195 protein-coding genes and 1 pseudogene (1 of these 196 cut by a window edge) are annotated in these 230,686 nt (G+C 36.6%); 57 read left to right on the forward strand and 139 right to left on the reverse strand.

From position 1 onward, the window contains the following. The 7 genes and pseudogenes from A3EE_RS0101475 to A3EE_RS0101505 all read right to left on the reverse strand — a co-directional run. A pseudogene (locus A3EE_RS0101475) lies at window positions 1–4,460 on the reverse strand (gliding motility-associated C-terminal domain-containing protein); the annotation flags it as partial. A gap of 366 nt (window positions 4,461–4,826) precedes the next feature. After that, entirely contained in the window at window positions 4,827–7,058 is a 2,232-nt protein-coding gene (locus tag A3EE_RS0101480; RefSeq protein WP_018341649.1) for a helix-turn-helix domain-containing protein, read from the reverse strand. Window positions 7,059–7,375: 317 nt separating this feature from the next. Next, window positions 7,376–8,281: an FKBP-type peptidyl-prolyl cis-trans isomerase gene (locus tag A3EE_RS0101485; RefSeq protein ID WP_018341650.1), complete on the reverse strand. Its 906-nt coding sequence runs from the start codon at window positions 8,279–8,281 to the stop codon at window positions 7,376–7,378. Between the two features lie 6 nt (window positions 8,282–8,287). Beyond that, the gene (locus A3EE_RS0101490; protein ID WP_018341651.1) at window positions 8,288–9,211 is read right to left on the reverse strand and encodes an FKBP-type peptidyl-prolyl cis-trans isomerase; all 924 of its coding nucleotides are present in this window, start codon (window positions 9,209–9,211) and stop codon (window positions 8,288–8,290) included. A gap of 7 nt (window positions 9,212–9,218) precedes the next feature. Next, a complete protein-coding gene (locus A3EE_RS0101495) occupies window positions 9,219–10,145 on the reverse strand; it encodes an FKBP-type peptidyl-prolyl cis-trans isomerase (RefSeq protein WP_018341652.1) in 927 nt (308 codons plus the stop codon). Window positions 10,146–10,152: 7 nt separating this feature from the next. Continuing rightward, window positions 10,153–11,040, reverse strand: a complete 888-nt coding sequence (locus A3EE_RS0101500) for an FKBP-type peptidyl-prolyl cis-trans isomerase (protein ID WP_018341653.1) — start codon at window positions 11,038–11,040, stop codon at window positions 10,153–10,155. Continuing rightward, a complete protein-coding gene (locus tag A3EE_RS0101505) occupies window positions 11,034–12,074 on the reverse strand; it encodes a DHH family phosphoesterase (RefSeq protein ID WP_018341654.1) in 1,041 nt (346 codons plus the stop codon). Before A3EE_RS0101505 ends, A3EE_RS0101500 begins: the two co-directional genes overlap by 7 nt. A gap of 149 nt (window positions 12,075–12,223) precedes the next feature. On the opposite strand from A3EE_RS0101505, the gene A3EE_RS0101510 reads away from it, so the two are divergent. Continuing rightward, on the forward strand, window positions 12,224–12,643 hold the full coding sequence (locus tag A3EE_RS0101510; RefSeq protein WP_018341655.1) for a nucleoside-diphosphate kinase: 420 nt from the start codon (window positions 12,224–12,226) through the stop codon (window positions 12,641–12,643). A gap of 68 nt (window positions 12,644–12,711) precedes the next feature. Here the strand turns inward: A3EE_RS0101510 and A3EE_RS0101515 are convergent, their stop codons facing one another. Both A3EE_RS0101515 and A3EE_RS0101520 read right to left on the reverse strand, forming a co-directional pair. Then, window positions 12,712–13,371 carry a YiiX family permuted papain-like enzyme gene (locus A3EE_RS0101515; protein ID WP_033417431.1) on the reverse strand — a complete coding sequence of 220 codons (660 nt, stop codon included), beginning with the start codon at window positions 13,369–13,371 and terminating at the stop codon, window positions 12,712–12,714. A 149-nt stretch (window positions 13,372–13,520) separates the two neighbouring features. Beyond that, window positions 13,521–14,309, reverse strand: coding sequence for a segregation and condensation protein A (locus tag A3EE_RS0101520; protein WP_018341657.1), 789 nt, complete (start codon window positions 14,307–14,309; stop codon window positions 13,521–13,523). A gap of 403 nt (window positions 14,310–14,712) precedes the next feature. Here A3EE_RS0101520 and dxs point away from each other — a divergent pair, with 403 nt between their 5' ends. Further along, on the forward strand, window positions 14,713–16,626 hold the full coding sequence (dxs, locus tag A3EE_RS0101525; RefSeq protein ID WP_026209533.1) for a 1-deoxy-D-xylulose-5-phosphate synthase: 1,914 nt from the start codon (window positions 14,713–14,715) through the stop codon (window positions 16,624–16,626). A gap of 122 nt (window positions 16,627–16,748) precedes the next feature. Next, a complete protein-coding gene (locus A3EE_RS0101530) occupies window positions 16,749–17,525 on the forward strand; it encodes an alpha/beta fold hydrolase (protein WP_018341659.1) in 777 nt (258 codons plus the stop codon). A gap of 142 nt (window positions 17,526–17,667) precedes the next feature. Here A3EE_RS0101530 and A3EE_RS0101535 read toward each other — a convergent pair whose 3' ends face one another. Both A3EE_RS0101535 and A3EE_RS0101540 read right to left on the reverse strand, forming a co-directional pair. Continuing rightward, on the reverse strand, window positions 17,668–18,375 hold the full coding sequence (locus A3EE_RS0101535; RefSeq protein WP_018341660.1) for an SIMPL domain-containing protein: 708 nt from the start codon (window positions 18,373–18,375) through the stop codon (window positions 17,668–17,670). 138 nt (window positions 18,376–18,513) lie between these two features. Then, the gene (locus A3EE_RS0101540) at window positions 18,514–18,867 is read right to left on the reverse strand and encodes a DUF3127 domain-containing protein (RefSeq protein ID WP_018341661.1); all 354 of its coding nucleotides are present in this window, start codon (window positions 18,865–18,867) and stop codon (window positions 18,514–18,516) included. A gap of 59 nt (window positions 18,868–18,926) precedes the next feature. On the opposite strand from A3EE_RS0101540, the gene A3EE_RS0101545 reads away from it, so the two are divergent. Both A3EE_RS0101545 and A3EE_RS0101550 read left to right on the forward strand, forming a co-directional pair. Next, window positions 18,927–19,727, forward strand: a complete 801-nt coding sequence (locus A3EE_RS0101545; protein WP_018341662.1) for a metal-dependent hydrolase — start codon at window positions 18,927–18,929, stop codon at window positions 19,725–19,727. A gap of 44 nt (window positions 19,728–19,771) precedes the next feature. Further along, complete coding sequence (locus A3EE_RS0101550; protein WP_018341663.1) at window positions 19,772–20,431, forward strand: DUF4190 domain-containing protein; 660 nt, start codon at window positions 19,772–19,774, stop codon at window positions 20,429–20,431. A gap of 82 nt (window positions 20,432–20,513) precedes the next feature. On the opposite strand, the gene A3EE_RS0101555 is transcribed toward A3EE_RS0101550, so the two are convergent. Next, window positions 20,514–20,819 carry a hypothetical protein gene (locus A3EE_RS0101555; protein WP_018341664.1) on the reverse strand — a complete coding sequence of 102 codons (306 nt, stop codon included), beginning with the start codon at window positions 20,817–20,819 and terminating at the stop codon, window positions 20,514–20,516. Between the two features lie 143 nt (window positions 20,820–20,962). Here A3EE_RS0101555 and A3EE_RS0101560 point away from each other — a divergent pair, with 143 nt between their 5' ends. The 7 genes from A3EE_RS0101560 to A3EE_RS21130 all read left to right on the forward strand — a co-directional run bounded on the left by A3EE_RS0101560 (window position 20,963) and on the right by A3EE_RS21130 (window position 41,562). Then, on the forward strand, window positions 20,963–21,724 hold the full coding sequence (locus A3EE_RS0101560) for a tetratricopeptide repeat protein (RefSeq protein WP_018341665.1): 762 nt from the start codon (window positions 20,963–20,965) through the stop codon (window positions 21,722–21,724). A gap of 12 nt (window positions 21,725–21,736) precedes the next feature. After that, window positions 21,737–22,270: a hypothetical protein gene (locus A3EE_RS0101565; RefSeq protein ID WP_018341666.1), complete on the forward strand. Its 534-nt coding sequence runs from the start codon at window positions 21,737–21,739 to the stop codon at window positions 22,268–22,270. A gap of 106 nt (window positions 22,271–22,376) precedes the next feature. After that, the gene (locus A3EE_RS0101570) at window positions 22,377–26,375 is read left to right on the forward strand and encodes a two-component regulator propeller domain-containing protein (protein WP_026209534.1); all 3,999 of its coding nucleotides are present in this window, start codon (window positions 22,377–22,379) and stop codon (window positions 26,373–26,375) included. 240 nt (window positions 26,376–26,615) lie between these two features. Next, entirely contained in the window at window positions 26,616–29,846 is a 3,231-nt protein-coding gene (locus A3EE_RS21115) for a discoidin domain-containing protein (protein ID WP_018341668.1), read from the forward strand. A gap of 422 nt (window positions 29,847–30,268) precedes the next feature. Beyond that, window positions 30,269–34,570 carry a polysaccharide lyase family 8 super-sandwich domain-containing protein gene (locus tag A3EE_RS21120; RefSeq protein WP_018341669.1) on the forward strand — a complete coding sequence of 1,434 codons (4,302 nt, stop codon included), beginning with the start codon at window positions 30,269–30,271 and terminating at the stop codon, window positions 34,568–34,570. Window positions 34,571–34,707: 137 nt separating this feature from the next. Continuing rightward, window positions 34,708–38,778 (forward strand): polysaccharide lyase family 8 super-sandwich domain-containing protein, encoded by a 4,071-nt coding sequence (locus A3EE_RS21125; RefSeq protein ID WP_083921232.1) that lies wholly within the window; start codon window positions 34,708–34,710, stop codon window positions 38,776–38,778. Window positions 38,779–39,141: 363 nt separating this feature from the next. Continuing rightward, a complete protein-coding gene (locus tag A3EE_RS21130) occupies window positions 39,142–41,562 on the forward strand; it encodes a glycosyl hydrolase (protein ID WP_018341671.1) in 2,421 nt (806 codons plus the stop codon). Window positions 41,563–41,651: 89 nt separating this feature from the next. Here the strand turns inward: A3EE_RS21130 and A3EE_RS0101595 are convergent, their stop codons facing one another. The 13 genes from A3EE_RS0101595 to A3EE_RS0101655 form a co-directional block, all read right to left on the reverse strand. Beyond that, window positions 41,652–43,298 carry a type I restriction-modification system subunit M gene (locus A3EE_RS0101595; protein WP_018341672.1) on the reverse strand — a complete coding sequence of 549 codons (1,647 nt, stop codon included), beginning with the start codon at window positions 43,296–43,298 and terminating at the stop codon, window positions 41,652–41,654. A gap of 12 nt (window positions 43,299–43,310) precedes the next feature. Continuing rightward, a complete protein-coding gene (locus tag A3EE_RS0101600) occupies window positions 43,311–44,432 on the reverse strand; it encodes an AAA family ATPase (protein ID WP_018341673.1) in 1,122 nt (373 codons plus the stop codon). A 3-nt stretch (window positions 44,433–44,435) separates the two neighbouring features. After that, window positions 44,436–45,644 (reverse strand): restriction endonuclease subunit S, encoded by a 1,209-nt coding sequence (locus A3EE_RS22040; RefSeq protein ID WP_018341674.1) that lies wholly within the window; start codon window positions 45,642–45,644, stop codon window positions 44,436–44,438. Continuing rightward, window positions 45,634–46,704 carry a PDDEXK nuclease domain-containing protein gene (locus A3EE_RS0101610; RefSeq protein ID WP_018341675.1) on the reverse strand — a complete coding sequence of 357 codons (1,071 nt, stop codon included), beginning with the start codon at window positions 46,702–46,704 and terminating at the stop codon, window positions 45,634–45,636. Before A3EE_RS0101610 ends, A3EE_RS22040 begins: the two co-directional genes overlap by 11 nt. 53 nt (window positions 46,705–46,757) lie before the next feature. Then, the gene (locus A3EE_RS0101615; RefSeq protein WP_018341676.1) at window positions 46,758–49,760 is read right to left on the reverse strand and encodes a type I restriction endonuclease subunit R; all 3,003 of its coding nucleotides are present in this window, start codon (window positions 49,758–49,760) and stop codon (window positions 46,758–46,760) included. A gap of 54 nt (window positions 49,761–49,814) precedes the next feature. Beyond that, window positions 49,815–50,768: a putative phage abortive infection protein gene (locus A3EE_RS0101620; protein WP_018341677.1), complete on the reverse strand. Its 954-nt coding sequence runs from the start codon at window positions 50,766–50,768 to the stop codon at window positions 49,815–49,817. A 258-nt stretch (window positions 50,769–51,026) separates the two neighbouring features. Beyond that, window positions 51,027–52,820, reverse strand: a complete 1,794-nt coding sequence (locus A3EE_RS0101625) for an acyl-CoA dehydrogenase family protein (protein WP_018341678.1) — start codon at window positions 52,818–52,820, stop codon at window positions 51,027–51,029. 225 nt (window positions 52,821–53,045) lie between these two features. Beyond that, window positions 53,046–54,230: an acetyl-CoA C-acyltransferase gene (locus A3EE_RS0101630; RefSeq protein ID WP_018341679.1), complete on the reverse strand. Its 1,185-nt coding sequence runs from the start codon at window positions 54,228–54,230 to the stop codon at window positions 53,046–53,048. 48 nt (window positions 54,231–54,278) lie between these two features. Then, window positions 54,279–54,644, reverse strand: coding sequence for a four helix bundle protein (locus A3EE_RS0101635; RefSeq protein WP_026209536.1), 366 nt, complete (start codon window positions 54,642–54,644; stop codon window positions 54,279–54,281). Between the two features lie 262 nt (window positions 54,645–54,906). Next, window positions 54,907–57,312: a 3-hydroxyacyl-CoA dehydrogenase/enoyl-CoA hydratase family protein gene (locus tag A3EE_RS0101640; RefSeq protein WP_018341681.1), complete on the reverse strand. Its 2,406-nt coding sequence runs from the start codon at window positions 57,310–57,312 to the stop codon at window positions 54,907–54,909. 16 nt (window positions 57,313–57,328) lie between these two features. Then, entirely contained in the window at window positions 57,329–57,769 is a 441-nt protein-coding gene (locus A3EE_RS0101645; RefSeq protein ID WP_018341682.1) for a MarR family winged helix-turn-helix transcriptional regulator, read from the reverse strand. Window positions 57,770–57,862: 93 nt separating this feature from the next. Beyond that, window positions 57,863–58,201: a hypothetical protein gene (locus tag A3EE_RS0101650; protein WP_018341683.1), complete on the reverse strand. Its 339-nt coding sequence runs from the start codon at window positions 58,199–58,201 to the stop codon at window positions 57,863–57,865. 98 nt (window positions 58,202–58,299) lie between these two features. Beyond that, complete coding sequence (locus tag A3EE_RS0101655; protein WP_018341684.1) at window positions 58,300–58,653, reverse strand: ArsC family reductase; 354 nt, start codon at window positions 58,651–58,653, stop codon at window positions 58,300–58,302. 129 nt (window positions 58,654–58,782) lie between these two features. Between A3EE_RS0101655 and A3EE_RS0101660 the strand changes: the two genes are divergently transcribed. From A3EE_RS0101660 to A3EE_RS19870, 6 genes are all read left to right on the forward strand, one after another. Continuing rightward, complete coding sequence (locus A3EE_RS0101660) at window positions 58,783–60,546, forward strand: AMP-dependent synthetase/ligase (RefSeq protein ID WP_018341685.1); 1,764 nt, start codon at window positions 58,783–58,785, stop codon at window positions 60,544–60,546. A gap of 327 nt (window positions 60,547–60,873) precedes the next feature. Beyond that, entirely contained in the window at window positions 60,874–61,863 is a 990-nt protein-coding gene (locus A3EE_RS0101665; RefSeq protein ID WP_018341686.1) for a hypothetical protein, read from the forward strand. Between the two features lie 108 nt (window positions 61,864–61,971). Next, the gene (locus tag A3EE_RS0101670) at window positions 61,972–62,943 is read left to right on the forward strand and encodes a hypothetical protein (RefSeq protein WP_157446834.1); all 972 of its coding nucleotides are present in this window, start codon (window positions 61,972–61,974) and stop codon (window positions 62,941–62,943) included. A 36-nt stretch (window positions 62,944–62,979) separates the two neighbouring features. Further along, window positions 62,980–63,702, forward strand: coding sequence for a hypothetical protein (locus A3EE_RS0101675; RefSeq protein ID WP_018341688.1), 723 nt, complete (start codon window positions 62,980–62,982; stop codon window positions 63,700–63,702). Window positions 63,703–63,709: 7 nt separating this feature from the next. Further along, entirely contained in the window at window positions 63,710–64,066 is a 357-nt protein-coding gene (locus tag A3EE_RS0101680) for a DUF4180 domain-containing protein (protein ID WP_018341689.1), read from the forward strand. A 142-nt stretch (window positions 64,067–64,208) separates the two neighbouring features. Continuing rightward, window positions 64,209–64,556, forward strand: a complete 348-nt coding sequence (locus tag A3EE_RS19870) for a hypothetical protein (protein ID WP_026209537.1) — start codon at window positions 64,209–64,211, stop codon at window positions 64,554–64,556. A 57-nt stretch (window positions 64,557–64,613) separates the two neighbouring features. On the opposite strand, the gene A3EE_RS0101690 is transcribed toward A3EE_RS19870, so the two are convergent. Both A3EE_RS0101690 and A3EE_RS0101695 read right to left on the reverse strand, forming a co-directional pair. After that, window positions 64,614–64,955: a P-II family nitrogen regulator gene (locus A3EE_RS0101690; RefSeq protein ID WP_018341691.1), complete on the reverse strand. Its 342-nt coding sequence runs from the start codon at window positions 64,953–64,955 to the stop codon at window positions 64,614–64,616. Between the two features lie 11 nt (window positions 64,956–64,966). Further along, window positions 64,967–66,220 carry an ammonium transporter gene (locus A3EE_RS0101695; protein ID WP_083921233.1) on the reverse strand — a complete coding sequence of 418 codons (1,254 nt, stop codon included), beginning with the start codon at window positions 66,218–66,220 and terminating at the stop codon, window positions 64,967–64,969. Between the two features lie 292 nt (window positions 66,221–66,512). On the opposite strand from A3EE_RS0101695, the gene A3EE_RS0101700 reads away from it, so the two are divergent. Next, window positions 66,513–67,103, forward strand: coding sequence for a murein L,D-transpeptidase catalytic domain-containing protein (locus A3EE_RS0101700; RefSeq protein ID WP_018341693.1), 591 nt, complete (start codon window positions 66,513–66,515; stop codon window positions 67,101–67,103). A 44-nt stretch (window positions 67,104–67,147) separates the two neighbouring features. Beyond that, a complete protein-coding gene (locus A3EE_RS0101705; protein ID WP_245553792.1) occupies window positions 67,148–67,789 on the forward strand; it encodes a murein L,D-transpeptidase catalytic domain-containing protein in 642 nt (213 codons plus the stop codon). Window positions 67,790–67,845: 56 nt separating this feature from the next. Here the strand turns inward: A3EE_RS0101705 and A3EE_RS0101710 are convergent, their stop codons facing one another. The 3 genes from A3EE_RS0101710 to rho form a co-directional block, all read right to left on the reverse strand. Next, entirely contained in the window at window positions 67,846–68,538 is a 693-nt protein-coding gene (locus tag A3EE_RS0101710) for a hypothetical protein (protein ID WP_018341695.1), read from the reverse strand. Window positions 68,539–68,674: 136 nt separating this feature from the next. Further along, window positions 68,675–70,828, reverse strand: coding sequence for a DNA topoisomerase 3 (locus A3EE_RS0101715; protein ID WP_018341696.1), 2,154 nt, complete (start codon window positions 70,826–70,828; stop codon window positions 68,675–68,677). 246 nt (window positions 70,829–71,074) lie between these two features. Then, entirely contained in the window at window positions 71,075–72,811 is a 1,737-nt protein-coding gene (rho, locus tag A3EE_RS0101720) for a transcription termination factor Rho (protein WP_018341697.1), read from the reverse strand. 310 nt (window positions 72,812–73,121) lie between these two features. On the opposite strand from rho, the gene serS reads away from it, so the two are divergent. Next, window positions 73,122–74,393 carry a serine--tRNA ligase gene (gene serS / locus A3EE_RS0101725; protein ID WP_018341698.1) on the forward strand — a complete coding sequence of 424 codons (1,272 nt, stop codon included), beginning with the start codon at window positions 73,122–73,124 and terminating at the stop codon, window positions 74,391–74,393. 102 nt (window positions 74,394–74,495) lie between these two features. On the opposite strand, the gene A3EE_RS0101730 is transcribed toward serS, so the two are convergent. Continuing rightward, window positions 74,496–74,801 carry a DUF4286 family protein gene (locus A3EE_RS0101730; RefSeq protein WP_018341699.1) on the reverse strand — a complete coding sequence of 102 codons (306 nt, stop codon included), beginning with the start codon at window positions 74,799–74,801 and terminating at the stop codon, window positions 74,496–74,498. A 155-nt stretch (window positions 74,802–74,956) separates the two neighbouring features. Here A3EE_RS0101730 and A3EE_RS0101735 point away from each other — a divergent pair, with 155 nt between their 5' ends. After that, a complete protein-coding gene (locus A3EE_RS0101735; protein ID WP_018341700.1) occupies window positions 74,957–76,228 on the forward strand; it encodes an MFS transporter in 1,272 nt (423 codons plus the stop codon). Window positions 76,229–76,353: 125 nt separating this feature from the next. Here the strand turns inward: A3EE_RS0101735 and asnB are convergent, their stop codons facing one another. After that, entirely contained in the window at window positions 76,354–78,210 is a 1,857-nt protein-coding gene (asnB, locus tag A3EE_RS0101740) for an asparagine synthase (glutamine-hydrolyzing) (protein WP_018341701.1), read from the reverse strand. Between the two features lie 333 nt (window positions 78,211–78,543). On the opposite strand from asnB, the gene A3EE_RS0101745 reads away from it, so the two are divergent. Further along, window positions 78,544–79,056 (forward strand): hypothetical protein, encoded by a 513-nt coding sequence (locus A3EE_RS0101745; RefSeq protein ID WP_018341702.1) that lies wholly within the window; start codon window positions 78,544–78,546, stop codon window positions 79,054–79,056. Between the two features lie 8 nt (window positions 79,057–79,064). Here A3EE_RS0101745 and A3EE_RS0101750 read toward each other — a convergent pair whose 3' ends face one another. Further along, entirely contained in the window at window positions 79,065–79,850 is a 786-nt protein-coding gene (locus A3EE_RS0101750; RefSeq protein ID WP_018341703.1) for a hypothetical protein, read from the reverse strand. Window positions 79,851–80,052: 202 nt separating this feature from the next. Between A3EE_RS0101750 and A3EE_RS0101755 the strand changes: the two genes are divergently transcribed. Together A3EE_RS0101755 and A3EE_RS0101760 are read left to right on the forward strand one after the other, a co-directional pair. Then, window positions 80,053–80,451, forward strand: coding sequence for a hypothetical protein (locus tag A3EE_RS0101755; protein ID WP_157446835.1), 399 nt, complete (start codon window positions 80,053–80,055; stop codon window positions 80,449–80,451). A gap of 25 nt (window positions 80,452–80,476) precedes the next feature. Beyond that, a complete protein-coding gene (locus A3EE_RS0101760) occupies window positions 80,477–82,105 on the forward strand; it encodes a hypothetical protein (protein ID WP_018341705.1) in 1,629 nt (542 codons plus the stop codon). Between the two features lie 109 nt (window positions 82,106–82,214). Here A3EE_RS0101760 and A3EE_RS0101765 read toward each other — a convergent pair whose 3' ends face one another. Then, window positions 82,215–82,910, reverse strand: a complete 696-nt coding sequence (locus A3EE_RS0101765; protein WP_018341706.1) for a hypothetical protein — start codon at window positions 82,908–82,910, stop codon at window positions 82,215–82,217. Between the two features lie 57 nt (window positions 82,911–82,967). Here A3EE_RS0101765 and A3EE_RS0101770 point away from each other — a divergent pair, with 57 nt between their 5' ends. Further along, window positions 82,968–84,593: a hypothetical protein gene (locus tag A3EE_RS0101770; RefSeq protein WP_018341707.1), complete on the forward strand. Its 1,626-nt coding sequence runs from the start codon at window positions 82,968–82,970 to the stop codon at window positions 84,591–84,593. A gap of 106 nt (window positions 84,594–84,699) precedes the next feature. Here A3EE_RS0101770 and A3EE_RS0101775 read toward each other — a convergent pair whose 3' ends face one another. The 10 genes from A3EE_RS0101775 to A3EE_RS0101825 form a co-directional block, all read right to left on the reverse strand. Further along, window positions 84,700–85,365, reverse strand: coding sequence for an MgtC/SapB family protein (locus A3EE_RS0101775; RefSeq protein WP_018341708.1), 666 nt, complete (start codon window positions 85,363–85,365; stop codon window positions 84,700–84,702). A gap of 4 nt (window positions 85,366–85,369) precedes the next feature. Further along, window positions 85,370–85,876 carry a hypothetical protein gene (locus A3EE_RS0101780; protein ID WP_018341709.1) on the reverse strand — a complete coding sequence of 169 codons (507 nt, stop codon included), beginning with the start codon at window positions 85,874–85,876 and terminating at the stop codon, window positions 85,370–85,372. Window positions 85,877–85,890: 14 nt separating this feature from the next. Then, window positions 85,891–87,258 carry a DNA repair protein RadA gene (radA, locus tag A3EE_RS0101785; RefSeq protein ID WP_018341710.1) on the reverse strand — a complete coding sequence of 456 codons (1,368 nt, stop codon included), beginning with the start codon at window positions 87,256–87,258 and terminating at the stop codon, window positions 85,891–85,893. Window positions 87,259–87,344: 86 nt separating this feature from the next. Further along, complete coding sequence (locus A3EE_RS0101790) at window positions 87,345–88,157, reverse strand: DUF2490 domain-containing protein (protein ID WP_018341711.1); 813 nt, start codon at window positions 88,155–88,157, stop codon at window positions 87,345–87,347. Between the two features lie 137 nt (window positions 88,158–88,294). Further along, on the reverse strand, window positions 88,295–89,401 hold the full coding sequence (locus A3EE_RS0101800; protein ID WP_018341713.1) for a T9SS type A sorting domain-containing protein: 1,107 nt from the start codon (window positions 89,399–89,401) through the stop codon (window positions 88,295–88,297). A 9-nt stretch (window positions 89,402–89,410) separates the two neighbouring features. After that, entirely contained in the window at window positions 89,411–90,100 is a 690-nt protein-coding gene (locus tag A3EE_RS0101805; protein ID WP_026209540.1) for a type 1 glutamine amidotransferase, read from the reverse strand. A gap of 199 nt (window positions 90,101–90,299) precedes the next feature. Then, a complete protein-coding gene (locus tag A3EE_RS0101810) occupies window positions 90,300–91,055 on the reverse strand; it encodes a tetratricopeptide repeat protein (protein WP_018341715.1) in 756 nt (251 codons plus the stop codon). Further along, the gene (locus A3EE_RS0101815) at window positions 91,052–91,828 is read right to left on the reverse strand and encodes an SDR family NAD(P)-dependent oxidoreductase (RefSeq protein WP_018341716.1); all 777 of its coding nucleotides are present in this window, start codon (window positions 91,826–91,828) and stop codon (window positions 91,052–91,054) included. The genes A3EE_RS0101810 and A3EE_RS0101815 overlap by 4 nt, the downstream gene beginning before the upstream one ends. 9 nt (window positions 91,829–91,837) lie before the next feature. Next, window positions 91,838–92,671, reverse strand: coding sequence for a phytanoyl-CoA dioxygenase family protein (locus tag A3EE_RS0101820; RefSeq protein ID WP_018341717.1), 834 nt, complete (start codon window positions 92,669–92,671; stop codon window positions 91,838–91,840). Between the two features lie 573 nt (window positions 92,672–93,244). Continuing rightward, window positions 93,245–93,592 carry a winged helix-turn-helix transcriptional regulator gene (locus tag A3EE_RS0101825; RefSeq protein WP_018341718.1) on the reverse strand — a complete coding sequence of 116 codons (348 nt, stop codon included), beginning with the start codon at window positions 93,590–93,592 and terminating at the stop codon, window positions 93,245–93,247. Between the two features lie 102 nt (window positions 93,593–93,694). On the opposite strand from A3EE_RS0101825, the gene A3EE_RS0101830 reads away from it, so the two are divergent. From A3EE_RS0101830 to A3EE_RS21580, 4 genes are all read left to right on the forward strand, one after another. Then, window positions 93,695–94,063, forward strand: coding sequence for a DoxX family protein (locus A3EE_RS0101830; protein WP_018341719.1), 369 nt, complete (start codon window positions 93,695–93,697; stop codon window positions 94,061–94,063). 317 nt (window positions 94,064–94,380) lie between these two features. Further along, window positions 94,381–94,839: a nucleotidyl transferase AbiEii/AbiGii toxin family protein gene (locus tag A3EE_RS0101840; protein WP_018341721.1), complete on the forward strand. Its 459-nt coding sequence runs from the start codon at window positions 94,381–94,383 to the stop codon at window positions 94,837–94,839. A gap of 465 nt (window positions 94,840–95,304) precedes the next feature. Next, the gene (locus A3EE_RS21925) at window positions 95,305–95,544 is read left to right on the forward strand and encodes a GreA/GreB family elongation factor (protein ID WP_018341723.1); all 240 of its coding nucleotides are present in this window, start codon (window positions 95,305–95,307) and stop codon (window positions 95,542–95,544) included. 13 nt (window positions 95,545–95,557) lie between these two features. Next, window positions 95,558–95,713, forward strand: coding sequence for a GreA/GreB family elongation factor (locus tag A3EE_RS21580; protein ID WP_018341724.1), 156 nt, complete (start codon window positions 95,558–95,560; stop codon window positions 95,711–95,713). A gap of 105 nt (window positions 95,714–95,818) precedes the next feature. Here A3EE_RS21580 and A3EE_RS0101855 read toward each other — a convergent pair whose 3' ends face one another. The 3 genes from A3EE_RS0101855 to A3EE_RS0101865 all read right to left on the reverse strand — a co-directional run bounded on the left by A3EE_RS0101855 (window position 95,819) and on the right by A3EE_RS0101865 (window position 100,541). Then, window positions 95,819–98,746, reverse strand: coding sequence for a DEAD/DEAH box helicase (locus tag A3EE_RS0101855; RefSeq protein WP_018341725.1), 2,928 nt, complete (start codon window positions 98,744–98,746; stop codon window positions 95,819–95,821). Between the two features lie 154 nt (window positions 98,747–98,900). Continuing rightward, window positions 98,901–100,124 (reverse strand): ABC transporter permease, encoded by a 1,224-nt coding sequence (locus A3EE_RS0101860; protein WP_026209542.1) that lies wholly within the window; start codon window positions 100,122–100,124, stop codon window positions 98,901–98,903. Between the two features lie 15 nt (window positions 100,125–100,139). After that, complete coding sequence (locus A3EE_RS0101865; RefSeq protein WP_018341728.1) at window positions 100,140–100,541, reverse strand: ribosome-binding factor A; 402 nt, start codon at window positions 100,539–100,541, stop codon at window positions 100,140–100,142. A 255-nt stretch (window positions 100,542–100,796) separates the two neighbouring features. Between A3EE_RS0101865 and A3EE_RS0101870 the strand changes: the two genes are divergently transcribed. Further along, window positions 100,797–102,212, forward strand: a complete 1,416-nt coding sequence (locus A3EE_RS0101870) for a DUF6427 family protein (RefSeq protein WP_018341729.1) — start codon at window positions 100,797–100,799, stop codon at window positions 102,210–102,212. Window positions 102,213–102,271: 59 nt separating this feature from the next. Here A3EE_RS0101870 and rpiB read toward each other — a convergent pair whose 3' ends face one another. From rpiB to glyA, 3 genes are read right to left on the reverse strand one after another with little or no spacing between them, the layout of a single operon-like run. After that, window positions 102,272–102,709: a ribose 5-phosphate isomerase B gene (gene rpiB, locus A3EE_RS0101875; RefSeq protein ID WP_018341730.1), complete on the reverse strand. Its 438-nt coding sequence runs from the start codon at window positions 102,707–102,709 to the stop codon at window positions 102,272–102,274. 3 nt (window positions 102,710–102,712) lie between these two features. Beyond that, complete coding sequence (gene tatC, locus A3EE_RS0101880) at window positions 102,713–103,492, reverse strand: twin-arginine translocase subunit TatC (RefSeq protein WP_033417437.1); 780 nt, start codon at window positions 103,490–103,492, stop codon at window positions 102,713–102,715. A gap of 54 nt (window positions 103,493–103,546) precedes the next feature. Further along, entirely contained in the window at window positions 103,547–104,842 is a 1,296-nt protein-coding gene (gene glyA / locus A3EE_RS0101885) for a serine hydroxymethyltransferase (RefSeq protein ID WP_018341732.1), read from the reverse strand. A 242-nt stretch (window positions 104,843–105,084) separates the two neighbouring features. On the opposite strand from glyA, the gene A3EE_RS21140 reads away from it, so the two are divergent. Further along, a complete protein-coding gene (locus A3EE_RS21140; RefSeq protein WP_018341733.1) occupies window positions 105,085–105,765 on the forward strand; it encodes a hypothetical protein in 681 nt (226 codons plus the stop codon). A gap of 63 nt (window positions 105,766–105,828) precedes the next feature. Here A3EE_RS21140 and A3EE_RS0101895 read toward each other — a convergent pair whose 3' ends face one another. The 3 genes from A3EE_RS0101895 to A3EE_RS0101905 form a co-directional block, all read right to left on the reverse strand. Continuing rightward, window positions 105,829–107,343 (reverse strand): ATP-binding cassette domain-containing protein, encoded by a 1,515-nt coding sequence (locus tag A3EE_RS0101895; protein WP_018341734.1) that lies wholly within the window; start codon window positions 107,341–107,343, stop codon window positions 105,829–105,831. A 97-nt stretch (window positions 107,344–107,440) separates the two neighbouring features. Continuing rightward, window positions 107,441–108,112 (reverse strand): transposase, encoded by a 672-nt coding sequence (locus A3EE_RS0101900; RefSeq protein WP_018341735.1) that lies wholly within the window; start codon window positions 108,110–108,112, stop codon window positions 107,441–107,443. A gap of 129 nt (window positions 108,113–108,241) precedes the next feature. Beyond that, window positions 108,242–109,186 carry an arginase gene (locus A3EE_RS0101905; protein WP_018341736.1) on the reverse strand — a complete coding sequence of 315 codons (945 nt, stop codon included), beginning with the start codon at window positions 109,184–109,186 and terminating at the stop codon, window positions 108,242–108,244. Window positions 109,187–109,262: 76 nt separating this feature from the next. Here A3EE_RS0101905 and A3EE_RS0101910 point away from each other — a divergent pair, with 76 nt between their 5' ends. After that, window positions 109,263–110,129, forward strand: a complete 867-nt coding sequence (locus A3EE_RS0101910; RefSeq protein ID WP_018341737.1) for an META domain-containing protein — start codon at window positions 109,263–109,265, stop codon at window positions 110,127–110,129. Between the two features lie 42 nt (window positions 110,130–110,171). Here A3EE_RS0101910 and A3EE_RS0101915 read toward each other — a convergent pair whose 3' ends face one another. The 7 genes from A3EE_RS0101915 to A3EE_RS0101945 form a co-directional block, all read right to left on the reverse strand. After that, window positions 110,172–110,972: a sulfotransferase domain-containing protein gene (locus A3EE_RS0101915; protein WP_018341738.1), complete on the reverse strand. Its 801-nt coding sequence runs from the start codon at window positions 110,970–110,972 to the stop codon at window positions 110,172–110,174. 27 nt (window positions 110,973–110,999) lie between these two features. Further along, complete coding sequence (locus A3EE_RS0101920) at window positions 111,000–111,839, reverse strand: sulfotransferase domain-containing protein (RefSeq protein WP_018341739.1); 840 nt, start codon at window positions 111,837–111,839, stop codon at window positions 111,000–111,002. Further along, window positions 111,836–112,549: a sulfotransferase family 2 domain-containing protein gene (locus tag A3EE_RS0101925; RefSeq protein ID WP_157446837.1), complete on the reverse strand. Its 714-nt coding sequence runs from the start codon at window positions 112,547–112,549 to the stop codon at window positions 111,836–111,838. The genes A3EE_RS0101920 and A3EE_RS0101925 overlap by 4 nt, the downstream gene beginning before the upstream one ends. 1 nt (window position 112,550) lies before the next feature. Next, entirely contained in the window at window positions 112,551–113,282 is a 732-nt protein-coding gene (locus A3EE_RS0101930) for an ABC transporter ATP-binding protein (protein WP_018341741.1), read from the reverse strand. Further along, window positions 113,282–114,058: an ABC transporter permease gene (locus A3EE_RS0101935; protein ID WP_018341742.1), complete on the reverse strand. Its 777-nt coding sequence runs from the start codon at window positions 114,056–114,058 to the stop codon at window positions 113,282–113,284. The genes A3EE_RS0101930 and A3EE_RS0101935 overlap by 1 nt, the downstream gene beginning before the upstream one ends. Before the next feature lie 7 nt (window positions 114,059–114,065). Beyond that, on the reverse strand, window positions 114,066–116,111 hold the full coding sequence (locus A3EE_RS0101940; protein WP_018341743.1) for a glycosyltransferase: 2,046 nt from the start codon (window positions 116,109–116,111) through the stop codon (window positions 114,066–114,068). Between the two features lie 134 nt (window positions 116,112–116,245). Beyond that, complete coding sequence (locus A3EE_RS0101945; RefSeq protein ID WP_018341744.1) at window positions 116,246–117,322, reverse strand: hypothetical protein; 1,077 nt, start codon at window positions 117,320–117,322, stop codon at window positions 116,246–116,248. A 362-nt stretch (window positions 117,323–117,684) separates the two neighbouring features. Between A3EE_RS0101945 and A3EE_RS0101950 the strand changes: the two genes are divergently transcribed. Together A3EE_RS0101950 and ygiD are read left to right on the forward strand one after the other, a co-directional pair. Further along, window positions 117,685–118,320, forward strand: a complete 636-nt coding sequence (locus A3EE_RS0101950; RefSeq protein ID WP_245553794.1) for a DsbA family protein — start codon at window positions 117,685–117,687, stop codon at window positions 118,318–118,320. A gap of 107 nt (window positions 118,321–118,427) precedes the next feature. After that, window positions 118,428–119,300, forward strand: a complete 873-nt coding sequence (gene ygiD / locus A3EE_RS0101955) for a 4,5-DOPA-extradiol-dioxygenase (RefSeq protein ID WP_018341746.1) — start codon at window positions 118,428–118,430, stop codon at window positions 119,298–119,300. A gap of 107 nt (window positions 119,301–119,407) precedes the next feature. Here ygiD and A3EE_RS0101960 read toward each other — a convergent pair whose 3' ends face one another. The 9 genes from A3EE_RS0101960 to A3EE_RS19885 all read right to left on the reverse strand — a co-directional run bounded on the left by A3EE_RS0101960 (window position 119,408) and on the right by A3EE_RS19885 (window position 128,196). Further along, window positions 119,408–120,856, reverse strand: a complete 1,449-nt coding sequence (locus A3EE_RS0101960; protein WP_018341747.1) for an amino acid permease — start codon at window positions 120,854–120,856, stop codon at window positions 119,408–119,410. A 112-nt stretch (window positions 120,857–120,968) separates the two neighbouring features. Beyond that, window positions 120,969–121,367 carry an ExbD/TolR family protein gene (locus A3EE_RS0101965; RefSeq protein ID WP_018341748.1) on the reverse strand — a complete coding sequence of 133 codons (399 nt, stop codon included), beginning with the start codon at window positions 121,365–121,367 and terminating at the stop codon, window positions 120,969–120,971. Then, complete coding sequence (locus tag A3EE_RS0101970; protein WP_033417440.1) at window positions 121,364–122,056, reverse strand: MotA/TolQ/ExbB proton channel family protein; 693 nt, start codon at window positions 122,054–122,056, stop codon at window positions 121,364–121,366. The genes A3EE_RS0101965 and A3EE_RS0101970 overlap by 4 nt, the downstream gene beginning before the upstream one ends. A 181-nt stretch (window positions 122,057–122,237) precedes the next feature. Next, entirely contained in the window at window positions 122,238–123,101 is an 864-nt protein-coding gene (locus tag A3EE_RS0101975) for an SMP-30/gluconolactonase/LRE family protein (protein ID WP_018341750.1), read from the reverse strand. 28 nt (window positions 123,102–123,129) lie between these two features. Next, the gene (locus A3EE_RS0101980) at window positions 123,130–125,385 is read right to left on the reverse strand and encodes a glycoside hydrolase family 3 N-terminal domain-containing protein (RefSeq protein WP_018341751.1); all 2,256 of its coding nucleotides are present in this window, start codon (window positions 125,383–125,385) and stop codon (window positions 123,130–123,132) included. A gap of 206 nt (window positions 125,386–125,591) precedes the next feature. Then, window positions 125,592–126,563, reverse strand: coding sequence for an aldo/keto reductase (locus tag A3EE_RS0101985; protein ID WP_018341752.1), 972 nt, complete (start codon window positions 126,561–126,563; stop codon window positions 125,592–125,594). Window positions 126,564–126,750: 187 nt separating this feature from the next. Further along, entirely contained in the window at window positions 126,751–127,125 is a 375-nt protein-coding gene (locus tag A3EE_RS0101990) for a globin domain-containing protein (RefSeq protein WP_018341753.1), read from the reverse strand. Window positions 127,126–127,238: 113 nt separating this feature from the next. Next, window positions 127,239–127,754 carry a TlpA family protein disulfide reductase gene (locus tag A3EE_RS0101995; protein ID WP_018341754.1) on the reverse strand — a complete coding sequence of 172 codons (516 nt, stop codon included), beginning with the start codon at window positions 127,752–127,754 and terminating at the stop codon, window positions 127,239–127,241. Window positions 127,755–127,848: 94 nt separating this feature from the next. Next, a complete protein-coding gene (locus tag A3EE_RS19885) occupies window positions 127,849–128,196 on the reverse strand; it encodes a hypothetical protein (RefSeq protein WP_033417420.1) in 348 nt (115 codons plus the stop codon). A 236-nt stretch (window positions 128,197–128,432) separates the two neighbouring features. On the opposite strand from A3EE_RS19885, the gene A3EE_RS0102005 reads away from it, so the two are divergent. The 3 genes from A3EE_RS0102005 (at window position 128,433) to A3EE_RS0102015 (ending at window position 132,643) form a co-directional block, all read left to right on the forward strand. Next, on the forward strand, window positions 128,433–128,753 hold the full coding sequence (locus A3EE_RS0102005; RefSeq protein WP_018341756.1) for a P-II family nitrogen regulator: 321 nt from the start codon (window positions 128,433–128,435) through the stop codon (window positions 128,751–128,753). A gap of 176 nt (window positions 128,754–128,929) precedes the next feature. Beyond that, the gene (locus tag A3EE_RS0102010) at window positions 128,930–130,324 is read left to right on the forward strand and encodes an ammonium transporter (RefSeq protein ID WP_018341757.1); all 1,395 of its coding nucleotides are present in this window, start codon (window positions 128,930–128,932) and stop codon (window positions 130,322–130,324) included. A gap of 72 nt (window positions 130,325–130,396) precedes the next feature. Further along, on the forward strand, window positions 130,397–132,643 hold the full coding sequence (locus A3EE_RS0102015; RefSeq protein WP_018341758.1) for a SulP family inorganic anion transporter: 2,247 nt from the start codon (window positions 130,397–130,399) through the stop codon (window positions 132,641–132,643). Between the two features lie 35 nt (window positions 132,644–132,678). On the opposite strand, the gene A3EE_RS0102020 is transcribed toward A3EE_RS0102015, so the two are convergent. From A3EE_RS0102020 to A3EE_RS0102160, 29 genes are all read right to left on the reverse strand, one after another. Then, a complete protein-coding gene (locus tag A3EE_RS0102020) occupies window positions 132,679–133,464 on the reverse strand; it encodes a prohibitin family protein (protein ID WP_018341759.1) in 786 nt (261 codons plus the stop codon). A 430-nt stretch (window positions 133,465–133,894) separates the two neighbouring features. Beyond that, entirely contained in the window at window positions 133,895–135,631 is a 1,737-nt protein-coding gene (locus tag A3EE_RS0102025) for an STN domain-containing protein (RefSeq protein ID WP_026209546.1), read from the reverse strand. Window positions 135,632–135,659: 28 nt separating this feature from the next. After that, window positions 135,660–136,685 (reverse strand): FecR family protein, encoded by a 1,026-nt coding sequence (locus A3EE_RS0102030; protein WP_157446839.1) that lies wholly within the window; start codon window positions 136,683–136,685, stop codon window positions 135,660–135,662. A gap of 43 nt (window positions 136,686–136,728) precedes the next feature. After that, window positions 136,729–137,328: an RNA polymerase sigma-70 factor gene (locus A3EE_RS0102035; protein ID WP_018341762.1), complete on the reverse strand. Its 600-nt coding sequence runs from the start codon at window positions 137,326–137,328 to the stop codon at window positions 136,729–136,731. Next, entirely contained in the window at window positions 137,325–138,347 is a 1,023-nt protein-coding gene (locus A3EE_RS0102040) for an SMP-30/gluconolactonase/LRE family protein (protein ID WP_018341763.1), read from the reverse strand. The genes A3EE_RS0102035 and A3EE_RS0102040 overlap by 4 nt, the downstream gene beginning before the upstream one ends. Window positions 138,348–138,430: 83 nt before the next feature. Beyond that, on the reverse strand, window positions 138,431–139,384 hold the full coding sequence (locus A3EE_RS0102045; RefSeq protein WP_018341764.1) for a nucleoside recognition domain-containing protein: 954 nt from the start codon (window positions 139,382–139,384) through the stop codon (window positions 138,431–138,433). Window positions 139,385–139,828: 444 nt separating this feature from the next. Further along, window positions 139,829–140,572, reverse strand: a complete 744-nt coding sequence (locus A3EE_RS0102050; protein WP_018341765.1) for a thioredoxin domain-containing protein — start codon at window positions 140,570–140,572, stop codon at window positions 139,829–139,831. Between the two features lie 35 nt (window positions 140,573–140,607). After that, on the reverse strand, window positions 140,608–141,285 hold the full coding sequence (locus A3EE_RS0102055; RefSeq protein WP_018341766.1) for a pepsin/retropepsin-like aspartic protease family protein: 678 nt from the start codon (window positions 141,283–141,285) through the stop codon (window positions 140,608–140,610). A gap of 195 nt (window positions 141,286–141,480) precedes the next feature. Continuing rightward, window positions 141,481–141,624, reverse strand: a complete 144-nt coding sequence (locus A3EE_RS21735; RefSeq protein ID WP_018341767.1) for a lmo0937 family membrane protein — start codon at window positions 141,622–141,624, stop codon at window positions 141,481–141,483. A gap of 85 nt (window positions 141,625–141,709) precedes the next feature. Continuing rightward, window positions 141,710–142,006 (reverse strand): hypothetical protein, encoded by a 297-nt coding sequence (locus A3EE_RS0102065; protein WP_018341768.1) that lies wholly within the window; start codon window positions 142,004–142,006, stop codon window positions 141,710–141,712. 218 nt (window positions 142,007–142,224) lie between these two features. Next, on the reverse strand, window positions 142,225–142,794 hold the full coding sequence (locus tag A3EE_RS0102070; protein ID WP_018341769.1) for a hypothetical protein: 570 nt from the start codon (window positions 142,792–142,794) through the stop codon (window positions 142,225–142,227). A 45-nt stretch (window positions 142,795–142,839) separates the two neighbouring features. After that, complete coding sequence (locus A3EE_RS0102075) at window positions 142,840–143,223, reverse strand: protein kinase family protein (RefSeq protein ID WP_018341770.1); 384 nt, start codon at window positions 143,221–143,223, stop codon at window positions 142,840–142,842. Further along, entirely contained in the window at window positions 143,204–143,572 is a 369-nt protein-coding gene (locus A3EE_RS0102080) for a hypothetical protein (RefSeq protein ID WP_018341771.1), read from the reverse strand. Before A3EE_RS0102080 ends, A3EE_RS0102075 begins: the two co-directional genes overlap by 20 nt. Window positions 143,573–143,602: 30 nt before the next feature. Beyond that, a complete protein-coding gene (locus A3EE_RS0102085) occupies window positions 143,603–143,878 on the reverse strand; it encodes a YtxH domain-containing protein (protein ID WP_018341772.1) in 276 nt (91 codons plus the stop codon). A 51-nt stretch (window positions 143,879–143,929) separates the two neighbouring features. Continuing rightward, entirely contained in the window at window positions 143,930–144,085 is a 156-nt protein-coding gene (locus A3EE_RS21740) for a lmo0937 family membrane protein (protein WP_018341773.1), read from the reverse strand. 60 nt (window positions 144,086–144,145) lie between these two features. Beyond that, window positions 144,146–144,760, reverse strand: coding sequence for a DUF4142 domain-containing protein (locus A3EE_RS0102095; RefSeq protein WP_026209547.1), 615 nt, complete (start codon window positions 144,758–144,760; stop codon window positions 144,146–144,148). 257 nt (window positions 144,761–145,017) lie between these two features. Further along, window positions 145,018–145,902 carry a YihY/virulence factor BrkB family protein gene (locus A3EE_RS0102100; RefSeq protein ID WP_018341775.1) on the reverse strand — a complete coding sequence of 295 codons (885 nt, stop codon included), beginning with the start codon at window positions 145,900–145,902 and terminating at the stop codon, window positions 145,018–145,020. Between the two features lie 25 nt (window positions 145,903–145,927). Next, the gene (locus A3EE_RS0102105) at window positions 145,928–146,419 is read right to left on the reverse strand and encodes a TspO/MBR family protein (RefSeq protein WP_018341776.1); all 492 of its coding nucleotides are present in this window, start codon (window positions 146,417–146,419) and stop codon (window positions 145,928–145,930) included. A 34-nt stretch (window positions 146,420–146,453) separates the two neighbouring features. Further along, a complete protein-coding gene (locus A3EE_RS0102110; protein WP_033417441.1) occupies window positions 146,454–147,062 on the reverse strand; it encodes a DUF4142 domain-containing protein in 609 nt (202 codons plus the stop codon). 125 nt (window positions 147,063–147,187) lie between these two features. Beyond that, the gene (locus A3EE_RS0102115) at window positions 147,188–148,978 is read right to left on the reverse strand and encodes a CHASE3 domain-containing protein (protein ID WP_018341778.1); all 1,791 of its coding nucleotides are present in this window, start codon (window positions 148,976–148,978) and stop codon (window positions 147,188–147,190) included. 11 nt (window positions 148,979–148,989) lie between these two features. Continuing rightward, window positions 148,990–149,436: a response regulator gene (locus A3EE_RS0102120; RefSeq protein ID WP_018341779.1), complete on the reverse strand. Its 447-nt coding sequence runs from the start codon at window positions 149,434–149,436 to the stop codon at window positions 148,990–148,992. 41 nt (window positions 149,437–149,477) lie between these two features. Further along, entirely contained in the window at window positions 149,478–150,041 is a 564-nt protein-coding gene (locus A3EE_RS0102125) for an AraC family transcriptional regulator (protein WP_018341780.1), read from the reverse strand. A gap of 101 nt (window positions 150,042–150,142) precedes the next feature. Further along, the gene (locus A3EE_RS0102130; protein WP_018341781.1) at window positions 150,143–150,352 is read right to left on the reverse strand and encodes a hypothetical protein; all 210 of its coding nucleotides are present in this window, start codon (window positions 150,350–150,352) and stop codon (window positions 150,143–150,145) included. A 26-nt stretch (window positions 150,353–150,378) separates the two neighbouring features. Continuing rightward, a complete protein-coding gene (locus A3EE_RS0102135; RefSeq protein ID WP_018341782.1) occupies window positions 150,379–151,458 on the reverse strand; it encodes a hypothetical protein in 1,080 nt (359 codons plus the stop codon). 362 nt (window positions 151,459–151,820) lie between these two features. Continuing rightward, complete coding sequence (locus A3EE_RS21025; protein ID WP_018341783.1) at window positions 151,821–152,126, reverse strand: GNAT family N-acetyltransferase; 306 nt, start codon at window positions 152,124–152,126, stop codon at window positions 151,821–151,823. Window positions 152,127–152,171: 45 nt separating this feature from the next. After that, window positions 152,172–153,014: a sensor histidine kinase gene (locus A3EE_RS0102145; RefSeq protein WP_018341784.1), complete on the reverse strand. Its 843-nt coding sequence runs from the start codon at window positions 153,012–153,014 to the stop codon at window positions 152,172–152,174. A gap of 38 nt (window positions 153,015–153,052) precedes the next feature. Next, complete coding sequence (locus A3EE_RS0102150; RefSeq protein WP_157446840.1) at window positions 153,053–153,508, reverse strand: hypothetical protein; 456 nt, start codon at window positions 153,506–153,508, stop codon at window positions 153,053–153,055. Window position 153,509: 1 nt separating this feature from the next. Continuing rightward, window positions 153,510–154,877: a sensor histidine kinase gene (locus A3EE_RS0102155; RefSeq protein WP_018341786.1), complete on the reverse strand. Its 1,368-nt coding sequence runs from the start codon at window positions 154,875–154,877 to the stop codon at window positions 153,510–153,512. Between the two features lie 26 nt (window positions 154,878–154,903). Then, window positions 154,904–155,854, reverse strand: a complete 951-nt coding sequence (locus A3EE_RS0102160) for a DUF4380 domain-containing protein (protein ID WP_018341787.1) — start codon at window positions 155,852–155,854, stop codon at window positions 154,904–154,906. A gap of 336 nt (window positions 155,855–156,190) precedes the next feature. Here A3EE_RS0102160 and tpx point away from each other — a divergent pair, with 336 nt between their 5' ends. Both tpx and A3EE_RS0102170 read left to right on the forward strand, forming a co-directional pair. Then, a complete protein-coding gene (tpx, locus tag A3EE_RS0102165) occupies window positions 156,191–156,700 on the forward strand; it encodes a thiol peroxidase (RefSeq protein WP_018341788.1) in 510 nt (169 codons plus the stop codon). Between the two features lie 77 nt (window positions 156,701–156,777). Continuing rightward, a complete protein-coding gene (locus A3EE_RS0102170; protein WP_018341789.1) occupies window positions 156,778–158,280 on the forward strand; it encodes an OmpA family protein in 1,503 nt (500 codons plus the stop codon). A 197-nt stretch (window positions 158,281–158,477) separates the two neighbouring features. Here A3EE_RS0102170 and A3EE_RS0102175 read toward each other — a convergent pair whose 3' ends face one another. From A3EE_RS0102175 to A3EE_RS0102190, 4 genes are all read right to left on the reverse strand, one after another. After that, window positions 158,478–159,188, reverse strand: coding sequence for a hypothetical protein (locus A3EE_RS0102175; protein ID WP_018341790.1), 711 nt, complete (start codon window positions 159,186–159,188; stop codon window positions 158,478–158,480). A gap of 48 nt (window positions 159,189–159,236) precedes the next feature. After that, window positions 159,237–160,022: a hypothetical protein gene (locus tag A3EE_RS0102180; protein ID WP_018341791.1), complete on the reverse strand. Its 786-nt coding sequence runs from the start codon at window positions 160,020–160,022 to the stop codon at window positions 159,237–159,239. 24 nt (window positions 160,023–160,046) lie between these two features. Then, window positions 160,047–161,738: a toxin-antitoxin system YwqK family antitoxin gene (locus tag A3EE_RS0102185; RefSeq protein WP_026209549.1), complete on the reverse strand. Its 1,692-nt coding sequence runs from the start codon at window positions 161,736–161,738 to the stop codon at window positions 160,047–160,049. A gap of 86 nt (window positions 161,739–161,824) precedes the next feature. Then, window positions 161,825–162,445: a PAS domain-containing protein gene (locus tag A3EE_RS0102190; protein WP_018341793.1), complete on the reverse strand. Its 621-nt coding sequence runs from the start codon at window positions 162,443–162,445 to the stop codon at window positions 161,825–161,827. A 322-nt stretch (window positions 162,446–162,767) separates the two neighbouring features. Between A3EE_RS0102190 and A3EE_RS0102195 the strand changes: the two genes are divergently transcribed. Next, window positions 162,768–163,445: a response regulator transcription factor gene (locus tag A3EE_RS0102195; protein ID WP_018341794.1), complete on the forward strand. Its 678-nt coding sequence runs from the start codon at window positions 162,768–162,770 to the stop codon at window positions 163,443–163,445. After that, window positions 163,442–164,701 carry a sensor histidine kinase gene (locus tag A3EE_RS0102200; protein ID WP_018341795.1) on the forward strand — a complete coding sequence of 420 codons (1,260 nt, stop codon included), beginning with the start codon at window positions 163,442–163,444 and terminating at the stop codon, window positions 164,699–164,701. The genes A3EE_RS0102195 and A3EE_RS0102200 overlap by 4 nt, the downstream gene beginning before the upstream one ends. A gap of 52 nt (window positions 164,702–164,753) precedes the next feature. Here A3EE_RS0102200 and A3EE_RS0102205 read toward each other — a convergent pair whose 3' ends face one another. Next, window positions 164,754–165,473 (reverse strand): outer membrane beta-barrel protein, encoded by a 720-nt coding sequence (locus A3EE_RS0102205; RefSeq protein ID WP_018341796.1) that lies wholly within the window; start codon window positions 165,471–165,473, stop codon window positions 164,754–164,756. A 174-nt stretch (window positions 165,474–165,647) separates the two neighbouring features. Here A3EE_RS0102205 and A3EE_RS0102210 point away from each other — a divergent pair, with 174 nt between their 5' ends. Continuing rightward, window positions 165,648–166,082, forward strand: a complete 435-nt coding sequence (locus A3EE_RS0102210) for a PepSY-like domain-containing protein (RefSeq protein WP_026209550.1) — start codon at window positions 165,648–165,650, stop codon at window positions 166,080–166,082. Between the two features lie 79 nt (window positions 166,083–166,161). On the opposite strand, the gene A3EE_RS0102215 is transcribed toward A3EE_RS0102210, so the two are convergent. After that, complete coding sequence (locus A3EE_RS0102215) at window positions 166,162–167,904, reverse strand: ABC transporter ATP-binding protein (RefSeq protein ID WP_018341798.1); 1,743 nt, start codon at window positions 167,902–167,904, stop codon at window positions 166,162–166,164. A 359-nt stretch (window positions 167,905–168,263) separates the two neighbouring features. Between A3EE_RS0102215 and A3EE_RS0102220 the strand changes: the two genes are divergently transcribed. From A3EE_RS0102220 to A3EE_RS0102250, 7 genes are all read left to right on the forward strand, one after another. Next, complete coding sequence (locus A3EE_RS0102220; RefSeq protein ID WP_157446841.1) at window positions 168,264–169,523, forward strand: TolC family protein; 1,260 nt, start codon at window positions 168,264–168,266, stop codon at window positions 169,521–169,523. A gap of 4 nt (window positions 169,524–169,527) precedes the next feature. Further along, window positions 169,528–170,541: an efflux RND transporter periplasmic adaptor subunit gene (locus tag A3EE_RS0102225; RefSeq protein ID WP_018341800.1), complete on the forward strand. Its 1,014-nt coding sequence runs from the start codon at window positions 169,528–169,530 to the stop codon at window positions 170,539–170,541. A gap of 77 nt (window positions 170,542–170,618) precedes the next feature. Beyond that, on the forward strand, window positions 170,619–173,774 hold the full coding sequence (locus tag A3EE_RS0102230; RefSeq protein WP_018341801.1) for an efflux RND transporter permease subunit: 3,156 nt from the start codon (window positions 170,619–170,621) through the stop codon (window positions 173,772–173,774). A 156-nt stretch (window positions 173,775–173,930) separates the two neighbouring features. Next, complete coding sequence (locus tag A3EE_RS0102235) at window positions 173,931–174,725, forward strand: hypothetical protein (RefSeq protein ID WP_018341802.1); 795 nt, start codon at window positions 173,931–173,933, stop codon at window positions 174,723–174,725. Between the two features lie 215 nt (window positions 174,726–174,940). Continuing rightward, window positions 174,941–175,759, forward strand: a complete 819-nt coding sequence (locus A3EE_RS0102240; protein WP_018341803.1) for an SDR family NAD(P)-dependent oxidoreductase — start codon at window positions 174,941–174,943, stop codon at window positions 175,757–175,759. A 113-nt stretch (window positions 175,760–175,872) separates the two neighbouring features. Continuing rightward, entirely contained in the window at window positions 175,873–176,772 is a 900-nt protein-coding gene (locus A3EE_RS0102245) for a helix-turn-helix domain-containing protein (protein ID WP_018341804.1), read from the forward strand. A gap of 103 nt (window positions 176,773–176,875) precedes the next feature. Then, window positions 176,876–177,544, forward strand: coding sequence for a GIN domain-containing protein (locus A3EE_RS0102250; RefSeq protein ID WP_018341805.1), 669 nt, complete (start codon window positions 176,876–176,878; stop codon window positions 177,542–177,544). Between the two features lie 85 nt (window positions 177,545–177,629). On the opposite strand, the gene pdeM is transcribed toward A3EE_RS0102250, so the two are convergent. The 14 genes from pdeM to A3EE_RS0102325 form a co-directional block, all read right to left on the reverse strand. Beyond that, entirely contained in the window at window positions 177,630–178,274 is a 645-nt protein-coding gene (pdeM, locus tag A3EE_RS0102255; RefSeq protein ID WP_018341806.1) for a ligase-associated DNA damage response endonuclease PdeM, read from the reverse strand. Continuing rightward, a complete protein-coding gene (locus A3EE_RS0102260) occupies window positions 178,274–180,715 on the reverse strand; it encodes a ligase-associated DNA damage response DEXH box helicase (RefSeq protein WP_018341807.1) in 2,442 nt (813 codons plus the stop codon). Before A3EE_RS0102260 ends, pdeM begins: the two co-directional genes overlap by 1 nt. Beyond that, the gene (locus A3EE_RS0102265) at window positions 180,712–182,328 is read right to left on the reverse strand and encodes an ATP-dependent DNA ligase (protein WP_018341808.1); all 1,617 of its coding nucleotides are present in this window, start codon (window positions 182,326–182,328) and stop codon (window positions 180,712–180,714) included. Before A3EE_RS0102265 ends, A3EE_RS0102260 begins: the two co-directional genes overlap by 4 nt. After that, window positions 182,312–183,361 carry a ligase-associated DNA damage response exonuclease gene (locus tag A3EE_RS0102270; RefSeq protein ID WP_018341809.1) on the reverse strand — a complete coding sequence of 350 codons (1,050 nt, stop codon included), beginning with the start codon at window positions 183,359–183,361 and terminating at the stop codon, window positions 182,312–182,314. Before A3EE_RS0102270 ends, A3EE_RS0102265 begins: the two co-directional genes overlap by 17 nt. A gap of 631 nt (window positions 183,362–183,992) precedes the next feature. Then, on the reverse strand, window positions 183,993–185,342 hold the full coding sequence (locus tag A3EE_RS0102280) for an SGNH/GDSL hydrolase family protein (protein ID WP_018341811.1): 1,350 nt from the start codon (window positions 185,340–185,342) through the stop codon (window positions 183,993–183,995). A 6-nt stretch (window positions 185,343–185,348) separates the two neighbouring features. Further along, entirely contained in the window at window positions 185,349–186,569 is a 1,221-nt protein-coding gene (locus A3EE_RS0102285) for an OmpP1/FadL family transporter (RefSeq protein ID WP_018341812.1), read from the reverse strand. A gap of 182 nt (window positions 186,570–186,751) precedes the next feature. Next, on the reverse strand, window positions 186,752–187,327 hold the full coding sequence (locus tag A3EE_RS0102290; protein ID WP_018341813.1) for a DUF1572 domain-containing protein: 576 nt from the start codon (window positions 187,325–187,327) through the stop codon (window positions 186,752–186,754). Between the two features lie 66 nt (window positions 187,328–187,393). Continuing rightward, a complete protein-coding gene (locus A3EE_RS0102295; RefSeq protein ID WP_018341814.1) occupies window positions 187,394–188,065 on the reverse strand; it encodes a hypothetical protein in 672 nt (223 codons plus the stop codon). A 4-nt stretch (window positions 188,066–188,069) separates the two neighbouring features. Continuing rightward, window positions 188,070–190,352: a cation:proton antiporter gene (locus tag A3EE_RS0102300; protein WP_018341815.1), complete on the reverse strand. Its 2,283-nt coding sequence runs from the start codon at window positions 190,350–190,352 to the stop codon at window positions 188,070–188,072. A gap of 228 nt (window positions 190,353–190,580) precedes the next feature. Continuing rightward, window positions 190,581–191,819 (reverse strand): RNA polymerase sigma factor, encoded by a 1,239-nt coding sequence (locus tag A3EE_RS0102305; protein ID WP_018341816.1) that lies wholly within the window; start codon window positions 191,817–191,819, stop codon window positions 190,581–190,583. A 56-nt stretch (window positions 191,820–191,875) separates the two neighbouring features. After that, window positions 191,876–192,217: a YciI family protein gene (locus A3EE_RS0102310; RefSeq protein WP_018341817.1), complete on the reverse strand. Its 342-nt coding sequence runs from the start codon at window positions 192,215–192,217 to the stop codon at window positions 191,876–191,878. 111 nt (window positions 192,218–192,328) lie between these two features. Further along, the gene (locus A3EE_RS0102315; protein ID WP_018341818.1) at window positions 192,329–192,733 is read right to left on the reverse strand and encodes a hypothetical protein; all 405 of its coding nucleotides are present in this window, start codon (window positions 192,731–192,733) and stop codon (window positions 192,329–192,331) included. A 79-nt stretch (window positions 192,734–192,812) separates the two neighbouring features. Beyond that, entirely contained in the window at window positions 192,813–194,138 is a 1,326-nt protein-coding gene (locus A3EE_RS0102320; protein WP_018341819.1) for a Fic family protein, read from the reverse strand. Between the two features lie 200 nt (window positions 194,139–194,338). Then, window positions 194,339–195,055 carry a YebC/PmpR family DNA-binding transcriptional regulator gene (locus tag A3EE_RS0102325; RefSeq protein ID WP_018341820.1) on the reverse strand — a complete coding sequence of 239 codons (717 nt, stop codon included), beginning with the start codon at window positions 195,053–195,055 and terminating at the stop codon, window positions 194,339–194,341. A gap of 145 nt (window positions 195,056–195,200) precedes the next feature. On the opposite strand from A3EE_RS0102325, the gene A3EE_RS21145 reads away from it, so the two are divergent. The 3 genes from A3EE_RS21145 to A3EE_RS0102345 all read left to right on the forward strand — a co-directional run bounded on the left by A3EE_RS21145 (window position 195,201) and on the right by A3EE_RS0102345 (window position 197,337). Beyond that, window positions 195,201–195,677, forward strand: a complete 477-nt coding sequence (locus A3EE_RS21145) for a CPCC family cysteine-rich protein (RefSeq protein WP_018341821.1) — start codon at window positions 195,201–195,203, stop codon at window positions 195,675–195,677. A gap of 16 nt (window positions 195,678–195,693) precedes the next feature. Next, window positions 195,694–196,032 carry a hypothetical protein gene (locus A3EE_RS0102335; protein WP_018341822.1) on the forward strand — a complete coding sequence of 113 codons (339 nt, stop codon included), beginning with the start codon at window positions 195,694–195,696 and terminating at the stop codon, window positions 196,030–196,032. 312 nt (window positions 196,033–196,344) lie between these two features. Next, window positions 196,345–197,337 carry a hypothetical protein gene (locus A3EE_RS0102345; RefSeq protein WP_018341824.1) on the forward strand — a complete coding sequence of 331 codons (993 nt, stop codon included), beginning with the start codon at window positions 196,345–196,347 and terminating at the stop codon, window positions 197,335–197,337. Window positions 197,338–197,603: 266 nt separating this feature from the next. On the opposite strand, the gene A3EE_RS0102350 is transcribed toward A3EE_RS0102345, so the two are convergent. The 16 genes from A3EE_RS0102350 to A3EE_RS19910 form a co-directional block, all read right to left on the reverse strand. Then, on the reverse strand, window positions 197,604–198,197 hold the full coding sequence (locus A3EE_RS0102350; RefSeq protein ID WP_157446842.1) for a hypothetical protein: 594 nt from the start codon (window positions 198,195–198,197) through the stop codon (window positions 197,604–197,606). 36 nt (window positions 198,198–198,233) lie between these two features. Further along, on the reverse strand, window positions 198,234–199,973 hold the full coding sequence (locus A3EE_RS0102355) for a hypothetical protein (protein ID WP_018341826.1): 1,740 nt from the start codon (window positions 199,971–199,973) through the stop codon (window positions 198,234–198,236). Window positions 199,974–200,016: 43 nt separating this feature from the next. Then, a complete protein-coding gene (locus A3EE_RS0102360) occupies window positions 200,017–201,819 on the reverse strand; it encodes a UvrD-helicase domain-containing protein (protein WP_018341827.1) in 1,803 nt (600 codons plus the stop codon). 10 nt (window positions 201,820–201,829) lie between these two features. Beyond that, window positions 201,830–202,288 carry a hypothetical protein gene (locus A3EE_RS0102365; RefSeq protein WP_018341828.1) on the reverse strand — a complete coding sequence of 153 codons (459 nt, stop codon included), beginning with the start codon at window positions 202,286–202,288 and terminating at the stop codon, window positions 201,830–201,832. A 175-nt stretch (window positions 202,289–202,463) separates the two neighbouring features. Next, entirely contained in the window at window positions 202,464–204,398 is a 1,935-nt protein-coding gene (locus tag A3EE_RS0102375) for a choice-of-anchor tandem repeat GloVer-containing protein (protein ID WP_083921236.1), read from the reverse strand. Between the two features lie 55 nt (window positions 204,399–204,453). Next, the gene (locus tag A3EE_RS0102380; protein ID WP_018341830.1) at window positions 204,454–205,101 is read right to left on the reverse strand and encodes a DUF6498-containing protein; all 648 of its coding nucleotides are present in this window, start codon (window positions 205,099–205,101) and stop codon (window positions 204,454–204,456) included. A 175-nt stretch (window positions 205,102–205,276) separates the two neighbouring features. Next, window positions 205,277–207,085, reverse strand: coding sequence for a tetratricopeptide repeat protein (locus A3EE_RS0102385; RefSeq protein ID WP_018341831.1), 1,809 nt, complete (start codon window positions 207,083–207,085; stop codon window positions 205,277–205,279). 452 nt (window positions 207,086–207,537) lie between these two features. Continuing rightward, window positions 207,538–209,094 carry an Ig-like domain-containing domain gene (locus A3EE_RS0102390; protein WP_018341832.1) on the reverse strand — a complete coding sequence of 519 codons (1,557 nt, stop codon included), beginning with the start codon at window positions 209,092–209,094 and terminating at the stop codon, window positions 207,538–207,540. Continuing rightward, on the reverse strand, window positions 209,094–209,957 hold the full coding sequence (locus A3EE_RS0102395) for a class I SAM-dependent methyltransferase (RefSeq protein ID WP_018341833.1): 864 nt from the start codon (window positions 209,955–209,957) through the stop codon (window positions 209,094–209,096). The genes A3EE_RS0102390 and A3EE_RS0102395 overlap by 1 nt, the downstream gene beginning before the upstream one ends. Before the next feature lies 1 nt (window position 209,958). Then, on the reverse strand, window positions 209,959–211,824 hold the full coding sequence (gene mnmG, locus A3EE_RS0102400) for a tRNA uridine-5-carboxymethylaminomethyl(34) synthesis enzyme MnmG (RefSeq protein ID WP_018341834.1): 1,866 nt from the start codon (window positions 211,822–211,824) through the stop codon (window positions 209,959–209,961). 336 nt (window positions 211,825–212,160) lie between these two features. Further along, window positions 212,161–212,592 carry an rRNA maturation RNase YbeY gene (ybeY, locus tag A3EE_RS0102405; RefSeq protein WP_018341835.1) on the reverse strand — a complete coding sequence of 144 codons (432 nt, stop codon included), beginning with the start codon at window positions 212,590–212,592 and terminating at the stop codon, window positions 212,161–212,163. Window positions 212,593–212,594: 2 nt separating this feature from the next. Next, window positions 212,595–212,996, reverse strand: coding sequence for an ATP-binding protein (locus A3EE_RS0102410; protein ID WP_018341836.1), 402 nt, complete (start codon window positions 212,994–212,996; stop codon window positions 212,595–212,597). 109 nt (window positions 212,997–213,105) lie between these two features. Next, window positions 213,106–216,432, reverse strand: a complete 3,327-nt coding sequence (locus tag A3EE_RS0102415) for a DUF4175 family protein (protein ID WP_018341837.1) — start codon at window positions 216,430–216,432, stop codon at window positions 213,106–213,108. A gap of 134 nt (window positions 216,433–216,566) precedes the next feature. Then, on the reverse strand, window positions 216,567–218,327 hold the full coding sequence (locus A3EE_RS0102420; protein WP_018341838.1) for an ABC transporter substrate-binding protein: 1,761 nt from the start codon (window positions 218,325–218,327) through the stop codon (window positions 216,567–216,569). 119 nt (window positions 218,328–218,446) lie between these two features. Continuing rightward, complete coding sequence (locus A3EE_RS0102425) at window positions 218,447–219,211, reverse strand: exodeoxyribonuclease III (protein ID WP_018341839.1); 765 nt, start codon at window positions 219,209–219,211, stop codon at window positions 218,447–218,449. 8 nt (window positions 219,212–219,219) lie between these two features. Continuing rightward, complete coding sequence (locus A3EE_RS19910; protein WP_018341840.1) at window positions 219,220–219,672, reverse strand: hypothetical protein; 453 nt, start codon at window positions 219,670–219,672, stop codon at window positions 219,220–219,222. A 60-nt stretch (window positions 219,673–219,732) separates the two neighbouring features. Here A3EE_RS19910 and A3EE_RS0102435 point away from each other — a divergent pair, with 60 nt between their 5' ends. Continuing rightward, complete coding sequence (locus A3EE_RS0102435) at window positions 219,733–220,443, forward strand: ComF family protein (RefSeq protein ID WP_018341841.1); 711 nt, start codon at window positions 219,733–219,735, stop codon at window positions 220,441–220,443. A gap of 76 nt (window positions 220,444–220,519) precedes the next feature. On the opposite strand, the gene gldJ is transcribed toward A3EE_RS0102435, so the two are convergent. Continuing rightward, on the reverse strand, window positions 220,520–221,710 hold the full coding sequence (gene gldJ, locus A3EE_RS0102440; protein WP_018341842.1) for a gliding motility lipoprotein GldJ: 1,191 nt from the start codon (window positions 221,708–221,710) through the stop codon (window positions 220,520–220,522). A gap of 217 nt (window positions 221,711–221,927) precedes the next feature. Next, window positions 221,928–222,914: a hypothetical protein gene (locus tag A3EE_RS0102445; RefSeq protein WP_157446843.1), complete on the reverse strand. Its 987-nt coding sequence runs from the start codon at window positions 222,912–222,914 to the stop codon at window positions 221,928–221,930. A 177-nt stretch (window positions 222,915–223,091) separates the two neighbouring features. Between A3EE_RS0102445 and porM the strand changes: the two genes are divergently transcribed. Beyond that, entirely contained in the window at window positions 223,092–224,702 is a 1,611-nt protein-coding gene (gene porM, locus A3EE_RS0102450; RefSeq protein ID WP_018341844.1) for a type IX secretion system motor protein PorM/GldM, read from the forward strand. A gap of 116 nt (window positions 224,703–224,818) precedes the next feature. Beyond that, on the forward strand, window positions 224,819–225,925 hold the full coding sequence (locus tag A3EE_RS0102455) for a DegT/DnrJ/EryC1/StrS family aminotransferase (RefSeq protein WP_018341845.1): 1,107 nt from the start codon (window positions 224,819–224,821) through the stop codon (window positions 225,923–225,925). Between the two features lie 3 nt (window positions 225,926–225,928). Here A3EE_RS0102455 and A3EE_RS0102460 read toward each other — a convergent pair whose 3' ends face one another. Further along, window positions 225,929–227,068 (reverse strand): glycosyltransferase family 4 protein, encoded by a 1,140-nt coding sequence (locus A3EE_RS0102460; protein WP_018341846.1) that lies wholly within the window; start codon window positions 227,066–227,068, stop codon window positions 225,929–225,931. 25 nt (window positions 227,069–227,093) lie between these two features. Further along, window positions 227,094–228,128 (reverse strand): ferrochelatase, encoded by a 1,035-nt coding sequence (hemH, locus tag A3EE_RS0102465; protein ID WP_018341847.1) that lies wholly within the window; start codon window positions 228,126–228,128, stop codon window positions 227,094–227,096. A 140-nt stretch (window positions 228,129–228,268) separates the two neighbouring features. Between hemH and A3EE_RS0102470 the strand changes: the two genes are divergently transcribed. Further along, complete coding sequence (locus tag A3EE_RS0102470) at window positions 228,269–229,783, forward strand: glycine--tRNA ligase (RefSeq protein ID WP_018341848.1); 1,515 nt, start codon at window positions 228,269–228,271, stop codon at window positions 229,781–229,783. 76 nt (window positions 229,784–229,859) lie between these two features. Here the strand turns inward: A3EE_RS0102470 and A3EE_RS0102475 are convergent, their stop codons facing one another. Next, window positions 229,860–230,686: the 3' portion of an alkene reductase gene (locus A3EE_RS0102475; RefSeq protein WP_018341849.1), read on the reverse strand. The gene runs 262 nt beyond the window's last position; only the last 827 of its 1,089 coding nucleotides appear in the window; the start codon falls outside the window, past its right edge; the stop codon is at window positions 229,860–229,862.

Below are 230,686 nucleotides of genomic sequence, written 5' to 3' on the forward strand. Positions count from 1 at the left end.
TTTTTCCATTGATACGTCGGTGCTGTTCCTCCGTTACCACCAACTGCTGTAAACGTTACACTTGCTCCTGCACAGATCGCTCCTGCCGGGGCTGCTGTGATCGTTACGGCCGGTGTTACAACTGTTGTTACTGTGATAACTACTGCATTTGAAGTTGCAGGGTTACCACTTGGACACGTTGCATTGCTTGTCAGAACTACTGTGTAGCTGTCGTTGTTTAATGCCGTTGTTGTTGTATACGTAGCATTTGTTGCTGACGCTATATTTGTACCGTTCTTTTTCCACTGATACGTTGGTGTTGTTCCTCCGTTCGTAGGTGTTGCTGTAAACGTTACACTTGTTCCTGCACAGATCGTTGTACTTGGTGTTGCTATTGTTACACTAACAGGTAAGATCGGGTTAACTGTCATCGTAATGCCTGTGCTTGTTGCTGTCAGTGGACTTGCACACAAGGCATTGCTCGTAAGTGTTACGGTATAAACATCAGCGTTTGCTGCTGTCGTTGTTGTATATGTTGCATTTGTTGCTGACGCTATATTTGTACCATTCTTTTTCCATTGGTATGTTGGTGTTGTTCCTCCGTTTGTTGGCGTTGCAGTAAACGTTACACTTGCTCCCGCACAGATTGCTCCGGTTGGGGATACTGCGATTGATACTGCAGGTACCAATACCGGATTAACTGTTGTTACGATTGCTGTGCTTGTTGCTGTCAGTGGACTTGCACACAAGGCATTGCTTGTTAATGTTACTGTATAGCTATCGCCATTTGCAGCAGTTGTTGTTGTATATGTTGTGTTTGTTTCTCCCGCTATTGCTACACCACCTTTTTTCCATTGGTATGTAGGTGTTGTTCCTCCATTCGTTGGCGTTGCCGTAAACGTAAGGCTTGCTCCTGCACAGATTGCTCCGGTTGGTGCTACTGCGATTGATACTGCAGGAACCAACACCGGGTTAACCGTCATCGTTATGCCTGTGCTTGTTGCCGTTGTTGGGCTTGCACACAATGCATTACTTGTTAGTACTACGGTATATACATCACCATTTGCTGCTGTTGTTGTTGTAAACGTTGCATTGGTTGCTGCTGCTATATTTGTACCGTTCTTTTTCCATTGGTATCCAGGTGTTGTTCCTCCGTTTGTTGGCGTTGCTGTAAATGTTACGCTTGTTCCTGCACAAATTGCTCCGGTTGGTGCTACTGCGATTGATACTGCTGGAATCAACACCGGGTTAACCGTCATTACAATGGCTGAACTTGTTGCTGTTGTTGGACTTGCACACAATGCATTGCTCGTAAGTGTTACTGTATAGCTATCGCTGTTCGCTGCAGTCGTTGTTGTATATGTTGCGTTTGTTGCGCCTGCTATTGCTACAGTATTCTTTTTCCATTGATACGTAGGTGTTGTTCCTCCGTTTGTTGGCGTTGCGGTAAACGTTACGCTTGCTCCTGCACAGATTGCTCCGGTTGGTGCTACTGCAATCGCTACACTTGGAACCAACGTTGGATTTACAACTACAACAACACTTGCCTCTGTATAACAGGATGCGTTTCCTGTATTACCATCTTCAACACGTAATACATAGGTACCCGCCCCAGTGGTTGGTCCGGTAATAGCTGTTGTGTTGCTCGGTACTGCTGTTGCTGTACCAACTGTAGGATTAGGCGATAAAGCACCGGTTGTTAACGGAACTGTTGTGCTTGCACCGCTACCTGCTGTCTTGAACCAGGAATACGTAAACGCAGTGTTCAAAGGAGCCGCAGCAACCGTTACCGTACCGGATAAGGTCTGAGCTGTTCCCTGACACAAACTTATTGGTGTACTCGCCGGTGCTGTAATAGCTACTGTAGTAGGTTTTGAACACGGACAGTTTGGTACTAATACAACTGCGACACGTGCGCATGGTGTAGTATTCGTAACATCAAATGTTACATTATATGGTATACCACCTTTTTTTCCGCCGCCGTTTGCTCCATTATTATTTGAAGAAGAAGTTCTTGATGTGGTAACACCATCAAATGTATCAACCATCGGGAATGTTAAATCATTTTCACATTGTCCCAAACTTATTCTTGCAAAATTACAACTTGTACCCGTAACAGTACCCGTAACAGTTTTAAGAATTATAAAATAATTCGTATTTGCCGGAACAGGTGCGCTACCTGTTAAGGTTACTTGCTGATCTAATTTTTGAGGATCAGCTGCTGTTCTGGTTCTGGTAAAATTAACTGACAAAGATCCGTACACAACCGTTGGGTCTTCTACTAAACCTCCGGATCCGGCTTTTGCTCCAACTACCTGGAAAACGGTATTTCCGTTCATGGTACATCCCACATCCTGTAATTCCATTTCAACCATCATTTGCATTGACGTAATGGTAATTGCTTTGTCTGCATGATACCCTTGGTTATACACATTGCTTAATTGTGTAGTTAAAGAACCAGAACTATAATTCGTTTGTCCCTGGTAATTTGGAGAACATGTTTGAGTTTGTTTGAAAACCAATCCAGAACCAACAGATGCTTTGCTGTAATAAACTGTTTTATTGCCTGAACCATCTGCTGTGATACTCGAAACATCTAGTGTTGTTAAGGCCGAACCAACAGACGTACCTATATTTGTTCCTCCACTTGATCCTCCAGCATTCCACCAATTGTATTTTACAGTTGCAGGATCTGACGGGTCAGGTGTAAGTTGAACTTTTCCAACGTTTCCACAATATTCTTTCTTTATAATAGTTGGTTCAGGAATAATTGAAATTACAACATCCTCCGTTGCATCAGGATATACGTTACAACCTGCTTTTGTACCTATGTATTTTATTACTACCGTATATGTATCGGCTGCCGTAGCTGTATAGCTTAGATTAGCCGCCACAGAAGTTAATCCTGTTTTAACTATGTTAGCTGCAGTAACGGCACCTTTGTACCAAGTAATTTGATAACTAGCCCCAAGGCCTGTATTAGGTACAAAACCAGAATTTAATACCAAAGAAAATGTTGGACAAACTTTAGTGTCACCCGGGGTTAAATTAACGGTTGGTGCAGGGTCCCTAACACTACATCCACTAGGAGGATTGATCAATGTTGCATATGCCTGGCTGGTTGTGTTACCAATTCCCAGCTGGCCTAACGTATTACAACCCCAAGCATATAAATCATTGCTTGCAGTACCATAAAAACCCCATGTATCCCCTCTATTTATTAACGTAACATTATTATGAACAAGTCCAGGAGCATATTGAATATAACTAGGCTTAATACCAGCTGTACCATTCGTAGCACCAGTACCTGTCATACCACCATTTGCACAATTCGATCCGTTACCTCCCCATGAAACTGGCTTTCCATCTATTGATACAGCCATTCCATAACCCTGGCCACCACCGATTGCTTTTGCTAACAAATAAGTACCATCATTACTTGCACCTGTTGTATTACCTGCTATTACTCTTGCAGGAATAGAGCTTGTTGTATTTATTGTTGTATTACCTGTTGCATTATTCCATCCACCGTTACCCCACGTCCAAACATAGCCATTAACATCTAATGCAATACCAAATACGTCACCCGCCTGAAGCTGAGAGATATTATTCATCTGTGTTCCATCTCCATAAATAACCGGTTTTGCATAGCTACTTTGAACGAAGCCGCCTGCACCAGTATTTGGATTCGAAGTACCATTAGCATCTCTTCCCAAAGTTCCGTTTAATCCAAATCCCCATGAATACACTGTACCAACACCATCGCCATCCGGATCTACCAATGCATATGCAACGTTATCACCGGCAAAAATTTGAGTTACACCCGTTAAAGGTGTACCTGCAGCAGTAAGAACATAATTAGCTGTATACTGATCTGTTGTTACACCAGGACCCTGACCTAACTGACCAGATTGGGCAGGTGTACCATCAGAAGCTGTAGAAGTACCTGTATTTCCACCCCAAGAAACCAATCTTCCATCCTGCAAAATTGCAAATGAATTTACTGTTCCTGAATATACTACAGCAGCATTAATCAAATAGTTTGTTCCGGCTTGTCTGTTTGTTGTTGAAACTGCAGCATTTGCTATAACTCGTGTAGGTATAGTAACTATCCCACCTGCAGTACCTATACCAATCTGACCTTGACCATTAACACCCCATGCCCAAACATCACCTGCACAAGCCAATGCAACAAAGTGTGATCCGGAACCAGAGTTTATTTGCTTGATATCTGGTGCAGAAGCAACACCATTAAATACTGTAATTGCGGTTGGTGTTGTGACAGTACCTCCTGGGTTAGGACTTAATCCTAATTGATTCCCGGTATTATCTCCCCAAACAAATGCTGTTTTGTTTTCACAAACGAAACTTGATACGGTATTTCCTCCGGAAATAACCAAATCTTTTTGTGCATTAGCAAAAAATGAACTAATGGTACACAAAACAAGTAGCAACCAATTACGGCCTTTTGATTTTAACATAAGATAAATCAATTTTAATTTTTACTAAATACCAAATTCTCTCACGCAATAAAGAACTATGGTATTTAACCACGAATTTACACTAATTTTTGCGGATTTTAATATGTGCATAAAAAAAGTTGCAATTTTATTTTGCTTATTTTATGAACGAATTGTACTTCCGCAAGAATATAACACTCGTATATACTACTTGTTATACAAAAGGTAACACCGGAAAAACAAAATAATTACAATTAATCCACCTTTAAATACTATTTATTGCTATATGAAAAAATAAAATTCTAAAAATCAAATACTTGCAAAATTTGTATTCTCAAAAATAAAGTTAACGTTTTAATTAATAGAATATTGTACTTAGCAACGAATTCATTGATTTGAATTATTCGATAGTTTATAAAATTCTAACGCTGCTTTTATTTGCCCATAAGAAATTGTGTCTTCCAGACGCTCTTTAATTGTTTTTGAAGACAAAGGGCCAATCTCATCAATTACTGCTGTAATCTTCTTCTGTGTTTCAGGATCAAGCAATTGTTCAATATGTACTTCTCCGGTTACAAGAAAAGAACATAAATGACCTTCAATTGTACTCAGTGAGAAATTTCGTTCCTGAGCAATTTCCTGCAAGGATTTACCCTTTTGAAACATCTCTAAACTGATCCGGTGACTTTCGCCCTTTTTAGGTTTTTCAGTTTTAGTTTCCTCACTATGTATCTCTTCCTGTATTTTAGGTTTCTCTTGCTTCAGCAATATAGAAACATCTGTGCCGGCCAATAAACCTTCGGCATATAGTTTTGCCTGCTCAATGTTTGCATGGTGCCGTTTTATAACGCGCAAAATTAACTGCACATCCTTTACATATTTTTTTGTTTTCTTTTTCGGGATCATCACTTTAATGTGCTCATCCAACGGATCAATACATTCTGTTTGCAATCGATTCCCAAAATAGTTTGCTGCATTCGTTACGCGCTGATGCAAATGCGTATATCCTTCTTTTTCTACAGTAGGAAGAATACGGTCTAATTCTCCGATAAATTTCAGTCCGACTTTATGCAGGTCTGAAAGACAAGTGTGTACCGCTTTCAAACAATCAACGGCTAATTGCTGATCGGAAATTTGTCGCTCGCCTGCATACATGTATTGTTCATAGCTTTCGTGCACTAAGTCGTCAAACTGAAATGCCTTTTTCAAAGACAAGGCTAAAAATTTTTGCTGCTGAACTTTAAGATAGCTTCCTAATTCATTAACCGGATGTGAAGCTTGTAGGTATTTTAAAATACGTTCGTCAACACGAATGCTGTGTGGCGAGATCTTAGAATATAACACCAACTCCTTTGTTGATGTTAACCTACTCAAGGCAACATATACTTGTCCGGCTGCAAAGGAATCACCTGCATCTACAATAGCCCGATCAAATGTTAAACCCTGACTCTTATGGATCGTAATTGCCCAGGCCAGTCGAAGAGGAAATTGAACAAACGAACCAAGTTCTTCTTCTTCAATTTTGTCTTGTTCTTTATTTGCCTGATACCGGATATTTTTCCATGTTTCACGCTCAACCTTCATTTCATCTGCACCTGAAACAGGTTTCACCATAATGTATTCGTCTGCCAGTTCTGTTACAACAGCAAGCATGCCATTATAAAATTTACGGTTATCTCCTTTGTCATTTTTAATGAACATCACTTGTGCATCCACTTTCAAATGCAATTGCAATTCAACCGGATAGCTCCGTTCGTTGAAGTCGCCTGTTACGAACGCTTTATATTTTTTCTCTTCTGTTTTTAACTGATTCAATTGGAAACGATTAATCGTTTCAGCTTTATCGTTGTGCGTAGTTAACGTGATGTATGCCTCGCCTGGTGCCGGACGGAACGTAGGCTTAAAGTATGTATTTAAATGTTCTAAGTCTGAAGGATGTACTGCATTGGTACGGATACGGTTTAGTATATCCAAAAATATTCCATCCTTTTGTCTGTATGTTTTTTGCAATTCAATCACTAACGGGTTGAGTGCACGTAATGCCTGCGCTTCGAAAAAGAACGGGCTATCGTAATACAATTGCATCACATTCCACTCTTCGTTTCTAACTACCGGCGGCAATTGATATAAGTCGCCAATGAATACCATCTGCAATCCGCCAAATGGATTTTCATTGCCTCTGTAATGTCTTAAAATTGTATCGATTGCATCCAGCAAATCAGCCCGCACCATAGACACTTCATCAATGATCAACACTTCCAGTTCTTTAATCACATCAATCTTAGCTGCGCTCAAATGCGTTGTTGTAAATAAAGATTTCTGATCACAAAAGTTTTGCTCTTGCTGAAAAGATTGACTTGAAGTTGTTGGTAAAAACGGTTTGAAGGGTAATTGAAAAAGTGAATGCAGGGTCACACCACCCGCATGAATTGCTGCTACACCTGTAGGTGCAGCTACAGCAAGTTTCTTAGGTGTGTGTTCACGTAATTGTTTTAAAAAAGTAGTCTTACCTGTACCTGCTTTTCCTGTTACAAAAACAGATTTGGCAGTATGTGCCACAAATTGACAGGCCATATCAAATGGCAGATTGATGTCCGAATGTTCGATGGCAGAACTCATGAAATAGTTTCGAATGAAAAGTAAAGGTAATGAAATTAGTTTCCAGGTGCTAGGTACTAGTTGCCAGATGTTAGTTATCAGCCACCAGTTTTCAGGTACTAGACAAATTATTTAACAAATGATAAACTAGTTCCGAATTGTTCGGCACTACTGCGAGTTGCAAGTTTATTCGTTGCAGAGGTAAAGATTTAATAAGCTTTTAAACAAACAAGTCCTGTGATCTCTCACAGGACTTGTTTGTTTAACCATCTAGTTACTAGTTCCTAGTAACTATAAACTTTTTCTTAGTCTGGCAACTAGTGCCTAGTAACTAAAAACTACTTAATGTCTAACAACTCAACTTCAAAAATTAAAATTGAATTGGGAGGAATTGTGCCTGCGCGCTGCGAACCATATCCGCGATATGATGGAATATATAAAATTCCCTTTTCGCCTTTATGCATCAATGGAATGCCTTCGTCCCAGCCTTCGATCACATAACCTTTGCCAAGAATAAAATCAAATGGTGTTCCGCTATCTCTTGAACTGTCGAAGATTTCTCCATTCAAGAGATATCCTGTGTAATGCACGATAACTTTGTTGCCCTTTTTAGGATAAGCACCAGGACCTTCCTGTACAACCTGATAGTAAACGCCTGTTGCTGTATCAAGCTTTGCAGGAATGTTGTTGTTCTTAATATATGCAGCCAATACCGCATCTTCATCTTCTTTTGCTTTCTTTGCCATAATTACCTGTTCTTGATTATACTCTTGCATTGTCATCACGTCGTGCATTTTTACTTCGAAACGAAGAAAGCTTCCTTTCGCAATGTATGCGGGCATTTCAGCACCTATACCATATTTAAATAATGTATCGGCAGAAAGCCAGAATGCGCAGCTGTCTCCTTTAGAAAGCATGGCAAGACACTCTTCAAAAGCACCAGGATATTTAGGCTTTTGAATCGTAGTGATTACCATGGTTTTTTCCGCTATGGTATTGCGTAAAATTGAATCTTTGCTGTTAAACAATTTAAAGTCCAGTTTTACTACCTCTCCCACACTTCCGGTTTTTCCGGGAATATCTTGTCTGAATTTATACGCCAAACCTGAAGGCGCATAAGCAACATCTTTTTCTCCAAACAACGCATACTTGCTTTTGCTCTTTTCCTTTTTTCCTTTTTGAGCTACGGCATGCTGGATACTGCCTATGCAGATCAATACAATTAATAAGAATATTCTATTCATATACTATTATTCTTTTTTTATATCTACTTCAAATAATAAAGGTGCATTTGGAGGAATTACATTGGCGGCTCCTCGATTTCCATATGCTGAACCGGACGGTATAAGTATTAACGCCTTTTCGCCTAATCTTAGTCTTTGAAAAGCATAATCCCAACCTTTAATAACTTCACCAATACCTACTGTGAATTCAAAATAATCATGGGTTGACTGATCGAAAACTACTCCTTCAATCAGAAGTTTTCCAATATACTTTGTCTCAACAATTTCTCCTTTAACAATATACGGTAATTTTTTGGAGCTTTTTTTAAGTTTTACAATATACACGCCACCTTCTATTGCTTCGCCTTTTAATTTATGATCGGTCAGATATTTTTGTATCTGGATACTATCTTTCTGATATGCCTCTTCTTCGGCAATCCTTTCCGCCCTTTGCTCTGCCTTTTGTATCGCCATTACTGAATCAACAAAATGTTTTGAATAGACTTTACTCATTCTTACGACCATGTAAATCATGCTGCCCGTTGGAACGTATGAAGGAGTTTCTCTCTGAAATGTATTGGTATATAATGAATCTGCATTCAGCACAAATATTGCACTGTCGCCTTCGGTAAGTAACCACAGTCCTTCTTCGATACCTGGCTTGTGCACGACTTCAGGTGTCGGTATTCCAACCGGATTTCCATCCGAAAATTGATTATCAAAAATAGAATCTTTGATGGATCGTATATCAAACCAAAATGTAATGTATCCTCCTTTTTCCGGATAGATTCCACCAACAGAATCTTTTATGATTTTATATTGTAATCCGGAAGAAGTGATTAAAAATCCGGACGCTCCAAAATCCTTTGTTGCCGGTATAGTTTTATTCTGCGCATTCAAAACAAAATTGCAAGTGCAGAATAAAAGACCAAAAATGAATAGTTGTTTCATTCAAATTTTATTTTTTCACTTCTACTTCAAATACTAAAGGAGCATTCGGAGGGATATTACTTCCTGCACCTCTGGCTCCATAGGCCATACGCGATGGTATTAAAAGTATAGCCTTATCTCCCGGCTTCAATTTTTGCAAGCCTTCGTCCCATCCCTTAATTACTTCGCCTGCACCAAGTGTAAATTTGAAATAATCACCGTCCTTGGAACTATCAAACAGCGTGCCTTCAATCAATAACGTGCCGATATAAGCAACTTCAACATTGTCTCCAACCTTAAGTTTCTTTTTGATTTGTGGATCTGTACTCAAAATGACTACGTATGCGCCGCCTTGAGTTCGCTCTCCTTTCAGATTTTTCCTTGCCAAATATTTTTGAATCGCAATACTGTCTTTGGTATCGATATCTGTTGCTGCCGCTCTTTGTTTGGCTGCCAGCGTTTGCTCCTCAAACCGAACCGAATCAACAAAGCGCTTGGAATATACGTTGCCCATTTTAACAATCATTTTGATTGTGCTTTGCGGCTTAAGAAATGCCGGTCTTTCCTGACGAAACGTATTTAGAAAAAGTGAATCTGCATTCAACAAAAAGATTGCACTATCTCCTTCAGTCAGCAATAATAAACCTTCTTCAATGCTTGGTTTGTGAAATAGAATGGGTGTTTCAATAGAAACAGCAGGGGTTGTATTGTCGAATTGATTTTCAATGATTGAATCTTTGTCTGTGCGGATCTGAAACCAAAAAGTAATGTAACCGCCTGGACTGGGTAACTCTTTACCAATTCCTTCTTTTAAAATTTTGTATGATAGGCCGGATGAAGTAGTCGAAAAAGTAGGTATTGATTGTCCCTCTGTTGAAGAGGTTTTTTTATTCTGTGCATGCAGAACAAAACTACATGCACAGAATAAAAGACCAAAAATAAATAATTGCTTCATTCAAATTTTATTTCTTCACTTCCACTTCAAATACTAAAGGGGAATTTGGAGGAATCGCTCCACCTGCACCTCTAGATCCGTATCCCAAGCGAGAAGGGATGATGATTAATGCTTTTTCGCCACGCTTTAATTTTTGAAATCCTTGATCCCAGCCTCTGATCACCTGACCCATACCAACTACAAACGTAAAGAATTCACCATCCGGAGAATGATCGAATTCTGTTCCTTCGATCAATAATTTACCTGAGTATGTTGTTTGAATTGTATCAAGAGGAGCAATGAATATGTCCGTTGATTTATTTTCTTTCAATTTAACAACGTATGCACCACCAATTGTAGCCTGACCTTTTAAGTTATTTTTTTTCAAATAATTTTGAATTGCGATACTGTCTTTTTGGTATGTAACAGATTCTTCAAGCATTTGGTTTTGTTGTTGCTGTTCCTGAAGTACCATTACTGAGTCTATAAACTTTTTTGTATAAACTTTGCTCATACGGATAACCATTTTAACTGTGCTTCCTGCTGCAATACCTGCCGGCAATGGTCTGTGGAACGTCTTGCCATAAAGTGAGTCTGCATTTAATAAGAATTCAGCACTATCACCTTCTGTAAGCAACCAGAAACCTTCTTCGATACTTGGCTTATACGCTGCATCCGGTGTAGGTATTCCAACCGGATTCGGATCACTGAATTGAGTATCTATGATAGAATCTTTGTCGTTTTTAATTGCAAACCAAAACGTAATATAACCACCTTTTTCAGGAGACGGTCCACCTACTGAGTCTTTTACAATTTGATATTCTAAACCACTATCAGTCTTTTTAAATTTATTACATGAAGTGATGCTCGCGATTAAGAATGCGCCAGCTAACAGGGATAAACTTTTCTTTAACATAGAAATTTTTCTTTACGTAGGTTTTCGAGTAATTCTTCTTTATAAGTAGATACTATTTCGCGGAAGTGGCGAACGGTTTCTGATAAAGATTTTAATGATCTTCCACCAGAAGCGTTTTTATGACCGCCGCCTTCAAAATGAGTACGAGCAAATACATTAACATTAAAATCGCCCTTTGAGCGAAATGAAATTTTTACACCATCTTCGCGCTCAATGATCATGGCAGCAAATACTACCTTGTCGATTGAGAGTGCATAATTTACAAGGCCTTCTGTATCTCCCGTCTGCGCATCAAACCGTTGAAGCTCTTCGGCAGACAGATACATAAAAGCCGTATACAATTCAGACAAGACAACCAATTTTTCAGACAAACAAAAACCCAGCAAACGTAAACGCTCTTCGGAGTTTGTATCAAAAATTAATCTATGTACGCGTGATGAATCTAAATTCCATGAATATAAATCTGCAATAATCTGATGAACCTTTTGATCGGTATTTGAATGGCGGAACGAACCTGTATCCGTCATAATGCCGGCGTAGATGCATTCTGCAATGTAGGTATCCATTAAATGACGACCATCTAAACCGATGATCAGTTCATATATTAAAATTCCCGTTGCAGCAGCCTTTGTATCTGAAATGGATATATCAGCAAAGTCCTGCGGTTCCAGGTGATGATCTATTAAAACCTTTATCGCCTTAGATTTTCCAACCAGTTCACCCAGTTCATTGATACGGCCCAATGCATTAAAGTCCAGACAAAAAATTAAATCCGCAGCTTCAATGTATAATGCGGAACGCTCTTCTTTACCATCGTTGTAAACCCAAACACCATCGTTACCTGACATCCAATCTAAAAAAGATGGATAGTCTGAAGGTACAATAACCTGCACATCGTGATTTAATTTTTTAAGAAACCGAGCTAATGCCAACGAAGAGCCAAGCGCGTCTGCGTCAGGCTTATGGTGAGTTGTAATAACAATTTTCTTAGGTGATTCTAAGAGCGGTTTTAATTCAATCAGCTGTTGCTGCATCTGGTATTTGTCTCAACTTAATGATGAGGCCAACAAAGGTCAAAAGAAATAGTAGAAAAAACAACCCGCATGCACTTCATTTTCACAAATTAGTTTATGGAATGTCAAGTATTTATCTATTTTTGTTGAATAAATAATGAAGTACGACTATGGTAGGAAACAGAACATTTTCAATGATTAAACCCGATGCCGTGAGAGACGGTCAGAGTGGTAGCATTTTAAAAATGATAGAGGCGGCAGGTTTTAGAATCGTGGCTATTAAATTAACGTACTTAAGTTCTGAGCGGGCAGGAGAATTTTATGGTGTGCATGCAGACAAACCATTTTATCCAAGTTTGAAAGCGATCATGTCTGAAAGCCCGATCATGGCACTCATTTTAGAAAAAGAAAATGCAGTTGAAGATTTCAGAAAATTAATCGGCTCTACAAATCCGGCTAATGCAGCAGAAGGAACAATACGTAAACAGTTTGCTAAATCGCTTGAACGAAATGCTGTGCATGGTTCTGATTCAGATGAAAATGCGGCAATTGAAGGAAGCTTTTTCTTCAGCAACCTTGAAAAATATTAAAGTTGACAATTCGTCGGACCACAAAAAGTGGTCTGACGAATGCTCTTAATAAATTAACTTTTTACTTTTTATTTTTTCTCGACTTCATACAGAAGTGCAGAGTTTGACAAATCTGAGGGTGCCACAACGTCTTCTTCCAATGGTGGATTGTTTCCATAACGCTGTTTCATTATTGCTTTAACTTCCGGTGAAGTCAAATCGAAGTCTTTCATTTTTCTTAAGGGACACAACTCGACTCCATAACTTCTTTTATATATTTTCCATACCAGTTCCGAACAATACAATTGCTCGTCGCTCCAATTAAAATATAGATCGTAATGTGTACCCAGCATTTTTTTAGCCTGAGCCTGGGCTACAGGAATTTCAGCATTTTCTATTTCAGCAGTTCTGTTTTTAAGACGCATTACCGTATAGTGGCCGCCCGTTCCGTGGGAAATCCACGTGGCAAGTTCGGTGATACGCACAGGTTCAACAGCTTCTAATACATAAGCTTTTTCGCCTTTAAATGTGATCATACCTACATGACTATACTCGGAATGAGTTGCAAGTTTTACGGCTTTGCATTGATTCGATTGTGAGGATTGAAAAATAATGTCTCCTTCCATATATGTTGTTGTTACAACTTTAGACTTAACAGCATTGTCAATTTTATCTTTTATAGTATAAAATGAAAAAAGCGTGAAGCTTCCTGCTAAAAATAAAATGGAGATAAAAACATTTTTTTTCATAATGAAGAATTTTTTAGAACTAAACGCAACATTCTGTTTTTTAGGTATAAAAAAAGGGTAAAATATTTCTACTTTACCCTTAACATTCATTTTTAAAAAAACAATTCGTCTGACCACAAAAAAGTAGTCTGACGAATGTTAAAAGTTATTTACTCAACGTCGTTTGCGTATTCGTTTACTGCAGCGTGCTCGCCATCGTATTGAGCAATCCAGAAATTATTAAAGCCTTCGCCCAAGTGCAATTGGATTTTCTGTAAAGCCAGTAATTCAAGTATCGATAAGAAATTATATATCACAGCCATTTTGATCGGAACATCCTTAATGATGTCAGCGAATGAAATACGCTGACCTCTGCTCACCTTGCTAATGATGTACTCTTTTTGAATTTCAATGGAATATGGATATTGCACCACATGGTGTATAGGTTTTGTCTTTTCTTCCTTCCAACGCTCTACTACTTTCTCAAATACTTTCAGGAGTTTATATAAATCAATATCCTGCAACTCTGTTTCAACATTGCTGACTTCAGAAAGTAATTTCAATTCTTTTGCAATGTTACCGCGTTTCTCACGCTTCAAAGAAGTCTCTTCTAACTCTGAAAATTCACCAATAACAGATTTGTATTTTTTGTATTCCAATAAATGCGAAACCAATTCTTCTCGCGGATCTATTTCATTGCCTTGCGGATCAATGTCTGGTCTTGGTAAAAGTGTCTTGGCTTTAATACGCATCAACGTTGCTGCAACAAGAATAAATTCGCTTGCAATATCTACATTCATCTTTTCAAGACGGTGAATGTACTCTAAAAAGTCGTTGGTGATTTTTGAGATCGGAATATCATATATGTCAAGTTCATCTCGTTCGATAAAGAACAAAAGCAAATCGAACGGGCCGGCAAACAGCGGCAACTGAATTTCAAAATTTTCTTCTTTTGTCATAGTCATTCTTAACCGTATTAGGTATTCTTTAGATATCAAAGATACCGATTTGAGCATCCAGGAACCACCCCATCTTCGCTATCTTTTACACCTTACTGGTTGATAATCTAGTGGATTAACGTGGATATCCTGTTTATAAATAGGTTGATTGTTGTAATCGCAAGATCTCTTATTCCTCAGAGAACTCTTACTTTCCTGGATATTTCAATAACTATTTAGGATGTGGTGTAGTTTCGGATAGAGTTATTTTTAAGGAATATACAATACGGACCAAATGCAGCGTTCTTATAAAATCTTATGATCTGCAATATTTATATCCTTCGGGCATATATCTTCGTATTTTGTTTGATAGTCGTTAAACAAATATTGTTTATCTTTGTTTTCATATAAAGAACCGCATTTTATAGTGATTCAGCCCGGAGAATTATTACGTACGATACATGCACCAGAAGATCTTAGAAAACTGGATGCTGCTCAACTCATTCAATTGACTGATGAATTGAGACAGTTTATCGTGGATAACGTTTCTGTTTACGGAGGGCACTTTGCTGCGAGCCTTGGCGTGGTTGAATTGACGGTTGCCTTACATTATGCTTTTAACACCCCTACTGATCAATTGGTTTGGGATGTGGGCCATCAGGCATACGGACATAAAATATTGACCGGACGTATGGGAAATTTCCATACAAACCGCACATATAAAGGTTTATCCGGTTTTCCAAAAAGATCTGAAAGCGAATACGATACGTTTGGTGTAGGGCACTCTTCTACATCGATATCTGCAGCCTTGGGTATGGCTGTAGCAAATCAGTATAAAAAAGACGACAGGCAACATATAGCCGTTATCGGCGACGGAGCATTAACGGGTGGTATGGCCTTTGAGGCAATGAACCATGCAGGGGTGAGCAATTCAAATGTATTGATCGTACTCAACGATAATTGCATGGCCATTGATCCGAATGTTGGTGCATTAAAAGATTATCTAGTAGATATTACTACCTCACGTACATACAATCGTGTACGCGATGAACTTTGGAACATGCTTGGCAAGATCAGCAAGTTCGGTCCGAATGCGCAGGCGATCGCATCTAAAGTTGAAAGCGGTTTAAAAGCTTCATTGCTGAAACAAAGTAATTTATTTGAATCGCTGCATATTCGTTATTTCGGACCGGTTGATGGCCACGACTTGAATCATCTGGTTCAGGTAATGAATGACTTAAAAGATATTCCCGGACCAAAAATTTTACATGTTCTTACTACAAAAGGCAAAGGATATTCATTAGCTGAAAAAGATCAGGTTAAATGGCATGCGCCAGGCAAGTTCGATAAAGTAACCGGAAAAATCCACGTTAAAACATACGACACTCCTCAAGCACCTAAATATCAAGATGTATTTGGGCATACCATTATTGAACTTGCTGAGAAGAATGAAAAAATCATGGGTATTACACCTGCGATGCCATCAGGATGCTCATTGAATCTAATGATGGAGAAGATGCCCGATCGTGCATTTGATGTGGGTATTGCTGAACAGCATGCCGTAACGTTCTCTGCTGGTTTAGCAACACAAGGACTTGTTCCTTTCTGTAACATCTATTCAACCTTCATGCAGCGCGCATACGATCAGGTAATTCATGATGTATGTCTGCAAAATCTGCATGTGGTATTTTGTCTGGACCGCGCCGGTTTTGCAGGTGTAGACGGACCAACGCACCATGGTGCATATGATTTAGCTTTCTTCCGCTGCATACCAAATCTGGTTGTATCTGCTCCTATGAATGAACAGGAATTGCGCAACCTGATGTATACTGCCCAATTAGAAAAGAACCATGGTCCTTTCTCTATCCGTTACCCGCGTGGTCAGGGTATGATGCCCAACTGGAAAACACCTTTTGAAGAAATCGCAATCGGTAAAGGCAGAAAAGTAAGCGACGGTGAAGAAGTTGCGATCCTTACGATCGGTCACATAGGTAATTATGTTACTGAAGCAAAAGCTTTATTACGTGAAGAAGAATTAGTGCCTGCACATTACGACATGCGTTTCGTTAAACCAATTGATGAAGTAATGCTGCATGAGGTATTTAAAAAATATAAAAAGATCATTACCGTTGAAGATGGTTGCTTAATGGGTGGCTTCGGATCAGCGGTATTAGAATTTATGGCAGACAATAACTATGCTGCACAAGTTGTACGTTTAGGTATTCCGGATAGAATTGTTGAACATGGCGAACAGCTTGAGTTGCAGAAAGAATGTGGTTTTGATCCTCAAGGTATTGCCAGTGCTGTTCGTAATTTGTCCGGTGTGGTATTGCATTAAAATCATTTTCTAGTAAGAAAACCTATGAGGTTTTATAACCATTACCTCTGTATACCCGAATCTTCATTACTTTATTTAGAAAAACCTCATAGGTTTGTGATAGAGCTTTTTCTTTTCATCTTATGAGTAAACCCATCATCTATACAGATAAAGGTAGTGGACCGGTAGTTGTTTTTGTACATGGTTTCTGTGAAAGCAAAGATATCTGGAAGGTATTTGCAGAAAAATTATCTACACATTATCGCGTTGTATGCCTTGATCTGCCGGGCTTTGGTGAATCACTTCTGGATAGAGATGAAGTGAGTATGGAATGGTTTGCAGATGAGGTACATCAGTTTATCAAACTTTTAGGAATTGCTCAATTCACTTTCATCGGTCATTCTTTAGGTGGTTATGTTGGACTTGCTTATGCTGAAAAATATGCGCAACACTTAAACGGACTTTGCCTGTTTCATTCGACAGCTTACGCAGATTCGGAGGAGCGAAAGATCAATCGCGACAAAACCATTGCATTCATTTATAAATATGGTGCTGATTTGTTTACGCAATCATTCATTGAGCCCTTGTTTTTATTAAAGAACAGGCCGATCTTGAAAAATGAAATAACGGTGTTGAAAGCAATAGCAAAACAATCGTCGGAAAAAGGAATTATTGCAACAACAGCAGCTATGCGCGACAGAGCAGACCGCACAGATGTTTTAGCAACATTGAAAAAACCTGTTTTGATTATCGGAGGAAAAAATGACGCAACTATACCGATTGCAAAACTCGAAGAGTTGTCACAACTTTCACCTATGATTCAATTGGCAGAAATTGAAGACTGCGGACATATGGGAATGTATGAGCAGAAAGAAAAAACATTTGAAGTCTTATCTGAATTTTTATATCAGAACAAATAAAAATTAAGTAACTCCCTTAAATCCCCTAAAGGGGACTTAAGGGAGTTACTTAATTTATTTCTTAAAGAAGTTCGTACCACAAATCACTTCAATGTAACCTGTTAGACAAGATCCCCTTTATGGGATTTAGGGGTATAAATTTTTACTGAATCGCAAATGTAGCATTAACCTGAAACTGCAATTTTATTTTTTGGAAGCCGGTTGAGTTGTCTTCATAACTACTGCCGGTAGAACCATACTGACGATATTCATTATTAGATACCTGAGTATTAAACATTTCGAATCCTCCTATGTATTCTGCATTGCGATCATTCACTTCAAGTGCAGGCCCAATCTTTTCATTAATGGCTTCTAACAAATATGTTGCTTTGGCTTTCGCTGCTTTGATAGCTTCAATTTTTAATTGCTTCTTATATTCTTCAATTTTTGAATGCGAATAATTTCTGATCTCAACTGAATAAATAGATTCCGCGTTTACTTTATTTAATATTTCATCGATCTTTCCGGGTGTAGAAACTTTTATGATAAAGCTTTTAGAATTATATAATTCTGCATCGTCTTTTTTCTTTCTGCTCCAGCTATATCCTGAAATCTGTTCAACCGTAAAGTCTTCTTTAGCTATACCTGAGGCTACAACTGCCTGAGTCAATTCTTTTTCCAGTTTTTCCAACAGTACTTTATTTTTATCTTTTTGATATTCTTTTAACACAACTCTGAAATAAATTTCATCCGGCACAACTTCCATTTCAGCTGTTCCTGTAACAGCAATTGTTTTTTGATAAACAGATGTTTGAGCAAACACAGATGTTAGTGCACAAATAAAGATGATTGACGTGATCAGTTTTTTCATATGTATAATTGGGAATAAAAATTAAATGGATAATGTAACAGGCGTTTCTATAATAATGTCGAATCGAAAAATTAACGAATAAAAAAGGTTCAGCAATATACTGCTGAACCTTTTTTTAATAATCTATTTTGTGAATGCTTAGAATGGCAGATCGCCGTCGTCTGCTTTCTCCATAAAATCATCTGCAGGAGGTGGAAAGTTTGGCGGGCCATCATTGCCTGTACTACCACCTTGTTTAGTCACTCTAAATGCACGCAATTCCGTATACCAACGTTGGTTGTATTCTCTGCTTTCCACATCGAATGAAATCTCAACCGTCTCGCCTTGTTTAACTGCAAATTGGTCTATTTTATCACCCCAAATTGAGAAGCATACTTTTTTAGGATATTGTCCAGTTGTTTCAAGTATGTATTCCTGTTTTTTCCAGGTTCCGTTTTTACCTTGTCCACTTTGTCCCGGAAGCAAGGCTACTATTTTTCCGCTAATTTCCATTATATTCAATTTTAATATTTAAATATACGCAAATTACTGTTTTCATTCAGGCATACCAGATGGATATTCTTATACACACTCTTTCAGGAACCACTACAGCAGCATTTCTAGCTACTTTAAGCAATTCAGATACAAAGGGTAAGTTCTTGATGGTATTGTTGGGTGGACTAGCAGGAGCATTTCCGGATATAGATGCAATCAGTCTGTGGTCAAAATTTGATACAACTATTGGAACTTGGCTGCATCTGTCTCATTCAGGAAAAGAAATTTATTTTGGAAAATTCTGGTATTCACATCATGGATTTTTTCATTCTATTTTTGCTGCTGCATTATTGTCTCTGCTTTTTATTTCAATCCGAAATGTTTTGTATTCAAAACAAAAATGGCCGCTCTATTTTAAGCAACAACAAACTGTATTGTTGTTAGCTGTCTTTTTCTTTTCATACATCTCTCATTTGATAGGAGATTTGCCAACACCAGGAGCTGTATGGGGTGGTGTTCGTTTATTTTTCCCATTTGAAATTTACATTGGCGGTTACGGTACAACCTGGTGGTGGAACAATTACGATGTTTTTATAACCTTATGCATTTCAACTGCGTTATTGGTTTCATGCTTATATGCAGAAGATAGACTTTCAAAAAAGAATTTGATAAAGCTGACTGCGGGTATTTACATCTGCAGCTTTGCAACGTGTTTTTATTTTGTTACACACCATTCAATTAGTTATGCATATAAAGGAAATACATCCAGATACGAGTACTACGAACGTACATCCAAAATTGATCAATGGAATAGATTAGGAAAAACGATCTATTCTTATTTAAACAAACTGGATAAAAAATTGCCTGTTTATTTTTAATATATTTATACTGCGAATAATCGTCTTTCAAATAACATAAATACATGCTTTCGTTTAAAAATTACTTAACCCTTTGCTTTGTTTTTCTACTAACATTTTCTTTGCAAGCCGAAGATCCTGAATTAACAACAAGTCAAGCCCCGCCATATACTATTGATGTAGGTGATACAAGTTCATATGTATTCCCTCAATTAAAGAGTCGTATCGTACCACCTGTTCAAAAACCAGAGTCGATCCAGGGGGATACATCCTTTACCAATTGCGATATCATTTTTTATCAAAACGGAAGAATGGAGTATTGTAAGATTATTTCAACGACTCCAACAACTGTTACCTATAAAATGTGTGACCGTCAGGATGGACTTACACTCGTTAAAAATAAATCTACTATTCACAAAATAAAATATGCGAATGGTAAAGAAGAGATCATAAATGAAAAAATGAAAGGTAAGCCCTATAAACCCATCTATGGTTGGGCTATAGTATCATTAGTTTTGGGTGTTATCGGTATTGCAACAGTTCTTCTATTCGGCTTCGTTTTTGTAGGTATAGCACTAACAGGATTTATTCTTGGGATAGTAAGTTTCTTTCACATTAAAAAAAGCAGAAAAACCGATGATGAAGTAAGCGGTTCAGGTTCTGCACTTCTAGGGATATTATTAAATGCGCTTGTCTTTGTTTTAGTATTATTGGCGTTTCTATAAATAAGAAAGAATCCCGAGCCCGACTCCGATAGTTATCGGGTTCGGGCTCGGGCTCCTTTCTTATTTATATTTCTTGTGAAAATTATTGGATTTTTGCCATCTTATAAATTTCTATTATTTCGCCTTTTTTAGTAAAGTATGCGTCGTACACATATCCATCACTAACAAAGTTCACAAAATATTTTGACTCACGCACATCGCTTTTAGTAACACTGAATTGTGATATGTCTGTGTAACCTTTTTCTTCTAATGCCTTATGAAATTCTTCCGTGTAATTTTTTGAGTGCTTGTGAGATAAACTATTTGCTCTTGATGCAAAAGCAAAGAACAGCATACTTACTACTATTATAGCAATAGCTGATTTTTTAATGAATCGGTTCGTTCTCATATATTTTTGCGTTTTATTTATATGAATTAACAAAATAATACTGTAGTAAATTGGAAGTAAAACTGAAGAAAATCTGAGTAAAACAACTATCTTTGAGATAGTTAACTTATTTTCTTAAAACACCCTTTTAAACCGTTTTTTCAATGAAATATTTCTTTGCATTATTATTCATTTGTGCGTCATTTTTTCAGACTCAGGCGGAAGAAAATCCAAAATTAACAGAGGCCGAAGCCGCTTTTGAATCAAAGAACTTTCAGAATGCAATTGTTCTTTATACTGAATTGATAGAATCAAAAGAAATTTCCGATTGCAGTTATGTCTTTTTTAAAAGAGGGTTCAGTTATTATTATCTCGCAAATTACAAAGCTGCAAAGGCAGACTTTAAAACTGCGTTAAAAGTTTCGCCTGAAAATAAAAACTACAATTACATACGAGGTGCTAGCTACTGGACGTATGGACGGATCTATTCGAAATTAAATAAACCTTCGAAAGCAGTAAAACTGTTGCTTAAATCGAAAGAGTATCTTCAATCAAGCGACTTGTATTCTACACTCGGCTATAACGAAATCAAACTGAAAAAATATAAAGATGCGCTGGCACATCTGGATATTGCAATTTCCGGGGATAATAAGAATGCATACGCGTACAACAACCGTGCGCTTGTGTATATAAAATTAAACCAACTTGATAAGGCGCGGGAAGATGTGGAACAATCGAAACTGCTTAACAATAGAAATCCATATGTGTTTAAACACAGTGCGCTTATATACATTCAACTTAAAAAATATGACATGGCTTGTATGGAACTTCAAAAAGCAAAAGATCTGGGCTATGCCGACTTTCTGGGTGGTCATGAAGCAGATCGGAATGAAGTAGATCATCTTATGAATACGTATTGCCGATAAAAATAATTACGCATGAATAAGTTTTATTCTTTGATCGCATCGTTATTTTCTGCCATCGTGATTGCAAGTATCTACGGCATTGTTCACGATCAATTCACATTCACAATCTCTCCGGAATATTATACTAAATTTAAGTTCTATCAATTCGGAATAGCAACACCAGGAGATGAAGCCATTTTCCCCAATGCACGTCTGTATGTGGCATTGGTAGGAGTTATGGCAACCTGGTGGATGGGTTTGCTCATCGGTATGATCTTAGGATGTGTGGGTCTTATACATAACAACGGCCTTGTTATGTACCGCATAACACTCAAAGCAATGCTTTTGGTTGTACTCATTGCATTTGTTACAGGCTTAATAGGTTTGGCCTATGGAAAATTTTATTTAGCAGAGGCAGGTGTAAACTGGTGGTTGCCCTCGAATTTAATTGACACCAAAAATTTTATTGCTGTAGGCTCTATGCACAACTTCAGCTATCTTGGTGGTTTATTAGGTTTGATTGTCGCAATTGTATACAGTATTAAACAAAAAAAGAGTGGCGTTTAACATTTTGTTTAATTATAATCATACCTCCAGATAAATATAAAATCATATGATTATTTGTGAAGCGTTAAAATATCCGGCGAAATCTATTATTATATTATTTTTTATTATGGCTTCATTTTTTGTCCATGCGCAATCCGGAAAAATGAATTTCCGTTTTTTATCCGCAAAAGATGGTTTCTACCCCGATAAGGTAAGACAGATTGCACAGGATACAGAAGGTGTTTTGTGGCTGGCAACAAATGAAGGATTAATAACATACGATGGAATCCGATTCAGAGCTATTCAGGAACAACAGAAAAAGAATGCGCCCAAGGGAGCCGATATAATTTGTTTATTCGCAGATATCAACGGTGATGTATGGATCGGAACAAATAAAGGTCTGGCATTGTATACCAAACGCAGCGATTCATTTACTCAGATTGCATTTCCTGGTACAACAGATGTGTATGTTGTTTCTGTCTGCAAAGACAGCAAAGGAACTCTTTGGGTCGGAACAGATGCAGGCGTCTTTAAAATCAGTTCCAATACACAAGCCGTTCCGTTTTTAAAAGTGAACCCTTTTAACGGCACCTTGCCTTTTGTTCGTATCGATAGTACAGGAAACGTTGTTGTTGTCACACACAACAGTATTTACCGCTATAATTCGAACACGGCTATTTCTGTTGACTCTGTAACCTATATTCAACAGAAATTTTTATCCGATAACTATCATACCGCTGTTGAACTGGATGCAGCAAATACTATATGGATCGGTAAGTACAACGGAGAGGTATATAAATATTCACTGGGTTCTAAAAATGTCATTCGTTTTGACATGAAAGGAATTACCAAAAATACTTCTGCGATCATTAATTATTTTGATGTGCGCGATCCGGCAAAGGTGTGGCTTGCTGTTGATGAATCCGGTTTGTATTATTATGACCTGCAGAATCAAAAATTTGTTGCTGCTATAACCCCTCAAAATGCAGAGCTGCCTACTTATAAAATCAATACCGTTTTTATAGATCGTGAAGGCAGCACCTGGCTGGCAATGAGCAAAAATGGTTTGGCGCTGACCAATGGATATCTAAACACCTTTGGAAAAATTATTCCACCGGCTGATAAAAGTCAGATCGTATCTGCTGTATTAAAAGACCTGCGGGGGAACATCTGGGTAGGTACTGACGGTGCAGGTATTTATGTATACAATTCTTCAGGTGATTTGCAAAAACATTTTTATTATAATCCCACACAACCTTCCAGTTTGTCGAACGATGCCATACTCTGTATGTATCTCGATTCTCAAAACAGAATCTGGATCGGTTCTTTCAGAGGTGGCTTAAGTTTGTATCAGCCATCAACACAAACGTTCAAACATTATCAATACCACGAAGGCGATTCTACAGGACTTCTCCGCAACGATATCCGCTCCATTGCTGAAGATGCAGCCGGCAATTTGTGGTTAGCGGTTCATGGCAAGGGCGTTTCTAAGTTTGATCCACAAACGGGGAAAATAATCAATTACCCGTATCTCTCGAGTAGCTGGACAACCAAAGTTCTTGTAGATCATCAAGGAACTGTCTGGGCAAGTTCAAACAATGGCTTAAGCCGTTTGCGTAAAGATGATGTAACCTTTGTTGACATCAATACAGAAAAGCAATTAACGGAATTGCAGGATCACGACATCAATTGTATGTTCGAAGACCACCAAAAACGCTTATGGGTAGGAACGGTAAACGGATTGTATCTGATCAATACCAAAACAGACCAACTCATAGAAGCTCCGCGTGTAAAGCAATTGGGGATTGCCTCGATCAAATCCATACAACAGGATAGCAGAGGTGTTTTGTATGTCAGCACCAACAGAGGTTTATACAAATACATCCCAGCCATTGGCGAGTGCGGCAGATACGGTATTGAAGATGGTTTGCCCGGCGAAGACTTTGTGATCAATGCAAGTCTTAAAACTGATTCCGTATTGTACTTCGGCACCAGCAAAGGACTGTGTTGGTTCAATCCGAAAGGAATTGACATTGAATCAATTCTGGTAAAGCCAATCATTACTGAACTTGTCGTAAATGATGTTCCCTACGATGCTGCCATTCCGCTTTCAAATGGAAATATAGAATTGGATTACCAGCAAAACCACGTGCTGTTCCAGATCGCCAGCCCAACCTATAAATGGGGTGACGAAAAATTTGATGTCGAGTTTATGCTGGAAGGGCTCGACAAGACCTGGCAGAAATTAGGTAAAAACAAAAGCGTGAATTATCCTGCTATACCTCCGGGCAACTACACATTCAAATCCCGCTTACGCATCAGTGGTACAGAGATTGTTGGTCCGGAATACAGCTTTCAGGTATTCATTCATCCTCCTTTCTGGGAAACCTGGTGGTTCAGAATCCTGTTACTGCTGATCGGAATCACTGCAGTATATGCATACAACAAAATCAAGACACTACGTATTGAGAAACAAAATGTGTTTCTGGAAGAAAAAATAACCGAGCGTACGCACGAACTTACAGTACAAAAAGAACTACTTGAAAAACAACACCAGCAACTGGAACTTGCAAATGCTACTAAAGATAAATTGTTTTCTGTAATTGCGCACGACCTGAGAAGCCCATTTACCAGTATCTCCAGCTTAGCGCAGCTTTTATACCATTCAGAATCTGATCAAACAGAAGCGGATAAAAAAACAATGACCGGTTACATTCTAAAAGCTTCAAAAAATGCATTGAATGTAGTAGAGAATCTTCTGGATTGGTCTCGCACACAGCGCGGCAGAATTCAATTCAATCCGCTTGAGGTAAATTTAAATCAAAGCATCGTTCACGTTATTCAGGGATTTGAGTTTCAATTGATCGATAAAAATATACAGCTGAGGTTTCATGCACCTACTGTCGTTATTGGAGTTGTTGATAAGGATATGTTTGAAACTATCCTTCGTAACCTGATCGCCAATGCCATTAAATTTACACCCAGCGAAGGAAACATAACGATAACATTACAACCAACAGAGAAAAGTTTTAATATCATCATACAGGATTCCGGTGTTGGAATGAACACAGAGACGTTAAAGAAAATTTCTGCTGCTACATTCCATAATTCTCAATCCGGAACTTCAGGTGAAAGAGGCACCGGACTGGGTTTAGAACTGGTGCAGGAGTTTTTAGCATATCACGAAGCAACCTGGGAATTCGTTTCAGAAAAAAATAACGGAACTGAAGTTCAATTGCATTTTAATTCTCCTTACAGCATACAAAATGAATCAGCAGCGGACAAGTTCTTTGGAATAGCTGCACTAGATGTATTACACAATACAGCTGCTCCGGAACCGGTCTTTGAAAACAGAATGGATGCAATAAAAGGCAAAACCATTTTAGTCGTTGATGATCAGGAAGACATACGCAAATCGATCGTGTACACCTTACGCGATTATTTTGTGATACTGGAAGCTGAAAACGGACAACAGGCGCTTGAAATAGCGCGCGCAGAAATGCCTGACCTGATCCTTTCGGATGTGGTCATGCCTGATATGGATGGCTTGGAATTAAGCGCACAATTAAAATCATCTGTGCAGACAAGTCATATTCCAATTATACTATTGACTTCTCAAAAAGAAGAAGCCAGCATCATCAGCGGTCTGAATACCGGTGTGGAAGATTATCTGTTAAAACCTTTTCATCCACAGATTCTTCTTTTAAAAATTGGCAACCTACTTCAAAACAGAGAATCGCTTAAAATGAAATTGAGTCTGGATGAAGCGTACCTGCTGAAACCAATCTCTGAAAACTCCTTAGATAAAATCTGGCTCACTAAAATTCATGATCTGATCGAAGAACAATTATCCAATGAAGATTTTAACGTAGAGCTGCTAAGTAAAGAAATGAATATGCACCGCAGTAACTTTTCAAAAAAACTTACGGCATTAACCGGTTATACACCAACCGATCTGATCCGCATGCAGCGGATGAAACGAGCAGCGAAACTGATTTTAGCAAGCGGCAAAAACATTTCCGAAATTGCTTTTGAAGTTGGCTTCTCAGACCCGAAATATTTTAGCAAATCTTTTAAAGCACACTTTGGAGTTTCTCCAAGTGATTACGGAAAAACACCCGATTGATGGTGGTATTGATTTAATACGTTCTCCTACTATCCAAAATTTTATATTTTTTATTTTCTGATTTAAATGCCGTTCATACCCTTCGTTTATCCTTAAGCATCTATTTTTCAATCTATTCACAAGAACACATCCAATCAACCACCATTTAATGCCTTTGTCAGAAATTCATAATGGTACTTTTATAACATAAAATTGATTTATTCTACGAGTGTCCTTCATCCAATTAAAACACATACGAATATGAAACATCCATTCAATAGGTTCTATAAAAACGCATTCTCAACTGCGCTTATCCGGACCAAATACCTGAAAACATCTCTTCTTGGCTTCATACTGCTTCTTCTGGCAAGTATTCCAATGTCCGAAGCTCAGGCACAATCCAGATTACGGATGCCAGACGGGCAAGAGGTTTTTTTAAGCGGAATGAATGTTGCCTGGCAGGATTTTGCAAATGATGTAGGCGACGCACCTATTAATGAAGCAAACTGGGCAAAAATATTAGATGATGTGAAAGCAGCAGGCGGAAATACCATTCGCTGGTGGCTCTATACAAATGCATCACGTGCACCGAAATTTAATAACGGCTATGTTTCCGGTCTTGGAACACAATCGGTGAACAACATTAAAAAAGTATTGGACCTTGCGCAGCAACGCGATATGCTGGTGGTGCTTTGTCTCTTCTCTTTTGACCTGCTGCAAACCAGTCAATATATGGTAAACGGCGACAACAACGTACGTATGCTAACTACAGATGCAGGTATTAAAGCTTGTATCGACAATTGCATTGTACCAACTGTAACGCAGATCGGTCAGCACCCTTCCATTGCTTGCTGGGAAATCTTTAACGAACCGGAAGGTATGTTAACCAATGGCGGATGGACGGACAGAAGAATTGGCTGGTATGACATCCAGCGTTTTGTGAACAGAGCTGCAGGTGCCATTCACCGCGCTGTTCCGAATGTATATGTATCGAATGGTGCTAAACATATGCATTCTCTAACCAACAAACTAGGACAGAAAAATTACTATTCCGATACAGAATTAAAGAATGCCGGAGGTGATGCAGATGGATATCTGGATTTCTATATGGTGCATTATTACGACAATGAAGGAGCGCCCGGTACGCAGCACTCCCCTTTCCATAACAACTACAGCTATTGGGGTTCCGATAAACCCATGATCGTAGCAGAGTTTGGAGCGAAAGGATACAGCAACAATTTTACCATGTCTTCACAGGAATGTTACAAGCAGGTATATACACGTGGATATGCGGGTGCATTAAGCTGGACCTATACCAACCACGATGGCTTTGGCGGTTTGCCTGATGCAACTGCGGGGTTGAATTATTTAAAAACGAATTATCCTGCTAGCCTGGCCTACTCAGCACAACCTACACCAAACTTCGGAACCAACATTGCTTTAAATAAAAAAGTTGCTGTGTCAACCGTTGAAGCCGGATCAGGCAATGTAGCATCCAACATTACGGATGCAAGCAATACAACCCGCTGGTCCAGTGAATACACCAACAACCAGTATGTGGTGATCGATCTGGGTGCGGTGTATGCTGTAAAAAATATCGTGTTGAATTGGGAAGCTGCCTATGGTAAATCTTATCAGATCCAGGTGTCAACTGACAGTACTAACTGGACAACCGTATATCAAACAACAACGGGAAATGGGGCAAAAGATATTTTAACAAACCTTACTGGAACAGGTCGGTATGTACGCATGCTTCTTACGGAACGTGGTACGCAATGGGGCTATTCCTTATATGCCTTTGAAGTGTATGGCGATCCAAGCTGCGGTGCAACCATCACAGGTAACGGTCCAACAACATTCTGCAACGGCGGATCAGTAACATTAACAGCCAGCACTGGTTCAAGTTATATCTGGAAGAACGGAACAACAACCGTTGGAACTTCTGCAACATTCAATGCAACAGCAGCAGGTTCGTACACGGTTGAAGTAACAAATGCAGCGGGTTGTAAAGCAACATCAAGCGCGACAACAGTAACAGTGAATGCAGCACCAACTGCAAACATTACTGCAAACGGTACGACAACATTCTGCAACGGCGGATCGGTAACACTTACCGCAAGTACAGGTGCAAGTTATATCTGGAAGAACGGAACAACAACCGTTGGAACTTCTGCAACATTCAATGCAACAGCAGCAGGTTCGTACACGGTTGAAGTAACAAATGCAGCGGGTTGTAAAGCAACATCAAGCGCGACAACAGTAACAGTGAATGCAGCACCAACAGCAAACATTACTGCAAACGGTGCTACAACATTCTGCAACGGCGGATCAGTTACATTAACGGCAAACACTGGTGCAAGCTATATCTGGAAGAATGGAACAACAACCGTTGGAACTGCTGCAACTTTCAATGCAACAGCAGCAGGTTCATACACTGTAGAAGTAACGAATGCTGCAGGCTGTAAAGCAACATCAAGCGCGACAACCGTTACCGTAAATACTGCACCAACAGCAAACATTACTGCAAACGGTGCTACAACATTCTGCAACGGTGGATCGGTAACATTAACAGCAAGTACAGGTGCAAGTTATATCTGGAAGAATGGAACGACGACTGTTGGAACAGCGTCAACATATAGCGCAACAACAGCAGGTTCTTATACAGTAGAAGTAACCAATGCGGCAGGATGCAAAGCAACGTCAACAGCAACTAATGTTACAGTGAATGCAGCACCAACTGCAAACATCACGGCAAACGGTCCAACAACATTTTGTCAGGGCGGATCAGTTACATTAACTGCAAACACTGGTGCAAGTTATATCTGGAAGAATGGAACGACGACTGTAGGAACTTCTTCAACATTCAATGTAGCAGCAGCCGGTTCATACACTGTCGAAGTAACCAATGCAGCAGGTTGCAAAGCAACATCAAGCGCGACAACAGTTACACTAGAATCAGCTTCTACCTGGTATCAGGATCTGGATAACGACGGCACAGGTGATGCATCTTCAACCATACAAGCATGTACAAAACCCGCAGGATATGTTGCAGCAAATGGTGATACCTGTCCGCTTGATGCATTGAAAACAGAACCGGGAAACTGTGGTTGCGGAGTAACAGAAAGCAGCTGTATAGATTGTGCAGGTGTTGCAAATGGAACAGCAGCGTTGGATGTATGTAATATTTGTTCCGGCGGAACAACAGGTATTATACCTAAAACGGATATGAGCGAATGTACAACAACCGCAGTAAGTAACCCATCCGCACTGAAATATGTGTCGGTTTATCCCAATCCGTTTGCGCATACAACAACGGTTGATACAAAAGGAGCATCGATCCGTTTCTATTTATACAATGCATCGGGCGCATTGCTAGAAACGGTTATGTCAGATGGGGAAACACAGATTGGCGAACAGTTAAAAAGTGGTATTTATCTGGTTCGGTACTCAATAGATTCTGATTGGTATCAGTTTAAACTCATCAAAGAATAATTTTATAGAATTGGAAGCGCAGCTGAATCAATTGTTTCAACTGCGCTTCTTTTAACCGGACTGATATTTAATAATCCAGACTGCCGGATTTTGAACCTCTTATTCAAAAGCTAGGAATTCACATTTTTATGATGCCTTGGAAGCCAGCATCGAAAATCGAGGCAATTCCATTTTTTGAATTTTTGTGTTCCTTTCTTTAAGGTCTTTTATTATTTTTTTTATTTCATCCACAAAATTCTCTTGTGTCTCTTTTAAAAACCAAGAGAATACATTGAAAAACTACCAAAGCACACCTTTTGACAACAATAGTCGACCCTTTCCTCTATTTGAAATTGTACTTTTAATATATAATAATTTACTATTTCAAGTTTTTGTATTGGATACATTCCCTTGAATACCGTTCAATCTAGCTGAAAAAACATATGACCAAATTAACCTGTCTTCTTATTTTTTTTGTTTACTGCATTGTATTCAATCTGCAGGCACAGACTCCAACTGCTGCTGATTATGAAATTACGGCGCAGCGGGTACAAGCTGATATTCTGACAGAAAACCCAGTCCTTGCCGATACTGAAATCAGTAAAATTTTAGGCTGGGTCCGTACTCAGAATACATCTTTAGGCGACTTAACAAAACCTTATTTCAGTGATATTGATTATACTTCTGATTACAATCAAAAGCTGAATACCATCCCCTATCGGGTTCAATTCCATTTTTATAGAATTCTCCAGCTTGCCGTTGCGTATACAAATGGAAGTTCAACCTATAAAAATAATCCCGCAGTACTTAATGCAATTATTGGTGCGCTTGAATATTATTATGTCAATAAGGCAACGCTGGATAATTACAATACCCATACAAATTATACATACCCATTTTTAGATTTTCCTGGATATTATACACAAGCACTTATTCTTCTTAGAAATAATGCAACAATGAAACCGTTGCTAGCAAAATATGCCGGGATGACTCCAAACAGGACGCACGACAGTGATTATGCAATGAGCCATTATGTAGGACAAAATTTACCTCTTACCGGAGCAAATTTATCCTATAATGGAACAAATGTATTTCGTGCTGGCATAGTTTTAAAGAATCAAATCTGGGTTACGGACGGCTTGAATGCAATTGCATCCTTTGTAAATAAAAACGCCTATGATGATGGTGTATTGGTTGATCAATCATTTTATGCGCATCATCAGGTATATAATTCCGGTTATGGTTGGGGTGGCGAAGAAACCGTAATCCAATATTGTGATAAGTATATCAAAGGAACAGACTTCGTTTGTAATTTTTCTATTCAACAAATCGGAGATTATTTATTGAATGGTCAATACTGGTTTCAATATAGAAAAGCATATGATTTTCAAACAAAAGGGCGAAACTTTCTTCGAATAGGTGACGAACACATTCAATTAATTGGTAATTCAACTATAGATTATATGGTAACTGCAGACGCTGGTAGGGCATCTGAATATCTTGCATATAAAAATCATACCTTGAATGGTGCCGCTTCAACACGAACAGGACATAAGCAATTTTTTAAAGCGAATATTGATGTACAGCGCACTGCCAATTCATACATGTCTGTTAAGTTTCCCTCAAACAGATGTTTTAGTATCGAACGTGGCAATATGCAGGGCATTAAATTGTATAACCTATCTCTGGGCGGAACAATTATAATGGCAGATGGGAGTGAATTTATGCGCCCCGATCGTGTGATCCCATCAAGTAATTCTCAATACCTGAAAGGTGAAATGATTTCAATTATGAATTATTCTCTTTTCCCTGGAACCACAACAAAATATTCTTCTACAGGAGTTGTTCCATCTATTGGTCCGGAAGTGAACAATTCAAATTTCTATCACATGAAAGGAGAAAATACTTTTGGAGGTGGATTGAATAATGGAAATTCTACAACGTTTGTAGGCACTGGCGGCATTTCCGCATTTATACAAGACAAAGCCGGCATCTATGATAATGGTGGCGGAAATAATCCTCCTCAAAAACTATATGTAGATCAATTGGTAAAAGCTCAAAAGGCTTATTTCTTTATTGGCGATGCGATGTTTTGCATGGGTAACAGCATCAGCTCTACTGATAACAATATTGTTACTACTGTAAACCAGCATTTGACTGCAGGTGCGGTAACCATCAATACTGGAAGTACATCCACATTTTCTTCAACGCAACAAACCTTCGCCGGTAATTTAAAATGGGCACATCACGATCAGATCGGTTACCTGTTCCCGCAAAATAAAAACATTGTAATTAAAAATGATTTGCAGACTGGCTTCTATACATGGAATGCAAAATTCGGCAATCAGGTTCCTACATCTTCTGATCAACTTGCCGGTGACAATGTTTTCAGTGTATGGATAGAACATGGAAATGCTCCGACAAATGAAACGTATCAATATGTAGTTATACCCAATATCAGTGCAGTGGACTTGGCTGCGAGATCCGCGAACTTCAGCAACGAATTTTCGGATATAACAAACACATCAAATATTCAAGCTGTAAGAAGTATAAAAAATAATGTATATGCCTGTGTATTTTATGTAGCTGGTTCATTTGTGTTTGGAGATGGTTTATCTGTAACAGTAGATAAGCCAGCATTGGTATATGTTGAAAAAAATAATAACGGCTATGCTGTATCTGTTTCTGATCCGCTATATATAGATAATAATACAATTAAAGTTCAATTGAATAAATTATTGAGTGGTCCAGATGCAATTGCGTATACCTATTCTACAATTATTACAGCTGCTATGCCGACCGGGGATTATGTTGGATCTAGCATCACAAATCAATACAATTATAAACAAGCAACCATTACGCCAAGTGGCGTAACTACCTTCTGTGCAGGAAACAATGTTGTATTAACTGCAAATACAGGGAAGTCATATATTTGGAAAAATGGAACAACTCAAGTTGGTATGGGATCAAGTTATACAGCAGCAACATCGGGCTCATATACGGTTCAGGTTACGTTTGCTGATAATTCTGTTTCGACATCTTCAGCAACTGTCATTACTGTAAACGCCTTACCAACAGCAACCATCACAGCCAACGGCGCTACAACATTCTGTAAGGGAGGATCCGTAACACTAACAGCAAGCACAGGTTCAAGTTATATCTGGAAGAATGGAACAACAACTGTGGGAACTGCTGCAACTTTCAATGCTACAACAGCAGGTTCATACACAGTAGAAGTAACAAATGCAGCAGGCTGCAAAGCGACATCAAACACGACAACAGTAACAGTGAATGCAGCACCAACAGCAAACATTACTGCAAATGGTACGACAACATTCTGTAACGGCGGATCTGTAACATTAACAGCAAGTACAGCTGCAAATTATATCTGGAAGAACGGAACAACAACCGTTGGAACTGCTGCAACATTCAATGCAACAGCAGCAGGTTCGTACACGGTTGAAGTAACAAATGCAGCGGGTTGTAAAGCAACATCAAGCGCGACAACAGTAACAGTGAATGCAGCACCAACAGCAAACATTACTGCAAACGGTGCTACAACATTTTGTAACGGCGGATCGGTAACATTAACAGCAAGCACTGGTGCAAGTTATATCTGGAAGAACGGAACAACGACTGTAGGAACTTCTTCAACTTTCAATGCAACAGCAGCTGGTTCGTATACAGTAGAAGTAACGAATGCAGCAGGCTGTAAAGCAACATCAAGCGCGACAACCGTTACCGTAAATACTGCACCAACAGCAAACATTACTGCAAAGGGTGCTACAACATTCTGCAACGGTGGATCGGTAACCCTTACTGCAAGCTCAGGTGCAAGTTATATCTGGAAGAATGGAACAACGACTGTAGGAACTTCTTCAACTTTCAATGCAACAGCAGCTGGTTCGTATACAGTAGAAGTAACGAATGCAGCAGGCTGTAAAGCAACATCAAGCGCAACAACAGTTACAGTGAATGCAGCACCAACTGCAAACATCACTGCAAACGGTGCTACGACTTTTTGTCAAGGGGGATCGGTAACGCTAACTGCAAGTACTGGTTCAAGTTATATCTGGAAGAATGGAATGACTACTGTTGGAACTGCTGCAACTTTCAATGCCACAACAGCAGGTTCATACACTGTCGAAGTAACCAATGCCGCAGGCTGCAAAGCAACAGCAGCAGCAGCAATAATTATAACAGTAACCTCATCTGTAATCTGGTATGCAGATGGTGATGGTGATGGTAAAGGAGATCCGAATGTTATAGAGTCTTCCTGTACACAGCCAACCGGATATATTTCAATCGCAGGTGATGCTTGTCCGATGGATGCGAATAAAATACAACCTGGCAACTGTGGTTGTGGAAACACAGAACAGAGCTGTCTGGATTGTGCAGGTGTTGCACATGGTACAGCCGCATTAGATGTATGCAACATCTGTTCAGGCGGAACAACTGGCAGAACGCCAGTACTTGATGTGAATCAATGCAACGTGACTACAGGAATAGATGATGCTTCAAGTCTGAATAAAATTATTGTCGTACCGAATCCATTCAGAGATGAGTTATTATTAACAATCCCTGCAGGATCAAAAGTAGAGATCATTGATCTGAATGGTCGATTGGTATATGAAGGAGCGGATATTTCAACGATTGAAACAAGCGATTTCAGTACTGGCTTATATATCGTCCGGATTTTGAATGAATCAGGTGTAAAAGTTATTAAAGTAGAAAAGGTTAATTGATAATCGCTATCAGTTAAAATACCAAAGGCTTTTAGTATTTAACAGCTTTACATAAATAAATATGGCGAATAAAATATAACAGTAAAAGTCGATTTAAAGTTATTGTCAACATGTATCACAACTAATTAAGAAGAACTATGATATCACATCGGATTATCTATATAATTGTTGTTGCTTTTTTTAGCATCACATCCGTCTCCGCTCAAACAAGTGACTTGGATTTATTATATAGCCGTTTATACCAAAATAATTATTCAGCGAATATCAATACATCTGTAGGGACATGGATAAATACCTTAGGTACAAACGGTCGCTGGCCAGATATCGATTATACGAAATCAAAAGCATATTCACCTACTCCACATAACGACCGTATAAAAGCAATTGCTTTGGCATACGTAAAAAATATTTCCGGAAACAGTTTTTATAATGATGCTTCAGTCAGAGCAAAACTTATTCTGGCATTAAATGACAACATTCCAAGAACCCACTTCACCATTTTTCAATGGTCTGATTACAGTACCTATAACTGGTATGATGATTATATAGCGAGTCCAAGTAATTACGCGAATGCGCTTGTATTGCTTCGAGATAAGTTAACGTCTCAGGAACAAACAAAATATAATTCTCATCTGAATGATTATTTATCCATAAAAAACACTTCCGGTAAAGAGCAGTTTGCAAACGGTGGTCAGAATCTTGTATGGGTTGCAGAGATTACAATGCGAAAAGGAGCTATTGAAAAAAATACTGTACTCACATTGAAAGCATTCGAAGCGATTGCTTCTACCATGTCTATTATGTCTGTTCAAGGAGGTGAAGGTATAAAACTCGACAATGCTTTTCATCAGCATGGAGCTCAGGTATATTCGGGTGGCTATGGATTATGGTGGGTAAGTTCTATCGTTGGTAATATGGAGCTGGGATTAAATACTTCTTTCATGAGTGTATTTACAATTGCACGACGTACTATTTTTTCAAATTTAATATTGAATGGGCATCAATGGCTGGGATATAAAACAAATATGGATTTTGGGTCCGTCGGAAGAAATATTGCTCGCTATGGAGGTACCAATGCAATTCCAACTGGAATATTGGATCGTTTGAAAATCATTGATCCAATAAATGCACCAGCCTATCAATCCTGGATCAATCACCGGAACGGAGCGGCATTTGCATATTCCGGCAACAAACATTTTTGGCAAAGTGATTTAATGGTGCATCGCGCTGCAAATTATTATATATCTGTAAAAGTTCCTTCTGTCCGTACCGTAGGTACAGAATTTATGAATGATGAGAATAAAAAAGGATACAATCTTGCATTGGGATCAATGAATATTAATACACGTGGGCCTGAATATACCAGTATTTATCCATTGTGGAATTGGAGTCGCATACCTGGAACAACAGCAGAATTAAATGTTACCTATCCCAGCGAACATACGTTTATAGCAAATAATGATTTTGGTGGGGGTGTAAGTAATAAGAAAAATGGTGTGATGGCTTTTAAGTCTACATACCATGGCATTACTGCTAATAAAGCATATTTTCATATTGGAGATGCAGTATTATGTTTAGGCTCTGGTATTTCAGCCACTAAATCCAATGCTGTTGTCACATCTTTAAATCAAACGTTTACAAATGGAACCATTACAACCAGTGCTGGGGCAATGGGTACTCGTAATGATTATACATGGGCTCACCACGACAATGTCGGGTATATATTTCCGGTTGCACAAAATGTAACCATTCAAAATATTTCTCAAAGTGGGTCGTGGCAGGATATTGGCACATACACTAATCCTACAACTCCTCAAAATATATTCAGTCTTTGGATTGATCACAGTAAAAATCCAACAAATGCTACCTATCAATACATTATCGCTCCGGATAAAAATATTACTGTTTTTCAAAGCTTTGTTTCTAATCATGGATTTATTGTAGATCGAAACGATAATGCTATTCAAGCGGTTCGCAATACGTTATTGAAGATTTATGCTGTTGTATTTTATTCTGCCGGTACAATCACTTTCCCGGATGGTTTTAGTATTCAATCTGATAAACCTGCTTTGGTATTGATTGATTACAGTAGCGGAAAATATATCGTATCAGTGTCTGATCCTTTATATTTAAAAGGGAATCAAATTAAAATCACATTCAATAAGGAATTTGAAGGAATAACAACTTCTGCTAACACAAGTGTTTTACAAGTAACAACTCCCGATCCAAATATTGCCGATATCACATTGACAGGTACGTATACATTAAAGCAAGCTTCTATTTCAACATCTGGGCCTACTACATTTTGTTCAGGCAAAAATGTAGTATTAACTGCGAACGCTGGAAAAACATATATCTGGAAAAACGGAACAACCCAGGTTGGCACAGGACAAAGCTATACTGCAATAACATCGGGCTCATATACCGTTCAGGTTACGTTTGCTGATAATTCTTTTTCAACTTCCGCTCCAACAGTTGTTACAGTAAATCCATTGCCTGTTATCGATTCTTATATATTAGCAAACGGACAACCTTGGGCGCAAGGAACAACAGCATCCGTATGTGCCGGAGGTTCATTGAATATTGGTCCGCACCCCATTGTTGCAAGTGGATGGAGCTGGACAGGACCAAATAACTTTACAGCTAGCGTAAGAGAAATTGATTTTACGAATCTACAAAGCACCCAGGGTGGAGCGTATACCGCAAAGTATATAGATGGCAATGGTTGTACATCCACTTCGAATGTAGTTGTCACAGTCAATGCATTACCAACGGCAACAATTACATCTCCGGCAACTTCATTCTGTCAGGGCGGATTGGTAACACTTACTGCAAGCACAGGTTCATCATACAAATGGAAGAACGGAACAACAACCGTTGGAACTTCTTCAACTTTAAATGCAACTACAGCAGGCTCATTTACCGTGGAAGTAACAAATGCGAACGGATGCAAAAAAACATCAAACACGACAACAGTAACAGTGAATGCAGCACCAACTGCAGTAATCACGGCAAACGGTGCAACAACATTCTGCAACGGTGGATCGGTAACATTCACAGCAAGTACTGGTGCAAGTTATATCTGGAAGAACGGAACAACAACCGTTGGAACTTCAGCAACATTCAATGCAACAGCAGCCGGTTCTTATACAGTTGAAGTAACAAATACAGCGGGTTGCAAAGCAACATCAAGCACAACAACTGTTACAGTGAATGCAGCACCAACTGCAAACATCACAGCAAACGGCGCTACAACATTCTGCAACGGTGGATCGGTAACATTCACAGCAAGCACAGGTGCAAGTTATATCTGGAAGAATGGTACGACGACTGTAGGAACTTCTACAACTTTCAATGCAACAGCAGCTGGTTCGTATACCGTCGAAGTAACGAATGCAACAGGATGCAAAACAACATCAAGCGCAACAACTGTTACAGTGAATGCAGCACCAACTGCAAACATCACGGCAAACGGTCCAACAACATTTTGTCAGGGCGGATCAGTTACATTAACTGCAAACACTGGTGCAAGCTATATCTGGAAGAACGGAACAACAACCGTTGGAACAGCAGCAACATTCAATGTAACAGCGGCTGGTTCGTATACCGTTGAAGTAACGAATACAGCAGGTTGCAAAGCAACATCAAGCGCGACAACAGTTACACTAGAATCAGCTTCTACCTGGTATCAGGATCTGGATAACGATGGAATCGGTGACGCTTCTGCTATCCTGCAAGCATGTTCAAAACCCACAGGCTATGTTGCTTCCAGTGGCGATAGCTGTCCGCTTGATGCATTGAAAACGGAACCGGGTAACTGTGGTTGCGGAGTAACAGAAGGCAGCTGTCTGGATTGTGCAGGTGTTGCAAATGGAACAGCAACTCTGGATGTATGTAATATTTGTTCCGGCGGAACAACAGGCAGAACTCCGGTAACGGATGTAAATCTGTGCAACGTAACTACAGGAATAGATGATGCTTCAAGTCTGAATAAAATTATTGTCGCACCAAATCCATTCAGAGATGAGTTATTATTAACAATACCTGCAGGATCAAAAGTAGAGATCATTGATCTGAATGGAAGATTGATCTACGAAGGTCTTTCTATTGAACATATTCAGACAGGAGGCTTCAGCACAGGTTTTTATATTGTACGAGTTATTACTGAAAAAGGCGTACAGATCTTCAAGCTAGAGAAGGTTAATTAGAAACCATTTATACTTTAGCCGTTTCCCAAAGATAGTTTAGTTCAGTAAAATTGATTAACGGTTTAAAAGCAGAGCTATAATAGCTCTGCTTTTTTATTTTCATTCATGTCATATAGATGATTGCGCAGTATAGCAGGAGATCCGGATGTAGTGGATCTATTCTAATTTATTCAAAGTTGATATTCATATTCTCACAATAAGTAAAATCTGATTTCAGCAACTAGGAATCAGGGTATCGAAGCAGGATAATTCTATTGCCACAATTTTCATTTTTCAATCCTCCTTTTAACCACAAAATTCACCCCTTCATAGAATCTAAATATGGTATTATTGAAATAATAAATTAAACAAAAACAATATATCATGACAGCTACACATTTTATCCGGATGTTGGTATTCGTTATAGTTTTACTATCAACAAGTACCATCCATGCTCAGCGCCTGGTGAATTCAAGCGCTACGCAAGAGACTAAAAATTTAAAGGCCTATATGGATGATATCTATGGTCAAAAGATCATCTCGGGCCAGTACTGGGATACATATGCTACCTGGATCAAGAATCTTACAGGCAAAACTCCGGCAATTCTGGGTCTGGATTTTATGGATTATATGCCCAGAAGGAAACAGGAAGGTGCCAAACCAACCGATACACAGAAGGCCATTGACTGGGTGAATAACAAAAAAGGTATTGTTACCTTCAGCTGGCACTGGGATGCGCCTGCAGATATCTATGATGTGAATTATCGCCAGGAATGTGCAGGAACAACCGGCGGAGATGCACGTTGGTATAAGGCTTTTTATAGTTGTGCCGTTTGGTTTGATCTTCAGAATGCACTTGCTAATCCAGGCAGTACAAATTACAATCTTCTGATCCGTGATATCGATCTGGTTGCAGCAGAACTAAAAATATTGCAGGATAACAACGTGCCGGTATTATGGCGCCCGTTGCATGAGTCATCCGGACAATGGTTCTGGTGGGGAGCGAAAGGTGCAGGACCGTGCAAGGAACTTTGGAAACTGATGTATGACCGTTTGGTGAATCATCATAAACTTAATAATCTGATCTGGGTATGGAATTGTTATGGCTACGAACATGGAAATCCGACAGACTGGTTTCCAGGATATGACTACGTTGATATCATTGCGTATGATTATCCAAGATCGACGAGTTGGAACGAGTACAATACGATCCACGGAAATAAAGGAAAAGAATTTGCTTTGGCTGAAGTAGGTGGTCTGCCTAATCCGAATGATTTAGCAGCACAAGGATGGTCGTATTTTGTTACCTGGGGAGATTTTATTCAGAATAATAATTCCGAAGCCTATGTGAAGCAGGTTTACACGGACCCGAGAGTAATAACATTGGAATCGTTGCCCGATCTGAAAAATTATTTGCCCGTGGGTGTAAACATTGCGCTCCATAAACCTGTAAGCGTATCTTCGACAGAAGCAGGTTTAGGTAATGTAGCAGGGAATGCCGTTGATGGCAATGCAGCTACCCGATGGTCAAGTGTGTATGCAGATCCGCAATGGATACAAGTTGATTTGCAGGGTACATACCAACTCAGTGAAATTCGCTTAAAGTGGGAAAATGCATTTGCTTCTGCATATACCATTGAAACTTCAGCTGACGGAGTAACGTGGAATACTGTTAAGCAAATAACCAATGGGGACGGAGGATTAGATATCATTGGCGGTTTAACCACGACTGGCAGATATATCAGGGTGACCGGAACCACAAGGGCTACACAATATGGTTATTCGTTATACGAAATTGAAGTGTATGGAAATGAATCATGCAGTGCAACAATCACTGCTCAATCCACTTCCTTTTGCCAGGGTGGTTCTGTAACATTAACAGCAAACACAGGTTCAAGTTATATCTGGAAGAACGGTATAACAACTGTCGGCACTTCAGCAACATTCAATGCAACAGCAGCAGGTTCATACACGGTTGAAGTAACAAATGCAGCAGGCTGCAAAGCAACGTCAAGCACGACAACGGTTACCGTAAATGCAGCTCAAACAGCGAACATTACAGCTAACGGTGCTACAACATTCTGTCAAGGCGGATCGGTAACTCTAGCTGCAACTACTGGTTCAAGTTATATCTGGAAGAACGGAACAACAACCGTTGGAACTTCTGCAACATACAATGCAACAACAGCAGGTTCATACACAGTGGAAGTAACCAATGCGAACGGCTGCAAGGCAACATCAGCTGCGACAACGGTAAATGTTGAGTCGGCTTCTGTCTGGTATCAGGATCTTGATAACGATGGAATCGGTGATGCAGTTGCAAGTGTGCAAGCATGTACAAAACCTACAGGCTATGTGGCGACAAGTGGCGATACCTGTCCGCTTGATGCATTGAAACGAGAACCGGGCAACTGCGGCTGCGGCAATACAGAACAAAGCTGTGTGGACTGTGCAGGAATTGCTAACGGAACGGCAGCACTCGATGTGTGTGACATCTGTTCCGGTGGAACAACAGGCAGAACTCCGGTAACAGATGTGAATCTATGCAACGTGTCCACAGGAATTAATCAGCTGCAGACGATGGAAAAAATCCGTGTAGCTCCTAACCCATTTTCGGATCGTCTGTCTGTATCAATCGAAAACATCCTGAGCTACCAGCTGATGGACATGAACGGACGAATTGTACTGGAAGAACAAACATCTGCTTCCAGCATCAACACGAGTGGCTTAGCAAACGGTCTCTACATTCTACGCATTGTAACAACTACAGGAATTGAGTTTGTAAAAGTGGAAAAACAAGACTGAGTTTTGTTTTTTTGGTAAATAAAAAAGGGGAGCAATGCTCCCCTTTTTATTTATGTAAAGACATTTTATGAGGCGAATAAAGTAATCCACTAAATCGGAGGCAAACCCAATTCTTTTAGAAATTCATTGTGTTTGTCTGTATTCGTTTTAATTGCCTTATTAATTTCGACCAGCTTTTTATTTACTTCTTTCAGATCAATTTTAACTTCATCCAACGACGTACTAACATATCTTGAAATATTTAAGTTGTAGCCATTCTTTTCAATTTCTTCTATTGAAACTCTGCGTGAGTAGCGCTCTTGTTCTGTGCGGTACTGATATGTTTCAATGATTTTTTGAATGTCGTTGGGTGCGCCATTTTCCCCTTCTCTTAATGTATTTTGTCTTCCGGTTTTTTGATAATGCTCGCTGGCGTTGATGAACAAGACATCATCTTCTTTTTTACATTTTTTCAATACAAGGATGCTAACAGGTATACCTGTAGAATAAAATAAATTGGAAGGTAAGCCAATAACGGTATCAATGTGATTGTCTTTTAGCAATTTGGTACGTATGCGTTCTTCGGCACCGCCGCGGAATAATACACCGTGTGGCAGTATAATTGCCATGGTGCCTTCTTTACCTAAGAAGTGAAAACCGTGCAATAAGAATGCAAAGTCTGCTGCAGACTTTGGCGCTAAGCCATAACTTTTAAAACGAAAATCATCTGCTAAAACATCATTAGGTTCCCAGCGTAAACTAAACGGTGGATTGGCTACAATAGCATCAAATTCGATTTTCTTAGAAGGATTCATTTCATTCATCAGAGGCCATTGATTCTCTAAGGTATCTCCGTGAAAGATTTCAAACTCTGTATCCTTCATGCCATGCAACAGCATGTTCATACGGGCAAGGTTATAGGTAGTAATGTTTTTTTCCTGACCGAATATTTTGCCCACACTACCGCCATTATCCTTAATTCGTTTCCGCACATTCAGCAACAATGAGCCTGAACCACAAGCAAAGTCAAGCACCTTTGCCAGCTTCTTTCTTTTGCCAGCTGTAGGGTCCTGACTGTCTAATGTAACAATCTCCGAAAGAATGGTAGAAATTTGCTGTGGTGTATAAAACTCTCCGGCTTTCTTGCCAGAACCTGCAGCAAACTGGCCTATTAAATATTCGTACGCATCTCCTAGTGTATCTGAGCCGGATGAAAAATCCGCAATACCTTCAGCAATTTTTTGAATAATGATGCAGAGCTTTTTATTGCGTTCTGTTGACGTTTTACCAAGCTTTTCTGAATTCAAATTTATTTCTGAAAACAAACCTTGAAAGGAATTATCAAACGATTCGTTTTCAATATATCGAAATCCTTTTTCCAGCGTTTGTAACAATTCATCCTTTTGCGTACGCGCCAATTCTGTAATGTTGCTCCATAAGTGTTTGGGCTTTATTACATAATGCACTTTTTTACGCATTTGAGCTTCAAAGTCATCAATCTCTTTGGGATTCTCTGTATACCAAATCTCTAAAGGAGTATTCACTTTCAGTTTGGACATAACATCCTGCGGGGTATTGTCAGGATAATCTTTGCCCAACTCTTTTTTGGCTGCTTCTTCGTAATTGTACGACAAGTAACGCAAGAAGAGAAACGATAGCATATAATCCCTGAAGTCATCTGCATTCATCGCGCCGCGCAAATTATCAGCAATCCTCCAAAGTGTATTACCTAACTGTTGTTGTTCTTTTTGTGTCATTTCTTATTATTTTTAAGCAAATATTTCAGGTAATTGAAACTCATGTTTACCTAAAAATGCATTCAATATCCTTTTAAATAATTCTTTATTATCCTCATTCATTTCAACAGGTTCATATACCGAATATTTTCCGTGGCTAAGCAAATTTAAAGCACGTGAAAAAAGGATTTCATCTTCTACATCGTAAATGCATTTAGAAAATTCATCATGACCAAAGAAGGTTGAAGTTTTTTCCAAGACACTACGTAGCATATTGAAATGATATGTGTTTATCTTTTCTGAATCTGCTACTCTTTTTAATTCAGTCAATAAAGCAACATGATGAAAAAATGGGGTGTCATTTGTAGCTTGTAGCAAGTAACCTTCTGCACCATTTTTATGCAGAAAGTGACTTTTATGTTTAAGATTTCTTAATTCATTATACATCACATTAAAGAATAAGGCATGATGTGAAGAAATAACAACCTTTAATTTTTCTTTTCCTCTTTTAAGTAATTGAGCTAAATCACTAGCAACTGCAATTGCATTATTGTCGTCCAAAGAAGAAATTGGATCATCTATGTAAATATAATTTATGCGCTCATAAGATTTATCGCCATCAATAACTAACTCAATAAGAGCAAGAAAAACACACCAAATAAAAATATTTTCTTCTCCTCTTGAAACCTTGATATTGGATTGAATAATATATTCAGGTTCTTCTGATTCAGGTCTAAATTTGGGGTTCTTTACTTGTTTCTTAAAAGCGATTGTTCCTTTTATAAAATCAAGGTCAAAATTAAAATCGGTATATCGTTCTAAATAGCTGAAAATCTTTTCATCTAAAGCCAGTTCCTTAAAACCATCAAAAAAGGTAGAATCTTTATTAATGATTAAATACCTATCAATATCATTTACAAGGTCGTTGTTCCAGTGGAAGAGGTCTTCTGTATATGCATTATAATAGAGTGTATCGGACTTAGGGTCTTTTTTTTGTTTTTTGCTTACATCTTTAAATTCCATGGAAAGGCGTGTTTTCCCCGTTCCATTATAAGCATAAAGTAGTACAAAATTATGGTCGTTTAAATCATCCCTCAATCTAACAGCAACATTTTTTAATGTTTTATACTTATATAATTTTGTTTTGCCGCTCATATTCTAATCGATTACTTTTGGAAATAAAGCCTGCATCAGACCTTTTTTGTGTAACTTTAAAGCTTCGAGTTTGTCTGTTTGTTCAATAATTAATTCATCTAATGATGAAAGGCATTCGGCTATTTTTACTTGTTCATTTTTTTTTGGTAAAATTATTGGCATATCTGAAATCATTGACATCCTAACCGAATCGACTGAATTCTTAGCACTCATTCGCATAACTCTTTCATTGAAATATTGAGAGAAATACATATAGACAAATTTACCATATGTTTTTTCTGAAAAATTATAAATACTATATACTCTCTGATGAAAGTCAAACTTCCCAACTATATAATGAAAGTTTTTACCTACACCTACACCATCACCAGAAGTCAATATCGCCTCACCATCGTATGAATAAGAATTAATTCGTTCAACAGTTTGCGATCTTACAAAAAATGGATAGAGACCATTATCTACTTTGTTCTGAGTATCCTTATTACCTGTAGTTACTTTAGCAATTTCTCCTATTGTCTTCGTTTCCCACTCCCTATCCTTCGCAAACTCTTTAAACCGCCACTTAGGAACTGTTTCACCTTCTTGCGGAAAGAGATTTTGCATCAACCCTTTTTTATGGTCTTTTAAGCTTTCTAATTTTTGACTGTGTACTGAGATGACTTCGTCTAACCATGAAAGACAGGAAGCGATTTTTTGCTGTTCTTTTTTGTTTTTAGGTAAGTAAACTGGCAATAGTTTTATGATCTCAGCATTTAAATTTTTTACTGCTGCGCCAGCTGCATTGGTTTGAAAATAAGATTGGCTTGATTCTGAAGAAATGAAGTAGTACAAATAATCTTCAAAAGTTTTTTTTGAAATTTTTCTTATTGCAATCCAGCCATCATGAATACATGTTTTGATTTTTAGAATATAAGGTCTGCCAAAACTCATAGAGTTTGAAAGAATTAAATCTCCTGGATTGACTTCCCTTGTACTACTTAAGGCTTCAACAATAACTTTTTCTTTGGTGCTTATAATGTATTTTGATTCAGAAGACACATCAGCAATTTTCAACCAATTCAAGCCATCAATATCTGTTGTTTGATAATCCTGAATCGGTCGTGGAGATCCCCCTCGAACGATTTCTGAAATATCTCCAAGCACCTCTTTCTCCCATTCCCCATCCTTCTTAAATTCTGGAAAACGCAATTCAGGAATATGTTTATTCTTCATCGTTGCCCAGTGTTTGATTCCCTAAACTGTTTTCATTTTCCGAAGCCTGTATCTCTGTCAAAAGCAAGGTTTGTAATTCGTCTTTTGGCAGCAACAATTGATATTCGGCAACTCCTATGGGTTTATTTATATCCTGCAGAGCAATTTCGACATCCAAATGATCCTTGTCCGCACAGAGAATAATGCCAATGGAGGGGTTTTCATTCTCACCTTTTTCCAAGCGGTCTAACAGCGAAAGATAGAGATTCATTTTACCAACGTATTCGGCTTTAAAGCTACCTATTTTCAACTCAATAGCTACCAACGATTGTAATCCGCGGTGGAAAAAAAGCATATCCACGAAGTATTCTTTTTGATTGTACTCCAAGCGATGTTGATTGCCTATAAATGTAAAGCCTTTGCCTAATTCCAGTATAAACGCTTTAATTTTTGTAATCAATCTATTTTCCAACTCCAGTTCCCTGAGAGGTTCCGTAATGCCCAGAAACCCCAGGTTGTAGCTGCTTTTAAACACTTCATTGGCATAATCGGCATGCGCCTCAGGCAGTAAAGCATCAAAGTTGTGTGATTTAATACTCTTTTGTGCTTGTTGGTAGCTATCCAACTTAATAGCATTCAGTAACAAATCTCTGGACCAGCCTTTGCTCAGTGTTTCGTTGGCGTAAAATTCTACTTCCTTATCTTCTTTTATTTTATTTATCAGCAATACATTATGTCCCCAAGGCAAAACTGCGACAGCCTGTCGCAGTTTTGCCTCTGCTTGAAAATAGCGTTCATAAAAGCGTTTCATATCCCACAAATTACGTGGAGATAGTCCCATATCCGGAAACTCTTTTTTTAAGTCTATAGACAATTCTTTTACAACCCCACTGCCGTACCCTTCTACCAATTGTTTTTCAAAAAGTAGTTTACCCAGATTCCAATAGATAGAATTGGCAGTACTGTTTACTTGTTTGGCAATAGCAAGACGTGCCGAACGAATTTCAACAAGGGCTTGCTGCAACATTTCAGCATATTCCTGCTTATTTATAGCATTCAATTTATTTATCTCTTTAGGCATTTAGTTGTGGAGTTATATGATTTTAGAGGCCAAAGTGGTCAAATCTGACCACCTTACTCATAAGCTGCCAAGCCACTAATCTCGCGTCCTTCGGCTATTTTTTTCAATTGAGGTACTAAGTCCTCCATCAATGCCAGTTCTTTTAACCTGCGTTCTTTCCAGCTCAGGCCCAGTGGTTCCAACAAGTCGGTCAATTTTTCTCCGTCAAAAATCATGCGACTCATGATGTTGTTTACAAAAGTTTTTAAATCTGCCGTTTGCAAGCCATGTTTGTGCGCAATGTCACTCAGTTCTTTTTCGTTCTTTTCAACTTTGAACTTTTCAAATAGAGATTTGAGCTCCTCTGCACTGTAACTTCTGTTCCAATCCAAACCATTGATAAAGTCTGTTAAATCATCCTGATCGTCCATCAGATTCGCATTGGAACGCAGCAAGCTGATCACCTGTTCCTTGGTCATTTTTTGCTTCGCAGGTTTCTTCTGCGTACTGTCAGCAATCAAGGCCATGATGTAATCGTAATCAATCACAGCAGAAGCAAAAAGCACAAATTCAAAATCCAGTTGCTGAATTTCCGGTGGCGCATCGTCTCCTTCTTTTTGCTGAATCTCTTTTAATTGTTTGGCCGTTTCAAGGTACGAACTTCTGAACGACTGCAAGGTTTCTTTCGGCAATATGGCTTCAATACTTGCTTGCTGAACTTCATCCAAATCCGTGTATTGATCCAACTGTGTTTTTAAACGCTGTACTTCTTTAAAGTTCTTTACAAATGCAATGCGCGCTGCATCGCCTTTTAAGTTATAGACTTCCTGTGGTTCGCTTGTGAGATTATGCTCCTGCATAAAATTCCCTAGCGCTTCCACCGCTTTTTTGTACTGATCAATCACTACAGGTGCAGGATCAATCAACCAGATTTCTTTTGCACTTCCATTGTATTCGCCAGAGAAGAGCGCAATGGCTTGGTTTACGGCCTCCTGCTGCGAACGAAAATCCAATATGTTTCCATAAGGTTTTGTATCATTCAGCACACGATTGGTACGCGAAAATGCCTGTATCAATCCGTGGTACTTCAGATTCTTGTCAACGTATAAGGTGTTGAGGTATTTCGAATCAAAACCTGTAAGCAACATATCCACAACAATGGTAATATCAATTTTATTTTTGTGCGAATAATCTTTATTAGAATACTTCTGATCTTTGATGCGCTTCTGCACATCCTGATAATACAAATCAAATTCATTAATGCTGTGATTGCTGCCATACTGTGTATTGTAATCGGCAATAATTTCCATCAAGGCTTTTTTCTTTTCTTCCGGATTTGTCTGGTTGTCTAATTTTTCCTGCTGCAAATCTTCCTGTACCTGACGGATATCTGCTGCATTTTTTTGACTTTGCTGATCACCTTCTTTTGCTATTAACTGTGCGGGTGGAGAGAACACACAAGCAATATTAAGCGGAATATAGGTAACGTCTTCTGCCTGCTTTTTCTTTTGAAGTGTTTTAAAAAGCTGATAAAATTCAATGGCATTGTTAATCGAAGCAGTTGCCATAACTGCATTGAAACGCATAGAACTCGTAGCAGCTTGATGCTTATCAAGTATAGCTTCTACAACAGCCTTTTGTGCAATGGCTTCGCCCGGCTTGGGATTTTGATTGCCTTTACCTTTGAAGTAATCGACATGAAAACGCAATACATTTCTATCGTCTATGGCATGCGTAATGGTATACGCGTGTAATTGCTTTTCAAAGATTGATTCTGTGGTTTTATAAGAACCATGTTCCCCTTCTCGAATATTATAGGTTGCATTATCATCAAAAATAGGTGTTCCTGTAAATCCAAACAATTGTGCGTTCGGGAAAAACTCTTTAATGGCTTTGTGATTATCACCAAACTGCGAACGGTGACATTCGTCAAATATGAAAACAATACGCTTTTTACTCAAAGATTCTAAGCGCTCTTTATAGTTTTTCTTATTTGTTCCATCCAATGCCAAACCTAATTTTTGAATGGTGGTTACAATAACCTTGTCGGCATAATCGGTAGATAATAAACGACGTACCAATGTTTCGGTATTTGTATTTTCTTCTACACTGCCTTCCTGAAATTTATTAAACTCCTCGCGCGTTTGCCTGTCCAGATCTTTTCGATCTACAACAAAAAGACATTTTTCTATATCCGGATTATCTTTTAAAAGCGTAGAAGCTTTAAACGAAGTCAATGTTTTACCGCTCCCTGTTGTGTGCCAGATATACCCATTGCCTCTGTTTTGATGAATGCAATCGACAATAGCCTTTACAGCATATATCTGATATGGACGCATCACCAACAGCTTTTGTTCGCTTTCTACCAACACCATGTATTTACTGATCATTTCGCCTAGTGTACACTTAGTTAGAAACTTTTCAGTAAATGGTTCTATGTGTGTTATTTTTTTATTACTCTCATCTGCCAATTGATAAACAGGCAAAAACTGTTCGTCTGCATTAAAAGCAAAATGCTGATTTTTATTATTAGCAAAATAGTATGTGTTTGTTTTGTTGCTGACAATAAACAACTGCATAAAACACATCAACGAATTGTTGTACCCATTACCTGGTTCGTTTTTATATTCCACAATTTGCTGCATAGCTTTGCGTGGAGATATGTCGAGTTTTTTCAATTCAATCTGAACAACAGGTAAGCCATTAATTAGTATAATAATATCGTAACGGTGATTGCTGTTTTCAGTATTGATGCGTAGTTGGCTAATAACTTCAAAATCATTTTTGCACCAGTCTTTGATATTTACCAGCGTATAATGTAAAGGTGTACCATCTTCCCGTTGAAAGTAGTTTCGTTCGCGCAAAAGTTTGGAAGCAGCAAAAACATCGGGTTTGATAATCTCTTCCCGCAAACGTAAAAATTCGCTGTCCGTTAGGCGAACACGATTCAATGCTTCAAATTTGGTTTTAAAATTCTGTTCAAGCGCTTTTCTATCGGTAATATCAGATCGATAAATATATTTCAGCTCCGTTAGTTGCCTGATAAGACTTTCTTCTATTTGATTTTCTTTACTCATTCAAAATTTTATTCAAATTTACTTTTAAGAATTGAGGATCTAAGTATTTGTATGTTAATGTCCATAAGCACCCATTGCATATTCCTCCAAATGTTTTTGATTTACTATTAATGCATTGTCAATATTTTTGAATAGTGCATATTTTTCAATTAACGGCTTGAACTTCTCATTTCCGTTTGCATGAAGACAATTGTAAAAAATTATTATTTGTTCAAAGCTAGAAAGTTGTGCTCTTGCAATTGAAATATATTGCTTCTTATTTTGAATTTCTGAACTATCAATAAATTTAATAATATGATAGATTGTTCTAAAATAATGACTCATATCCGTTTGACTCTCTGTATAAAATTTCTCATAAGCTTCAACTATTTGACTAACTGATGCAATACTTAAATCTTTCATCATAGATTCTTCACCGTATATTATTGAATTCAGATGCATAGCAAGTCGCTTGTAAAAAACAACAAAACAATCCCGTCCAGATGCTGTTACAACTAATGTCTTTCTATTTCTTATATCAATAGAATTAACAATAGAATTAAAAAGGCTCAATAGCTGAAAAAAAGTATTTTCAAATTTCTGTTGTCTCAAAGTTTCATTTTGCTCCATCATTTCCTTTTTCTGCCCATATAATTCAAGTCGAGTATATTTAACTTCGAGTTGACTATACATAATCTCCAGTTGTTGGTTTAGTAGTTGTTGCTTTTGACCAAGGAATGCTACATAAATAAAAAAAAGTCCTGCCAACGACCAAATTGAGGCTACAGTTCCAGCCATAAAATCACCTAATAAATTAAGGCCAAATCCAGACTCAGTATTCTTACATAAATAAAAAATTGTCGATGCAAAAGCAACAACTGCTCCAGACCAAACAAATCTCCAAGCCCAAGTTGTGTAATTGTTGATTTGATCAACAAGTTGATCCAACTCCAAGTTAATTTCTGCCTGTCGAATCTCAATACGATTCGATGTATTTTCTATTTCTATTTCTAAATTTTGGTCAGCCATTTTTCATTTTATAAAATTATAGCAACTTTTTCATTATAGAACCATTCTGTTTAAATACATCATATTTGAGTCTGTTTTTGAAAAAAAATTATTTGTAAAGACATATTTTGTCAAATACAAAATTTTTAATAATAGTACACTTTATTTTTTGGTTTTCAAACTTTCCATAGTTCTTATGCCTTAAGAATATAAATTCGCTGGAAACAAAAAAGGCCGCACTCTATAGCGCGGCCTTTCCTATATCATAAGTAAGAAGAGTTAGAAACAATATTGATTTGCTTCGATCAATTGTGCTGCAATTCTTCTTCTTGCGTCTTTTGTATTTAACGGTGCTACTTTTGTAAAACGTTTCAAGCCCATCAACATCATTCGTTGCATGTCGCCATCAGACATAGAGTTGATCGCGTTTTTACCGGCAACATTGATGCGGTCTGCAGCGTCAAAGATATTTACCTTCGTCATATCGATCTGACCTTTTACTGCATCTTCGCCTTTAATAGAAATTAATTTCTCAGTACGCATCAATGTAGATTCAGCTACATAAATATCGATTGCAATATCTGCCAGGTTCATTAAGATCTCCTGCTCAGTAGCAAGCTTATCCATGTATTTCTGCGCAGCTGCACCAGCAAGCATCAACAAGGCTTTCTTCATGTTTTTGATCGCTTTCTTTTCATCTGCAAACAGACCTTCGTCTTCTGCACCGAAATCAGGGATCGCCATCAACTCTTTCTGAACAGCCATTGCAGGGCCCATCAGATCAAGTTCACCTTTCATTGCTTTCTTCAGGAACATATCCATCGTAAGCATACGGTTGATCTCGTTTGTACCTTCGAAAATACGGTTGATACGTGAATCTCTGTATGAACGATCCATCGGATAATCCGCAGAGAAACCATAACCGCCTAAGATCTGCACACCTTCATCACTCACGTAATCGAGTGTTTCAGAACCTGCAACTTTTAACATCGCACATTCGATGGCATACTCCTGCGCCGCAGCTAACAATGCTTCTTCGTATGTTTTGCCTTGTTTTACCAATTCTTCCTCTGCATCCTGAATACCTTGTCCGGCACGGTACATCGCAGATTGAACGGTATATATCCGGATTGCCTGTTCTGCTAATTTATATTGAATCGCACCAAAGTTTGCGATTGGTTGTTTGAATTGAATACGTTCTTTTGCGTATTGAATGGAAAGCGTGCTTACACGAGTTGAGCCACCCAATGCAGCTGCAGCCAATTTAATACGACCAATATTTAAAATGTTAAATGCGATCAAGTGGCCTTTGCCAATTTCACCCAACACATTTTCTTTCGGCACTTTGCAGTCGTTAAAGAAAACCTGACGGGTAGAAGAACCTTTGATACCCATTTTGTGCTCTTCGTTTCCTAACGAAACTCCTTCACCTTTTTCAACAATAAAACCTGTGAACTTGTCGCCATCTATCTGAGCAAAGACAATAAACGTATCTGCAAAACCAGCGTTTGTGATCCACATTTTTTGTCCGTTCAGAATATAGTGACTGCCATCCGCAGAAAGTACTGCTTTTGTTTTAGCAGCCAAGGCATCCGAACCGGAGCCTGGTTCTGTTAAGCAATAACTTGCTTTCCATTGGCCGCTGGCAAGCTTCGGTAAATATTTTTTCTTTTGTTCGTCTGTACCAAAATATAAGATCGGTAAGGTACCAATACCTGTGTGGGCAGCAAGTGCAACTGCAAACGAGTGACCTGCACCAACGATCTCCGTCATTAAAAGCGATGTATTAAAATCTTTTCCGAAGCCTTCGTATTGCTCGGGAATGGATGTTGCAAGCAAACCAAGTTCACCTGCTTTTTCAAGAAGCTTTTCCATCAAGCCCGGCTCCTGTGCATCAATACGATCCAGGATCGGATGTACTTCTGTAGCTAAAAAATCTCTGGCCATATCAGCCATCATTCGTTGCTCTTCATCAAATTGTTCCGGGATGAAAATGCTGGATGCTTCCTGTTCGCGAATGATGTACTCGCCTCCTTTAAAGCGCTTGTCGGTGTTGGTGGTTGATGCTGACATAATAGTTGCTATGGTTTGTTAGTAATGATTTGTTCTCTATTTAACTTGGTTACTAGTTTCTAGGTACTAGTTGCTAGACTAGATACAAGATTGTAGTATGAATGTGAGAAATCAGTAATTAAGATAATTTTAAACTATATACTTTATTTTCTTTTTGTCTAGTAACTAGAAACTGGCAACTAGTAGCTATCTTTTGTCTAGTAACTGGAAACTAGTACCTAGCAACTAAAGAAGCTCAAAGATCCCTGCTGCACCTTGACCCGAACCTACGCACATGGTAACCATGCCGTATTTCTGATTGGTACGTTTCAGTTCGTTGAAGATCTGTACAGACAATTTGGCGCCGGTACAACCAAGCGGATGGCCCAATGCAATGGCACCACCGTTTACGTTGATCTTAGATTCATCTAAACCCAGTGTACGAATGACAGCCAATGACTGTGCAGCAAACGCTTCGTTCAATTCTATTAAGTTGACATCGTCCTGCTTCATATCCGCCAACTTTAATGCTTTCGGAATTGCTTCAACCGGACCAATGCCCATGATGCGTGGCTCAACACCAGCAACTGCATAGGATACCAAACGTGCGATCGGTTTCAGATTTAATTCTTTAACCATCTTTTCAGACATCAACAATACAAACGCAGCACCATCGGATGTTTGCGAAGAGTTGCCTGCTGTTACGGAACCGCCGTTTGCAAATACCGGACGAAGTTTTGCTAAGGCAGCAATACTTGTATCTGCACGCGGACCTTCATCTACCGTTACCTGATATTCTTTTATTTTCTTTTTCTCTTTTTCATCCAAGTATGTTTCTTTGATTGTGATCGGAACAATACCATCCTGCAAATGGCCGTTCTTAATAGCGACTACAGCTTTCTGATGAGAGTTATATGAAAATAAGTCCTGGTCTTCTCTTGAAATATTGTATTGAGCAGCTACAGCCTCTGCTGTTAGTCCCATACCCCAATAGTAATCTGCATGTGATTTTGTTAGCTCATAATTCGGAACGGTTTTCCAGCCACCGAATGGGATCGGACTCATTGTTTCCACGCCGCCAGCTATAATACAATCGGCGTAGCCCGCACGAATTTTTGCATCTGCAATAGCGATCGTTTCCAAGCCGGAAGAACAATAACGGTTCACCGTCATGCCCGGAACTTTCACCGTATCCAAGCCCATCAAGGAGATCATTCTACCGATGTTCAAACCTTGTTCTGCTTCAGGTGTAGCATTTCCAACGATTACATCATCAATACGGTCTTTATCCAATGCCGGAACAGAAGCTACCAAATGTTTTACAACATCCGCACCCAGATCATCTGCACGATAAAAACGAAAGAGTCCGCGAGGAGCTTTACCTACGGCACTTCTATAAGCTGCTACTATATATACTTCTTGTGATTTCATGTTGTTTATAGTTACTAGGTTCTAGTTGCTAGGTACTAGACGCTACGGTTAAACGTTTGTTTTAGCTTTTATAGTTCTTTTAAAAGAGAATAGCATTTTTTGAACTTCTTGAATTTGATTATTTATAGTTTCAAACGATGCATTTGGCATATAGTTTAAATCTGCTGCAAGAATCAATTGTGTTTCTAATTCATAACTTGAACCCTGCGCAATTGACAAGAATTGAAATAATTCTTTGCTTGAATTTCTTCCACATCCTTCAGCTATATTTGAAGGTATAGAAACAGCTGCTCGTTGTATTTGACTTGTAATACCAAAGCGTTCTTCTTTAGGAAAATCTTTAGTCGCACAATATATTTCTTTAACAAGCACCATACTTTTTTGCCAAACTTTTAACTCTTTAAAATTATTCATAGCTTTTTTAGTTGCGAGTTACTAGGTTCCAGTTGCTAGACGCTGGAAACTTGTTTAGTTACGAGTTTCTAGGTACTAGTTTTCAGACGCTCAAAACTCTTTACATAGTTGAATTAATTAATTTTTTGTTTTTTATTTTAAAAGCTATTTAGAATCACCCCCGATCATCTATATAACTGAATTTGTATTTTTTCTAGTAACTAGCAACTAGTACCTGGAAACTATTTCCCTCGTCTAGTAACTAGTACCTAGCAACTGGAAACTAATTTCTTAATGGTCTTCCAGATGTCAAAATACTCTGGATACGTTCAAGCGTTTTCTTCTCGCCTGTTAATGATAAGAATGCTTCGCGTTCAAGATCCAATAAGTATTGCTCGGATACCAATGTTGGTGCTGAAAGATCACCACCACACATGATGTACGCTAGCTTCTCAGAAATTTTACGATCGTGCTCTGACATATATTTTCCTGAAACCATTGAGTTCGCTCCGGCATAGAACATACCTAAGGCAGATTGCCCAAGTACTTTAATGTCTTTGCGTTGCTTTGGTTGTGTGTAACCTGCTTCTGCCAAGCTGATGGCTGCTGCTTTTGCATCTGCGATCAAGCGGCTTCTGTTTAATGTAATACCATCGCTCTTACGAAGGATGCCCATGCTTCTTGCTTCTTCAGCAGAGGTTGCAACTTTTGCAGTTGCAATGTGCATGTACATATTTTTAAGATTGTTTACCTGAATATCACCGTCTTCGAATGAATCACTTACACGAAGCGTAAATTCTTTTGTACCGCCACCGGCAGGAATTAAACCTACACCAAATTCTACCAAACCAATATAGGTTTCGGCAAAGGCCTGTACGTGATCGGCATGTAACGTCATTTCGCAACCGCCGCCAAGTGTTAAATTGTGTGGTGCTACAACAACCGGTATGGATGAGTAACGTGCACGCATCATGGTGTTCTGGAATGCACGGATCATGAAATCAATTTCATCGTATTCCTGTTCGATCGCATACATCAATACCAAGGCAAGGTTTGCACCGGCAGAGAAGTTTGCACCATCGTTACCAATTACAATTCCCTGGAAATCTTTTTCAGCAATACCGATCGAACGATTAATTGCATCAACAACTTCGCCACCAAGCGTATTCATTTTTGTATGGAACTCAAGATTTACAATTCCATCGCCAATGTCGTGTAAAGTTGCACCTGCATTTTTAAACACCGGTTTGTTTGCACGAAGTGTATCAAGAATAATAAATGATTCTGTTCCCGGAATTACTTTGTATGACTTGCTTGGAATATCATAGTACAAACGTTTCCCGTTTTCTGATTTGTAGAAACTTGTGTTGCCTGCTTCAAGCATTTCGTAAACCCATTGTGCAGGCTTACGACCATCTTCTTCCATCAACTTCACTGCCTTTGCTACACCAACGGCATCCCATGTTTCAAACGGACCAAGTTCCCAGCCGAAACCGGTGCGCATGGCATCATCAATGCGATACAATTCATCGGAAATTTCAGGAATACGATTTGACACATATTTGAAAAGACCTAAGAATGTTCTTCTATAAAACTGACCTGCTTTGTCTCCTGATTTTATTAAAACAGAAAAGCGCGGCTTCAGATCTTCAATTGTTTTTGTTTGCTCAAGTGCTGCAAACTTTACTTTTTGCTGCGTACCGTATTCCAATGAATTTAAATTCAATGAAAGGATCTCTGTTTGTCCGGCAGCATTTTTAGTTTTCTTATAAAAACCTTGTTGTGATTTATCGCCGTACCATTTATTCTCATCAATTTTTTTCAAAATTTCCGGAAGAACAAACATGTCTTTTGCTTCATCGTTCGGTGCGCCTGCACCTAACCCATTCGCAACTTTAATTACCGTGTCAATCCCTACTACATCAAGGGTACGGAAGGTTGCTGATTTCGGACGACCGATAACCGGACCGGTTAATTTATCTACTTCTTCAACTGTTAAACCAAGATCAATAATGGTATGCAGCGCTTCCATGATTCCATAAATACCAATACGATTGGCAATGAAACCGGGAGTATCTTTACATAATACGGTAGTTTTTCCTAAATACAGATCGCCATAGAGCATCAAGAAATCAATAATCTCCGGACTCGTTTTCGGTCCGGGAATGATCTCTAATAGGCGCATGTAGCGCGGTGGATTGAAAAAGTGTACGCCGCAGAAATGTTTCTGAAAATCTTCACTCCTGCCGTCAGACATCAGGTGCATCGGGATACCTGAAGTATTTGATGTAACCAATGTGCCTGGTTTACGGAAGGATTCAACTTGTTCGTAAACCTTTTTCTTAATATCTAAATTTTCTACAACCGCTTCAACGATCCAATCGAAGGACGCAATGTCTTTCATGTTGTCATCAAAATTCCCTGTCGTGATGCGGGATGCAAACGCAGCATCGTATAACGGTGCCGGATTTGATTTTAATGAAGCAAGCAAGGCATCGTTCACAATACGGTTACGAACGGCTTTGCTTTCAAGAGTCAGACCTTTTGCTTTTTCAGCATCATTCGGCTCTTTCGGTAAAATGTCCAGAAGCAATACTTCCAAACCAATGTTTGCAAAATGACATGCAATGCGAGACCCCATTACGCCGGAACCCAATACTGCAACTTTGCGAATTTTTCGATGGCTCATTTTAAAATGAAGGTTATTAGGTTAGCGATGTATTTTTATTTTCGATGATGGTTTGAATTTCATGCAGCACTTCAAAGAAGGTATTCAGTTTGCTTTCAGGAATCTGCTCGCGAACTTTGCTATTAAAATCCAACACAAAATCTTTTGCTATTTGTCTTTTCTCCTTACCAAGTTTAGTAAGAAAAATAGTTACTTTTCTTTTGTCGATATTATCATTTCTGCGCTCGATCAACCCATCCTGTTCCATAGTATTGAATACGCGTGAAAGACTTGTTGCTTCCATGCCCAGGGCTGGACCGATTTGCGTAGCTGCAGTACCTTTTTCGGGGTCAATATTTAGTAAAATGAAGCCAACCGCAGCTGTAGTGCCATATTTTGAGGCACGCTCATTATACATTCTGGAAATGGCATGCCAGGAATATTTAATGTTGAAGCAAACGGTTTCTTTGGGTTTCATACAATTATTTAACGAAAAAATTCAATAAAATGTTATGCACTCATAATAAAAATATGTGTTTATTTCAAAAATAATTATAGAATCTGAGTTTATTTAGTAGAATATCTTGCGAAGCTTCACAACCAAAAAAGTGGACACGCAAAGTGCCAAAATCAAAAAAGTAAAATGAGCCGCCTTTTCAGTTAAAAAAGGCAGCAATATAAGATAAACAGCAGATGCTCCCAAAACGCAGTATGCAACTGATCTCTTTTTAAAACGACTTTGATGCTTTTTATTTAAAAAAATTGCTTCCTTATTTATGGATTGAAGCAGATTATGTTCTCCCATAACACCATTAACCAGTGCCTTTTTTATTTCAGCATCGTTTAACCCATCTCCTTTTAATTTCAGGAAAAGGCTGTAAATAACGTCTGCTGTAATATTGGGTTCCATAGGTTTTTATGCAATTTCTTACATAAACGCAGAACTTTGAAGAAGGTTATTCTATTTCAATAAAAAATATAATTATTTCAAGCGATCTGGAAATCGGCTTAGGAAAAGAAGATATCCCATTGTTCGGGAGTAAAGCCAACAAGGTGTTTTTTACCCATTTGTACCAACGGTCGTTTTACGACAGACGGATTTTTTAAAATTAACTCAATTGCTTTATCCGTGTCAGAAATGGAGTTTTTCTCTGGCTCCGTAAGCTTTTTCCAGGTGGTACCCTTTTTATTTATGATCTCTTCCATGCTCAGATCTTTCAACCACAACTGAATATACTCTGCCGTTAGATTTCCTTTTTTATAATCGTGAAAGGTATACGAAACCTTTTTGGAGTCGAGCCAGCGAAATGCTTTTTGCATGGTGTCACAATTTTTAATCCCGAAAATAGTTATGATTGGCATGAGTAAATAATTAATTTAAGCCCTAAAATACAACATAGATACAGTTTTGTTTCATACCTTGAACTATATCTTTTCAATTCAGATTGTCGTATATAGATTAACCGTTCAACATTCTAACCAAAAACTTACATGACTGTCACACGTCTTTTCGATTTAATTCCGCAGCAAATTGCTAAGTATCCAAAATCGGATGCGCTGGCAACAAAAGAGAATGGCGCATGGATTACCTATTCTTCTACGCGTGTTCAGGAAATCATAGATAAAGTAAGTATTGGCTTTATAAAACTGGGTCTGAAAAAGGACGATAAAGTTGCGATCATTTCCCCGAACAGACCGGAGTGGAATTTCATAGACCTGGGTCTGCAACAGATCGGTGCGGTTAGCGTGCCTATTTATCCAACCATAACCGTTGAAGACTATCGATATATTTTTGACGATGCAGAAGTTAAAATGGTTTTTGTTTACGACGAATCTTTATTTGCAAAAGCAACGGAAGCAGTTGTTGGATCAAAAACTAATCCTGTTATCTATACCTTGCAGGAAGTTAAAGATGCAAAGAACTGGAAAGAAATTACGGTGTTGGCAGATGGTGAATCTTCTTCTATACTTGATGCACACAAAGCAAATGTATTGAACAGCGATCTGCTGACATTGATCTATACTTCCGGAACCACAGGAAAGCCAAAAGGTGTTATGCTTACGCATAATAACATATTAAGCAATGTGCTTGCAGCCATTCCATTGATGCCTGTTAATCACAACCACAGAGCACTTAGCTTTTTGCCTTTGTGCCACGTGTACGAACGTATGTTGTGTTACTTGTATCTATCTCAAGGTGTTTCTATTTATTATGCTACAAGTACTGATACGGTTGGAGATGATTTGAAAGAAGTACAGCCGCACATGTTTGTTACGGTGCCGCGGTTGCTTGAAAAAGTTTATGACAAAATTGTAGCGAAAGGCGCCGAACTTGCCGGTATCAAAAAATTTCTTTTCTATTGGGCACTTGATCTGGGTTTGAAATACGACATGCAAAAAAATCAAGGCTTTTTTTATAACATACAGTTAAAGCTTGCCAACAAAATAATTTTCAGTAAGTGGCGTGAAGCGCTTGGCGGAAATGTGATCACAATTGTTTCAGGCGGTGCAGCATTGCAGCCTCGCTTAGCTCGTGTGTTCTGGGCTGCACAGATTCCGGTTATGGAAGGTTATGGATTAACAGAAACTTCTCCGGTGATTGCAGTGAACCGTTTTAATCCGGATGAAACGAGAATCAGTACGGTTGGACCTCTATTACCTGGTGTGGAAGTAAAGTTTGCGGAAGACGGAGAGATCTTAACCCGCGGACCACACATCATGAAAGGATATTATAAGCGTCCGGACTTAACAGCCGAAGCGATCGACAGTGAAGGTTGGTTCCACACGGGAGATATCGGTCAGTTTATAGAGAATAAATATTTGAAAATTACCGATCGCAAAAAAGAAATGTTTAAAACCTCCGGAGGTAAATACATTGCGCCGCAGTTGGTTGAAAATAAATTTAAAGAGTCGCGCTACATTGAGCAAATCATGGTAATCGGTGAAGGTGAGAAATTCCCTTCTGCGATTGTTGTTCCTTCGTTTGCTGATGTGAAAAGCTGGTGTGAAATCAAAGGCATTCCATATACAACAAATGAAGAAATGGTTTGCAATAAACAGGTGATCGAAAAATTCCAAAAAGAGTTTGATGAGATGAATGAAAACTTTGCACAGTACGAACGTGTAAAGAAATTTATTTTGATGCCAAGACCATTTACGATAGAGAGCGGAGAAATGACACCAACGTTGAAATTGAAACGTAAAATTATCATGCAGAATTGTCAGGGGCAGATCGAGAAGTTGTATGAGAGGTAGTTGCTAGGTGCTAGTTACGAGTTACTAGACGAGAGAAGTATAGAGTACAGAGTACTAAGACTATAGAAAGAGCGGTTTTGATTGAAGTCAGGGTCGTTCTTTTTTTGAGTATATTAACATACATTTTAGATTCTATTGTAAAGTCTCCGGAAGGTGCCAGATTAAAACAATTTGCACTCAAAATCCAGCCTCATGAATCCCGATAGAAAACTAAATTTCCACAGAATTAAAATTGATATTTATAATAATCAAATTGTAAAGCATTATCTAAAAACCCTATTCTTGTTGAATATTATTTATTTGCATTTTTTAATTGACCGATAAACTATGAAACACATTCAGTTTTTAACGCTCAGTCTTCTATTGTTTATTGCATCAATCAACACGCATGCGGATGAGTCTGTTATTTTTAATTTTGAGGATGTATATGGTCATGCAGATTTTTGTGACCGTATAAAAATCATTCACTACGATCCTATCTTTGATTTACTTAGTGTTCAGTCCTATTCAGATTCATTGGTCTATACCTTTTGTATACCTGATTTAATTGTACAGAATTTTGCAAATAGTCAAAATGAATATCTTTTAATACGGGGAAATTGGGCGACTACGGATTACAACAGGCAGGTTTTTATATTCGGTATTTTGGAGGGAGAAAAATGGATCTTTAATAAACGTCAATACTGGAATGGTGGGTGTTGTCTTATTGAAACTTCCAATTCTGTTGCTGATCTTGAACATAAAAGAACGATGCGTGGGGAATTTTTATACCCTAAAGATTATTTTTTATATAAAACACTTTCATCCACTTGGGCAAGTTATGGAAGTGGAGACCGACGGTCATTATTTGATGAAGAAGCATTTAAACCAATTGCCTTGCGTTCTTCAGGAAATCGCTATTATAACGATTCACTGCAAGTAGAAAAATTAACATTCGATCCGGAGCATATGCTATTGATGATCGTAGTTTCCAATTCAAGCTCAGACAAAGATTGTGCACCTTATATGAATTCATTGTTGGATGCAGTAGGTTTGCCCTGTAAAAAAATATTAGAAAATTCTGAAAATTATACCTCTCGGTCTGCTGAAGATGAATACATGATCTCTTATTCCAATTCAACATACAAACTTATTATCTATAGATATGCTACAAACAGAGCAGGTGAAAAATATTGTCTGTTAGAATTATATCCAAAAACACCTACAGTAGAATCATCGTACAAAACAAAGAAATATACCTTCGGAGAGACTCTTCTTTTTGGTCTTGTTGATGGTATATTTGATAGTATATTTGACGCATTGGTTTATCCGCATTAAAATTAATTTTACACTGATCCTTTACCATTTTATTTTATGATCATTTACGGATGGAACACCATTAAGCTTGCAAGCCTTAAACCTTCGACTATTGGCTTCGATGTTGAGATGGATGCCGATACAATTATTGAAAGAAGACAAAAATATTTTCATCTTTTTTGGATTCCATTTTTTCCAATTGGTCAAGTATGGGTTATAAAGAAAAATGGCAGCTCCGATTTTTATGAGCCTTCGTCTAAAATGAATAAGCATTTGAACGCCTTAGATTTAAAATATAACACCCCTTGGTACACGTTTACACTTTTACTAGCAGCGATTGTCACAATAGCTACCTATTTTTCTTTTGTTGGAATTAATTCATATTACAACAATAAATTTCGCGAACTAGAGCTGGCAGAAAAAGAAAATAAACGAGTAGAAAAAGAAATCGAGCTTCTTTCTGCCGTGTCAAATGGTAAGCCTGATACGTACTTTATTCTTAATGATAGCAACTCTGCTACTACAAGCTGTTTAAAAGTCATTTCTTCAGACGCAACTACGCTTACCTGTCTTATAAGCCAAATTGATAGATGTACTGATTATAACTATTGTGCATTAGAAGCTTTTGCAACCAATGAGAATTTCTATAATGAGCCGTTTGATTCCGTTGTTGTTACAAAAGCAGATTTAATACATTCCTATAAGAATGGAGATGAGAAAATTCTGATGCATTACTTACCCATGAGACTTACAGGCTTTCTTAGAATAGATCATCCTGTTTTTATTTTTAATGGTGTGAACTATAAAAACGGAAAATATAAAGGAACGTTTAAAAATATTGGTGCTGCCATCACACAAATTAAATTTAAACAAGATAATAAATCTGAAAATAATCTTTTGTTAGACACTGCTTCAATTAAGAAAAATTTAAAAACCGGAGAGAAGTTTGTACTTATCGGAACATATACTGGGTCTAAGCCAATATTGTCAGGGAATCTGTTTTTTTTAAATCAGAATAATGAAGCAGATACGTGTATTTTATTTGTAGATGGATTAAACGAAAATTTGACTCGTAAATCAAATTCTCCTGATTCATTTTAAATCTGAATTGTGGCTGAGAGATTAAAATAAATTGCCATGAAAAGAATTCGATTATTGTTTCTTAGTCTTGCTCTGATTGCATCATTCACTGTATATGCAAGACCTCATGTATGCCCTAAAGACTCTATTGGCATTGTAAAAAAGAAAGAGGTTTACCCATTGATGGATAATTGCAAAGATTCCATTCAATGGGAAGAAGTCCGTATGAAAAATACAACCATTCAAAACAAAATCAATTCCGATATATATGCTCTTATTCAACGTTTAAAAATAGATTCAGCAAATTTTGAAGCAGTATGCATAAAAGAAATTTCCTATGAAGCAAATTCAACAATTACCTATTCTCAAAATAACATCGTAAGTATATTTTTTAAGAGTCTCTTGATTTATCCAAATTTTAATAGTTCAACATCCCTTAAGACATTGAACTATTCGGTTAAAACAGGAGAGGCAATATCTTTTCAGGAATTATTCAAACCTGAAAAACGATCTGCAATTGATTCCATTATTATAGCTGAAATGAAAATATGGTATAAAGAGATGGATCAAATAGATTTTGATGAAGAAGATATTTCCTGGTGGAAAGAACAAATTAAAAATGCACAGTTTAGTATCGAAGACACCCGCATCATATTATATCTTAGAGGCAATCATTGTGCATATTGTTCAGATGAAGATCCTTCAGTTGCTTTCGATTATACGGAATATAAAAATTATTTTAATAAGAAAGGTGTATTTAAAGCTTTGTTGAAAAAATAAGAGGTCAATGAAAATCCAATCTCACCAATCTTCCAACACAAAAATTGCAGAAGTACTTTCTGAAAGCATTATTATTGATACAATTGAAGATGGATCAAACTTAATGGCCGACATTTATTATCAAGGCTTTGATGCACTTATCCTTCATGAAAAAAATATTACTCCAACTTTCTTTGATCTGAAAACAGGAATTGCCGGCGAGATCCTGCAGAAATTTTCGAACTATCGGATGCGTCTCGCTATTGTTGGTGATTTTTCAAGCTATAACAGTAAAAGCCTGAACGATTTTATCTTTGAAAGCAATAAAAATAAGCAGATCAATTTTGTTGATTCGGTAGGAGAAGCAATTGAACGACTGAGGTGAGTTGACAAGTTGTTGGCGACTCTGCGTTGTCTTCTGTTCTCTATTGCCGATTCGTTTTGGCAGAAACAACAACGGCAAGAACACAACCACAGTTTTTCAACAGAAACATTTATCAGATTGGCAAGGTCTAATATTAAGAATCATGGCCGCCACTAAAAAAATTACCAAACAGTTAATTCTTTCAAAAATATCTGATCTCTACCGCATTGGATTATCCTGTTCTATAATTCCATCTTTATGCGCTGCGTTGCTTGTACTTGATGCGTATACCATACACGTAATGGAATTGATGCCTTTTGTAATGCTGTTGTGCATCGTATTTCCTCTAGCATTGATTGGCTTATTTTCTATAGTGACCGGCTTGAAGCTTGCTTCCAGAATTGAAAATGAACCGAAGATAACTGCGGGGACTTATAGTTTAATCGTTGGCATTGCTCTTTTTATAGGCCAACTCTGCAGCTTTGTATTTGTGTTTTTAAAAATTATGTAAACAAAAAGCCTCCAAAGAATAATCTCCGGAGGCTTCCTCTTAACTGACTACTGACCACTATCGTATCGCATCATCGCCGCGCGTTTTTGTACGCATACGAATTGCATCGAGTACATCATACACGAAAATCTTTCCGTCGCCTACTTTACCTTCGGAGCCCGTTTCGATAATTACATCTATACACTTCTCCAGATTCTCATCGCTTACTACGCAGATGATCATTACTTTAGATAAGAGTACAATTGATTTTTCTGCACCTCTGTAAATTTCAGGAAATCCCTGCTGTAAACCAACGCCCTTCACAGGTACAACGGTCATACATGGAATGCCTACTTTTATTAAACCTGCCTGTATTGCCTTCAACTTTGATGGCTTTACAATTGCTTCAATTTTTTTCATCTATATAAAATTTATTCGATGGTCGTATATGCTTCAATACCAAATTCTACTGCATCGGTTCCTGCAAGCTCTTCGCGCTCGCCCAAACGGATGCCTGTCGTTTTCTTCAGTATAGTAAATACTATGTATGTTACTACAAATGAACATACAGCGATTACGGTTACACCCAATGCCTGCACGCCTAATAAATGCGCATCGCCTGTAGTGAATAAGCCGCCGTTTGTTGCAAACAAACCTACCGCTAACGTTCCGAACAAACCGTTCACGCCGTGTACTGCAACAGCACCCACCGGATCATCTACTTTCATTTTATCGATTGCAACAACCGCTACATCAATTAAGATACCTGCACATAAACCAATGATGATTGCAGAGTTTGCGCTCACTACATTACAACCTGCTGTGATCGCTACCAAACCTGCCAACACACCGTTGATCACCATGGTAATATCAATGCGTTTGTAACGAAGGAACGTATACACCATGGTAGAGATACCACCCATCGCTGAAGAAAGAAACGTGTTTGTTGCTACGGTACCGATCAATTCCCACTTACCTACTGCTCCTAATGTTGATCCCGGATTAAATCCGAACCAACCGAACCAAAGTATAAATGCACCTACTGCAGACAGCGTTAAGTTGTGACCCGGAATCGGGTTGATGGAACCATCTGCATTGTATTTACCAATACGCGGACCAAGAACGATTGCTGCTGCCAATCCGGCAAAGCCGCCCATGGCGTGTACTGCAGCAGAGCCTGCAAAATCATTAAAGCCTAATTTGAATAACCAGCCATTTGGATTCCACACCCAGTTTGCTGCCAAGGGATACATACATGCACAAAAGAACAATACAAAGAATGCGTATGCCCAGATCTTCATACGTTCTGCAACTGCGCCCGATACAATGGAGATTGCTGCAATCGCAAAGCCCATTTGTATAAACCAGAATAATTTGTTTGACACAGTGAGGCCTAATCCCATGTCGCCTTCAGGAATTCCAAAGTCAAAAGCCCACCAGCCATTTGATTTTCCGTAAGCTATACCAAAGCCAACAGCATAAAATGCAATGCCGCCGAACATAATGTCGATCATTACTTTGGCAATAATACTAACGGCGTTTTTAGATCGCACAAATCCAGATTCCAGTAAGGCGAAGCCGCCTTCCATCTGAAAGATCAGTGCAGCACAAATTGCTACCCAGACTGTATCAATAGCATGGGTGAGCTCTACTTGCTGTGCAGCAAGCTCAGTCATTTCGTTCATTTTAGATTAAAGAATAAAGGGTTATTGAATATACCGGTTAAATATATTCGCGGGCAAAGCTGTTAAAATATTCATGGATAAAAAAGGAAATGTATGTAAAAAGTTAAAATTGTGGGTTATTTTTTACCTCACTTTGATAAAATAAGATACTTTTTTGTCAATTCAGCATTATGAATAAGGCTGTGTGATATTTTTGTTATCATTTTCCCTTAAACTGTATCTTTTTTATTGTTTCGCATTATGAATAAGGTTCCCAATCCTATTTCGTTTAAGAGACATAACTGATCCATTCATGCTGCGACTTTTGATCCCCTTTTGCATTTTATTACTTGCAACCTGTTCAAGTGAAAAGAAAAATAGTGTTCATGAAAAAATTGATAGTGTTAAAATTGCCGAAGCATTTAAATTCTGTAAGAAAAATGGCTACGATACTTCAGCGGCTTTCTTTGTAGACATGAGCATTCATTCAGGTAAGAATCGTTTTTTTGTTTGGAACTTCGCAACTAAAAAGATCGTCTACGAAGGACTCTGCTGTCACGGCATGGGCAAAGGCAGTACAGGCGCAACTCCGGTGTTCAGCAATGAAAACGGAAGTTACTGCACCTCTTTGGGAAAATATAAAATCGGCATTCGTTCCTACAGTCAGTGGGGCATTCATGTACATTACAAGCTGCACGGACTGGAATCGACAAACTCCAATGCATACAACAGGGTTGTGGTGTTACATTCGTATTATGCAGTCTCCGAAACAGAAATCTATCCCTCACATTTGTCGATGGGCTGGAGTCTTGGATGCCCTGTGGTCTCCGATGGCATGATGACAAACCTCGATGCGTTGCTGAAAAAGAAAACAAAGCCAACGTTGTTGTGGATTTATAAGTGATCACTAAATTTTTTGAAGTCTGTATTTTTATCTTACTTCGTACTATGAACAGGTACAGAATAGATTTTCGTTTGTCACATATACATCATTCATTCACGATGCTGTTTATTATTTTTTTCTGCTTCGTATTGCTTTCAGCTTGCTCGGATGAAAAGAAAAACACGGTCTATGAAAAAGTCGACAGCAGTAAAGTTGCACAAGCTTTTAAATTCTGTAAGAAGAATGGTTATGATACTTCTACCTGCTTTTTTATAGATATGAGTATTCATTCAGGTAAGAATCGATTTTTTGTATGGAATTTTAAAACTAAAAAAATTGCGTATGAAGGGCTTTGTTGTCATGGTGTGGGTAAAGGCAGTACAACTTCAACGCCTGTGTTCAGCAATGAGAACGGCAGCAATTGCACGTCTTTAGGAAAATATAAAGTGGGTATCCGTTCGTATAGCAATTGGGGCATCCATGCGCATTACAAGCTACACGGATTGGAATCTTCAAACTCAAATGCATATAGCAGAATTGTCGTATTGCATTCACATGATCCGGTTTCAGAAACCGAGATCTATCCTTTCCATTTATCGATGGGCTGGAGCCTGGGTTGTCCGGTTGTTTCAAACAAATTTATGAGAAGATTGGATGGCTTATTAAAAAATAAAAAGAAACCAACGTTGCTGTGGATTTATAAATAAAAAAGCAATGCCCTGGTCCAGACATTGCTTTTTTACTATCGGAAAATTGTGTGTAATTAATAATTTACAAAATATTCTGAGAATAACTGATTGAAAGAACCTTGTAATACTTTTACGTTTCCGCTACCGTCGTATAATTTACAAGACATCGATCCTTTTGCAGAAAGAAGTTTGGTTCCGTTAATGATAACTTCCTTTTGAGAATCAATTTTAATATAGCTTCCTGTCTGGCTCGCAGTACCTTTGTATGAAGCCCATTCTGTTCCATTATTATCTGTCAATTCTACATCCCAACCTTGAGTAGTCGGATAGTCTGAATTTGTCGATAGTGTAGAGAAGTTTGTGTAGTTGCCAGCTGCATATATATTTTTAATATCCTGCTCAGAAGGAGCATCTCTATCTGTATAGCTTATTGATTTATGAACACGCATAACAAGTGCGTCTAGATCATTCCACTGACCTCCTTGATAAACAATTTTTGTCCAATATGAACCTTCCCAAAATTCATACACATAATCGTTGCTATTTGCATAATCAACATAGTTGCCCGCAGAACTTGAGCCTACCCCATTATTGACGCCGGTTGTGTTGCCAATACCTGCCTGACTGTATGCTGCATTGTCAAACGTTCCTTGAAAATAATATTCACTGCTATTTGATGGTGTAGGATCATCTTTCTTTTTTGAACACGAAGTGATCGCAACAAGCATAACAATTGCGCATACTAATACGCTAAAAGATTTTTTCATGAGGTTGAGTAGTTTATTATTTATTAAAGCTACAAAATATTTTGTTTGTTAAATATGATGCGTGTACCTATTAATGGTGATTTTTATTATATGCTGATGAAAAAAATATAAACCTTCCTATCCGTAGAGTTAGCCCTTATTCCAGCTCTACATTAAAACTTCCATTCATCACCAGCTTGCCTTCTACTTCTTTTTCTGTGCCCGGCATAACGAAACCTTTTAGCTTTGCTGTTTTGCCTTTGCTCAAAAGATCAAAAATATTTTTGTCGCTGAGTTTTTTACTCAATATTGTAAACGGAATTTTAAATCCGCATTGATTAAAATTAGAGCAGCCGTAAGCAGTATTACCTTTCTTTAATAAATGCTCTTTGCACTTCGGACATTTCAATGTATCTATTGCAACGTCTTCCTTTGGCTTCTTTTCCTTTGCTTCTTTCGGTTTGCTTTCTTTTGGTGCAGCAGATTTTTCTGTCTTCGCCGGAGCCTTAGATTTCTCAGGTGCAATGTAGATTGCTTTGTAGAAATTATTTTTAACTTCTTTGGTAATATCGGTTACCATATCAATCAATTCCTGCTTGAACGTTTCAAGTTGATATTCGCCTTTCTCTATCAAACGTAATTTACGCTCCCAGTTGCCGGTCAACTCCGCACTCTTCAGTAACTCATTGTGAATGCAGTCGATCAGATCCATGCCTGTTTGCGTAGCAAAAATATTTTTCTTCTTACGCTCAATGTATTTACGTCTGAAAAGTGTTTCAATAATATTTGCGCGAGTAGATGGCCGCCCGATGCCATTGTCTTTCAACAACTCGCGCATTTCCTCGTCTTCTACCTGCTTGCCTGCTGTTTCCATGGCTCGCAAAAGTGTTGCTTCGGTATATGCTTTTGGTGGAGAAGTTTTGCCTTGGTGTATCTTTGGTTCATGCGGACCGGTTTCCCCAACAGTAAAGTTTGGCATTACTTTTTCTTCGTCACCTTCTTTTTCTTTCTCTTCGGGTTTGTCATTTGCATAGACTTCCTTCCAGCCAGCTTCAATGATCTGCTTTCCGGTTGCTTTAAATTCTACTTGTCCGACTGTACCCAATACAGTTGTATTTGATACTTTACATTCCGGATAAAATACGGAAATGAATCTGCGCGCAATTAAATCGTAAATGCGTTTTTCTTCAATATGCAAATTGGAAGAAGGTGCAACACCTGTAGGAATGATCGCGTGGTGATCCGTAACTTTTTTGTCATCAAATACTGCTTTTGATTTCGGAATCGGTTTTGCTAAAACCGGAGCAGTTAAATTTTTATAAATGGTCAGGTCTTCTAAAATTCCTTTAACTTTCGGATACAGATCTTCTGAAAGATAGGTGGTATCTACCCTTGGATAGGTAACAAATTTTTTCTCGTACAAACTCTGTACGTGCTTCAAGGTATCTTCGGCAGAGTAACCGAATCGTTTATTAGCTTCTACCTGAATCGATGTCAAATCATACAATTTCGGATTCCCCTCTTTTCCTTCTTTGATTTCAAATGCAGTAACAACAAAGGGGTGTTGTTTTAAATAATCCAATCCTTTGTTTGCTTTCTCTAAGGACTTGAGTCGTTCGATGGTCGCTGTAAATTCGGTTTCTCTGTAAATGGTTTTTAATTCCCAATACTCTTCTGAAACGAATGCGTCTATTTCTTTCTGCCGAGCTACGATCATTGCCAGCGTTGGTGTCTGCACACGACCAATCGACAATACAATTTTTCCCTGGCCGAATTTTTTGGTAAACAAACGCGTAGCATTCATGCCCAATAACCAATCACCGATGGCACGGGCGCTGCCGGCTGCATAGAGATTGTTATATTGATCCGCTTCTTTTAACCGTGTAAAGCCTTCTTTGATCGCTTCGGTTGTTAAAGAAGAAATCCACAGACGTTTTACAGGTACAGCGCATTTTGCTTTTAACAATACCCAACGCTGTATCAATTCTCCCTCCTGGCCTGCATCACCACAGTTTATAACTTCGTCGCAAGCATTTACCAGTTTCTGAATGACGTTAAATTGTTTTTTAACACCTGAATTGTCGATTAGTTTAATTCCAAAACTTGGTGGAATCATTGGCAGATCTTCTAAGCGCCACATCTTCCAGCGATCTAAATAATCATGCGGTTCCTTCAGCGTACAAAAATGTCCGAACGTCCAGGTGACCTGATAACCATTGCCTTCCCAATAGCCATCGTTGCGCTTCTTAGCGCCAAGTACTTCGGCGATATCTTTGGCAACACTTGGTTTTTCGGCAATGCAAAGTTTCATAGTATAACAAAAATAAAAAGTTTGAGCAGAGTCTAATCTATATGTGAATAAGTATACTACACTTTGTTTTAACCGCAAAGGGCGCGAAGATAAAAACGCAAGGAACGCAAAATTGAACCCTACAAATTACACCCAAGCAAATGCCAGCGCATTGCCTTGCGTCCTTTGCGGTTAAAGGACTTATAAAACAAAAATGCCTCACTAAATAAATCAGCGAGGCATTTTAATTATTGAATTGAGACTTGATTAACCATTCATGGAGATCAAGAACTCATCGTTGTTTTTCGTTTTAGCCATTCTGTCGATCAGGAAGTCCATTGCTTCGATCGAGTTCATATCAGACATGTATTTACGTAAGATCCAGATACGAGAAAGAGCATCTTTATCGATCAAGAGATCTTCGCGACGTGTACCCGATGCAGGTACATCGATTGCAGGGTAAATACGTTTGTTCGCCAATTTACGATCCAATTGAAGTTCCATGTTACCTGTACCTTTGAATTCTTCAAAGATTACTTCGTCCATTTTAGAACCTGTTTCGATCAATGCTGTAGCAATGATGGTTAGAGAACCGCCGTTCTCAACGTTACGCGCAGCACCGAAGAATTTTTTGGGCTTATGCAATGCATTTGCATCCACACCACCTGAAAGTATTTTACCTGAAGATGGAACAACTGTGTTGTATGCTCTTGCCAAACGCGTAATTGAATCTAATAACACAACTACATCGTGTCCGCATTCAACCATACGTTTTGCTTTTTCAAGCACCATACTTGCAACTTTCACGTGACGATCTGCCTGCTCATCAAACGTAGATGAGATAACTTCTGCTTTCACGCTGCGTGCAATGTCTGTAACCTCTTCCGGACGTTCATCAATCAATAAAATAATTAAATGAACTTCAGGATGATTTGCAGCAATTGCATTTGCAATTTCTTTTAATAAAACAGTTTTACCTGTTTTAGGCTGTGCCACGATCATACCACGTTGACCTTTACCAATTGGTGCAAACATATCCAGGATACGTGTAGACAATTGGTTGTGCGTAGTAGAAAGGTTTAAACGTTCCTGAGGGAAGATGGGGGTCAAGTATTCAAACGGTATACGGTCACGAATTTGTTCCGTTGTTTTTCCGTTTACTGTATCTACTTTTAATAAAGCGAAATATTTTTCTCCTTCTTTCGGAGGACGAATTTGTCCAACAATTGTATCGCCTGTTTTCAAACCAAATAATTTGATCTGAGACGGTGAAACGTAGATATCATCGGGGCTAGCCATGAAATTGTAATCCGGTGAACGTAAGAAACCATATCCTTCAGAAATGATTTCCAATACACCTGAATTAACAATTACGCCATCAAATTCTTTTACTGAATATTGTTGTGAAGTTGTTTGTCTTGCAGGACGTTCAGATCTTTCTTCCAATCTGTCTTCGGTGATGCGGGGTGCACGTTCTTCATTGTATGAACGTGGCTGACGTTCTTCGTAGCTATTGCTGCGTGGAACTCGCTCTTCGAAATTATTTCTTGCAGGACGTTCTTCATTGTAAGAAACACGTGCAGGACGTTCTCTTTCCAACGGAACTTCTTCTGTTGGTACAATAGATTGACGCTCTCTGCGTCCCGGCGTTGCTGCTGCTCTAACAACATGTTCCGCAGGTGCAGATGCAACAGGTGCGCTTATATAATTATCATCTTCAGCCGTTTCAGCTGCTTTCACATTCGAACGTTTAGCACGTGGACTGCGGTTGTGATTATCTTCTGTATCTGAGATTGTTGTTTCTGCTTCTTCTGAAAAAGTTGAAGTGCTGGCTACTTCTTTGCGCACAGAGGCTGCAACGGTTGGGTTTAATGCTTGTTGATCTAAAATTTTGTAGACCAATTCTTTCTTTTGTAATTTTTTAAAATTGGGAACATTCATCTTTTCAGCTATAACTCTTAATTCAGATAATAGCTTTAGATCTAACTCTTCAATGTTGTACATAAATGTGTTCTAATGTAATTGAAATCTTAAGGAAGGTGGGTTTTTAATTCGCAGTCTACACAGTTTGCGTGCGCAACCTCTGGTTCAAACAATAAAATCTAATAACGTATTTTGATTATTGAAATCTGGTGAGCAGCAGAAAATTGTGGCTGATTACGATTTGATGTTACAAGTATAAAGGAACTTATACTCATTGTCAAGGGTACGTAAGGAAAACCATGAAACTTTATTAAAATAAATTGATTTTCAATAAGCGGTATTTCTTGTAACTTGCGTTTCTCTAATCTAATACCATTAATTTAGAATAAACATGTTGCAAATCAATTATATCCGTGAAAACAAGGCTGCCGTTATAGAAGGTCTTACAAAAAAGTATTTTGCCGATGCGGAACAAATAGTAAATGAAATCATTGAAACAGACCAAATTAGACGAGATACGCAGCATAACTTAGATTTGATGCTTGCTGACGCGAATTCCAAGGCTAAAGCAATCGGTGATCTGATGAAGGCAGGTAAAAAAGAAGAGGCTGAAAAAGAAAAAGCTGCTGCAACAGAACTTCGATCTAAAACAAAAGAATTGCAGGATCTGCATACAATAAAGGAAGAAGAGTTGAATGCCCTTCTTGTAAAACTTCCAAACCTGCCGCATCATAGCGTTCCTGCAGGTCGCACAGCCGAAGAGAACATTAACATTTATTCTCATGGTGAAGTACCAACGCTGCATGCAGATGCACAGCCGCATTGGGAGCTTATTAAGAAATACGATATTATCGATTTTGAATTAGGAAATAAAATTACAGGTGCGGGTTTTCCTGTATATAAAGGTAAAGGCGCACGATTACAGCGTGCCTTGATCAACTTTTTCTTAGACGAAGCAGGCAAAAGCGGATACACAGAAGTTCAGCCGCCCATCATGGTTAACGAAGCTTCAGCCTATGCAACAGGCCAGTTACCCGATAAGGACGGACAGATGTATTATGCAAACGAAGATAAATTTTATCTGATCCCGACTGCCGAAGTACCTATTACCAATATATACCGGGATATGATCATCAGAGAAGAAGATCTACCGATAAAAAATACAGGTTATACACCATGCTTCAGAAGAGAAGCAGGATCCTGGGGCGCAGATGTGCGTGGCTTAAACCGCTTACATCAATTTGATAAAGTTGAGCTTGTACAAATTGCTACGCCGGAAACATCGTATGCAATTTTAGAAGAAATGAAAAAACATGTACAAGGCTTGCTGGAAAAATTAGAGCTGCCTTATCGTATTTTGCATTTATGTGCAGGTGACATGAGCTTTACTTCTGCTCTTACATTCGATTTTGAAGTGTATTCAGCAGCACAAAAGCGTTGGTTAGAAGTTAGTTCCGTAAGTAATTTTGAAGCATATCAGGCAAATCGTTTGAAGCTTCGTTATAAAGTAGATGGCAAAACACAATTGCTTCATACGCTGAATGGCAGTGCGTTGGCTTTGCCGCGTATTGTAGCTTCAATCTTAGAGAATAACCAAACACCGGAAGGTATTCGCATTCCAAAAGCATTACAGGCTTATACAGGTTTCGATCTTATAAAATAATCAGGCTGCGCTTATAAAAAATGGTCAAGCTATTTCAAATAGCCTGACCATTTTTTATTATACATCTACTAAATTTATAGAGATTTAAGATACTGCAAGAGATTATATTACTACATCCAGCATTGTTTGAAAATACACTGCATCGGTGCCAAAACGTTTCGCCAGTTTGTCCATTGCTTTTTGTTCCCAATTTTCCAGGAATTTTTCAAGGTGCGCTTCTTTCTCAAAAAACAATTGTAAGCTGTATGTACTGCCGTTGCCTTCTTCTTCATAACGCAACCGCATAAGATGGTGTCTCACTACAAAGCCTGAGTCCAAGGCGTTTGTGAAATAAACATCTTTTGCCCAATTAACCCATTCTGTTTCAACAGATGAGTCTAAATTAAAAGTTGTATTAAATAAAATCATACGTGCGAATTAATACTTTCAATCCAAAATAAAAAATAATTACGGATACATTTTATTCAAGATATTAAAATTGTAAATTAAACAGCGAACATAAAGTTCAATTATTCGTACAATACCCATAACTTTTTAAGAATTAACAAAACTCCTGTTACTGCATGTATTCAAATAATAATAGTTCAACCGATTATACGAAAGTTTTCTTAGTATTATCAACCCTTTTTCTAATGTGGGGTTTGATTACTGTACTGAATTTTTCTCTGATTGAAGAATTACGTGATGTATTCAAATTGAGCTTCTACGAATCGTTAAGTATTAATCTGGCGCTTTATGCTACTTATTTTGTGGTTGCGATACCTGCAGGAATTATAATTAATAAGGTGGGTTTTAGAAAAGGTATTATTATTGGAGCAGGTCTTTCAAGTTTTGGTTGTTTTTTATTTTATCCGGCAGCAGAATCAAATTCCTTTATAAAATTATTGATGGCTCTGTTTGCATTGGGCGGAGGTTTTACATTTCTTCAGGTTTCTGCTAACCCATATGTAGCATTGCTGGGTATGCGTGGCAAAGGAGCTGCTAAACTTTCTTTCATTCAGGCATTTAATTCATTCGGAACCTTTCTGGCACCCTTACTTGCCGGCGGACTTTTCTTATCGATGTCGGGATTGAATCCTGAAAGCATCGTAACCATGTCTCCGGAAGAGATTATGGAACATAAGATCTTATTGGTTCAAGTACCTTATTTGGTATTCGGTTCAATCTGGTTTTTACTAATGCTGATTGTAGTTTTGTCTGAATTGCCTAAAGTAAACGTTCAGGATCAAGCACCGCTTATTCGTTCAAATGAAACAGAACCCCGTAAACACATCTTCCAATATCCTCAGGTGATTAACGGTGCAATTACATTATTTTTATATGTAGGCGCAGAAGTTTCGCTGGCATATTATATTTCAGAAAAGAGTGAAGGTCTTATGCCTTATTACTGGGGGCTGGCATTATTAGGAAGATTTATAGGCGCAGGGCTGCTATTTGTAGCAACTAGTCCGCGTAAGCTTATGAAACTTTCGGGAAGTGTGGCGATCTTCTTATTATTGGTTTACCTGATTGTCAATACTGATGAAAAGCGCATTCTTACTCAAACCACAGATCCAGCTTTATACCTTCTTGTGCTAATCGGTTTATGCAACTCTATTATCTGGCCAACAGTATTTACAATGGGAATAGATGGCATGGGTAAATACTCTATCAACGCAAGCTCTATTTTGGTTATGTCTGTATTTGGCGGAGCAATCATTCCGTTGCTATTCGTTTATCTGCTTTCAGATTATTCCATCATTTCAGCCTTCCCTTTGCTGTTGCTTGCCTATGGCGCAGTAATATGGTTTGGCACCAAAGGTTCGATCTATGAAAAGAAAAGTAACTTTTATTGATCTGGGTTTAATATAATAGCACATAAAAAAAAGTGGTCCCACTAAAAGCGGGACCACTTTTTTTATGTATTGCATTTAAAAAGAAACCTTCCTTCTCCTGAAGGAGAAGGAAGGTTTCTTTTTAATTATTTTTTGGCAGGCATAAACTGTTCAAACCAAAGCTGAAAAATAACAAGTGACCAGATACGCTTACTATGATAATATTCGCCTGAACGGAATTTTTTTACGAGCTTGTCAATTTCTGTCGAGTTAAAAATTCCCTGACTATCGATAAACTTTTTGTCTAAATAATAATCAATTAAATATTTATGCGATTCTTTAAGCCATTCTTCTGAAGGTGCTGCAAAGCCCCATTTAGTGCGGTATATAAGCTCTTTGGGTAAATATTTTTCAAGAGATTTTTTCAGAATATATTTTTGTGTGCCGTTTTTGATCTTTAATCCAACCGGCAAATTAATAGCAAATTCCGCTAAATGATAATCCAAAAAGGGGCATCGCACTTCTAAGCTATGGCGCATGGAGGCAATGTCCATCTTGTACATTAGATCATCTGCCAGATAGTGGTTAATATCAAAGAATGAAACTGCTTGTTCGTTTGATAATGAAATTTTTTCAACGGATTCCCAATAAGGTATTGTTGTTGCGTGTTTGTATTTGTAGTTCAGTAAATTTCCGATCTCATGTTGAGTGAACATTTGCTGTTCTTGCGACCACATGTTTATATATGGATTTACATCGTTCCAGCCATCAAATAATCTGGATTTTATAGCAGGCTTCCCTCCTAACATTTTTAATATACTTTCAGCTAATCTCAAGGAAGCCTTCCCGCCTATTTTTTTCAAGGTAGCAACCCGGTTGTACCAATAGTAGGTGTTATAGCCCATAAACAATTCATCCCCTCCGTCGCCTGTTAAAGCTACAGTGGTGCGTTCACGTGTTACTTTAGAGATCAGTAGACTTGGTAAAACCGAAGATACCGCAAACGGTTCGTCATAAAATTCTACAGCATCTTTTAATACACCAAAAATGTCATCTGTGGGTAAGCGGTATTCATGATGATTGGTTTGCAATATGTCGGCAACTTTTTTTGCATAACCGCTTTCATCAAACTTTTTTTCGTCAAATCCAATCGTAAATGTTTCAACCGCGCGCGAACTATTTTCCTGAAATTTTGCGGCTATCAAAGAAGAATCTACCCCACCGCTGAGAAATGCGCCAATGGGCACATCGCTAAGCATTCTTGATCTTACAGCATTGGAAAGAAGCTCGTGAAACTGCTCTATTGCATCTGTTTCATTTATTTCAACAGGACTATATTTTTCTCTGATATCATAATAGCTTTTTATCGTTACTTCAATCTTATTTTTGATTTCTATGTAACAGCCATTCGTCAGTTTTTTAATATTTTGAAAAATGGTATTTGGTTTGGGTATGTACTCCAGAAATAAATAATCTGACAACGCTTCGGTATTTATCAACCTAGGTATTGGCAATTCTAATAATCCTTTGATCTCCGATGCAAAAGCAAAGCCATCCGGACCATCATAATAGCATAGCGGTTTTATTCCGAATCTGTCTCTTACGATCGTCAGACTTTCATCTAGCGTATCCCATATAGCTATAACAAACATTCCATTAAATTCCTGAAAGGCTTTTACTCCGATCATAGCATAGAGTTCTATAGCTACTTCGGTATCACTTGTTGTTTGTGTGCTGATGTTGTATTTGGTAGCTATCTCTTTATAATTAAAGATCTCACCATTAAAGACCATTACATACCGTTTGTCTTTAGAAAAAAAAGGCTGATTGGCAGCATCTGATAAATCCAGAATACTCAATCTGCGGTGACCTAAATATATTTCCTGTTGTGTGTTCGAATAAAAACCTTCCGCATCAGGGCCCCGGTGTTTAAGCCTGTGCGTCATGTTGCGAAGATCTTCGATCGTCCATTTAGAAGAAATAAAGCCGGTAATTCCACACATAGTCTACAAGTTAGAACTACGTTAAACAAAAAGCAAACCTTCGGAACGTGTAATTATGTAAAAGAACTAAAACAAGCGATCCTCTAAATCAAAAGGTAATACTTAGTTCATACGTTCCAGACCAATGCTGAAGGGAATTACCGTATACTCACCATTTATATACCAGTATATTTGTCTTGAAATACGATTATGAATTATGATAAGTATCATCTGTAAAGTGCACCAAAAATTGCATGCCTACTTCTAATGAAATATTGTCTTCAATTGCAAGCTTATGATTAATCCATTTCTTTTATGTCTCAAAAGTGATATATTAAAAAAATTAAACGATACATGTCAGGAATTAGAAAAATCTTAGGGGTAATATGGGGAGTATTAATTGTGACGTTTGTCTCATTTCTAACTATGCGGAACGAATTCGGCATGTTTAGACCAACAAAATTAAATGATATTGAATTTATTAATAAAAATTTAAACTATAAAAATATTGACGCTATAAAAATAAGTACAGATATATACCTGGGATATTTTAGCCGAACAATAATTAATAAAGACACAATTAACTATTTAATAAGAGGAATTAAAAATGCGAAGTGGTCTTACGTATCACATCCATCAGCAACTGATTGCATAGATATAGAAATACATTTCAAAAATGATACAAGTGCTACTTTTTCAGTGTTTAATTCCAAAAAATCAGGAACAAACTTTAACTTTTGGGGTCTCTCTGGACATTACAGAAACGATACGTTGCAGCCCATTATTAAAGCTTTATCTGATGAGTTGTATAAAGACACTGCGATATATTCCAAGCGCCATCATATTAAAAAGTATTTAAATTATTAGTTCATTCATTAAAACAGCCGATCTTCTAAGTCAAAAGGCAGTACATAATTCATCCGCTCTAGCCCAATACTGTAGGGTATTACAGTAAACTCGCCATTTATATACCAGTATATTTGTCTTGAAATACGGGATTCGGAGTTGTGATATGTTTCGTCTGTAAAATGCACCAAAAATTGCATGCCTACTTCAAGCGAAATATCGTCTTCGATGATCTTACAAATAAATGTGTCTTTATCAGGTAAGGCAACCAGCGCACCGTGTGTTCCTTGCAGGGCCGGATATTCTTCCAGATACAAAACAGCAGAAGTTTTAAACGCATCGTCTCCTGTTAACGTCCACATGCCTGCCTGCGGATGTCCTTCATAAGGCACAACTACACGGTGATATGTTTCCTGAATATTCTTTAATGCTCTTTCAAATAATTCATCTTCTGTTTTATCCCAGGCTGCAGCATTCGCTTTAAGAACATGTTCAATAGAAGACGGATAGTCCAGTACTAAAATCGTTTTTGTATCCTCTAAGGTTTCACGCACATAAAATGCTTCTTCGGGAAACGATTCCAGATCTGCTTTGCTGATTATTCGAAGTGATAGATAACGTGCAAAAGCTTCGTACCCTTCTTCTTCCTGAACTGCAGACTGAAATACAAATGCCTTTTGAGTTTCTTCGGGCACATTGTTATGATCTTCTGTCTGATCTTTTGATCCGGAAGAAGAAGTTGACGAATCGGTTTTTTGTGCCGAGTCGTTATTCGAATAAATAAAATTTAAATATTTTTTAAGGAAGCTTTTCATTACAGCTCATCAATTATTCTGCAAGATACGACAGTATGAATAAAAAGGAGAAAAATTAAATCAAGAGTTCATCCACGTATTTCCAACAGCCCTTTTTCCAAATATTACAAGTTGTTTTTTAGATACTTATGATTTTAAAAAGAATTTCAAGTTGTTGGAAAACTATCTGACAAAAAACATACCTTTGTCGAAATACCGAAAAATGAAAGATAAAATTTTAGAACATTGGGATATTAGCTATTTGGTTTCATTTCTGTATATCTTTTTAGCAGAATCTGATTTTGTTATTAATAAAGAAGAAGCTGCTACGCTCAACACCAGCTTAGATGATACACTTGTCCGTTTATTCTTTCACACGGAAGAGCAAAAAGACGCTATCATTAAGGAAGTAAATACTTATACGCATACATTAGATGAAGCTGAAAAAATGGATCTGATCGAAGAGCTTGCGAAAAAAATCGATATCCCTTTTGATGTGTATGAATTTATTGTTCAGGAATTAAATAAGATAGCGAAAAGTGATAAATACGTTTCCGTCGAAGAGCACTCACTCTTATATTATATCCGATTGAAATTGAATAAAGATTACGACGATAATTAATGCCTCTTCAATTTTAATTGAGATCATGAAAAAGCTATTTTTTACGGCAGCAGTATTTTTATTGGTGAGTTTGTTTTCTGCAGCGCAAAAAATAGTGTTAAACTCTATTCAGGTAAAAGAGGTTCGTGCCTTCAATGGAGACAGAGATACAACTCGTTCGATCTATACTATCGACCACCAAGGATACAAACAAGGGCCGTTTCAATATTTTTATAAAAATCAAATCCTGGTTAAAGGAAACTACAAAAACGATATACTTGTAGATTCCTGCTTTTTCTACAATAGAGAAGGCGCGTTGTTTGCAAAAGGGAATTTCACTTATAAAAATGATTACAACAGAACGATTGGTTTTAGTATGACCAGTTACTCTAAAAATTATTTTGCTTATCTAAACGATACTCTTATTGTATACAATCATCCAAGTGATCGATCAAAGCCAAGTGTTTTGGTATATAAAAATAATCTTAAAGAAGGCGTTTTTAAAATCAATTCAAAATATGGTTTTGAGAATTTGTTTACATACAAACATGACACATTACACGGTCCCTTTAGGAACGTTTTTATTTTAAATTTCAATAAATACCACGAAGAGATTTTTTTCGAAGAAGGGTCCTATTGGAATGGAGCAAATAGCTACGATGACTGGTATTATAAATATTTAATTAAGGAAAATCAAAGCCCTGTATTAATTCAAAAAACACTGTATAATAAAAACATCAAACTCGAGAGTGCTACCTATTACAAAACTTCCGGAAAAAACGAATGTTTATATTACTACTCTACAACCGGCACTATTGATAGTATTCGATGCCTGCATGAAGAAGGAAATTTAAAATCCTTTATTCATTACGGCTCTAATGGAGAGGGTGTGCAATATACCTATAATAAAGAAGGGCAATTAATTAAAAAGGCTTCGTATGAAAGAGGACTGCTTAATGGATATATGTATGAATATACCGACAACGTTGTTGATCAAAAAACACTTTATAAAAATGATACCATCATACTAAAAGAACAGATTCAAAATAATATTGTTTCTGAGCGGGCTTTTTATAAAAATAATGAAGTTGACAAAATAGATTGGTTCAACGATAAAGGAAAATACATGCATTCAATTTCGGGTGGAGCTAATGGTACTATTTCTACTGTCGGTTCAGATGAAACTACCCCTATATTCATTTATCAGAAAGGAGATAAATCTGTATCTGAAGAAAATTATGCTGAAATGCGGGCTGATATTGTTCTGTATAAAGCATTTCCCTTCGGACATGAATTTTACTCGAAAAATAATTCTAATTATTACAACGCATTCGTTATTTCTAAAAGAGAAAATAATGTTTTCAGGCCAAATGAATATTATAATTATACCCTTAAACCGATAGAGGATTCGTTGATTGCTTATTCAAAAACTGTAGAAGGCAAAACCTTGTCCAAATTAAAGGCTCCTGTAACCATAATCATTTCTTTGTCTTTATTGAAATCTAATAAGGTGAGTAAAGCATCTTCTCCCGTTCAATTAAATAAAATTGTTGGCGGGAATAAAAAAATAAATAAAGTAATTGAAAAATTTTTCGTTGAGCGGACAATCCAATATTCTACTTCTCTTTTTGAAAATCAATATATAGAATGTAGCTATACAATATACCCGAACTAATATCACTACTTCTAGGTATTAAACAGGACTACTCCTACTTGTAGTTATATAAAACAGAAAGAGTCACGCGAACAACGTGACTCTTTCTGTTTTAGGATAGATTTTAATGCTAGAATGAATAGGCGATTTTAATTCCCCACATCCCACTTGGTAATGTTTTTTTCGTTTTTTCAGTTGTAAATACATACGATGAAGTATATGGATAAACATTTGAAGGTTCAGCATGAGCCTGTGATACCGTTTGTGTTCTAACCCCAATTCCTAAATAATAGTCTAATAAAAAACCTTTACCTAAATCATATACGTAACCATAATTAAAGGTAAAGCTGTTTAATTTATTGTATTCTTTTACTCCCGATATATCCTGGCCTTGGTATTGAATCGCTTCAGAATTGTACATTCTGTGTCTGTATACCACACATAAATAAGAGCCTTCAAAATTGTCGTCGTTCAAATAGACTTTTGGCGAGATGCTATACGTGCTTCCCACTTTGAAATTTCTCTTGAATTCACTATCAACATCAAAAAAGCCAAAGGTGGTTAAATTACCTACGTAGTTTTCATAGGTAAGCCCTGCGGCAAGTTCAACGCTGAATGTATTTCCAAACATACGTTCATAATAAATAGGATAATCACCGATCAAAATTCCCAATGGATTGATGGAGAATTTATTTTTTAGCCCAGTTGATGAACCTTTAGCCGGCTGGTAAGAATCATATACTTTTATTTGTCCTTCCGGTACCGTTTGAGAATACGATTGATAACTAAATAAAACAACCAATAATACAATGTTTAAATGCTTCATTCGGGGAAAAATTTTAGATATTTGACCTAAGTTACTCATTTTAATTATATACTCCTTATGAAGCTAATTGCCTTTTTATTTTCACTCCCCCTAATTCTTTTTACCCATTCGATCCAGGCGCAGGATATTGAATTGAAATGGGGCGCACCTGTTAAAAATGTTAGAGGTGAATACCCTTCAGATGTTTTAGGTAAAGACGAAACCGGTTTTTATATTTTCAAAAGCGGTAGTCATGTTACGTTAGAAAAATTCGACAACAATATGAATTTTGTATGGCGTAGAGAGTTGGAGATTTTTTTAACAAAAAGAATCGAAGTTGTTTTTGAGGACATCATTCTTACAAAAAACAAAATCATTGTTTTCACAAGTCATTACGATAGTAAAACAGATACTAAAAAATTATTTGCTTCCTATATTTCTAAGGACGGTGTTATTGAACCTAAACTATACGAAGTAAATTCCTTTGATAATCTATCATCCAAAAAATCGGTAGTATATGATGTTACACATTCCGAAAATTCAAACTCCATTCTTATTTTTTCAAATTTCAGAGAGAAAAATACTGAAAAAGAAAAATTTCATTATAAAGTAATTGATGAGAATCTTCTTCAAAAAAATCAGTCGTTTATAGAACTTCCGTATAGCGGACTAAACACATCCATTCTTGATTATTTAATTGATAATGCCGGTAACATCCACCTTGTATACCGTGTCAACTTAAAGAAAGAGGAGGAAAATAACAGATCAAATGATGATAAAATTGATTTCAATTACTACATCATGTCCTTTTATCCTGCAACAAAAGAATATAAAGAATACGATTTAAGAGTTGGCGATCATCTTATATCAGGTATATCTCTGGTCATTGATAAAGATTCAAGGTACATGTACATTCCTGGTTTTTATTCAGAAAAAAGACTAAATGCATTAAAGGGTACTTTTATTTCTAAAATTGATCTTATTAATAAAAAAGTAATATATGCGAAACAAAAAGATTTCGATCCTGTTTTCTTAGCTGCTGTATATGCAAAAGCATCTGATGATGATGATGAAAAAAAGAAAGATATTGAGCAGGCTAAAAAAGATGCAGCTGATAAAAAGAAAACAAAGCCGAAAGAGCAACTTTATAATTACGATATCCTTGATCTATTTGTAAATGAAAATGAAGAAGTCGTTGTTGTGAGTGAGCAATACTATGTGCATGTAGTAACTACAAGTACTACAAGCTCAACCGGCGTTACCACATACCATACAACGTATTACTACTATTACAACAACGTTATGGTTACTAAATTCGGTGCTGATGGCGAAAGAGTCTGGTCTTCAAATATTCCTAAATATCAGGTAACAACAAACGATGGTGGCTTCTATTCTTCTGTCGGGATATTCTTCCACAATGACGTAGTTTATATTTTCTATAATGATAACCCTGCCAACGGCACAGTAATGTCTCAAAAACAATTGCGCACAAAAAATCCACAAAGATCTCAGTTGGCTCTGATCTCTGTTGATGGTTCAGGAAATTTAAAGAAGCGTGTATTAATGCCTGCTCCTGCTAAAGGTAAAGGAATTGCAACACGACCAAAATTCACGGTGCAAGTAAACGATAGTCAGGTATTGCTGCTCGGATATTTATCCGGTCAATATAAAATTGGAAAATTAGAACTGTCAACTCAAAAATAAATTCCAATCAACTATTAATGAAAAAGTCCCTTCCAGGTCCCGATCCCGATAGCTATCGGGATCGGGATCTGGAAGGGACTTTTTCATTAATATACATTCACAGTTTTTATACTTCGAACGAATCAACCAATTCCGATTCGTACAAAGCCTTCATTAAGCTGTTGTGTAGTTTCACCGGTCCGTCAACTTCAATGACCAAATAGATCTGACCTGCACGCTTGCCCTGATTAATAATTTTCGGACTTAATTTAAATGATTTGATCAATTGTTTTATTTGCTGAATGACATCAACATTATTATGCAAGTGAATTCGGTATATTTTTTCTCTGTTTGTACGGTCAATATATCGTTGTAACCAGGAAAAGGATAAAAGAATAATTAATACTATAACAACGGATATAATTGAAATGGCATACATGTTAAAACCCACCATCATACCAATAGCCGCAGCGGCCCATATAACTGCAGCTGTTGTGATTCCTTTGATTGTATTGCCTTCCTTATAAATAACACCTGCACCCAAAAAACCTATGCCCGTAATGATTGTTGATGCAATCCGGGTAGGATCGCTTTTGCCCATAAGTGTAACTGCAACAAGTGTAAACAAGGTTGATCCCACAGTAATTAATATAATTGTTCTGAAACCGGCCACTTTACTTTTATACTCACGTTCTGCACCGATTAAAGCTCCCAAACAAAGTGATATACAAAGCTTAATTACTGGCTCTTCAATTGTTTCTAACTCTTTTACTATTTCTGTTACTAAATTCATTGGCTTATAATTTCTTAATTATTTTATTTGCTCGGCTTTTAAAGCTTGGCGTTGCATAAGGCAATTGGTCTTCAATAATTATTTTTAATTCATTCCCAAGTTCGGGATATCGTTTTATTACATTGTATGCAACGGTCATTCCAAATGCTTTTACAGCAGATTCTTCTTTGGGGTCGCTCAACAATATAAATAACCGATCGATCAGTGAACTTTGGTACTCGTCCGGAATCTGCATGGTTTGCATGATCCTTAAACTATTTCTACGCACACTTCCATGTATAGGTTTCTCCAAACACGCTATAAGCTGCGGTATATATACGTCAAACCATTCCGGCTTTAGCTCATATACTTTACTGGCCGCCCAGGATGCGCGCTGAACGAGTATTTTATCTTTACCAATAAAATACTGCATCAGCTGCTTCAGATTTGTTTTTGATTCTGCCGCCCAGTAACTTATTTTCTTTGTCTGAACAAGGCTATGTTCTTTTAACAACTCTTCTTTCAGATTCATTGTCAGATCAGTTTTTAATTGCTTAAAATTGAATCAAACACTTCACCCAAACGGGCTACATCATGTAAGCGAATGCCGAAACGCTTTGGATCTAAACTTTTCATATTGTATTTAGAAATAAAAATATGTTTAAAGCCTAATTTTTCTGCTTCTGAAATACGCTGTTCAATTCTGTTTACCGCACGGATCTCACCACCCAAGCCTACTTCGCCTGCAAAGCAAATATCTCCCGGAATAATGGCATCATGAAAAGAAGAAACAAGGCTCACACACACTGCCATATCAAGCGCAGGATCTTCAACCTTTAATCCACCGGCAATATTTAAGAACACATCTTGTGCACCAAAGCGCATACCTCCACGTTTCTCTAACACAGCAAGTAACATATTCAATCGCTTTGAATCAAAACCTGTACTACTTCTTTGCGGCGTGCCGTATGTTGCAGCACTCACAAGAGATTGAATTTCTATCAACAACGGTCTGTTGCCTTCCAGCGTTGCGCCTATTGCAATGCCACTGATGGCTTCGTCGCGCTGTGATAATAATATTTCGGATGGATTGGTTACTTCACGTAAACCTTCGCCTGACATTTGATAAATCCCCAATTCGGAAGTTGAGCCAAAACGGTTTTTTGTTGTTCGCAAAATTCGATACGACAAATGCTGATCGCCTTCAAACTGCAAAACCGTATCAACCATGTGCTCCAATACTTTCGGTCCTGCCAGCGTTCCTTCTTTGGTAATGTGTCCGATTAAAAAAACCGGTGTGCCACTTTCTTTCGCATACTTCAATAGTTCTGCTGTACACTCACGCACCTGAGAAATACTTCCGGCTGCAGATTCGATAAAAGACGAATGCAATGTTTGAATCGAATCAATAACCAGAATTTCCGGCTGCAGAATTTCTATCTGTTTAAAAATATTCTGCGTAGACGTTTCGGTTAATATGTAACATGCATCTGAAGGAACTTCAATACGTTCCGCACGCATTTTAATCTGCTGCTCGCTTTCTTCTCCGGATACATACAATACTTTAACTGCAGAAAGTTTTAATGCAACCTGAAGCATTAACGTCGACTTACCAATACCCGGCTCGCCGCCGATCAATACAATAGAGCCCGGTACAATGCCACCTCCCAACACGCGATTCAGTTCACCATCCGGTGTTACGATGCGTTGTTCCTGACTGTATGTGATTTCTTTAAGATGACGTGGTCTCTGCGCTACCTTCGTAGAGCTGCTGTTCCAGGATGTTTTATCTTCTTTTTGTATGATTTCTTCTACATAGGTATTCCACTCTCCACAAGATGCACAACGACCAACCCATTTAGGCGATTGCGCACCGCAGCTTTGACAGAAATAAGATGATTTTACTTTGGCCATAAATTCGTATTAAGTAACATACAAAGTACAAAGAGAATAAGAGAAATAAAAAAATGATTATCTGGCTAGTAGATTATTTTAACATATTATTCAATCGGCTTCAGCACCTCGCGTTTAAATGCTTTAAAAGGATTCTCCCAAATCACATCTAAGGCTATATAACTTACATCTTTAATATCTTCCCGACCGATTAAATTATTCATATATCCTATGCTGTATATAAATGAAGAATTTTTCGGATCAATGGAATAATAAAAACAAAAACGTGCTTCTTTATAAGCAAAGGTCGACCAATCGGTTGAAGGTGTTGTAGATTGTGTTGAAGAGAATAAAGCTTCTGCACTTGCCGTAAAGCGATGTACTTTATTTTTGTCGAGGGTTATTGCTGCCTGCAATCGAAAGCGCGAACGCAATTGATATCTATTATCTTCCGGTTGAAAATCCGGATTGAAAAAAGATCTGAATTCCTGCCGGTAGGTAGCAACTAACTTCACATTCCGCACTTTTAATTCATACATAAAGCGCCCATACGCACGGATTTCCTGTTTGTGCATTGGTGAAATTGTATTGAATGATTTTTCGTCTCCGTATTCATCCTGATTCCGATAACTCAATGCAAGTGAATAATGCCAATGCTTATGAAATCTGTGATAAAATTCCTGATTCAAAACAAAGATTTCTTGATACTTCAGCGGATTATTTGATTGAGGGCCGCTTATCCTTCCCAGACCCACATAGCTGAATGATTGTATCTTGTTTGCTGAATCCAACGATTGTCGTACACCAAATGCAAGCCACGATGCTGTATTTGTCTCGCCCAAGCCGGGAGGACTGATCTGAGCATGTGCGGCGCATACCGTCAACAAAAAAACAAACGCATAAATAATATAGGATCTCATACAATGTATGTCCGATGATTTATATAAAGCTCTATATCAATTTGGGGAAAAAGTGGGAATGATTGATGTTTTTATAAAAAAAGCGTCTCTTGTAATTACAAAAGACGCTTTTTTTAAAATCAATGAGAGAAAGAATATTATTTAACAAACTTCCCTGTCCATGTTTGTTCATTATTGCTAAGTGTTAACACGTATACACCGGCTTGCAGATCAGCAACAGATATTTTATTCAGGTCTGTATTTGTTCCGCTCTTAATATGTAAGCCAGTTACAGAAGTGATGGACCAGGTTTGGAATATACAATCTGAAGGGATATAAACCAGGTCCTGAACGGGATTCGGATACAGTGAAACAGTTGATACATTCGATTGTGAAAGAATTCCTAAGCTTGCGTCCTGACCAAAATCAAAATAAAATGTGTTTTCATATTTATGACTTGATGAAGAATACGTATAGGCTTTTGCCCGCGTTATTTCATTGTTTGTATTTAATGTGTAAGTAAGTTTTGTGTTCAGTAAAGGTGTAGAACCAATCTGATTGGCAAAAGTAGAATCGATTTTGAGAGGACTTGCACTTTTATATGAATGATCCTGATACCCTGAAACATTCACTCTTGTATCTGTACCATTATAACCAAATTCATAAAGAGTATCTGTTTTTACTGTATTGTTCGCATTAAAAACTACAGATATGCCGGCAAAAGATAAACGATAGAATGGATCGCTGGAAGGGTTTTTTAATTCAATACGATTGATTTTACCGTTTGAATGATAAAATACATCGTACTGTGCGTAAGTCTCCACCGTATTGTCTTCCGTATCATAAAGCGTTTCGCTGATAGAAGTAATGGTTGTTCCTGAAAGAAAGAAGGTGTCTTTTGCATACGTCGCAAATGTACCTGAAGAGCTTGATCTTGCTTCCAATAGATATGCAACATAAGCGGCAGTTCTTGTAACCGTTGTTTTACTTTCAACATAACTGATAAAGTCAGACAATTCGCTGAAAGAACTATAAATAGGCAGATCCGAATATTTTTGCTGAAGAATCAATCCGATTTGAACACTTGCACTTGGTGTGCCAAAATATTGTGTACGTTTTGTATAGCCCGCTTTTAATGTGGGACTCGTAAGTTCATCGCCAAGATAAGATAGCGGGGTTTCAGGAAGCTGCGTTAGTGTAATATTCTGTGCGAAAACTGATACATAAAAACAAAAGATTGATATGCCGAGTAAAAATTTTTTCATACTAGAAAATTAAGACTGAATAAATTTATTTAATAGTTGATACATCCATTGATTGGCTTTAACAATATTGTCATCGTTGTAGAATGTTTCTTCTTTATGAATATATGGGCCTTCAACTAATTCGTCCTGACAAAATTCGCTGATCGTTTTTATGCTATCGTTTGTCATTTCCATATGAAACTGCAACGCCAATACATTGTCTCCATAAGCAAAGGCTTGATTTGCGCATGCTTCAGAGCTTAACAGTTGTACGGCACCCTTAGGCAGGTCAAACGTTTCTCCATGCCAATGAAATACATTCATAGTATCGGGAAGATCCGAGAACAAATGATTATTTTTTGCCGCAGTTGTTTTGGTAACAGGCAACCAACCAATTTCTCTGTAGGTATTTTTATAAACTTTTGCACCCAACACCTCAGCAATCAATTGCGCACCCAAACAAATACCAATTACTTTTTTGCCGCGTTCAATCGCTTTTTTTATTAATGCTTTTTCCTGTGCAAGCCATGGATACTTGTTTTCATCGAGTACGCTCATAGGGCCGCCCATAACAATCAATACATCAAAAAGTTCTACAAAAGGCATACGCCCATCTTCATAAAACCGTGTTGCCGTAACTTTATTGCTGGGGCGTCTAACCCAATCTTCCATGCAAGCCAGTCCCTCAAAAGGAACATGTTGAAAATAATGAATATTCATTCGAAACGAATTGTAAAAGGTGCTAATTTCAAAAATACACTTTAATGCTTCATTTTTCAAATTTTGCACTAAAGTAAGCGTCATTCAATCTATTCAAGCATTCTGAAGCAATCCTGAAATATTCAATTAAAAAAATAATAACGCATTTGAATGTACCCCTCGTTCCATTGTTATGGATTCTATGTATCTGCTAAAATATTTATTCTAAATTTTTTAAATGAACGGCTATGGCTGCAATCCTTTTATTGTCGCTGGATACAAGCACAGGACATGTTTTTGCTCTGTTGAATGCTACAACCGCTTGAGGTTTTTTACCCCAGTAGGTATACAGTAAGCCCAGCTCATACCAATGTCTCATAATGTTGGGCGTTAAAACAATTGCCTTCCCAAGCGCTTTTTCAGAATCTGCATACGTTCCTTCTGGAATTTTTCCGATAAAAGCCATTGCCAATTGTTTTTCAATCCAGCTGATATGGCCAATCTCACGATAGAATGAGCCCAGAATAGAATAAGCGATATCGTCTTTTGGATTTAAAGTAATCGCACGATTAAGTTCTACCTTAATTTGATTACATAATTTCACTTTGGTTTTACTCCCTTCAAACATTGCTGTATTGCCTAAAGCTGCAGCCAGCCATGTGTGGCCGTTTGAATTTGTTTCTTCTAATTGAATGCAGCGCTTGGAAGCTTTAACGGCATTTCTAAAATTAACTTCCTTTTCTGTAGCAGGAGCATTATCTCCATAACAAACATATGCACGTGCTATTTTCCACGGCGCTTCAGCCTTGCTTGAATTCAGATTGTACCACGCTATAGCATCTTTATACCGCATCAAATTAAAATATGTATCTCCTTTTAAAATATTCTGACTTGTGGAGTTTAATACGTAAGAGCTTAGTAAATTAATTGTAAGCAGTCCAGCAACCAGTCCTATTATTAGATTACGTATTTTCATTTTTTATAAAGATCGTTTGCAATTTTTTCTGTCACAAATTTTGGAAGCCATGCTGTCAAAACAACAATGATCTTGTTTAATAAACCAGGGATAATTTCTGCTTTACCTTTATACAATCCATTTACACCAATCTTCGCTACTTCGTCTGCAGTCATGCTGAACGTATCGGATTTTTTCTTTATATCAGCACTCATGCCTGCGCGTTCTACAAAATCCGTTGCTGTTGGGCCCGGACACAAGCAACTTACCGATACGCCTGTGCTTTGTAACTCCAATCTGATACCCCGTGTGAAAAGCAATACAAAGGATTTGCTGGCAGCATATAAACTCAATGTTGGTACAGCCTGATATGCAGCGGTACTTGCAACATTTAATATATACGATTTTGGATGTTTCTTTAATTGCGGAATCAATGCATACGTTAATTGAACAAGCGTTAACATATTCAGTTGCAGCATTTCATTGTGGCTTTCAATTGAGCGATCAGAAAATTTTCCCCAAATTCCGTAACCTGCATTGTTTACCAATGTATCAACTGAATAATTTTTTTCCGTCAGCCATTTTAAAATAACCTCTGTAGAGCCTGCGTGTGAAAGATCTGCTGCCAGATAATCAACACGTACCTTGTAACGTTGACCAATAGATAAACTTAATTCTTTCAGGGTTTCTTCTGAACGGGAAATCAATAACAGATTATTGCCCTTTGCTGCAAGTGCCTCTGCTATTGATTTCCCTATTCCTTTACTTGCTCCTGTTATAAGTGCGTAATTCATGTATAACCCTTAGCGAACAAATTTTGAAAGTCTTTGATAAAATTGAGTTGAGCTGTTTTCATTTTTTGGTTGATACTCACCTCCAATAAAAGGAATATACATAACTCTTCTTCTGCTCTCTTCACCTAAGATCTTAGATTTTTCTACACGATGCCATGATCTTCCATCGTGTACAGTTAAATCTCCTGCTGTAATATTAAATCCAATCTCATCCGGATCAGGCTTATGACTTACATAATATTTTTTCTTAAATAATAGATCGAAGATATCCTGCTTATGTGTGCCCGGAATAATTCTTAATCCACCATTTTTAGGATCATAATCATCCAGGTGAATTCCAACATTCAACATGGGTGCTATTTTTTTTCCGTAAAAAACATCGCGAAGACAATCGGTATGCCAGCCCATTTGAGTAAACTTACTTGTTTCGCTGTTGATGTAGTGATTCACTACTAAACCATCCTTTTCAAATTCACCAATACGCTCGTCTTTAGCCTGCAGCAATGGATACAACGCTTTTAATCTTGGATCTTTCAACAGTTCGTTTAAAACTTTACTGAATAAAGATGCGAAGGCAAAACGCTGAACAATTTTTTTACCATCCAGATCAACGCCATACTTAATCGGTACACCGTTTATTTTTTCTCTATTGCTTTCGATCCACTGATCCTGAACATCTTCTAATGCTTTTATAACTGTGGATACTACTTCCGGTTTAAGGAAATTTTTAAAATGAATATAACCGTGTGTTTCAAAAAAATTTAACTGCTCGACAGTAAGTGTTTCGCCTAATGTAAACACCGGTTCTTTTATTAGTGTAGTGAAATTTTTTGTAGCTACCATACTTTTAAACAAAGATTAAATTTAAAAACATTGAAGAGCTTAGAATCTGCTCGGTACTTGTAACACATCTTTATTACTCTTAAATATCGATGTACTTCCTATAGTAATTTTGTGCTTAATGTTTTTTGATCTTGCATTTTTAAATGAAACATCTTTTTTATTATATAATCTATATAGATTTAGTATAGATTAAGGCAAATGTAAAGGCTCAAATTTAAATTACCAAAATTATGTACTGAAATTTTATTTTGAATATGGCAACAATTAAAGTATTTTAAAGAATAAAAAATCATTAAAATACATTATTATAAAATATAATTCTGTCAAATTAGGCTTTACATCTTTGTTAAAAAGCCTGTTTGGACATTTTTCGAATTAAAATTTATTTTAAAAATGCTAAAATTTTGCTAAAAACAAGCTAAAATCTATTTTGTGATATTTCAATATGCTTTTTTGAAAGAATAATCTATTAAAAATTGAAGAGCATATATGGAAATATATAAGATGCTAAGCCAACTGATTTTCGTCAGTTTCAAAATAGAATACTCAGCAGTTGTAAAGTCCTTTATGAATTTATTTCTTCAGAATTTTCTTTCTGTGTTGTATTCCCCAATCGTAAAGTGCTTTAATTACATCATCCAAGGTATCGGCATAGGGCAAAATGGTGTATTCTACCAATACAGGCGAATCGTCGTAAACGGTGCGTTTGATCAATTCATGTTCTTCCAGATCTTTTAATTCCTTCGCCAATACCTTAGAGGAAATGTTCGGAATGCTTCGTTGAATTTCTCTAAAACGATGATTTCCGGTTGTAATTGAAATAATGATCTGCAGCTTCCACTTTCCGCTTACTACGTCCAGTGCATCGCGAACAGCTTGCAATGACGACGTACATTCTTTGTGACTGTGTTTGACAACCATATTGGTAACTTTAAGGTAACTGATTACTTTTGGGTAACTGGTAACTTTTGGTAATCAAATCTATCTAAATTGCATCATCAATCAAAAGGAAAATTAAAGATTATGAAAAAGGATAAAATTATTTACTGGGTAGCTACAGGTATTGTTACTGCCATGATGTTGATGAGTGGGGTAATGTACTTTGCAAATCCTGAAATAGCAGCAGGATTTGTTAAATTGGGCTTTCCGGATTACTTCCGCGTAGAACTAGGAGCAGCTAAGCTTATCGGTGCAGTTGCACTTATTGTTCCGCAAATTCCAATACGAGTAAAAGAATGGGCGTATGCAGGTTTTGGTATCAACTTCATCTCTGCTATTATAACACACTTTGCTATTGGCGATGCAAAAGGCACTCCGATGATTTTCTTTTTGCTGATCGCTTTAGTTGTGTCAAATATTTATCTGCACAAAACGAAGACTGCGGTTGCGTAATTATTGAAATACTAATCTATACCATTTTAAACCGATGCCTCAGCTTGAAGCGAAGGCATCGGTAATTAGTAAATCTTTCTCTTATCCTCTTATCAATATATCACAATTAATTTTTTATATTGGTTACATATAACACATGAAACCAAAGCCAGTCATACTTTCGTTTGAAAAAGCTCAAGAAGAGTTGATCGATAATTTTTTGAAATTATCGATGGAAGAACGATTTTATGCATTTTTTAAACTAAGGGCGAAATATATACCAAATGAGGCAACAGACTCTTCACAAAAAAGAATTGTCAGAATAAGATAATAGCCCTATGGATCTTTTTTCAGATGAATTTTTAAAATTAATAAGCGTTTTTCAAAAAAATAATGTTGAGATAGTTCTCGTTGGCGGCATGGCTGTTACTCTACATGGCTACCATCGTTTTACTGAAGATATTGATTTATTTTTTTATCCTTCGAATGAAAACGGCACAAAGCTAATTGCTGCCTTAGAAGAATTTGGTTATGATACTGCTGATTTTAACGAAACAGATTTTTCAAAAGCAATGCATTTCAGGCTCTATGAAAAAGACAGCTACATTGATTTGCTAAATGCAACTGTTGGTGTAACCCCAGATGAAATTTTTAAATCTGCAACTTCTTTTTCAATTAATGACATTGAAATAAAGGTTATTCATATAAACCAGCTCATCCAAAATAAAATCGCATTAAATACATCTAAAGATACTGCTGATGCGGAAGCTTTAATAAAAATCAGAGATAAGCAATAATTTAGCTATGCGATTCATCGATCGAAAAAGGACATTTTATATTCTTATAGCAGCAAATATTATTTTATTGAACTTGCTTTACTTTGCATTTACTAATCAAACAAGTTCACACCCATCAACATATACAATACCAGCAATGCTATTAATACTGTTGTATATCACTGATACATTTTTTGTTTGGTTTGCATTTATTAAAGACAGCAAAATAAAAACATACTATCTGGTATTCCCAATCGCGCAATTTATAATGATCGCATTCTTTTGGATTTAATACAAAAAATACAACAATTGTCTATTACAGACATCAGAAATAATGATTATGAATTTCAGCAATAGAATAGTGTATTCATGATTATTTTCTAATTCTTATAGGTATTTACTCAGTTCGAACTACCAATTTACCTTTATATAACAGATACTGGCATGCTATTTTCTGCATGATTTGTATAAACATAAAACCAACCAATGGGGACGATTATTAACAAACTTGATTATTCAAGAATTCAGCAATGCATTAGAAATGCTAAACAATTTAATTCAATTACTATTGTTGAAGCTGCGGCTTTAATGCACGAACTTAAATTAGGTGAACTTTTAGAGCCTGAAGAAATTCCTAATAATGTGGTTACAATGAATTCAATTGTCAAAATTTCTTTTGTTGATTCAAATAAAAGAGTTTCGTTTCAACTTGTATACCCCCGATAAAGCAGATTTAAAAATGAATAAAATTTCTATCTTTTCGGCTATAGCTACGGCATTGATAGGCTATAAGATCGGTGATGAAATTGAGTGGTGCGCACCTGCAGGTATGACAAAAATCAAAATTGAAGAAATTCTTTACCAACCAGAAGCAGCCGGAGATTATAATTTATAATACATGTTACTTTTAAAATTTCGTCGGACCACAAAAAAGTGGTCTGACGAATGCTGTTTACTGAACAACTCTTTAGGCTTTAAGCATTATGCCTTCCCTCTATGTCTAATCAAAAATCGACTGAATATCTTCTTTGCTTAAGGCCTTAAAGAATGTTTCTTCTGAACTGATCAGATCGTTTGCCAGCTTCAATTTATTTTTCTGAAGATTTAAAATTTTCTCTTCAACGGTGTTCTTGGTAATAAACTTATACGTGAACACCGTATTCTTTTGTCCGATACGGTACGCTCTATCCACCGCCTGTGCTTCAACCGCAGGATTCCACCATGGATCAAGCAGGAACACATAATCAGCTGCTGTTAAATTCAACCCTAAGCCACCTGCTTTTAACGAAATTAAAAATACACGTATACCTTCTTCATTTTGAAAACGTTCTACCTCTGCTTGTCTGTCGCGTGTTTGTCCATCGAGGTATGCATATCGGATGCCCGCCTTATCCAATAACTTTGCATACAGCTGCAAATGTTTTACAAATTGAGAGAATACAAGAATCTTGTGACCCAGATCCAGTGCGTTATCCAGCATGTGATTCACATCTTCCATTTTGCCCGACGTACCTTCAAACGATTCTTCTACCAAACCCGGATGGTTAGCGATCTGGCGCAGTTTCGTTAAGCCCTGTAATAACAAGATCTGACTGCCGGCCAATCCTTTTTCATCAATCGATTCAAGAATTAAGTTTCTGTAATTCGATTTTGTTTTTTCATACTCCTCTTCCTGTTCCGGAGTCATGATGCAGTAATGTACGTTTTCAATTTTCTCCGGAAGATCTTTTACTACCTGAGATTTTTGTCTGCGTAATATGAATGGTTTGATGATGCTGTATAAACGTTTTGTTTTTACTTCATCGTTTTTCTTTTCAATCGGATTCAGAAATTCATTTCTGAAAAATTGTTGTGTACCCAGTAAACCCGGATTCACAAAAGTCATCTGCGACCACAGATCCATCGTGCTGTTCTCAACCGGTGTACCTGTTAAGATCAATCTGTGTTTGCTGTTCAGTTCTTTAACCGCTTTCGCAATAATAGACTCCGGATTTTTTATTACCTGAGATTCGTCCAGAATGGTATAATAGAATTGATACTGTTTGAACAATTCTATATCAACACGTATCGTACCGTATGAAGTAATGATGAGGTCGTAATTTTTAAACTGCTCTGCATTCTTATCACGACCAATACCTGTAAAATTTAATATTTTTAATTCAGGTGTAAATTTACGCGCTTCCATCTCCCAGTTGTATACCAGAGAGGTAGGCATGATCAGCAAACTCGCTTTGCCTTCTGCTTTTTCTTTTAAGGATTGCAAAAGCGCAAGGGTCTGTACCGTCTTACCCAAACCCATGTCGTCTGCTAAACAACCGCCAAAATTGTATTGGTTCAGAAAGCGCATCCAGTTATATCCTGCTTTTTGATACGCTCTCAATTCTCCTTTAAATCCAGCCGGAATTTCGTAATCTTCAATTTCCTGAAAATCGCGTAGACGTTCCAACTTTCTATCCATCGAAACTTCTGCCAAGCGGTCATTTTGCAACTCTTTAACAAGCGCCATGTGGTGCTTGCGCAGTTTCAGTTCATCTGAATCCTGTTCAATAAATGCAAAGAGATCTGAATATTGACTGAACCATGATTCCGGTATTACAGCAATCTCGCCATTAGGCAACACAAATTCTTTTTTCTTTTTAAGAATGTATTGTTTCAATTTTAAAAATGGAATTTCAAATTCTCCGAAACGAACTACTGCATAGATATCGAACCAGTCGTTGTTTTCTTTTACTTCTAAACTGATTGAAGAAGCGCCGACAAAATATCGTTTCCCGTCTTTCAGATTCTGACGGATAATTAAGCCCTGTGCTTCTAAGACATCTCTATTGGCAGCAAGCCAAGAAAATATTTTTGATTTTTCCAGTGTGATCTTACCGCTCTTAAACTCTAATTCTGAACTTCGTAAAATATCAAGAAAATCTCTTTCCTTATCGGTATCACGCTTTACTTTATGGAAAATATATGAATCGTCTGTCTTCTCCATTTTTACAAACGAAGGAGATAATTTGTCTGAAGAAAAAATAAAATTTCCGTATTGAAAATCCAGACTCAATAAGATCTTACTTTCTTCTTCTACAGCTACTGCTGTTTCATCGTTACCGAAAAGCGATGTAGGTGCTTTCGCAACTGCCAGCTCGGTAAGTGTCAATACCGGTTTCGGAAGATATTCTTCTGCATGTATCGTAAAACCTTTGGCATGCACATCAAATGTTGAAATGATTTGCGTAACAAATTTTTCGTAATACATTTCCTCCATCTTGCGAGGAACCAGAATAAATTTTTTATTTAAAAACGGTTTTAATTTATTTCCATCAACTTCTTTATTAAAATGAAATACCGTATTGTCCACTAATAGCCATGCCGGCATGCTGCATACGATGATTGCATTTTTATATTGGAAATCGACTTTTTGGCCGTCGTATTTTATGGTCGGAAAATAATGTGTGTTGTCTTCATTGCGCATGAAGTGAAAAAGTACATTTGCTTTCTTTGGAGCAATTGCCAGGCGCTTCCAGGTAGGTTCGCCGTCGTGCCCCATTTCAAACAGCATTTTATGTTCTAACAGACACAGAATTTCGTTTTTCTTTAACTCGATGTACGAACGGATCGCATCCTGAATTAACTCATCCCCTTTTTCTTTATTGAATATTTTAAGAAAGAATTCGGGTGGTGTAATTTTTTTGTTGTAGAATTTTTTAACAATGGCTTCCTGCTGAATCGAGTCGATTAATTTTATCAATTTATAATCGGTCTCATCCAACTCGCGTGCAAACTCATCTGCATTTTTCGCAGAGATATTCTGATGCTTAAGCGTAAGTCTTCTTTGATGATCTAATTGAATCACAAACGACTCAAATAAATATCCTAAGTACTCATGCTCAAACAGTGAGTATATGATCTGAAAAGGTTCTGTAGTTGATACTTTCACACCGTAGCTTGTTTAATTCCCGCACTGGAAATAGTAAAGCAGCAATCCTGTTTTTACTTATTTTCCATAGAAAAGGAATATACAATATACTAAACAAGCAATTTGTTTTGGTCTAAATAGAGGATATTTTATTCACAAAAAAAGCGGCAAGTTGCTAAATATATTTTTTCAAATTTAGCTTAGATGCTATAATAGAAGGTCTTATAGATGCGGCAAAAGAAATACAAATTACGGTACAGCCAATCCAGATCAAATCAGCCGTTCTCAACTCAACCGGATATTCTTCAATAACCGATGTTTCCGTACCGATTGTAACAAATCCGTAGTGCTGCTGCATAAAACAAATTCCTATTCCTAGCGACACACCCATGATTGCTCCAGTCAGCGCGATCAACATTCCTTCGGCCATAAATAAATTGCGGATAAATGTTTTGGTAGCCCCAATGGATTTTAATACTGCGATGTCTTTCCGTTTATTTAATGTAAGCATGGTTAAACAAAAGAATATACCGACAGATGAAATTGCCAGAATAAAACTAAGCATTACGTTTACCACAAATTTTTCAACTTTAATTGCTTTCAATAATCCTTTGTGCTGTTCATCGCTATTAAGAACAGAAAACTTCTCACCTAAGCGTTCTTTAAGTTGATCTCTGACATCATTGATGTTGTGGCCTTCGGAGATTTTTATTTCTAAGGACGTACGTTCTTTGTCGTAATTCATTAACTCCTGTGTGAACGAAAGCGGTACGAATATGTAATTGTCGTCGTATTGTTTTTCGATCGCAAAAACCCCTCCAACCTGAATGTTCTTAATTCTGAATGCATCAAATGCATCGGGCTTTTTAATCTTATCTTTATCCGGATAAAAAATCTGGACAGGAGCGAATTGATTATTCACCGGTACGGATAATTTATATTGAACCCCTCTCCCAATGATCGCAAAGTCATGGCCCGCTTTGTTCATCTTCATGTTGCCCGCTACCAGAAAGGAATCCATGCGGTGTTGCAATTCGAAATTCTCTGAAAGGCCTTTTATTTTTATTACGTCTGTTTCGTTTTTATAACTCAGCACGGCATTGTCTTCTATTACTTCTGTAATAATAAAAACGCCATCTGTTTGTTGGATCAATCTGTGCAGGCTATCCGTCATTAAAAATGTTTTTCCGGTTTTAGGGGTGATCTTAATTTCCGGATCAAATGAATTGTATAACGAACGGATCAGATTTTCCATGCCATTAAATACAGACATGCCGATTACCAATGACATGGTAATCACTGCAACAACAAGAATGGAAAGAATAGAGATTACGTTGATAAGAAGTAAATTCTTACCAGAAAAATAATAACGCCGCGCAATGAATAAAATAGACTTCAACTGATTTCCGGAGGATTACTCTTTTAAGCCAGGATATTGGTTTGAATCAAAATTGTCATCATCTTTTTTAGGGATCACAATTTTAGACATTACATCATCCATGTGGTTTGCATAATCCACGTTATCATCCAGATAGAAAATTATTTCAGGAACAATACGTACCTGTTTGCCAATCCGTTCGCCAAGCAGTTTACGCAATGGCTTACTTTGTGCCTGAATTTCTTTTAAAAATCTCTTTTTGTCTTCGACTAACATGATGCTCAAATAAAATTTGGCAACACTTAAGTCGGGGCTCATGCGTACAACTGTTATGGAAATAAATACGTTTCCAAAAAGTGCGCGACTTTCTTTCAGAAAAATATCTGCCATTTCTTTCTGAATCAATCTTGCTACCTTTTGTTGTCTTACACTTTCCATACGTATTCGTTGTTTAAATCCCTTTGACTGATCTATGGTTCAGTTTTTAGTTAAACCTCCAAGGATTTATATAATTAGAGTTATTATAAATATTAATTGTATTTAAATCCTTGGAGGTTTCGAAACCAAATCCGGGACTACAGTTAAACCCCCTTTTCAAAGGAAACGTAAAAATACAAAAAAGAGTCGGCTTATGTTTGTTCTGCTGACATTGAAAACAAAAAAATGCTTAATTTGCTGTAAAAATAAGAGCCTGTGCTACAATTCTTAAAGAATTTTGATCCGTTCCGTTTACTAGCTGTAGCCTTGATTGCGTTACTGGCTCGTTTTTATTGGTTTTCAGAAGATGTACTATTAATCCCTTCTTTGCAATGGTTGAGTATCGGAGAAATGATGACCGATCAGAAAGTTCTTTATAAAGACATCTGGACTTCTTTAGAACCTTTCAGTGCTGGGACGTATTATTTTATAGATCTGCTATTCGGGAAGTCTGTTGCAGCACTTCGCATTTTATCTCTTCTTTTATGCATCACTCAGGCATTCTTATTCAATTATTACGTTTCACAGACAAATATTTACGACCAAAAAACTGCTTATCCGGCATTCTTTTATGTATTGTTCAGTTCCATAAATTATGATTTCCTTTCTCTATCGCCGGTTCAGTTAGGCCTTACCTTTATGCTGCCTGTAATGTATTTCCTGTTTAAGGATGTGCGTATGGGTGAAAAGTCAAGAAATCACTTTTTCGCAGGAGCTAGTTTAGGTGTTGCATCCCTGTTTTATTTGCCCTTCGCCTGCTTTATTGTTTTTGTCATTTATTCATTTGCTGTTTTCAGTTCGTTCGATTTTAAACGATTCTTTCAATTGATCTCGGCCTTTGCATTTCCGTGGTTAATGGTATTCTCTTATTATTATCTGAATGGCTCATTAAATGAAGTAATGAGTAATTTAATACAGAGTACATTCTTCTCACGACCTCAATACTATGTGGACTTCTATTCGATCGTGAAAGTAGGCTTGCCTTCTGCAGCATTGAGCATTATTGCATTCTTCTTCACTATTTCTAAAAGTAAGTTTCTAAACTTTCAATATTCTTCCATGAAAATCATGGTGATGTGGTTTGTGAATGGATTAGCTGCATTTCTACTCATGAATGAATGGGGCTATTTCAACCTGTATATCATGGTGCCTGTATTTTCATTCTTTACAGTTTTTTTATTTTTGGAAATAGATCGTTGGTGGATCAAAGAAAGTTTGTTGTGGACACTCATAATAACTTTTGTTGTCCTTCACATTTATTATAAGTCAGTAGATACTGAAAAAATGAAAGCCGGCAAATCATCTATTTTAATCAGCGGAGATTCTGAAGCGCGATTTGATGGAAATGTTGTTGCGGGAAAAACTATTTTAATATTGGGGCAAGATCCTGAAGCCTTGATCCATAACAAACAGGCTACATTGTATGCCTCATGGAATCTGGCTTTGAGGCATTTTGGTGACTTAACAAATTATGCGAACATTTCATTTATTTATACAAACATACTGGATCCAAAACCTGAATATATATTTGATGAAGTTGGAATTATGCCAGCTTTAATAGAACGTATACCCGAGCTTGCAACGTATTATGAACCTTCATTCGATAAAAAGATATATCGGTTGAAAAAATAAAAAAGGTGATCCCGTAGCTATCGGGATCACCTTTTTTATTTAATGTATATTTTGTTGTATTACACGCAAGCAATTTTATTCACTCTTCCTTCGTGTCTTCCGCCTTCAAATGGTGTTTCAATAAACATTTTTACACACGAAATAGCTTCTTCGATCGGAATGAAACGTGCTGGCAAACACAATACGTTGGCATTGTTGTGCTGACGTGTAAGCATTGCTATTTCAGGTGTCCAGCAAAGACCTGCACGAATGTCCTGATGTTTATTCGCTGTCATACACACACCGTTGCCACTGCCGCAAATTAAAATGCCAAATGTTGCTTTACCCGTTTCAACTGCTGTAGCAACCGGATGAGAAAAATCAGGATAATCTACCGATGCATCTGAGAACGGACCGCAATCAATCGTTGTGTGACCTTGTGATTCCAGGTAAGCGATAACTTCTTTTTTGTAGGTATAACCAGCGTGGTCGCCACCTAATGCAATTGTATATGCCATAATTTAAATTTGTTCAGCTTCTTTTACTTTTCTTTTATAAACCACAGCACTTACAAATATACTTCCTTCGTATAATAAGAGCATAGGTATAAGCATCAACATCATACTCAACATATCCGGAGAAGGTGTTACAATTGCAGCAATAACCGCCATTACAAGTATGGCATGTCTTCTGTAGTTTCTCATAAACATCGGAGTCATCAGACCCATCAACGATAAGAAATAAACAACTACCGGTAATTGAAATATAATTCCTCCGCCTAAAGCCATCATGCATAATGTTGAAATGTATGAGGTAACATCAAAATTATTTTGAATAGATGGGTCCAGTTGATAATTGGCCAAGAAATTAATGGCCAATGGTGCTATGATATAGTATCCAAAAAGAATCCCTATGAAAAACAAAACCGATACGCCCAATACCACACCCCGAACATTTTTGCGTTCGTTCGGATGCAGCGCAGGTGCTACAAAAGACCAGATTTGGTAGACGATAAATGGAAATGCTACAATTGCTCCGGTGATCAATGCAGTCATGATATGCATGGAGAACTGACCTGTCATAGTTCGACTCATCAACGTGAAATTCATGTTGCCCACGCAAAAATCAAAATACTTACACAATATTCTGAACGTGAAAAAGTCTGGCCTTGATGGCGCCATTAAGATTTCATGAAAGATAAAATCCATATAAATAAAAGCGATGATAGAAAAAGCTATCACCGCTATTATTGATTTCATTAAATGTTTCCTTAATTCATCGATGTGATCGAAAAAGGACATTTCTTTTTTAACTGTAGTATCGCTCACCGAGTGTTATCCTATCTCTTAATTAAATTAGATATACAATGGATATTCAGCCATCCAGTTGTTTACATCTTTACGCACAGCTTCAATTACTGAATCTTTTGTTTGATTCATCAATACGCTATCGATCATTTCAACGATACGGATCATGTCATCGTCTTTCATGCCGCGGCTAGTAATAGCAGCCGTTCCAACACGCATACCTGAAGTAACAAATGGAGATTTGTCGTCGAATGGTACCATGTTTTTGTTAATCGTAATGTCTGCACGGATCAAAGCATTCTCAGCTTCTTTACCAGTCAATCCTTTGCTTCTTAAATCAATTAACATTAAGTGATTGTCTGTACCACCTGAAATGATATCGTATCCTTTTTTCAAAAATGCTGCGGCCATTACCTGAGCATTTTTTTGAATCTGTTTTGCATACTGTAAGTAATCCGTAGACAATGCTTCCTGAAAAGCAACTGCCTTCGCAGCAATTACGTGCTCTAACGGACCACCTTGCGTACCCGGGAAAACGCCCATGTCCAATACATTAGACATCATGCGCACTTCACCTTTTGGTGTTTTCAAACCAAATGGGTTTTCAAAATCTTTACCCATCATAATCACACCACCACGCGGACCTCTTAAGGTCTTATGTGTTGTTGTAGAAACAATATGACAATGCGGAACCGGATCGTTCAATAAACCTTTTGCGATCAAACCAGCAGGGTGAGAAATATCTGCTAATAAAATAGCACCTACGCTGTCTGCAATCTTACGGAAACGTACGTAATCCCAATCACGAGAATATGCAGAAGCTCCGCAGATAATCATTTTAGGTTTTACTTTTAATGCCGTTGCTTCAACAATATCCATGTTGATCAAACCTGACTCTTTTTCAACACCATAAAAATGTGCCTGGAAATATTTACCAGACATGTTTACCGGTGAACCATGCGAAAGGTGACCACCGTGTGAAAGGTCGAAACCTAAAATAGCATCACCCGGATTCAAACATGCGATCATGATCGCTGCATTTGCCTGTGCGCCTGAGTGCGGCTGTACGTTTGCCCATTCAGCACCAAACAATTTTTTCAAACGATCAATTGCAATCTGTTCTACCTGATCTACAACCTGGCAGCCGCCATAATAACGCTTGCCCGGAAGGCCTTCAGCATATTTGTTTGTTAGTACGCTTCCCATTGCTTCCATCACTTGTTTAGAAGTGAAATTTTCTGAAGCAATTAACTCGATACCTTCTTCCTGACGGTGAGCTTCTTTAGAGATCAAATCAAATATTTGAGTATCTCTAACAGTTGTGCGAATAGGTGCAGTAAACATATGTTTGGATGGTGATTTTAGGCCTCAAAATTACGGCTTTTCAAGGAGCTTAAAAAGGAAAGGAGTCAATAAATCGATTTTAGTTTGGGTAGATATCTTCTCGCTAAAATCATTGGGCTTGCAATAGCCTGAATTTTAGTGGGTTTTAAACCTGACTGAAAATATAATAAACTATTAATCAAAGATATACGCAATATTTAATACATTTGAATGTTTTACATTTACAAGGCTTTACTACTTTTATGATCAAAAAAATTCTTTCAATTACTAGTTTCGTTTTAGGAATGGCAATTGCCGGCCAGGGGCAAACTGTTCAGGATATTTTTGGAAAGACAAACTACACGATTACCTGGTATGGCATTGATTATTCCCATTCTAAGATTGTCGGCTCGGTTGCTACCTTCGGCGGCAGTACTCCCATTTCTGCTGCAGATCTGCGTGACAATTATTATGCTGCCTGGAATTATTTGATCTTAGACGAGCCTGATAAATTTGATATCGCAAAAATGATCCATCACAAAACGGTTGAAAAAGATATAAGCATCACAAAAAAATTAAACGCAGCTGCTCACATGGATTCCATTGAAGTTGCTGCAACGCCTTATTATTCCCCTCAGGAAATTCAGAGCTTTGTTTCTGCTTACCCTATTGAAAACAAAACCGGCATTGGTTTGGTATTTATTACGGAAAGCATGAATAAACTGAAGTCCGAAGCCTACTATCATGTAGTGTTCTTCAATGCAACAACCAAAGAGGTATTGTTACAGGAACGCTTTCGAGGTGGAGCTGCAGGAATGCGCATCCGAAATTATTGGGCAGGGTCTTATTTTAGTGTAATGGAATATGTTAAAGATTCGAGCTACTCAAAATGGAGAAAAAAATATGCTCCCAACACACCAGATCCAACTACACCAACATGGTAATCGATTAAGAAAAAGGCTCCCGAAAATTTAATTTTCCGAGAGCCTTTTTCTTGGACTGCATCATTACAGACACTGCTTTTTTACTTTTCCTTTTTCTAACAACAATGTTTGTTCAATGCATTTCGGCATATCGCTTTCATAATGCGAAACATAGATCAGCGTTTTTTCAATATGCTTACATACATCATCTACCAAAGATGTGAAACGCTGCAGCTGCTTTTTATCCAGGCCCTGACAAGGTTCATCTAAAATCAACAGCGGCGGATTTTTAACCAACGCTCTTGCAAGTAGCAACAGCCGCTGTTGCCCCAACGATGTTTTATAAAATGATTTTTGTTTCAGATGAATCACATCAAGTGCTTCCATCCAATGGATAACTGTTTTTTGCTGCAGGCTTGTTAATTTTGTTGAAGAACCGACCTGATCATTCAAACCTGAACTTACAATTTCAAAGCAGCTTGTTTTATCCTGAGAAAATCCACCCAGTGAATAATCATTTTTAGACAGCGATTGCGACTGCACATAACTGGTACCGCGAAGAAATTGATTGTGCATTTCAGGAGATACATATCCGATCTTCTTTTTAATCTCCCAGATACTTTCTCCACTGCCGCGCTTCTGATCAAACAGATGTACATCGTTTAAATATACCTGTGGATTGTCTGCCGTGATCAAACTCAATAAGGTTGATTTTCCTGAGCCGTTGTGCCCGACAAGTGCCCAATGTTCACCACGTTTTACCGTCCAGGATATATCATCCAGAATTTTTTTATCGCCAAATGATACGTTAATGTGATTCATCTGAACAGCAACTTCAAAAGCTGGATATGTTGAAGCCGATATTTCTTTTAGATTTTCCCAATCAAAAAATTCATCGGAAGTATTTTCTGTTGCTTCATCCACAGGAATGTTTTCACCTTTGCCGATCGCTTTTAATTTTCCTTTATCTAAAAGAAAAATCTGATCGGCTGCTGTTGGTATTTCATCTGAAGTAGTGATCAATACGATCGTGATGCCTTGTGCTTTGATCTTGTCAATCAAGCCGTGAAGTTCATTACGTGTAGCGGTATCCAAACCAATAAAAGGCTGGTCGAGAATCAGAATGTCGGGCTTGGTTAATAAGGCCAATGCCAACTGAACACGCTTACCTTCGCCATTTGAAAGTTCAATAATAGGCTGAAGAAGTTTTTCTTTCAGATTTAATTGTGAAACAATTTTTTCTAATGCATCTGCATCGGAATTTTCTTTTGAAAGAATTTTATGGACCGTTGGAAAATTATCTCCATAATTCCGATCGTAGCGCTGACCAAAATACGAACGGGTTTCAAATGCAAAAGAAAAATTATGTTGCTGCTGTACAATTATTTTTTTCAGATCAGCAGAAGAAAATGTAATTGTACCTGCTGTTGCAGGAATATGTTCTGCAATGATTTTTGCCAATATTGTTTTGCCGCTTCCTGAAGCACCTGTCAATACAATACATTCGCCTTGTTGGATAGAGAACGAAATGTTATTCAATACCTGTTCTGTATCTATGGAAAGAGAAACGTTTTGGGCAAGGATGATGGAGAGAGGCATGAGGTAAATCTTACGTTGTCAAGTAAACTCTCCAAGGGTTTAAAACCCTTGGAGAGTTTGTTTCTTGTAGACTGATAACTACTTTCTATAAGGAGTATTATTCTTCAAACATTAATTTATACGGCAACTTACTATTTTTATGAAATTTAATGAACTGCTCTTCCTTTCCAAACCAATCACGCATATACTTTTTGTTTAAATTCGTTTGCTTATCGGATAGATAAGTATGAAAAGATGAGAAAGTCCAATCGTTAAGATTTTTTACAAAACCATGATGAATAGGATTATTGTGTATATAACAAATCAAATGTGTCATATAATTTTCATTATTAGCTTTTTTGCGTTTAAAATTTGGAATAAATAAGCTGCCCTTTCTGCTATACATTTTATTAAATGCTTGTGTATAGCCATTAAATAAATGACTGAACTGGCTACTTATTATGTTCGAAAACTCTCCAAGGGTTTGAAACCCTTGGAGAGTTTCTTCATCGTTGTGAGATTCATTTACCAAACCCGACTCTTTTAGTTTCTCTGTCTTCTTTAATCGCATATATTGCGATACCTCTTTTTCACTTCTAATCCTTATCATCAAATGTAAATGATTCGGCATTAAACAATATGCATAAGTTTCAGCAATCGGATAAATATAATGTGTGTATTTTTTTAAAAAGAACCGATAATTTTCTTCGCTATTAAAAAGATTTTCAAATCCATTGGCATGTGTATATACATGATATACTGTTTCTGGTAATAGAGGTTTTTGTAACATAAAAGTTGCTTGTCGAAAAATGCCACTTAATAAAAATCGATTGTTGCTTATAATATCATATGTTAACAAAACTCTCCAAGGGTTTGAAACCCTTGGAGAGTTAGTTGCTTGTCGAAATGTAAATCCAAATCAATCCTCCATCAGCACATCAATCAATTCAATAACCGCCTTACTCATACTGTTGTTGTTATCAAGTAGCGGATTGATTTCTGTGAATTCCCACAAGCGAATATTTTTCAATCGCTTTAATGTATCTACTACCTGCTTTGCTTCTGCTAACAATAATCCGTTGTAAACAGGCGTACCTGTACCGGTTGAAACGCTTGTATCCAATACATCTACATCAAAGGAAACATATACAGCATCATAGTCTTTAAAATACGATACTGCCTGGTCTAAAATATAGGTTAAGCCTTTTGCTTTTACATCATACGGACTGTAATGATTCAGTTTATAATCACGGATCAGGTGATATTCCTGAATTTCAAAATCGCGTAAGCCAATGAAGAATATATCTTCCGGACCAATCTTCGGAGTTAAACGACTTGCGCCGCAATGTTTCAATTCTTCCCAAAAAGGTTTTAAGCCTGCATCAATGGTGCTTCTTGAAAGTTCAATGTTATCATAACCCATTGAAGCAGACAAAGACATCCCATGAAGATTGCCCGATGGAGTCGTATAAGGCGTATGTAGATCTGCATGCGCATCTACCCAAATTACGCCCAGTTTTTTATTTGCACCAATCGCTTCACGTACACCTGCCATAATGCCAATTGCATTGCTGTGATCTCCGCTAATGATCAATGGATATTGATTTTTTACGATTGCACTGATCTCTTTTGCCGTATTATTGTTCAATTCGGATAACAGCTTAGCATATTTCCCTTGTGCATACGGACCAACTTCTCCTCTTTTATTCGGATAGCTGGCAATTACTTTTACAGGAAATTTTTTTAGTACAGGATTACTGCGCTCTGCATCTGCAACAAACAAAGCATCCAACGCAAGGGAAGTCCCCAATCGTTGCGCGCCGATATCTGAAGGAACAGAAACAAGGATCTCAGGCTTTTTCATAAAAGTATTTACGGTTATTCTACTTGTAATGATACGAAAACCTTTCTAAATTGATTATATATTTAATCAGCATACCATGATAAAATTTTATATTTCGTTGACCGTATTCACCTTTTTGGGTTTAGCCAGTTGTTCTAGTCACAAAAAAGCATTAGCCGATCGTACACCTACAGATACACTTTCTGTTGTGCAAGCAGGCGTGCAAACTTCCGACATCAGAAATCCATATTATAATGTCAATCCACAACTTGATCTATTTCAAAAAAAGATTTCTTTTTATGCAGAAAATTCTACCGAGCATTGGGAATTATTCATTAAAAACGACAGCAGCTTTACATTTGTATTGAATGATAAAAAAACCGTGTTTGAATTTTCAAAAGTCGTGCAGGATGCTGCTGGCATTCATTATCATTCTAAAAAAATAATTGAAACGACGGACACGACTCAACAGAAAAAAATTACTATAGCAATTTCTAAAACGGTAACTCCCGAATCATCCAGCATGAGTCATTTGCCATTTTTTGTTTCTGTGATTATCGAAGATGGAAGTATATCCACCACATATGAAGGTGAAGGATTTTATATAAGCAATCCCGGATTACATGACATCTGGGTACTGGATAGTATTAACGGTCAAAAAGTTGATGCTGCTAAATTTTCTGAAGGCTTACCCCGACTGGAGTTTCATTTAGATGGAGGAAAAATATATGGATTTGGTGGCTGCAATGAACTCAAAGGGAATTACTTTATAAGCCGTAATAATAAACTGAATATTGAGTTGGATCAAATACAGACAATGAAGTTCTGTATAGATGCATCTGCCAGTGAAAGTGAGTTCTTAGCTGTATTAAATAAAAAACGCTTTACCTACAGCATTAATAATTTGCGATTGACATTGGTGCAGAAAGATCAATCAACATTGATATTTAAAAAAGTAGATTGAAAAATATTTATTCTTAATAAAATAAGTCAGCACACCAAATATCTAGTGTGTTGACTTAAATAATTTTTTTAGTAATGATTTTGTATGGATATAACGCAGTTTTATTTTTTCCTTCAAAAGAGATTTTACCTTTAAACGATTAATTTTCTCCGCATCAATTGTATGAACTGATCCATCGTTTGTATAACCCAATGCCTCCATTGTCTCTTGAGATTTAGTCCAAAATATTTTTTGCAAATCAACCGACAATTCTTCTTTCCATCCTCCAACAGCTCCTTTTCTGAAAAATTTCTGACTGCTTGATTTGGTTGGGTCTTCTTCTAAAAAATTGCCAAATCGTGCTTCAGCATTTTTTTGTTTTTCAAATGTTGGCAGATTTTCCCAATTGGCTTTAGGTAAATCAATCACATGTTCAATTTTAGCAAATTCTTTTTTCGGATCCGTGATCAGATCTTCAAACCGGATAAGTATAGGATTTTCCTGCAACCAAAATTTACAATTCAAATCCCATCCCCCAAAAAAAGAGCCGTGTTCGGCTTTGGTTGCTTCTTCATAATTCTTAGCCAGATCGGAGTTTACATCTATTAAGTTTTTTCTGTGATTGGCAAGCGAGCATATCGAATCACGGCCATCTCTTACAAGATAAATCACCTGATCCGTTTTAGAATACGTTTTTAATAAAAAGGGTAAGTCATGTGTTTTTACAAATATGGTTGCAGCAGCAGATGTATTCGGACGATTTTCATTTTCTATGGATTCAATACCATAAACATGAAAAAGAATATTTCTAAAAAACGTATTGCCGGATCTAGGAAAAGAAGCTAACCAAACTTTTTTGCTCATAAAGTATGCTCGTGTGTATTCTTAACTTTATTTATTTGCCCTCGATAGTTTGCGTATCATATAATCTCTAAACTCAATGCATTTGATTTGTAGTGCTCCATACTTAAGCAAAAGTTTCAGTTTGAAGTTTTCTGCTTTTTGCGATTTGATTTCATTTACTCGGGGGAAATCAATTTCATTTATGCTGCCGTCTTCTGTGTATCCTAAAAGTGCCATGATATCAGCAGATTTTTCTAAAAAACTATTCTGACATTCAACCGGCATTTCTACTTTCCAATTTCCTATTTCACCTTTTCTAAAAAATTTCTGACTAAAGTCTCCTCCTGCGTAATTGTAATCCGGTTCTATTCCATGCTTTGCGATGCCTTGTTTTTGTTTTTCAAACGTTGGCAATTCATCCCAATTCGCTTTTGGAAAAGAGATTTTTTTTTCTAATTCAGCAAAGGTTGCCTGTGGGTTTTTAACCAAATCTTCAAACCGTACAAGTATACAATCTTCTGCAAGCCACAATCTGCAATTGTTTGCCCAGCCTCCAAAAAAGGATCCTCTATGAGCATTTGTAGCTTCAATAAAATTTTGACGCATATCTGAATCCGGTGCTATTAAATTTTTTCTTTTAAATGCCAGCGAACAAATAGAGTCTCTGCCGTCGCGAACCAGATATATGACTGTATCTTTTTTAGGGTTATATGTTTTTAATTGATAAGGTAACAGATGGGCTTTAATAAACACCAATGATTCCTTTTTATAATTTTCATTAAGAAGTGATTCATCTTCCAAAGAATCTAAGCCATATACATGAAATAATACATTTCTAAAAAACGTGTTCCCCGACCTTGGGAAAGATGCAATCCAAATCTTCTTCATTTCACAAGTTGAGTAATGTCTTTGTATAATTGAACATCAAGTTCATTATAACCTTCAATTATTTTTATAATCGAATCTTCAATTGAAGTTTTTTTATTTGAAGTTTGGTTGACCGCTTCCTGATGCTGATGTTTCCAGTTTAACATCTTACTCAATTTAAGTACATCTTCAGAGTAGTTTTCAATAATGCCGATAAAATATGCAGAATGAATATCTAGCCCTTTTAAATACCGTGTCATTTTATTTCGTGCATGCGGTCTAGCCGAAAATTCCTCCAGTGTGCACGCCAAACGATTTATAAGAGACAATGCAAGTGGTTTGTTTTTATTTTCCTGAGTTAAAATTTCCAATAAATAATAATAGTTGGAAACTACCCGTTTAACCGGATCTCTTACCCAGGTTACGATAGGTACATTCTTTAAATTCGGATACAATTCAATAAGATTCAAGTATTCAAAATGCCCATGCAAAACCTTTGTATCTTTTGGAAATAATGGTTCTGCAACTTCTTTCCCATTTATCTTAAATTTGTATTTATTTTCTTTATAATTGATATCAAATTGAGCTACATTTTCGATACCATAATTATTGTTCAGCAAAGATCTAAATGAGGTCCCGCCTGTTTTAGGTATATGTAATGAAATTAGTTCTATGTTCAGTTCAGATACAGGAACTAATTTTTTTGAACTAAATAATTTCCAGCTTTTCATTTTATAAATTTTGATACAGTTCAATACCTGCTTCAACATCCTTTGCATCGTATTGTATCGATCCTTTGTCAATAACAATAATCCGATTGCAATTTTTTCTTATTAAAGATAAATCGTGAGAAATAAATACCACTGCTTTTGAGCTCGAAAATTCTTTCAGATACTCAAAACATTTTTTTTGAAATTGTTCATCACTTACAGACAATGCTTCGTCAATAATAATCAAGCCCGGATCAATTGCTTTAACCGCTCCAAACCTTAACTTAATTCGCATGCCTGAACTATAGGTGCCCATTGGAGAGTATACATCTTCTCCTAAGCCGGAAAATTCTTTTAATACCGGAATTCGTTTTTGTAATTCTTTTCTACCAATACCAATAATTGCACCGGTGAAAAAATAATTGTCAATGCCTGAATAAAATCTATTCAATGCCTGTGTTCCTACAAATAAAGGAATAATGGTAACGGCTGAAATTATCCGTCCGACAGTTGCATGATATGTGCCGATGATTATGCGAACCAATGTGGTTTTCCCTGAACCATTCTTTCCTAAAATGCCTATGAAATCTCCTTGATGAATTGCAAAATTAATATCTGTTAACGCCCATTTTTCGTGCTTGCGAAGTTTTTTTGTAGGTCGAAACGCAAAGAGGTCTACAAAGCCATACCACAAGCTCCAATGGAATTTTTTACAGAATTTTTTATTTACATCTTCAATACGTACCAGCTCCATTACTCAATCAGTTTTTCTATTAAAATCCGAACGCGTTTATTGTAGACAAATAAATTTATAACAAACAGAATAATCACTATTCCCGTTATGCTGCTGAATGTTGATAGTGAAACGCTGCTGGTTCCAGTCAATAATAGATCTCTGGGTACTCCGATCAAATAGGTTAGCGGATTGAATTTGATAATTGTGTGTACAATTGCTGAATCAAATTTAGGAGAATAGATAATGGGAGTTAAAAACAATAAGACTTTATTAAATTCTTTTCCCAGAATATATACGTCTTCACTTACTACTTCAATCATGGATATAAATATTCCGATTGAAAAACATAACATCGCAAGTGGTATCGTTGAGATCAGAAATGTGCCGATGTTCAATGATACATCCAGAAAAATAGCAATGATCATCATGTTAATGAACCCTGAAATAAAAAAGCGTACCAATATTAAAACAAACTTAGCTGTTATCACCGTAAGCACCGGTAAAAAGCCTTGTGTGTGTAATCTTATGGAAGAAGAAATAGAGTTTCCCAATAAATCATATGATTGTGCGTACAATTGCCAAAGTAACGTTCCGATTAAAATATATGCTGTATAATTAATATCTAATTGTCCGGGATTAAGTAAGCCGCTTTTCTGTAAAAATATCCAGATGATGGATTGAATTAACGGGAGAAATAAAATCCATGCAACTCCAATAAAAGACCTTTTATAAATCTGAGTGAACTCTATTTTTATTAATTCGAAAAACAAATATTTGTTTTTTATAAACTTCATTTTTAATCTAGAGTTTACTTAACGTTTCAATCCGGTTCTTATACAGCTCTAATGTTTGTATTGCTGTCTTTTGCCAATGAAAATTATTTGACTGTATTAATGCTTGTAGTGATTTTTTCCTGCGTTCATCTTTATTACTGGAAACGCCAATAATTGCAATACAAATTTCATCGATATCTTCACTATCAACCGGATAACCTGAGTCTCCTACGACTTCTATCATAGAACTGTTATTGCCAAATATAACAGGGGTTTTACAAGACATTGCTTCCAGAATCGGTAAGCCAAAGCCTTCGTAATGGGAAATATAGATCAGTGCCAATGCTTCTCTATATAGCCAAGGTAAAGAATCTTCTGGCATAAATCCAGTAAAAATAATTCTGCTTGAAATATTTTTTATCTCCGGTAATACCTCTTTTAATTTCCAGCCTTGTTTTCCAACAATTACAAAATATACGTTATTTGGCAAAAATGGAATTGCTTTTTGAAATCCAAGGATCGCATTTTTTAAATTCTTTCGTGGCTCCAGTGTAGAGACAGAAAGAAAAAATTCATCCGTCTTTTTTAATCCAACTTCGGCACGTATGGTGTCTTTCCAGTACGTACTTTCCAGCGGACAAAATACGGTATGGTCTGCCGCTTCGGGGATCATGTCCAAATGCTGGTCTGATGAAAAACGATTTGTGAAATCATTTTTTGTACTTTGTGAAATAGAAAAAAATGCAGCATTCTGTTTCATGCTCAACTCCAGGCCATAGTTGGCTAATGCGATGTTATCAATCTGATGATATTGGGGATGCGATAAATGTGTCAGATCATGAATCGTTATCAGTGCCTTCTCTTTTGCCTGCAATATAAATTCTGCATGTTGCAGTAAGGGTATATGAACAAGGTCATATTCTTTGGATGAAAAAACTGCATGCTTATCAAACAAATTCCCAGAGGTATTCATTTTTTGAGAAAGAAATGTATACGCTTTATCTTTAAAAACTTTTGAGTTATTGATGCACTTCGCTTTAAAACGTTTGTATTGCAAACCAACCAATAAATAATTTTCGGCCGACAACGCAAAGCCCAATACAGATTTCATTTGGGATGCAACAGCTGTCTTTAATTTAGAGAATTTGTTTTTTTCACCTGCAACCAAATTTAAATAAGGGCTTATCTCAAATTCATTGATGGATACATATCTGTTCGAATCAAAAATCTGTATATCCCAGACCGGGTTATTTCGTGTGATTTCTTTTATCGCTTTTATCAACTCAACTACATATCTTTTTGTGCCATCGTTATAAGGCATACATAGTTTAGATGATTCGATTAATATCTTGTATTTTTTTGTGTTGGAATGATTGAATCCAAGTTTTTGATGTATAGCAGGATAATATTCAGCCATTGAAAGTTGTTTCAGCTCTTCGTAGTTGTAATACGATAGCTTAACCAATGCGCGGGCATGATATTTAATGAATAAGGCTTGCTGATATGCATTTAAAGATTCCTGCCATATTGCCGGAATAAGAATGCCTTCTGCTGTTCTGCTTTTTTCAGTTGATCGTATATGATCTCCATGTAAAACCGGATCGTATATATAATCCTCTAAAGAAACCGTATCTGTGTATGGAACATTTATAAAATCAGAGAGCCGTTTCATTTCTCTGGGCAAATTCTCAATCAGATCTTCAAACCGAATGATGATATCTGCTTTATCGCTCCATGCTTCTACATGTTTGGACCAGCCTCTGAAATGACTTCCTTTATCAGCAACAATCGCTTCTTCTATATTACTTGCAAGAGATGTGCTTTGTGTAATTGTATTGTATCTGAAATATGCATTATTTGCTACGCAATCGCGTCCATCGCGAACAAGCAAAATGACTTTTCTATTTTGTAGTACAGTTTCAGGAAGATCTTTGGGGTGTTGTTGCGTTTTAACTAATAATGCCTGGGCTATATTTTCATCTTTAAATAGAACCGGTTCTATTTTAAATAATTGCTTTAGCAAATTACTTACATACGTATCTCCTGAGCCAGGATATAAAGCTAAAAGAAACATATTGGCCTATTAAAACATCCGTTTAAAGTTACTACAAATAATTTCTGTACAAAATCTGTATTGTCCATTAGTGGATAAATTAATAAAAAAACCTCTCCGTAAACGAAGAGGTTTTTTTATTAAGATAGAATTGTTTAATAAGGTTGGAAAGCAGTCACAGAGTATATACTCGTTCCGCTATCATTCATTAATGCAAAATTCAATTTGTAACCATCTGAATCACACGTGCCATCAAATATAGAGCTTCCTATTGCATCTGTTTTATAGCCCGCTTCAGCAGTCCAATAATATTTTGTATATCCCAACAACACATATGCAGGTTTAGCTGTATATGAAACATATTCAACCTTGCCTTGTTTTAACACATACGGACCAGCATAAGAAGAACCACAATTAGACCAGATGAATGGAGTGCTGATGTTACAAACAAATTTTTCATTGTCTATATTTAATCCCAACTCACCTACATAATCGAATGTTGCCGTTGATGTTGTTGTCAAATAGGTTGAAGCTGCAAAGCTTGTATCTCCTTCAAGTTTGAATGTTATACCTGTAGAAGTTCCTGGTGTATTCTGGAATGTTCTTTTGCGGAAAATTTTCCATGAACGTATAACCGGTGATGCACCAAGTGTATCGTAGCTTAACGTAAGATCACCACGCACTTTATGTATGATCTCTGCATTCGGCGTACTTGTAAATAAACCGATGATAGAACCACCGCTGGTATTGGTTATATATGTAGTACCTTCATATGTTACGGATTGATTTGAATTTGTATATAGAACTTTATACTTATTGAATACTACCTGTAACTTAGAACCTTGATCTGAAAAATAGGTTCCGTTAACAAGAGTTACATCAATACTGCCGCTTAATACTCGATATGGCGTGCAGTTGGAGCCACTTTGAGAATAGTCAATAGAGAAATTTTTAGAATTGCTATTCAAATTGAATGTTACTTTACCGCAAGGAAGTATTGCAGTTGAAGTAGTACGTAAATTTGAACTTGTTCGCATGCCTGAAGCATCTGCATATTCCTGAGAGTTATAAACTTTTTCTATATCACTGCTTACTCTATCCAATTCACTTCTTCCACTTGCATCATCGGCTTTGGTTCGGCCTTCATATGTTGGCGGCACTTCATCTGCCTTTTTACATCCTATCAACGAAAAAGTCATACCGATTAAGAACGTATAAATAATTCTTTTCATTTACATCAATGGTTTAGTTTGTAATAAATTCTTTTCAATTAATATGCCAATTAAAATATAGTTAGTCTCTAAAGAATATTGGCACATCCTTTCATTTAACGCAGAATGAATACTTTCGTTTAAAAATTCAATTTGTTGATTTCGCAGCTTTTTGTTCAATTTGAATTATTTCAAGTCCTTCCTCTAAAATCAATGCCTGGAGCTAAAGGAATTATTTATAATAAATAGGTGTTATAACATCAAATATGATTGTATATTCTATTCAACTTATGAAAAAATCAATACTATATATTTCATTTTTAGTGATAATTGTTTTCGGTACAAGTTCTGGATTCAATCATTCCTTGATAAAAAAAGAAAAAATGAAATTGATTTATATATACGATCCGCTTTGTGGATGGTGTTATGGCTTTGGACCTGTAGCTGAAAAAATTGAGCAGAATTATAGTGAAACAGTAGACCTGGAAATTATCAGCGGCGGCATGATTATGGGCGACCGGATTGCTCCTGTAGGCAATATGGCTGAGTATATTTTAAGTGCCATTCCTCGTCTTCAAAAAACTACAGGTGTAACATTTGGTGCGCCTTATATTGAACTGTTAAAAGAAGGCACGTATGTAACTTCTTCTGAAAAACCCTCTGTTGCACTTTGTGTATACAAATCTTTTAAAGCTGATCGAAGAGTAGAGTTTGCTCACAGCATACAAAAATCCTTCTTTGTTGAAGCAAAAGATCTGAATCAGGATTCTGTGTATGCAAACATTGCTGCGAAATTTGGAATTGACCGCGAACAATTTCTGACCCGCATGCAGGAGCCGGAGTATCTGAAACAAGCACATGCAGAATTTAAAAGAGCTGCAGACCTTGGAGTAACGGGCTTTCCGACTTTGCTGCAAAAACAGCAAACCGGATATGTGAAACTTTCTGAAGGATATACAAGTTATGAATCCATTGAAAAGCATTTACAGAAACAGCTGAAGTCAGAAGGTGCTCAATAAGAATATTAAAATTGCTTGACTAAATAGATTGTGGTTAGAATTCGTCAGGCCCCAAGACAGTGGTCTGACGAATGGATCATTATCTTATAGTACAAAGATATTGTAATATGCATCGTAGAAAATTTATTAAAAACGCCGCGCTTGTCGGAACTGCAATGATTGGTTTACATCAATTTGCACGTGCCTGGGATAATGAACCCAAGCTCGATGCTGTTATGCCTGTATTGTTTGTTGGTCATGGAAGTCCCATGAATGCCATTGAACAGAATAAATTCAGTGACACCTGGAAAGAGCTTGCCAAAAAACTGCCTGCACCGAAAGCCATTATGGTTGTATCTGCGCACTGGGAAACAGTAGGTACAAAAGTTACTGCTATGCCCCACCCGACTACCATACACGATTTCGGAGGTTTTCCGCAAGCGCTGCATGACGCGGAATACCCAGCACCAGGCTCGCCTGAAATGGCAAAAGAGACTGCAACACTCTTGTCTAAATGGGAAGTACACGAAGATCATTCCTGGGGCCTGGACCATGGCACCTGGTCAATCTTACTGCCGATGTATCCGGAAGCAAAAATTCCGGTCTATCAGATGAGTCTGGATGTGCGCAAAAAACCGGAAGAACAATTTGCCTTAGCACAAGATCTATATGAATTGCGTAAACGTGGTGTGTTGATTATCGGAAGCGGCAACATCGTTCACAATCTGCGCATGATCCAATGGAACGATACAGCCTATGATTGGGCGGATGCATTTAATACTACTGTAAAAAAAATTATAACCTCGGGTGATGATTATTCAAAACTGATTGATTACCGCAATCTGGAGAACAATAAATATGCAATACCAACACCCGAGCACTATTTGCCGTTGCTTTATACCTTGGGTTTAAAAACAAATAAAGACACCGTTTCCTTCTTTAATGATGTTACTACGAATGGCTCTCTTGCTATGACCAGCCTACTCATTCAGTCTGTTTAATTAATGTTGTTTGTTTAAGTTTAGTGTTTAGTTTAGTTTCTAATGAAAGAAGTCACGCCGTTAAGCGTGACTTCTTGTTTTTATATTGACAGATACCTATAGCTGAACTATAGTTGTTGTTCTTTATTGATCTTACTGTGATGTCTGCTGTATAAAAAATAAATTGCGATGCCAATTGCCATCCATACGATTAAACGTACCCATGTATCAAATGGCAGCGCATACATCAGGTAGAAACAAATGATGATGCCCATGATGGGTACAAACGGAACCCACGGTGTGCGGAATGCACGGGGCGCATCCGGTTGCTTTTTACGTAATACCAACACACCTACGCAAACAAGAACAAATGCAAACAGCGTTCCGATGCTGGTCATCTCTCCTACTACAGAAACAGGTACCAAGCCTGCAAACAAACTAACTAATACAGCAAATAAAATATTCGACTTCCAAGGGGTTTGATATTTGGGATGTACTTCAGAAAATATTGCAGGAACCAACCCATCTTTCGACATACTGAAGAATACACGGGATTGGCCCATTAACAATACCATAATCACAGATGTGTAACCTGCAAGAATAGCAATGATGATCAACTCCTGAAAGAATGCATAAGGTGTAGCTGCGATAGCCAGGGCAACAGGTGCTGCTTCACCTTTGAAAAGCTGATAGTTTTCAAGCCCTGTCATTACATAAGAAAACAATACATATAGGATTGTACATATTATTAATGAACCTAATATACCAATCGGCATATCGCGCTGTGGATTTTTAGCTTCCTGTGCAGCTGTAGATACGGCATCAAAACCAATGAACGAAAAGAATACTACGGCAGCACCAGTCATTACACCTGTCCAGCCGAAATGCTCAAATGCTCCTGTATTCGCAGGTATGTAATCTGCATGGTTTGCAGGATCCATATAACTCCAGCCTAAAACGATGAATGCAATTACTACGGTAATTTTAAGCGCTACGATAACACTGTTTAATTTTGCAGATCCACTCATGCCTCGAATAAGTACCAATGACATCAGACAGGTAATAAAAATTGCAGGGATATTTACAATGCCATGTACTTCTGCTCCATTAATTTTTATCGTTTCAAACGGCGACATCATCCATTGATAGGGAATATTCTCTACCCCCAGTTTCTCTAACAATTTACTCAGGTAACGCGACCAGCTGATAGCAACTGTTGCAGCGCCTACCGCATATTCCAGAATAAGATCCCAGCCGATGATCCAGGCAATGAATTCGCCAAGGGTTGCATACGAATAGGTATATGCACTGCCGGCAATCGGCAGCATAGAAGCAAATTCAGCATAACACAAACCTGCAAACGCGCAACCCAAACCTGCAATCATGAAAGAGATGGTTACGGCAGGACCAGCATTCTCCGCTGCAGCAATACCTGTAAGAGAAAATATTCCGGCACCGATGATTGCACCGATACCAAGTAAAATAAGGCTGGTTGCTCCAAGGCTTTTTTTAAGTTCTCCGTTTTCTTCTTTGAGAATGGACGCAATACTTTTCGTTTTAAAAAGGGGTGAGGGCATATTTAATTGTTCGTTTAAAAGCTAAAGTACAAGATTTTGGGAAACTAAAAAAGCCCACAACCTAAGCGGACTTAAGTTGTGGGCTTTTCATCAAGCGATGTAGTGAATGCACCTATTTTTTTTCAGCAGTAGAAATTACTGAATGCAGTTTGTATACATTGATAACATCTACAGCTTTAATCAATTCGGATACCGGAACAGTTTCGTCTATACGTAGTGCGATGGTAATGTTTGGAGAGGTAATGCTTTTCTCTTTCAATGCAGCTTCGTAATCTGCATACGTTGCCTCTTTGCCATTAATAAAGTATTGTCTTTGTGCATTGATCGAAACACTCAATAATTCCTGGTGCATACTTTTTCCTGTTCTTGATTCAGGAAGTTTAATACCCAGTGCATTCTGACTTGCCAATGTTGAAACCATTAAGAAGAACAACATCAGGAAGAACAATATATCGGCCAGAGATGAGGCTTCCATCGCCCCATGACCTCTTTTTCTTCTTTTTATTTTCATGAATTTGCCGGCTTATAAAGTGTATCTAAAAAGTCAACACTATTATCTTCAATTGTAGCAATTACGCTATCTATTCTATGGTTCAGATAGGTATACATCATATAAGCAATTACACCAACTACCAAACCTGATGCTGAAGTAATCATTTTTTCATAAATACCGCCAGCAATGATACCGATGCTGATATTAGATGCAATAGAAATGGCATAAAAGGACTTGATCATACCCGCAACCGTTCCAAGGAAACCAAACATGGGCGCTATAGCTGCAATAGCAGCAAGCAAGGGAAGATTTTTTTCCATACGGTTCACTTCAATGTTAGACATGCTTTCCATGATGCTTTCGATATCGCGTACCGGCGAACCTAAACGATTCAATGCTTTTTCAAATACACGTGCTGTAACACCTGAAGAACGCGCGCAGATGGCTTTTGCATCTTCAAGCTTACCTTCCTTGATCTTGTCTTTTATAGACTCCAACATGCGATCATCTATCTTAGCGGCATTTTTAATGTATAAAAAGCGTTCAATAAAAATCGCAAGTGCTGCAATTGACAAAAGCAAGATCGGAATCATGATAGGTCCACCCATCATTAAGATGTGTAACAATGAAAAATCCTCTTGCGCTACTGCAGTTGCGGGTTCAGATACTTCAGCGGTTTGAAGTTGTAAAAGAATAGCTTGTAACATAATATCTTTTGTTTTATTATAACATATAAATATAACAGGTATAACCATAAAACCGTAATTTAAACGGTTTTAAATCCCAACAGGTAAATCTTTGGTCAATAAAAAAGAAACGTTCTTTCATATAATCCGTTGATTTATATGAAAGAACGTTCCTTTTAAGCGGTTAGTATGAAGAACGAAATTAGTGTTTGGTAATTGTATATGCCATTACTGAATTGCCAAAAAATGTTGGTACAACCAATAAGTTTTCTCCTTCAATGTACCAGGAATCTGCTGCGTTTAGTTTCGCTTCCTTCGTATCCAATATTTTTTGTACAATAGAATCGTTTACATAATACACTTCTCCCGGCCAGCAAGAAATGATGTATTCCTCTTTGGAAATTTGCATTACACCATCTCCACCCGGAATATCTTTTGCAACGCCTGTCAATTTTTTTGTTGAATAATCTGCATCGTAAAACAAACCGCTTTCCATATCAATGATGCGAAGTGAATTTTCCAATGCATATAAACCATTTGGTTTAAGCAATAATGGATCGCTTGACCATAAACTCACTACACCATCTTTATACAAATGGATTTTTTTAGCTCCGGAATCTGTAAAATAAACATCTCCTTTTGCATCTATGGTTACATCGTTCAAAAATTCTGAACTGTCTACAACAATTGCCTTTTCAATTTTTGCAGTAGCCATATCAATGATTACCAGTTTGTGAATATCTGTTACATACATTTTGCCTTGATATACACCCATTCCTTTTGGAGCATCCAATCCTTTTACCCATTCCAACTGATCGATCTTGCCATCCAATGTCAACCGTGTGATGAAGCCATTCCCATCAGAGCTATCCGGCTTGCCATTGATGTTGCTTACATAAATAAATTTATCGGCAGCATTGTATAAAACAGATTCAGGTACTTTTAAAATTGTATCTGTTTTCCATTTTAAGGTTGCTGTAACCTCCATCGGTTTTTTTTCTTCCGGCTTTGTTTCTCTACAGCTGAACAGCAACAGCAATGAGGCGACGTAGATGATCTTATTCATGATTGAATTTTTTATTTTGTGATGTGTTTTATTTATAATAAAGAGTGACTTTCTGATCTGAGATCATAATTTCGAAAGAACCCGGCTCGGTAACCGTTTCCAATTTCTCATTTACAAATGCAAGATCCGCTTTCGAAAGTATAAAGTCAATGGTTTTGGATTCGCCGGGCATTAAATTTACTTTATCAAAACGGCGAAGACGTTTTACACAAGGCGTAATAGATGCTACGACATCCCGTGTATACAATTCTACCACTTCTTGCCCTTCACGCACACCCGTATTTATTATTGTAACCGAAACCTTTAAGGAATCTGTACCGGACAACGTATCTTCACTTATTTTGATTGGACTATATGCAAAGGTTGTATAAGATAAGCCATGACCAAACGGATATTGCGGATCGAATTCGTAAGAGTATTTATAAGGCTCAGCAATTTCAACCGCTTCGTCTAACAACTTATGATCGTAGGTAATCAATGTTCCACTGTAACGCGGATAGGTATAAGGTAATTTTCCGCTTGGATTGTATTTCCCATAGATCACATCGTAGATCGCCTGTGCACCCTGAGATCCAGGCCAGTAAGCCAGTACAATAGCACTGCAATAGGGTTCTATTTCACGAATAATTCTTGGACGGCCTTCTAATAATATCAATACAATTGGCTTTCCTGTTTTTGCTAATTCTTTTATAATATAAGTCTGTGTTGAATCAAAAGCAAGATCCGGAATGTTACCGGGTGTTTCAGCATAGGCTGCTTCACCTGCGCAGATCACAATTACATCTGCGGATTTTGCTGATTTAAAAAGTACATTTTTATTCCATTCATTTGCTTTACTCCATGCAGACAGGTCAAACAAACAGGTTGCAGGCGAATCTTTTTTAAATATTTCTGCAAGTGTATTTAAGCTATCCGGATACAGTTCTTCTTTGTTTCCCTGCCATGAATACGACCACGCTCCATGCAACTCAGATAAAGCATCTGCATACGGACCAGTAAGCAATACTTTTTTATCTTCGGACAAAGGCAGCAATCCATTTGAATTTTTCAATAAGGTAATGGATTCGCGCGCTGCCTGTAAAGCTGTTTCTGTGTAGGATGGTTTTGAGAATGCATCTACCGCTTCCTGCTCCAGATATGGATGTTCAAACAGGCCCAGATCTTTTTTCAATTGTAAAATTCTTCTTACAGATTCGTCGATGCGCTTTTCTGAAATTTTTCCTTCTTTAACCAATGCAATCAGGTCTTCTGTGAATTTAAAATCAAAGGGAACGATACACATATCAATACCGGCGTTTACTGCCAGCAACACCGCGTCTTTATGGGTTTCTGCTACTTGATGACGCTCCTGAAGTTTTACAATATCCAGCCAGTCTGTAATTACTACGCCTTTAAAACCAAGTTCGGTTCTTAAAACATCAGTCAATAAATATTTACTTGCATGTACAGGTGTGCCATTTATTTCAGCAGAGTTTACCATCAAGGTATGTGTACCTTCATTAACAGCCGCTCTGAACGATGGTAAATAATGTTCTCTTAAAACAATCTCCGGAATGTTTGCCGATGCTCTGTCTTTACCGTTTAACGCGGCCGAATATCCGACAAAGTGTTTCATACAAGCCGCTACATGCAAGGGATTTGAAACATCACCCCCTTCAAAACCACGAATAGCAGAAACTCCCATTTCTGTAACCAGATAGGTGTCTTCTCCAAACGTTTCTCCAAGTCGCGACCATTGCTGATTACGGCCTACGTCCAACACGGGTGCAAAATTATACCGTATTCCCGCTGCTCTGGTTTGTACAGCTGTTATTGCGCCGCATTCTTTTACTAATGAACGGTTTCTTGTTGCAGCCATACCAATGTTGTGAGGGAACTGTATGCCTTCATACACATAGTTTGCGCCATGTACCGCATCGATGCAATATAAAAACGGAATTTTGTGACGAGTTTTTTCAAGTGTTAATTTTTGAATGGGCTCAATGATTGAATGCCATTCATTTAATGTGTATGCATGTGTCAATACATTCTGAATCGAACCGACATGATGTTTTATAATTACATCATTCAGTTTTGCTGTATCCAGAACTACTACGCTGTCTGTTTCATTCGCAATGGTCGCCAGTGTAAGATTGGTCATCTGTCCGACTTTTTCTTCCAGCGTCATTTCAGAAATAATTTTTTCGATTGGATCGATCGGTTTTTTTTCTACTTTTTTAGTGCATGCACTCATGCAGATCAAAGCAACTAAAGAAATTATTCCTGAGAAATGTTTTTTGTTCATGTGATTTAAAAATAAATGAATGAGGATATATGATTATATCGAATCTATCCGTAGAGTTGGTGAAGCGCTCTACGATCTTATTATGAATAGAGTCTTTGACTCGTTTTTAATATTTTACCTAAGTTTACAAAGAGTCTAAAGAGTCTCAATTATTAATCATCCATAGAGCGCTTCGCTAACTCTACGGATAGGATTGTTTAAAGTAACTATTGAGACCAGGAAGTTGGCTCTCTATCCCAACGGTGTTTTTTTAATTCGTTGTACAGATCAAGGTTTAATTTTTTTCCGTCGCTTACACCAGTGTTTGCCAATACATTGCGTTCCTTTCTCATGCCGGGGATCGTAGTAGATACATCGTCGTTCATTAAAATAAAGCGCAATGCCATTTCTGCCATCGTCATACCCTGCGGTACAACAGGTCTCAACAGGTCAGCATGTTCAGAACTTGAGATCAGATTTTCGGGTACAAAATAACTTGCTCTCCAATCGCCTTCATCAAACGTTGTATCCTTTGTGATCGCGCCGGTTAATGTTCCTTCATCAAAGGGCACTCGTGCAATTACGGCGATATCTAATTTTTTACACAAAGGGAACAATACATCTTCGGGTGCCTGATCAAAAATATTATAAATCACCTGTACCGAATCGATCAAACCTGTCTTTAAGGTATTAAGACAATTTTCAGGTTCCCATCTGTTTACACTTACGCCCCAGGCATCTACCTTGCCTTCCTTTTGCAAATCTTCAACAGCACGCTGCCAACGTTCATCAGTTGCCCAGGCATCTTCCCAAACGTGAAACTGCATGAGGTCGATTTTTTCAACACCTAAATTTTTTAAACTTATTTCAGTATATTTTTTTATGTGCGAAGGCGGGAAGCATTCGTCCAGCGTATAAGATTTTTTTGAAGGCCATTTGAAATTCATCGGTGGAATTTTAGTGGCTACATAAATTTTTTGGTTTGGATGTCTTTTAACCAATTTGCCCAGTAATTGTTCGCTATGACCTTCGCCATATCCCCAAGCGGTATCAAAAAAATTAACGCCTTTAGAAACAGCCAGATCCAGGGATTGTTCAGATTGAGAATCATCCGACCCTTTCCAGCCGCTTGCGCCCCACATTCCGTATCCGATTTCACTTACTTTCCAATTGCTTTTTCCAAACTTTCTTAACTGCATACCTTTATAAGTTATATTAATATAACAAGGTAAGCTATTTTATTGAAATAGGAAAAAGGGGGTATTGAAGAATGATAAATTCACGGCATAAAAATATACAGAATGCTAATCTATTGTATTACAAAGTTATATCAAACACGAACCAAGGCTTAATGTTAGTTCTTCTTTCTTTCAAGATGAACTGGGTTTACTCCTCTTTATTCACCATAAACATGGCTGTGGAAGGAAAACGGGCAAACAATTCGTCTTTTAATGCTTCAGAAATAGGAAGGGAACCGATTGCCTGAGACATACAATGCAGCCAGGCAATGGCGTCAGTTTCGGTAATGGGGTGCGGCATATGACGTGCACGCATCTGCGGATGACCAAACTTTTCAGAATAAGCTTGCGGACCACCTAAAAACTGAGACAAAAACAAACGCTGTTTGAATTTGATCTCTTCTTTGTCATTTTTAAATAAATGTGCTATCTGATCATTTACAAAAACCAAATCGTAAAAACGTTCTACCAATAGATCAAGATTTTCTTTTCCCAGTCGATAATAAAGCGCTTCGTTTTCCATAATTCAGATATCTTTTATGAAAACAAAAGTGCAAAAAAGCTATTTAAGAAGCGAACCGGATTGGATAATGATTGTCATTGAAAGCTATGATCTATATAAGCATCCAAAACTGGCTAAGCCGTAAAATGCTTTTTCAAAAACTTTTTTAGTTGTACATACGTGATGTTTACCGCTAACAGGTTTCCTTTCTCATCTACAACATTAATACATGGTGTACCCGGTGCTTCATAATCCATCATTATTTTTGATGAACCGTCAAAAGGATCGTAGCCATGAATTGCAAAGTTTAATTTATCTTCTTCAATTACAGGTCGTAATGTAGTAGTATCCATATCAATTGAAATCATGATGTACGCAAGGTTTGCTTTTTTATAAGGAGCCATAATATCCGGCAGATATTTATTGGCTTCTCTGCAATGCGGACAGGTAGGGCTCCACAAATGAACGATCACAATTTTTCCTCTGTAATCACGCAGTGAAATACTGTCTACACCATTCAGAGCCGCCACTTTAAAATCAGGAGCTTTTGCGCCCACAACAAGATGCTCAGAATTTCTGGCAGCAATAAAGGCCAGACTCAAAATCGCTATGATGATAAAACAATTTGAGATTCGTGTCAGCTGTAACATAAGGTTAGTATAATTTTGAGTCATTAATTTCAAAACAAAGTTATCTAACTATATATTCGTAGTATTACATAAAAATGGATTTCAATTGTAAAAATTAGCTGTGTTTGAACGTAGTTGTTCCATCGTCCGAACCAAAAGAAATTTCTCCAAAACTCAAATGATATTCATCTGATTTACAAAGAGGCTTTAAATGATCGATCAGTTTTTCACGAATGATATCTCCATCGTCTGAAGCATCATATCCTTCTTTACTTCCATCCGGAATGATAAAAAATGAGCAGTAATTATTTACAATACTGTCTTTGATTTCAGAAACCAAATTGGACCCATTAGATGCTTCCATATGCAATTTATAAAGTTCAATCGCTTTGTTACGGATAGAGTCCAGGATCTTTCTATCGTTACAAGTTATTATAAGTGCATGGTGGCGGATATTTCTCATTCAGGGACTAACATAATAAAGGCTGGGTTTGTAAATATCGTTTTCTCTTGCCGAAATACAAAATAATGCTCTTAATCTAATAGTTGAAAATAAATTTTAAATTGAATTTTTTTAATATAAAATATTCTAAAATGCATAAAAACCGCAATTAAGTTAAATTTTTTTGTTTTCACGAAATAGATTTTCTATTATTAAAATATCGATATAGTTATATCGATAGAAAGGAGCATAACTATATGATGGTAGAAATAAGTGCTATTATCCGTGCAGGAAAATTTGATGATGTCCGGGATGCATTACATGCCATTGGAGTAGAGTTCTTCATTTTTTTTGACGTTAAAGGAGTAACCTTTACGAAAGAGCACAAAGGTTCCTACAGAGGAACAACCATATTTGATGCAAGCTCAATTTCGAGAAGAAAAATTGAAATAGTAGTGCCTGAAGTCGACGCAGCAGAAGTAGTCGACTGTATTAAAAAAGCCGCTACCACAGGTGTAGCCGGCGACGGGAAGATCTTTGTAAAAGACATTAAAACTTCCGTTAGAATCAGTATCTGATTCTTCACTCAAATAAGTAGAAGTAGTAGTAGCGGAATTTCCACAATTTCGCACGAATAAGCATATAGTATGAATACGTTGGAATCTGCTTAAGCAGATGTCCGAATCATACAGCTGTCTTTTCAAGGCAGTGAAAGGTACCCTTTTGTTCTTTTCTTTAATCAACTTAAATAAGTATGCCAAACGTAACACCTGAAATGTATGACTCTGTTATGCTTATCAAGCAACAGATGTTGGTTGATAGTTTAAATCTTGCACAAACTGCTTTAAACGATTCATTACATGCTACAAATGAATTGATGTTCAAAACCCGAACCGAACTTGCTATCACAAAAGATACCATCGCAAATTCTTCTTTCAAATCGAACAATGTGTGGATGATGGTAGCAACAGCTCTTGTATTTATTATGCACCTTGGATTTGCGACACTTGAATCGGGACTTACTCAAGCAAAAAATACGACAAACGTTTTATTTAAAAACTCCATAGTTCCTGCAATCGGAATTCTAACACACGCTATTTGTGGTTTTAATTTTATGTATCCGGGATTTATAGAAAATGTTTCCATGGATTTCATTGGCTTTACGGGTTGGGGCATTGCACTACCTGAAGGAGGAGAAACCGCTGCTTATAATGCAGGCATGACCTACTGGACAGATTTTTTATTTCAGGCAATGTTTGCCGCTACTGCTGCAACAATTGTTTCAGGTGCAGTAGCAGAACGGATCAAGCTTATGAGTTTCATGGTTTTCACAACTATTTTCACAGCTTTTATATATCCAATCATTGGTAGCTGGAAATGGGGATACGGCTGGTTAAACACGATCGGTTTTCAGGATTTCGCAGGATCTACATTGGTACATTCTGTTGGTGGCTGGGCTGCACTTGCAGGTGTTATACTGCTTGGTGCACGGCACGGCAAATTCGAAAAAGGAATGATCAAGCCTATCCCGGGTCATAATATGACGTCGGCTGTTATCGGAACATTTCTGCTTTGGCTCGGTTGGTTTGGTTTCAACGGAGGTTCCGTATTGTCTGCCGAACCCGGCGTTGTTTCAAGGGTTTTGGTTATGACATGTCTTTCAGGTTCTGCCGGGGCAATTGCTGCTTCGTTTACAATATTTGCTGTTAATAAAAACTTTGACCTCTCAATGGTTTTGAATGGCATTCTTGCTGGCCTTGTAGGAATTACTGCCGGGGCCAATAACATGGGTATACTTGATTCAGTGATTATCGGTCTTGTAAGCGGATCTTTGGTTGTTGGGTCAGTAATTATGTTTGAAAAATTAAAACTGGATGATCCTGTCGGCGCATTGTCTGTTCATCTGGTATGTGGTATCTGGGGTACAGCAGCTGTAGGTCTTTTCGGAACAAAAGCTGGTGGTGAACAATTCATTACACAATTGATTGGTATTGGTGCCGTAGGTATTACAGCGTTTGCCAGTTCATTCATTATATTCCTCATTATTAAATATACTATTGGACTACGTGTTGACAAAGAAGAAGAAATTTTCGGACTGGATGAATCCGAACATTATATGGAAGCATATCCAAATTTTATGACAAAATGATTCTTACTCCGTTATTACAAACAAAAGCATTGCTCTTAAAACAGCAATGCTTTTATACTTTATTCAATAGTTATGGTTGTTCAAGAAGAATTAATCTTCGAGGTAGAAGAACTTGAATCCGAATCTAAAAGTCGCTGGAAACTTTCAAGAGTACTCAATCCGGCGGCCGACAGTTCTGCATTTAAAAAATATTTACAAAAAGATCTGCTGGCTGCATTCGTCGTATCGCTTATTGCGTTGCCTCTTTGCATGGGAATTGCTCTTGCGAGTGGTTTCCCTGCTGTATCCGGCATTTATACTGCTCTCGTTGGAGGGTTAATTATAACATTTATATCGGGAACACATGTAGATATAAAAGGGCCGGCGAGTGGATTGTGTGTTATTATTTTAGCAGCTGTTCATTCGTTTGGAGAAAATCCATTTCCTTATGTCCTGGCCTGTTTATTTGTTGCAGGTATTGTGCAAATGTTTTTTGCTGTTCTTCGCTTTGGAGCTTTGGGTGACTCGTTCCCGGCTTCAGCAGTATTAGGTATGATGGCAAGTTTTGGCATTATGATCGCCATCAAACAATTTCCTGTTCTCATTGGCGCCCATGTGCATGGAAAGACTCCTATAGATCTATTAATGGAAATTCCTGAATGCGTTGCACACCTGAATATTAACATTGCTATTATTGGCTTCACAAGTTTAGGTATTATGATTGGCATGAGCTTTTTGAAAGGTTCCTGGACTGCTTATGTACCCGCTCCTCTAGTAGTTATTGTTGTTGCTATTCCCTTAAGCATTTTCTTTAATATTCAAGGCATGCCTGATGGTAGTGAATATTTAGTTTCGTTGCCGGGTAATTTATTTGAAGGCATTATGTTTCCGGATTTTTCGCAATTGATTTCTTTAAATTCATTACAATATATTTTAATGATTGCATTAGCTGGCAGTTTAGAATCGTTGCTAAGTTCCAAAGCAATCGAAATGGTGGATTCCAAAGGCCGTAAGTCGCGATTGAATAAAGATCTGTTTGCAATAGGCATAGGTAATTCTCTTCTGGCATTAATTGGAGGTTTGCCGATGATTTCGGATGCTAAAAGAAGTTTACTCAATGTTAATTATGGCGCACAATCAGCTTGGTCTAATTTTTTTCACGCAGGCTTTTTATTGTTAATTGTTGTTATTGGAGAGCCCTTGATCCGAATTGTCCCGCAAGCTGCGCTATCCGGTATCTTAATATATATTGCTTATAAATTGGCATCACCCAAGCAAATGGCAGCAGCTTATAAAATCGGAGCCGAACAACTCGTTGTATTTATTGCCACTTTAATTATCTGCTTGTTTACCAATGTGCTTTGGGGCATACTTGCTGGCATCATTTTAGAACTTATTATCCATGCATACTTTGGTGTGAAAATAAATAGCTTATTTAAAACCAGTGCAGAATTAAAACAGGAAGGCGCTCATAATTATACACTTCATATTTATGATGCCGCAGTATTTTCAAATTATATGGGTGTCAAAAAATATTTACAGACATTACCTGAATATTCAAACGTCACTTTCGATTTTTCAAAAGCAAAAGTTGTTGATCATACCTTTTTAGAACATTTGTATTACCACGAAGAAAAAATTCAAAAGAAGGGTGGACAGATCGTGTTGGCTGGACTGGACCATCATAAACATTTAAGCGATCATCCCCTGGCCTCCAGAAGGATTGTCGATACAGATATACTTACACAGCGTCAGTTAGAATTGCAGGACTTTGCAAACAAAAACGGTTTTACTTTCGACCATCGGATTGTTTCTAACCTGTCAAAGCTGGAAGATTTTTTGGCAACGAAACATATTCAAATAAAACTTCAACGAAATGTACTTGTAGGATCTCATTATAATATGAATTTTGAATTGTCAGATTTAATGTTGATTCACACAACAGGAAACAGATCACATAACATCAATATGACAAATGCATTATTCTCTATACCCGGAATGAATATACCGGAGTTTATTTTAGAGCCGGATGGATTTACAGATGATTACAAAGATGATTCATCTTTTAAAGATATTGACTTTAGTCAGCATTCTGTATTTTCATATTACTATATATTAAAAGGTCCGGATGAAAAAGCAATTTCAGATTTTTTTACAAATTCATTAATCCGGTTTTTTGAAAAACACAAAGGTTTCCGTCTGGAGTCTAAGCACAACATGATCTTCGTATATAAAAAAGCCCGGCGTATTAAGCCGGAAAATTTAAATATGCTAATTGATTTTACAAAGATGCTTATGTATGAACTCTATGTTCAGAGAAATTTAAGTATAAAAGCATAAAAGGAATGGCGCTTGTAGGCGCCATTCCTTTTATATTATTCTCCGCCAACCATAATTGGCACATCACCATTACCTCCGGTAATAATGACCTTTGCATTGGGTGAAGTTGAAAGATTTTTCATCATTTCAATATATTTATATTTAAGAGCAGCCGGTGTCATGGCAGAGTTAATAATGTCCTGTGCCTTTTTTATACCTTCTGCTTCAACAACCAATCTTTCAGCTTCTTTCTGTTGCTTTAGAATAACGTATTCCATCTGCAAAGCTTCCTGCTGCGCCTGCACTTTATTCTGAATTGCTTTTGTTATCTGATCGGGAAGTACAATGTCTTTTAATAATACAGCATCGATCACAAAACCGTATTTGTGAACAGCAGCTATCATCTGTTCTTTAATCGCAGATTCAATTTTTTCTCTTTCTGTTGAATATAGTTCTGTAGCAAAATATTTTGCTGTGATCTCTCTTGTCGTAGCTCTGAAGTTTGTCATGATTGCAACCTCTTCAAAATTTTGTCCGAAGCGAACATACACTGCTTTTGCGCTATCCGGGTTGATATGATACAGCAAGCTGATTTCAGCATCAATACTCAATCCTTCTTTTGTTGGCACAATTAGTTTACTGTATACTTCCCTAACACGAACATTGACTTTTATAATTTTTGTGGTAAAGGGATTATATCCTCTTGCACCTGCATGTATAGGCTGAGGTTTGATCACTCCTACTTTCTGGATCATGCCTACTTCGCCCGGACGAACGATGGTACAAGCAGCAAATACTGCAGTTGCAGCAGTTATTGCTAAAACGGTTTTTAGTTTTCTCATACAATTAAAAGTTGAAGGTTTAATTAATGTGAGAAAGCTATTCAGAAATTATGTTGAGATTCTGTAGTCTTGATTAAATATTTTTCATGCCGCTAAGTATACTTATCCCTTCACTTTATGCGAAGGAACCAATTAGAAGTCCATAAACTCTTTGTTATCTAGATTCAATCGTTCATGAGTAGCTTTGATACAATTATTAAACGAAGCAATCATGGTTATTAAAAATATGCCGAATAAAATATATTTTATTTTCATAATACATTTTTAACGCTTGAACAATATTTTATCTCTCAGCAATTTTTGCTGTTACTAAATTTCAAGAATGTTTTTAAATTGTACTGGTTGATTTGTCGGACCATAAAAAAGTGGTGCGACGAATAATGTTCACTAACACATCATGCAAATCACTTTCTTCCGGTTACATCCGTGGTTAAAAACGAATACCGGCATTGATACCAACCCAATACGGATTGTAAAATATTCTGCCATTACTTCCGTTGATGTTCTGTTCATACAAGATGCTTCCCTTAGGAATCATTTTAGATCCTGTTGAACCGTCTGCATTTGTAAATTCTGAAAACGACGTGTTTAATGTCGGACCGGCAAAAAGCGAAACGCGTTTTGATAAATTCACGCCAAGCATAATACGCAGCTGTCCTTGTTCATTTACTTTATTTGTAAAAAATTCGTTTTCATTAATGTGCATTGCAAGTAAATCAAATGAGAGTGTTGAACGCTTCGTCATCTGTATCGTAGATCCAAAGCCATATCCAAAGGTCCATCGATAATAATTATCCGGATTATAGTTGGCGCCAAACTGGAAGATGTTATAAAAACTTTTTACACCTGTTTTGATCAATATATTGCCTTGTGTTGTTTCTGAGTAATATCCTTCTACTCTGCCATATCCATTTTTTGAAATAGATAACAAACCTACAGGTACACCTTTTATTGTATCGCTGATATTGATAAAGCCCAATTGAAATCCGGATACTTTACGTGCGTGGTTTATCAGACCAATTTGTCCGCCATTGATTGTACCATTGTGCTGATTAACTACTCCGGAAATCTGTACACCATCTAATTGTTCTGTTCCAACATTCACCACACCTGCGATCTGCGAACCGGAAATGGCACCTCCTGCAACATTCACAATACCTGCAACCTGTCCGCCGATAACTTCCTGACTGCTTACATTTGCAATGCCTGCAATCTGTCCGCCGCGCACATATTCTCCTGCAGCGTTAAATACACCAGCAAGCTGGGCTCCTTGAACTTCTTTACGTACAACATTTCCCAGGAAACCGAATTCAAAACCTGAAACCGCACCATTGTAACCTACCAATGCATTCAGAGACCAATCGTTTCGATACAAGCCACTGGTTTGCATGTGTGTTCCGAAAGGATATACACCTGTGAATTGAAAATCATCGTGTATCAACAGATCTTCGTCATAAGAAACTTCAGAAGTATCTGAGATGTTATCTTTGTTCTTTTTAGAAAAAAGAATACTGTCTTTAATTTGTTTATACTCGTTTGCAAGTGCAATCTTTGCTGCCTTCCAGCTTTGTTTCAATTTTGTTTTATTAGCAAATGATGCTGTAGCAACACTGTCTTTCTTTTGTGTATAGCTGGAATTTAAATCGGTAAGTCCTTTTGTGTACTGACTATCCAATTCTTTTATTGCTTGTGAAGTATCTTTTGAAGATACAACTAAGGGTTTTGCTTCCAATACTAATTTTGGATTTTGCGTGGTGTCTTTTAGAGCAATCTTCTTTGATAGCGTATCGCTGCCTGCAGGCTTTGGTGCGGCATAGACCGATTTTGTTCCCGATGCGGAATTTGTAACTGCAACTTTTCCTTTTTTCAAAACAATCTGATTTCCCACCGCTTTGAACGTGATTGGCGTAGGTTCAAACAATTGCTTCAATGCTTCATTCAGCGTGGTGTTTGTGACATTTAATGAGACCTTCTGACTTAAATTTATTTGATCCGGCGAAAAAGAAAAGTTTACTCCATACGTAGCTTTTATTTTTTTTAGTGCTTGATCTAAGGTTATATTCTGGAAGTTTATGGTTACTTTTTTTTCTAATACCTGTGCAGAAGTAAACTGTACAGAAAATATCAGACATACCAATACCATATGAAGTTTAACTATTGTCTTCATCGTTGAAAGTTAATACGTTAATTGAATGTTATTTGCAGCCGTTTCCTCTAAGGATGAAGGTGTCTCCTTCTTTTTCGACTTTCATGTTCATTGAAAGGGCGATGATCTCTACAATTTCAGCAGGGTTGGCATTGTCAAACTCTCCTGTAAATCTGCAAGTGCCCGCTTCACTTTTTTCTAAAATTACCCGAGCCCCTGTTATGCTTTTCAAATCAGCCAACACTTGATTTAAAGGTGTTCCAACGAAAATCATTAATTCAGAATTCCTCCAGGCTGCTGTTTTGGTAATCGTTTCTGTGCTTTTATGTAGGCCTCCATAAATATCTACAGAACATGCCATTCCTTTTGTAAGCATAATCTCTTTTCCTGAGCGACTGTATTTTTCAAGTACTGCTACTTTACCTTCTTCTACTTCAACTACATCAACCGAATCTGTAGCTCTGCTGCGTACCAGGAACGACGTACCCTTCACAATCACACGCGAACGATAGGAAAGAACGGTAAATGGTTTTGATGCGTCTTTACGAACTTCGAAGAAAGCTTCTCCATCCAGGAAAACCATACGGTCGTCTTCTCCATAAGTAGAAGAGTAGCGCACTGTTGTAGTGTCGTGCAAGTAAACTTTACTGCTGTCGGGCAGGTAAAATTCTTTCATCCCATTCAAAGCTCTTAAATCTGTGAACGTTGGTTTTGTAAACAACACATTGCTCATCGCCCATGTAATCAAAGCGAGTACCAATACTGCAGCTGCAGCCCGCGTAATTGGTGCTTGAAGCAATTGACTCCAGATAGAAATCACTTTGGCTTGCTTTTCATCGATTGTCTGTGCTTTAACTTTATTCCAGGCGCTTGATATATCAAATTCCGGGAATGCCATTTTTTCACGGGATGCAATCCATGATTGTTCAACTTCCTCGAAGAATACAGCATGCTCCGGCTTTTCTGTTTTCCAACGGAAAAGTTCCTGCTCCTGCTGATCCGAAAGTTCACCGTGCTTATAAGCAGTAATGATCTCGTACCAGTATTCGCTATTCGGTATGCTTGTGTTCTTCATGGCCATTTCAATAATAAGACAATAGATTAGTGGTTCACCCCTACTATGAGTTAAAAAAATGTGTAATATCTTCCGACAGACAGATAATCAGTAGAATAAAAAGGTGTTCTCTCATAATTCTGAGGGCTTTACCCATCTGATTTTCAACCGTTTTAATCGAAATATGAAGCATTTCGGCAATTTCTTTATATGATAATTGATCTTCTCTGCTCAGCATAAACACCGTTCTACAACCATCGGGCATTGCTGCAATTGCCTGATCAATTTTTTTCTGTACATCCTGAGCCTGTAACAACAATTCCGGATCATCCGACGCAGAACTGCTTGTCTCATTTAAAACAGAAATTTCTTCGTTGATTATTTTTTTAGAACGGGTGTATTCATTGATGCTGCGGTTGTATACCGAGCGAAATAAATAGGCTTTAAAAGATGTTTGAATCGAAGTAGATTCTCTTTTATTCCAAAAATTTATAAAGCAGGTCTGCACCACATCTTCAGCCTTGTCCCGATCGTGTACAATGCGAAAAGAGAAGCGGCAAAGCTGCTTGTAATACGTATGAAACAATGCTTCAAAATATGCCTCCCGATTTTCGGAAGGCCATTCTTTTTCATCGTCTTTTATTGATTTGTGCAAGGTGCTCATTTGCTCAATTTCACACGTAATAAATACATGTTTGCAGTAATGTATAAATAAGATTCCGAATCGTCCAATGCAACATTGGATGCATGTTCTTTAATTTTTATGGTAGCTATATGTTTGCCTGCAGGATTAAATACCCAGATGCCTGTTGGGCCCGATGCATAGATATACCCTTTGCTGTCCATTTTTAAACCATCCGGTAAGCCTTTGCCTTTATTCACAAAGGATGTAGCATCCATAAATACTTTTCCATTGGATAATTTTCCTCCTTCATCTATGTCATATACTGCCCAGATTGCACGAGCCGGATCGGAATTCGCAACGTATAATTTCTTGCCATCATTTGAAACGATGATGCCATTCGGACGGGTCAATGAATCAATCAACTGTTCAACAGAACCATCAATGTTGATTCTGTAAACACCTTCTTTTGTCTGTTCTTTCGATGAATCGTTTTCCTGTTTTACCAAACCGTACGGAGGATCCGTAAAGTAGTAGTTTCCCTTTTTATCCGCACATACATCATTTGGACTACTAAAACGTTTTCCGTCGAATTTATTTGCAAGTGTTTTAAATTCCGGTTTTGGCGCACTTAATGAAGCCTGCATTTCTGCAATGCGTCGATCGCCGTGCTGTGCCAGTACCAACTTGCCGTTGTTGTTCAAACACAAACCATTTGAACCTGTTTCGCCACCTCGGGCGATTGTATCTGTATAACCGGATGGAGTTAAATATACTTTTAAGCCTTCTTTTTCAGACCAACTGTTAATGGTATTTCTTGGCACATCTGAAAAAATGATTTTTTGCTGATCTTTCAACCACAACGGACCTTCAGACCAAAGAAAACCTTGTGCTAAAATTTCTGCCTTCGCATCTTTAGAAAAAAGTTTCTCTGCTTCAGGATCTAATATTTCAATTTCGCTTAATGTATCCGCTGCTGTTTTTTGTGCGAGTGGTTTTTCATTCGTGCAGCTTGCCAAAACAACTGCTAAAAAGGAAATCAGTAAAAGGCTCTTTTTCATGTGGCTAAAGTACGTATTTTATTTCGATGTATAAAAGATTCAAGTGTTCTTATGTAAATGATTATTCAACGTTTAGGCTGATATTAAGCCTTTCTGGTAACGATTTTTTCGATCCATTTTTCGGGAATCCGTTTGGCAATCTTCACAAGTATAAACGTAACCAATAATGCAAATAGCATTCGAAAAATAAAGATCATGGACCAATCCGCACCCATAGAAATCATCAGCAAGGAATCTTCAATTAAACTATGGCAAAGTCCCATCAATACGAACGCATAAAATACATCCATCTTCGGAATATTTTTTTCTTCCGTTTCTTTAATGATCAAGGCGCCGCCGTATAAAATACCTAAGCTAAGCCCGATAACCGTCATCGGGATCACATCTTTATTGATGCCCATAATTCCCAATACGGGTTTTAACGCTGCGCTGAATTTATCTAAAGCTCCCGACTTCTTTAATACACGCATTACAAAAAGCAGTGCCATCACAACAAAAAACACAATGATGTATTTTTTAATTTCTCCAAGAAACCAATCCAACAAGGTCGGGTCGGCAAGCACTTCCGGTTTCCATTGTATGATATTTGGTTCCTGTAAAAAATGTGTTGCAAGCAGTAGTTGATTCATCACAAAAGCTGCGACGATACCAAAACCGAAACGGATCAAAAACATGACCCACAATCTGCAGCCCGCTTTTCGTGCGATCTGTAATTCAATGGGAAGTGCGTGTGCCATCAACATCATGCTGCACAATATAGAAACCTGCGCGGTTGTTAGGGAATCTGAAATGGCCAGCGAATAAAATGCCATCATACCACCGTAAATATTGGTAACCATGGTTGTTGCCCAAATGATTCCGCAGGCACCGGGTAAACCAATTAACTTCATAATGGGTGCCAATGCATCGCCTAGCATATTGATCCAGCCCAGATACTGTAACAATTTAACAGCAATTGAAATAGGAATCATGATTTTATACAGACCAACCGCAGATTTGGTTGTGTCTTTGAGTAGGCTTTTAAATTCGTTGAGCATGTATATAATGAGCGAACGACAAAAATAGAGAGATAAGTATACAAAGCAAAAAAGGGGGTGCGAATTGGATACGATGTTATTATTTAATGAAAAATACTGCACTGGGCTGTTGGCCGAAAAGGCGCAACAGCGAGTTGAGTTGTGGTGAAAAGGGGATGAATATAGAATTCAACATGTCCGTCAGATAAGTGAAGGATGGTAAAGCACAAGTTCTCTCATTACAATAATAAAGAATAATTTTCGCATAATCCCGTTAGGGATATAATATCTGTAGTAAACCAAGCATAATCAAAACATGCACAAGTCCCATCGGGACGGTATATATAGTGATTAGCCGTCGCTCCTAAACGGAGCTCCGTGCATAAGGATTTTTAGAGGTATCTTTTCTACAGATATATTACTCCTCTGGAGTAATTACTAAGATCGATAAAGTTGGTGTTCAGTTTATTTCAATTCTTTCAACAACTGCTTCTTAGTCTTATAACCAATGTCTTCCCAAACAAGTTTTTGGCCTTTATAAATTTGAAGCGTTGGCAGCGATTCAATTTCAAAATGTTTAGAGATCGTTGGATTTTTATCTACATCAATCCGGATCACAACAACTTTGTCTTTCATTGTTTCAGCAATGTCTTCAAGATCGGGTTCCATTTGTTTACACGGACCGCACCACGTTGCATAAAAATCGACCAATACATATTTGTCTGTCAGTAACAATTTTTGAAATTCTACCAAGGTCATATCTTCCGTTGCGTCCGTTTCTGTTGGCGCTGCAGCTGATACCAGCGGTAAGTTTGCATCCTTCCATTTTAGAATACCACCTTCTAATTCATATACCTGCTGAAAGCCGTTAGCTTGTAAAAATTCTATGGAAGAAGAACTGCGTCCCCCTCTTAAGCAGTAGACAAATACAGGCTTTGATTTATCTAATTGTGCCACCTTTGTTTTAAAATCAGCATTGTTCCAATCTACATTTGTAGCGTTTTGAATATGCGCCTCCGAGAATTCATCCGGTGTACGTACATCAAGCAGAATTGCATCTTTTGTGTTCTTCAGTTTTTCATCAAATGCAACAGCACTTAATTTAACCGAATCGGCAGTTTCCGTAAGCGCTTGTGCCTGCTGCTGATTCGAACAGGCACTCAAGGCAACAACAAATACGACAACGATTCTAAGGAAATACTTTTTCATTTTATTTTAAATTTAATCTTGTGATTTATTTTTAATTATTGACCCATCTCTGTATCCTCAGGCGCCAATATCATAATGTAAATTTTATTGCGCGCATTGTATTGTGAAATGAACGGATATGAATTTTTATGATGGGAGTCTCCTTTTATTTTTCTGAAACTTTCATACAATGTCGGATCTCTTCTTATGATCGGGTCAAGATTATCTTTATCTACTTTTGCAATTAAACCTGTCTGAAAATCTAAAAAATAAATATTTGTCTCAACACTCGTTGTTGTATAGGGCATGGATGTCATGGGAAGCCCATTCTGTCCAAGTCCATTATTATATGTGGGGTAATGTGTTGTTGTTACTAATTCCTTTAAAATGAATGTTGATATTGCTCCTTTTAAAAAAACAGAGCTTAATTCGTTTTTATAAAAAATAGATAAATGTCCATCAACAACTGTGGCATATAAGAAGGATTCATATTTTAATCGTGTGCCTCGGCTATTAACATAATAGAGGCGATCAAGATTTATGGATTGCTGGTTTTTATCAAGCTCCAATTCGGAATCCGGATAGCTTGGAGAATTATAAATTAATTCCTGAAGAGACGTATAGATACCGTTCTTAAATGCAAACGAATTGTCAAACACGGCACTGTCAAAAGAATTTTGAGCATGTACTCCTTTGCAAAAAATCAGTGTTACAATAAGAATTAAAAATCTCATAACTATAGTTTATATTGATTATGTATTTTTTGCTTTTATATCTTACAATCATCAAGCCAAAGATTTATTATAAAAATACACTATTCAAGGTATAAAACCCAAGTTCAAAATATCTAATTTATGATTTTCATCTAAAAATAAAAAACAGATGCCTGCCTTAAGCAAACATCTGTTTTATGTATCGAATTTTAAAAATCAGCCTCGGATTATACGAAGCAACACAGCTACAACTGCTATGACAAGTAATATGTGAATAATGCCACCTGTATGAAAGCCTAATACACCGATTGCCCAAGCAATAACTAAGATAACAGCGATAACATAAAGTAAATTTCCCATGATTTATATATTTTAAATTTGTATTGTTTGCTTTGATATTTTTATGTTTGTAGACATTATAATTTTAGTCAACAGATGTTCTGTTCTAACCTCTTTTGCCTGGAAAGTATTTAGTTGATTTTGCTGTATGACTTTGATTCAACGATTCCAGTTTTATTTTATACAACGTTTTTGCCTGATTTATATCAGATTCCTTTGATGTTTTTTGTATCTGTTTTTCAGCGTGATCCACTTGCATTTTCTCCACATATTTCTGCTTTGCTTGTACTACATTAGTATACACATTATCTGTTGTGGCTTTTAAATCCATAGCAACAGTTAACATCGAGCCTGTTATAAAAACAAGGGATGTTAAAACGATAAATGAGTGCGTAATTTTCATATGCGTACTTGTTTAAAATAATAGATTTCGATTACTATTCTAGACACTGATATTACTTCAAAGATGCTGGTTTCAGGAATGTAAAGTTTTACACGGAAATGTCAATTTGTTATAGATATTCCATCTAATTCAATAAAATGAAAATAAAATACGCCAGAAGAAATCGAATGATTCCTCCTGACGTACATTTTAACCCCTGAAAATAAACACTGTTTTAACTATCCAACCTGGGAAGCATTTTCTCTGAAAATCACTTCAATTTCTTTTGCATCATTTTGAGACACAGGTTTCAGAACAACTACATACGAGCCTTCTTTATTTATATGACTATATGTTGCTGCTGAAACAATTTTATATGTCGAATATTTTTCTTTAATGACATTATAAATATTTTGCGGCAACTGATCTATTTCAATTTCTTTTCTTTCTTCTATTATATCTCCTGTTGAAGAATAGATAATCCAATGTGTTTTTCCACTTTCAACGAACACAACACTGTAATTTGTTTTTTCAGTGTTAGCCAGATCTGAATATGTTTCCCAACTCACATCTTTTGCCAAAGGAAATCTGTTCCCAAAATTATCCTTCACTTCAGCAGGAAGCGTTGTTGCTGATTTGGTTTTTGGAACAACCGTTTCGGTTTTTTTAGCACTTGCTACTTCCTTTTCCTTTTGAACCTTTGTTTCAGGTGTCGAAGCAGTTTGCATCTTTTTACCTGAACTACATGATGACAATACTATTAAACCAAATACTATGGTCACCGTAAAAGGCATAAATACTGTTTTCATAACTAATCTCCTTTTAATTAACATCTATTAATGAAGTGCTTTAAACTACGTAGTCTTTACTCGCTTTTTTAAAACAAACTGCATTACCTTTTCACTAATGGATCGGATGGTGTCGGAATTTTTTGCTGTAACATTCGTCACACCCATTTGCAATAGGTTACCTACAATGTGCGTAAGAGGATTGTGCGATCCGCCTACAAATATTTTTTTTGAAATATAACCCGAAGCCATCCCAATGATATTATCAATAAGGTTGTTTTTAATATCGGGTGTATTTACTGCTTGATGATAAGCATTTTTTATAATATTGATTGGTTTAATGCTTTCATGAACCACATGGACCTGCTCTTTTAAAAGTCGCAGTTCAATAGATTGTTTCTTTTTAAGCAAGTTAATTGCTTCAGTTAAATTATCTTGTTGCTCTTTCATGATCTTCTTTTTTTAATAGTTCAGCAATCACTGCGGTTCTAACCGGAGTGCCGATCCAGTTCGATCCAAAAATATAAACAAGCAACCCACCTAAACTATATAAAGCTGCGACAACAAAAAACCCATAGTACGATTTCCCTAATAATTCACCAATCCATAAAGAAAGGCCAATACTAAATGTTAATAAAAACAATGTAAACACTAATAGAAGCGTCAACTTTATCATTAAGTATGAAAACATATTCGCTGACTTATCAACCGCATTAAGTTTTAATAAGGTGAATGTTGTTTTGCTATAATCTTCTGCTCGTTGAAAAAGCAGCTCTATTGGTGTTACATTGTTTTCCATGGCTGTATGTTTTTATTCAAGAAATTCTGACTATACTTCTGCAACTGAACTTTTAAATTCATTTTTTGCTTCGTTGTATTTAGACTTTCCTTTTGCAAGAAGATCTTCTGCTTTATCTGCATACTTATCTTTAAGTGCAGCAAGAAGTTCATCGAATTGATCTTTTAAATCATCCACATAACCTTCTCCTTTGTCAAGGATTTTTTTTCTTGTTTCTGAACCTTTGTCTGGTGCTAACAATGTACCAACCAATGCACCTACGGCAACTCCTGCCAATACGCCTAATAATACTTTACCTGAACTCATAGTTGTATTTGTTTAAATTGTTTAAGAATAATTGTTTGTCGTTTATAAAATTTAGACAACTTTGTTGCCTTGAATAACTCGTAATAAAATAGCAATAACTGCTATAACAAGTAATACATGAATAATTCCTCCGGCTGCATAAGCAAAGAAGCCAACTGCCCAAAAAAGAATTAATACTACTGCGATGATATAAAGTAAATTTCCCATGATTGTATGTGTTTAGAGTTTATGATATTTTTTTTGTTTTATTCTTTCGGCAATAAAGAATTACTTCTTTTCCAATTTGTTTTGAACAGCAACCGCATGATCCAAATGTGTTCTTAATTCCGGCAACATAGAAGCAGCCCATGCTCTAATATCTCCATCGCTTGATTCTGTAGATTGTTTTTCAAATAATTCGATTGCCTTCTTATGGCCATCAACCATTTGATCTGCATAATCTTTGTTAAATTCTTTTTGATCCTTTTTCTCAGAGAATTTAGTGTAAGCATTTTTAACATCTTCGGTGTCTTCCGTTGGAACAGAAATGCCTTTTTTAGCAGCTAAGCCTTTTACATCTGCCAATGCTTTGGTATGTGCTTTTTCCATCATTTTAGCCAATTCTTTTACATCCGCATTTGTAGTTCTTTGTTGAGCTAATTTCCCAAGAGAAATTTCTTCTAAATTTATTTCAGTAGCCTTCACCAAAAACTTCGCGTTTTTCTCGTCGTCGCTTTCTGTAAATTTTTTGTCATTCTGTTCCTTTGCTACCTCTTCTGTTTTTGGCTCTGAATGCTTGTCGTCAATATCTGAATGTTCTGTTTTATTTTCGCAAGATGTCAATCCAAAAAGTAGAGACGAGAAGAAAATAACTGATGATGCTTTAATGATTGTCGTTTTCATATTGTTAAAAGTTTTAATGTTTTGTTGTTTTAGTTTTTTATAGCTGTTGTTAATTAACATTACAAATGTGCATACGTTCTCTTCCGATAGCATTACAAAAAAATATTAATCTTTTATATCATTCCCATTACATTGTAATTATCTGTTTAAAGGGTTATAACTCTTATATGATCATTAGAAGTTGGTTTAAATAACAACGGGGTGCCCTTTAAATAAGGCCACCCCGTTGTTATAAGAAATTTATTTTATGAATCTTTTTATGTTTTACGTTCTGCAATTTCGGTTGGCTTCGGTTTTGAAAAATATTTCTTTGTATACGTATTTGTAAACTCTGCACCAAAAAATAAAATCATTGAAGAATACGAAACCCACAGCAATAATAAAACAATGGAACCGCCAGCTCCATAAGCTGACTCGGGTGTTGTTTTCCCAAAATAAAAGCCCAATGCTGTTTTTCCAATGGTAAATAAAATACCGGTCACAAGTCCTCCCAGCCAAACCTGATTCCACTTTATTTTAGCGTCAGGTAATATTTTAAACATCAGCACAAACAAAAAAGAAATGATGATTAAAGATATAATAAAATTGAACACATTAAATACAACAATAAATACTTCGGAAGAATCTGAGTGAATCCATTCACCCAGTGCAGACAATGCTGTGGATACAACAAGCGATATCAAGAGTAAAAATGCTATTGCCAAAATTAAACCAAAGGAAAACATTCTACTTTTTAATACGATCAGTATTCCTTTTTTTGTCGAAGTCTCAACCTCCCATATCTCATTCAAGGTTTTTTGAAGCGCAACAAAAACGCCTGTTGCGCCAAGTAACAATGTTCCAACGCCAATGATTGTTCCTAAAATAGTTGCTTTCGTTTTCCCGGCATTGTGCAAGATAAGCTCTACCTGATCCCCAATGTCTGATCCCAGTGTATGTGTTACCTGATCGATCAAATTTTTATTTACAATATCTTTATTAAAAAAGTATCCGGTTATCGTAACGATCAAGACTAATAAACCCGGCATGCTGAAAATAGCATAATATGCAATAACAGCACTTTGTTTAAACGGATCTCTTTTGTTCCACTCCTGAAAAGTGGTCTTGAATAAAGCCGACAGTTCTTTTAAGTAAGCTAGCATAGAGTATAATTTAGAAATTGAATAACTATGAATTTAAAATCAAAATGCTAGCATTTAAAATTGTTGCAAAAGCAACCCACAATAAATAAGGAATTAAAATGTATGCTGCAGTTTTAGAAATAGGAAAAAATTGAATGATTGTAACCAATATCAATATTAATAATAACGTTATATCCACCAATGCCAATTCAGGCGAATGAAATTTGAAAAATAATAAAGACCACCAAAAATTTAGAAAGAGTTGTATGATAAAAAATGTTACTGCAATCTCTTTTTCGTTTGTTGGTTTCTCTGATTTCCATACCAGCCACAAACTAATTCCCATTAAAAGATATAATATAGACCAAACCGGACCAAATACGGCAGACGGTGGATTCCATGAAGGTTTATTCAGATTATCAAACCATGGATTCATAGCTGCATTAGAAAGTATGCTGCTTAAAACACCTGTAAGTTCACAACCTATTATTGAAATAATTAATTTCCATATGCTTAATTTTTGAATTGAAGTATCCATAATATTATTTTATGCTTTAGTTATTTTAATCGACTTATATTGCGGCATATTTTTTCTGACATATAAGAGCATAGTCTAAATGTTTTCGTAAAGCAGGTAAAGCACAAAAAGCCCAGATCTTAATTTCTGCATCCTCAGATTCGTCTACGATGTCTTCAAATATATCAATGATACGTTTTTGACTTACAACCATCATATCACAATATTCTTTGTCGAAAGAAATGCCTGATTTTTTATTTAAAAAATCAGCCGCCTCCAAGCCCTGTATTGTAGTAGAACCTGGAATGGAAATAGATTTTTTATTTGCTAGAATTGATAAAGCATTTAACGTATTGGCATTCATCTTTTCAATCATTTTGCCCAATTCTTTTACATCAATATGTTTTGCCTTTTGTTGTGCAACCCGGGCCAGATGAATTTCTTTTAAATGTATTTCAGCCACATTAACTAAATACCCTGCATTTTTTATATCTTCTGAATTATCAAATCTTGCTTCATTCAATTCGCATGCAACGGCTTTTGAATCTCTTCCTTTGATTGAATTGCAAGAAGAGCCACTAAACAGAAATGCTGCACCCAATACCACAGCTGCCAAGAAGAGGATTTGGAAAAATAGAGTTGAAAGATTTAAATAATTTTTCATAGATGTGGTCATTTTAATTATCTCCTTTTAGATAATGCAAATAACCACATGAATCACATTAGAATGATTACATGAAATTTTCTAATTTTTATAGGTTTACCATTAAGCCAAGCGCTTGGCTTGCTTTATTTTATAGGTAAAAAAATGTCGAAGCTTGCTCCTACTCCAAGAATGCCGTTAGCAAAAATTTTTCCTTTGTGGTTTTCAACAATTTTTTTACAGATCGCTAATCCAATACCTGTTCCTGGATAGTCAGAATTATTATGCAAGCGATAGAATAAAGTAAAAATAGCTTCCGCATATTCTGCTTCAAAACCTAATCCATTATCTGATATGGTTATTTTGTAATATTCTGTATTTGTATTTTGATTTAAGAACGTAAACTCTTTTGCTTTAACAATTTTACATCCAATAGTAATAATCGGGTCAACATCCGGTTTGCAATATTTTAAAGAATTTGCAATCAGGTTTATAAATAATTGTTGAATCTGAAATGGAATAACACTCAGCGTTGGAAGTGATGTGGAATTGATTTTAGCATTTTTTTCTTCAATCGTCTGAACTAGCTCCAGTTCAGCGGACGTGAGCAATTCATTCAAATCGGCCTCTTCAAATACTTTTTCGATTTTATTTGTTCTTGAAAAAAGCAACAGATCATCTATCAATATCCGCATGCGATTTGCCGCCGCTTGAATACGCTGAAAATACTCTCTTCCGGTTTCGGATAAATTATAGGATTCTTTTTCATAGATGCGGGATATGAACGTTTGTATCTTTCGAAGCGGCTCCTGCAAATCATGGCTGGCAACGTGGTTAAAAGATGCAAGTTCCTTGTTACTTTTTTCCAATTCCTGATTTCGATCTTCCAGCGATTTACTTATTAAATATTGATCTGTAATATCATTGTTGATTCCAATAAGAATTTTATTTCCTTTATTATTTGTTAAAAATCTTCCTATGGATCTGAAATACCGAATGCTTCCATCCTTACGAATGATCCTGTAAAACGCTACACTGGATTCTTTATCGTTTACGGCTTTGTTTTCACCATTCGCAATAATGTGCTTGTCCTCCGGATGAACAAACTCCAAGAAGGCTTCATTGCTTGGTACAAACGAGTTAGGTTCTGCTCCTAATAAACGGTATTGATTGTCTGAATAAATAAATGTATTTGATTGCACATTCCATTGCCAGCTACTGAAGCCACCAATTTCTTCCGCATGTTTCATACTCTCTGTTGCAATAATCAATTCATCATTTGCTTTCTTAAACGATTCAAGATCCTTGTTGATCTTAAAGTATGAAAAAACAAATACGATTAATGAAAACAATAAGAGCAGCATGGAATAGAAAGGTGTAAAAAAGCTTTCATTCTTATAACGTTCTTCACGCTCTACCATATACAACTGTTCTAAATCAGCCATTTTATTGATGTGCGTACGTATCGAAATCATCAACTTTTTACCTTCAACTAAGCTTTTATTAAACCGTTTTGCATTGAGTGGTATTGAATCTGTTAAGTTTATAGAATTTTCAAAAAGAATATTATACCTCTGTGTAATTAGTTGCTGCAGTATATCAAGATTATTTCTCTGCGTAAGATTATCCTCAACCAAATAATTTAAGGTCTTTAGAGATTTTGCCACCTTATCACGGGAATCATTGAATGCTTTTATAAAAATAGTATCTCTTGAAATAAAATAACCTGTCTGGTTAATTTCAACATCTTTCAGTGTGGAGTTAAGCTGTTCTAATTCAAGATGCACTTTATGTGAGTGAACAAGCAGCTTAGAGGATTCATTTAAACCGACCGAGTGCTTATATAAAAATGTAGAAATAAATATTAAAATAAATAATGAAGCAGCAAAAATGCTTTTTAAAAACAAAGAAGAATTAAAAACACTTTTTAAATTCATGTGTAATCAGTCTAAAGACTAAGTAAAAAATTATCTCTATTTAATCCAGAGGTATGGTACTGCCAGTTTATTGTTATTACATCTTCAAGAATTTTTTTTAATGCAGAAAACTCATGTGGTTTCTTTATGTATACATTCGCACCCTGCACAAACGTTTCTTCAATATCTTCTTCGGATGCAGATGTTGAATAAATAGCTATTGCTATGTCTTTTAACCGGTCTATTGATTTTATTTCTCGCAAGCAGTCCATACCTGTTTTGCCCGGCATATTTAAATCAAGAAAAAGTATATGCGGCAAAATAACTTTAGGTTGATTGAGAAAATTCATCAATTCGATGCCGTTTTTTAACGTACTGACTTCAGTTTTAATTTTTATTTCTTCAAATGCGTCCTTAAAAAAGAGTCTATCATCTTCATCATCATCTGCAAGCATCACTCTGATTATCTCGTTTTGCATTTCTGTATTGTTTATTGATTAATATAATTTAAATGTATTTTTTAATTTTTCTTTTGTAATGCACTCTTTCTTTTATCAATAATCCTTAAAAATGCACTTGGGGTAAGGCCTGTTGCATTCTTAAATTGATTACTAAAGTGTGCAACACTGCTATAATTCAACTTCCATGCTATTTCAGTAATTGTTAACTCATTGGTAAGAATCAACTGCTTAGCACGTTCAACTTTCTGTAAAATTATAAAATTGGCTATGGATGTGTAGGTAACATCAGAAAACAGGTTTGAAATGTATCCATAGCTTTGTCCGATCTTGTCGGCCAGATAAACGGATGTTTTTTCATTCGATATTTTCTCATCGCTATAAATCATTTCTATGATAGCATCTTTTATCTTTTGAACAAGAATGCTCTTATGGCTTTCAACAACCGAAATTCCATATTCACCTAAATTATCCTGCAATTTTTTAACTGTTTCGTTCGAAGCGGAATTTTGAATTTCTACTTCCCCAAAACCTAATATTGAATAATCTATATTCAATGCATCCAGTTGCTCTTGCAGCACCTTCTTACAAATTGCATTTATGTCAAATTTCAAATATAGTTTCATTATCCTTTTTTACTAAATGTAATCCTTTTAAAGACAAAATAAAATATACCTTGCTCTTTATATCAGAGCAAGGTATCTCAAGATTGCATATTTTATTACTTTTAATTCTTTTTATTAATCACCAGCATTGCTACACCACCTATTACCAGAATTACTCCAACAATCGGCGACCATTGTACCGGATGGTTTTTTTCTTTGTTTATTTCTATCGGACCAACATCTACTACTTTTTCTTTTGTAATAATATTAAATCCTGTATACGCGATCATAAGTGCCCCAATTATGATAACTAAAATACCTGCATTCTTCATAAGTTATACGTGTAAAAGTGTGATAATTAAAATTGCATGAATCTATTCCATTGAAGCCATTCGGAAGAGCGTTTTATTTTTATTAAATAATCCTCTTCTTTGAAGACTTTGTGAAAGGTATTCAAAGCAAAAATCAATGTATTTATTTGGATAGATTTTTTCCCTTCAAACATTTTTTCTTCTTCTGAAAATGTTTTTTGATCATCGTTTTTAAAGATGTTCGATAATAGAAAATCAAAGGATGTTTTAGAAATTTGTCTGTAAGACGGCTCACCAGTTGCTAACCATGCACATAACAACGCTTCTGATATCAGACTACTTTCAACTGTAATGTTACTTTGAAACCATTTCCAGTTGTTGTTCTCAACATCTTTATATAGATCAACTAAAATATTTGCACATTGTTTTATCAGCCACACACCTTCTATTGTTTCATTCTGTGTATGATTATAATACAAGCCTTTAATAATATAGGAGATGGCATTCACAGAATGAATTTTTTTAATTCCTGCAAGTGCTTCCTGAAACATTGCTTCAGCCTTTGTAACAATTGCTTCCGGCAACATTTTCTTTTTGGATATTAAATACCCTAATGCCCAAATGGCACAGCCTGTAGTATCAGCAAGATTTACATCGTTGTTATCGTCTGTGAATTTTTTTTCTACATTTACATATTTGAAAAAATAACCTGTAGGTTGAAGACAATATTGAATAAAATTCAAATAAATATCTATCAGTTCAAGATCTGTTTTGTCTCTTGTTAATGCATAATGTTCGCACATAATAACAAGAGCTGTTGCATTGTCATCTAAGGCATAAATACTCAGATCTTGTTTGTCACCAACGGTTTGCTTGATTCCAAAATCGGTTGTCAGGTTTTTTATTCTATTTAATGTATAATCAGCAAATGAATCTGAATTATGAGAAATTGCTGAGTAGTTAACAGAATTCTTATTATCCGGTTGAATATCTGTTAAAATTGCATTGTTGGATGTTGACGTAACAGCATTAGATCGTGTAGATTTTATAGAACTTTTCTTTTTGAAAAGTGTCTTTACAACTGCTTGTCCTTCGTTAATGCTTTCCTTGTTTGTTGACTTTCTCATAACTCAAAGCTTTTAGTACTAATTATCTTTATCGAAACAGGTTCTGTAAAAGAGTACTGTAAAAGTGCGGAGTTTGAGAATTTAATACATTACAAGATTTTATTCTATTGTTACATAAATTACATGTGTAACCAATAAACTGGATTGAATGAAGCTATAATAATCTAAAAATCTATATGTTATGGCTTCACCCGTTTACTGTTTTGTCAGTATCAAAATGATCAGCAATCCCATGAATAATAATTATGATCGTTATCAAATTGAAAGCCCACAGATGGATATAATTGATTTCCAATAACATTTGATTTAGCAGTTTCCAGCATCATGCCACAACTGCCCGACTCAATACATAATTGTTTTGCCTATTCAATTAACATTTTTGAAATTCCTTTGCCTCTTTCAGATGGTTTAACAAACAGGTCATTCAACAACCACAAACGCAGCATACGTGTGGATGAAAAAATTGGATACAATTGTATAAAACCTGTCAAATCTCCTACTTCATTTTCGGCAACATAAATCACTGAATCTTGATTTTTAATTCGGCCTGCTAAAAATTTTTCGGCTGAAACCTTGTCTGTAGTCATTTTATAAAAAACACGATATGCATCAAATAAATCTATAAGTGGACGAATATCTTCGATCACACATTTTCTAATTTGAATCATTTTGGATGTACAATAAATAAGTGTTCCTATAAAAATATAGATATATTAATTCTGAAAGGTCAGCACAAATGTCGTTCCTATTTCCTGTTTATTCTGAACGTCAACCTGTGCGTTGTTCGCATCTATCAATTCTTTACAAAGTAATAAACCAATACCTGCTCCTTTTTCATTGGATGTTCCATATCGGCTTTTTGAAAGGTCATTTAAAAACAATTTTTTCTTCAGCTCGTCTGAAATGCCAATACCCTCATCACAAATAAAAAGTTTTGTTTTCTTATCTTCTTTTATGCTATATATTTTTATTTTACTTCCTATGGGAGAAAATTTAATTGCATTATTAAAGATATTTCTGAACACAATTTCAAACATAACTCTATCAAATAATATCACATGTTCTTCTTGAATATCTAAATCTAATGTGAGTTTTTTATTTTCAATGCAATGATAAATTTTACTTATTTCTGAATCTACAGTCTTCTTTAATTTAATGCTCACCGGAACCGGATGTAAACCATTCATCTGTGAATACGACCATGTCAATAAATTATCAAGCATCTGGTATACATGCACCGATGAATCTTTAAGTTTTAATCCCAGATCATGCATTTCAGCATCTGTCAATTGCGATTGGATCATTACTTCTGCAACACTGATTACATTGTTTATCGGCTGACGTACATCATGAGAAATTATGGAGATCAATTTTGTTTTTAATTGATTCAAATCCAGCTGCTCTTTTGTTGTTTTATTTAACTGAACAGTAGATTCATATAATTCATCACGTTCTATAAGTAAATTTTTATTTGTCAGAGATAGTTTTTTTAAAGCTACATCCGAAGAAATAACAAACACATACGTTAAAAAAACAGTACCAAAAAGCGAAATCACGTTGAATGCAGTATTAACAAAAACCAGGCCTTCAGGTTTTAAATGATAACCGAATCCAGATTATAACTGTTGGTAATAAACCCCGCAATGCTACAGATGGCAACTAAAATAATAGAAGTGAGTAAAGCGTTTTTTTGATCTTTATCGAACAATAAAAAAAGTATTACAACCAATGGCAAGTAAAATGTAGCCATGTTTACTTTATTACCTAATACAATAGATAAACAGAATATGTTGATTGCAATGGTAGCAAAAATAAACATTTTTGCTTGATTGATTTTTCTTTTCGAATTGAAATGGAAACATAGCAAATATGCCGGTGAAAATACAATACAGATCAATGCCAACAAATGCAGGTCAAAAATGATGTATGGAACGATCATAAAAATGGATGTGCAAAAACACAATAGAGACAATACATTCACAAAGTAAATGCGTTTGGCTTCGATTGCCTTTAAGTTGTCCGATATTCCAATTTTTAACAGGTTGACCAAATTAGCTGTGGGTTAAATTTGTATCATTGATTTTTAAAGGTATTTGAACAATAAATATCGTTTGATATTTAGGTACACTTTCTACCTTAATTGTACCTCCTAAACTTTCAACTAAATTTTTACATAGAAGAAGTCCAATACCCGTTCCTTTTTCTTCATGAGTACCTTCCCTGCAAACGGATTTGTCATTTGTAAAAAGCTTGTCAAGGATTTCTTGCGAAATACCCATTCCGGAATCTTTAACCTGTATACTTAAATGTGTTTCGTTTTTTTCTGCAAGAATAAGTATAGCCTGACCAACGTAGCTAAATTTAATTGAATTCGAAATTAAATTTCGAAGTACAATTTCAAGCATATTAGCATCTGCATCAATTAACAAATTATTCGGGATTTTATCAATTAAAAGAATGCTCTTTTGATTTGCCTTTACTTCCAATTGATTAAATATGTCGTTTATTAATTCCTTCAGGTTCACCTTGTCGATAATAGGTTTGCTGGAATTGTTGATTTGGAAAACGGACCATTTAAGTAAATTATCTAATAAATGTGTTGTACTTTCTGCAGATCTCTTTAGCGTTTCTGAAATAAGTCTTTCTTCCTCTTTAGTTAAATTTCCTGAAACAAGCAGTTCCGTTAAGCCATGTATCGTATTAACAGGGCTTCTCAAGTCATGGGATATGATGCGGAATAAATAATCCTTCATCAGATTTAATCGCTCCTGATCTTCCTTCGCGCGTTTTAAAATAAAATTTGTTTTCTGTTCGCGTTCTTTTTGAGTTGAAAGTTCTGTGTTCGCTTTTAGCAATTCGATTTCGCCAGCTTCGGTTAACTGTAAAAAAAGAAAGGCCAGAATTACCATACATAACATAGAGGTAATATCGAATGCATTATTAATAATGCGATACGTTTCTAAACTATATGTTTGTGGTATTTCAAATAAATGTATTGTGGTATTGATCAATACAATATTGAACGCAGTCAATACCAACATCGCATACATTGCATTTTTTTCTTCCTTTGAAAAAATCAATAAGGGTACTATAGAGATCGGAATGTAAAACAATTTTATTTGTACATACTGACCCAAACTATACGACAGAAAAAATGTATGCACCAGCATGGCCACATACAAAAGTATTTTACCTAAAAGAATATTTTTATTGCTGAAAACAAAATAGGCAATTGCATAAATAACTGTAAAGCTTATGAATACAGCGTTTAGTGGATAGATGCTTTGATAAAGGAATGCAATAGAAAAGCCAACACTAATAAAGAAGCAAAGCGCAATAGTCACCTTACCGATGCTATTGCGTTTTGTCTGAACATTATTACTGTTATCTGAAATTTTTGATGAAAAGAATCTATTCATATCCCCAAGCTGGCTGCACACATTTCTTACCTCTTCATTGAGCGAGCTATTTTAAGCAAGTCAACATCTCCAATAGTTACGTGAACGGATGAAGGAAGTTTCGCTAATTTGTATCGAACTACATAAACAATCTGTCCGCCAGGTTGCAATTCAACATAGGTTCCTTGTTGTTCAATTTCAATATAACTCTTATCAGGGTTCGTATAGAATTCAATTTCACCTTCCTTCGGTGCATATTTTCCCGTTACTACATCTTCAAAAGATTTCACTAACAATAAACCGTTATTAACCTGTGCCAACCATCCTTCTTTACCATCTGCCAATAACTTTGGTACTCCGTTTTTAGGAACCGTTGTTGAATCGTATTGAAACCACGTTACACCACTGCTGTCTTTTGTTAATGATACCAAATCTCCTCGTTTCACTTCATCTCCTGATGGATAGAATGTTAAACCGTTTGGTGCAACTCTTGAAATTTCCCAGGCTGCTACTTTTTGAGCTACCGTTGTATCATTCAAAATTGTATAGGTAACTACAAGCGAAGTATCCTTGGTATCTATCTTATATGATTTTGTAAATACGAATGCCTGCTTGATATCTTTCTGACTTTTTAAAACAACTTCTGAAGAATCTGATAAAACGGAATAAGCAAGATTATCCAACTGTTGCGAAGGCGGCCATCCCCATGCTTCCTGCGGACTAGGCCACAACGATGTTCCCCAGTTTCCGGCATTTACTTTTTTACCTGACAAACAATTTTCTCCATTTAAAGCAAGTGCTTCTAATCTACCACCATTTTTAACATCTACTATCGCCTGCAAACCTGCGAAGCTTAAGGTATAAGCGCTGTCGCCGATTGCTTCAATTTTAGCAGTCTGTTCAACATGTTCTGCGGTCTCTGTCTTTTTTGAATCTGCACATGAATACAACGCATTCACAGCAATAAGCAACGATGGCAAAAGATAATTCATTTTCATAAGCACTCGACTTAATTTATTGATTAATAAGTATTTTAGGTCGAAATTACAGGATTTTTCAGAAACCCAAAACCTTACGCAAGACTATTTGCTGTAATCAAGAAAGTTGATTCAGAAATTTAAGTAGGCGTATACTTTTGAGCGTATAAAGATATTTTATAAGTAAAGGGCTATGCTTTCAGTATTTTAAAAAAAATTAGAATATCTTAGAGATAAATTACAGCAATCAGCCAGCTACCAAGACTTCTTTATTAAACATTCTCAAGTCAATATTCATAGGGTTTACGCTGTATTAAAATAATTTTTAACGAGCAACATTCATTAAAACAACATATCATGACTAAAGTAACTTTAAAAGGAAACGCTGTTTCAATAAAAGGTGATTTGCCGGGCCTAGGCACAACTGCTTCTGACTTCACATTCGTAAAATCAGATTTATCTGAAGGTACGTTGTACGGACAAGGCGATGCAATAAAAGTGATCATTGCTGTTCCCAGCTTAGATACAAGCACCTGTGCATTAGAGACCAGACAATTCAATCAAAAATTAGCAAACGAAACGGGTGTTAAAGCACTTGTTATTTCTAAAGATTTGCCTTTCGCTATGAAACGTTTCTGTGAAACAGAAGGTATTAAAAATGTAACAAGCGGTTCAGATTTCAGATCTTCTGAGTTCATTCAAAAATATAATACTGAAATTTTAGACGGACCATTAAAAGGACTTTCAGCGCGTGCAATCATTGTAGTTGATAAAAATAATGTTGTACGTTATACCGAACTTGTTCCGGAAATCTCTGCAGAACCTAATTATGATAACGTTTTGAAAGCGATTGCGGGTTTAAAATAATATTTTGCTCACTGAAAATATAGAAGAGTCGCAAATGCGACTCTTTTTTTTTATTTTACATCAACCAAACTCCACACATGGTGCAAAAATTTATACTTTTAATCGCATTCCTTTGTTGCTCAATCATACATTCTCTGGCTGGTTCCGTTAATGCAACAGCATTAAAAAACGGATGCATCATTGTTCAAAAACCTTCTACATTTTTTACTGCTACAGCATACAGTGCAAAAGTGAATGCGTGGTCGGTATATGGTTTACAGGATCAGAATCCGGCCACAGGCTGGTGTTCGGGCGCAGCTTCTAAAGCACCTTATGTTTTTGTATTTGAACTCTCAGAAGATTTTCTCATCAATAAACTTGTGTTCAATACCTTTTGTCAAAAAGAATATACCGGCATAAGCGCAAAAGACATCAAGGTTGAATTTTCTACCACATCTGCAAAAACTGGTTATGTATCTGCCTCACCCTTTTTACTGGAAGAAAATAAAATCAATGCATTTGAAATTACTGGTGTTAAAGCACGCTGGATAAAACTGACCATTACATCAAACCATGGCAATCCGCAATGGACGGAATTAATGGAGTTTGAAGCCTGGGGCGATTATGTAACAAAAACACCTAAGTCCGTTTCCACAAACGGTGTGTGGAACAGCAATTTTGATTGGGTGAGTTTGAATACCAACAGCAGTGGTATTATATATGGTTGTTACAAATGGTCGAGAGGCGAACTATATCTTAAACATGTGGATCGTACATCGTATACATTTACCTGGAAACAAGTTGACGATGGACAGCAAGGCTGGTGTGTACTTGTGATGAACAAAGAAGGAACAAAATTAAACGGTATCTGGGGAGTTAATTCGGATACAACAAAATTTGGGTGCTGGGAATTAACAAAAACACAAAACACTGCTTATGCCTGTCCGAATGATCTTACTGTTGTAGCAAAAAAAGAAGAACCAAAAATACCGCCGATCAACGTAATGATTGAAGTAGTAGATGTTGCAACTAAGAAAGTAGTTACAGGGACAATTGATATCTATACAAGAAAAAATTATTATTCCGTTGTTTCTGCAGACGGCATGTATACGGCAGATATCAAGCCGGATTCGTTCATTGTTGTTAAAACAGCATTGCCAAATTATTATCCAACCGTTGACACATTTTTATTAAACGACAAAGAACGTAAAAGTCTTTATACCACGCATACCATTGAAGTTTCAAAACTGGCAGCGGGTAACAGTATTCTGCTGAACAATATTTTATTCAGCAGAACAAGTTCTGTTTTGCTTCCTTCTTCTCTTCCTCCGTTAAATCAATTGATAGCGGTATTAAATCAATATCCCAATATGATCATTGAACTCTCCGGACATACAGATAATGTAGGCGATACAAAACAAAATGTATTGCTTTCGCAACAACGTGTAGCAACTGTTAAAAACTATCTGGTTGAAAACGGAATTTCTGCAGACCGTATCAAAACCGTTGGTTACGGAGAAAAATATCCGATAGCAAGTAACGATGGCGAACAAACACGCAAGTTCAACAGAAGGGTGGAGATGCGGATTATAAAAATGTAATATGAAGATGAAGGCTTAGGGCAGAAGCTATCCGTAGAGTTAGCGCAGCGCTCTACGGATGTTTTGATAAAGGAGAGTCTCTGACTCGATTTATTTAAATACTTTTTAAAAACGAGTCGAAGACTCTGTTTCATTTACTGATCCGTATAGCGCTGCGCTAACTCTAGGGATAGGAACATTCTTTTTAGAATTTCAAATTATTCATATCGTTTCCTATACAACGCATCAATCTTACGATCAAGTGCATCGATCTTCTTCTGGATCTTTATTTGTTTTTTTGCTGATAGCCCATAATCATTCTCATTATACACTGCTACTGTATCAGTAGCATAATCAGCATACTCTCCATAACTACTGCTTTCAAGCAAATTAAAAGACTTATCAACCGGATAAATGGTTTCTATTTCTCCTCCTGCCCATTTATTTTGTAGAAAAACAAAACCATCACACTTAACAGCATAGTTTGTTGTGTCAGCTTTGAAATAAATTTTTACTATATCTGTTCTATAAAATGGAATCTCCCGCTCTTTTTTTAATTCGAAATCACAAGAATGATAGACTATTTTTGATGAATCGATCTGATTCTCCTGTTGCCATTGTTTAAATTCCCTATACGATTGAACAACATGTTCCTGTACTGCATTTTTTAGTTCGATCGAATCAGACATTTTCCCAATTTGCGTTTTATTCATTCTCTTATAGGAAGCAAGCATTTCATTAATAAAATCCTCTGCATCATGTTGCGTCAACATATACTTGTGCGTAAAATCCTGTTCATTCAACGTACACAGATCTTTTATGTATTGCTTGGCAAGTGCTTCCGGGTCGGGCAGATCTGATGCAGAAGCGGTGCTGGTAATAAACACCATCATCATTATTTTGATAATGTATTGTTTGAATCTTTTCATAAAATTGTTATTGATCTCTATATCAAAATAAATGTGGCTGAATTTATTTTAATACTCCGATTTGTCATACTCCTCAATCAGTACTTCAATTTTACGATTATAACCCTCAATCTTTTTTTGAATTTTTAACTGTTTTTTTGTTGGCGGTGTCTCGCCTGTATATTCATTTTTTTCTCCAACCGTTTCATAGTCGTAATCAACTGCTGCTACTGTATCGACAGCATAGTCCGTTTCTACATAATCATATGCTACTGCTACCGTATCAGTAGCGTAATCATCATAAATTTTATTAAGGTATTTATCAACTGCATCAATTCCATCAAAATCTCCTCCTACCCATTTTGTCTTTAAAAACAAGAAATCATCACAGCCCATTGCATACTTTAATGTATCATATGAAAAATATATACTCATTCCATCTATTCCATAATACGGTACTTTACGTTTTTTCTCCAATTCAAATTCACATGAATGGTATTTTATTTTTGAAGAATCGATCTTATTTTCATGCTGCCATTCTTTAAATTGTCTGTAGGATTTTACAACCAAAGAATGTACTTCGCTTCTGATTTTAAGTGAGTCTGAAAACTTTTCACTGGGCTTGTTATTTGACTCCAGATACGACTTAGTCATTTCATTTATAAAAGTTTCTGCATCCGCTTGCGTCAACATATACTTGCGTGTAAAATCCTGTTCATTCAACGTACACAAGTCCTTTAAATATTGTTTGGCTAGTACTTCCGGATCGGGCAGATCTGAAGCAAAGGTTGAAAAAGAAAATGCGAAAAGTATGGTTGAGAGTATACTCTTAAAAATTGTTCGTATTGGTTTCATGGATTTTCTATTTAATTAATTTTATTATAATGATAATGCTTTCGGAATAATTGAAAGTTCGTAATTTAATTTATAAACGCTATTATTAAACCTTGAATCGTCATATACAAGTTTTTCATTTATTAGAAATTGTAAGAACGCTTTTTGCTGCTTTTTATTTAATATCGTATGATATGTCACGTTGCTAATTGTTCTAAAATACTTTTGTCGTGCCGAAACAAGCTTGTTTGGGGTTGTTGTAATATAAAAATCTATTGACGTTGAAATGTTCTTTAGACATTTTCCTTCAGGACTTGTTAAATAATTTCTGAAGTGTGTTAAAAACGTATCTCTATTAAAGACCGGTTTCAAATCAGGAAAGTCAACACAATCCCTACCTATGGATTCATCAATAATAATCCTATGGTGAGGTTCATCAAACCATACTTTTCTATTTCCACCTTCCATATCTTGAGATTTAGTAGTAATATGATTTGTATTAGCCGGAGCTTTAATGGGAAATATTTCTTTCCCATTCTCATAAAAACTTTCTGAAATAAGGGACCCATTTTCATACAAACTGTTTCGTGTTAATTGCCCCTTTTCATTATATTCTTTTTTTGTTCCGTTTAATAAACCATTGCTGTAATAGGAGCTTGAAGCAAGTTTTCCATTTTTATAATATTCTTTTTGGAGGCCATTTCGTGTGTATTTCAAATACATTGCTTCTCTTTCCACGATACCCGTTTCATAGTATTCGATATATTTTCCATTCATTGATCCTGCTACATAATTTTTTTCTTCCTTTTTATTTCCATTTTCATAATACCTTAAAACTGTTCCTTCATCTTTGTAATTTTTATAAGGCGTATAGTCTTCAATATTTCCATTTTCATAATATGATTTAGAATATCCATCACCTTTATCGTCATGGATGGTTTCATACTTTAGTTGACCTCCATAATAATATACAAAGGAACTATCACCCTTGTCTCCATAATAGTACCGATACTTTACTGTGCCATTTTCAAACAAACAACTATCATAAATAAGTGTGTTGTCATTTGTTTTGAAAATCCGGGTTTTAATCTGCCCATTGTTTGAATAATATTCTTCATACTTGTCATTTGTTTTAGCAGTGTAATATCCTTTTTTCTGAAGAAACCCCTTATCATCGTACTCTATAAAAGGACCACTTCCAAAACCATTACTGTATTCATACTTTTTAGCTAATTGTCCATTTAGGTAGTACGTCTCATAAGAGCCATTCAATTTGTTATCCATATAGATACTTCTTTCTTTTAATTGGGTTGTGTCCGGATAATACAATTCAAATAACCCTTCTCTATCTCCCCTTTCACATAAGGCGATACCGGAATAATAAACAGTAAATAAGCGTTTACAATACATTCGGTCTTCTTTGAAAAAAGCGTTCGCATAAAGTGTTTTTTTATCTATTGAAAACCACTTGCAGGTATCATATAAACTATTATTCTTATATTTTCCTTTTGCAATTAATATTGTATCATTTGTTTCAGACAAAAAATAGTTGGCAAAGTCTCCCTGTTTCACACAGAGTCCATCCATTTCATAATTGAATAAATATGGATAAAGCATAAAATGCAATATATGCCGCTCGCCAACAATTATTTTCTTTATTGTAAAGACTTCCTGAAGTTGCGCTTGAGATACTAGAGATGTTATTAAAAAAAATAGAACGCCGATCAATCGTTTCATGCTCTGAAGAATATTTTAAAATTAATGTATTCAAATGTATACATTAATTTTAAAATTTTATCCATCTAAAAATTACATGATTCTCTTTACTTGTTCATTTTTGGATCATTGTTAAACCGGTCATGCAGACTATTCATATACAAGGTAAGTTCCTGAGTAAATGAATCCAGAGAATTTATGGATTGTTTCATATAATCTGTTATCTGCAAAAGATCTTCCCGCGAACTTTTAGTTGCATTCAGCAATTCGGACATACCCATTATTTGCGTAACGGGTTGTCGGACTTTGTGCGAAGTTATAAAAAGCATTTGTTCCAAACCATGTATATATTCAATTCTTTCTTCTTCCACTTTTTTGCGTTCTGTAATATCAATGGATAAGATAAAAAGCCCTTCTGAAACCGGTTGAATTCGTAATTCAAACCAGCCTTTTGAATTGTCCGGATACGTAAATTCATTTTCAAAGCAATCCGATTTCCGTTCTTTCATACACTGTTTCAACAGATCAAACATAGGTGTCTTTTCAATGCCCGGATATTTTTCCATCATGGTATAACCAAGCAGTTCCTCGCGTGTATATTTACTATGCTTCACAACTGCATCGTTTACATACAAATACCGCCAGTCAAAACTGATCAATTGAAAGCCCTCGATCAATGTATCAAGAGTGGTTTCGTCGTTTTTCTTTTCGTGTAATTCCCCCGTCATAATTCAAATTGGTTAATGTGTACATCTATACCAGTTGTTGCCTCTATTATTCGTTTGTGTATGTATTAAACTTTCCAAACTTGTTTTGCAACAATATGTATTGACCTGAAAAAGCAGATCAAAAAATAGCTGGTTTATTATTCTTAAATTAAAACTAATTTATTATTAATTATAATATAGAAACGGATTTCTATGTTAAATGTTATGAATATTTGGCGGGGATATTTAAGTCAAATACACTATTTTGAGTGAAATAAGGCTGTTATTGAAAAAGTAAATACCCTTTCCCAATTCTTTACAGATTTATAACGTTAATTGAATCATGAAAATACTGGTTATAGAAGACGAAGCTTCCATGCAGGAGATCATTAAGGAGACGCTTGAAAAAGAAAAGTATCTTGTTGAATCTGCAACTACGTATGATAGCGCGCTGGACAAGATCATTTCATTTGATTACGATTGTATTCTGCTTGATATAACCTTGCCTGATGGCAGCGGTCTGGATATTTTGTTTGAATTAAAAAAGCTTGACAAAACCAGTAACGTTATTATCATTTCCGCAAAAAATTCCATTGATGATAAAGTTGCCGGATTAAATCTGGGAGCAGACGATTATCTGATCAAGCCCTTTCACATTGCAGAATTAACAGCACGTGTGAAATCCATTCTGAGAAGAAAAACGTTAGGCGGAAAAAATGAACTTGTAATCAATAATGTGAAAGTACTGTTTGACGACCGCATTGCATTTGTCAACAAGGAAGCTTTAGCATTAAATCGAAAAGAGTTTGATGTGCTTGCCTATTTCATGGTCAATAAAAACAGGCTTGTGAATAAAACTTCTTTGGCAGAACATGTATGGGGAGATTTCACGGATGAATCGGATGATTTTGAATTTATCTATTCTCAAATTAAAAACCTGCGCAAGAAATTGAAAGATCATCACGCTGAAATTGAAATTCAGGCAGTATATGGTATCGGCTATAAGCTTATTGCATTATGAGGCTACATAACTACACATTACTTTATTTGTCTGTTGCGCTGTTTTTTATCATAGGTGTTTGGGCAAGTATTTTTTATTTTCAAATGCTGGATGAAGTATATGACAGTATTGACGATAACCTGCAGAATTATAAAATTCTAATTATTAAAAAAGCAAAAACCGATTCTACCATTCTACAAAAAGTAACTTTTGACGAATCAAATTATTCGATCAAAAAACTTCCTTCAATTGCTGCTTCCAAAACAAAAGACATCTACAAAGACACCCTTATGTATATGGAAAATGAAGACGATCTGGAAGCGGTGCGTTTATTGAAAACCGTTTTCACGATCAATCATACAGACTATTATGAATTGAACATTCTGTCTTCTATGGTTGAAGAAGACGACCTTATAGAAGATTTGTTTTATTCTCTAATCTGGCTTTATGCTATTTTGTTAGTCAGTATTTTTCTGGTGAATACCTTTCTATTAAGAAAAATATGGAAACCTTTTTACGACTTACTGAATCAGCTTGAAAATTTTAATTTGAGCTCAAGTAATTTTCAGCCTTTAAAAACAAACGTTCATGAGTTTAAATTGCTGAACAATTCTGTTTCTGATCTTTTAAAAAAGAACATTGAATTGTATACCAGCCAGAAACAGTTTATAGAAAATGCATCACATGAATTGCAAACACCTTTGGCAATAAGCATTAACAAATTGGAATTGCTGGCAGAGAAAAATGAGCTGACCGAAACTGATCTGTATATGGTTGCTTCTGTAATAGAAAATCTGCAGCGCCTTACGCGTTTAAATAAATCGTTGCTGCTTTTGTCAAAAATTGAGAATAAACAATTCTCAGATGAAGAAACAGTTTCTGTTAATGAAATCGTGAATCGTTTAGCAGAAGATTTTTCGGACCTGGCATCTTTTAAAAACATTTCTATTGAAGTTGTGCAACATGCCGAATTATCTGTTAAGATGAACAAGGATCTGGCTGATGTATTATTAGGCAATCTGATCAAAAATGCTGTCGTTCATAATTCTTCTAATGGCTATGTAAAAATAATTCTTGAACAGGATTCTGTACTTATTGAAAACTCCGGGGATCAAACATTGGATGCTCAGCATATTTTCAAACGATTTTATAAAAATGCTGCAGAAAAAAACACAACCGGACTTGGTTTAGCAATTGTAAAAACTGTTGCAGATAAATACGGTTTTGAAATTACATATTCATACAACGATAAGCATTGCTTTCGGATTGGGTTTTAAATATTGTTGACTGGTAATAAGAAAGGCTGAATTTATTCAGCCTTTCTTATTATTATTTTTCGAAATGATACTCCAGTCCTATTGACAATCCCAGTGTGATATTTCTGGATGAGCTTCGATCTGATTTCCAATGAGAGCCCGTACTGCCATGAGCGTTGTAGATATAATCTTTGTTTATCGGATCTGCTAAACTATAATCGGCTCTAAATTTTGTATTCATAAATACCTTGTCTGCAAGCCTAAAATTGAAGCCTACTCCTGCAACAACATCAAACAAAGACTTATTAAACCATTGCATATCACTTCCAGGTAAATAATATCCCGAAGGCATATCAATTATTGCTTTTTTCAAATTTGAATATTGAAACCCAGCTGTAAATTCGATTGGTACCTTATGTTTTATAAAGGGTCTGTAGTTTAATGTTATTGGAATTTTAAGGTATGAAAGCGTTATTGGAGCATAAAATGGAGAGTTAGAACCATAATCAACTCCCTGTTTTGAATATAAAACTCCAAAATCAAGACTAATTTTTTCATTGAAAACATTGCCGCCTGTTAATCCAGTCATAAAGCCCTTCTTCCACATCGGGTTTGCATCTGGATCATTTTTTTCACCTGAATTACTAATGAATGTTGTTTGAGGCATATAACAAAAACCTATTTTAAATACAGAAAATTCTTTTGGTTTTGGCGTTGGTTTTTGCTGTGCATGAATGCTTATCGAAAACAATAAAAATACGCTAGATAAAAAAAGGTGTAGTTTGTAATTCATATTAAAGTAAACATGGTGTTGAATATTGCAAAGATATTTAGTTTTGATCTATAATAAAAGACTCAAATGCTTAAATGCACTATGGTCTTTTACCTTTAGCACTTTGCATTAAGATTTTCCCGATTCTTTCCTGTTTTGATGTATTTATTTGTACAAACCAAATCAATTATCATTATGAGAAAGTTATCTGTATTCTTTTTATTGCTGAGCGCGGGTTGCGCTTCAGCGCAAGAAATCCCTCAAGCAAACGTTCCAGCCGTTGTTGTTAATGCATTTCAGCAAAAATTTCCGCAGCAAGTAGCAGTTGAGTGGGAATTAAAAAAAGGCTTGTACGAAGCAGAATTTGAAATCGAAAATCTGGACCACAACGTTTACATTGACAGCACAGGAAAAATTGTGCGTTACAAAAAAGAAATAACAACAAATGAATTACCCGCTGCTGTGAATACATCTATCCAGAAAAATTTTAAAGGATATAAAATTGAAGATATTAAACGGATAGAAGAAGCAACGGGAATTACCTACAAAGTAGAGTTAGAGAAAGGTGAAGTCGAACGCAACGTAACGTTTGCAGTTGATGGAAAAATTGTAGAAAATATTGTTGACTAGTAATAAAAAGAGAGGGCATAAGAAAAATCTTGCCCCCTCTTTTGGAATTTGTTTTTTGAAATTTGGAATTTTCGGAACGTCAGATTCTCGCCTGATACGTATGCAATTCGTAATACCTTCCTTCTTTCGCTATCAACTCTGCATGGTTTCCTTGCTCTGCAATTTTTCCGTTTTCAATTACCAGAATTTGATTGGCTTGTCTGATCGTGCTCAATCTATGCGCTATTACAAACGTTGTTCTACCTTTCATTAATTCTGCAAGTGATTGCTGGATCAATGATTCACTTTGCGTATCCAGATTCGACGTTGCTTCATCTAAAATAATAATTTTAGGATCGGCCAGTATTGCACGTGCGATTGCAATACGTTGTCTTTGTCCACCCGATAATTTTACACCACGCTCTCCTATCAATGTATCCAGGCCTTGTTCAAAGCGGTCGGTGAATTCATTTACGTATCCGGCTTTCACCGCATTCAGCAATTGTGCTTCTGTTGCATTTGGTCTTGGGAATAAAATATTTTCACGGATTGTTCCTTCAAATAAGAAATCATCCTGCAATACAACACCCAGATTTTTACGATAGCTGCTTAAGGTTATTTCTGATAGATCTTCACCATCAATCGTAATTTTACCGGATTCCGGATTTAAGAAGGTCGCTACCAAGCCCGCTATTGTTGACTTGCCAGATCCCGATGTCCCAACAAGTGCTGTTACTGTTCCGGCTGGTGCGTCAAAACTTACGTTGTTCAACACTTCTTTTCCTTCCTGATAGGCAAATGAAACCTGATCGAATTTGATATTTCCTTTGATGTCTTTCAATACAACCGTTCTCTTTTCAGCATTCTCTTCCGGATCCATGTTCATGATTTCTTCCGTACGATCAAGTCCTGCAAAGGCCTCTGTAAGCTGACTGCCAATGTTACTCATCTGTACAATCGGCGCGATCATAAAACCAAGATATAACGTAAAGGAAAGGAAATCTCCGTTTGTCATTTCACCTTTGATCATAAAATAACCGCCAATGCCCATAATGCCTAAGGTAGCCATACCAAGCAAAAACAACGAAGCACTAGTTATCAAAGATGTGGAGGTTAAACTCTTCTTTACATTATCAAACAAGCGATCAACACCTGCCTGAAATGTTTTGTTTTCCTGCTCTTCGGCATTAAACCCTTTGATAATACGCACACCGTTTAATGTTTCCGTTAATCTTCCGGTTACATCTGCATTTATAATTCCTCTTTCTTTAAAGATCGGACGTATATAACCGAATGCTTTCATCGCAATGAAGGCGAAAATTGCAACGGGCAATAATACGTACAACGTCATAATCGGACTGATCTTAATCAGCAGCACCAAAGCAATCACCGAAGTAATGGTACCACCAATCAATTGCACCAGGCCGGTACCAATTAAATTCCGCACACCTTCAACATCCGTCATAATGCGGGATACCAATGCACCTGATTTATTGTTGTCAAAATAACTGATCGGCAAACTTAAAATTTTTCGTTGTACCTGAACGCGAAGTTTTGAAATTAATAACTGTGCTTCAACACTCAGCAGTTTTGTAAGCATAAAAGACATGGCTGCATTTACGGCAATCGATAAACCAACAACCCAAAGTAAGGTATACAGCATGTCAATATTTTTGTTCGCCACAACATCATCCAACAGATATTTACTTGCACCTGGCAAAACCAAACTAGCTAAGCGACTGATGATGATCATAATTAAACCGATGAAAACGATTTTTCTTCTTGGCCAAATGATGGTTTTAAAAACCTGACCAAGGGTAACTTTGCTTTTCTTTTTTTCCATTATTTAAAATAGGTGAATACAAATTCAGACATTAAAGATACAACACAAAAAGTGCCTGTAAAGTTGTAGTCGGATAAAGGGCAATTATATTGTAGAAGCACCATAGTTTAAAAAAATAGATTTTGACAGACATTTCAATTGCTTACAAACGTTTTCATTCCTTGTCGTCCATGAAAAAATTCTATTTTTAATTTTTCTTGTCACTTGTTCTATATACAGCTCAATTCTGTTTATATTCTGTTGATTTACAATTCAAAACGCACAATAAATTTGCTTATTACACCCTTAATCGGCCTACATTCTTATTTAGTTTTTCTACCTTTGCCTCAATTTTAAAAGAACTTTTAATAACCGATAAAATGATCCATATCCGGAGCGTATGTGCTGCAATACTATGTCTCTTAAGTTTCTTACCGGACTCTTCGGCGCAGACAACGTATTCACTGCAAAAGGCACTACAAGTAGCTAAAGCAAACAATGTCCTTTTACAGGCACAGCAATTATCGTTAAACATTGCAGAGGCAGATGTTATTTCAGCCAAGCTTAGGCCCAACATGCATTTGAATAACCAGACGCTTTTTTTAATGAACCCCAGCTATTATCCTGCAAATACAGATTGGACCAACGGTCACAATCAACAGGTATGGTGGCAATTAACAAAAACGTTTCAGGCTCCGGGACAACGTTATAATAAAATCGATTTCGCTCAGCAAAATGTACTGCTTACTCAAAAAGCATATGCAGCAACCGAACGTGAAGTATTTTTTGATGTAGCAAACAAATGGCTGCAGGTATGGATTGACAGCAAACAGATGACGCTCATCACTGAAGTGAAAGAGAATATTGATTCGTTGGTTGAGATCAATGAAATACGTTACCGCAATCAGGTAATCAGTGAAACGGATCTGATGCGTACTCAATTGCTTTCTGATCAATACGATTTGCAATTGATTGCACTACAACAGACCTACAAAAGTGATCTGATCATTCTTAAAGCTGCAATTGGTATCAACGACAGTATTGACGTTGATCTGAACGACCCTTTGTTGATTTCCTATACTACCCAATACGACAGTCTGCTTGAACAGGCACTTACAAACAGAGCAGATATACAAGTTCACCGCGCAACATTGCTTGCCGCAGAATCAAATATTAAACTTCAGAAATCACTGGCATGGCCTCAGACAGAACTCGGTGCTATTTATAACCCACAAAACAGCATTCCCTATTTTGGCTTTTATGGTACAATTGAAATTCCTGTTTTTTCCCGCAATCAGGGTGAGATAAAAAAATCCTATGTACTCAAACAACAGGCCGAACGCAACATCAACGCTGTTCAGTTTTTGATTCGGGCCGAATTACTTTCAGCCTATCAGACATTTAATATGTATCAGATGAATCTGGATAAATACAATAAGATGATGATTACTTCCGAAAAAGTATTGGGCAATGTACGCTACAATTATTTAAGAGGCGGTACCAATATTATCGATCTGCTCGAAGCGCAGCGTAGCTGGCTTGATTCGCAGCAGCAATACAACAATATGATGAGTGAATACCGAAAAAGCTATGTGCAATTATTATATTCCTTAGGCTTGATCAATCAAATAGCACAATAAAAACATGATGAAATACTTTATAGTAATAGCACTTGTGGCTTCAACGGGATTTTTTTCCTGTTCAAATAAACACGACTCAGAAAAGAAACCTGAAAACAAATTTTCTACTGTCCTTGACGGTGGGAAAAAAATACAATTTACCACTGAAAAAAGTTCTGATGCTTTTTTGACTGAAGAAGTGAAACGTTCGAATATAATTGCAGCACTTACGTTCCCGGCTAAAGTTGCAGCCACTGTTATTCCTTCTGATCAGGATGGTTCAAGTAACATTATTCTGTTTGAAGATCCGGATCTTGCGGGCAATTACACAGCGCTTATTCAGCACATCATCAACATCAATCAGATTAAAAATGTAAACATTGTTCAAAAGAAAATTGAACTGGAACGTGTAAAAGATTTAAAAGCACATGGTGTTTCTACAGGTAAAGATTTGTTGGAAGCAGAAACCAATCTAAGTATGGAGCAAACAAATCTTGCTAACGAACGCGCTGCCTTATTAGAGTCTGAATCGAATCTGAATGGCGGAGGCTTCCAGCCCGACGTACTTAGAAAATCAAGAGCAGGCACAGCATACATTATTTGCGAGGTCCCCGAAAGTCAGATGAGCAAAATCAAAAAAGGCGATTATTGTTTTGTTGAATTTACCTCGATGCCGGGTACAAAATTTAAAGCAAAAGTTGATGGCATCGCCGACATCATTGATAACGTAACCCGTATGATCAAAGTGCGGATCAATATCGACAACAGTCAGTCAACACTTAAGCTCGGTATGTATGGCATGGTTTCGTTTGAAGTGAATGAAGGCGACAACATCAGTGTAAGCAACAGCGCATTAATTACCGTTCAAGGAAAAAATTATGTCTTCTTAAAAAGATCTTCTGTGTTGTATGAACGCAAGGAAGTTTTTATAGGACCACAAATCAATGACCGTGTAATTATTTACGACGGGTTGAAAGTTGGTGAGCAGGTTGTTATAAAAGGCATCATTCAACTGAAAGGGTTGAGTTTCGGTTATTAAAACCAGCGTTTCAAATTTCATTTATATAGTATATACCATTCGTTTCTTCTTTTAAACAAGAAGAATATTTAACAGAAATGATTAAAAACATTATTACTTTTTCTATTAACAATCGCTGGATTGTAATAGCTGCAAGCATTGTAATGATGGCCGTAGGTTATTGGTGTTTGGTGAACATCAAGATTGAAGCCTATCCCGACATCGCAGATACCAATGTGATTGTTGTAACGCAATATCCGGGCCGTGCTGCTGAAGAGGTTGAGCAACAGGTAACCATTCCCATTGAACGTGCTTTACAGAATACACCCAATGTATTGGACCGCAGAAGCAGAACCATCTTTGGTTTAAGTGTTGTACAACTCACGTTTAAAGACGGCACAGACGATTACTTCGCACGCCAGCAGGTAATGGAACGTATGGCAAGTGTTGATCTTCCTCCGGATGTGCTTACACCCGAACTGGCACCTCTTACCACAGCTGTTGGAGAAATCATGCGTTATGTTGTTGAAGCTCCTTCCTATTACACACCTACACAATTAAGAGATTTACAGGACTGGGTAATCAAACCCTATCTCTTACAGGTACGGGGCATTGCGGATATCAGTACTTTTGGCGGACCATTAAAACAATTCCACGTAATTGCTTCAGCAGATAAACTGCGCAAATACAATCTTACGATGCAGAATGTGATTGATGCCATCCATCAAAACAATCAAAATGCCGGCGGAAATAACGTGGTGCGCGGCGAACAAGCCTTTGCAATCCGTGGCTTGGGTGTTGTAAAAACAGAAAGCGATATCGGTAACATCATCTTAATATCTTCCAACGGAGTTTCGGTCTTTATTAAAGATGTTGCATCGGTAGAAATTACACCGCCCCCGCCAAGCGGAATTTTGGGATACACAGTTAATGAAGATGGAGAAAATGTTAACAGCGGTGTAGAAGGAATTGTTTTATTAAGAAGAAAGGAAAATCCAAGTGAGGTCCTTGCTCTAATGAAACAAAAAATTGAAGACCTTGAAGCAAATGAATTACCGGAAGATGTTAAAATACGAATCTTATACGATCGCAGTTTCTTAATCGATCATTCGCTGGAAACTGTTGGACACACCTTATTCATGGGCGTATCCATTGTTGTTATTCTACTTGTCTTTTTCCTGGGAAATATCCGCAGCGCATTGGTGGTTGCATTAACCATTCCCTTTGCCTTACTCTTTGCATTTATACTGATGAAGATAACAGGCATTCCGGCAAACCTGTTATCGTTAGGTGCAATCGACTTTGGTATCATTGTAGATGGAGCCTGTGTGATGGCCGAACACCTGCTGCGTAAATACCGGTCAGCAAGTCCAGAAGAGAAAAAACAGGGAATCATTATGCTCTCCATTAATTCAGCGAATGAAGTGGGCCGCGAAATATTTTTCTCTGTAACCATTATCATTTTAGCCTACTTACCGATTTTATTAATGACACGGGTGGAAGGTAAGCTCTTCTCACCAATGGCATTGACACTTGCGTTTGCAGTAATCGGTTCTATGCTGGCAGCATTAACAATCATACCTGTTCTGTTGTCTTTTTCTTTCGCTAAAGTAATTTCCAATCCGGATGTTCCGTTGAAAGAACATAAAAATTTCGTGCTGGAGTTTTTACAAAAAGGATACCGCAAGATTCTCGATATTGCCTTAACGCATTACAAACGAACCGTTATCATCGGCTTTACGATTGTAGCGCTTATGATTGGTTGTATAATAAAATTAGGAACAGAATTTCTACCGACGCTGGATGAAGGTTCAATCTTCTTCCGTGCGAATTTTCCTTCCGGTATTACCATTCAGGAAAATGCAACCTATGCTCCGAAGATCCGGAAAATTATTGCAAGCTACGCACCTGTTGCTTTTGTAATTACCCAAACTGGTCGCAACGACGATGGTACGGATCCTTTCCCAGCTAATAGAAATGAAATTCTTGTTGGTCTGAAAGAATATTCGTTGTGGACAGATACCATTACAAAAGCAGAACTTTTACAACGTATAAAACATGATCTGGAAGAAGAATTACCTGCAGTCCGTTTCTCTTCCGGGCAGCCCATCATTGATCAGGTAATGGAAATTGTAAACGGAAGTGCTGCCGACCTTGCTATTTCTATTGTTGGTGAAGACCTAGAATTGATGCGTTCCAAAGGCGATAGTATATTAAGTCTGGTTAAACAGACCGCCGGTTCAGACAATGTGAACATAGAACAGGAAGGTCCGCAGGAACAGCTTTGTATAAAAATCAACAGAGAGCGTGCCGCACGTTTCGGCATCAATGTAGCGGATATTGAAATACTGATCGAGACTGCCATTGCGGGTAAGGCAGTATCTGTGCTATATGACGGTGCTAAGCGTTATGATATTGTTGTTCGTTATTTACCGGAAGATAGAAACTCAATTGCTACCATCAGCAACGTAATGGTTAAATCTGCCGACGGTGCTTTAATTCCATTGAATCAATTGGCAGAAATTCTTTTTGTGCAAGGACAAACAAACATTTACAGATTCAATAACAAACGTATGATCACGGTACGAACCAATGTTAAAGGCCGTGATCAGGGTGGGTTTGTAAAAGAGCTTCAGGATAAAATTCATAAACACATTAAAGTACCAAAAGGATATGAGATCATCTTTGGTGGGCAATATGAAAACCTGCAGCGTGCGGGTAAGCAATTGTTGATTACTATTCCGCTTACCATCGGTATGATTTTTATTTTGCTTTATATTCTGTTTAAAAATATGAAGTATACGTTTGTTACCATGACCTGTATTTTATTTGCGCTTGCAGGTGGTATCTGCGGATTGTTAATGCGCGGTTATTATTTCAACGTCTCGGCGGGCGTTGGTTTTGTAAGCATCTTTGGTATTTCAGTGATGACCGGTGTGATCCTGATTTCTGCCCTCAATAAAAAAACAGAAGGTATCACAGGCGATCGAAAAGAACGTGTACTGGAAGGATCTGCCGAACAAATGAGCGCATTGCTTTCCATTTTAATAGTAGCTATCATTGGCTTGGTTCCTGCGTACTCCTCGTCCGGTATCGGATCGGATGTTCAACGACCTTTGTCTACCGTGATCATCGGCGGACTTACAAGCACGTTGATCATTGCACCAATCATTCTCCCTGCTTTGTATCTATGGGCAACAACTAAAAAAGAGGATGTCGATACGAAGAAAGAAGAAGTAAAGCCAGCAGAATAAGAATTAACATATTCATTCATAAAAATAAGCGCTCTAAAGATTGAATTCTTAGGGCGCTTATTTTTTATCGAGTATTTGAAGGTGCTATTATTGTTTTTATTGTATCATAATATGTAACTTTATTTTTATTTGAATCTTTTTAAACACTCTCTATACATGTTAAGAACATTACTGATTTTGCTAACCGTTTTTTTGCTGTTCGATCTTCAAGCCCAGAACAAAAAAATAAAACAGATTACTGCAAAAGAATATTACCCTTCCGGAAAATTAAGCATGATAATCGTTGAAGATTTTGATACTTCAGGTTTGCAAACGAAAAGAAGCGTATACGATGGAGGTAAAAAACCATTATACTTAAGCGTGAGTGTTTACGACACAACAGGTCTTTTAATAAAAGAAACGAATTACGACAAACGTGCTGAAACAAATGATGTTTGGGAATATTTTTATAATGAACGCAGAGACTTAATCCGCCAGCAGCGTTTTTATTCCGATACCAAAATGCTTTACATCGAAAGTTATAAATTAACTTACAATGCAAAGGGATTGGAAATATCAAACGAGGAAACGTATAAAGATGGATCAAAAGGTTGGTTTTATAAGTACGAATATGATTCTTTGAACAACATGACGAATTCCAAATCTCATTTTAATGATACCATACGAACAGAATATGCATATACCTACTCAGGAAAATTGAAGACCTCGCAATTTTTGTATGATTATGAAAATAAAAAAATGAAACGCGAATTAAGCGAAATGATCTATTATACCTATATCGAAGACCGCGTTGCTACAAGAACTGTTCATTCTGTTGCCAAACATTTAAGTAAAAAAAGCATCAGCATTAAAACTTATACATATGACAAAAACAATCTGTTAATTTTAGAAACTTATACAATCGATAATGTTCCGCAAGATAAAACAGTTTATGAATATGTATTTTATTAGCAGAATTAGAAATCATTTATTGTTCATCTAAATAGAATGCCATTATAAAAAAGCTCTTCATGGATTAAAACCCATGAAGAGCTTTTTTATTAAAAACCAATTTGTACATAATGATTTCAGCCATAAGTCAAAATGTATCTTTTATTCTGACTTTTGTATAAATCCTTTTGCCTGCGCCCAAATACCTTTGTTTCATTCACAAATCAATTACTCAAATGACAAAGACTATTTTCATAACCGGTGCATCAAAAGGATTTGGTAAAATCTGGACAGAGGCTTTTTTAAAACGTGGCGATAACGTTGTTGCTACGGCAAGAAATACAGACGCGCTCAGCGATCTGGTAAAACAATACGGCAAACAAATTCTGACACTTCCATTAAATGTAAACGACAGAGAAGCAAGCTTTACTGCGATCAAAAAAGCGAAGGAACATTTCGGCAGACTGGATGTTGTAATCAACAATGCCGGTTACGGACTTTTTGGTGCCGTGGAAGAAGCAAGTGAAAAAGAAGCACGCGATCAGATCGAAACCAATGTATTTGGTTTGCTATGGATCACACAAGCTGCACTTCCCATCATGCGCGAACAAGGCAAAGGTCATATCATTCAGATCTCCAGTGCCTTGGGAGTTGTTACGTTGCCTGCATTAGGTTTATACAATGCTACAAAATGGGCCATTGAAGGACTTAGCGAATCGTTAGCAGCTGAAGTAAAAGGTTTTGGCATTGATGTAACGATTGTAGAACCAAACGGTTATTCTACCGATTTCGGTTCAGGATCTGCTACACATACAACAGCAATTCCGGCTTATGATCCGGTTAAAGCTGCTTTGTATGCGGGCTTTACAGAAGACAGTACCGGTTTACCGGAAGCAACAGCAGAAGCAATGTTAAAACTTACTGCAGTAGAAAATCCTCCATTACGTCTGTTTTTAGGAAAAGTAGGTTTGCCTTGGGTCAAACAAGTATATGCAGAGCGGATGGCCGTTTGGGAAAGCTGGAAAGAAGTTTCAGAAAAAGCACAGGGAAAGTAATTATTTGAACCGATTTTGTGTTCAGTAAAAGTGATGGATTTACTTCAGATGTAAATCCAAACTCTCCAAGGGTTTTAAACCCTTGGAGAGTTAAATTTATTGATAGCTATTATATGAAACATTTTAAAAGCTTAGGTGATATGCACCGGTCACATGGTTTTCCGGCACCCGAAAATCCCTTGTTCAGTATTTTCAAATGCAGCAGAAATGGTGCGTGTTCTTCTGCCAGCAGCGGAGAATTTACGAGCGACTTTTATATGATCGGATTTAAAAAATTGAAGTCGGGTGAAATGATATACGGCCGCACCAAATACGATCACGATTCCGGTACGATGTCTTTTATAAAACCACGACAGGTAATTGCGTTCAATAATATTGAACTTGAAGACGACGGCTTTATGATTTATATTCACGAAGATTATTTGAACGGCCATCCCTTGCATTCAGAAATACAAAAGTATGGCTTCTTTGAATACGAGTCGAATGAAGCGTTGCACCTTTCGCCAAAAGAAGAAAGCATCATCTGGGATCTGTATGCAAAAATTGAAACGGAGTACAATAACAATCCAGATGATTATAGTAAAGATATTATTCTTACCCACCTGGATTCTATTTTAAAATATTCTCAACGTTTTTACAAGCGTCAGTTTATAAACCGTGCATCGCTTTCGGGCAAGCTGATGTCTAAATTCAACGAGCAGTTGTCGGTATACGTTACCAACGGATCGCTTCAGAATAAAGGTTTGCCGAGTGTAAAGTTATTAGCGTCACAGTTAAATATTTCTTCCCGCTATTTAAGTGATCTATTAAAACAGGAAACGGGGAAAACTGCGATCGAACTGATTCATATCTATCTTATTTCCGAAGCAAAAAATTTACTGGTAACGGATGTAAATTCCATAAGTGAAATAGCGTATACATTGGGCTTCGAAAATCTTCCCTATTTTTCCCGTTTGTTTAAAAAAGAAGTTGGTGTGAGTCCGGTGCAGTATAAAAAACAATATTTGAATTGAATGAACGGCTTTCTGCTCTGATAAAATACTTCATTCAAAAAGTCGGATAACCTTCTTTATTTGAATGCGTAAATTATGACTGTATATAACGAAGTATTAAGTCATGAAATCAATTTTTACCGTCCTATTAATCGCTTCGGCACAGTTGCTTTTTTCTTCCTGTAAAAAATCGGACGTAGAACCGGAATACGATTACGGACCATTTAATTACGGACAGATTTCTTCTATCTCTGCAAACGGAAATATTGTGATTGATCTGGTGCAAGGAACTTCCAATGAAGTTGTGCGCATTACAAAAGGCGGTCCGCAGGTAGTTGCAGCCGGTGGCGGGCTTATTCTCAATGGCGGTGGAACGGTACGTCTCAGTGTTAAAGACCCTTTGTCTATTAGTCTGAACGGGTTCGGCAGTGGTGTAAAAAATACCGGTCCCGTTATCATGGAAAGTTTAGGTATTTACAATCAATCCGGCACAATCATTATAGACTCTCTTACAACAGAACAATTCTCCGTTACATTAAATAATCTTGGCGACTGTCAGGTTAAAGGCCGAACAGGTTATCTAACGGTATCTGCAACCAATCTTCCTACCTTTTATGGCTTCGGATTATTAGCAGACAGTTGTCTGCTTAATGTTTCTACCCTTGGTCAGATTCAGGTGAATGTTATACAAAAGCTTAGCGGTGTAAGTTATGGTGCCGGCACAATTTTCTATAAAGGAAATCCGGATATTACGCTGCTGCAAGCAAGCGGAAGCGTTGTTCATCAGCCGTGATTGACTTTATAAATTTCAAACTATCGATTGATGTTAGTCGAAACACCTCCAAGGTTTTGAAAATCTTGGAGAATTCATATTATCGTCAAATCCGATGTACCGCTTCTTCTGTCAATACAAAAATTTCAGCATCTCTATGATAGGGCATATGTGCCAAGCCTGTTAATCGACCGAAAGCCGGCATGATCAGCGTATTCTTATTTTTATAAAAACATGGAAGCGTAATGCTTTGCCTTCCTTTTCCATACAGCACAAAACCCGGATGAATATGTCCGCTGATGGAAAACTCATTTTCTTTCAAGGTCACAAAATTATGTGCGAATACAAATCCATTCTCATATACAGGTTCTGTTTCTACTTTGATGTCATGTTTTTCATAGTGATGCTCTCTCAAAATATCATGATTTCCGCGCACAAGTGTAAATCGTATCTTCGAATATTTTTTTCGCAGGGCACCAAAATATTCCCACTCCTGATTGTATTCGCTGTGAAATAAATCCCCTAAGATCAATAACCGTTCAGGTCCATAGCTATACAGCAATGCATCTAATTGTTGCAGATCATCAATACCCGATTCCATTGGAATCGGCAAGCCGTGTTTGCGAAAATGCGACGCTTTTCCCAAATGTACATCCGAGACAATTAACGTTTTAGCATTGTGCCAATAAATTGCTTTTTGTGGAAGTAATTCTAATATATTATTATTTATTTTTAAGAATTGTCCGCTCATTATTCTTTCTCCAGTTGTGTTTTCATTTTGAACAAACGGTCCTCTAATTTTTCATTGGTAAATTTTCCACGCATCCGGTCTACCATAATCGGATAGGCAAATGGCGTTACTTTCTCAGGCTTTACCAACACAAGCTTCTGTTCATTAATTCGGTTATAGGCTTTGCGCATGCGTTGAATTTCCAATTGAAAATCCAGTACTTCGTCGTATGCCTGTCGCAATAACAAATTACTACTATCGTATTGTTCAAATACTTTGAAAAACAATTCGGCATTGGCTTGTAAGTGTCGTGTCTTTGCAGATTTTCCCGGATATCCCTGAAACACCAATCCTGCAATGGATGCAATTTCACGGAAGCGGCGGCGCGCCATTTCCGTTGCATTTATACTCAGCTGAATTTCTTTTTCTAAATTTTCAATCCCAAATAAATCTAGCTCCAATGCTTCTTCGATCGGAATTTCCTGATCAGACAACAATTCAAACCCATAATCATTCATCGCTACAGAAAACGTCATCGGTTTGATCTCGGAAATTTTCCGTGCAACAATTGCCGCCATACCTTCATGTACAAACCGTCCTTCAAACGGATACATAAATACATGATATCCTTCGCGGCTCTCCACATATTCAATTAGAAATTCTTTATTGGTTGGCAAGTGCGAACGCTTCGCCTGAAGATCAAACAATTCTTTTAATTTTTTCAATTCCTCTTCTTCAATTTTATCTGTGTCAAAAAAATGATCGATCTTATAGCGGATCATTTCAGCAAGCTGCGAAGACAAAGGCATCCTCCCGCCCTGCCAACTCGGGACCAATCCTTTTTTTGCTTTGCTTTTTCGCACCAGCACATCCATGTGGTGAATGTGCACGATCTCTAAGTTATTTCCCGAAAACCAGAATACATCGCCGGGTTTGAGTTTCGAAATAAAATTTTCTTCAATACTACCCAATCGTTTTCCGCTTAAATATTTTACCTGCATCGCAGAGTAACTCACAATCGTGCCCATGGAAAGCCGATGTCGTGAAGCAATGGAACGGTCGATTACTTTATAGATTCCATCTTCAATAACAACTTTGTGAAACTCATCATACGCATCCAGTGAATTGCCGCCATTGGTAATGAATTGCAATGCCCAGGCAAACTCTTCCGGAGTAACACTTGCGTAGCAAAAGGTTTTTTTAATTTCTGAGTAAATTACTTCCGGTTTGAAACCATCTGCAACAGCAAGGGTTACCAGATACTGAACCAGCACATCAAAACTTCGGATATACGGAATGCGGCTCTCTACCACATTGCGTTTGATAGACTCACGCATAGCAGCACCTTCAATGATTTCCAGGGAATTTGTCGGCACAAAATAAATTTTACTCAGCGCACCCGGACTATGTCCGCTGCGGCCGGCGCGTTGCATAAAACGTGCAACGCCTTTCGGACTGCCAACCTGCACTACAGTATCTACCGCAGAAAAATCTACACCCAGATCTAAACTCGAAGTACAGATCACTGCTTTCAATTTTCCTGCGTGTAAATTGTCTTCAACCCAGGTACGTGTCTTTTGATCCAGCGAACCATGATGCAAAGCTATCAATCCAGCAAACTCCGGTGCTACTTCAAGCAGCTGACGGTACCAGATCTCAGACTGCGAACGGGTGTTGGTAAAAATTAAAACAGAATTGCTGCTGTGAATGATCGGTACAACTTTTGGTAAAAGTTTTGTTCCTACAAAACCCGACCAAGGAAAGTTTTCAATTTTATCCGGAAAGATGGTTTCAATCTCAACGCGTTTCGGCAATTCTGCTCGAATCATCTTTGTCGGCGTTTCATAATTTCCCAATAGCACATCTTTCGCTTCTTCCAGGTTTCCGATGGTTGCAGAGATTCCCCAAATCTTTAAATCCGGATTCAAGCCTTTCAATCGGGATAAGGCAAGCTCCATTTGTACGCCACGCTTGGAACCGATTAGCTCATGCCATTCGTCAACTACCACAGTCGACAAATCTTTAAACACATCTGCATACCCTTTTTGTGAGAGCAGCAGATGCAAACTTTCCGGCGTGGTCACCAGCAGCTGCGGCATATTTTTTTTCTGCTTTGTTTTTTGTGCCGTAGTTGTATCACCGCTGCGGATGGCTACTTCAAACGGAATATCAAGATCCACACACGAACGTGTGGTAGCATATTGAATTTCTTTTGCCAGCGCACGGATCGGTGTGATCCAGATGGCTTGCAGTCCAGCTTTCTTTTTTGTTTTAGATCCGGGATTCTTTTTTAAATACTCCAATAAAATACCAAACCACACGGAATAGGTTTTACCGCTTCCCGTTGGTGCATTCACCAACCCGGAATACCCATCCAGCATGGATTTCCAGGTTTCCTGCTGAAAAGTATGTGCCTTCCATTTTTGATTTTTGAACCAAGCAAGTATGTCTTTTTCTGTCATGCTGGTTTTGATAATTGTTGAATCAGATCCAACAGGTCTTCTTTGTGATTGGCATCGTTGATGGATTTATCTTTTCGCCAACGCAGTATCCGCGGGAAGCGCAAAGCCACTCCCGACTTATGCCGCGGCGAGGGATTGATTCCTTCAAAGGCAATTTCAAAAACAAGCTCGGGTGTAACGCTGCGCACCGGACCAAATTTTTCTTTTGTATTTTTCTTTACCCAACTATCTACTTCTACCAATTCTTTATCTGTCAATCCCGAATAGGCTTTCGTAAATGCAACAAGTTCATCGCCGCTCCAAACGGCAAAGGTATAATCGGTGTAAAGATCTGCTCTTCGTCCGTGGCCACGCTGGGCATAGATCAGCACGCCATCCACAGTCAACGGATCAATTTTCCATTTCCACCACTTGCCTCTTCTTCTTCCCGCTTCGTATAAACTGTCTTTGTGTTTCAGCATCAAGCCTTCGCACATACGGTCGCGTGAAGCTTCGCGCAAAACAATCATTTCTTCAGCCGTACTGCATGCAAACACCGGTGAGATTTTTAATATCGCGTTAGCGGACGGATTTTTTTCTTTGATTTCTTCCAGTATCGTTTCAAGCATTGCTCTGCGTTCGCTCATTGGCAGCATGCGTATATCTTCGCCTTTGTGTTCCAGCAGATCGTAGCACATCATAGCGAGCGGCGCATCCGCTAAACTTTTCTTTGAAAGATTTTTTCTGCCGATGCGTGTCTGCATTACATGAAAAGGCATCGGTTCATCACCATTGAACGGAAGGATCTCACCGTCGATCACAGTACCATCAGGTAAAGCTTCTTTTAAAATTTCGAATTCCGGAAATTTATCGGTCATTAGCTCTTCGCCACGCGACCATACAAATAATTCGCCACGACGCACTATGATTTGTCCGCGGATGCCATCGTATTTATATTCAATCTGCCAGTCGCTTATATTGCCCAGCGTTTCCATCGGCACATCCAATTGATAGGCCAGATAAAACGGATAGGGTTTCGAAAGATCTTCGGTTGAATCTGTGTTGAATAAAAGATTTTCTAAACTTGAAGTTTCAGGAATCCAATTGCCCATCAAGCGATGCGCTACATTGCTTTCAACCAGTTTATAATTTTTTGCCAGTGCTTTAATCACCAGTTGCTGTGAAACACCCACACGAAAACTTCCGGTGATCAGTTTATTAAACACAAACCGTTCGGGAGTATTCAACTGCATCCAGATTTCCTTAATGATCTGCTGCCGTTCTTCTTCAGTTTTCATGTCCAGTGTTTTCAGCAAAGCCATCATACCACTCAACGAATAATCGGCTTGTGTTTCTGAAACCGGCAGCAATAAGGTAATCGTTTCTGCAAGATCTCCAACTACATGATACGATTCCTCAAACAGCCATTCATTCACGCCAGCCAATTGCATGGACCACAATTTGAGTTCTGAAGTTTTAACCGTACGTTTTGGTTTTTTTCCTGTGAGCAAGGCTACAGCCCATAATGCATCGGCTTTATCTGATGCTGCAAAGTAATCGGCCAGTGCATCGATCTTTGCATTGGTCTTGGTCGTTTGATCCAGTTCCGTAAAGAGCTCAGCGAATTTCTTCATACTCTGCGTCGGTTTCGTTGTTGTTCTCTTTTGCTTCGCCTTCGTTCAAAGACTCTCCTTCGTATAAAGTATCTACTTCAACGGCATTCAAATGCAATTCTTCACGCAGCCATTTTGCGAACACAGATTTATATCCGTGTGTTACATATACATTTTCAGCACCGGTTTCTTTTACGGCTGTATTCAGTTCATCCCAATCAGCATGATCAGATAATACAAAACCTCTGTCGGCGCTTTTGCGTCGGCGGGTACCACGCAGCTGCATCCATCCGCTGCAGATGGCTACGGAAAACGGATCAAAACGCTTGAGCCACGGTGTTCCGATTGCAGACGGCGGTGCTACAATAATATTTCCTTTGAATAATGCTTTGTTTGTTTCTCCGGCTACTCTAGTTGTTGATGGTAATTCCAAACCGTCTTTTGTAAGCAGACGATTTAAATTATCTACTGCGCCATGGGTGTATATTGTTCCAATCTCAGGATCCAGATGTTTGATAATGCGTTGCGCTTTGCCTAAGGCATAACCGATAATTACACTGGCTTTTCCTTCTTCTTTATTTTTTTGCCACCAGGTATTAATATCTGCATGTGTTTGTTTCGCTTCCGGAAAACGATATACAGGCAAACCAAAAGTTGATTCCGTTACGAAGTGCTGACAACGCACAGGTTCAAAAGCCGTCGACACGCCATCTTGCTGCAATTTGTAATCACCCGATGCTACCCATATTTCTCCTTTATATTCCAAACGGATCTGCGCCGAACCCGGAATATGTCCGGCAGGATGCAGACTGATCCGCACGCCATTCATCACAATTTCTTCTCCGTATTCCACGCCGCGTATTTTTATATCTTCTCCTAAACGGAATTTTAATATCGGAACACTTATGCGATGCGAAAGATAATTTTGATTTCCACATTTGGCATGATCGGAATGTGCATGTGTGATGATCGCATTCTTTACTGGTTTCCACGGATCGATGTAGACATCGGCCTGCGGACAGTAAATTCCATATGGATCAAATTTCAATAGCATAACTGAAATAAATTAAAGCCTGTCGACTCACTACAAAAATAAGTGATCCGACTATTGTAGCCTTTATATAATTTCGCAAATAAATATGAGATTTATACTACTGTTATTTAATCCTAAAAAATAATTCTTCTTTTATTGGGTTTGGAATTTCTGAATTGGCTGGTGGATTTGTGCAACCGTGATGTAAAGCAATTATTTTATATGAAATAAAAATAGAAAGTCATATCCAATATTATTACACCAAGACAGACGATTGTAGAAGTAAAGCTTGTTATTTTCTTTGTTTCAGTAAAGTCTTTCTTGTCATAAATAATAGAATAAATGAACATAACAACTAATAGATATAAGCAATATTCCATCATAGTATTTGAATCTTTAGAGCTTGATCCAAAAATGAGTGTTGCTAACATAAGTCCAATAATAATTGTTAAACCAATCCTACTCGTTTTTTGCTCGTATTTCTTTTTGGGTTTATTTAACATTTTATGATTTATTTTTAATGGCTACTGCTTATCAAAATATGGATTGATCAAAAAGTTATACGCTGAATTTTATTCGTAACTCAATATAGGAAAAAAAAGAGTAACGCTGGTTGGCGCTACTCTTTTATCAAAACAAATTCGTAAAACGTTTACGGGAATTTCACACCTGAATATTTTGTAGCATCCACCAATGGTAAGGTTGAACCATAGGTAGCATTTATTGCTTTAAGAAATTCGTTCGCTAACATGGCATTTCCTATTGGTGTTAAGTGTACACCATCTAATGAAAAGGCGCCACCGCTAACAAACGTTGTGCTCAGGGTTACGCCGTTGTAAACAACTCCTGTTTCAACCTGCGTTAAAAATTTATTTACATCAACAAATGCCAATCCGTATGTTGCTGCTAAATTTTTAATTTTTGTATTGTAGTTGGATACGGCTGTTTGTATGTTACTGATTTCAGAAGCTGTCAATACATATGCATTCGGTATTGCTTTTACAGATCCCCATTGTTTGCATTTCAAGGAATCCTGCGGAACCGACAATAATACAAATTCAGAAGAAGTTATTTGTCGTTTGCCACCGGGCGCAGCAGCATCTGCAATAATAAATGGATTCTGTCCTAAGTGAAATGTAATACCTAAAGGTGCATAGGCAGCATTTAATCCATCTACCTGTAACTGGCTTGTTAGCACCAAACCATTATAGGGTACAGTTGTAAAATACGGAACAGAAGTAATATCCGGTACGTTGGCTATTGCTCCTTTTGCTCCGCCTGAAGTAAGTGTTGCTACAATGGCATCCATACTCGCATCAAACCCTGTACCTGCTGCACCGGCAGTTGGAGTAATTGCATCGCTTGCTCCGCCCGCTAAAGCATAAAGCAGTACATCGTTGCTTCCGATAAATAATGTAAAGAACGTTGGACTTTGAAGCATTGCATCTGATAACATGGAAGCGCTGGCAGGATTAGAAGCCATACGGGTAAAGAATGGATTGAAATTTCCAAAACCATTAGCCGGATTGCCATAACCAGGATAAATAGTAGTTATGGATTTTGCTCCGGGTACGCCCATGTTATTGAATGGGCCACTTGATGCATAGATGTTGCTGGCAAAAATACTTAAGTCGCCTGAAGTTGCTGCTGGCACAGGAGCCAAAGATGTATTTCCCAAACAATCAGCATGAGGAGCTAAAATTAATTTTGCGCCACCGCTAGCTCCAATACCTACAGATGTTGGATCTACAAGAGGCTGCTTAAATTCCCCGGCACCAATGCGGGCAAATTGTTCGGATATGAGTTTTGCATAAGACACCTGTTGACCATCATAATACAAAGCATTATCTGCATAACCCGATGTGATTGAATTTCCAACGGCAACATATGTGCTTACATCCAGAGAACCTTTATTAACTGCAGGCTCCTCTACTGTTGGTTTACAGGCAACAATGCTTCCGCACACTGCCAATGTATATAGAATATGAGTATATTTTTTCATGGCTGATTAGAAGTTATAGGTTAGTGAAAGACCCGGTACTAAAATACGTGTCTTGTATGTACCTGACATATTGGTTTCAATATTGGTATCGGTACGTTTCATAAAGTTGATGTAACTGAATGATGCATCGATACTCAATTTATCTATTGGCTTATAACCTATACCAGCCGTATAATTCAAACGGTCTGCATCCGGAACTTCCGGTGTTACATAGCCATCTTTAATCGGAGTCTTTTCAAAATTGATCCCTGCACGAACCTGGAATTTATCGCTCAATGTATATTGACCACCCAAACGCAATGCATAGGTATTTTTATAATTTCTTGGCGACTCTGTATCTTTTAACGATGAGGTGTTTTGATCGTAATCAAATGCCAGCGATTTATAACTGGACCAGCCAATAAAATTGGCATCAAACGTAAGCAATAATTTTTCTGTAGGTTTTACGCCCACACCTACTGTCAATACTTGTGGCAATGGTATCGATGCGCTGAAACCGCCAGAAGGAAAACTGGTTGCTAAAGACGGCGGCACATTAAATGTTGCTGTTCCGTTGTTCAATTTCATTTTAACTTCTGAACGATATGAAATACCAAAAGACAATTTATCAGATGGTTTATAGTATACACCTAAGTTATATCCCATACCACCTGCAGTACCTGTTAAGTTTGCTGTTGAAGTTTGTCCGTTTGAATTTGCGATCGGCAAATCTCTGCTTAATTCTATATGTCCATAACCGTATACAAAACCTGCACCTATGCCTAGTTTGTCATTAATTTTATAACTCACCGTTGGCTGAAAAAATACCGATAACAATTTCAGTTCTGTAATCGTGTATCTACCCGACCATCCGTTTGGATACGTGATCGTACTGCCGAATGGTGTGTAAATCCCCATACCGAATTTGAATTTACTGTCTTTCGGGCCCCATACTCCGTAACCGGTGAATGGAGTGCTTATTGGAGAGATCGTGTGATACTGCTGCTGGCTGTTTCCGTCTCTGAATGCGGTGCTTCCGGAAGTTAAACTTACACCGGCACTTACACTGTTGCCTTCCAGATGCGACACACTTCCCGGATTATAGAAAACACTTGCAGCATCTAAGTTTGTTGCAACACCTGCCGCGCCCATGGCTTGCTGCTTCTGCCCCTGCAGATTGACCTGAAAGCCTTGTGCAAAAAGCCATACAGGTGACAGCATACAAATACCAATTAATAATTTTTTCATAGCATTAGATGATTACGGTTTAAAATTTTTTAAAAATGCAATTGGTGACAATCCTTAAAAATTTAGGACATAGTCTTAATATACACATTCAAAACTTTATATAAAAGCTTTGTTCTGTCCCAATTATTAATTTATACGGCTAACGATTTAAAAAGGGTTTAAAATATCTTGCTCATGCAATTTTAATTTTGATCGGGTTTCTTTAAATACTCATCCGTAAAATGTTTTTTCTCTTTGGGATTCGAGAATTTCTCCGTGTTGTAATTCTTAGAGTTTCCTTTAGAAATGGACAATGATTGCCAGTTTTCATTACAAAGCATTTTTCCTAAAAAAACAATCTGTCCTACGTGGTATGGATAATGCGCCAATTGCCGATTGATAGCTTCCATCACAGTATGTCCCTGATTGCGGATATAAATGGTTTTTACTAAATCTTCTTCCTGTAAATTATTGAGTGCACTGAAGAGACAATTCCAGCCTTCGTTCCATTTTAGTAATAATGCTTCTCGTGTTTTATCTTCGGTTTCAAATTCTGCATCTCTGTTACGCCATTCTTTTTCGCCATCAGCTGTTAAAAAATCTGTCCAGCGTGATAACATGTTTCCCCAAAGATGTTTCACTATAATTGCAATGCTATTGCTTTCCGGATTATACTGCCAATACAGTTGCTCGTCGCTTAGTTGCAAAAATGTTTTTTCACCTAATAGTTTATAGTATTCAAACTGTTTTATGGTGCTTTCTAAATAATTGCTTTTCATAAAATTCAGGCTTATGTATTTCACTAATAAAAAACAAAGAGTAAGCGTTTTTAAAATAGTTATACTTTATAAATATATTCCTTTTGAAACTTCCCAACTGTATGGACCTTTATAGTTTTTTAATGTCATGATAGTGTTTTCAAGTTTTCCCCATTCTGTTTTAGGTTCAGCAGAAGATTCATCATTCCCTGTTGAAACACTCCATTTCTTGGACAAAAAATTAAAACTATAATTCTGAAATTTCTTTGTTACTTGATTGTATATATTTCTATCTGCACCAATTAAATAGAAATCGTTTTCTTTATATCTGAACTTGTAATTTGTCAGATTATCCGTACTGCCGCCTTTGTAAAAAGAAATTTCCAAAATCCCATTCACAATCTGCATGCCTTCATACCATGCACTCGTTTGATATTGATTGTATAATATTAAATTATTGCATTGCTCAATCAACTTAAATTGATTTTGAATGCTGTCGAAAAATGCAATTACAAGAATAAAATGTTGAAACTGTTCAGGTTTTAAATTTTTATTATTCCTATTCTCAATAACAAAGGCTACATCTTTAAAAGTATCTTTATTTAAATCTCCACTCACTGTATCAACAACATTCCAATCAGTAGGTATAAAGTCTTTTATGTTTTTTGCTTTGGGTTTGATTGCTGGATATATAAAATCTTGACCAGATACAAAATGTATATTTGTAATAAACGCCAATATTAATATCGTATAACGCATTTAACTATTTACTTTGCTTTTCAGATATAATTAATGTAGAAGGAATATCAGATAACCAAACACTTTTTGTTTCAACCAGTTTTTTCCAGCTATTTAAACTGATGATCATAATATCCTGCTGTTGCAAAAATGCTTTTCCAATAACCCGTTGATTTTGCAGCGTGATGTGATTGGGTGCATCCTTTTCAATTTTGCTTATTTTTTCTTTCGTCTCAGAATTGTTTTTGATCTCCCCTGCTGCATCCAATACAACAACCTGCGCTCCGCTGTTATAAATAAACTTCTGTGCATAATCAAACAAATAGGTATCCGTTACATCAAAGACCGGAATGAAAATACGTTCGGTTTTTGTAAGATTTTTATCAATTAAAATTCCTACAGAAATATGCGTTCTTGTTAAGATCAATTTTGTTGTTTCATCAAACGGAGAGTTTTCAAATAATTTTTCTTTACCCGTTACTGTATTCAATAATTTTTCCGGATTGATCATACGGGTTGTAAAACCCAACACCTTTCCCAATAAACTTCCTTGAAAAATAGATTCACTTAAGCCAACTAAAAGCAGATCGTATTCGCCTTTGTTTGCCAGATCAGCAATATCGTAATTGATATCATTTGAAGCTTTAAACAAGGTATCAACTTCCTGGTTCAGTTGTTTGGACTCTTCAAGGATGGGATCAAATATTTCTTTTTCGTATTCTTCTAAATTATAGTGATGCAGTTCATTTGTTTGTGATAGATGCATCACTGTTAACGAAGTGGTGGTGTTTGATTTTTTTGTCAGACCGTTTGCAAGTTTTAATAAGGTCTTCCCTGTTTCTGTTGTTCCAAATGAAAGAAGAATTTTGTATTTACTTATACCCTTCATTACCTCTGGAACCTCAACAATCTTGGGTTTGAAAATATAATTTATAAAACTAAGAGCGGGACCAGTCATAAACGTTGTTAACAACGCCATGATCACCATCATCGTAAATACTTCAGGTGTTAATACCCCCAGATCATAACCGATATTCAATACAACCAATTCCATCAAACCTCTTGTATTCATCAAGGCTCCGATCGTAAGACTGTTTTTCCAATTTTGGCCTACAAATTTTGCAGCCAGTGCACTTCCGATAAATTTACCCGCAACGGCAACAAGAATAATTAAACCGGTAATTTTCCATAAATACGGATCATTCAGCAAACCTATCTGCGTGCGTAAACCGGTAAAGACAAAGAACAACGGTAACAACAATACCAATGCAACGTCTTCTACTTTTTCAATAAATATATTTCTGAAACGGATGTTTTCCGGCATTACAGCTCCCGCCATAAATGCACCAAACAACGCATGAATCCCAATTATTTCTGTTGCATAAGAAGACAACAACAAGATCAATAAGAATATGGCTACAATAGGTTTGCTTAAATTTTCGCGGGTTGCATGCAGTTCACCCACACGTGATAAAAAGGGTTTGATCACATAGATCATCATGATCACATAAGCCAGCGCCAAACCTATAATATAAAATGCACTTAAAAAAGATCCTGCTTTTACAATGGCGATTACGGCTGCAAGGATACACCATGCCGTTATATCATCTGCCGCAGCACAGGTAATTACTACTGTACCCAATCGTGTTTTGTGTATGCCGCGTTCCTGAACAATTCTGGCTAAGACCGGAAAGGCCGTAATGCTCATAGCAATACCAAGAAAAAGTGCAAACGATAAAAACTGTATGCCTTCAGGTGCAAAGGATTCATAAATGAAAAACGCCAGGCCCATTCCCAAAGCAAATGGAATAATGATACTTGCATGACTTATAACTACCGCTTCGTGTGCTTTGTTTCTCAACACTTTCAGATCCAGTTCCATTCCTACAATAAACATAAAAAGAATCAAACCGATCTGACTTAAGAACTGTAGGTTACCTAGTGATTTTGCCGGAAATAAGGCCTCGGAAAATTCAGGGAAATACATACCAATCAACGACGGCCCTAATATAATTCCGGCGATAATTTCACCAACAACAGATGGCTGGCCGATCTTTTTACAAAACCAACCTAATATGCGGGCGATGATAATAATGGTTATGATTTGTGCCAGCAGTATTGCAAGCGGATGCTGCAGGTTGTGCAGCATAGCCGTTAAAAATTCTTCGAACTGACTTTTGCCGGATTGGGGAATAATAATATTTCTATCTTTTTCCAATGCTGCACCTAAGATTACGGTCCAGTACATTAAAACAGAAAAGATGCTGATTACGGATACATAAAAAATGCTGTTCTTAATTTTCTTCATTGGATGCGTTTATTCAAACGATATTTTAATTTGTTATTAAATTATAAAAAATTGACTGGTTTTTAAAGCTTTATCACGATCATTGCTGAAAATACTTGAAATATAGTATTTATACGGAGCGCAGAAGCACGTGATTGTTGGTAGCAAAATTTTCGGATACAAAATTTTATAATTTCTTAACACGGAATGTCTCTATCAAAAATGGGATGACGATCATTCGAAATTATACTAGAGATCTTTTTGAAGCTTAGAAATATTTTTAATGATCGTATTTTTATCCGCTGTAGATTTTGCAAGATTCAATGCTTTTGTGAAATATTCCAACGCCTTTTTTGGATTAACTGCCATATGTAGATTTCCCAATAACGTATGGTATAAATGATTATCTACAAGATTTAACTTTTCTGCCTCCACAATTGCCGCTTCCCGCCCATTCGCTTTTGCCAAAGCAAAGGTTCTATTTAACGCTGCAATTGGTGAATATTCTAAAACCAGCAGCTTATTGTACAACTGCAGAATTTCTTCCCACTTTTCTAAACTATCCTTTTGCTGTGTATGCCAGTGCGCAATAGCTGCTTCAATATGATATTTTGAAAGTACATTTCCTGTTGATGCCTGAGTTAAAAAATACACACCTTTCTCTATCAGATCCTGATTCCATAAATTCGAATCCTGATCCTCATAAAGTATGATTTCTCCATCTCCATCAATACGTGCATCAAAACGCGATGCATGAAAGCACATAAGCGACATCAATGCATTTACCTGTGGAAGATTTGTGGTTTGATTTTCAATGAGCAAAAAATTTAATCGCATGGCTTCAAAACAAAGGTCCTTGCGCATGCTTGTATCTCTTGAACTGGAATAATACCCTTCATTAAATAATAGATAAATGGTTGTTAAAACATTTTCTAATTTTGTTTGAATTTCATTTTTCGTTGGATATTCAATTTGTATTTTTTCCGTTCGTAGTTTTTCTTTAGCTCTATTTAACCGCTTATAAATTACTTCTTTGTTTGTTAAAAATGCGCTTGCAATTTCTTCTACTCCAAAACCACAAAGTATGTTTAACGACAACCCTATTTGAGCTTCTGAAGAAATACAGGAATCACAAACAGCAAACATCATTGCCAGCTGACTATCTTGTATATTTTTGATCGACAGATCAATTTCAATTTCATCTGTCGATCCATTTAAGTATTTTATTTCTGAAGAAATTTTTTGATTAAAAAGTGTATTTCTTTTTAAATAATCTTTTGTCTTGTTTTTTGAAACGGTATATAACCACGCTGTAGGATTTTCAGGTAAGCCTTTCAAGCCCCATAATTCAGAGGCCTGCAAAAAAGTATCGCTTACAATATCTTCTGCAATTTCAATATGTTCAATACCAAATAACCTGCATAATACAGAAACAATTTTTCTATATTCTGTTCGGAATAAATGCGGTATGAGTTCTTGTTCGTTCATAATAAAAAGCCTTTGTAAAAATACAAAGGCTTTTCTTAAATGTAATGAATCTTCATTTACATATGTTTCACTTCTCTCACTTCAACATTGCCGCCAAATTTTAAGATCGGACAGCCTTTTGCTAATTCAACAGCCTCTTCATACGTTTCAACCTTGACGATCGAATAACCACCGATCAATTCTTTGATCTCGGTATACGGTCCATCGGTAACAACGTTTTTAGGATGCACAACTTTGCCACCAGCCATCAGGCTGTTTCCACGATCCGTTAATTTATTCTGAGCAGCAATACTTCCGATCCAATCCATCCAAAGTTTTGTTGTTGCCTGCATTTCTTCAGCAGAAGCTTTAGGAATGGCATTGAAGTCGTTTCTGAATACTAATAAGAAATCTTTCATAGGTGTAGTGTTTTTAAGTTCTTTTTATGAATGACGATCGGGTTTTCTATTTTGGACAGTTTGGGTAAAAATATTTTTAATTGTTTCAATTATTTCATTTTTACTCAAAAATTAATGTGTATTCAGCATCATTTGTATTTTTTGAACAATATACGTATCAATCAAAAACGGAAAAGAGATCATTCCAAAATATAAAATTCCATTTGCTATTTTCTCTCTGAAATTGCTTGTTAATTCCGTAACCTCAAACTCTTTGTTATAGAGACGCACATATACCTTTTGAATAATGGTGTACAGCATTAAAAATATGAATAACATTTGTGCTCCGAAGTAACTTAAACTTTTATGTTCCCTGTGCTCATATATTTCAGGCACTGCACCAAATGCAATTAACAGAATGGAAATAAACAGATGTTTGAAAAACACTTTTCTGTCTTTAAGATTTTCCTGATCAAAAATTACGACCCAGCCAACCGGTATAAAATACAGTATATATAAGATCAGATCTTTATCCATTTTAAAATCTAACGGTTTAAAAATCCGCCGGTGCTATAACAAAACGCGTAGCGGAAAAATTTAATGATTTTGTATTTTTTTATTTTACAATTTGGGTTTCTATTAATTCATTAAATTTTTCAGACTTTAAATAAGCTTTTGTTTTTTTATTTTGTTCTATTACTTCTAAATATTCCATCTCCACTAATGCTAATAAATCTGCTCTAGCTGTTTGGTTTGAAATATTAAATCTAACTTCAATTTCTTTAACACTAAAGATTACATCTGGATCTTCATAAATCCATTTTAATATTATTGCCTGACGTTCATTTATCCCTTTTAATTTTTGAAAATTAATCAGCTGCTTTTTTTCATTTATTTTTCTTTGAATATATTTTTTCAAATCTTGAAAGGCAAGGTCCATTGTTTTAATTTTGTAATCAATAAAATATGTGACATCATTTTCATCTATTTCACTATACAAATATGCTTGTGCATATTGTGTTTTACTTTTCACAATCAACCGTGATATTGATAAATACTCAGTGAGCCAGTATCCATTTCTTAATAGATACCAGTAAAATAAAGCTCTTGCAGTTCTGCCATTTCCATCAACAAAAGGGTGTATAAAGCCAATCATGAAATGTAAAACACATGCTTTAATTATTGGATGTATGAATTTATCTTTGTCTACATGGTTAAAAAAGTTAAAAACATCTTGCATTAAATGTGGTACTTTATCAAAAGTTGGTGGAGTATATATTATCTCACCATCTATTATGTCTACTACATTTACATCATTATTATCCCTATAACAACCTTCGTCACTCACATTATCTAAAGTATCTTTGGTAATTAATCTATGAATTTCACATAACAGTTCCTCTGTAATTGGTTCATTTTTTAAATCAACAATATGTTTAATTGTTGTATAATTGTTCATTATCATTTGCTCAGATTTGTTTTTTGGCTTTGCATTTTTTCTGAGCATTTCTTTGGCTTTTTTGCGTGTTGTTACAGCCCCTTCAATCTGACTTGAAGCAATTGCTTCCTCCATAATTGAACTTATTAAATATCTTTTTTTATCTTCTTCAGGTATTACTCCTTGACTTCCTAATGTTCCTCCAATATTTAAATCAAATTCATGAAGACCTTTTTGTATTTTATCTGTTACATTATAATAAAAAGAATATCCACCAAATTGTAGTTTTTTGGCATTTAATCTTCTACTTAATTTTGTAATTGTCCATAATATTTCTGGTGCAATATTTTGTTCCGTTTTTTGATATTTAATTTTGTCCCAATACAAATACTGATCATTGATTTTACTAATAAGAGAATCAAGATCTTCTTCATTTTTAGTTTTTATGGCTTCATCAAATAACTCTCTTTTGTACCAAGTTGGCGCTGCTTCAGGTTTTTTCATATCACAATATTTCCAAATTTGTGAATAATTAGGACATTTTTATAAATCTAATTCAATATCACAATATTTCCAAATTTTAACAAAATTTGGAAATATTGTGATATTTGTAATTTTTGTATATTGATTAATAGATATTTATAATAAAAAAGGGTGTTACTGTGTAACACCCTTTTTTATTATAAATCTTCCGCTTTAAGCATTTATTCCGTTTCAGCCATGTTGTGGAACACTGCCTGCACATCATCGTCATCTTCAAACTTTTCCAACAGCTTATAAATTTCTTCCTGCTGTTCTGCAGTCAAGGTTGTTGTTGTATTCGGAATACGTTCTGTTTCTGCATTGATCACATTAATGTTTCTTTGCTCCAACTCTTTTTGCATGGTACCGAAATCAACAAAAGCAGTATAGATGAAAATTTCATTTTCGTCTTTCACAATTTCTTCTGCACCAAAATCAATCAGTTCAAGCTCCAATTCTTCCGGATCCAAACCAGTTCCATCAATTTTGATAACACCTTTGCGTTCAAATAAAAATTCAAGTGAACCGGTTTTACCCAATGTGCCGCCTGAACGTGTAAAGTACGAACGCACATTAGCAACCGTACGTGTATTGTTATCGGTAGCACATTCAACCAATATTGCTATTCCGTATGGACCGTATCCTTCAAATACTACTTCTTCGTAATCCGATTCGTCTTTGCCCGATGCTCTTTTTATTGCCGCATCGATTCTGTCTTTCGGCATGTTCAAACCTTTCGCGTTGTTTACAGCTGTACGTAAACGCGAATTGGTTTCAATATTTCCGCCGCCTTGTTTCGCAGCCATTACAATCTCTTTACCCAAACGCGTAAAGGCTTTCGCCATGCGGTCAAATCTTTTTGCTCTTCTTCCTTTTCGAAGTTCGTATGCTCTTCCCATAATAATTCGTTGTTGCAATCTTGCGCCAAAGTTACGTAGATTTCAAGACGTTGTATAGAGAAATGTCGACTTTTTTAGAGGAAAAAGACAGTTTTAATTTATTAAGGTTTAAGTTCTTATCGTTTAAATAAAGTAAATTGGTAAAATGAATAATCCATCTGCAGAAAAAATAAAAGACATACTCGATTTTTTTCGGAAAAGACGAACTGCCTTTGATGATTACATTTCTCAAAATGGTCTTCAAAGAAGAATAACCACTTGCCCGTCCTGTGGAATTCCGACATTATATCCTCCTGCAATTCATGAAATTTGTGATCTGTGCAATTGGCAAAATGATGGTCAGGATGATCCAGATGCTGATAAATCATATGGAGGTCCCAATACAGAATCTTTAACAGATTCCAGAATCAATTTTGGTTTAGTGTTAGACGAAAATGGGGTTAATATGAACGCTTCCATCATTCAGAAACCAGAAATTCTTTTAGCCATTTTGAAAGAATATGATCAGAAATTAAATGATTCTGCAATTGATGCATTTAATGAAAATTCTATAGATAATACCAATAATCCATATGTGATTATGAAAAATAAATTGATCGAAGAAATTTTTAAGAATCAATAATTATAATTAAATCTCGATGAATTTCGAACACGAAAGAAACAGTTTTTTGAAATCGCTCAAAAAAACATCCTTTCCAAAAATTACCAGTAAAAAGGTAGTTATGGAAATGGTGGCAAATGGCGTGGCTGCTATCTGCGCATTTATTGTTTATAAAGTATTACAGAATTTTATTGTTGTTAAAAGCGTAAAAAATCTTTGGGGACTAGCCAATAAAAAAGATAAAATGATCGTGAGCAAAGAAGCATTTGAAACGATCAGCGGCATTTGTATTTTTATTATCGCCATGTTTGTTTTCACCTATGTGGAAGGCCTGATTGAAAATTATTTAAAGGAACGGGAAGAAACGAACGTTTAAAATTTTTCTTTTATAATTCTATGTTGGAGTTTATTGTGAAGATTAAATAAATATACCAACGGCCTCATTTCAAATTGCGTTAAGAAATTTTGGTTCATGGAGCTTTTTGAACGCTACAACTAGTCCTTTTTCAGGACGGTTTTGTAGCGTTCGCGCAATGAACCAAAATTTTAGCTTATTTGATCCCGCTAAGGCGGGAGCAAAAGAACGGAAGAATCAAAAAAGAAAGATAAATAGAGTTAAGATTGGAAAACTGTTTATGCAAAATATGAAACGATAAGAAATTCTCTTTTTTAGTCGTAATTTTGCTTCATGCCAATTCAATTATACAATCCCTTCCAGGAAATGCATTTTGATATGCAGACCTGTTTTTTAACCGGACAAAGTCTGTCTCCTGATACAGAACCAACTGCTGTTTTTCCTGAATGGATTCTTAATCGATATAACCTCAGCGACCAAACATTTAAAATGCTGGACGAAGGAACCCGGGTTCCATATAAAAACATCAAAGTGCCTTACGCACCAAATGTTGTTAAAGCAATGAATGTGCTGGAGGCGGAAATTGAAAAAGCTTTCTGTGCCGGTTACGATGAAATAGTAAAGATTCCGGAAGAACGTTTGTTTCAATGGATGGCAAAACTAATGATGGGTGTATTATTCGAAGACTTACGAATTGCACAAAAGAAATTGGCGACGCAAAACGATTCCCTCCGTTTATCAAATTTTTTAAAAGCACGTTTTCAAAAGTTGCACTGGATGCTGCAGTCGCTTGTGGTACCAATGGACTTCAAAGGATTAAAGCCCTGGACAATTCGCATATTTAAAGTAAAATATTCTAAAGATCTTTTTAATTACAAAGACGAAACCAACAATCTGAATTTCTCTTTAAGCATGAATGATTTTGGTATCGTTGCTTGCTTGCAGGATAACGGCGAGGTTGGTAAAAAATACGATGAGCTTACAACTAAAATCGGCAGTCAGACATTGCATCCGATTCAGTTTGAAGAATTGTGCAGCAAATTTATTTACGCAAATTATTTATTGACCAGCTACGCAACCTATAACGTTTCCATTGAAGATGAAAAAGTTTCGGTCGAATCGATTCCCTTGTCTACACAAAATAATTCTCCGTTGTTTGATTTCTGGGATGATAACATGTACGGACAAGTATTGGCGAACTACTGGAAACCCTGGGGACTGACGATGAAAGAAATTATTATGTTCCCGAATCCGCCGATCAGTTATATTGAGAATGATTTCAATGATGAAATTACGGACATAGAAAAAATAAATCAGCCGTATTAAAATTTGTTTACCAATCTAAAAGATCGATGCCTTTGCTTTAATCGAAGGCATCGATCTTTTGTTTTTTACAATTCAATTACTTATTCCGGATTTTTAAATAATTATATATCAAAGCAAATAATGCTACGAATAAAATAACGCTGGTTTTTGAATTGGTTTTTATATCTATCGCACAAACGATTATTAACACAATCACAAATAGTATCAGGATTAGATGTATTGTTTTCGTTTTCATTTATGACTACAAATAAAATTTTTAGATTGAACTACTTCAATTTTGAAGGAATTATTTTTATGATGCGTATTTCTCTTTTTATTAATTCAGAGCTTGGAACAATAATCTTTTTATTTGAAGCCGGTCTTTCATAAACATACTCTTGAATTAGTATTTGATTGGAATCTTCTTTTAAAAGTTTAAGATGATTTTTTGTTCGATAATACCTACTATAAAACAACGAAAACCAGGGACTGTATCCGATCTCTGCTCCATCATGTGAATTAAAAATTCCAACGTTTTCAAGAATGTAAATTGTTGGTTCAACCGATGTGATTTTGGTCTGTATAATTTCTTTTGAAAACATTTTAGAGTGATGTGTCAGATTTATTAGTAACAGTGCATACGTATGAATAACAAAGAATGCTGTTAAAATGATTGTTGTTAAAATCTTTTTCTTTGTTGTTGTAAGCAACTTCCAGTTTTTAAAAAGAACAATAAAATAGATAATGAATATAATAGCCCAAATAGAAAAATAAACATCCAGGTCCGTTATCTTAGGAATGAATTTTACCTTTGATAACGGAATAATGTATAAAATAAATGGTAGTACAAAAAGTTGAAATAATTTTTTTGTGGCCATCATAAGCAGTTAATTAAAACAAATCATTTCTTAACCGACTTATTTCTTATGTAAAAATCGGATACTAATATTATTAATACTTTTTTTTCCATTCATTAAATCTAACTTTACAATCATCGACTGTCCTGCATGCAGCATATTTTTTTTATAGTCTTCGCTTAGATTAAAATTATATATACCTACTTGATTAAAATTAAATCCTTTCTGAGCAAATTGAATAATAGGTGGATTATAAAAAAAAATCTGTTTTCCGGATAACGTATCGATAAGCGATAATTCAATTCGCGATTCATCATTTACATCAAAGACATCTTCTATACTTATTTGTACGATGTCCACATTGTTAACATTCGGAATTTCATTTAATGATTTTCTTAAAATTTTATTATTCGCTACTTGTTCACCAATTTGATATTCTTTAAGTAGTACATATTCATTTTCTGGAATCATTTCATTTGATAATATGTATTTATATTTTTCATCTGTCTTTAAAAAAATTTTCCAATACTTTTCTTTATCCATTTGGGATCCATGCAAAATATGTTCCTTGTATTGATACGTTTGAATCATATTCAATACAATCGTACATATAGAAAAAATTATAACACAAAATTTTAATCTAAGGCTTTGCTGCTGAACAAAGATCGCCATTGGAATTAAAAATAATGTGTAATAATCTATATAAGCTCTCAAGCCATAACTACTACCATAAAACCAGCACCACCATGAACTCAATACATAGGTCAATAGAATAAAACCTATCATCCAGGTAATTGCCATATAAAAATATCGAACGGAAAACATCCAAATTACAGCTGCTATTGATAATAAAAATATTGGTGTATAAACAAATAGTCCTTTTCTATAACTAAATAAAACATTTATGAATTGTGGATTTGTAAAATCAAACGTTTGTCCTTCATATGAATCTAATATAAAGTCGCCTGTTTGAAAATACCATAACAATAATTGTATCGAAAAAACACCTGCTCCTAAAATAATTCCGATCGAAACCGTTGGGAGTTCTTTATAAAGTGAGATGATACTCTCTTTTAAATTTTTTCCGGAAGCTGCTAGAAACGGTAAAAATAGGAGTGTTAAAAAATTAACCGGTCTCAATAACATTATTAATCCAACTAATATGCCTGCAATTAAAATCAACTTTTTATGTTTATATAAAAAGTATTTTTTGGTTATATATAAAAAAGCAGTTATCGCACATAAAGAATAAATATGGCTAAATGAAGCATCCATTGAGACATATGCTATTACGGATGTTGAAAAAACCAAAATCAGCTGCGAAAATATAATTATGTCTTTTTTTATTTCATATAACTGCAATAAGCCTTTTAAAAGGCAAAGTGTTAAAAACAAATAAAAAAATGCTGAAAGACCTATTGTTTCATGAAAAACTTGCTGATACCCATCTTTGTATGTATGATCAAGATTAAAGATGCTGTAGGTAATGAGAAAAAATGGTGCTTGAAGTAAAGCTGTTCCACAGCTGTATTTATTTACTTTATAATCGTTATGGTATTTGTAATGTCTCTTACTTTCTATACGCTTATATAATTCAGAAGAATCATTCCATGGAATATCTTTTCTATATAAATCATGAAAAATAATTATTGAAGGTAAATATTCATAATAACCTATTCCATCTGAATGTATCTTATCTTTTGAGTTTCCTAAAATAATATTAATACATAATGCAAGTAACAAAACAATAATTGCTTCAATATAGATTTTACGAATGAATGCAATAATTTTATTTATCATTGAATTGAAATAATTTAAAATTAATAATTATTGATTTATGTAATTACCTGTTAATATATTCCAGCTCCAGCTTTTTAATCCGTGAACCAATTGCTCCTCGCGTGCGGTCAAAATGTTTGGCCATATCTCCTAAACTGATTCCCTGCAAATACATCTGTGCCAGTTCCTGATCCAGCGCATGAGTCCATGGTTTGTAGGCATCTTTGTTTTTATCGCGCGCTTCGTCCTTGGTATATGCTTTCTCTTTTGGATAACCAATCGCTTCTTTCGTATTTTTACTTTTCGATTTCGCAGTTGATTGAGCAGCTCTCCGCTCCTCTTCTTCCGGCGATACACGAAGCACCTGAATCTGTGCCGAACGTATTGCATTTTTCGGAAGCAATGTTTCCGGAATATGAATGAGATTTTTTGTCCGGGTTACTGCTACATACAACAGATTGATTTCTTCATTCAGTTTTGAAATATTAATCGATTCATCGCTACGACTACCTTTAGTTTGTTTCTCAACTTTATCCTGCGTAATAAAATCATTAACAATCTGTATCGAATCGTATTCCATTCCCTTGCAACGATGCACTGTAGAAAAAATCATCTCTGCTTTTTCCTTTTCATCGTTGCCAACATGTTTCTCTTTTATCAGATTTAAAATTCCGGGAATTTCATTTCCGTATTCCTCTACAATTTCAATCATCATTTTAAGCTGCACATCTTCGGTCTTCTCAACGTATTCTTCCAGCTCTTCAACACTTTTCATCTGCGCAATCAATTTGTCGCGAATCAATGCAGGTTTTTTATTATATAAATTCAATACATCATATAAAGAAGTTCCTTCATCTGCATAGGTATACGAATGAATGTTTCCTTCAAAATAAATATGCTTTACGTTTTTCTTTTCAATAACAAACTCAATGGCTTTCAGCAACAAGCCTAAATTGGTGCGCGCAATAATTGCTTTTACTTTGTCGTCTTTTCCTGTACCTTTTCCTTCAATAGCAAATTGTTGTTCTTCAGTTACAAAATTTTTCCAGCCCAACACCTCAACAGCAAGTTTTGCAATGTCTGCACTAAAGCGGAAACTGGATGACAAGTGATATGTTTTAAAATTCGCTTTCTCTAAGGAATTCACCGCAAAGCGCCAACCATAGATCTGCTGGTGCGTATCGCCCACAATAACTTTGGTTGCAGACTGTTTGAAAAAAATATCCAGCATAGCCGGCGATGCATCCTGTCCTTCATCAAACAAAATATAATCGAAATACAAACGCGGATTTGACAATTGAAATTTTTTGAGATAAAAATCGTGGGTGATCTCAATTTCACCTTTATCCATTTTTCCTAAAAACACTCGTGTATTTTTTTCAATGTATTCGTATGCTGCAGAAACAAATGCCTTGGCTTCTTCATCGAATACCACATCGCGGTAATTTAGATCCTGTACTTTCTGTTTGTCGCTGTTACAGAAATACGCAATAAATTTATTTATGTGATTGGCGGCTATAAATTCAGCATGTTTATCGCCGTTATTTATTAAACCTAAAATTTCAACAATCTCGTGTGTCTTATAACCATTTGCTTTTATACGGTAGTTGCTGCGAAAAATAATCTCGCGGTACGCGAGCGAATGTGCGGTTTCAACTTTTACATTATGCAATCCTTGCTCTGCAAATTTCTTTTGTGCTTCAAGCTTCACCGATTTATTAAATGCCAGATACAGTATATTGCTTGTCGCTGGACGGGTTTTCGCATATTCAATAATGGTGGTCGTTTTTCCCGAACCTGCAACTGCATTGATCTTGATATCTCCGGTGGAGTTGATAATGGCGAGCTGCTCGGAAGTAAATTGCATGTATAGTGGATTATATTTCTTTCAAATTCAATTTAGCAATTAATATTTGGATCATTCTATTTCCTCGTTGATGAAATTCAACCAATATGAGAATAGAAAAAATAATCATGCAAATCGGTAACCCAATTATAAATTCAGTATGTATTCTAAGAAATAAAAAATAAAGACATATGATACTATTAAGTGAAAACATCAGATATAATAAAATCTTTAATGAAAAGGGTATTCTCAGTTTTAAAAATATTTTATTCTCTGCTATATTCTCAACAATAGTTCCGTAAACTTCTGGCCTAAAAGCATAGTGATGATTTTGATAAAATGCTGGTAACAATGTAAATTCATCTGTACCAATATTTCCATCAAATCTCCATGTTCTATTTTCTGAAGACTTTTTTATTTCCTTCAAAATGTTTCGAATTTGTTCTTTATCGTATGGTGTTGTAAAAGTAAGTTCTTTGTAGAAAAACATAATAATAATTTTAGCAATTCTCCAATTCCTTTTGCTTCGCCCTTATCTCCTACCATTCTAACAAAATTAATAATCAAAAAGCGTATAATTGCGAACAGGTACTGTAGCTTTCTAATTCCTGTAGCGGTGATCCAAATTTTTTGTTGCAACTACAGATTTCAACCTCAATCAAAATTTAATGCTTTACAAATTTCTCGCGCCAGACACCTTGATTCGTTTGAACCGTAATATAATAAATACCTGGTGCAAGTGAAGATACATTGGACGTTTCAGCAAATGAAGTAAGTATTAATTGTCCAACTGCGTTATAAATAAGCACAGATATTATATGTATATCGTCGGTTGTTTTCAGGTTCAGTTCTTGTGTAACCGGATTTGGATAAAGCCGAATGCTGTTCGCTAAAATTTGATCTGTAGTTGCTGTTTCTATTAATTCAACATTTAAGCAGGCAGAAGTGTCTTTGCACACATTTTCTACAATCACAGCATAGGTACCGCTGTTTGCGGCAGTAAATGTATTACTTGTTTCCCCAACAATCACAGCGTTGTTATTTTCACAGTCGATCCATTGATAACTTCCTTCGCTTGTAGTTTGCAATGTATTTCCAGTTAAGGTAACAATTGGCGTTGTATTCCCAATCGTAAGTTCAATGGCCGGCGCAACAGTGATACCACATTCGTTCTCCATCGTGCATTCCCATGTTCCGGCATCTGATTCTGTAAAAGATTCAAAATGTAATTCCGCACTTGTTTGCGATGGATCCTCGATGTTGTTGTGTTTCCATGTAATTGTTGTTGCATTGGTGTTTTCAAGATCCAGTGCAAAAGCTGTTCCTTTACAGACTTCGAAAGTTGTAACTGTCTGAGATGTATAAAATGGCTTTCGACAAACTTGAACAATAGATGCATTAAAACCTTGTACCCAGAAACGACCTGCCATACGGATCGCACTGGTGTTGACGTTATATTCAAATACTCCGAATTGTGTAACACCGTATATTTTTCCGTTCGCGCTATTGATCAACCCTTGGGGGAAAACACCCATATCTCCCAGCCAGTTTAAATTTTGAAGGAAATCATATCTTTTAGTAAATATATTTGTCGTCAGATCAAATTCATACAATACCCCTCCTCCATTGGGAAGATTGGGTTCGGAAACTCCTCCTCCATGTGCTGTTCCATAAAGCTTGCCATTACTTGCGTACACAAGCGATGTTGGTTCGTAGGTTAATACGCCACCATTAAAATCGTATTTTTTTGTATATACGTTACCAGTAGGATTGAATTCATAAAGTACACCCCTATAATTAACGCCACCATAAGATGCTGTTCCATAAAATTTCCCATTCACTTCAATCAAATTCCCATTGTAGGAATAACCATCGGTTATTACACAGTTGTTTTTATGAATGATGGATAAAGCATTATTTAAAGGGTTTACCCGTATGATACTTCCCAGGTATGGATTAGGAATCGGGCAGTTGGAATTTGTGTATGTGTTTGTATACAGCATACCATCTGCAGCTTTAATAAATGCAGCATTGAGTCTATTTCTTAATACACCATTTGTTGCACCGCCGTTATATGTAGGAATTGTAAAAGGTTTCGTAAATACTCCCGTATTTATATTATATGAAAATACATAATCTCCTTGTTGCATTAATCCATAAAGAATACCAGGTGAAACTTCCGTCAGCGCTGCACGGCCCTCGGCTCGTGGAGTATAAATATTTGGAAGTGCCGTATTTGAAGGTCCGAAATGCTGAAGCACTTTGAATTGGCTTGTTGCTAAATCATATTCGAAAAATGTTCCACCGCTAAATGCACCAGTAGAATTAAGTCCACCTGATGATGCAAGCCCGTATAATTTATCATTACTGGCAAGTAACAAAGCACTTAAGTTTTCTCCATCAACTGAAGTTTGAAACTGACGGACGATTTCCAGATTATCTCCAATTGAATCTGTTTTAAAAATAAATCCGCAATTATTACTACCCCCCTGACTCGATGTTCCCCAAAACTGCATTTGCCCAATAACAGTTATAGTTGTAATAATAAAGCATAAAATACTGAAAGAAATTTTAGCGGGTTGTAAAATTAAAGGTTTCATAGCTATTGATCCTTTTATACATTATTAAGTAACCTTTAATATAGAATTTTGAAGCTTATTCCAAATTCGACTTTTCAACTTCCTTACGTTTCATCCTTATCGTCAACCATTCAAACAAAAACTTAATGATCAAAAATGGTATGATGGCTAAGATGGTGCTGTAGCTTCCCAATTCAAAAGGTATAGAGCCAAGTTTTTTTGTTGCAACTGCCCATAATAAGATTCCCAGTATGATGGATACATGCAAGGTGATAAGCGAACCGGACATCATACCGAATGATACTTTATTTATAGTTTGAACTTTATTCCGGTACACATAAATTTCCCGGCCAATAAATGAAATTAAACTGATATTGAAATAAATATTCTGGAACAATAAAATCTGCGCATTTTTAGAAATTGCATTCTCTGTATTCCATTCGATAATAAAACCAAAACAAACAATTATAAATACAATGTAAATAAACAACATAAAGAAGCGACTGCCTATGGATGCTTTGACGAGCAGCGGAGTTTCGATTTCTTTTTTATTGAATAAGTATCTAAAGAAATCAAACAGCACTTTAATAAACTCGTCCCACCAAAAAATATAGATCACATAAAAAATGGTAATCTCCTGCACAACAACAGCTACAATTGTTAGTACGGTAAAAAACAATAAGGATAAAATATCTATTAAATAAGCAGCGCTGTTTTTATTCATGATAGCGTTTTCAGACTTATTGATTTTATTTCTTTTTATTAAGATTCACTCAATGAGTTGTTGGCCGTGGGCACAACAACCCATTTAAAACAATCAACGTTTGTTGAAAAATTTTGTGGATATCGCGGGGTTTTTCAAATTTCAGAATTTGATCGGAATTTAATTCTTAGGTTTCTCAAATTTTATCGCCGCGCAATATTCTATATCGCTTCCTGGCTTCCACTACATATACGCTGTTTGTATATTTTACCAGAAAATCCTGATAGAGCTGCATTGCTTTTGCATTATCTTTCAGATCGAATTCGTAGATCTGTGCCGAAGTAAATAAGGCATCGTCGCCTAACAAATCATCGGCGTAGCCGGTCGAGATTTTTTTCAGCATTTCCAGTGCTTCTGTTGGTTTACCGGTTTGTCTTAGAATTGTTGCCTGCAACCAATACACATCGTCTGTTAATTCATGATGCGGATATGCCATCAATAACATGTTGGATGCAACCAACGCTTCGTTGTATTTCCGCTGGAAGATCAGTAACTCAATTGCGCTGTAATCTCTTAAGGCATCGGTGGTAGAATCGAGGCCGGAATTTTCTGTTATAAACACGCTCATCTGTATTGCATCATTTGAAATCTCACGAGTGGTCGCAAGTTTCAATACATCAAGTTGCTCCTGCGCCAATAGAAATTCTCCTCTATAATAGTAAAGCTTTGCGTTTCGCAATTTTGCTTCATGGCCAAGCGGATCTTCTTTAAAGTCTTTTTCAACCTGACTGTATAGCAATGTGGATTCCCAGGGTTCGCCGGTCAATAAATAAATATCCCCCAGGTCAATCTTAGCTTTACCGCGTAAGCGGTTTTCGGTATATGGATTTTCGATCAAGGATTGCAAAATAACAATTGCCGTATCTTTTTTATCTAAATAAAATGCATGTAGCAAAGCCATGTTTCGCAGACTCTCCAACGTGTACGCTGTACGGCCATTTTCTTTGATCAATTGATTGTAATCATTGATCAGTCCCACAATTTTCGACTTTTCTACTGGAAACGTATTTTTAATCTGTTCTTCCCTGGTCTGTATCAACATTCTTCTCGCAACTGTATAGGCATAACTATCTTTATAGGTATCTGCTATAAATTGATAACACATTGCGGCCGCATCGTAATCTTTGTTCTCAAGTGCAATGTTGCCAACTTCCATTACTTGAGTACCCGTTTCATGACTCCTCTTATCAATGGCCTTTGCTTGAGTAAAAGCTTTCGAAAAATTTCTACGCTGAATGTTTAACCAAAGTAACAGCTGATTATATATTATTTGAGATGGGTCCTTATTGATTCGATCGTAAACTTTTGTTTCAAAAGCTGAAAATTGCTCGTCTGTTTCAAGTTCATTTTGAAAAACATTTTGAATCGGTTCTATTTCTTCCGGGTGCTGATTTAAGTAATTCAGCAATTCGTCTAACATATTATCAGTTTCGCCAAGCCTATTGTAGATTGTTGAAAGTTGAAAACAATACGCGTAGCGGTCGAAATTTTTTCTGGCCTGAAGGTATAATTGTTTCGCCCAGGTATATTCTCCTATTTTCTGAAGATATGAACCTGATACATCTATTGCTGTTGAATTCTTTTGAATACTAGAAATGAATGAAGAAAATTCCTTTTCCGCTTTTTCAGTTAAATTTTGCTGTTTATAAAAGAGCGCATAATCAATTCTATAGGTATAATTATCCGGCGCAGTCATTTTGATCATTTTCTTAATGATCTTTTCGGCCTCCGGGTAATTTTTTAACTTATATAGAGTTGATAAGTACGTATCATAAACTTTTGGCAGGTTTTCTTCTTTTTTAACAACTTCTGAATATGTTGCAGCGGCTTTTTCAAAATCGCCGTTGTTATAATATTCTTTCCCCAACTTAAAATAATCTGTTTGCGAAAAGCCAACAATAGAAATTGTAAAAAACACAAAAAGGTTAACTATTTTATATTTCATTTTCTTCTATTATTATTTTTATAAAATAAAATTTTTAAATTTTTTGTCTTTATTATTAAGGCTGTGGATTCGTTTATAAGTTTCTGAATTAACACTTGATTCTTTTCAGTCCACAGTAAAACAAATCCGTTTACACATTAATAACAGGTTATCCATAGTATAAGTATCAGTTAATTATTATTTTATAGTTTTAATAACAACTATAAAAAGTATTTAAATACATATATACACGAATATCAACATAGAACTTCTTGTGCATTGTATGAACGTATATGCACAGCTATTAACATTCATTTTTAGTTTTCTATTTTATGCACTTCTATGATTTTAGCTTCACAGGCTAATACCATCTTTTGTGATTAATTACTGGCTTATTCACATACCATATTGGGATAATTTATTTTAAAAATATTAGTTTATACCCTTATCTACAGTTTGTTAATAAACTATGTTTAAAATATCATTTGTATATCTTCTAGATCCCAATTGGCTCTGATCGTTAGGTTTTCTTTAAAATAGATTATAGGTTCTGCCGGTATTTTATGGATTGGGTCGTAAGCATTCCAATAACCATCTTTGTTTGTATCTATAAAAACATAAAGCTTATAACTTCCTGGATCTATATTTTTTATTTTGTTTATTGATTGATTTTTAGAAGTATAAATAATTGTTCCAGTAGAATTTTCAAGATGACTTGTATATGTTTTTTCTATAGTTTTAATTTCATACTGTAGATTACCATACATCTTTTCTTCACCCGTAGTTAATACCTGAGTGTATTCTTTATTGTATTCAGAATAAATTGAATGAATTGATTTATAAGGAATTGTAAATTTTAAACTATCATTTTCTTTTTGCCCTTTGAATATGACTGTAAATGAGTTAGAATAGTTTTTTATCACGTAAGAAACATGCTCTGGTGCTGTTAATTTTAATTGAATTGTGTCAATTAAGCGATCTGTACTAAATTGTATTGAATCAAGTTTTGGTTTCAATACATATTTTTTGTGAATATTCGTAATGTTAATTATTGTGTCTTTATCTTTCTGAATATCAATATTTTTAAATTTAATAATTTTTGAATATGCACCTCTTATACCCAATGAATCTACATATTCGATTTGTATTTTAGTACTATCTTTTAGATTATATTGATTTTCAAGCTGATATTTTCTACTCGATATTTTTGTAGGAAGGTAAAATCCATTTTCATCTTTTATTTTTATTTCTTGTAAACCTTTGGATAATAGTATGTTTATATATTTATCTTTAGAATTTGCAGAAATGATTCGGGTTGTATCTAAAACAGTTTTTTGTAATTGAAAAGTCCGATGTAGGTGATCTTTGATAGATAATTCTTGAATGTCTACTGGTTCATCTTTATCCCATTTATTGTTACTATTCAAATCATAAATAGCTATAGTCTCATAAATATTATGTTTCACGTAACTTATTTCTACCTCTCCCGAATCATTTGCTGTTCCAACATATTCAGGTTTTGATTTTAAAAGACGTAATAATGTATCTGTTTTAGGAAAGAGCAATAATTTAATATTTGAATGATTTGTTGATCCGGGTACAGTTTTAATTTCAGCGTGAATTTTATTGGTATCTATATGATCACCGGTTGAAAAAGTTACGCTGTAGTTTTTAATTTTGTTTCCTTCTGTATTATCTTTTATTCCATCTGCAAGATTAAAAGTATAAGTGGTGTTGGGTTTTAATGTATCAGTCCAGCTCAGCTTAACTGTATTTTTTTTAATTTTAGAAGTAAAGTTCCCTTCTATCGTTGGACTTACTAAAACTTTTGATGTTAATTGATTCTCAACTATGGGTTCATCAAATGTTAAGGTAATGTAGTTTTCCTTATAATTTGTTGTTCCGTTTTTAGGATATTCAGACAACACTTTAGGTTCTTGCGTATCTCTGGGTCCGCCTGTTGGTGGTACAATATTCGCGCAACGAATAAAAAGTAAGCTTGAAAAAATTAGTATGAATATACGAACCATTATTTTCTTTCAATGATATAGATTAAACTTGATGTATTATGTTTACCTGCTTTTAAATTTGAAATAAATCCATTCCAGAAAGCACGTAAAATATTTCCGTTTTTATACTTTTCGCTTAGCATACTGATGTAGTAGCTATCAAATTTCATTGGTAATATTGCATTCACTTTTAGATTGTATCTGTTTGCGAACTGCTTAATTACTGTTTTTTTGTAGTGGTATAAATGCCTTGGTACATCATATGCTGCCCAATATTCTTTATATTTTTGAGCGTCCGGTGATTCCGGATTTGGTACAGCAATTACCAGAATTCCATCTTTTTCTAAAAGTGATTCCAGTTTTGAAAATGTTTTATTTATATCGTGAACATGTTCCAATACATGCCACATTGTAATTACTTTGTATGTACCGGTAATTTCAGCAAGGGATTTAAATACTTCCTGCTGCAGTCTATTTGAAGCAATGGTATTTGTATTTAAATCTGGTTCCATAACGGATATTTGATATCCATTATTTTTCATATGTTCGGCAAAATATCCTGTACCACAACCAATATCCAGAAGTGTTGATCCTTTATGATATGTCGAAATTATACCTAGCTTTTTGTTCAAGGTTAATTTTCTTGCAATATGGTATAAGCTATTAATGAATCCTTTTTTAGTATCTGTATGTGATACATAATCTTCGGATTGATAATATTTCCCGATTATGTTTTCTGGCGGTTGAGGATTGGTATGAATTAGTCCGCAGCAGAAACATTCTAGTAATTCAAATTTCTCTTTGGTTATGCTTAAGTCTTTTACTTCTAAGATAGAATTAAGATCGTCGCAATCGCAGTAATTGCAGGTTGTAATGTGTATCATATTATCTGCCCATGTATATCATTAGTATTGAAATATCAGATGGATTTACGCCACTGATACGGGATGCCTGGCCTAGTGTAGCAGGTTTTATTTTGCTTAATTTTTCTCTTGCTTCAATAGAGAGAGCTTGAATTTTTTTGTAATCGAAGTCCGGGTTCAAGGCCATGTTTTCAAGCTGAGTCATTTTCTGAGCCATTTGCTCTTCTTTGTCTATATAATCTCTGTATTTGACTTCAATGATTGCCTGTTCTATTTCTTCTTGTGTGTATGGCTCAACAAGTGTTTTAATTTCAGGAAGCCTCTCCGAAAACAAGTTGATCTCCATATTGGGACGTTTTAATAAGTTATATAAAATAACCTTTTCACGTATTGGAGCTGATCCATTTTCTTCTAAAACAGGGTTGGCTTCTTCTGGTTTTATCTTCGTATTCTTTATCTCTTCTACCAGTTTTTCACTTTGTTGTTTCTTGATCAACATATCCTGGTAACGTTCTTCACTCGCTAATCCGATCTGGTGCCCTATTGGAGTTAATCTCAAATCTGCATTATCTTGTCTTAATAAAATTCTGTATTCAGCTCTCGACGTAAACATTCTGTAAGGCTCTTCTGTGCCTTTATTTACCAAGTCATCTATCAATACACCGATGTAGGCCTCAGAACGCTTTAGGATAAGCGCTTCTTCGTCTTTAGCTGCTCTATGGGCATTGATACCAGCCATTAATCCTTGGCAGGCAGCTTCTTCATAACCTGTTGTTCCGTTTATCTGTCCAGCAAAGAACAAGTTCTTCACAAGGCGTGTTTCAAGACTTAATTGTAATTGAGTTGGCGGGAAGAAATCGTATTCAATAGCATATCCCGGTCTGAACATTTTAGCGTTTTCAAAACCTGCTATTTTACGTATTGCTTTGTATTGAATATCTTCTGGTAATGAAGTAGAGAATCCATTCACATATACTTCTACCGTATTCCAGCCTTCCGGTTCTACAAAGATCTGATGCCTTTCCTTTTCAGCAAAACGGTTTATTTTATCTTCTACCGATGGACAATATCTAGGGCCTAATCCTTTTATTCTTCCTGTGAACATAGGAGAACGATCAAACCCTTCTTTTAAGGTTTCGTGTACAGCAAGGTTGGTATAGGTAATATGGCAAGAGCGCTGTTTAACCAAAGCACTTGTTTGTTTTGAATAAGAAAACTTAGAAGGGTTTACATCCCCTTCTTGTTCTTCCATTACAGAATAGTTTAGTGTTCTTCCGTCTACCCTCGGAGGTGTTCCGGTCTTCATTCTTCCACTTTCAAAGCCTAATTCTACCAGTTGTTCTGTGATACCAGTTGCTGCCTTCTCTCCTGTTCTACCACCACCTAATCGTTTCTCTCCAATATGAATGATACCGTTTAGGAAGGTACCATTAGTTAATACAACTGTTTTGCATGGTATTTCAATGCCTAATCCTGTTCTTACTCCACATACTCTTCCATCCTTCACTATCAGACCAGATACCATCTCCTGCCACATATCTACATTGGGCAAAGCTTCTAATTGCATACGCCATTCCCAGGCAAACATATGTCTGTCGTTTTGAGAGCGTGGGCTCCACATAGCAGGTCCTTTAGAACGGTTTAGCATTCGGAATTGAATCATGGACTTGTCTGAAACAATTCCTGATAAGCCCCCTAGTGCATCTATTTCCCGAACAATTTGCCCTTTTGCTACTCCACCCATTGCAGGGTTACAACTCATTTGAGCTATTGTTTGCATATTCATTGTTGCAAGCAATACTTTTGAGCCCATATTGGCAGCAGCAGCAGCAGCTTCACAGCCTGCATGTCCAGCACCAACCACAATTACATCGTATTCAGGAAACATATCCTTTTCTAGTTATTTTAGTTTCGCGTGTTCCACGTGAAACATTGTATTTGTTTTTATCTGTAATAAATGTTCCACGTGAAACATGTAAAACATATTTTTCTATTTACTCTAATCTCCCCTAGGAAACTTGAGAGTAAATCTGTTATTGGTTTTAATATGTTCCACGTGAAACATCGAACATATTCTTTTTATTATTAGCACTCCAATGTTCCACGTGAAACATAATTTAGTGATTTCGTGGTTCCTTATAAGGATGATTCATTTGAGAAAACAAGAAACATTATTCGAATAGGTTTAATTCCTATTTCTTAAAACCAGTTGTAGATGTATGTATTAAAATGCTCGGTAGGCTAAGGCTGAATCCTCTTTCTTTCGCATCGTTTTACTTTCTGCGCTGGTTTTATCTTTATATCCTGTAAGGTGTAGTAATCCATGAGCTAGTACACGGTGTAATTCGTCTTTAATACTTGTTTTTTGCTGTTGGGCATTATCTCTTATCCGATCAATGCTTATAAAAATATCTCCTTCAATTTTACCTTTAACTTCACTGTTATCAAAGGTTATGATATCGGTATAATAGTCGTGATCTAAAAAATCTTTGTTGATTTGAAGAAGGTATTCATCTGAACAAAAAATGTAATTGAGTTCTAAGATTGAATACTTTTCCTTTTTAGCAATTGATTTCAACCAAGACCGTATTTCGGTACGTTGTCTTAATTGATATGATATGTCTTCTGTAAAGAAGTGAATGGATTCTTCTTTCAAGATTAATTGTTGAAGAATGTTAATTCTACTTTGCGGCCTTCGTTTGAAAACTTTACTTCATCCGCAAGATGTTTCATTAAGAAGATACCACGGCCACCAATTTTTTCAAGATTCTCAGGTGCAGTAGGATCTGGTAATGTATCAGGGTTAAAGCCCAGACCTTCATCTTCAACAGTAAATACCAATACGTTTTCTGTGCACGAAGCTGTTAACGTAACGTTCTTTTTGTTGTCTTGATTGTTGCCATGACGAATAGCATTGTTTACAGACTCAGTGATTGCAACCATGATGTTGCCATAGATGTCATCATCTATTTCAAATGTGTCTTTAACATTGTCAATAAAACTTTCGACAATACGAATGTTTTCTACTAATGAAGGGATTTGAATGCGCAAGGATTCCATGTCTTTTCTAAAATGTAGTGCAAGTTATTTCATTGATAATTAATAACAAAATATGTCTAGGTTCAATTAACTAAGAATGAAGAATAAGCTTGCAATTGTTAAATTATTTTTAATCTAGCGCCTTAAAGTAATCGTCTATTTCCTCTTTGTAGTAAGGCGTATACGATGGCGGTATGGTTTTTATTAATTCTAATTGTTTCTCTTTTGCCTTTAGGTATTTCTCTAAAGATGGAGGATAGTTATTTGTTTTTTGAGTAGCTGTTTTTGACTCTCTAGTGTTATCCCACTCTCTTTCACGTATGGATTTTTCAGCTTCTAGCAAACGGGTTTGTATCTCCCGCTGGCGCATGATGGTTTCGTTTGTGATGTTTTTATTTACCAAATCCCGTTCCGTTTGCTCCATCATTTCACTCAACTTTTTCATTTCATTGCTTGGGTTTCCACCTTGCTCCTTCATGACTTTTTCCATCTCCTGCAATGATTTGCGGATGCGTTCCTGTTCTGCAGCAAGCTTTGCAAGTTCTTCTGAAAAACCTTTGCCACTTCCTCCGTTTTTCTTTAGTTCTTCAATCCGTTGGCTAAGCTGTTTTTGCATCTCGCTTATGTTTCCGTTTTTAGGCTTACCTGAAGAACCAGGTTTAGGTTTGTTGCATTGAGCGCCGCTCATTTTAGGCTGGCTATTGGCCATATCCTCTTGCATCTGTTTCAATACCTCATTCAGCATTAAAGCAAGATTGTTCATGGAAGTCATAGCATATTGCTGGTCGGCTGCAGCTAAGTCCGGACGACGTTCTTTAATATGTTGTACGGCAGCATCCATATACTGATTCATTGCAACTACTTCTTTGGTAACAAAGGCTTCAATCTGCGGAACCCGTTTTGCAAGGGCGTATAAACTGTCTTTTATGATCTTGCTGTCGTCTTTTAATTTTAACTGTTGTTGACCTAAAGTAATGTAACGTGGATCGGATTGGCGTACCTTACGGAACTCCTTCATTAACGCTTCTTCATCAAATGACACGTGCAACAAATTATCCAAAATCTGACGCAGATCCTTCATGTTTTCAGAAGCTTGTTCTGCCTCCATGTTTTGTTTCATCTGCTGCATCTTATCCGACATTTTCTTCATTTTATCGGCAGCACTTTTCTGAGAAGCACCAGCTTTTTTACTTTGATTGTTTTGCAGCTCTTCACTGCTTTTCTCCATCTGCTGATCTATTTCATTCTCTTCTTGCTCAAGGTCTTCAAGTGGCTTTTTGTTCTCTAATTCCTTGTTCATTTCTTCAAGGCTTTTTGTATCCTCCTGAAGTTTGTCAAACTCTTTATTAAGCTGTTCCTGTTCTTTTTGGAGTTCCTCTTTTGGAGTTTTTTGCTCCAGTGTTTTATTAGCCAGGTCTTCTTGTTTCTTGGCTAATTCATCTAATTTCTCTATATTTTTCTCTAACGCTCTGTCAAATTGCATTTGTTTGAACAACTCTAAATTCCGTTCAATTTCCTTCTCCAGGAATTTATCTTTGTCTGTTAGATTTTTTAATGCTTTGTCGATTTCTTCTTTATTGGCATTTTCGTGAAGGAGTTTCTCTAATTCCTCCATCATTTTCTTCGTTTCCTCGTCCAGAAGCTCATTCATCAATTTCTCCAGCTGCTTCATTTTTTCAGCTAATTCCTGAGATGCCGGGTCAAATTTGTCTTGCTTTTCCTGAAGTTTTTTTAGGTCTTCTTTTAATTTCTGTAGTTCTTTTTCTAACTCTTTGTTCTTTTTAACCATCTCCTCCATGGCTTTTTTGTCTTGCCATGAAAGTTGTTTTTTAGATTTCAAACGCTCCTCAAGTTCCTGCATTTCTTTCTGCAGTTGTTTTGCTTTATCAGCTACCTCCTGAAACTCTGATGAAGCAGAGCTTGAAGCAGTTTTTAATTCCGCATCAAGCTCCTCTTTACTTGGTATTTTCCAAGAGAAAAGAGGAGATTTAGTTCCTTTTGATCCGTTTATACCATCATTATCAAATACTTCCAAATAATATTCCAATTCTTGTCCGGGCTCGATCTTAATAGAATCAATGCGCCACGTGGAATAAAATGTTTGATTGGTTTTGCCGGCATCAATAAAGATCGGTTTTGTTCCCTTCTTAATAATTGCTTTATCTGAACCTTTAACAGAATAATGAATCAATAAGCGATTTAAACCATAATCATCTGATAATGAACCACCAAAGTTAATTTCTTCCATTAATGTAGAATCTCTGAATTCTTCCACAATAATGGAAGGATATTGATCTTTTATAACAGTTAAAGTATATTGAATTGGATCTAATTGTTCTGATTTAGAATGATTTATATGTATTGAATATTTATCGTCGTTGCGGATTATTTTTTTAAATCTGAAAATATTCTCATTTTTTTCACCTCGTAGAAAGGCATTTTTTTGACTTTCAAATTGCATGATCAGCTCGTCTGTATAGATCGTCTCAATGTTCCACGTAGCGATGGTACCTTCCGGAACAGATAAATTACCCCCGTTTTTGATAGATTCAGATGATTTTTTAAGGTATGCCGGATATTGCAACAAAATATCCAAACCTCGGATATCTGGTTTTACTGAGACTCCAACTTCATATTCTTTAGACAAAAAACCGGCAGCTTCAAAGGTGAAATTTTCATTTCGCTGTAAGTTTTTGAATTCGTAACTGAATACACCATTATTTTTCCGCTTCAATTTGTAACGCTGATTATGTATTAAAATATAACATTGATCAGGAATTTCATCTCCGGTCAATTCAAGATCAATTTCCAGGTCCTGATTTTTGTAAGCAGAAAGTTTTTTATTCAAAATATTGAACTCGAAAGGCGCCGGGATCAAAAATTGGTTATTATATTTAATTATACGGTTTGCACTCTCTGTTAATAAACCTGGTATAACAATCAATAAAATGATTATTAGAAATATAGGTGGTAAAACATAGCGTGCATATCTACGGTTTTCAGATATATCAATCGCGCCAGAAAATGAGAAGGTATTTAACTCTTTTGACTTCTGCTGGATGCTGGCAAGAATCAGCGCATTGTCTGTATTGTTGCTACGTGCCTGAAGCTGAAGTGTATTTATTAATTTATCTTTTATTTCAGGGAAAAATGCTCCGATTTGTTTAGATGCTTCTTCATTAGTTAAGGCTTTATCGAGCTGAAAGAGTTTGATAACCGGTATACAAATCCAATAAGCTAAGGTATAGGCAATGCTGCTGAGCAGTATAATTAAAAATGAAAGCCGAACGATGCTGTTAAAACGGCCGTAATATTCGGTTAATGCAACAGCTAAAAATATACTTGAAACCAATCCAATGGTGATCAACGAACCACGTACCAATCTATTCAGATAATATTTCTTTTTATATTGTCTGAGGTTGATTAATAGCTCTTCATATGTTGCACCATGCATCATTTAAGCGGTTGAGTTTGATTGGTTAATTTTATTTAATCCTTCTGTATGAGAAAAAACCCGTAATAATTTCTTTCTGAATTATTACGGGTTTTTAAATGGTTGTTTCTTCTATAACGACGAAGACTTCGTAATTGTTATTTTGCTTCTGCTTTTGCAGGTGTTAAATAAACAGTTGTGAAATCTCTGTATTGCATTGCGTTATTAGGGAAGTTCTTAACTGTAGGCTGCATTAATCTGTATGCTTCATCATACCATAATACTACAATTGGAGCTTCAGACATAGCAACTTTTTCAGCAGCTAAGAAATATTTGTAAGCTTCAGCTGTTGATTGAGCTTTTAAGCCTTGCTCATATAAGTTATCAAATGTGCTGTTTTTGTAACGTGCCATGTTCGGGTAAGACGATGTTGATGCGCTTGCAGGAACATTTTTACCGTATAGATACCAAAGGAAGTTTTCAGGACTAGGATAATCTGCAATCCAACCTACTCTGAATAGATCTGCTTTACCACCGATCATGTTATCAATCAATGTTGCAGTAGTAACAACATTTGTTTCGATTGTGATATTTAAGTTATTTTTTAATTGAGTTCTTACTTCGTTGGCTACAGCTTCGTTTCTTCCACCATCAGAGTTTAATTCTAAAACGATTTTAGGAACATCTGCACCGTTTTTGAAACCAGCTTTCTTAAGGTAGTAGTTAGCTGAATCTAAGTTTAATGTATAACCAGTGATTGATTTCGCATCGTAATCAGGGAAAACATTGATTGGCGTGATACCCCAGAAACCAGGTGCATCGCCTTCTCCATCCAATACTTTATCTAAGATCATTTTTCTATCAATACCGAAAGAGATTGCTTTACGAAGGTTAACGTTGTTGAACATTTTACCTTGGTTTGCGAATGAAAGGAAGTGTACAGCCATTTCAGGATTTTTCTGTAATTCATACATTCCGTATTCACCTGTCTTTTTAACAGACTGCTCTTCGATATCAATGATGAAGTCTGTTGGTAAACGATACATCATGTGGAAATTGCCTTTCTTAAATTCGATCAATTCAATTTTACGATCTTTTAAGAATTTAACTGCGATACCATTCAAATAAGGAAGTTGAGTACCATTTTCATCTTTCAAATAGTAGTTCGGATTTCTCAATAAGTTTACTGAAGTTCCTTCATCAACACTTGAGATAACAAATGGGCCAGTACCTACTGCTTTAACACGCATTTCCTGTCCATATTTTTCATATGCTTCTTTAGCAAAAATGAATGTGAATGGACGAGCTAAATTGTATAGGAAAATAGAGTTTGGTTCAATCAACGTAAATTGGATTGTTAGAGGATCGATTACTTTGATACCTTCAACTTCAAATGCAGGTTTTTTACCTCCAACTGTTGCTTCGTAGTACGCATCAGCACCTTTTAAGATTCCTTGGAACATGCTGAATCCTTGGTTTTGCTGAGGATTAGATGTACAAAGTAAGCTGAAACAATATTTAACATCTTCTGCTGTTAACTCACGACCTTTTCCTTCAGGGAAACAAGCATTGTCGTGAAATAGAACACCTTTACGAAGTTTAAAAGTATATACTGTTTTTGATTCGTCAATTGTATAGCTTTCAGCTAAGCCGTTTGTTAAGTGTAATGAATCCTGCGTGAATTTCAGCAAGCCTTCATACACTTGAGATGCAATTCTGTATGAAGTAGCATCTGTAATGTTGTGAGGGAATAAGTTCTTAAGAAATTCCGCTTCATTATACTTAAAAATTCCACCGGAATATTTGCCGCCTTTGGCTTCTACTAATGCTTCAGCATTTTCAGATCTTCCATCTTTGTCATTGGAACAAGAACCCATTACAAATACTGCAAGTAAAAGTGGTAGTAACGATTTTTTCATTGTATCGTGAGAAATTATAATGTACTCAATTATTTTTTTTCGTTATACGCAAAACGCAAATAACGGTTCATTTCTATTAGTAAAGCAATATACCAAATTCTGTATACAAACAAATTTATTTAGGGGATAATTTCTAACAAAACCGGACAATGATCGGAGTGGATGGCATCCGGTAAAATAACCGATCGTTTTAACCGTGATTCCATTTCTTTGGTAACTGCATGATAATCTATTCGCCAACCTAAATTTTTACCACGCGAACCTGCTCTATAACTCCACCAGGTATAGTGATGCGGTTCTTTATTAAAATGCCTGAATCCGTCTATAAATCCGGAGTCAAACAATTTGCTCATCCATTCTCGTTCCTCAGGAAGAAAGCCGGAAGTTTTGGCATTCGATTTAGGATTATGAATGTCTATTGCCTGGTGACAAATGTTAAAATCACCGCAAACAATTAAATGAGGAATCGTTTTTCTTAATTCATTAACATATGTAAAAAAATCTTCCATCCATTCAAATTTGAATAGCTGTCTGTCTTCTCCGCTCGAACCTGAAGGCATGTACACATTCATGATCGAAAAATTGCTGTAATCGGCACGGAGTACGCGTCCTTCGAAATCGTATTTTTCTATGCCGCAGCCATATTCCACATGCTTAGGAACTTCTTTTGTGAAAATAGCCACTCCGCTATATCCTTTTTTCTGTGCAGGAAATGCATAAGAAGTATAGCCCAGTTCTTTAAATGCTTCTGCACTGATTTGGTCTGTGCTTGCTTTAATTTCCTGAAAGCACAACACATCTGCATTTGTAGCCTTAACCCATGTTAACAAACCTTTGGTAATGGCAGCACGGATTCCGTTAACGTTGTATGTAATTATTTTCATTATCTTAATTAAATTTCTTTGTCCGGTTCTGAAGCATCATTGGGTGATGGTTTTGGTTTAATAATTGGCTTCAGCTTGCTTACATCTTTTGCATTTTTTTCCCGCTCTCTTTCATCAAAGATGTGTTCTTCAAAATATTCTATCATATGCAATTTTAGAAGATCTTCCTGTTCTTCTAAACTTAATTTGGGTACAGGTTTAATGGCTTTATAATGAGGCCAGCCATCGGAATCTGTACCTTCAAATTCATAATATCCGGAAAGACTTAATAATTTGCAGGTTGCAATGTGCATCAGATCCTGCTTTTCTTCTTTAGAAAAGGCTTTTTTTCCTTTTCCCAATTCATTTACACCAATAAGAAATAAGAGCGTATTTGTAGTAGGTTTTTTGCCGGTGGTGCGGATGAAGAAGTACATCAATCGCTTCCAGTCTTTATTCAGATCGAGGTCTTCAAATTCCATGTAGTTTTTTATCAAAGGAAATACTAATTTAACAAACCATTAGCTAAGGAATCTTTTATTATGAAAATTTTTTTAAAAAGCGTCGGCATTTTTTCCGAATGCTTATCAGATGTGCTATTTCCACCGCATTGTATTGTTTGTGAAAATGGTTTGTATCAAGGTGAAACGGATGTTTGTTCCGCATGCTTAAGCAATTTGCCGATCGTAAACGAAGACTATTCTCCTGAGTCATTGTACATACGATTGTCAATTGAATTGAGACCTTCATTTGTATGGGCGTATTTGCTTTTTGATTCTAAAAATAAAACGCAGAAAATTCTGCATGCCATTAAATACGGGGACTCTCCAGATATTGCTGTTCGGTTATCTGCGATCTGGGCAGACCGTATAAAAGAATCGTTGTTGAATTCGGGTATTGATATGATCGTTCCAATTCCGTTGCATAAATCTAAAATGAGAAAGCGCGGATATAATCAGGCGACAAAAATTGCAGAAGGAATTCAGAAAGTGATTGGGTTGGAAATAGAAGAAAGTATTTTGTATCGGAAACGGAATTTATTTGTGCAGGCGCGAAGCAAACGAGTAAAACGATTTGAAAATGTAAAGCTGGTTTATGCAATTCGAAATACAGAAAAAATTAAAGGCAAACACATATTATTGGTAGACGATGTATTAACGACGGGCGCTACCTTAGAGGCCTGTGGTATTTTATTAAAAAATGCAGGGGCAACAAAAGTGAGTGTCGCCTTGCTGGCAATGGTTGCAGACTAAAATTGCGAAATGGTATAAAATAAAAAAACCTCCCGATAGTTATCGGGAGGTTTTTTTATGAATGAAAATCTATCTATTAATAGTTTGTTCCTGCTTGGATCATCGCGCAACGGAAACCGATTGTTGCAGTACAAGAATCTTCAGCTAAGTATCTTCTAGTACCTGGAGACATCCAGTAAGCAACATCTTTCCAAGAACCACCTTTGTATACACGAACGTGGTCATCGATCAATGATTGGAAACCTGCTTTATCATAACCTTTTTCTTCATCTAAGAAACCGTTACGACGTAGTGGGTTTAAGTCATCAAATGTTTGGAAAGATAAAGGACGGTAAACATCGTAAACCCATTCGTTTACGTTACCAGCCATACAATACAAACCGAAATCATTTGGTGGGAATTCGTAGATATACGTAGTGATCATTGCACCGTCGTTCAACTTACCAGCAATACCAGCGTAGTCACCACGACCTCTTTTAAAGTTTGCAAGGAACATACCCATTTGTTTTCCATAAGGGTTACGTAATGCGTGACCATCCCATGGATACAAACGTTTGTGAGTTTGGTTTTCATCTAACCATTGGTTACCGATAAGTGCTTGAGCAGCATATTCCCACTCAGCTTCAGATGGTAAACGGTAGTTAGGTAAAACAACACCTGTTTCAAGTGCAATACGTCCGCCACCTTCAGGAACATCGATACCTGCATTTTGAGCAAGTTGATTGTTCACTACTGATGTACGCCAAACACAGAAATCGTTTGCTTGAATCCAGTTAACTCCAACAACCGGGAAATAACGGAAACCAGGATAACGGAAATAGTGATCTACGTATGGATCGTTGTATGCTAGTTCAGATGCCCATACAGTTGTATCAGGCAATGCAGACTCATAAAATTCCTGAGATGAGTCACGTTGAACATAAAATAAATATTCTAACCAGTGGATGTTTGCTATTTCAGTTTCATCCATATAAAAAGATGCTACAGTAACCGTTCTTTCAACGTTATCACCGTTTTTCATCAAATCTTCTTCAAAAGAACCAAGTACGGTACGACCACCTTCGATGTATACCAAGTTTGGACCCTCAGGCTGACCTGCGTAATCATTTACAGCAAACCCATTCTCTTCGTTAAATGCCATACCAGTTGTGGTACTTGCACCGCCCGGATTAATACTAGTAGGGTTCCCTTTGCTACACGAAAAAAGCAGTGAAGCACCCGCTACTAAAACAACCGCATGTTTGATAACACGATTCATTTTCTTCATAACCTGTTTAATTAATAGATAGTCTTTTCCAATTCAGTGTGCTAATTTATCCACATTATATCTAAAATCCAACTATTCAAAGGAAATTTGATAATCGAATTTGAACACAAGTGGTAAACAACGATATTCACATTCAAATTTTTTTCCAATAATGCGTTGATTAAGCGCATCTTGTCTATGAATTAAAATGGGAATATTTATTTTTAAATCTAACCTATTATAGAGTTAAATCCAATAAAATTTTCAATTCCTGCTCATTTATCTCTTTTAATTGCACCAGTAAACCCGATCTCCCAACTTGGGTTTTCTGAATTCCGCAATAAAGTCGATGTGATGATTTTTGAATTGAAATACAGGTGATCGTTTCACCCACCGGTAAAGAAGGACAAACCCATTGCCCTGAACTGTCCGGATAAACCGGAAGTACAGTCATCAACGAATCAAATACAATATAGTTATATGTTTCAGTAATATTTTTTTCTTCGCCGGGCAAAACGAAGGTGGCCAGCAGATCTGTTTTGTCTCTTTGATCATCGTAAAAACGGTCGCAATTAATCCAGCCAAAGCTTTTTGTGCTGAAAAAATAGGTATTAATCTGTTTTTCGGTTTCGCTTAAATAATATTCATCATTTTCGAAACTGTCATATGTTTCTTCAAAAATCGGATTAATCCAATCACTCAATTCCCAGTTCATATTTCCCTGACTATCTCTAGAGCCATCAAAATAGATCATATTGTTTTTTACTTCCCTTGGCAAACGTATTTGCACGCCATTTTCACACGCTATATATAATTGTTCTCCGTTTTCGGTTTGTGCATTTATATATAAGGAGCCGTCGCTCTCTAACATATTGCCGTTTGAAATGGTAACTGCTCGCTCTCTTAGCAAGCTTTCTTTTGTATACAGTTCTTTCAGTTCCACTTTAATTTTTCCTTCATATAAAGAAGAGTCGCTTGTTCTTAAACACGAAATCTGAAAAAACATTACAGTACCTTCTTTTCCATATAGAGTTGTATCCGAATGAATATAAAATACCTGTGCCGGTTGTTGAAGCATGGTGTTTAAGTTGGGTAATGTTTTCAGTTTAAAATTTGAAGAAGCTGGGTATTGATATACTTCTCTCATGCCGATGCTTTTATTCATGGACTTGCAGCTTAGGCAAACCATACAGATTGCGATAAAATAAAGAATGTATTTTTTCATAGATGCAGAAGTTTAATGTTTACATAATGCAACTGCTATTTTTGGTTACAGATGTGTGATGAAAAATTTTTATTCAAAAAATAATTTCTTTTCACCTGTATCTTTTTTGTTGAGTCCCATTATTCATTTCAAAGCAAAAGATTTTTTGCTCATCGAAAATTTAAACAGGTATGAATTATGGCAACAGGAAAAGAAACTCCCAGACAACGCATGATTGGTATGATGTACCTCGTGCTTACAGCTTTGCTTGCCTTACAGGTAAGTTCAGCAGTGATCGAAAAATTTTATGCTTTGAATGAAAGCATAGAAACAGGTGTAACAAATGCTTCTCAATACAATGGAGACCGATTAGTAATCATCCAAAAGGCAGTTGCAGAACGCGGTAATCGAAGCGATGAAATTCTGATTGCGCAACATGCAAAAGAGTTGCGAGAGAAAACGCAGGAGATGCGTGCGTATATGGAAAAATTGAAAACGGAGATGATTGTTAAAACGGGTGGATTTGATGAAGACGGAAATTTAAAAGGGGCAAAAGAAGAAACCGAAGTAGAAGTATATATGCTTGGTACAAACAAATCAAATGGTAAAGCATATGAATTGCAAACGAAGTTAAATGAATACGTAGCGTTTGTAAATAAAACATCAGGCACTTCATATCCATTGATTGCATTGGATGCGAAAGATGATCCGATCTATCAAAACAATGCAGATCAAAAAAATAAAGATTTTGCTCAGGTGAATTTTGCGCAGACTCCATTGGTTGCTGCTATGGCTGTGATCAGTGATCTGGAAACAAAAGTAACAAATATCGAAAGTACCTTAATGAATCAATATGCGCTTAAGGTTGGTGAAGGAGATTTTAAAGTAAATAGCATGAAACCGATCGTACGTGCAAGAAGTAAATATGTACCGGCAGGAACAAAGTATGAAGCGGAAGTTATGATGGCAGCAACGTCAACTTCACAATTGCCAATGATGAATGTGGGTGCACAAAAATTAACTGTAAACGGAGAAGGTATTGGCTCATATAATTTTTTAGCTGGTGGTGGTTCATACAATGCAGAAGGATTGATGAAGAAAACATGGACAGCACAAATTAAAGTAAAAAAGCCAAATGGGCAGGATACAATGTATACAGTTACAGAAGAATACTTCGTTGTTAAACCGGTGATACAAATGCAGTCGGCTGCTTTATCAAGTTTATATTTTAATTGCGGAAACAAAGTAGATATTCAGGTGCCGGCATTGGGTGCAGAATACAATCCGGAATTTAAACCAACAGGTGCAAGCATTAAAACAACGGGTACAAAAGGGCGGGTATATATTATTCCTACAGCGGCGACGGCTAAGATTGCTGTGTATAACCGCGGACAATTAATTGGTGAAGAAACGTTTAAAGTAAAAGCAATTCCAAAACCAACGATTGAAGTGCGTGTGAACGGACAAATTGTTGATCCACGTAACGGTATAAAATCTTCTGCGTTGAAAAATATTTCTATAAAGGCAATTGCAGATGCAGATTTTGCAGCCAACCAACCGGATGATGCAATTTATAAAGTAGTTGAATGGGAAATTGAATTTGCACGGGGAAAAAGAATGACACCTGGTTTGTCAAAAATGTCACCGGCAGAGCAAATGCAAAGTATGTCAGGTAAATCAAATTTACTACAGGACAAAGACATTATATTGGTTACACCTAAAAAAGTAATGCGAAAAAATTATTTAGGAGCTTGGGAAGAAGTACGTGTTGCACAAACACCGATTATAATTCGAATTGTTGAAGATTAATTCTTAAAACCCTCTGTTATTAAACAGAGGGTTTTTTATTTCTATAAATAAGTAGTAAACTCAAGTATTGAAAATAAGATGCAAGTAATTATAAAACGTATCTTGTTTTACTATTTATGAAACACATTCCTTTTTATACACTTGTTCATCAAAATCGACTCATTGAAAGTGAAGTTCACTCTTTTTATAAAGATCTTCATGCAGATGCCTGGTATATTTTAGGAAAACGAGTTCTGCAATTTGAAAAAGAATATGCTGCGTATCATTCCATCAAACATTGTATTGGTGTTGGCAATGGACTGGATGCGCTAATACTTTCATTGCGTGCGTTGGAAATTGGAAAAGGAGATGAAGTAATTGTTCCGGCTAATAGTTTTATCGCAACTATGCTGGCCGTAACCCAAGTTGGAGCAACACCCATTTTAGTAGAACCGGATTCAAGAACATTTAATATTACTACTGAAGAAATTCAAAAAAAGATTTCCTCAAAAACAAAAGCAATAATTCCGGTACACTTATATGGCTTACCATGTGATATGGATGCAATAGGTGCGTTAGCAAAAAAACATAATCTGGATATAATAGAAGATAATGCACAGGCCCACGGTGCAATGTATAAAAATCAAAAAACGGGAAGTTTCGGAATTGTAAACGCAACCAGTTTTTATCCAGTGAAACCTCTTGGCGCATTTGGCGACGGCGGTGCTGTTACCACCAACGATGATGAACTAAATAAAAAAATTCGTTTGCTGGGAAATTACGGTTCTGCTGAAAAATATTATTACCAAACAGTCGGAGTGAATTCCAGATTGGATGAAATACAGGCCGGAGTATTATCCATCAAATTAAAATATCTTGAAGGCTGGAATGAAGAACGAGTTCAATTGGCTGGACTGTATGCATTATTATTGAAAGAGGTTGACGCTGTTTTGCTTCCTGTTTCATCTTCTGATTGGAAACATATTTATCATCAATATGTAATTCAAACAGAAAATCGTGATGAACTAAAAGAACATTTAGCAAAACATGGTATTGAAACGGGCATTCATTATCCGGTTCCGGCGCATTTGCAAAAAGCCTATGAATTTTTAAATCTGAAAAAAGGAAGTTTGCCAATTACCGAAAAACTATCGGAGACAATTTTGAGTTTACCCATTTATACCGGCATGCAAAAAAGTGATGTTGAATATGTGTGTGAAGTAATTCGAAAATTTTATAAATAAAAATCAGTTTCGATTTTTAATAATTGCATCCATTCCATTCACTTCAATTTCCTGTTGAAATTTTTTAGAAGCATTTTCAAACGCACGTTTGCCCATGTTGTTTGCTTCTTCAGTGTTATTTAAAAGAGAAATTAACTTTGTACAAAAATCTTCCTGATTTTCATATTCATATAAAAGACCCAATTTACCATAATCCAAAATTTCACTGGTACCACCTGCATGAGTGGCAAGTATTGGCAAACCGGAAAGCATCGCTTCAATGGTTACCATTCCATAGGTTTCGCTGTGCGATGCCAATGCAAATACATCAACCGCAGTATAAAAAAGCGCAACATCTTTTTGATAGGGAATAAGATGTACTGAATTTTCAAGTTGGTGTTCTTTAATCGTTTCAAGGATGTGATCGTAATACGTCTGACATTCCGGATCATTTACTGTAGGAGAACCAAAGATCAAGAGTTCAATAGCGATGCCTTTACTTTTTAATTTTAACAACGCTTCAACTAAAAAAAGCTGACCTTTCTTTTCACCAATTCTACCGATAATACCAACTAAGGGGGCTTTGGGCTGAAAGTTCAGTTTTGATAAGGCTTCAGCTTTGCTGTATTTTTTTGTTGTGAATTGCATGGTGTCCAGACAAAGCGGAACAACACGGATTTTCTCTTCCGGGAATTTTGTTCGATGAACAACTTCTTTTTTCAGATACTCCAACGGACTGATCCAGATATCAATGGCATTGAAACGGAACGTATGTAAAAAATCTTTTTTGTTGATACCGATCTGCATGTGCTGCTGATACAATACAAACAGCTGCTTGTAGAATAATTTTTTTGTCCAGGCAACAACATCCAGATCTTTGTTATCAAAAACAAAGATGGTATCGATGCCATTTGTCTTTAATGCAACGCTTATTTTTTTTGCAGCACCAAAATCAAAATATTTTCTTTTTTTCTGAAGCAGAATGGTTGAAGCAAATATTTCTTTTCCTTGTGTATAGATCGAAGAAGTTGACTGAGTGATCAGCGTAATGCTATAGCCTTTTTCAGAAAGCAGTTTTGCTAACTTTAAGGTATTCATTTCTAAACCACCCCAACCCGTCGAGGTAATAAGGAAAGCTATTTTCTTTGGGTTGATGTTGGTCATGAAATTTATTGTTACTGAAACGAAATTAGTTTTTACTGATAACCAAATCTTTCAAACATTCAACCCAAGTTGAATTTGAATTCAAACTTTCAACCAACTGCCAGTCTTTGCCGCCATGTTCTTCAAATAACAATTTATATTCTTCGCCTCCTTCAACTGTTGTTTCTAAACAATCGGCAATAAACGATGGAGAGAAAAACAAAATGCTTTTCTTTCCTGCTTTCGCTAACTCTTCAATGTTGTGATCGGTGTAGGGTTTGATCCATGGGGTTTTACCCAAACGCGATTGGAACGAAACCGAATACGAACCTTCGGTCAAACCTAATTCCTGAACAAGCAAACGTGTTGTTTCATAACATTGCGCACGATAACAATATTCATTTCTTGAACCATATACCTGACAACATGTTCCCAATTTACACTGGTCGCCAATGGATGCTTTTTTGATTTGTCTTTCAGGAATGCCGTGATAGGAGAAAATAATATGATCCCAGCTTCTTTCATTCAAGTACTTGCGGCCAATTTCAGCAAAGGCTTTGATGAAAAACGGATGATCGAAGAATTTTGAGATTACTTCTATGTGCGGTGTAATTTCCCATTTACCCAACACACGCAAGGCTTCTTCTACGGCGGAACCTGTGGATGCCGAAGCATATTGTGGAAATAAAGGAAGAACAATTACTTTATTATATCCTTTGGCCTCTAACTCTTTGGCTACAGATTCGATCGATGGGTTTTGGTAACGCATCCCCAAAACCACTTTGTATTCTTCACCCAATGCGTTTTGTAACAATTCCTTAATGGCAACACCATGAAACATCAAGGGCGAACCTTTATCCGTCCATAATTTTTTATATTCATGAGCCGATTTTGGCGCACGGAATGGTGCTATGATCATGTTAATCAGCATCCAACGGTTAAACCATGGAATGTCGATCACCCTTCTGTCCATTAAAAACTCACGCAGGTACTTGCGTACGTCGGGTGTATTTGGACTATCCGGTGTACCCAGATTGATGAGAAAGACGGCTGTTTTGGATTTTTTATTAGGCAATGCCATAGAAACATATTTAATTTGCAAACTTAACAAATAACTGTTTTAAAAGTTGTGATTTTAATCAGGAGATTCATTTATATTTCTCATTCTCTGATTTACATCAAAAAATTAAAATAGCGACTAAATACGTATAAACGAGTATCATGGAAAATAAAGTAGTTGCCCCGGCTGAAAATGGCCTGATGAAAAAAATCGTTTCGCACGCGAAAGAATATGGTTTTGTTTTTCCTTCATCAGAAATTTATGACGGGTTGCAGGCAGTATACGATTACGGACAAATGGGTGTTGAATTGAAAAACAACATCAAAACTGTTTGGTATAAAGCAATGACGCAATTGAACGACAACATCGTTGGTATTGACGCATCCATCTTTATGCATCCGTTAACCTGGAAAGCTTCGGGCCACATTGATGGTTTCAGCGATCCGATGATCGATAATAAAGATTCGAAGAAAAGATATAGAGCCGATGTGCTTGTTGAAGAGCGTGCTGCACAAATGGAAGCTGCAGGTAAAAAAGAGGAAGCAGATGCATTGGTTAAAAAACTTGCGCGCCTTCTTGAAGCCGACGATTTGAAAGGTGTGCAGGATCTGATCACAAATGAAAAAATTACATGCCCGGTGAGTGGTACGTCAAACTGGACAGAAGTTCGTCAATTTAATTTGATGTTCTCTACACAGGTAGGTTCTGTTGCAGAAGACTCCAGCACGATTTATTTAAGACCGGAAACAGCACAAGGTATTTTTGTAAACTTTCTGAACGTACAGAAATCAGGTCGTATGAAAATTCCATTTGGTATTGCGCAGATTGGTAAAGCATTCCGTAACGAAATTGTTGCGCGTCAGTTTACCTTTCGTATGCGTGAGTTCGAACAAATGGAAATGCAATTCTTTATCCGTCCCGGAACAGAAATGGAATGGTACAATAAATGGAAAGAATCACGTTTGAACTGGCACAAGGCGATTGGTTTGCCGGCGGAAAAATTGAAATTCCACGATCACGAAAAGCTTGCGCATTACGCAAATGCTGCGGTAGATATTGAATTCGAATTCCCGTTCGGTTTCAAAGAAATGGAAGGTATTCACTCACGTACCGATTTTGATTTGGCGAACCATCAGGAATTGTCTAAAAAGAAACAACAGTATTTTGATAATGATATTGATCCTGCAACCGGAAAAGCATTTGGTAACTACGTTCCGTTTGTAGTTGAAACTTCCGTTGGTGCAGACAGATGTTTTCTTGCGGTGTTGTGTAATGCATACACAGAAGAAACGACTGTTGAACAAACAGAAGAAGGTGAAAAAGTTAAAGAACGTGTGTACTTAAAATTACATCCGACATTGGCACCGATCAAAGCAGCAATTCTTCCGATCACGAAGAAAGATGGCCTGCCTGAAAAAGCAATGGAAATTTACAACGAATTGAAATACGATATCAAGGTAACGTATGAAGATAAAGATTCGATCGGTAAACGTTATACAAGAAACGATTTAATCGGAACACCATTCTGTATTGCAGTAGATCATCAGACATTGGAAGACAACACGGTTACAATCCGTCACCGTGATACGATGGTTCAGGAGAGAGTTGCGATCAGCGAATTACGTCTGAAGATTCGTAAAGAGACGAGCTGGAGAACGATTTTGGAGAAAGTGTAAGTCTTTAGTAATCTCTTAAAACAAGAAAGGCTCATCCCACGATGAGCCTTTTCTTTTTATATAGAACTAAAGATTATTAAGCACCAAATACAGGATAATCTGTATATCCATGTTCACCTGGTGTATAGAACAGATCCATTTTCAGATCTTGAGAAAGCGCTTCGTCTTTTTTCAAACGCTCAACCAAATCAGGGTTGTTTATAAATGGACGACCGAAAGCTGTTGCATTTGCAAGTCCGCTCTCTATCGCTGCTTCGGCTGTATCTTTTGAGAAACCACCACACGCGATGATTGTATTTTTAAAATTCGAACGGATCTTTTGTTTGATCTCAATAGGTACTGCAGGCGCACCAATTGCAGAGTGATCAACTAAATGGATGTATGCAATTCCCAAGTCGTTCAGTTTGCGGGAAAGATAATCGTATTCTGCATCGATTTCTGGATAGTGCGGCATGTCGCTCGCTACGCCATAAGGAGAAAGACGGATACCCGTTTTGTCTTTACCAATTGCAGCCGCTACCGCTTCAGCAACTTCCAATACAAACTTGCTGCGCTTTTCAATGCTGCCACCATATTCATCTGTGCGCACATTACTTATCGGAGAAAGAAACTGTTCCAATAAATAACCGTTCGCACCGTGAAGTTCAACACCATCAAAACCTGCTTCGATCGCGTTTTTAGCAGCGGTTACAAATTCGGCTTTTGTTGAAACAAGTTCTTCAGCAGTCATTGCGTTTGGCACAGGAAAGTCCTGCATCTGTGCAGAATCTGTCCACATTTGTCCTGCAGGTTTTACAGCTGAAGCAGAAAGTATTTTTGAACCGGCCGGCATGTTTGCCTGGTGACTGATACGACCTGTGTGCATCAATTGGATTACAATTTTTCCGTCTTTATCGTGAACTG

The organism is Cytophaga aurantiaca DSM 3654, assembly GCF_000379725.1.
In the GTDB taxonomy this organism is placed as follows: domain Bacteria; phylum Bacteroidota; class Bacteroidia; order Cytophagales; family Cytophagaceae; genus Cytophaga; species Cytophaga aurantiaca.

Bases quoted from the DNA above. Each gene is read 5' to 3' on its own strand.
- A3EE_RS0101820 (WP_018341717.1), bottom strand. From the start codon at position 92,671: ATGGTAGCTACAAAAAATTTCACTACACTAATAAAAGAACCGGTGTTT.
- A3EE_RS0101555 (WP_018341664.1), bottom strand. From the start codon at position 20,819: ATGAGAACGAACCGATTCATTAAAAAATCAGCTATTGCTATAATAGTA.
- A3EE_RS0102415 (WP_018341837.1), bottom strand. From the start codon at position 216,432: ATGATGCATGGTGCAACATATGAAGAGCTATTAATCAACCTCAGACAA.
- A3EE_RS19910 (WP_018341840.1), bottom strand. From the start codon at position 219,672: ATGGAATTTGAAGACCTCGATCTGAATAAAGACTGGAAGCGATTGATG.
- A3EE_RS0101540 (WP_018341661.1), bottom strand. From the start codon at position 18,867: ATGGAAATTAGCGGAAAAATAGTAGCCTTGCTTCCGGGACAAAGTGGA.
- A3EE_RS0102115 (WP_018341778.1), bottom strand. From the start codon at position 148,978: ATGAATTTAAAAAGTGTTTTTAATTCTTCTTTGTTTTTAAAAAGCATT.
- A3EE_RS0102010 (WP_018341757.1), top strand. From the start codon at position 128,930: ATGCCAAACGTAACACCTGAAATGTATGACTCTGTTATGCTTATCAAG.
- A3EE_RS0102460 (WP_018341846.1), bottom strand. From the start codon at position 227,068: ATGACCAACATCAACCCAAAGAAAATAGCTTTCCTTATTACCTCGACG.
- A3EE_RS0101895 (WP_018341734.1), bottom strand. From the start codon at position 107,343: ATGCCTCTCTCCATCATCCTTGCCCAAAACGTTTCTCTTTCCATAGAT.
- A3EE_RS0101530 (WP_018341659.1), top strand. From the start codon at position 16,749: ATGAGTAAACCCATCATCTATACAGATAAAGGTAGTGGACCGGTAGTT.
- A3EE_RS0101610 (WP_018341675.1), bottom strand. From the start codon at position 46,704: ATGCCTAAAGAGATAAATAAATTGAATGCTATAAATAAGCAGGAATAT.
- A3EE_RS0101500 (WP_018341653.1), bottom strand. From the start codon at position 11,040: ATGTTAAAGAAAAGTTTATCCCTGTTAGCTGGCGCATTCTTAATCGCG.
- A3EE_RS21115 (WP_018341668.1), top strand. From the start codon at position 26,616: ATGAAACATCCATTCAATAGGTTCTATAAAAACGCATTCTCAACTGCG.
- A3EE_RS0101950 (WP_245553794.1), top strand. From the start codon at position 117,685: ATGAAATTGATTTATATATACGATCCGCTTTGTGGATGGTGTTATGGC.
- A3EE_RS0102225 (WP_018341800.1), top strand. From the start codon at position 169,528: ATGATGAAATACTTTATAGTAATAGCACTTGTGGCTTCAACGGGATTT.
- A3EE_RS0101700 (WP_018341693.1), top strand. From the start codon at position 66,513: ATGCTGCGACTTTTGATCCCCTTTTGCATTTTATTACTTGCAACCTGT.
- A3EE_RS0101945 (WP_018341744.1), bottom strand. From the start codon at position 117,322: ATGAAAAGAATTATTTATACGTTCTTAATCGGTATGACTTTTTCGTTG.
- A3EE_RS0102050 (WP_018341765.1), bottom strand. From the start codon at position 140,572: ATGAAAAAGTATTTCCTTAGAATCGTTGTCGTATTTGTTGTTGCCTTG.
- A3EE_RS0102125 (WP_018341780.1), bottom strand. From the start codon at position 150,041: ATGAAACTATATTTGAAATTTGACATAAATGCAATTTGTAAGAAGGTG.
- A3EE_RS0102190 (WP_018341793.1), bottom strand. From the start codon at position 162,445: ATGACGGGGGAATTACACGAAAAGAAAAACGACGAAACCACTCTTGAT.
- A3EE_RS0102360 (WP_018341827.1), bottom strand. From the start codon at position 201,819: ATGCAATTTACTTCCGAGCAGCTCGCCATTATCAACTCCACCGGAGAT.
- porM (WP_018341844.1), top strand. From the start codon at position 223,092: ATGGCAACAGGAAAAGAAACTCCCAGACAACGCATGATTGGTATGATG.
- A3EE_RS0101915 (WP_018341738.1), bottom strand. From the start codon at position 110,972: ATGAGCAAAAAAGTTTGGTTAGCTTCTTTTCCTAGATCCGGCAATACG.
- A3EE_RS0101595 (WP_018341672.1), bottom strand. From the start codon at position 43,298: ATGACACAAAAAGAACAACAACAGTTAGGTAATACACTTTGGAGGATT.
- A3EE_RS21925 (WP_018341723.1), top strand. From the start codon at position 95,305: ATGGGGACGATTATTAACAAACTTGATTATTCAAGAATTCAGCAATGC.
- A3EE_RS0101975 (WP_018341750.1), bottom strand. From the start codon at position 123,101: ATGAATAAGATCATCTACGTCGCCTCATTGCTGTTGCTGTTCAGCTGT.
- A3EE_RS21130 (WP_018341671.1), top strand. From the start codon at position 39,142: ATGACAGCTACACATTTTATCCGGATGTTGGTATTCGTTATAGTTTTA.
- A3EE_RS0101990 (WP_018341753.1), bottom strand. From the start codon at position 127,125: ATGGAAAACGAAGCGCTTTATTATCGACTGGGAAAAGAAAATCTTGAT.
- A3EE_RS0101965 (WP_018341748.1), bottom strand. From the start codon at position 121,367: ATGAAAATAAAAAGAAGAAAAAGAGGTCATGGGGCGATGGAAGCCTCA.
- A3EE_RS0102025 (WP_026209546.1), bottom strand. From the start codon at position 135,631: ATGAAGACAATAGTTAAACTTCATATGGTATTGGTATGTCTGATATTT.
- A3EE_RS0101600 (WP_018341673.1), bottom strand. From the start codon at position 44,432: ATGAGCGGCAAAACAAAATTATATAAGTATAAAACATTAAAAAATGTT.
- A3EE_RS0102395 (WP_018341833.1), bottom strand. From the start codon at position 209,957: ATGATACACATTACAACCTGCAATTACTGCGATTGCGACGATCTTAAT.
- A3EE_RS0102135 (WP_018341782.1), bottom strand. From the start codon at position 151,458: ATGAGAAAGTCAACAAACAAGGAAAGCATTAACGAAGGACAAGCAGTT.
- A3EE_RS0102310 (WP_018341817.1), bottom strand. From the start codon at position 192,217: ATGAAAGATTTCTTATTAGTATTCAGAAACGACTTCAATGCCATTCCT.
- gldJ (WP_018341842.1), bottom strand. From the start codon at position 221,710: ATGAAGAAAATGAATCGTGTTATCAAACATGCGGTTGTTTTAGTAGCG.
- A3EE_RS0101810 (WP_018341715.1), bottom strand. From the start codon at position 91,055: ATGAAAATACGTAATCTAATAATAGGACTGGTTGCTGGACTGCTTACA.
- A3EE_RS0102220 (WP_157446841.1), top strand. From the start codon at position 168,264: ATGATCCATATCCGGAGCGTATGTGCTGCAATACTATGTCTCTTAAGT.
- A3EE_RS0101985 (WP_018341752.1), bottom strand. From the start codon at position 126,563: ATGCAGTTAAGAAAGTTTGGAAAAAGCAATTGGAAAGTAAGTGAAATC.
- A3EE_RS0101670 (WP_157446834.1), top strand. From the start codon at position 61,972: ATGGATGCCGATACAATTATTGAAAGAAGACAAAAATATTTTCATCTT.
- A3EE_RS0102155 (WP_018341786.1), bottom strand. From the start codon at position 154,877: ATGAATAGATTCTTTTCATCAAAAATTTCAGATAACAGTAATAATGTT.
- A3EE_RS0102160 (WP_018341787.1), bottom strand. From the start codon at position 155,854: ATGAAAATGAATTATCTTTTGCCATCGTTGCTTATTGCTGTGAATGCG.
- A3EE_RS0102195 (WP_018341794.1), top strand. From the start codon at position 162,768: ATGAAAATACTGGTTATAGAAGACGAAGCTTCCATGCAGGAGATCATT.
- A3EE_RS0101970 (WP_033417440.1), bottom strand. From the start codon at position 122,056: ATGTTACAAGCTATTCTTTTACAACTTCAAACCGCTGAAGTATCTGAA.
- A3EE_RS0102285 (WP_018341812.1), bottom strand. From the start codon at position 186,569: ATGAAAAAATTATTAATTGGTATTTGTATGCTGTCACCTGTATGGCTT.
- A3EE_RS0102130 (WP_018341781.1), bottom strand. From the start codon at position 150,352: ATGAAGAATGCAGGTATTTTAGTTATCATAATTGGGGCACTTATGATC.
- A3EE_RS0102100 (WP_018341775.1), bottom strand. From the start codon at position 145,902: ATGCTAGCTTACTTAAAAGAACTGTCGGCTTTATTCAAGACCACTTTT.
- A3EE_RS0102445 (WP_157446843.1), bottom strand. From the start codon at position 222,914: ATGAAAAAATACATTCTTTATTTTATCGCAATCTGTATGGTTTGCCTA.
- A3EE_RS0101640 (WP_018341681.1), bottom strand. From the start codon at position 57,312: ATGAGCCATCGAAAAATTCGCAAAGTTGCAGTATTGGGTTCCGGCGTA.
- A3EE_RS0102085 (WP_018341772.1), bottom strand. From the start codon at position 143,878: ATGAGTTCAGGTAAAGTATTATTAGGCGTATTGGCAGGAGTTGCCGTA.
- hemH (WP_018341847.1), bottom strand. From the start codon at position 228,128: ATGGCATTGCCTAATAAAAAATCCAAAACAGCCGTCTTTCTCATCAAT.
- A3EE_RS0102390 (WP_018341832.1), bottom strand. From the start codon at position 209,094: ATGGTTCGTATATTCATACTAATTTTTTCAAGCTTACTTTTTATTCGT.
- A3EE_RS0102020 (WP_018341759.1), bottom strand. From the start codon at position 133,464: ATGAGAAAACTAAAAACCGTTTTAGCAATAACTGCTGCAACTGCAGTA.
- A3EE_RS0101790 (WP_018341711.1), bottom strand. From the start codon at position 88,157: ATGAGATCCTATATTATTTATGCGTTTGTTTTTTTGTTGACGGTATGC.
- A3EE_RS0102260 (WP_018341807.1), bottom strand. From the start codon at position 180,715: ATGACAGAAAAAGACATACTTGCTTGGTTCAAAAATCAAAAATGGAAG.
- A3EE_RS0101775 (WP_018341708.1), bottom strand. From the start codon at position 85,365: ATGAATTTAGTAACAGAAATAGTAAAAGAGTTAGAAACAATTGAAGAG.
- A3EE_RS0101495 (WP_018341652.1), bottom strand. From the start codon at position 10,145: ATGAAGCAATTATTTATTTTTGGTCTTTTATTCTGTGCATGTAGTTTT.
- A3EE_RS0102245 (WP_018341804.1), top strand. From the start codon at position 175,873: ATGAAACATTTTAAAAGCTTAGGTGATATGCACCGGTCACATGGTTTT.
- A3EE_RS0101760 (WP_018341705.1), top strand. From the start codon at position 80,477: ATGAAAAAGCTATTTTTTACGGCAGCAGTATTTTTATTGGTGAGTTTG.
- A3EE_RS0102030 (WP_157446839.1), bottom strand. From the start codon at position 136,685: ATGAAGAACACAAGCATACCGAATAGCGAATACTGGTACGAGATCATT.
- A3EE_RS0101655 (WP_018341684.1), bottom strand. From the start codon at position 58,653: ATGCCAATCATAACTATTTTCGGGATTAAAAATTGTGACACCATGCAA.
- A3EE_RS21025 (WP_018341783.1), bottom strand. From the start codon at position 152,126: ATGATTCAAATTAGAAAATGTGTGATCGAAGATATTCGTCCACTTATA.
- A3EE_RS0102200 (WP_018341795.1), top strand. From the start codon at position 163,442: ATGAGGCTACATAACTACACATTACTTTATTTGTCTGTTGCGCTGTTT.
- A3EE_RS21125 (WP_083921232.1), top strand. From the start codon at position 34,708: ATGATATCACATCGGATTATCTATATAATTGTTGTTGCTTTTTTTAGC.
- A3EE_RS0102345 (WP_018341824.1), top strand. From the start codon at position 196,345: ATGCCAATTCAATTATACAATCCCTTCCAGGAAATGCATTTTGATATG.
- A3EE_RS0101935 (WP_018341742.1), bottom strand. From the start codon at position 114,058: ATGAAGTTTATAAAAAACAAATATTTGTTTTTCGAATTAATAAAAATA.
- A3EE_RS0102410 (WP_018341836.1), bottom strand. From the start codon at position 212,996: ATGGAATCCTTGCGCATTCAAATCCCTTCATTAGTAGAAAACATTCGT.
- A3EE_RS0102280 (WP_018341811.1), bottom strand. From the start codon at position 185,342: ATGAAAAAATATACTCATATTCTATATACATTGGCAGTGTGCGGAAGC.
- A3EE_RS0102325 (WP_018341820.1), bottom strand. From the start codon at position 195,055: ATGGGAAGAGCATACGAACTTCGAAAAGGAAGAAGAGCAAAAAGATTT.
- A3EE_RS0101830 (WP_018341719.1), top strand. From the start codon at position 93,695: ATGAAAAAGGATAAAATTATTTACTGGGTAGCTACAGGTATTGTTACT.
- A3EE_RS0102040 (WP_018341763.1), bottom strand. From the start codon at position 138,347: ATGAAAAAGAGCCTTTTACTGATTTCCTTTTTAGCAGTTGTTTTGGCA.
- A3EE_RS0102250 (WP_018341805.1), top strand. From the start codon at position 176,876: ATGAAATCAATTTTTACCGTCCTATTAATCGCTTCGGCACAGTTGCTT.
- A3EE_RS0102305 (WP_018341816.1), bottom strand. From the start codon at position 191,819: ATGAACGAACAAGAACTCATACCGCATTTATTCCGAACAGAATATAGA.
- A3EE_RS0102185 (WP_026209549.1), bottom strand. From the start codon at position 161,738: ATGAAACGATTGATCGGCGTTCTATTTTTTTTAATAACATCTCTAGTA.
- A3EE_RS0101925 (WP_157446837.1), bottom strand. From the start codon at position 112,549: ATGAAAAGCTGGAAATTATTTAGTTCAAAAAAATTAGTTCCTGTATCT.
- A3EE_RS0101940 (WP_018341743.1), bottom strand. From the start codon at position 116,111: ATGTTTCTTTTAGCTTTATATCCTGGCTCAGGAGATACGTATGTAAGT.
- A3EE_RS0102320 (WP_018341819.1), bottom strand. From the start codon at position 194,138: ATGAAAAAACCTGAAGCAGCGCCAACTTGGTACAAAAGAGAGTTATTT.
- A3EE_RS0101805 (WP_026209540.1), bottom strand. From the start codon at position 90,100: ATGAATATTCATTATTTTCAACATGTTCCTTTTGAGGGACTGGCTTGC.
- A3EE_RS0102180 (WP_018341791.1), bottom strand. From the start codon at position 160,022: ATGAAACCAATACGAACAATTTTTAAGAGTATACTCTCAACCATACTT.
- serS (WP_018341698.1), top strand. From the start codon at position 73,122: ATGTTGCAAATCAATTATATCCGTGAAAACAAGGCTGCCGTTATAGAA.
- A3EE_RS0101980 (WP_018341751.1), bottom strand. From the start codon at position 125,385: ATGAACAAAAAACATTTCTCAGGAATAATTTCTTTAGTTGCTTTGATC.
- A3EE_RS0101930 (WP_018341741.1), bottom strand. From the start codon at position 113,282: ATGGAGCTGGTACGTATTGAAGATGTAAATAAAAAATTCTGTAAAAAA.
- A3EE_RS0101755 (WP_157446835.1), top strand. From the start codon at position 80,053: ATGAAAGATAAAATTTTAGAACATTGGGATATTAGCTATTTGGTTTCA.
- A3EE_RS0102055 (WP_018341766.1), bottom strand. From the start codon at position 141,285: ATGAGATTTTTAATTCTTATTGTAACACTGATTTTTTGCAAAGGAGTA.
- A3EE_RS0102270 (WP_018341809.1), bottom strand. From the start codon at position 183,361: ATGCTATTGAAATTTGATCCATATGGAATTTACTGTCCGCAGGCCGAT.
- A3EE_RS0101750 (WP_018341703.1), bottom strand. From the start codon at position 79,850: ATGAAAAGCTTCCTTAAAAAATATTTAAATTTTATTTATTCGAATAAC.
- A3EE_RS0101535 (WP_018341660.1), bottom strand. From the start codon at position 18,375: ATGAAAAAACTGATCACGTCAATCATCTTTATTTGTGCACTAACATCT.
- A3EE_RS0101780 (WP_018341709.1), bottom strand. From the start codon at position 85,876: ATGAATCTGAAAGAAGAGTTGTTAAAAGAACATAGCCTTGTTCAGACA.
- A3EE_RS0102425 (WP_018341839.1), bottom strand. From the start codon at position 219,211: ATGAAAATAATTACATACAACGTTAACGGAATCCGTGCTGCCATTACC.
- A3EE_RS0102420 (WP_018341838.1), bottom strand. From the start codon at position 218,327: ATGAAAAAATCGTTACTACCACTTTTACTTGCAGTATTTGTAATGGGT.
- A3EE_RS0102080 (WP_018341771.1), bottom strand. From the start codon at position 143,572: ATGGAAAACAATGTAACACCAATAGAGCTGCTTTTTCAACGAGCAGAA.
- A3EE_RS0102295 (WP_018341814.1), bottom strand. From the start codon at position 188,065: ATGCGTTATACGATATTAATATTGGCGTTTATTACAAATATACATTTT.
- A3EE_RS0102230 (WP_018341801.1), top strand. From the start codon at position 170,619: ATGATTAAAAACATTATTACTTTTTCTATTAACAATCGCTGGATTGTA.
- A3EE_RS0101730 (WP_018341699.1), bottom strand. From the start codon at position 74,801: ATGATTTTATTTAATACAACTTTTAATTTAGACTCATCTGTTGAAACA.
- A3EE_RS0101505 (WP_018341654.1), bottom strand. From the start codon at position 12,074: ATGCAGCAACAGCTGATTGAATTAAAACCGCTCTTAGAATCACCTAAG.
- A3EE_RS0101645 (WP_018341682.1), bottom strand. From the start codon at position 57,769: ATGAAACCCAAAGAAACCGTTTGCTTCAACATTAAATATTCCTGGCAT.
- A3EE_RS0101625 (WP_018341678.1), bottom strand. From the start codon at position 52,820: ATGTCAGCATCAACCACCAACACCGACAAGCGCTTTAAAGGAGGCGAG.
- A3EE_RS0101650 (WP_018341683.1), bottom strand. From the start codon at position 58,201: ATGGAACCCAATATTACAGCAGACGTTATTTACAGCCTTTTCCTGAAA.
- A3EE_RS0102210 (WP_026209550.1), top strand. From the start codon at position 165,648: ATGAGAAAGTTATCTGTATTCTTTTTATTGCTGAGCGCGGGTTGCGCT.
- A3EE_RS0101695 (WP_083921233.1), bottom strand. From the start codon at position 66,220: ATGAACGAAATGACTGAGCTTGCTGCACAGCAAGTAGAGCTCACCCAT.
- A3EE_RS0101840 (WP_018341721.1), top strand. From the start codon at position 94,381: ATGGATCTTTTTTCAGATGAATTTTTAAAATTAATAAGCGTTTTTCAA.
- A3EE_RS0101565 (WP_018341666.1), top strand. From the start codon at position 21,737: ATGAATAAGTTTTATTCTTTGATCGCATCGTTATTTTCTGCCATCGTG.
- A3EE_RS0101995 (WP_018341754.1), bottom strand. From the start codon at position 127,754: ATGTTACAGCTGACACGAATCTCAAATTGTTTTATCATCATAGCGATT.
- A3EE_RS0101705 (WP_245553792.1), top strand. From the start codon at position 67,148: ATGAACAGGTACAGAATAGATTTTCGTTTGTCACATATACATCATTCA.
- A3EE_RS0102035 (WP_018341762.1), bottom strand. From the start codon at position 137,328: ATGAGCACCTTGCACAAATCAATAAAAGACGATGAAAAAGAATGGCCT.
- A3EE_RS21140 (WP_018341733.1), top strand. From the start codon at position 105,085: ATGATCAAAAAAATTCTTTCAATTACTAGTTTCGTTTTAGGAATGGCA.
- A3EE_RS0101480 (WP_018341649.1), bottom strand. From the start codon at position 7,058: ATGAGTTCTGCCATCGAACATTCGGACATCAATCTGCCATTTGATATG.
- A3EE_RS0102015 (WP_018341758.1), top strand. From the start codon at position 130,397: ATGGTTGTTCAAGAAGAATTAATCTTCGAGGTAGAAGAACTTGAATCC.
- A3EE_RS0101520 (WP_018341657.1), bottom strand. From the start codon at position 14,309: ATGACAAAAGAAGAAAATTTTGAAATTCAGTTGCCGCTGTTTGCCGGC.
- A3EE_RS0102290 (WP_018341813.1), bottom strand. From the start codon at position 187,327: ATGAAAAGCAATTATTTAGAAAGCACCATAAAACAGTTTGAATACTAT.
- A3EE_RS0101715 (WP_018341696.1), bottom strand. From the start codon at position 70,828: ATGAAACTTTGCATTGCCGAAAAACCAAGTGTTGCCAAAGATATCGCC.
- A3EE_RS0101570 (WP_026209534.1), top strand. From the start codon at position 22,377: ATGGCTTCATTTTTTGTCCATGCGCAATCCGGAAAAATGAATTTCCGT.
- asnB (WP_018341701.1), bottom strand. From the start codon at position 78,210: ATGTGTGGAATTACCGGCTTTATTTCTTCTAAATGGACGATCGAAGAT.
- A3EE_RS0102350 (WP_157446842.1), bottom strand. From the start codon at position 198,197: ATGATGGCCACAAAAAAATTATTTCAACTTTTTGTACTACCATTTATT.
- A3EE_RS0101910 (WP_018341737.1), top strand. From the start codon at position 109,263: ATGATAAAATTTTATATTTCGTTGACCGTATTCACCTTTTTGGGTTTA.
- A3EE_RS21120 (WP_018341669.1), top strand. From the start codon at position 30,269: ATGACCAAATTAACCTGTCTTCTTATTTTTTTTGTTTACTGCATTGTA.
- A3EE_RS0101665 (WP_018341686.1), top strand. From the start codon at position 60,874: ATGAAACACATTCAGTTTTTAACGCTCAGTCTTCTATTGTTTATTGCA.
- pdeM (WP_018341806.1), bottom strand. From the start codon at position 178,274: ATGAGCGGACAATTCTTAAAAATAAATAATAATATATTAGAATTACTT.
- A3EE_RS0101960 (WP_018341747.1), bottom strand. From the start codon at position 120,856: ATGCCCTCACCCCTTTTTAAAACGAAAAGTATTGCGTCCATTCTCAAA.
- A3EE_RS0102095 (WP_026209547.1), bottom strand. From the start codon at position 144,760: ATGAAAACGACAATCATTAAAGCATCATCAGTTATTTTCTTCTCGTCT.
- A3EE_RS0101765 (WP_018341706.1), bottom strand. From the start codon at position 82,910: ATGAAGCATTTAAACATTGTATTATTGGTTGTTTTATTTAGTTATCAA.
- A3EE_RS0102435 (WP_018341841.1), top strand. From the start codon at position 219,733: ATGAAAATTTTTTTAAAAAGCGTCGGCATTTTTTCCGAATGCTTATCA.
- A3EE_RS0102205 (WP_018341796.1), bottom strand. From the start codon at position 165,473: ATGAATTACAAACTACACCTTTTTTTATCTAGCGTATTTTTATTGTTT.
- A3EE_RS0101815 (WP_018341716.1), bottom strand. From the start codon at position 91,828: ATGAATTACGCACTTATAACAGGAGCAAGTAAAGGAATAGGGAAATCA.
- A3EE_RS0102315 (WP_018341818.1), bottom strand. From the start codon at position 192,733: ATGGATAAAGATCTGATCTTATATATACTGTATTTTATACCGGTTGGC.
- A3EE_RS0101635 (WP_026209536.1), bottom strand. From the start codon at position 54,644: ATGAATAATTTTAAAGAGTTAAAAGTTTGGCAAAAAAGTATGGTGCTT.
- A3EE_RS21580 (WP_018341724.1), top strand. From the start codon at position 95,558: ATGAATAAAATTTCTATCTTTTCGGCTATAGCTACGGCATTGATAGGC.
- A3EE_RS0101675 (WP_018341688.1), top strand. From the start codon at position 62,980: ATGAAAAGAATTCGATTATTGTTTCTTAGTCTTGCTCTGATTGCATCA.
- A3EE_RS0101560 (WP_018341665.1), top strand. From the start codon at position 20,963: ATGAAATATTTCTTTGCATTATTATTCATTTGTGCGTCATTTTTTCAG.
- A3EE_RS0102170 (WP_018341789.1), top strand. From the start codon at position 156,778: ATGGTGCAAAAATTTATACTTTTAATCGCATTCCTTTGTTGCTCAATC.
- A3EE_RS0102175 (WP_018341790.1), bottom strand. From the start codon at position 159,188: ATGAAAAGATTCAAACAATACATTATCAAAATAATGATGATGGTGTTT.
- A3EE_RS0101545 (WP_018341662.1), top strand. From the start codon at position 18,927: ATGGATATTCTTATACACACTCTTTCAGGAACCACTACAGCAGCATTT.
- A3EE_RS0102265 (WP_018341808.1), bottom strand. From the start codon at position 182,328: ATGAAGAAATTCGCTGAGCTCTTTACGGAACTGGATCAAACGACCAAG.
- A3EE_RS0101735 (WP_018341700.1), top strand. From the start codon at position 74,957: ATGTATTCAAATAATAATAGTTCAACCGATTATACGAAAGTTTTCTTA.
- rho (WP_018341697.1), bottom strand. From the start codon at position 72,811: ATGTACAACATTGAAGAGTTAGATCTAAAGCTATTATCTGAATTAAGA.
- A3EE_RS0101690 (WP_018341691.1), bottom strand. From the start codon at position 64,955: ATGAAAAAAATTGAAGCAATTGTAAAGCCATCAAAGTTGAAGGCAATA.
- A3EE_RS0101630 (WP_018341679.1), bottom strand. From the start codon at position 54,230: ATGAAATCACAAGAAGTATATATAGTAGCAGCTTATAGAAGTGCCGTA.
- A3EE_RS0101485 (WP_018341650.1), bottom strand. From the start codon at position 8,281: ATGAATAGAATATTCTTATTAATTGTATTGATCTGCATAGGCAGTATC.
- A3EE_RS0102455 (WP_018341845.1), top strand. From the start codon at position 224,819: ATGAAACACATTCCTTTTTATACACTTGTTCATCAAAATCGACTCATT.
- A3EE_RS0101825 (WP_018341718.1), bottom strand. From the start codon at position 93,592: ATGGTTGTCAAACACAGTCACAAAGAATGTACGTCGTCATTGCAAGCT.
- A3EE_RS0101490 (WP_018341651.1), bottom strand. From the start codon at position 9,211: ATGAAACAACTATTCATTTTTGGTCTTTTATTCTGCACTTGCAATTTT.
- A3EE_RS0101745 (WP_018341702.1), top strand. From the start codon at position 78,544: ATGTCAGGAATTAGAAAAATCTTAGGGGTAATATGGGGAGTATTAATT.
- A3EE_RS0102470 (WP_018341848.1), top strand. From the start codon at position 228,269: ATGGAAAATAAAGTAGTTGCCCCGGCTGAAAATGGCCTGATGAAAAAA.
- A3EE_RS0102070 (WP_018341769.1), bottom strand. From the start codon at position 142,794: ATGAAAACAGTATTTATGCCTTTTACGGTGACCATAGTATTTGGTTTA.
- A3EE_RS0101710 (WP_018341695.1), bottom strand. From the start codon at position 68,538: ATGAAAAAATCTTTTAGCGTATTAGTATGCGCAATTGTTATGCTTGTT.
- A3EE_RS0101515 (WP_033417431.1), bottom strand. From the start codon at position 13,371: ATGAAAAAAAATGTTTTTATCTCCATTTTATTTTTAGCAGGAAGCTTC.
- tatC (WP_033417437.1), bottom strand. From the start codon at position 103,492: ATGTCCTTTTTCGATCACATCGATGAATTAAGGAAACATTTAATGAAA.
- A3EE_RS0102110 (WP_033417441.1), bottom strand. From the start codon at position 147,062: ATGAAAAATTATTTAAATCTTTCAACTCTATTTTTCCAAATCCTCTTC.
- A3EE_RS0102105 (WP_018341776.1), bottom strand. From the start codon at position 146,419: ATGGATACTTCAATTCAAAAATTAAGCATATGGAAATTAATTATTTCA.
- A3EE_RS0101865 (WP_018341728.1), bottom strand. From the start codon at position 100,541: ATGGAAAGTGTAAGACAACAAAAGGTAGCAAGATTGATTCAGAAAGAA.
- A3EE_RS0101620 (WP_018341677.1), bottom strand. From the start codon at position 50,768: ATGGCTGACCAAAATTTAGAAATAGAAATAGAAAATACATCGAATCGT.
- A3EE_RS0102075 (WP_018341770.1), bottom strand. From the start codon at position 143,223: ATGAAAGAGCAACAAGATAATTTAACTGAAGCAATTAACTTGCTTAAA.
- A3EE_RS0102300 (WP_018341815.1), bottom strand. From the start codon at position 190,352: ATGAAGAAAATTAAGAACAGCATTTTTTATGTATCCGTAATCAGCATC.
- A3EE_RS0101510 (WP_018341655.1), top strand. From the start codon at position 12,224: ATGGTAGGAAACAGAACATTTTCAATGATTAAACCCGATGCCGTGAGA.
- tpx (WP_018341788.1), top strand. From the start codon at position 156,191: ATGACTAAAGTAACTTTAAAAGGAAACGCTGTTTCAATAAAAGGTGAT.
- A3EE_RS21735 (WP_018341767.1), bottom strand. From the start codon at position 141,624: ATGGGAAATTTACTTTATGTTATCGCTGTTATCTTAGTTATTGCTTGG.
- ygiD (WP_018341746.1), top strand. From the start codon at position 118,428: ATGCATCGTAGAAAATTTATTAAAAACGCCGCGCTTGTCGGAACTGCA.
- A3EE_RS0101800 (WP_018341713.1), bottom strand. From the start codon at position 89,401: ATGAAAAAATTTTTACTCGGCATATCAATCTTTTGTTTTTATGTATCA.
- A3EE_RS0101660 (WP_018341685.1), top strand. From the start codon at position 58,783: ATGACTGTCACACGTCTTTTCGATTTAATTCCGCAGCAAATTGCTAAG.
- A3EE_RS0101680 (WP_018341689.1), top strand. From the start codon at position 63,710: ATGAAAATCCAATCTCACCAATCTTCCAACACAAAAATTGCAGAAGTA.
- A3EE_RS19885 (WP_033417420.1), bottom strand. From the start codon at position 128,196: ATGAGAAATATCCGCCACCATGCACTTATAATAACTTGTAACGATAGA.
- rpiB (WP_018341730.1), bottom strand. From the start codon at position 102,709: ATGGCATATACAATTGCATTAGGTGGCGACCACGCTGGTTATACCTAC.
- A3EE_RS0101920 (WP_018341739.1), bottom strand. From the start codon at position 111,839: ATGAAGAAGATTTGGATTGCATCTTTCCCAAGGTCGGGGAACACGTTT.
- A3EE_RS0101770 (WP_018341707.1), top strand. From the start codon at position 82,968: ATGAAGCTAATTGCCTTTTTATTTTCACTCCCCCTAATTCTTTTTACC.
- A3EE_RS19870 (WP_026209537.1), top strand. From the start codon at position 64,209: ATGGCCGCCACTAAAAAAATTACCAAACAGTTAATTCTTTCAAAAATA.
- radA (WP_018341710.1), bottom strand. From the start codon at position 87,258: ATGGCCAAAGTAAAATCATCTTATTTCTGTCAAAGCTGCGGTGCGCAA.
- A3EE_RS0101550 (WP_018341663.1), top strand. From the start codon at position 19,772: ATGCTTTCGTTTAAAAATTACTTAACCCTTTGCTTTGTTTTTCTACTA.
- A3EE_RS0102375 (WP_083921236.1), bottom strand. From the start codon at position 204,398: ATGAAACCTTTAATTTTACAACCCGCTAAAATTTCTTTCAGTATTTTA.
- A3EE_RS0102045 (WP_018341764.1), bottom strand. From the start codon at position 139,384: ATGCTCAACGAATTTAAAAGCCTACTCAAAGACACAACCAAATCTGCG.
- A3EE_RS0102005 (WP_018341756.1), top strand. From the start codon at position 128,433: ATGATGGTAGAAATAAGTGCTATTATCCGTGCAGGAAAATTTGATGAT.
- A3EE_RS0102240 (WP_018341803.1), top strand. From the start codon at position 174,941: ATGACAAAGACTATTTTCATAACCGGTGCATCAAAAGGATTTGGTAAA.
- A3EE_RS0102065 (WP_018341768.1), bottom strand. From the start codon at position 142,006: ATGAAAATTACGCACTCATTTATCGTTTTAACATCCCTTGTTTTTATA.
- A3EE_RS0102380 (WP_018341830.1), bottom strand. From the start codon at position 205,101: ATGAATAAAAACAGCGCTGCTTATTTAATAGATATTTTATCCTTATTG.
- A3EE_RS21145 (WP_018341821.1), top strand. From the start codon at position 195,201: ATGAATAATCCATCTGCAGAAAAAATAAAAGACATACTCGATTTTTTT.
- A3EE_RS0102120 (WP_018341779.1), bottom strand. From the start codon at position 149,436: ATGCAAAACGAGATAATCAGAGTGATGCTTGCAGATGATGATGAAGAT.
- A3EE_RS0102235 (WP_018341802.1), top strand. From the start codon at position 173,931: ATGTTAAGAACATTACTGATTTTGCTAACCGTTTTTTTGCTGTTCGAT.
- mnmG (WP_018341834.1), bottom strand. From the start codon at position 211,824: ATGTTTCCTGAATACGATGTAATTGTGGTTGGTGCTGGACATGCAGGC.
- A3EE_RS0102215 (WP_018341798.1), bottom strand. From the start codon at position 167,904: ATGGAAAAAAAGAAAAGCAAAGTTACCCTTGGTCAGGTTTTTAAAACC.
- glyA (WP_018341732.1), bottom strand. From the start codon at position 104,842: ATGTTTACTGCACCTATTCGCACAACTGTTAGAGATACTCAAATATTT.
- A3EE_RS22040 (WP_018341674.1), bottom strand. From the start codon at position 45,644: ATGAAGAATAAACATATTCCTGAATTGCGTTTTCCAGAATTTAAGAAG.
- A3EE_RS21740 (WP_018341773.1), bottom strand. From the start codon at position 144,085: ATGGGAAATTTACTTTATATCATCGCAGTAGTATTAATTCTTTTTTGG.
- A3EE_RS0101615 (WP_018341676.1), bottom strand. From the start codon at position 49,760: ATGAGTAAAGAAAATCAAATAGAAGAAAGTCTTATCAGGCAACTAACG.
- A3EE_RS0101900 (WP_018341735.1), bottom strand. From the start codon at position 108,112: ATGTTACAAAAACCTCTATTACCAGAAACAGTATATCATGTATATACA.
- A3EE_RS0102335 (WP_018341822.1), top strand. From the start codon at position 195,694: ATGAATTTCGAACACGAAAGAAACAGTTTTTTGAAATCGCTCAAAAAA.
- A3EE_RS0102385 (WP_018341831.1), bottom strand. From the start codon at position 207,085: ATGAAATATAAAATAGTTAACCTTTTTGTGTTTTTTACAATTTCTATT.
- A3EE_RS0102365 (WP_018341828.1), bottom strand. From the start codon at position 202,288: ATGTTTTTCTACAAAGAACTTACTTTTACAACACCATACGATAAAGAA.
- A3EE_RS0101905 (WP_018341736.1), bottom strand. From the start codon at position 109,186: ATGAAAAAGCCTGAGATCCTTGTTTCTGTTCCTTCAGATATCGGCGCG.
- A3EE_RS0102355 (WP_018341826.1), bottom strand. From the start codon at position 199,973: ATGATAAATAAAATTATTGCATTCATTCGTAAAATCTATATTGAAGCA.